The following is a 218,010-nucleotide window of genomic DNA, read 5'->3' as shown; positions in this document are numbered from 1 at the left end:
GTCGGTGGCGGCGGTCCAGGTCAGCCGTACGGAGGTGTCGGTGACGTCGCCGGCGACGGGCTTGCCGGGCGCGGACGGCGGGGTGTCACCGGGCTGCGCACCGTCGCAGGGGCCGCCGTTGAGCTTGCAGCCGCTCACGTCGCCGCCGGAGCCGGTGCCGATGAAGCCGAAGCTGACCGAGGCGCCGGGGGTGATGGTGCCGTTCCAGTTGACGTTCTTGGCCGTGTAGTGCCCGTTCGAGCCGCTGACCTGGGCGTCCCAGGCGGAGCCGACGGTGGTGCCGGAGGGGAAGTCCCACTCGACGGTCCAGCCGTTGAGGGTGGTGGTGCCGGTGTTCTTCACCGTCCACTGCCCCTGGAAGCCGGTGCCCCAGTCGGAGACCTTGGTGTACGTGGCGGTCGCCGACTCGGCGGCGTGCGCGGGGGTGGCGCCGGCCAGGCCGATGAGCGCCGCCACGGGCAGGAGGAGTGCGGTGAGGGCCGCGAGGGCTCTTCGTCGGGCGTGGGTGGTGCGTGTCAGGGTTCCGGGTGTCACGGATGCTCCCAGGTAAGGGGGTGGAGGTGGGGGAACCTGCGCCGCCCGGTGAGCGCTGTGGGGCGCGCTCACCGCAAAGATGTGAAGGGAGCGTAAAAAGGTCCAGACCTACGGTCAAGAGGTCTGGACCAAAGTGGGTGGCATCCTCCGCCGGGTCGGCCCGGCGCGGCAGCGGCCGTTACCCTTCCCGGCTCCCGCTGACACCCAACTCCTGCGCCAACACCGCGGCTTGCACCCGACTGCGCAGCTCCAGCTTCCCCAGCAGGCGGCTGACGTGCGTCTTCACCGTGGCCTCCGCCATCGCCAGGTGCTCCGCGATGTCGGCGTTGGACAGGCCCCGGCCGAGGCAGCCCAGCACCTCGCGTTCGCGGCGGGTCAGCACGTCCAGGACGGCCGGGTCCGGTGCCGAGGCACCGGCGGGCCTCCGTACCGTACGGGGACGGGCGAACTCCGCGATCAGCCGCCGGGTCACGGCCGGAGCGATCATCCCGTCCCCGGCGGCCACCGTGCGCACCGCGTCCAGCAGCGCCGCCGCCTCGCTGTCCTTGAGCAGGAAACCGGCGGCGCCTGCCCGCAGCGCCCCGAAGACGTACTCGTCCAGGTCGAAGGTGGTCAGCACCAGGACGTCGGCCAACTGCTCGTCGACGATGGCCCGGGTGGCCGAGACACCGTCCAGCTTGGGCATCTGCACATCCATCAGGACCAGGTCGGGCCGCAGTTCGCGGGCCAGTCGCACCGCCTCCTCGCCGTCCGCGGCCTCCCCGGCCACGTCGATGTCGGGGGCGGAGCGCAGGATCAGCGCCAGCCCGGCCCGTACGGCGGACTGGTCCTCGGCGATCAGCACCCGGACCGGGCGGCCGGTGACAGCGGTCATCGTTCCTCTTCCTCCTCGCGGACGGGCAGTTCGGCCCGTACTCGCCATTCCTTGCCGTTGCCGTGTCCGCCGCTGTCCTCGGGCCCGGCCTCGAACCGGCCGCCGAGCAGCTCGATCCGCTCCCGCATGCCGACCAGGCCGGCACCGGAGCCGGGCGCGCGCGGGCCGGGCCGGTCGCCGAAGGGGCTGGTGACGCGGACGGTGAGCGGGCCGCCGGGGGCGTGGGCGATACGGACCGCGACATCGCCGGGCGCGGCGTGCTTGAGGGCGTTGGTCAGGGACTCCTGCACGATGCGGTACGCGGCCAGCTCCACCGGGGCGGGTAGCCGCGCGCTGCCGCCGTCCGCCCGGGCGTCCTCCAGGGTGAACGTCAGGCCACTGCTCGCCCCGTTGGAGCGGGCCTGGGCCAGCAGCGCGTCGAGCCCGTCCAGAGTGGGGGTGGCCTGCGCCTCCGCCGTGCCGCCGGGGTCCTTCGCGTCCCGCAGCAGGCCGATCAGCCGCCGCATCTCGGCGAGGCCCTGGACGCTGTTCTCGCGGATGACGCCGAGCGCCTCGCGGCTGGCGCCGGGGTCGTCGATGGACTGTGCGGCCGTGGCGTGGATGGCGATGGCGGACAGGTGGTTGGCGACCATGTCGTGCAGTTCGCGGGCCATCCGGGCGCGCTCGGCGATGATGGCCTGCGTACGGTCCATCTCGGCCAGCAGCGCGGTCTGTTCGGCCTCCAGGCGGGCGGCCCGGGCGGCGTTGCGGTGTTCGCGGATGATGATCCCGGTCCAGGCGGGACTGATGGTGATCACACCGACGCCGAGACCGAGCAGCAGGGCCTGCGGGTCGTGCAGGACCGCCACCGGGACGATGGTGGCGACGACGGTGAGCAGGACGCTGATGACCGGCACGCGCCGGGCGGTGCCCGGGGGCCCGTACAGCACCGCGGCGTAGACGATGTCGGTGAACATCACGATCGTGGCGATCAGCCCGCCGGAGCACACGTCCGCGACGAGCGCGACGGTCGCCAGGCCCAGCGCGGTCCGCGGGGCGGTCCGGCGCAGCAACTCGGTGCCGGAGATGACGGCCAGCGGCACCAGGCCGAGCCAGGGGGGCACGTCCAGCAGCGGCGGGCTGCTGTGCAGCCCCAGCCCCCACAGCAGCAGGCCGCCGAGCAGACCGGCGACGGCGATGCACACGTCGTCACGGTGCGGGCGCGCCAGGGAGGCGAAGGGTCTCGCGGTCACCCCTCCATCAAACACGGCGGCGCGGCCCGACGCCTCCACGCTCCGGCCGAGCCCGTGGCGCCGCGCGCTACATCGAAAGATGCAGCACCGGATCATCGCGGGTGACGAGGTGACGGCCGGATTCCGGGGTGAGCCTGGAAGGGAACGAAAAGAGGTGGGTCCCGTGATCCTTGCGCTGATCGTCATCTGCGAGGTCGGCTTCTGGGTGCTGCTGGCCGGCGGGCTGGCCCTGCGGTACCTGGCGAAGAGGCCACGTGCCGGCATCGCCGTCCTGCTGCTGGAACCGCTGCTGGAACTGGTCCTCCTCGTCGCCACCGCCGTCGACCTGAAGAACGGCGCGGAGGCCGACTGGAAACACGGGCTCGCCGCGGTCTACATCGGCTTCTCGGTCACCCTGGGGCACCGCATGATCAAGTGGGCGGACGCCCGCTTCGCCCACCGGTTCGCGGGCGGCCCGCCGCCGGTACCGGCGCCGAAGTACGGCAGGCAGCGCGCGGTCTTCGAGTGGCGGTCGGCGGGCCGCTGGATCCTCGCCGCGCTCATCGCGATGGGCCTGTTGCAGCTCGCGGCCTGGTACGTGGGCGACCCCGCCCAGACCGCCTCGCTGCGCGACTGGCAGTCCAAGATGCTCCTCGTCATCGGCATCAACCTGGTGATCGCGGTGAGCTACACGCTGTGGCCGAAGAAGGCGCCGGAGGGGGACCCGCCCCCGCGCCCTGCGGACGGCCACGAGCGCGCCCGCGAGGACGGCCGGGACCAGGTCGGGGCGGGCCAGGGGTCCGGCCGGCCGGACCCGCCCACGTCCTGGTAGCCCGCCGGGGGCCTTCCTGGCGGTCCGCCCTGCCGCTCGCCGCTCCGGCGGTCCGCCTACCGCTCACCGCCCGGCACCCACAGCACGTCGCCCTGCTCCTTGTTGGCCGTGCGGGCCAGGATGAAAAGGAGGTCGGAGAGGCGGTTGAGGTAGGTGGCGGTGAGATGGTTCATGGTGTCGCCGTGCGTCTCCAGCGCCGCCCAGGTGGAGCGCTCGGCGCGGCGGACCACCGTGCAGGCCTGGTGCAGCAGCGCGGCCCCCGCCGTACCGCCGGGCAGGATGAAGCTGCGCAGCTTCTCCAGGCTCTCCAGGTAGTGGTCGCAGTCCGCCTCCAGCTTGTCGATGTAGGTCTGCTCCACGCGCAGCGGCGGGAACTCGGGGTTCTCCACCACCGGCGTCGACAGGTCGGCGCCCACGTCGAAGAGGTCGTTCTGCACCCGGACGAGGACCTTGACGACGTCCTCCGGCAGCGAGCCCAGCGCGACGGCCACGCCGATCGCCGCGTTGGCCTCGTTGGCGTCCGCGTAGGCCGCGATCCGCGTGTCGGTCTTGGCGGTACGGCTCATGTCACCGAGGGCGGTGGTGCCCTTGTCGCCGGTACGGGTGTAGATGCGCGTCAGATTGACCATACGGGCGAGCCTACGCCGCGGCCCTGCGGAAGGCGCGGGCGCAGACCGCCGCGGCCACCGCGGCGAGTCCGGCGGCGGTCAGCGCGCCGTACAGCACGGACGTACCGGTGTAGTCGCCCACGTAGGCCGCGCGGACACCGTCCACGAGATGGCGCAGCGGCATGAAGCGGGAGAGGACGTCCAGCCAACCGGGGGCCAGGGCCATCGGCAGCATCAGACCGGAGAGCAGCATCGTGGGCATGGTGGCGGCGTTGACGACGGGCCCGAACTCCTGCGGTGAGGCGACCTTCAGGGCCAGCGCGTACGACAGGGAGGACAGGGCGACGGCCGTCGCGGCGACGAACGCGAAGCCGATGAGGATGCCGCCGAGCGGCGCCCGCAGCCCCATCACCAGTGCCACCAGCACCAGGAGCCCTGCCTGGAACGTGAGCAGCGCGGTGTCCCGCAGTACCCGCCCCAGCAGCAGCGCGAGCCGGCTGACGGGCGTCACCCGCATCCGCTCCACCACGCCGTACTGCTTTTCGAGGATGAGGGCGAAGCCGCAGAACGACGCTCCGAAGAGCGCGAGTTGCAGCAGCAGGCCGGGCACCAGGACCTGCCAGGAGCTGCCCTCGGCGGCCAGTGGCAGCCTCGTCAGCAGCGGCCCGAAGAAGAGCAGGTAGAGCAGCGGCATCAGGACGCCGAAGAGCATCTGCACCTTGGAGCGCAGGGTCTGCCGGGCGTAGCGCCCGAAGATCAGGGCGGTGTCGGACAGGACGGGGGACATGCGGGTCTCCGTGAGGTGTCGGGCGGTCAGACGGCTACGGGGGTGGTGTCCGCCGGCGCGGGGCCGCGCCCGGTGATCGCGAGGAAGGCGTCCTGGAGGGACGCGTCGGCCGAACCGGCGTACGCGGTCTTGAGCGCGCGCGGCGTGCCTTCGGCGGCCACCACGCCGTGGTCCACGACCGCCAGGCGGTCGGCGAGTGCGTCCGCCTCGTCGAGGTGGTGGGTGGTCAGGACGACGGTGGTGCCGAAGTCCGCCCGCAGCCGCCGGACCAGGTCCCACAGGCCGGCCCGGCTGCCGGGGTCGAGCCCGGTCGTCGGCTCGTCCAGGAAGAGCACCGCGGGCCGGTGCGGCAGGCCCATCGCGATGTCCAGCCGCCTGCGCTGCCCGCCGGACAGTGCCGCGCACGTGCGGTCCAGCAGCCCGTCGAGTCCGAGGTCGTGCGCCAGTTCCTCGGCGCGGGCCGCGGCCCGCGCCTTCGACAGGCGGTACAGGCGCCCCTGGGTCACCAGTTCCTCCCGTACGGAGACGTGCGGGTCGACGCCGCCGGACTGGGCGACGTAGCCGGTGGCGCGGCGGACGCCGGCCGGGTCGCGGAGCAGGTCGCAGCCGGCGACGGTGGCGCTGCCGCCGGTGGGGGCGAGGAGCGTGGTGAGCATCCGCAGGGTGGTGGTCTTCCCGGCGCCGTTGGGGCCGAGCAGGCCGAGGATCTCGCCGTGCCCGACGGTGAGGTCGATGCCGCGTACGGCTTCGACGGTGCCGTGCCGGGTGGTGAAGGTCCGGGCCAGGCCGGACGCGGTGATGACTGCCATGCCGGACAGAAAAACAGAGTCACTGGAAAATTGCAATGGCCTCAAAAATATGAGCCACCCAAAAATCCAAGGACCCCAAGAAGGCGTACGATGCGAGGCATGGCAGAGGGGCTCAGGGAGCGCAAGAAGCGGCAGACGCGCCAGCACATCTCGGACATGGCCACCGGCCTGTTCCTGGAGCGCGGCTTCGACGACGTGACCATCGCGGAGATCGCGGAGGTCTGCGAGGTCTCGGTCAACACCGTCTACAACTACTTCCCGGCCAAGGAAGACCTCTTCATGGACCGCGGTGCCGGGCTGGTCGACCGCCTCGCGCGCTACGTACGCGGCCGGGACGCGGGGGAGTCGGCGGCCGCCGCCGTCCTGCGCGAATTGCGCGAACAGGTGGAGGCGGTCTCGCCCGCCGTCGGACTGACCGAGGGCTACGACCGCTTCCTGCGCGTCATCGAAGGCGCCGCCACCCTCAAGGCCCGCCTCTGGCACCTCCAGCAGGAACAGCTCGCCCGCCTGGAGGAGACCCTGCGCCAGGAGGCCGGCGCCGCGGCGGACGACTGGCTGCCGCTCCTGGTGGCCGGTCAGCTCAACTGGGTGCACGCCACGCTCACGGCGCACATCGCCCGCGCCATGATGGCCGGGCGCGCACCCGACGAGGTGTCACGCGAGGCGCTCGTGCTGCTCGACGACCTGGAGGACGCGCTCGGTGAAAAGGTCCTCAACTATGCCGTGCGCGGCGGCCGGTGAGCCCGTGCGGTGTGATGTCCGTCATCTGAGACGTGACGCGCATCTCTAACCCTCCTATCGATCGCCGCCGGGCGCTAACGTCACTGCCGAGAGCCGTCAGGTGTACAGCGTGTTAGGGGACAGCAAGTGGCAAAGAAGCTCGCCGTCATCGGAGCCGGACTCATGGGGTCCGGTATCGCGCAGGTCTCGGCCCAGGCGGGCTGGGAGGTCGTCCTCCGCGATGTGACGGAAGGCGCGCTGGCCCGCGGCAAGGGCGGCATCGAGGCCTCGTACGAGAAGTTCGTGAGCAAGGGCAAGCTGGCCGCGGCCGACGCCGAGCAGGCGCTGGCCCGGATCACCACCACGACCGACCTGGACGCGGCGGCCGACGCGGACATCGTCGTGGAGGCCGTCTTCGAGCGGATCGACGTCAAGCGCGAGATCTTTACGAACCTGGACAAGCTGGTCAAGGACGAGGCGGTGCTCGCCTCCAACACCTCGGCCATCCCGATCACCAAGATCGCCGCGGCCACCGGGCGCCCCGAGCGGGTGGTGGGCACGCACTTCTTCTCGCCGGTGCCGATGATGCAGCTCTGCGAACTGGTGCGCGGCTACAAGACCAGCGACGAAACCCTCGCCACCGCCCGCGCGTTCGCCGAGTCCGTCGGCAAGACCTGCATCGTCGTCAACCGGGACGTGGCCGGCTTCGTGACCACCCGTCTCATCTCGGCGCTGGTCGTGGAGGCGGCGAAGCTGTACGAGTCCGGGGTGGCCAGCGCCGAGGACATCGACACCGCCTGCAAGCTGGGCTTCGGGCACGCCATGGGGCCGCTGGCCACCGCCGACCTGACCGGCGTGGACATCCTGCTGCACGCCACCGACAACATCTACACCGAGTCGCAGGACGAGAAGTTCGCGCCGCCGGAGGTCATGCGGCGGATGGTCGATGCCGGCGATATCGGCCGCAAGAGTGGGCAAGGCTTCTACGAGCACTGATTCCGCGTCGGACGGACCCGGACCCCGCACCGCGCTGTCGCAGCGTCAGGCGCCGCTCCCGGCACGGCCGGGAGCGCGGCGGCCGGGGCTCCGGCCGCCGGCGGCACGCCCCCGAGGCGGCCGACGCGCCAGGCGCACGGGTCCGGTGCCGTCATCCTCCGGGGTGAATTCGGTATCGGTTCGCTTACAGGCGGCAACTTCGCCGCATGAGAGGCAGTCAGTTCTGTAGACGTAACGATCGAGCACTCATCACCCGGGGAGCGCATATGCACATCAGGGGCGACCACGCCGAGCTGGTCGTCGGGGGCCGCCTCGACGTCCGCAGCGCGGCGGACGCCCGAACCGTCCTGCACTCCGCCGTCGACTCGGGCCAGGGCGACCTCGTGCTGGATCTGACCGGACTCGACTCGTGGGACGCCACCGGACTCGGCGTGATCATGGGTGCGCACCGCCGCGCCGGGCGGGCCAACCGCCGGCTCGTGCTGCGCGGCGTACCGCCGCAGATGCAGCGGCTGCTGGTCGCCACCCGTCTGCACCGCATCCTCGCCATCGAGGGCGGCATCGCGGCCGAGACCCTGCCGCGGGTCTGACGGCGCCCCCGGCAAGATCAAAAAGCCGCATACCCGAAGGATTCTCACAACACTGTGACGTTCCGGGCAGGAACGGACCCCGGCGCTTCGTAGATACTGGGCGAAGGTCTAAGGTTCGGTTTTCCGCCGTCCGGTTCGCCGCACGGCGGGCACCGGACCAGAAGCGGCGGCCGGGGAGCACCCCGGCCGGAGGCTGGGGGAGTGCGGACGGCCGGGACGCAAACGGCCGGTCGGCACGCCAAGCGCATCTGGGGGGCATTTCACCATGGACCCGAACACCAACCGGGGACCTGAGGAGTACGGCGAGCAGGACGCCCCTGCCGCGACGCCGACGCCCGCGGCCGGCGGCTCCGCGGCCGCCCCCGGCGGGCTCGCCCGCACCGTACAGCTCGTGTCGGGTCCCTACCTGCTCACCGTCAACCCGGTCGACGGCAGCGAGATCGAACCCTGCCCGCCCGGCGAGCAGCCCGCCGTCCCCGGCAAGCACGGCCCCGAGGAGCGCGCCGAGCTGGCCCGCGCCGCCGCCCCGCCCGCCCTGCCGGTCTCCGCCGGCCGCCAGGGCGCGCTCCTGGAGCGCGCCGAGGAGACCGACCGGCTGGTGCGGCTGCTGTCCCGCGGCAGATCCGTACGGGTCACCGGGCCCTCCGGATCGGGCCGTACCCGCCTGCTGGACGCCGTCGCCGCCGCCTGCGAGGGCCTGGCCCCCGACGGCGTCGTGCGGCTCTCCGGATACCGCCGCACGCCCACCGACGTGCTGTACGAGCTGTTCGCCGCCGTCCACCGGGCCCCGCTGCACCGCCCCGACCGCGGCGAGCTGCTGCGCCTGCTCGGCGAGATCGGCGCCATCGTCGTCCTGGACGACCTGGAGTTCGGCGGCGCCGCGCTGGACGAACTGCTGGGCGCCACCCCCGAGTGCGCCTTCCTGTTCGCCGCCACCCCCGACGTCGCCGCCCCCTCGCCCGGCTCCCACCTCGAAGAGGTCTTCCTCGGCGGCATCGGCCGCGACGCCTGCCGCGAGCTGCTGGCGGGCGTCGTCGGCCGGCCGCTCACCGACGACGAGGCCGCTTGGGCCGCCGACCTGTGGTTCGAGTCCGAGGGGCTGCCCCTGCGCTTCGTCCAGGCCGGTGCCCTGCTGCGGCAGCGGCTCCGTACCGACCAGGACACCTTCGACGCGTACGGAGAGCATTCCGACGACGCCGCCGCGGCCGGTGCCGGCCAGGACGGCACCACCGGACCGCTGCCCACCGTCGCCGAGGCCGCCTCGCCCGCGCCGCTGATCGCCGCCGGCCTGAGCGAGGCGGCGCGCGAGACGCTGCGCTTCGCGGTCGCGCTGGGCGGCGAGCTGCCGCACCAGGCACACCTGCCCGCGCTCGCCCAGGACACCCACGCGGACGCCGCCCTCGGCGCGCTGCTGGACTGCGGGCTGATCACCCCGGCCGGGGGCCACTACCGGCTCGCGGCGACGGTGGAGGACCAGCTGACGGCCGCCGGGTACGACGAAGGCGCGGGTGAGCGGGCCCTGACCGCCGCCCAGCACTACGCCTGGTGGGCCGGCCACCCCTCGGTCACGCCCGAGCGGGCCGCCGCCGAGGCCGACGCGATCCTCGCCGCGATGAACGTCCTGACCGGCAGCCGGGAGAGCGGCCACCCCAGCGCCGCCGTCCTGCTGGCCCGTACGGCCGCCCCGGCCTTCGCCGCCGCCCTGCACTGGAACGCCTGGGAGCGCAGCCTGCGGCACGGCGCCGAGGCCGCCCGCATCGCCGGGGAGGTCGCCGAGGAGGCGTACTTCCACCACGAGCTGGGCGTGCTCGCCCTGTGCACCGGCAACCTGGACCGGGCGCGGGCCGAGCTGGAGGCGTCGATAGGGCTGCGCGGTGTGCTCTCCGACCGGCGCGGCGCGGTCGCGGGGCGGCGCGCGCTGGCCCTGGTCGCCGACCGCTCCGGCACGTTCACCCCGCCCGCGGGTACGGCCACACCGGCCGGGGAGGAGATCCCGGACGCGCGGACGGAGGAGTCGGCCTCGCCGCCCGGCGGGGTGCCCGCCGCCCTCGCGTCGGCCCCGGCCGTCGACGCGACCGCGCCCACCGTGGTCACCCGCGCCGTCCCCGGCGGCGGCAAGAGCGGCTCCAGGACCGGCGGCCGCAAGGCCCTGGTGCTCGGCGCCCGGCGCAACCTGGTCGCCGCGGGCGCGGGCGCCCTGCTCGTCGCCGTCCTGGGCACCGTCGTCACCCTGGGCGCGGTCTCCGGGCCCGACCACGGCACGGGCGAGAAGGTCAAGACCGAGCAGTCCGCCGAGCCGGGCCGGGACGGCGACGGCATGCCCGCCGACCAGCCGGGCACCGGCAGCACCCGCACCGGCCAGGGCAGCCGGCCCGGTACGGGCGGCCCCGGCTCGACGGCGCGCGGCACCGGCGGACAGCCGGGCACCGGCACGCCCGCTCCGAGCACCGGCGCCACGGACCCGACGACCGGCCGGCCCACGGACGGCAGCACGAACCCGACCACCCCGACGACGCGCCCGACCGAGCCGACCACCCGGCCCACCGACACGGGAACGGGCACCGGCAGGCCCACGGACAAGCCGACCGACAAGCCGACGGACAAACCCACCGACAAGCCGACGGACAAGCCGACCGACAAACCCACGGACAAGCCCACCGACAAGCCGACCAGCCAGGAACCGACCGGCACCACCGGCAACCCGGCGCCCAGCAGCGCCAACGGCAGCAGCTCGGCGGCCACCGGCTCCGGCGGCACGGGCGGCACGGACGCCTGAGCACAGCACGACGGCCCGGTACGGAACCGTCCGCCTCAGGGGCGGGCGTTCCGTACCGGGCCGTCGTCGTCCGTACCGGCGGAGGTCCGTGCCGCGGGCCGGGCGGGCTCACCCCCGGCCCGCTCGCCCGGAGCGGGCCGGGCCCGCCGCTCAGAACAGCCGCAGCTTGTCGTCCTCGATGCCGCGCAGCGCGTTGTAGTCCAGCACGACGCAGCCGATACCGCGGTCGGTGGCCAGCACCCGTGCCTGCGGCTTGATCTCCTGGGCCGCGAAGACGCCCTTCACCGGTGCCAAGTGCGGGTCACGGTTGAGGAGTTCGAGATAACGGGTGAGCTGCTCGACCCCGTCGATCTCACCGCGCCGCTTGATCTCCACGGCGACCGTCGCGCCGTCCGCGTCCCGGCACAGGATGTCCACCGGGCCGATGGCGGTGGGGTATTCACGGCGGATGAGCGAATAGCCCTCGCCGAGGGTCTCGATCCGGTCGGCGAGCAGCTCCTGAAGGTGCGCCTCCACCCCGTCCTTGATGAGACCCGGGTCCACGCCCAGCTCGTGCGCCGAGTCGTGCATCACCTCTTCCAGGGTGATGATGAGCTTCTCGCCCCCCTTGTTCTCCACCGTCCACACACTGCCGTCGCCCTCCTTGAGGGTGCACGGCGGGGACATCCAGTTCAGGGGCTTGTAGGCCCGGTCGTCCGCGTGGATGGAGACCGAACCGTCCGCCTTCACGAGGATCAGGCGAGGGGCCGACGGGAGGTGGGCACTGAGCCGGCCCGCGTAGTCCACGGAGCAACGGGCAATGACGAGACGCATGGTGCGCCACGCTACTCGACCGGAGGCCGCCGACGCGATTCGCCCCTGAACCGCCCGGTCCGCCGGCGGCCGGTAGTCGCGGCAATCTTCTGGTGCGCGCCGGGTGCGCGGCATACCGTTGAAGCGGGGGGTCGTGGTACGGACACGCTCCGTCGCGGAACCCCCCGGTCCCATCCCTGAGGCTCCGTCCCGGCGGGGCCGCGAGAGGAGAACCTCATGTCGCTCGACGTCTCACCGGCCCTCCTCGAACAGGCCGAGCGAGGCGAGGTCGACGAAGCGGAATTTGTCGACTGCGTCCGGACCTCCTTGCCCTACGCATGGGGGATGATCAGCTCCCTGGTGGCCCAGCTCAAGGTGGACGGCGGCGAGTTCGCCGACAACCGGACGCCGCCGCCGGACGAGCAGGCACGCGGTCAGCTGCTGCGAGCACTGGCGAGTGACGCGATACGCGGGTCGTTGGAACGTCACTTCGGTGTGCGGCTGGCATTCCAGAACTGCCACCGGGTCGCGGTCTTCCCGCTCGATCCGTCGGTGGACGACAGGCTGGCCACCTTCACCTCCGTCCGGGGCCAGCTTCTGAACCAGTCGCCGGAGCTGCGCGACTGCTGACCGAGGACGCTGCCGCCGCGCATGCGCGACGGAGGCCGTACGGCAAGGGTGCGCCGGCGGCAGCATCGGCCGGCCCGGCGCCGGTGAGGCGACGTCGGCGCGGCGTGCACGGCACCCTCCGGCCGCGGGGCCGGAGACCGGCACCGGCACGCCGGACGGTGGCGGACCGCGGGCGGTCCGCCGCGCAGGCCCGCCCCCGCTCCGGATCAGCCGAGCCGCGGCACCACCTCGGCGCCCAGCCGCCGTACGTTCTCCTCGGTGGCGGCCAGGTCGCCGGAACCCTCCACGAGCAGCGCGAAGCGCCGGATGCCGGTCCGCTCCGCCGAGGCCGCGAGCCGGTCGGCGCACTGTTTCGGCGGCCCGACCGGATGCAGGTCGCAGAGCAGCTCCGTGTACGCCAGCGGGTCGCGCATGGGGCGGTGGCGGCCGTCGACCGTCTCATGGGCCGCCAGCCCGCGCCGCAGCCAGCCCGGCATCGCCTTCGTGAGGACCTCGGCCGCGCCCTGACGGGTGTCGCCGACCTGCACCACTCCGGCGGAGACGTGCTCCGCCGCCGCGACCAGCGCCGGGTCCCGCCCGGCCGCCAGCGCCACCCGGCGCCACAGCGCCACCATCTCCGCCTTGTCCTCGTCCCCGCAGTGCATCCCCAGCAGCATCGGCAGCCCGCGCTCGGCGGCCAGCCGCACCGACCCGGGCGAGGTGCAGGCGAGGATCACGGGCGGCCCGGACGGCATCTCCAGTGACTCGTCGGGGCGCGGTACGACGGCCACCTCCCGGAAGGAGTGACGTTCCCCCCTGGCGCCGACCCGCGGCTCGCGCAGCCAGCGCAGCAGCAGGTCCAGCGACTCGGGGAAGTGCTGTTCGTAGGCGGCCAGTCCCGAGCCGAAGACCTCCAGGTCCACCCAGGGTCCGCCGCGGCCGACACCGAGGGTGAACCGCCCGCCGGAGGTCAGGTGCAGCAGCGCCGCCTGCTCCCCGAGGGCGACCGGATGCTGGGTCGGCAGCACGCTGACGGACGTGCCGACGCCGATCCGGTCGGTACGGCCCAGCAGCAGCGCGGCCAGCGTCGCCGCCGACGGGCAGACCCCGTACGGCACGAAGTGGTGCTCCGCCAGCCAGACGGCGTCGAGCCCGGCCTCCTCCGCGACTTCGGCCGACCGCACCGCCCGATGGAGTGCCTCCCCCTGCCCCTGACCGGGAAACTGGGCGGCCAGAATGAAAGCCCCAACACGCATCGCTCTTCTGCCTCCTCGCAGCCGACGCGACATCCCCCTAACACGCAACAACGGGGGACACGTGCCAAAGGCACGGCCTGCGGCGAAGTTTCCCGATGATCGCAGGATTGCGGCGGCCGACTACGCCCCATGACGGAGCCGCGTAGGGTGGTGACGGCCCGTGACCCCGCAGATTTCCCGAGGTGCCCAGTGTCTCCGCGTCGAAACCGCTCCCGCGGCGGTGAGAAGCCAGCCGACCACGCGGGCGGGGGCCGCTACGGTCTGGAACGTACCGAGGAATGGCGCGGCGAGGAGTGGGTCGTACGGCATCTGGGGGGCGGCGGGACGGCCAAGCACTACCGCTGCCCGGGATGCGACCAGGAGATCCCGCCGGGGGTGCCGCATGTCGTCGCCTGGCCGCGGGAGGGCGACGTGGACGAACGCAGACACTGGCACAAGGCGTGCTGGAACGCACGGGACCGCCGGAGCGCGCGGCTCCAGCGGTCCCGTAACGCGCCGAGGTACTGAGCGGCCCCCGTCAGACGTCGCGCTTGTGCAGCGCCGCGTACGCGCCGCCGAGGACGACGGCGGTGACGGCCAGGAGGACGAGCAGCGGCTGCCAGCCGGTCGGGCCGTCGGGCATGAACGGCTGGCCGTAGAGCGCGCCGAGGTTGTTCGGGATCGAGTACTCGATCAGCTTGGTCGCGAACGGGCGCAGGCTCTCCGAAGTGATCATGAACACGGCCATCAGCATGGGCAGCAGGACCAGGCCCGTCATCGCGCTGATCGCGCCGGCCGAGTGCCGCAGCAGCGTGCCCGCCCCCAGGGACAGCAGGCTCAGCACGGCCACGAACAGACCGGAGCCGACGGTGGCGCGCAGCCACTCGTCACCGGTGGGCGCCGGGCCGGTGAGCATCCCGGCGTGCGCCACCGCGACCAGCGCGTTGGAGGCCGTGGTGACGACGAACGTCAGCGCGAACAGGACGATCGCCTTGGCGGTCAGCACCCGCGCGCGGCTGGGGCAGGCCGTGAACGTCGTACGGATCATGCCGGTGCCGTACTCCGAGGAGATCACCAGCACGCCGAGCGGGATCACGCACAGCGTCCCCAGCAGCAGGCCGAACCAGGCGAAGCCGAGCACCGGCTCGACCACCCGGTCCGGGTCCGCCAGGGCCAGCGCCGTCAGCAGGCCGATGCCGACGTTCAGCAGGACCAGCACGCCCAGCGTCCACATCGTGGAGCGCACCGAGCGGATCTTCGTCCACTCGGAGGCGAGCGCGTGGCCCAGGGTCGTCCGGCGCACCGGGATCGGCGAGACGTAGGCCGGGCCGGTGCCGCCGGGACCGGCGGCCTGCCAGGCGGCCGGGATCTGCTGCTGTTGGGGCGGCTGCTGGGCCTGCTGAGGCGCAGGCTGCCGGTGCGGCTGCTGAGGCTGTGCGGGCTGGTGCGGCTGCTGGTAGGGCGCCTGCTGCGGCGGGGGACCGGCGGGCGGCTGCTGGGCCTGGAGCGTCATGGTGCCCGCGTCCTTGGGCGCGCCCTGGGGGGCGTGCGGTGCGTTCTGCGGGGCCTGGGGCGCGGCCTGCGGAGCCTGCGGTGCGGGCTGGGCCTGGAGCGTCATCGTCCCGGCTTCCTTGCCGGGCGCGGTGGCGGACGGCTGCTGGGCCTGGAGCGTCATCGTGCCGGGCTCACGGGCCGGAGCGCCCGCCTGCGGTGCCTGGGCCTGCTGCGGCGCCGGTCCGGCCTGCGGCGCGTGAGCGAGCGGCTGCGCCTGCCGCTGCGCGGGCTGCTCGGCGGGCTGCGCCTGCTGCTGCGGCGGTGCGTGCGCGGCCAGCGGCCGGGGCTCCGGCTGCTCGGCGGGCGGCTGCGGGGCGGCCTGCTGCGCGGGTGGCCGCGGGGCCCCTGCCGGGGGCGTCGGGCCGGTGCCGGGAGCGTCGGTGTCGTGCGGCTCAGGCTGTGGCTGCGGCTGCTGAGGGCTGGTCATCGGGCGTCCTCGGTGTGCGGCTCGGAGATGTCGGCGGGGGCGGCGGGCGGCATCGGCGCCGGGGCGCCGGCCTGCGGGCCCGGCTGCGGCTGTCCGTACGGGTTCGGCTGTCCGTACGGCGAGCCCTGGCCGGCCATCGGCGGCGGGTAGCCCTGGCCCGGCGCGCCGCCGGGCGCCTGCGCGTACGGGTTCGGCTGCCCCTGGGCCCCGGGGTGCGGCTGCCCAGGGTGGCCGGGCTGCCCGTACGGACCCGGCTGCGGCGCCGCGTACCCCTGCGGCGGCTGCCCTGGCGCGCCCATGCCCTGCTGCGCGTGACCGGGCCCCTGCTGCTGGAGGCCGGCCCGCTGGTCGGTCGTCGAGCGGTAGTCGACGGCCCCCTGCGTTAGCTGCATGTACGCCTCTTCCAGGGACGCCTGATGCGGCGACAGCTCCCACAGGCGGATGTCCGCGTCGTGCGCGAGGTCGCTGATGCGGGGCAGCGGCAGCCCGCTGACGCGCAGCGCGCCGTCCTGCTCCGGTACGACCCGGGCACCTGCCTCGCCGAGCAGCGAGCCCAGCTTCTCGCGCAGCTCCGGCTCGGTGTCCGGCGTACGGACCCGGGCGAAGTCGGCGGAGTTGGCCGAGATGAAGTCCGTGACCGACATGTCGGCCAGCAACTGGCCGCGGCCGATGACGATCAGGTGTTCGGCGGTCAGCGCCATCTCGCTCATCAGGTGCGAGGAGACGAAGACCGTACGGCCCTCGGCGGCCAGCTGCTTCATCAGGTTGCGGACCCACAGGATGCCTTCGGGGTCCAGGCCGTTGACCGGCTCGTCGAAGAGCAGCACCTGCGGGTCGCCGAGCAGCGCCGCCGCGATGCCCAGGCGCTGGCCCATGCCGAGCGAGAAGCCGTTGGAGCGCTTGCGGGCGACGTCCTGGAGGCCGACCACGCCGAGTACTTCGTCGACGCGGCGTGCCGGGATGCCGGAGAGCTGGGCGAGGCAGAGCAGGTGCTGGCGCGCGCTGCGGCCGCCGTGCACCGCCTTGGCGTCGAGCAGGGCGCCGACGTGCCGCGGGGCGTTGGGCACCTGACGGAACGGGATGCCGCCGATGGTGACGCGGCCGCTCGTCGGGGTGTCCAGCCCCAGGATCATGCGCATCGTCGTGGACTTGCCGGAGCCGTTGGGGCCCAGGAAGCCGGTGACGGTGCCCGGCCGCACCTGGAACGACAGGTTGTGCACGGCTGTCTTGGCGCCGTAGCGCTTCGTCAGACCGAATGCCTCGATCATTCTCCGCCCCTCAGAAATGGTTCGGGGCAGAGGTGCTCTCGTACCCCCGTGAGGGTTAGGAGGTTATCCGCAGGCTGACGGTTCCCGTCAAAACGCGGGCCGGCGCGGAGGGACGGGGCTCCGCCGGCCGGCGTCGGACGGCCGCCGCCGGGGCCCCGGCCTCAGGCGTCGCGCCGCTTCAACAGGACGTACCCGCACAGCAGGGCGGCCACCGTCCACGCCAGCATGATGGCGAACCCGCCCCACGGCCCGTACGGCACCGCGTCGCCGGCCGGCGGCACCACCTGCATGACCTTGTGGCCGGCCTGGTCGGGGAGGTACCAGCCGATCTTCTTGGTGGCCGAGACGTTCCCCAGGACGGTGGAGATCAGGAAGAAGAACGGCATCAGGATGCCCAGCGCCAGCATCGGGCTGCGCAGCATCGTGGCCACCCCCATCGAGAACACCGCGATCAGCGTCATGTACAGCCCGCCGCCCACCACGGCCCGCAGGACGCCCCGGTCGCCGAGGGAGGCCGCGTGCGTGTCGAGCAACGCCTGCCCGATGAAGAAGGAGAGGAAGGCCGTCACGAAGGAGACGGCGAGGGCGAGCAGGGCGGCGACGGCGACCTTGCTGAAGAGGAAGGTGCCGCGCTGCGGTACGGCGGCGAGCGAGGTACGGATCATGCCGGTGCTGTACTCGTTGGAGACCACCAGCACCCCGAAGACGATCATCGCGAGCTGGCCCAGGCCCATCCCGGCGAAGCTGATGTTCGTGGGGTCGAAGGTGGTCCGGTCGCGGGGGGACATGGTGCCGAAGTCGTTCGAGGCGAGCAGGCAGATCAGCGCGCCCAGCGCGACCGTGACGACCAGCGCGATGCCCAGCGTCCACACCGTGGACCGCACCGACCGGATCTTCGTCCACTCCGACTTCAGGACCTGGGAGACGGCCGCCATCGTCAGGACCCCCGCTTCTGGTCGCGCCAGCCGGCACCCCAGCCGCCGGGCGGGGAGTCCGGGGGCGGCGCTCCCGGGGCCCCGGGCGGCGGCGGAGCGTCCGGCAGGCCGTCCTCCGGCGCCGCGGGCCGCGGCGCCGCCGAGTGCGCGTGGTACTCCACCGATCCTGCGGTCAGCTGCATGAACGCTTCCTCCAGGGACGCCTGCTGCGGGCTCAGTTCGTGCAGGACGATCCGGTGCCGCGCGGCCAGTTCGCCGAGGTCGGCGGCGCTCACCCCGTCGACCTCCACCGCCTCGCCGGCCGGCGAGGCCGGGTGCCCGGCGTCCCTGAGCACGTCGAGCAGCCGCTCGCGCTCCGGCGACCGCATCCGTACGTACGCGCGCGAGTTCTCCCGGATGAACTGCGCCATCGAGGTGTCCGCCAGCAGCCGCCCCTGGCCGATGACGATGAGGTGTTCGGCGGTCAGCGCCATCTCGCTCATCAGGTGCGAGGAGACGAAGACGGTACGGCCCTGGGCGGCCAGACCCTTCATCAGGTTGCGGATCCAGTGGATGCCCTCGGGGTCGAGTCCGTTGACCGGCTCGTCGAACATCAGGATCTCGGGGTCGCCGAGCAGCGCGGCCGCGATGCCCAGGCGCTGGCCCATGCCCAGGGAGAAGCCGCTGGAGCGTTTCCCGGCCACCGCGGTCAGTCCGACGGTGTCCAGCACCTCGTGGACACGGGCGCGCGGGATGCCGTTGCTCTGGGCCAGGCACAGCAGGTGGTTGAAGGCGCTCCGGCCGCCGTGCACGGCCTTGGCGTCCAGGAGGGCGCCGATGTGTTTCAAGGGGTCGGACAACTGCCGGTAGTGCCGTCCGTCGATACGGACCTGTCCCGACGTCGGGTGGTCCAGATCGAGCATCATCCGCATGGTCGTGGACTTGCCGGCGCCGTTGGGGCCGAGGAAGCCGGTGACGATCCCGGGCCGCACGGTGAAGGTCAGCCCGTCCACGGCGAGCTTGTCGCCGTACCGCTTGGTCAGCCCCTCGCTCTCGATCATGTACAGCACGCTAAGCGGGGGCCGGTGCCCCCGCATCTCGGGCGTACCGGACATCGCGCACCGGGTCCGCCGGTCGCCGGAACGGCTTCGTGCGACGGTCCGTCCATCTGCTGAAAGCATTCCGCCCGCCCGGCCTCCGGGAGAGGCGGGGCGGGCGGAGCGCGTCTGCCGCCGTCGGGCGCGGTACCGGCCGTCACGGGAGCGGGCCGGGGGAACCCACCGGCCGCACCGGCGTCACAACGACGAACGGCGCCTCAGCGCGACTGCTGCGCCGGGACGCCGCGGGAGATGGGCTCCTCGTCCGCCGGGGTGCCGGCCGCGGCGACCGCCGCGCCGGTGAGCGTCGCGAGCATCTCGCGGACGTTCGTCAGCTGGGCGTTGATCGAGTCCCGGCGGTTGGTCAGCGCCGCCAGCTCCCGCTCGGACTCGCTGCGGATCCGGTCCGCCTTGGCGTTCGCGTCGGCCACGATGTCCTCGGCCTGGCGCTGCGCCGTCTCCACCGTCTGGCGGGCCCGGCGCTCCGCGTCCGTCCGCAGCTTCTCGGCCTCCAGCCGAAGCTGCTCGGCCCGGTGCTCGATCTCCGCCAGCCGCTTCTCGGCCTTGGCCTGACGGGAGGCCAGGTCCCGTTCGGACTGCTCGCGACGCTTGGCGAGGTTGGTCTCGAAGTCCGCGGCGGCCTGCGCGGCCTTGGCACGGGTCTCCTCGAAGAGGGAGTCCGCCTCCTCCCGCTTGGACTGCGCGTCCTTCTGCGCCTCGGCGCGCAGCGCGGTCGCCTCGCCCTGCGCCTTCTCGACGATGCGGGCGCCCTCGTCCTCGGCCTTGGCCTTGCGGTCCGTCGCGAACTGCTCGGCGTCGTTACGGACCTGCTGGGCGGCCGACTCGGCCAGCTCACGGTGCTGCTCGGCGGCCCGCCGGGCCTCCTCGCGCAGGTCCTTCGCCTCTTCCTCCGCGAGCCGGAGGATCTTCTCCACGCGCGCCCCGAGGCCCGCGTAGGACGGTTCGGCGTCGTTGACCTGGGCCTGGGCGTTCTGCGTTTCGAGGTGCAGCTCCTCGATCCGCTTCTCCAGCGAGGTGATACGGGCCAGGGCGCTGTCGCGGTCGGCGACCAGCTTCGAGATGCGGTCGTCCACCTGACCGCGGTCGTACCCACGCCGCACGAGCTCGAAGCCGTAGGGGGAGGAAGTGTCGCTCATGGGGTTCCTGTCGAAAGAGACCGGTGAGGTGATAAAGGGAATCCTAGGGGCCGCAACGGCGTGTCATCGAGTCATTGCGCGTTCGAAGTGGAGAATGGCCCCTCATTCGGGTGGCTACCCCTCAGACTGCTTGCCACTCGAACGAGTTGCGCCCGCCCCCGCAGCGGCCTTCGCCCCGTCCTTGCCACCACCGTTGGCCGGGGCCTCGAAAGACTCCAACGCCTCCAGCACGTCCTGGACACGGGAGATCTCCGCGTTGATGTCCTTGCGGCGCCGCACCAGTACCTCCAGCTCGCGCTTGCCCTCCGCCACGATCTGCTCCGCCTCCGCCCGGGCCTCGGCGCGCAGTCGCTCCGACTCCCGTACGGCCTCGGCCTTCTTCTGCTCGGCCTCCTTGAGCAGCCCCTCCGCCTTCTTCACCGCGGCGATCCGGACCTTGCTGGCCTCGCTGCTGGCGTCCGACACCATCCGCTTGGCCTTCTCCTCGGCCTCCGCCTGCTGCTGCGTGGCCTGCGCGATCAGCTTGTCGACCCGCTCCCCGGCGTTCTTCATCGTCTCCGAGGACTCGCGGCGGGCCCGCTCGTGCAGCTCCTCGACCTCGCTCTCGATCCGGGCCCGCAGCTCCTCGGCGCGGTCCCTTATCGCGGTGGCGTCCCCGCGGGCCTCGCTCAGCAGGACGTCCGCGTCCGTACGGGACTTCTCGACCCGCGCGTTGCCCTCGGCGGTGGCCTCGGCGACGATCCGGTCGGCCTCCTTGCGGGCCGCGCCCACCATCCGGTCGGCCTGCTCCTCGGCGGCGGTCGCCGACTTCAGCGCCTCCTCCTGGGCCTTGGCCACCAGTTGGTCGGCCTGCTCGGCGGCGTCCGCGCGGCGCTGCGCGGCGTCCTTGCGGGCCGCGTCGACGGTCTGCTCCGACTCCTCCAGCGCCTCGGTGCGCAGCCGGTCGGCCTCCGCCTCCGCTGCCTCCTTGATCCGCTCGGACTCGGCACGCGTCCGGGTGGCGTGCTCCTGCGCCGAGGTGACGGTGTCCGCCGCCTCCGCGCGCAGCCGGTCCGCCTCCGCGGTGGCCTCGGCGATCATCCGGTCCGCCTGCTCGCGGGCGTCCGCCCGGGTGCGGTCGGCGTCCCGCTCGGCGCCCGCGACGGTCTCCGCCGCGTCCGCGCGCAGCTTCTCGGCCTCGCTGCCGGCCTCGGACATCAGCTGGTCGGCCTGCTCGGCGGCGTCCGAACGGGTCTTGTTCGCCGCCTCGCGCGCCGCGTCGCCGATCCGCTCGGCCTCCTGGCGCGCGGTCTCCAGCGCCTCGGCGGCCTCGGCCCGCAGCCGCTCCGCCTCGGCGGTCGCCTCCGCGACCAGCTCCGCGGCCCGCTGCTCGCCCTCGGCCCGCAGCCGCTCGGCGGCCTCCTGGCCCTCGCGGACCGTGCGGTCCGCGTCGTCCTGCGCCGAAGAGGTCAGCTCGGTCGCCTCGGTGACGATCCGTTCGGCCTCCGCGCGCGCCTCGGTGAGGAGCTGGTCCACCTGTTCGGCGGCGTCCGAACGCATCCGGTTGGCGTCGTTGCGGGCCTCCGCGCGGGCCCGGTTGGCGTCCTGCTCGGCCGAGGCCAGCGCGTCGGACGCGTCCGTACGCATCTGCTGCGCCTTGGCGGAAGCGTCCGACACCAGCTTCTCGGCCTGCGCGGTCGCCTCCGAGATCAGACTGTCGGCCTGCTCGGCGGCGTCCGTACGGACCTGGCCGGCCGCCTCGCGCGCCTCGTCCAGCGTGCTGTCGGCCTCCGCGCGCAGCCGCTCGGCCTCGGCGCCGGCCTCCGTGCGCAGCCGCTCGGCCTCCGCGATGGCCTCCGCGACCGTGCGGTCCGCCAGCGCCTTGGCGGCCTCGGCCTCCTCCTGGGCCTCGCGCCGGGTGCGGCCCGCGTCCTCGGTGGCGCGCTCGCGCTCCGCGTAGGCGTCGGCCCGTACCCGGTCGGCCTCCTCCTGCGCCTCGGTCCGCGTACGGTCCGCGGCGTGCTCGGCCGCCGAGCGCAGCCCGGCGATCTCCTCCTCGGCCTGCTCGTGCAGCCCGGCGACCGCGTCCCGCACCTGCTGGGCGGTCTGCTCCGCGGCGGCGACCAGCTCGGCGGCGCGCCGGTCCGCCTCCTCGACCAGCCGCTCCGCCTCCTCCTGCGCCTCGGCCACCCGCTTACGGGCCGAGGCGAGCAGCTCCTCGCTCTGCTCGCGCGCGGCCGTGCGCTCCTGGTGGGCCTCCTCGCGGGCCTCGCCGAGCAGCTCCTCGGCCTCCCGGCGGCGGCGGGCCGCCTCCTCCTGGGCGGCGGCCAGCGCCTCGGCGGCCTCGGTGCCGGTGCGCTCCGCGGCGGCCGCGGCCTCCGCGCGCACCCGGTCCGCGGTCTCCTGCGCCTCGGTCTTCAGCCGCTCCGCCTCGGCGGCGGCGTCACTGCGCAGCCGTACGGCGACGGACTCGCCCTCGGCGCGCGCGGCGGACGCGTCGGTCGCCGCCTCCGAACGCAGCCGCTCGGCCTCGTCCTCGGCCTGCTGCTGGAGCACCCGCAGCCGCTCCGCCGACTCCGCCTTGAGCTTGGCGGCCTCCTCCTGCGCCTCCCGGCGCAGCTTCTCGGCCTCGCCACGGGCGTCGTGCAGCGCCTCCTCGGCCGCGGTGACCTTCTCGGCCGCCTCCGCCTGGAGCCGGTCCAGCTCCTCCTGCACCTCGGTGCGGCGCTCGGCGGCGGCCTCCTCGGCCTCCGTACGCAGCTGCCGCGCGGCCTCCTCGGCCTCCGCCTTCAGCGCCGCGGCGGCCTCCTCGCCCTCGCCGCGCAGCTCCTCGGCCTCCGCGCGGGCGCGCTCCAGCGCCTCCTCGGCCTGCTTGCGCAGCGCCGTGGCCCGCTCGATGGCCTCGGTACGGACCCGCTCGCTCTCCGCGCTCGCGCCCGAACGGGTCTCCTCGGCGTCCGACTTCGCCTTGGCCAGCAGCTCCTCGGCGGTGGCGGCCGCCTCCTCGATCTGCTGGACCGCCTCGCGGCGCGCCTCGGCCCGGATCCGGTCGCCCTCGTCGACGGCCTCGGACCGAAGCTGCTCGGCCTCGCCGCGCAGCCGCCGTGCCTCCTCCTGGAGCTCGACGGTCTTGGCGCGGTACTCCTTCGTGTCGTCCTTGGCGGCGCCCTTGAGCTGCTCGGCGGTGTCGTGCGCCTCACCGCGCAGCCGGTCCGCCTCGGCCTCGGCCTCCCGGCGGACCCGCTCGGCCTCCTCGGCGGCGGCCTTCGTGGTGGCCTTGGCGTCCTCCGACGCCTTGGTCAGCACCTCCTCGGCGGTGCGCGCGGCCTTCGCGAGCTGGGCCGCGGAGTCCTCCGCCGCCTTGGACCTGGCGGCCTCCTGCGCCTCGGCGACCAGCCGCTCGGTCTCCGCACGGGCGTCCGCGCGGAGCTGCTCGGCCTCCGCCTTGAGGGCGTCGGCCTCCTTCGTGGCCTCGGCGACCAGCCGGGCGATCTCCGCCTTGGCGGTCCGCAGCCGCTGTTCCTGGTCCGACTCGGCGGCCGACAGCCGCTTGGCCGCGCTCTCCTGCGCCTCGGTGACCAGCTTCTCCGCCTCGGCGCGTGCCTCGCGCAGCGCGCGGTCGGCCTCCTGCATCCGGGCCTCGGCGGTCTTCGTCAGCTCGGCGGCCTGCCGCCGCGCCTCCTCGGACTCCGTGCCGACACTCGTACGGAGCTGCTCGGCCTGCTCCGTGGCCTCCTGGGCCTGGCTGGAGGCGGCGTTCAGCAGCCGCTCGGCGTCCGTACGGGCCCGGCGCAGGATCGCGTCGGCCTCGGCACGGGCCTGCTCGGCCTCGCTGCCCAGCCGGGCGCGGGTCTGCTCGGCCAGCCGCTGCGCCTCGGCGCGGGCGGCGCTCAGCGCCTGCTCGGCCTCGGCCCGCGACTCGTCCATGAGACGGCGCGCCTGCGACTCCGTACGGGCGCGGAGCTGCTCCGCCCAGGCGACGTTCTCGTTGACGTGCGACTCGACGGTCTGGCGGCGCTCGTTGAGCTCCTCGTCCAGCCGACGGCGCCGTTCGACCGCCTCGGCGTGCAGGTCGGCCTCCATGCGCGCCTGGCGCTCGGCCTGCTCCTGCAGCAGCCGCTGCGTCTGGGCGCGGGCCTCGCGCACCTCGCGCTCGGCGTCGGTGCGCAACTGGTCGGCCTGGATCTGGGCGTTGCGCAGCAGCTGCTCGGCCTGGTGGCTGACGTTGTCGTAGGCGGGGCGGGCCGCGATGGTGCGCCGCGCCTCGTGGAGCTTGGCTCGCAACACCTCGACCTGGTACCCGAGGTCGTCGGCGTGCTGGACCGCCTTGTCCCGCTCCGTCTTCAGCCGCTCCATCTCGGCCTCGAACTGCGAGAGGTGGTCGTCAGCCTCGTAGCGGTCGTTGCCCCGCACTGCGCGGTCCCATCCGTCCCCTGGTCATGGTGGCGGCCGGCTCCCATCTGCGTTCCGCAGCCCGAAATGCCTCGTGCCGGGCGCGTGCTGGAGCTGACCCTTCCGAAGAAATGGTGTCAGATCATCGGCGGAGTGTGGACCGGGCCCCGACCCGGCCCCCGGCCGAAGGTGCACTCTACCGGCCGGGGAAGGGAAAGGTCAGTGCTCTGTCGTGGAGGGAGACGTGGAAGCGGGGGCGGCGGTTCCCTCGTGGGGCGCCGCGGTGACCAGTTCGGTCAGTACGCCGTGGCAGTCCTTGGGATGCAGAAAGGTGATCCGCGACCCCATGGAGCCCACGCGCGGCTCGTCGTAGAGCACCCGGACCCCCTTCTCCCGAACGGCCCCGGCGTCCCCGTCCACATCCGCCGTACCGAAGGCGATGTGGTGCACCCCTTCACCGTTCTTGGCGAGCCACTTGCCCACCGCGGAGTCCGCCCGGGTGGGTTCCAGGAGCTGGAGGTACGAGGCGCCGCCGTCCGACGTATCGTTGATCTTCAGCATGGCCTCGCGGACGCCCTGCTCCTCGTTGACCTCGGTGTGGAACACCTCGAAGCCGTACGTGGCGCGGTAGAACTCGACGGTCGTGTCGAGGTTCTCGCAGGCGATCCCGATGTGGTCGATTCGCGTCAGCATGGCTCCAGTGCACCGCCCGCACGCGTGGTTACGCAACGTGCGCGCGATCACACCCGCAGCCCGGTGACCCGGCGTCTACCGCTCAGTACATTGACGGGAACCCTCGTTAACCTCCCTGTACAGGAAGGGCCGCGCTGATGTCGACAGCGAACGGTACGTCCAGCACCACCTCCGTGATCGTCGCGGGCGCCCGTACCCCCATGGGCCGCCTGCTGGGATCCCTGCGCAGCTTCTCCGGCGCCGACCTGGGCGGCGCCGCCATCAAGGCCGCGCTGGACCGGGCGGGCATCGGCGGCGACCAGGTCGAGTACGTGATCATGGGTCAGGTGCTGCAGGCCGGCGCGGGCCAGATCCCCGCCCGCCAGGCCGCCGTCAAGGCCGGCATCCCGATGAGCGTGCCGGCGCTGACCGTCAACAAGGTCTGCCTCTCCGGCCTGGACGCCATCGCCCTCGCCGACCAGCTGATCCGCGCCGGCGAGTTCGACGTGGTCGTCGCCGGCGGCCAGGAGTCCATGACCAACGCGCCCCACCTGCTGCCCAAGTCCCGCGAGGGCTTCAAGTACGGCGCCGTCGAGATGCTCGACTCGATGGCCCACGACGGCCTCACCGACGCGTACGAGAACGTCGCCATGGGCGAGTCGACCGAGAAGCACAACACCCGCCTGGGCATCGGCCGCGCCGAGCAGGACGAGATCGCCGCCCGCTCCCACCAGCGGGCCGCCGCCGCCCAGAAGAACGGCCTCTTCGAGGCCGAGATCACCCCCGTGGAGATCCCGCAGCGCAAGGGCGAGCCGGTCGTCTTCAGCAAGGACGAGGGCATCCGCGGGGAGACCACCACCGAAACCCTCGCCAAACTCCGTCCCGCCTTCGCCAAGGACGGCACCATCACCGCCGGCACCTCCTCCCAGATCTCCGACGGCGCCGCCGCGGTGGTCGTCATGAGCAAGGCCAAGGCCGAGGAACTGGGCCTGGAGTGGATCGCCGAGATCGGCGCGCACGGCAACGTGGCGGGCCCGGACAACTCCCTCCAGTCCCAGCCGAGCAACGCGATCCGGCACGCTCTGGGCAAGGCCGGCCTCACCGTCGAGGATCTTGACCTGATCGAGATCAACGAGGCGTTCGCCGCGGTGGCCGTGCAGTCAATGAAGGATCTCGGGGTGTCGCCGGAAAAGGTGAACGTCAACGGCGGAGCCATTGCGCTGGGTCACCCGATCGGCATGTCCGGCGCCCGCATCGTGCTCCACCTCGCCCTGGAACTGCGGCGGCGCGGCGGCGGTGTCGGCGTGGCGGCCCTGTGCGGCGGCGGTGGTCAGGGCGACGCGCTGATCCTCCGCGTACCGGGCAAGTAGCCGGAGCGCGACGGACCGGGCGGGCCGGGACCCGCCCGCCCCGTCACGCAGCGTGTCCAAGCGAACGTGAGAACCGAGCTGGGAGGAGCTGGGCCGTGGTGGACGTCCCCGCACTGGTGGAACAGGCACGGCAGGGCCGGCCGCGGGCCGTGGCCCGGCTGATCTCGCTGGTGGAGGGCGCGTCCCCGCAGCTGCGCGAGGTGATGGCGGCGCTGGCCCCCCTGGCCGGCGGCGCGTACGTCGTCGGCCTCACCGGCTCGCCCGGCGTCGGCAAGTCGACCTCGACCTCCGCCCTGGTCAGCGCCTACCGGCGGGCCGGCAAACGGGTGGGCGTGCTCGCCGTCGACCCGTCCTCCCCGTTCTCCGGCGGCGCCCTCCTCGGCGACCGCGTCCGCATGTCGGACCACGCGTCCGACCCCGGCGTCTACATCCGCTCCATGGCCACCCGCGGCCACCTGGGCGGCCTCGCCTGGGCCGCGCCCCAGGCCATCCGGGTGCTGGACGCGGCCGGCTGCGACGTGATCCTCGTCGAGACGGTGGGCGTCGGCCAGTCCGAGGTCGACATCGCCGGCCAGGCCGACACCACGATGGTCCTGCTGGCCCCCGGCATGGGCGACGGCATCCAGGCGGCCAAGGCCGGAATCCTGGAGATCGGCGACGTCTACGTCGTCAACAAGGCCGACCGCGACGGCGCCGACGCGACGGCCCGCGAGCTCAACCACATGCTCGGCCTCGGCGAGTCCCGCGCCCCCGGCGACTGGCGCCCACCGATCGTCAAGACGGTCGCCGCCCGGGGCCAGGGCACCGACGAGGTCGTCGAAGCCCTGGAAAAGCACCGCGCCTGGTCGGAAGAGCACGGCACCCTGGCGGAACGCCGCCGCACCCGCGCGGCCCGCGAGGTCGAGACGATCGCGGTCACCCGCCTGCGGGAGCGGATCGGCGATCTACGGGGCGACCGGCGGCTGTCCGTGCTCGCCGAGCGGATCGTCGCCGGCGAGCTGGACCCGTACGCGGCGGCGGACGAGCTGGTGGCGGGGGTCACGGGGGAGGAGGCGGAGGACTGACCCGTGGACCGCACATCCCTGGACGCGCTCGCGTCCGGCCTGAAGGAGAGCGGGACTCCTGACCGAGAGCAGGTGTTCCGGGAACTGCGGGAACAGGGGAGGTCTCCGGTCGAGACCATCTACGTCGTGGCCCGCGTGTTCGGCATGTCCCACCCGGAAGCGAAGAGCGCGATCTACGAGAGCCCTGCCTGGCGCGACCGAGGAGCGGACTGGCGGCGGCTGCAGGACGAAGCCGCCGGGAGCGCCGGCGACTGCTCGCGCTGAGTGAAGGCCATGGCTCGGAGGGGCTTCCCGCGCGCGGGAAACCCCTCCGTTCATGCGTGCCGGGCCGTGGAGCCCTCAGTCGTCCTGGCCGCCGTTGTCGTCGTCATCCGCGTCCCGCGGGGCAACCGTCACCTTGCCGCTCTTCGGGTCGACGTTGAGCTTGTGCTCCTTGCCGTCCTTGCTGACGGTTTCGACCTCCCACACGGCACTGGACCGGTGATCGTCGTCCAGGTCGACGGAGGTGACGGTGCCGTACCGGGCAGCGGCCTTCCGGGCCGCCTCCGTGGCGTCGACGGTGGTGCCCTTCAGCTCGGCGCGGGCGTGATCGACGCCGTGGTCGTCGTCACCCTCGTGCTCGACGTGCTGGTTCAGGACCTTCGCGTTGCCGGCGTCGAGGGTGACCTCGTGCCACTTGCCGTCCTTGCCGAGGACGTCGACCTCCCAGACCAGACCGGGCCGGTCCTGGTCGAGGTCGATGCCGGTGACGGTGCCGGGGGCGGCCTTCAGGGCCGCGGCGGCGGCCTCGGGGGCGGAGACGGTCGCCGCCCTGGCCTCCCGTGCGTCCTCGTTCACGTCGTCGTCGGGGACGCTGACGCTGGAACGCGGAGTGGAAGACGCCGACGGCGAAGACGCCTGCCCGGAGTCGCCGCTGAAGGCGACGGCGGTAGCGGTACCGCCGCCGATGAGGGCGGCCGCGGCCACGGTGGCGATGACGATGTTGCGCTTCATCTCGGTTCGTTCTCCCCGGTTGGTGAGGTGCTGCTCGATGACGTGTTCCACAGTGGCCGGGGGAAGCTGAAGCCAGGCTGAAGTCACCTGAAGGGTTCTTCAGGCGGGCGGTGGCATCGTGTGCGTATGCGCCTGTTGATCGTGGAGGACGAGAAGCGGCTGGCCCTGTCGCTGGCCAAGGGTCTGAGGGCCGAGGGGTACGCGGTCGATGTGGTGCACGACGGCCTGGAGGGCCTGCACCGGGCGGGTGAGGGCACCTACGACCTGGTCGTGCTGGACATCATGCTGCCGGGGATGAACGGCTACCGCGTGTGCGGGGCGCTGCGCGCCGCCGGGAACGACGTGCCGATCCTGATGCTGACGGCCAAGGACGGGGAGTACGACGAGGCCGAGGGGCTGGACACCGGCGCGGACGACTATCTGACGAAGCCGTTCTCGTACGTGGTGCTGGTGGCCCGGATCAAGGCGCTGCTGCGCCGCCGCGGGCGCACGGCGTTGCCCGTCTTGCGGGTGGGGGAGCTGAGCATCGACCAGGGGGCCCGGCGGGTGGAGCGTGCCGGGGAAGAAGTCGTCCTGACCGCCAAGGAGTTTGCCGTGCTGGAGCACCTGGCGCTGCGCGCGGGGGACGTGGTGTCGAAGGCGGAGATCCTGGAGCACGTCTGGGACTTCGCGTACGAGGGCGACAACAACATCGTCGAGGTGTACGTGAGCGCGCTGCGCCGGAAGCTGGGCGCCGCGGCGATCGCGACGGTGCGCGGCGCCGGGTACCGGCTGGTGTCCGGTGCGTAGGGTCTTCGGGAAGGTCCGGGTCCGGGCCGCGGCGGGCGCCTCGCTGGTGGTGGCGGTCGCGCTGGTCGCGGCGGGGACGGCGCTGCTGCTGGTGCTGAAGAACAACCTGGTGGGACAGGCGGACCTGCAGGCGGAGAACGCCGCGCGGGAGGTCGCGACGCAGATCGCGACCGGCAAGCCGTACGAGAAGCTGGACCTGCCGGACGGGGACGACCGTCCGGTGGTGGTGCTGGCCGAGGACGGGCGGGTGCTGGCGGCGGGGGACGACGTACGGGCGGTGGACGGGAAGGCCGTGACGGAGCGGCAGCCGCCGGCGACGCGGCAGCCGGACGGGTCCGGCTCCGGCTCCGACGACGATGACGACGACCGGGAGATCAAGCCTGGCGAGGTCGAGGACAAGGCCCGGCACAGCGGTGGTACGGCCACGGTCGGGCACCGGACGGCGGACTACCGGTTCGCCACCGTCGAGGCCAAGGACACGCAGGGCGACAAGGCCGTCGTACGGGCCGGGGCGCCGCTGGCGGCCGAGCGGGAGGCGGTGGGCTCGGTGCGCACCGCGATGCTCATCGGGCTGCCCTGCCTGCTGCTGGTCGTGGCCGGGGTGACCTGGCTGGTCACGCGGCGGGCGCTGCGCCCGGTGGAGGGCATCCGGCGGGAGATGGCGGCGATCACGGCCAGTACGGACCTGTCGCGCCGGGTGCCGGAGCCGGGCTCGCGGGACGAGATCGACCGGCTGGCCCGTACGACCAACGAGACGCTGGGCGCGCTCCAGGAGTCGGTGGAGCGGCAGCGCCGGTTCGTCGCGGACGCCTCGCACGAGCTGCGCAGCCCGATCGCGAGCCTGCGGACGCAACTGGAGGTGGGCATCGCCCACCCGGAGCTGTTGGACGCCGAGGGCGCCGTGGAGGACGCCGTACGGCTGCAGAACCTGGCGGCGGACCTGTTGCTGCTGGCGCGGCTGGACGCGGGGGAGCGGCCCGCGGACACCCGGATCGACCTGGCGGCGCTGGTGCGGGAGGAGGTCTCGCAGCGGGTCGGGGACCGGATCGCGGTACAGGTGGGGGACCTGGCGGGCGTGGAGGTGGCCGGGTCGCGGAGCCAGGTGGGGCGGGTGCTGGGGAACCTGCTGGACAACGCGGAGCGGCACGCGGCGGGCACCGTACGGGCGAGCGTGGTGCGCGACGGGCGGTGGGCCGTGCTGCGGGTCGAGGACGACGGGCCCGGGGTGCCGCCGGAGGAGCGGGAGCGGATCTTCGAACGGTTCGTACGGCTCGACGACGCCCGCAGCCGGGACGACGGCGGGGCCGGTCTCGGCCTCGCCATCGCCCGCGACGTGGCGGAACGGCACGGCGGCACACTGGCCGTGCGCGACGGCTCGGTGTTCGAACTGCGGCTGCCGGCGGCGTAGCGGCCGGGGCCGCGGCCGCCCGTGGTGCGCGACGGCCGGGCCCGTACCCCCGGCGGCGTAGCCGTCAGACCTTGCCGCGGCGGCCCCTCAGGTGCTCGGCCACCGGGGTCAGGGACGCCCGCAGGGATTCGAGGTTCTCGGGGGCGAACAGGTCGATGAAGTGCCGCCGTACGGACGCGACGTGGTGCGGCGCGACCCGGCGCATGGTGTCCCAGCCGTCGTCCGTGAGCACCGCGTAGAGGCCGCGGCGGTCGGACTCGCAGCTCTCCCGGCGCACCAGGCCCGCGTTCTCCATACGGGTGATCTGGTGGGACAGACGGCTCTTGGACTGCAGGGTGGCGGCCGCCAGGTCGCTCATGCGCAGCCGCCGGTCCTCGGCCTCGGAGAGGTTGACCAGGATCTCGTAGTCGTTGTTGGTCAGTCCGAACGGCTGCAGGTCGCGCTCCAGCTGGTGCATCAGCAGCCGGCTGACGTCCAGGTGGGTACGCCAGGCTCGCTGCTCCTGCTCGGTCAGCCAGGGAGTGTCGCTGTCGGTCGTCATGAATGAATTCTACCCGTGAAAGTTGAATATCGAATTAGTCATGGCTGTGACATGGCTCAGGCGCTCGGTCGGGCGCTTGCTCAGACGTTCGAGGTCACCGTCCGCAGACTACCGCTCACAGCCCGAAGCGGCGCTGGAGCCCCCCGAGGGCGCCCGGGAGCTGCGGCGGTTGTGAGCCACTTTGGCGAGTTGCCTCACCCCCGCCCGGCACCCCCGCCTCGGCCGCCACCTCCCCCGTCGCCAGCTCGGGCATCAGCTGTTCGGTGGACTGGAGCAGCACCGTGCCCGCCCCGACGAACTCGAACTGGTGCTCCTCGCCGGAGACCCCGCCCAGGCCCGTGTGCGCCCGTACGCCGCCCAGGAACCCGCGCAGGTACTGGTGGTCGTAGTGGTGGCAGGGCGAGGGGCAGTCGGCCCAGCCCACCAGGGCCTGCGGGTCCACCCGGATCGGCGGCTCCATGAAGACCACCGGCCCGTTGGAGGCGGCCACGAACTTGCCCGTGCCGATCAGCGTGAGGAACCCTGGAATGATCGACTGCTTCAGCGACAGAGATGGCTGAAAGGCGAGCAGGTTGCCCGAGCGAATGGTCAGGTTGCCGTCTTCGAGATCGTAGGAATTGACGTCGAACGCCCGGTCGGCGAGGAGCATCTTGCCCTGGCCCTCGGCGACGACCCAGTCCGCCGCGTGCAAAGGCGAATGGAAGCTGTGGGCCACCAGGCGGTCCAGAGCCCCGTGTCCGATGCCCTGGAAGTCGATCCGCCCGTAATAGGCGATCATCTTCCCCTTCTGCAGGAACCACTGGCCGTTCAGGTCCACGCTGAAGGTGTACTCGTTGACGTTGTCGTCCGAGGGGAGCGTGTGGGGGTCGAGAACGACGGGACCGGTCACAGTTTCTCCTCCGACGCCTGTACGTAGACGGTGCCCTGGCCGGACAGCTCCAACTGGAACGCCTCACCCGAGCCGCGGCCGACCATGTCGCGCCAGCCGAGGGCCGTGGAGAGCTTGTTGCGGACGTCGCCGCGGTGCGCCACGTACGCCTGCGGGTCGACGTGGACGGGCCCCTGCGGGGTGATGGGCAGCTCGATGACCCCGCCGTGCGCCATCACGGCCACCGCGCCCTGCCCCTTGAGGGTCGTGGTGAACAGGCCCTGGCCGGTGACCTGGCCGCGCACCATGCCCATCACGCCGCCCTGCGAGCCCATGAACATCGTGCCCTGCTGGAGCGTCCCGTCGAAGGCGAGCAGCCGGTCCGCCTCGACGTACAGGGTCTCGCCGGTCAGGTCGACGACGTGGATGTGGTGGCCGCCGTGCCCGAAGAGGACGGTGCCACTGCCCTCCACGGTCATCAAGGGCGTCGCCTCGTTGGCGATCCGCCGCCCGATCATCGAGCCGATGCCGCCCTGGCCGCCCTGGATGTTCGGGGTGAAGCTGACGTCGCCCTGGTAGGCGAGCATCGCGCCGCGCTGGCTGTACATCCGCTGCCCGGGGCCGACCTGCGCACGCACCATGCGGGAGTTGACGAGGGTGAACGGCATCAGACCTCCCCGCCGATGGTGTTGCGCTCGCTGGGCTGTACGTACACCAGGCCCTCGCCCTCGAAGCGGATCTGGAAGGACTCGCCGGAGCCCTCGCCCATGAAGGTGCGGAAGTTCACCCCGGACTGGAAGTGCTGCTTGAGGTCGCCGGTGTGCGCGACGTACGCGCCCGGGTCGACCTGGAGCGGGTACTGCTTGGTGACGCGCAGCACCACGGCGGGCCCGTCGGAGACGATCGCGGCCTGGCCGCTGCCCTCGACGGTGGTGGTGAACAGGCCGTTGCCCTGCGAGGCGCCGCGCAGGCCGGTGAAAGTGGTGCCAGTGCGCAGCGACGCGTCCGTGCACAGCAGATTGCTGGCTTCCACGTAGAGCTTCTCGCCGTGCAGCCGCACGAGGTTGATCTCGCTCGCGCGGTCGGCGAAGTAGCAGGTGCCGTGGCCTTTCACCTCCATCACTTCCATCTGTTCACCGGTCAGCCGGCGGGTGACCATGCCGCGCAGCCCGTCACCGCCGCCGGTCATCTTCTTGAACGTCATCCGGCCGTCGTAGGCGACCATCGCGCCGTTCTTCGCCTTGACGGCATCGCCGGTCATGTCGACGGCGAGCACTTTGCTCCCCTGGAGCCGAAACTGAGCCACAGGATCGAAGGTAACCGGCGCACCGACCCCTGAACAGTGATCCTTTGCGGGCCTGCAACAATGGGGACGCCCTTGTGAAATGTCGCACAAGCGCATCGTGCCGCCACCTGCCACCCGAACGAGGTTCCCGTGGACATCAAGACCGCTTCCGCCCTGCGCCGGCTCCGCCTGGCGTCCGTACCCGAAGCCGCCTCTTGGTTGCTGCTGATCGTCTGCACCATCCTGAAGTACACGACCGACTTCAACGCGGTGCCGGTCCTGGGCCCGGTGCACGGCGTGCTGTTCATCCTGTACGTGCTCTTCTGGCTGGACGCCTGGAACCGCACGAAGTGGTCCTTCGGGACCGCCGCCCTCTACTTCGTCCTGTCCATCGTGCCGACCGGCGGGTTCATCGCCGACCGCCGCCTCAAGCGGGAGGCCGAGGCCACCGTGATCGCTGCCCGCGCCCGCCGGGAAGGCGTGGTCAACGCATGATCGTCGCCTTCTCGGTGAGCCCGCTGGGCGTGGGCGAGGACGTCGGGGAGTACGTCGCCGACGCCGTACGGGTGGTCCGCGAGTCCGGGCTGCCCAACCGTACGGACGCCATGTTCACGTCCATCGAGGGCGAGTGGGACGAGGTCATGGACGTCGTCAAGCGCGCCGTGGCCGCCGTCGAGGCGCGCGCCGGGCGGGTCTCGCTCGTCCTGAAGGCCGACATCAGGCCCTCCGTCACCGACGGCCTCACCTCCAAGGTCGAGACCGTCGAGCGCTACCTCGCGGCGGGCCCCGGCGACTGACCGGCACGCTCAGCGCGGTGGTGTGCCGCCCGCACTCCCCGCGCTGAGCGCGATGCCCAGCGGCGTCCGCTCGTACAGCACCTGGTGCCCGTGCCGGCGCGAGGTCAGCAGTCCGGCGTCGCGCAGCACCGAGAGCTGCGCCGACACCGACGACGGCGCCAGCCCCAGCCGCTGCGCCAGCGCCGTGGTCGAGGCCGGCTCGTCCAGCGCGACGAGCACCGCCGCCCGGTTCACGCCGAGGAGCCGGGCCAGCGCCGGGCCGGTCTCCGGCTCCTGCCACAGCCCGCCGATGCCGCGCGCCGGGTAGAGGACGGTGGGCTGCCAGTGCGGCTCGTAGGCGCTCACCACGTCGGGCCACACGAAGACGCTCGGCATCAGCAGGACGCCCCGCCCGTCCAGGTCCTGGATCTGGAGGAACCGCGCGCGGGTACGGACCGTGAGGGTGCCGCCGGACCAGGTGATCCGCGGGCTGAGGTCCGCGAACAGCTTCTCCAGCCCGTCGCTCGCAAGCTGCCGGGACCGGTAGGCGACCTCGGCCTCCAGCAGGGCCCGCAGTCGCGGCCAGTCCGGGGCCAGCAGCGCGTGCCAGGCCCGTTCGGTGGCGTCGGCCAGCTCCTGCACGGCGGCGGCCGGGTCCGTCAGCATCGCCCAGCCGCGCGGGGACTCGGCGGCCCCCGGCGTACAGGCCAGCGACTTGGCCAGCTCCGCGTGGGCGACGGCCGGGTCCGTGGCCCGCACCCGCGCCAGCTCCTCCTCGAAGGGCGCGAGCGACGACTCCGGCGGCGGCCCCAGGAAGTCGGGGGTGTAGCCGGGCCGCGGGGACGGCATCAGGAGCCACAGCGCGGACAGGTCCAGGCCGGCCAGCGCCGTGCGCATCCGCCGCAGCCAGGGCAGGTGGTAGCCGTGCCGGTCGGTGCGCAACAGGGTCCGTACGGCTTCGTGGGTCTCGCAGAGCGGCGAAATGGCGAAGCGGATGCGCAGCAGGTCGTCCGCGCCGAAGCGCATGTCCAGCGGCATGGCCGAGGCCCCCCTCTCCTCATACCCCCACTCTTCCCACCGGGCGGCCGCATCCGTCACGGATTCGCCCCCTGCCGAATGATTGGGGAGCGCAGGCCAGGCCCGGCACGCTGCCCCCATGCCCGCCACCCCCTCCGGGCCCGCCGCCACGGGCCCCGCCGAACCGCGCCCGGAGCCGCCGCCACTCACCCGATCCGGCTACCGCGCCGTCTTCTCCCACCCTGAATTCCGCTCCGTCTTCGCCGCACACCTCCTCTCCTCACTCGGCGTCGTCGTCTGCGAGATCGCGCTCTCCGTACTCGTCTACCGGCTCACCGGCTCGCCCCTGCTGAGCGCGCTGACGTTCGCGCTCGGCCTGCTGCCGTACGTCGTCGGCGGCACCCTGCTCTCCGCCGTCGCCGACCGCTACCCGGCCCGCCGCGTCCTCGTCGTCTGCGACCTGCTGTGCGCGGGCTGCGCCGCCGCGATGCTGGTCCCGGGCACACCGGTCGCCGTACTGCTGGCCCTGCGCTGTGCGACCGCCGCCATCGCCCCCGTATTCGCCGGTACGCGGGCCGGGACGCTGGGCGACGTGCTGGGGGAGGGCGACCTGTTCGTCCTGGGACGGTCGCTGATCCGCATCGTCAACCAAGGCGCGCAACTGGCCGGCTTCGCCGCCGGAGGACTGCTCCTGGCCGCCGTGACCCCCGGCGCGGTACTGGCCGTCACCGTCGGCACCTTCCTCGGTTCGGCCCTCCTCCTACGCCTGGGCACCCGCCCCCGCCCCGCACGCACCGCCTCCACCGGAGCGCTGCTGGGCGCCTCACTCACCGGCACCCGGCAGCTTCTGTCCGACCGCCGCATCCGAGCCCTCCTCCTGCTGACCTGGCTGCCCCCGGCCTTCGTCGTCGTCCCCGAGGCACTGCTCGTCCCGTACGCGGACCTCCTCGGCGCGGGCCCGGCGGCGGCCGGTCTGCTGATGTGCGCCATGCCGGTCGGCGCGATCACCGCCGAAACCCTGGCCGGCACCTTCCTCGGCCCCCGGACCCGCACCCGCCTGACCTTCCCGATGAGCATCGTCTGCGTCCTCCCCTCCCTGGGCTTCGCCACGCAGCCCTCACTCGGCTGGGCAGCGACACTCCTCGTCCTGACCGGCACCGGCATCGCCTACAACTTCGGCGTGGACCGCTGGTTCATGACCGCCGTCCCCGACGCCCTCCTGGGCCAGGCGATGACCGTGATGCAGGCGGGCCGCATGACGATCATGGGCCTGGGGATGGCCGCAGCGGGCCTCGCAGCCGAGTACGCACCCCTGCGGGTGGTGATGCCGGCCGGAGGGGTGGTGGGGGTGGTGGCAGTGGGGTTGGTGGTGCGCGAGGTGCGGCGCAACGCGGTCCGGGCGACGAGAGAGGTTCCCGCCTGAAGGGGCTTTCCCGGAAGCCGCTGAGCGACGGCTCCTGACTGCGCAGCCGGTCATCTCGCTACCATCGGCGCCTATTTCGGGGTAGTAGTGTTCGGCCTTCGCACGAGTGACTCATACCGTCTCGTCGAGGTGGAGGGGGAAACAGGATGGGAGTCGTGCTGCCCGACGAGGCGGCCTGGGTACTGGACCTCATCGGTGTCGAGTGGCCCAACGTCGACGAGGACGATTACCGCGACATGGCCGATGGTCTGCGCTCTTTCGCCGCCCAGATGCGGGACGGCAAGAACGCGACAGAGGGTGTCGTCCGCGAATTCCTGGAGGGCAGCGAGGGTCTGGCGACCGCGGCCTTCGAGAAGCACTGGGGCAAGGTCAGCGGCACCCATCTGGAACGCATCGCCCAGGCGGCCGATCTCGGTGCGACAGCTCTGGACGGCGCGGCCGTCGCGGTGGCCGGCGCCAAGGTGGCAGCCATCGTCCAGCTGGGCATCCTGGCCGCGGAGATCATCGCTGCCCAGGCCGCCGCGCCGTTCACGTTCGGGCTCTCCGAGCTCGGTGCGCTCGGCGCTACCCAGGCCACCCGCGTCATCGTCCGACGGCTGCTGAAGGAGGCGGAACATCTTCTGGTCGAGGAACTCATGACCGTCGCCACCGGCCCGGTTTTTTCCGCACTGGGCGGTATGGCCACCGATCTCGTCATCCAGGTCGGCGCCAACGCCGTCGGCCTTCAGGACGGGTACAGCCCCGGCAAGACACTGCGGGCGGGCGGTGAGGGCTTTTCCGACGGCCTGGACGCCGTCGGTGGGTCATTCACCGGGCGGGGAGGCAGCGCGTGAGCGACACCGTCCGCAACGACAAGGACCTGCACGACCGGCTGGCCGACCGGATCACCTCCCAAGCTGACGAGCACGCGTCCGGCGCCCGTCCCCACCTGCGCCGCAGCCGTGCCGGGCTGGGCCGGACGCGGGGCCGCGGCAGCATGGCGGCGGCCGTCGAAAGCGGAGCGGAGAAGATCCTCCGGGCCATCGAGGAGGCCGAGGAGCAGCTGCACAAGCACCTGCACGACGTCTCCAAGGGCGTGCGGATCATGGGCGAGAACCACGCGCGCAACGACAAGAACATCGAGACGATGCTGAACAGCATCGTCAACACCTCCCGCAAACAGGACAAGGTCCGCGACGGCGGTGGGATCGGCAAGGATCGCTTCGACCCGACGAAGGAGCCGCACACCGTCACCCTGGAGTGGAAACCAGGCATGCCCAAGCAGGCATTCGAGCGGAAGGCGAAGGCCCTGCAACGGCTCGGTGAGGAGGGGCAGCTCTTCAAGTTCAAGGGCAAGACCAAGGACTATCGCGACAGCAGTCTCACCGCGAAGTACAAGGGCGCATTGGAAGCGCTGATCCGCAGGAACCACAAGGACGACCCCGAGTTCGCCAAGGAGGCTGCGGAAGCTGCCCGTAAGATGGAGCCCGATCACATCAACGAGCTCCAGACCGGTGGCCCGGATGCCTGGCGCAATCTGCGGATGCTCGACCATTTCACGAACCGGGACATCGGCTGGCATCAGATACGCCCGCAGATCAGGGATCTCCCGGACGGCAATCCGATCAGAATCAACATCAAGTGGTGGCCAGATGACTGACGCGAGTCGCGGATCGTCCCGTTTGATCGCGACGGTGGATGCCCTGCGGACAGCATTGGCGGAGAGCCCGGACGTGCTCTCCTTCACGCTCGGCGGGACGATCGACGAGGAGACGGCGGCCGCCGCGGAGGCCGACGGGACGCCGCGAGAGTTCCTCGACTTCTGCCGTGTGCTGGACGGTGCGAGCTGCGGGCCGACCGTGCAGCTCTTCGGTCTGGAGGGGGCCGAAGAGAACCAGTTCCACTGCGAGCCGGTGGTCGACTCCCCGTTGCCGTTGTCCCCGGAAAAGCTGTTCTGCGTAGGGATGATCAACCAGGCGCCCGTATTTCTCGACCGCGCGACCAACAGCGTCCTCGGCGCTCTGGAAGAAGGGGCCGACTGGGTCGACGCCGAGCGCTTCGAGCAGCTCGCGCCCGGGCTGGAGGCGTTCTTTCTGGATCGGCTGGCCACTGCGGAGTACGCGCAGCTTGCGTCGGTCGACGATGAATTGGTGGAGTACGACGACTGGCTGAAGCTGTTGCGGCGGGCCGGTCTCACCGGCTGAGTCGCCGGTGCGGTCGGAAGAGCGCTGCACACGGACGCACGACGAAGGGAATACGGAGAAAGCATGGCCACCCATGACGAGATGACGGAGCTGTTCGGCGCGGACCGGGTGGTCACGCTGGACCGTGCCGTCGCCGAGGAGCGCGGACTGCCGGAGGCTGATGCCGAGGTGCTGTGCGACGTCGGTGTGCCGGTCTTCGTCGACGTACTGTTCACTCTCGACACCGCGAACGAAGGACCCGACCCCTTCACCGTGGTCCCGGTGGCCGCGGGCGGCGAGCAGACCCGCATCCTCGTGCTGGGCGGTCCGACCGACGATCCCTCGATGCGGTACTGCCTGGACATGGAGCGCGGCTACGTGATCCTCATGTCGTTCGGCGAGGAGCCGCAGGCAGAGATCGTGAACCGGACCCTCGCCGACTTCGTCGAGTTCCTGTACCGCTTCGCGCTGCGTGCCAGGCATCTGGAGCATGCCGCGCCGCAGGATCGCAGCCCGTACACGAAGCAACTGGTGGAGTATTTGCGGACCCGTGACCGGTACGCGTTCGCGCAGCCGGACAGCTGGTGGTCGATGGTCTTCGAGCAGGTCGGCTGAGTCCGCGCGATCGCTGGTGCCAAGAGCTGATCCACCCGGGTACCGATCCCTGAGACAGGGCTGACCACGATATGGCCGACCGGTAGGGTCGATGGCGTGCCGAAGCCGCTCAGTCTTGCTTTCGATCCGATCGCCCGTGCCGACGAACTGTGGCAGCGACGATGGGGAGCCGTGCCGTCCATGGCCGCGATCACTTCGGTCATGCGGGCCCATCAGATCCTGCTGTCCGAGGTGGACGCGGTGCTCAAGCCGTACGGGCTGACGTTCGCCCGGTACGAGGCGCTGGTGCTGCTCACCTTCTCCAAGGCGGGTGAGCTGCCCATGTCGAAGATCGGGGAGCGGCTGATGGTCCACCCGACGTCGGTGACCAACACCGTCGACCGGCTGGTGAAGTCCGGTCTGGTGGACAAGCGGCCGAATCCGAACGACGGGCGCGGCACGCTGGCGTCCATCACCGAGCAGGGACGGGTGACCTGCGACAAGGCGACGCGTGACCTGATGGCGATGGAGTTCGGGCTGGGGGCCTACAACGCCGAGGAGTGCGGGGAGATCTTCGCGATGCTGCGGCCGCTGCGGGTCGCGGCCGGTGATTTCCAGGACGAGTGAACCGTGGTAGGGGCGGCGAAGATCGCCCCGGAACGGGCGGTTACGCTCGGAGCATGAAACGCAGCGTGCTGACCCGATACCGGGTGATGGCCTACGTCACCGCCGTCATGCTCCTCGTCCTGTGCGCCTGCATGGTGGCCAAGTACGGCTTCGACACGGGCAAGGACCTGACGCTCGTGGTCTCCCAGATCCACGGCGTGCTCTACATCATCTACCTCGTCTTCGCCTTCGACCTGGGGTCCAAGGCGAAGTGGAAGTTCGGCAAGCTGCTGTGGGTGCTGATCTCCGGCACCATCCCGACCGCTGCCTTCTTCGTCGAGCGCAAGGTCGTCCGCGAGGTCGAGCCACTGGTCGCGGAGGGGTCGCCGCAGCCGGCCAAGGTGTGAGGTGACCGGGCGGCCGTAGGGGCGTCGTACGGCCGTAGGGACGTTCTGCGGTTGTGTGGGTGCCGTGCCGTCGTGCCGTCGTGGTGTCGTCCAGGGCCGCCGGGTTCGCCCGGCGGCCTTCGCGTGGGCGCAGACGGGGGGCGTGCGGCGTTTTCCGGCCGTCAGCCATCGACAATTAGTAGGACGTCCTAGTAAATTTGAACGTATGGACGCTGACGCGATCGAAGAGGGCCGCCGCCGCTGGCAGGCCCGGTACGACTCGGCCCGCAAGCGGGACGCGGACTTCACCACGCTCTCCGGCGATCCCGTGGAGCCGGCGTACGGCCCACGCCCGGGCGACACGGTCGACGGCTTCGAGCGCATCGGCTGGCCGGGGGAGTACCCCTTCACCCGCGGCCTGTACCCGACCGGCTACCGCGGCCGTACGTGGACCATCCGCCAGTTTGCGGGCTTCGGCAACGCCGAGCAGACCAACGAGCGGTACAAGATGATCCTGAAGGCGGGGGGCGGCGGTCTCTCCGTGGCCTTCGACATGCCGACGCTGATGGGGCGGGACTCCGACGATCCGCGTTCGCTCGGCGAGGTCGGCCACTGCGGTGTCGCCATCGACTCGGCCGCCGACATGGAGGTCCTGTTCCAGGGCATCCCGCTCGGCGACGTCACGACCTCGATGACGATCTCCGGCCCGGCCGTCCCGGTCTTCTGCATGTACCTGGTCGCCGCCGAGCGCCAGGGCGTCGACCCGGCCGTCCTGAACGGCACGCTCCAGACGGACATCTTCAAGGAGTACATCGCCCAGAAGGAGTGGCTCTTCCCGCCCGAGCCGCACCTGCGCCTGATCGGCGACCTGATGGAGCACTGCGCGCGCGGCATCCCCGCGTACAAGCCGCTCTCGGTCTCCGGCTACCACATCCGCGAGGCGGGCGCGACGGCCGCGCAGGAGCTCGCGTACACCCTCGCCGACGGCTTCGGGTACGTCGAGCTGGGGCTCTCCCGCGGCCTGGACGTGAACACCTTCGCGCCGGGGCTGTCCTTCTTCTTCGACGCCCACCTGGACTTCTTCGAGGAGATCGCGAAGTTCCGGGCCGCCCGCCGGATCTGGGCCCGCTGGATGCGCGACGTGTACGGCGCGACCAGCGAGAAGGCCCAGTGGCTGCGTTTCCACACGCAGACCGCCGGCGTCTCGCTGACCGCCCAGCAGCCGTACAACAACGTCGTCCGTACGGCCGTGGAGGCGCTCGCCGCGGTCCTCGGCGGAACGAACTCCCTGCACACCAACGCGCTGGACGAGACCCTCGCCCTGCCCAGCGAGCAGGCCGCGGAGATCGCGCTGCGCACCCAGCAGGTGCTCATGGAGGAGACCGGCGTCGCCAACGTCGCGGACCCGCTGGGCGGCTCGTGGTTCATCGAGTCGCTGACCGACCGGATCGAGGCCGATGCGGAGAAGATCTTCGAGCAGATCAAGGAGCGTGGCAGGCGCGCGGTGCCGGACGGGCACCACCCGATCGGCCCGATGACCTCCGGCATCCTGCGCGGCATCGAGGACGGCTGGTTCACCGGTGAGATCGCCGAGTCCGCCTTCCGCTACCAGCAGGCGCTGGAGAAGGGCGAGAAGAAGGTCGTCGGCGTCAACTGCCACCACGGCTCGGTCACCGGCGACCTGGAGATCCTCCGGGTCAGCCACGAGGTCGAGCGCGAGCAGGTGCGGGTCCTGGCGGACCGCAAGGCGGCCCGGGACGACGCGCGGGTGCGCTCGTCGCTGGCGGCGATGCTGGACGCGGCGCGCGACGGCGGCAACATGATCGAGCCGATGCTGGCGGCGGTACGGGCCGAGGCGACGCTCGGTGAGATCTGTGACGTGCTGCGCGAGGAGTGGGGCGTGTACACGGAGCCGGCGGGGTTCTGACGGCGGTACGTACCGGGGGCGGGACTGTGCGCGGTCCCGCCCCCGGTGTCGAACAGGACCCCTCAGACCACCGCGCCGTTTCCGGCCTCGGCCTTGTCGCGCGGGCGCGCGGCGGGTGCCTCCGGGCCCGGGTGGCGGCTCTCCAGGACGACGGCGGCCGGGGTCGCCGTGAAGATCGTCGAGGCGATGCCGAACAGGACGCCCGCGAGCAGCGCCACGGAGAAGTCGGCCAGTGAGTCGCCGCCCAGCACCGCGAGGGCGGCCAGGACGAACAGGGCGCCCATGCCGGTGTTCACCGTGCGGGGCACGGTCTGGACGATCGCCCGGTCGGCGAGGAGCGCGAGCCCCTCCGGACCGCGCGCGGCCCGGTCGCCCTTGGCGCCGCGCCGCAGTTCCCGTACGCGGTCGAAGAGGACCACCGTGTCGTTGACGGAGTAGCCGACGACGGTCAGCAGCGCCGCGAGGAAGACGCTGTCCACCGGTTTGCCCAGCCAGGCGAAGAGGCCCACCACCAGCACCACGTCCTGGATCATGGCGAGGACCGCGGCCGTCGCGAACGTCCAGCGGAACCGGACGCTCAGGTAGATCAGCTGGGCGGCGACCGCGATGCCCAGCGCGATCAGCGCCTTGCCGCGCAGCTCACTGCCCATGCTGGGCCCGATCTTCTCGTCCCGCTCGACCTCGACCGTGCCGCCGGGCTTCTGGAGGGACGTACGGATGCGGTCCTGCTCGGCGTCGGTCAACTGCTCGGTCCGTACGGCGATGCCGCCGTCGCCCGACTCCTGGACGACCGCGCGCGGGAAGCCCGCCGCCGAGACCGCCTCGCGCGCCGTCTCGGCGTCCACCGTGCGGCTGGTGCTGTACTCGACGAGCCGGCCGCCGGTGAACTCCACGCCGAACTCCAGACCGCGTACGCCGATCCCGGTGACGGCGAGCAGCAGCAGGCCCGCGCCGACGCCCAGCCAGGTGCGGCGCCGCCGCATCAGCCGCGGCCGGCGGCGTGCCAGCCACCGCCGTACCCGCCCCTCGGACGCCATGCCGGTGATCGCGGGCCGCCGCCGTACGCAGCCCCGGCGCACCGCCCAGCCCGCCAGCACCCGGGTGATGACCAGCGCCGAGACCATCGAGGCCAGCACACCGATGGACAGGGTGACACCGAAGCCCTTGACCGGTCCGGTGGCGAAGAAGAACAGCAGGCCCGCGGCGAGCAGCGTGGTGACGTTCGAGTCCAGGATCGCGCTCCACGCCTTGCCGAAGCCCTCGCGCAGCGGGCGCCGCAGATCGCCGCCGGAGCGGGCCGCGCGGCGTGCGTACTCCTCCCTGGCCCGCTCGAAGACGAGGACGTTGGCGTCCACCGCCATACCGATCGCGAGGACGAAACCGGCGAGACCGGGGAGGGTCAGGGTGGCGCCCAGGGCGACGAGCACGGCGTACGAGATCAGTCCGTACGCGGCGAGCGCGATCGTGGCCAGCGCGCCCAGCAGCCGGTAGACGACGATGACGAACACGCCGGTGCACAGCAGGCCGATGACGGCGGCGGTGGCACTGGCCTTGATCGCGTCGGCACCCAGCGTCGGGCCGACGGTGCGCTGCTCGACGACCTCGACGGGCACCGGCAGGGCGCCGCCCTTGACGAGGGCCGCCAGGTCGCGGGCCTCGGTGTCGCTGAATCCGCCGGTGATCTGGGCGTTGCCGCCGGCGATGCCGGTCGTGCACGGCACGCTCTGCTGCATGCCGGGGGCGGAGATCACCCGGTCGTCCAGCACGATCGCGACCCGCCGGGCCGGATCGCCGGGCGCCGCGCACGCCGCCTGGCCGGTGACCCGCGCCCAGGCGTCCGCGGCGGCGCCGCGGAAGGACAGGTCGACGGTCCAGCCGCGCCCGCCCTGCGCGTCGAAGACGGCCTCCGCGTCCTTGACGCCCTCGCCGGTCAGTGCGGGCGCGCCGAGCCGCAGGGCCTGGCCGGGCGTGTCGGGGTCGGCCAGGGTGCGGGTGCGGTCGCCCTTGGCCTTCAGCTCCGGCGTGCCCTTGGGGTCCTGGAGGGTGCCGAGCACGGGGTGGAAGGTGAGCTGCGCGGTACGGCCGATGACCTCGACGGCCTGCTTCGGGTCCCGCACCCCGGGCAGTTCGGCGACGATGCGTTTCTCGCCGGAGCGGGACAGCGACGGCTCGGAGACGCCGAGCGCGTCGATCCGCTGCCGCAGCACCTCCAGGGCCCGGTCGGTGGCGGCGGAGTCGGCACGGGTGGTGGGCGAGTCCTTCGTCTCCAGGACGATCTGGGTGCCGCCACGGAGGTCGAGGCCGAGGCGGGCGGGGGTGGTCAGGGCGAAGAACAGGGACACGGCGACGACGGCGAGCGCGATCAGCGCACGCCAGGGCCGCCGCGACGGAGCGCGGGACGGCATGGGTCTCCCCCTTCAGGGATACGGAGGCGGGGCGCCGGCCGGCCGCGCGCACGGGGCCGCGGCGACGCGTCGGGGCGTCGCCGGCCATGCCGGTGCTGCGGGGCCGCCGTACGCCTGGGGCGTCAGCTACTCCGTACGAAGGGGGGTCCGCGCGGGCTGCGCGGGGAGTACCGGGCCCGGGGCGGCGCGCGTTCCTGGCGCGGGCCGACGGTCTCGCCGTACTCGAAGGGGGAGTGGCGGGGCGCCGGGGACGCGGCGGGCAGCGCGCCCGGGAGGCCGGGGAAGCGCGGATGCGGGAGGACGGCCTGGACGTGGGCGGTGGCGGTCTGGCGGGCCACCGGCCGGTCCGGGGTGGTCCGGGCGTCGGCCCGGGGCGGGCCGGGCGCGGTGTGTGCCGTGAGCACCTGGGCTGCGGTGGCGGAGGACGGCTGGGAAGCGATGCCGGCGGGACCGGAAACGGTGGCTGCCGTGACGGCGCTCAGGGGGCCGGAGGCGGCACCCGCCGTCCCGGACGTCCCGGCCAGGACCAGCAGGACGGCCCACAGCCCGGCCAGCGCGCGGGGCAGGAAGCCCGGCAGCGCACGGCGTGCTCGTCCGCTCACCGCCCGCCCCTCCCGGTCCGCCCGATCGGCCGTACCCGGCCGTGATTCCGGCCCAGGGTAGTACGCCGTCCCTGTTCAGGAATCCGTACGGTCCTGTCCTACCCCGCCGGGAAGCGGAGGCGGAAGAGCGCTCCGCCGCCCGGTGCCTGCGCGGCCGTCAGTCCGGCCTGGTGGGCGCGGGCGATCTGGCGGGCCATGGCCAGGCCGAGGCCGGAGCCGGGCAGCGCGCGGGCGGTCTCGGCGCGGTAGAAGCGGTCGAAGACGTGCGGCAGGTCCTCGGCCGTGATGCCGGGGCCGTGGTCGCGGACGGTCAGCTCCAGGCCGTCGGCGGTGGCGGCCAGTTCCGTCTCGACCGGGCCGCCGGGCGGCGAGAACTTCGCCGCGTTGTCCAGCAGGTTGGAGAGCAGCCGGGACAGCCGCGCCGGTACACCCGGGACGGTCACGCCGTGCGCCGCCCGGTCGGCCCGTACGGTGAACGTGATCTCCGGCCAGTGACCGCGCGCCGCCTCCACCGCGTGCTCCAGCAGCGCCGCCGGCCGCACCTGTTCCACCAGCGGCTGCGGCTCCTCGTCCCGGGCCAGTTCGATCAGGTCGTTGACGAGGGTGGTGACCTCGCGCAGTTGGCGACCCAGGGCGCCGGACGCGCGGTCGCGCTGGGCGTCGGTCAGCCGGTCGGCACGGGCGAGCAGTTCGGCGTTGGTGCGCAGCGCGGTCAGCGGAGTGCGCAACTCGTGGGAGGCGTCCGCGACCAGCCGGCGCTGCGCGGCGACCGACTGTTCCAGTTCGCCGAGCATGGTGTTGAAGCTGGCGGCGAGGCGGGTGACCTCGTCCTCGCGGCCGGGCGGACCGGCGGGCAGTTCGATGCGGTGCCGGGCGTCGCGGGTGGCGGCGATGCGTTCCGCGGTGGCGGTGAGCCGGGCGACCGGGGCCAGGCCGGTGCGCGACACCCAGTAGCCGAGCCCGGCGGCCAGCAGGACACCGGCGCCGCCGACTCCCGCCAGCGCCACCGCGGCCTTCTGGACGCCGCGCTGCACGGTGTCCGTGCGCAGCGCCACCTGGAGCGCCTCGTCCTTGCCGCGCAGCCGCACGGTGTACCTCCGCACCGGGTATCCGGCCACGGTCAGCTCGTCGTAGTACGGCGCGTGCCGTCCGGCGGCGACCGCGCGGGTGGCGTCGCCGACCGGCAGCGCGTAGGGGGCGCGCGGGTCCCTGGACTCGTCGGCGGGGACCGACTGGACGCAGGGCACGGCCTGGAAACGGCAGCTCGTGTCGCCCGCGGTCGGGCCCCACGAGCGGAACTTCTCGCTGTACTGGGCCGCCGTCTGGGCCAGGTTCAGTTCGAGCTGCCGGGTCATCTGGTAGCGGATGATGAAGAACGCCGCCGTGCAGATGCCGACCGCCACCAGCGCCACGGCGGCGGACGCGGCGATCGCCAGCCGGGTCCGCAGCGGCCGGCGCCGCCGCCAGCGCGCGCCCAGGCCGCGCCGCCCGCTCACGCCCGTCCCGCTCTGCCGCCCCGGCCCGGCTGGTCCGGCTCGTCCATCCGGTAGCCCACGCCGTGCACGGTGTGCACCAGCCGGGACTCGCCGCCCGCCTCCAGCTTGCGGCGCAGGTAACCGACGTACACGGCGAGGGAGTTGGAGTCCGGCCCGAAGTCGCGGCCCCAGACCCGCTCCAGGATCACCTCGCGCGGCATCACCTGCCCGGGGTGCAGCAGGAGCAGTTCCAGCAGGGCCCACTCCGTACGGCTGAACTCCAGCGGCCGGCCGCCCCGGTGGCCGGTGCGGGTCACCGGATCGACGACCAGGTCGGCGAAGGCCAGCGAGGTGTCGTCGGCGGCGCCGGCCGACGCGCGGCGCAACAGCGCCCGCACCCGCGCGACCAGCTCGTCCAGCGCGAACGGTTTGACGAGATAGTCGTCGGCGCCCGCGTCCAGCCCGTCCACCCGCTCGCTGACCGAGTCCAGCGCGGTCAGCACGAGGATCGGCGTACGGTCGTCCAGCGCGCGCAGCCGCCGGCAGACCGCCAGGCCGTCCAGGACCGGCATCATCACGTCCAGCACGATCGCGTCCGGCTGCCAGGAGGCCACCTCGGAGAGCGCGGCCAGCCCGTCGGCGGCGCCGCGCACCGCGTACCCCTCCACGGTGAGGCCGTCCTCGACGGCGGCCCGCACCTCCGGTTCGTCGTCGACGACGAGGATCTTCGGCGGGGACGCGGCGGCGGGCTGCTGGGCGGCGCTCCGGGGCGCGGGGTGCGGTGCAGGCGAGGACGGCATGCACACAGGCTGCCAAACCTCCGTCTTAGAACCTTCTTAGGGCGCTTGACGAGCGTGGCGGCCATGCGCACACCACTCTCAGTCGTCATCGGTGCGGGCGGTACCGGCGGTCACATCTACCCCGGGCTCGCCCTCGCGGACGCCCTGCGCCGGGCCGTGCCCGACGCGGTGGTCTCCTTCGTCGGTACGGAGCGCGGGCTGGAGACGCGGCTCATCCCGCAGGCCGGATACCGCCTGCACACCGTGGACATGATTCCCTTCGACCCGTCGCTCGGCGCCAAGCGCTATCTGCTGCCCGCCGCGCTGCTGAAATCGGGCGCCCAGTGCCGCTCGATCCTGCGCGCCCAGGAAGCCCAGGTCGCGGTCGGCATGGGCGGCTACCCGAGCGCGCCGGTCATCGTCGGGGCGCGGCTGGCCGGGCTGCCCAGCCTGGTCCACGAGTCCAACGCGGTGCCCGGCCGGGCCAACAAGTTCGCCGCCCGGCTCACCCCGCACATCGCGCTCGCCTTCGACCGCAGCCGCGCGCACCTGGCGGGCGGCGAGCGCGCCGAGACGGTCGGGATGCCGCTGGTCGGGCCGCTGGCGAACCTGGACCGTACCGCGCTGCGGGAGCGGGCGCGCCGCGAGCTGGGCGTGCCGGACGGCACCCGGCTGCTGCTCGTCAACGGCGGCAGCCTGGGCGCGGCCCGGCTCACCGAGGCCGCGGTCGGCCTCGCGGCCCGGTACCGGACCCGTACGGACCTGCGGCTGCTGGTCAAGACCGGGCCCGCCGCCCTGGAGGAGACCCGGGAGCGGCTGGTGGCGACGGGCGGCGCGGCGGTCGCCGAGGCCGTCCCGTACCTGGACCGGATGGACCTGGCCTACGCCGCCGCCGACCTCGTGGTGTGCCGGGCCGGTTCGGCGACCGTCGCCGAGCTGGCGACGATCGGGATGCCGGCGGTCCTGGTCCCGTACCCGCACGCGCCCGGCGACCACCAGACGCACAACGCACGGGTGCTGTCCGACGCGGGCGCCGCCGTCCTGCTGCCGGACGCCGAGACCACCGCGGAACGCCTGGACGCGCTCGTCACCCCGCTGCTCGACGATCCCGCCCGGCTGGCGGCCATGGGCCAGGCCGCCGACCCGGGCACCCACGCGCGCGCCGCCGACCTGCTGGCCGCCAAGGTCCTGAAGCTGGCCGGCCACCCCGCAGCCCACCCCACCACCACGTACCTGAGGGAGACCGCATGAGCACCACCGACCGCCCCACCACCGGCGACGCCACCACCGGCCACGCCACCATGGAAGCCCGCTGGAAGGGCCGCACCGTCCTGGTCACCGGCGCCGAGGGCTTCATCGGCTCGACGCTGGTGGACCAGCTCGTCGGGTACGGCGCGAAGGTGCGCGCCTTCGTGCACTACAAGCCGTACGCCGAGAAGGGGCACCTCGCCCGCTACCTGGGCCCGGACAGCCCGGTCGAGATGATCGCGGGCGATGTGCGGGACGCCGGCCGGGTGGCGGACGCCGTCGCCGGCTGCGACACGGTCTTCCACCTCGCCGCCCTCATCGGCATTCCGTACAGCTACGACTCGCCCGGCGCCTACGTGCAGACCAACGTCGTGGGCACCGAGAACATCGCCGAGGCGTGCCGCCGGCACTCCGTACGCCGCCTGGTGCACACCTCCACCAGCGAGGTGTACGGCACCGCGCTGACCGCGCCGATCAGTGAGGACCACCCGCTGCAGCCGCAGTCCCCGTACTCCGCCTCGAAGATCGGCGCGGACATGATGGCGCTCTCCCACTGGCACGCCTTCGAGCTGCCGGTCACGGTCGTCCGCCCGTTCAACACCTACGGCCCGCGCCAGTCCGCGCGCGCCGTCATCCCCACCATCCTGGCGCAGTTGCACTCCGGCTCCCGGGAGATCCGGCTGGGCTCGCTCACCCCGACCCGCGACTTCACCTACGTCACCGACACCGCGGCCGGCTTCCTGGCGATGGCCGACTGCGACCGGGCGCTGGGCGAGGTCGTCAACCTCGGTACGGGACAGGAGATCTCCATCGGCGACCTGGCGCGGTCCCTGATCGCCGCGTCCGGACGGGATGCCGAGGTGGTGGTGGAGGGCACCCGGCTGCGGCCCGCCGGGAGCGAGGTCCAGCGACTGCTTTCGGACAATTCGCGGGCGCGCGAGTGGGCCGGGTGGACGCCGGAGGTGTCCCTGGAGGACGGCCTGAAGCGGACGTCGGAGTGGGTCGCGGAGCATGTGCACCTGTTCGCGGCGGACCGGTACCAGGTCTGAGGGACGGATCGTCCGGTACCAGGTCTGAGGGACGGACCGGCCCAGGACCGAGCCGCCGCAGGAGCGGGCCCGCCGGGAGACTCACGCCCCGGCCGGGCCCGCTTCCGCGAGTCCGGCCAGGCCGGTCAGCAGCAGCGCGCTGAACTGCTGCGCCCACAGTTCGTCCACCGGTTCCGCGCTGACCAGCGCCCGGTGCACGACGGCGCCCGCGATCACGTCGAAGATCAGCCCCACCGCCCGTCCGGCGGCCGCCGCGCCCTCCTCGCCGGCCGGGTCCGGCGGCAGTTCCCCGCGCGCCTGGGCCCGCTCCCGCCCGAGGACCACCAGCCGCTTCTGCCGCTCGACCACGGCGGAGCGGATACGGACCCGCAGCGCCTCGTCGGTGGTGGACTCGGCGACCACGGCCATCAGCGCGGTCTTGGTCTCCGGACGGGCCAGCAGCGAGGCGAACTGCAGGACGACGCCCTCGATGTCGGCCTGGAGACAGCCCCGGTCGGGGAGTTCGAGTTCGTCGAAGAGGACCGCCACGGCGTCCAGGACCAGCTCGTTCTTGTTGGCCCAGCGGCGGTAGAGGGTGGTCTTGGCGACTCCGGCGCGGGCGGCCACGTCGCTCATCGTGAGCTTGCCCCAGCCCAGCTCGACCAGCGCGGCGCGGGTGGCGTCGAGGATCGCGCGGTCCGCCTCGGCGCTGCGCGGCCGGCCCGTACGGCTCCGGGAGCCCGCACGGCCCGCGGCGGAGCTGGTGCCGGTGAGGGGGCAGCGGTGCATGGGGGCGACCATACCGGCCAGTAGCCACGGGTGGGCCCGCCCTCGTGAGGCAGATCACCCGTACGGTTCGCGGGAGGGGTTGCCGGGCCGGGGCGCCGGACAGTTACGCTACGGGTCGTAGCGAAAGGGTGTGGCCGGCACGGCCCGCGCCGGACGCGACAACCACAGGCCGCGGGTGGGGACCCGGGGCCACCGCAGTACCGCACCGGCCCCGGGCCGGTGCGCGCGGCACCTCCGTCCTGCGCCGGCACACCGGCGGGCCGCACGGACGGACCCGGCGCCGCGTGCTTTTTCGCGCACCGTGAATTTTCGGCACCGCTTTTCGCAACGGTCCGCGGAAGGGGGGAGGATAGGCCCATGCAGCCACGCAACATGTCCATGAGTGGAGTCGTCGACCTCGCCGCGGTGAAGGCGGCCGGGGAAGCGAAGCAGAAGGCGGAGCAGGCGCGCGCCGAGGCGGCCCGCACGGGCCGGCCCGCCGGCGGGGGTGCCCGCCTGGTGTTCGATGTCGACGAGGCGGGATTCCAGCAGGACATCCTCCAGCGCTCCACCGAGGTGCCGGTCGTCATCGACTTCTGGGCCGAGTGGTGCGAGCCGTGCAAGCAGCTCGGCCCGCTGCTGGAACGGCTGGCGGGGGAGTACGCCGGCAAGTTCGTCCTGGCCAAGATCGATGTCGACGCCAACCAGGCGCTGTTCCAGCAGTTCGGCGTGCAGGGCATCCCGGCGGTCTTCGCGGTCGTCGCGGGCCAGCCGATCCCGCTGTTCCAGGGCGCGGCCCCGGAGGCGCAGATCCGCCAGGTGCTGGACCAGCTCGTCCAGGCCGCCGAGCAGCAGTTCGGCATCGTCGGCGCGCCCGTCGACCCGGCGGACGCCGCGCCGCAGGAGGACGTCCCCGAGCCGGTCGGCCCGTACGACGCGCTGCTGGAGGCCGCGAACCAGGCGCTGGACGCCGGTGACCTCGACGGCGCCGTCCAGGCGTACAAGAACGTGCTCTCCGACGACCCGGCGAACCCGGAGGCCAAGCTCGGCCTGGCGCAGGCCGAACTGCTGCGCCGGGTGCGGGACCTGGACCCGCAGGAGGTGCGCAAGACGGCGGCGGACCACCCCGCCGACGTGCAGGCGCAGATCAAGGCGGCCGACCTGGACCTGGTCGGCGGTCATGTGGAGGACGCCTTCGGGCGGCTGGTGGACACCGTCCGGCGCACGGCGGGCGACGACCGCGAGAGCGCGCGGGTACGGCTGCTGGAGCTCTTCGAGGTCATCGGCACCGACGACCCGCGGGTGATTTCGGCCCGAACGGCCCTGGCGCGGGTGCTGTTCTGATCTCCCTCTGATCCCCCTCTGTTTCCCTGGCGTCCGGTCACCCGCGCCTCCTGAGGCGCGCGGACCCCATCACTCGGCAGCGGCCACGTTTTGCCAAATCTTGGTAATCGTGGCCGCTGTTACTTGGAGTAAGAGGGGTGAGGGGGTTCGTCAGCGTTCCTCCCTGATTTCCCGTTGTTTCCTCACCGTCAGCGACAACCCTGGGTGCCCGGCCGATTTCGCGCCGTCGCGCCGTGCTCATCTCTCCGTTACTCGCAAGTAATGAACCCCTTGTGCGACGGCCGCCGATGCACCACGATCGGCCGGGCTCGGTCCATTCCCGTCGCCCGGCAACCGGTCGGCGCCGCGGGGTCCATGGGTCCCCACCGAGTGGCCGGCGGCACCGCCACCGGTCCCGGACAGGGGGGTTCCTGCCCACCCGGCAGGGCCTGTCCGACAAGCGCCGCGCGCGAGCGTGGCCAGTGGTTGTCGCTCGGGGGTGATCGCCGGTGCATCGGAACGCCGTACGCCTGTACGCCATTTCGGTACGGGCGCTCTCCTTCCCGAGGACGTAGCACTTCTCCCATCCCAGGTACGGCCGCCGTCTCCCCGAGATCCGGACCGTAACCGGAGATGTACGTCCGAGAAGGAGGAAAGTCATGGAGTCCCTGGCTCGTGGCGGGACCAGATGGAAGCGGTTCGCCGTTGTCATGGTGCCGAGCGTCGCGGCGACGGCTGCCATCGGAGTCGCCATCGCGCAGGGTGCGCTGGCAGCGTCGTTCAGCGTCTCCGGTCAGCAGTTCAAGGTCACCGCGGCGGAACTCGACGGTGACGGGTTCGTCCAGTACGGCGCCCTCGACAAGGGCAAGGACGGCCAGCACCCGGTCGCCGTGGTGGGGCTGAACTCCGCGAAGATCACCAAACTGTGCCAGTCGGTCGTCGTGCCGGTGCCGGTCTTCGGCGATGTGACGATGCGGCTGGAGGCGGGCGCCGGCAAGGACAAGGTCCTGGCGAAGAAGCTCTACATCGACGCCGACGACCTGCGGACCAACGCGACGTTCACCAACGTGGACATCGGCGTCTCGGTGGACGACACCGGCGCCAACGGCAAGACGCCCGGCCCGGCCCGGCCCGGCGAGGGCGGCAGAGGTGCCTACCTCCCCGGCTCCTTCGCCCAGCAGGCCGACCATGTCCTGTTCAAGGACGTCAAGCAGCGCGCCTGGGCCACCACGGCCGGCACGTTCCAGCTCAGTGGCCTGAACATGAGCGTCAAGCGCGGCAAGAACGAGTGCTACTGACGCACTGAGCCCACGGGGGCGGGGGCGTGCGCGGCGGAGCGGTCCGCCGTCCGCGCGCCCCTGCACCCGTACGCCGGTGGCCACCGCGCCACGCACTCCAGCTCACGTACCACCGATTAGCCAGTCCCGAGGAGCTGTACGACATGAGCGCCGACACGCGACCACGGCTGAACGAGAACACCGGCCGCAAGCGCACTTCGTTCCGGGACTGGCGAGGTCAGCGCCCGTTCTGGGGCGGGGTGCTGACGCTGCTGGCCGGATTCCCGATCATGTACATCCCCTACGCGAACCTCACGATCGGCTCCCTGACCGTCCGGATGGCGACGACCGCGGGCGCCGGCTCGCTGATCATCGGCGTACTCCTGGTCGTGCTCGGTCTGACCATGTGGTTCCAGCCCGCCTCCCGCGTCTTCGCGGGCGTCGCGGCGATCCTGCTGTCCCTGGTCTCCCTGGTGGTCTCCAACTTCGGCGCCTTCGTGGTCGGCTTCGCGCTGGGCCTGGTCGGCGGCGCGCTGGCGGTCTCCTGGGCGCCGGGCAAGCCCGTCGCACCCGAGGGGGGCGAACCGGCCCGGCCCGTGGGCGGCGTACCGGACGACCTGTCAGGAGCGAGCCCGGTCACCGGGACGAACGGGAGGCACAGTGCCGGGTGACGAGCACGAGACGCGGGCGGCCGCCCCGGCCGCGAGAACCGGGCCGCGCCACGCGGCCCCGCGCAAACCGCTGCTGACCCGGCTGCACGTACCGGCCGGCAAGGCGATCGCCCTCGCCGCGATGCCCACCGCGGTCCTGATGGGCATGGGCCTGACACCGCAACTGGCGATGGCCAAGCCGCAGCCGCCGGAGAGCCCCTTCAGGAACGGCCCGTGCGTCAGCGCCCCCGACAAGACGGAGCAGGACGCCGAGGCCAAGGCGGCGAAGGACAAGGCAGCCAAGGAGAAGGCAGCCAAGGAGAAGGCGGAGAAGGAGAAGGCCGAGAAGGAGAAAGCGGCCGAGGACAAGGCGGCCGAGGACGGGTCCGGCAAGGACCGGGGCTCCGGCTCCGGGAACTCCGGTACGGACACCGCCCCCGCCCCCGGCGCCTCCTCCCCGTCCCCGGACAAGAAGGGCACGCCCCCGGGGCCCGCCCCGGCTCCGTCCCCGTCCGCGGGCAGGTCCACCCCTCCGTCCCCCTCCGCCTCCCCGTCTCCCTCGGAGCAGAACCCCTGGTACGACCCGCTGGGCGTGGGCAAGAAGCTGCACGACGTCTTCCACCCCGGCGACGGCAAGTCCGGCACCCCGAGCACGTCCCCGTCACCGTCCCCGTCCTCCTCGGCACCCGCGGACAAGGGCTCCGGCTCCGGCGGCACGTCCGGCAAGCCCGGCGGCAAGGCCACCGACCGGCTCAAGGACTCCACCGACAAGCTGGGCAAGGCTGCCGACGACGCGAAGGACAAGGCGGGCAAGGCGCTCGACGACGCGAAGGACAGGGCGGACGACGCTTCACCCTCGGCCTCACCGTCCCCGTCCCCCAGCGGCACCGCCGACCCGAACGCCCCCGACGCGGACGGCAAGAAACCCTTCCCCTGCGTCGAGGAGAAGAAGGCCGCCGGCAAGGCCGAGCGGCCCCCGGCCACCGTCCCGAACCAGCCCTGGTACCTGGAGTCCAGCGGCCTGACCCTGCGCGGTCTGGACTACGAGGGCGTCGTCAACCTCACGATGCCCAACGGCCGTACCAAGCAGGCGCTGAAGTTCACCGCCGACAGCATCGACATCGGCGACCTCCACCAGACCGTGGACGGCCCGGCCGGAAAGAAGTACCACGTCCAGGCGGCCGCGGGCTCCACCTCCACGATCCGCGGTGGCAAGGTCACCATGTACACCGAACGCCTCCAGGGCAACCTCTTCGGCCTGATCCCGATCGTCTTCGACCCGGAGCACCCGCCGCCCCTCAACGTCCCCTTCGCGTACTTCACCAAGGTGAAGATCACCCAGGCGGGCCAGTTCGGCGGCACCCTGACGATTCCGGGGCTGCACCATTCGATCACGGGGTGACGGCCGCCGCCCCGCCCTCGCGTGCCGTTGAGCCGTACGGCTCATGGCCCGCCTTCCGCAAGGCGGGCCATGAGCCTTTTGTGGCGAAGCAGTGGCCGACGCCGAGCACGTCGGCTGAGCCTGGAGACCAGCGGAGACGCCTTCGCCGCGGCGGGAGGGCAGTTCTGATGACCTGTCACTTCACCGGTCCGGCGACCCTCGATCTGGACGGCCGCGTCCGGCGCTGGTTCCCGGACGGCGCAGGGAGACGTCCACGACTGGCCGCCGCTGCCCGGATGTTCGCGACGCGCACCATCGAGGCGGCCCCGGAACTGGACGGGCCGCGGTGGCGGGAACTGCCGCGCGATCAGATCGTCGACCTGCGGTTGATCAAGTTGCTCGCCGCTCCTGCCAGGATGATGCGCCCCTTGCTCGACGGCCTGCCGCGCGTAGGGGAGCTGGACGGCTGGCTGGAGGTGTGTCCGCTGCTGCCCCAGGGGCGAGGCGTCCGCGTACGGCGATGGGCCGCATCCCCAACCGGATGCGGCCCATCGCCGTACTCAGGTCACCCGCGGTCAGCCGCGGTCGCCGCCCAGGTGGTGGACGCGGACCATGTTGGTGGTGCCGGGGACGCCGGGGGGCGAGCCGGCGGTGATGATCATGGTGTCGCCGTCGTTGTAGCGCTGGAGCTTCAGCAGTTCGGCGTCGACCAGGTCGACCATCTCGTCGGTGTGCTCCACGTGCGGCACGACGAAGGTCTCCACGCCCCAGCTCAGCGCGAGCTGGTTGCGGGTGGCGGCGTCCGTGGTGAAGGCCAGGATCGGCTGCGCCGAGCGGTAGCGGGACAGGCGGCGGGCGGTGTCACCGGACTTGGTGAAGGCCACCAGCGCCTTGCCGTTGAGGAAGTCGGCCATCTCGGCGGCCGCGCGGGCCACCGCACCGCCCTGCGTACGGGGCTTCTTGCCCGGGACCAGCGGCTGCAGGCCCTTGGCCAGCAGCTCCTCCTCGGCCGCCTCGACGATCTTCGACATCGTCTTGACGGTCTCGATCGGGTACTGGCCGACCGAGGACTCGGCGGAGAGCATGACCGCGTCGGCGCCGTCCAGGATCGCGTTGGCGACGTCGGACGCCTCGGCGCGGGTCGGCCGCGAGTTGGTGATCATCGACTCCATCATCTGGGTCGCCACGATCACCGGCTTGGCGTTCCGCCGGCACATCTCCACCAGGCGCTTCTGCACCATCGGGACCTTTTCGAGGGGGTACTCGACGGCCAGGTCGCCACGGGCCACCATGACGCCGTCGAAGGCCGCGACGACCTCCTCCATGTTGTTGACCGCCTGCGGCTTCTCCACCTTGGCGATCACCGGGACGCGCCGGCCGACCTCGTCCATGACGCGGTGCACGTCGTTGACGTCCTTGGCGTCCCGCACGAAGGACAGGGCGACCAGGTCGCAGCCCATGTTCAGGGCGAACTTCAGGTCCTCGATGTCCTTCTCGGACAGCGCCGGGACGTTGACCGCCGCGCCGGGCAGGTTGATGCCCTTGTGGTCGGAGATGACGCCGCCCTCGATGACGATGCAGCGCACCCGGGGGCCGTCGATCTCGACGACCTGGAGCGCGACGTTGCCGTCGTTGATCAGGACCGGGTCGCCCTTGGAGACGTCGGCGGGCAGGCCCTTGTAGGTCGTGCCGCAGATGGTCTTGTCGCCGGGCACGTCCTCGGTGGTGATGACGAACTCGTCACCGCGCACCAGCTCCACGGGGCCGTCGGCGAAGGTCTCCAGGCGGATCTTGGGGCCCTGGAGGTCGGCCAGCACGCCGATGGCGCGGCCGGTCTCCTCGGCGGCCTTGCGGACGCGGTGGTAGCGCTCCTCGTGCTCCGCGTGGGTGCCGTGGCTCATGTTGAATCGGGCCACGTTCATGCCGGCCTCGATCAGCGTCTTCAGCTGGTCGTAGGAGTCGACGGCGGGGCCCAGGGTGCAGACGATTTTGGAACGGCGCATGGCTCAATCCTATCGTTTGTTTCGGAGCGGAATTATTTGGGCTCGGGTGCCCGGATGCGTGCTGTCGGCCGGCCGCGGCGCGGGTACCGGCTGCGGCCGGCCGGGTGTGCCGGAGGTCAGTTGCTGACCAGGGCGTATGTCTGGCCGGCGATCTCCAGCTCCTCGTCGGTGGGGACGACGGCGACCGCGACCCGGGCGTACTCCGGCGATATCAGCCGCGCCGCGTCGGACCGTACGGCGTTCAGGTCGGCGTCCACCGCCAGTCCCAGCTCCTCCAGGCCCTTGACCGCGGCCTCGCGCACCGGGGCGGCGTTCTCGCCGACGCCCGCGGTGAACGCCACCGCGTCCACCCGGCCCAGCACCGCGCTGTAGGCGCCGATGTACTTCTTCAGCCGGTGGATGTAGATGTCGAAGGCGAGCGCGGCCCGCTGGTCGCCCTCGTCGATCCGGCGGCGGATCTCCCGCATGTCGTTGTCGCCGCAGAGCCCGACCAGGCCGCTCTTCTTGTTGAGCAGCTCGTCGACCTCGTCCGCGTCCATCCCCGCCACCCGCTTGAGGTGGAAGACCACGGCCGGGTCGATGTCACCGGACCGGGTCCCCATGACCAGGCCCTCCAGCGGCGTCAGCCCCATGGAGGTGTCCACGCAGCGGCCGCCGGCCACCGCCGAGGCGGAGGCGCCGTTGCCCAGGTGCAGCACGATGACGTTGACGTCCTCGGGCGCCTTGCCGAGCAGCTCGGCGGTCTTGCGCGAGACGTACGCGTGCGAGGTGCCGTGGAAGCCGTACCGGCGGATGCGGTGCGCGTCGGCCGTCTCCACGTCGATGGCGTAGCGCGCCGCGTGCTCCGGCATCGTGGTGTGGAAGGCGGTGTCGAAGACCGCGACCTGCGGCAGGTCGGGGCGGAGCGCCTGCGCGGTCCTGATGCCGGTGATGTTCGCCGGGTTGTGCAGCGGCGCGACCGGCACCAGCCGCTCGATCTCCTTGAGCACCGCGTCGTCGATCACGGTCGGCTCGGTGAACTTCAGGCCGCCGTGCACCACCCGGTGCCCGATCGCCGCCAGCTCGGGCGAGTCCAGGCCGAGCCCGTCCGCGGACAGCTCGTCGGCGACCGCCTTCAGCGCCTCCTCGTGGTCGGCTATCCGGGCCTCGCGCTCGCGCTTGTCCCCGCCGGCGGCCAGCGGGGTGTGGGACAGGCGCGAGGTCTCCTCACCGATGCGTTCGACCAGGCCCACGGCGAGCCGGGAGCCGTCCTTCATGTCGAGGAGCTGGTACTTCACCGAGGAGGAGCCGGAGTTGAGGACGAGGACGCGGGTGGCGTTGGCAGTCATGAAGCAGCTTTCGGTCGGTTGTGGGGGGCGGGCGGCGGGGGTGTCAGACGTCGGCGGCGGGCGAGCCGCCCGGTGCCGCACCCTGCGCCTGGATGGCGGTGATGGCCACGGTGTTGACGATGTCCTGGACGAGCGCGCCGCGCGACAGGTCGTTGACCGGCTTGCGCAGGCCCTGGAGCACCGGGCCGACGGCGACCGCGTTGGCCGAGCGCTGCACGGCCTTGTAGGTGTTGTTGCCGGTGTTCAGGTCGGGGAAGACCAGCACGGTGGCCCGCCCGGCGACCTCGGAGTCCGGCAGCTTCGTCTTGGCCACCGCGGCGTCCACGGCCGCGTCGTACTGGATCGGGCCCTCGACCAGCAGGTCGGGGCGGCGCTCGCGGACCAGCTCGGTGGCCTTGCGCACCTTGTCGACGTCCGCGCCGGAGCCGGAGGTGCCGGTGGAGTACGACAGCATCGCGATCCGCGGCTCGACGCCGAACTGGGCGGCGGTGGCCGCCGACTGGATGGCGATGTCCGCGAGCTGCTCGGCGTCCGGGTCCGGGTTGACCGCGCAGTCGCCGTAGACCAGGACGCGGTCGGCCAGGCACATGAAGAAGACGGACGAGACGATCTGCGCGCCCGGCCTGGTCTTGATGATCTCGAAGGCGGGGCGGATGGTGGCCGCGGTGGAGTGCACCGCGCCGGAGACCATGCCGTCGGCCAGGCCCTCCTGCACCATCAGCGTGCCGAAGTAGGACACGTCCGCGACCACGTCGTACGCCAGCTCGTACGTGACGCCCTTGTGGGCGCGGAGCTTGCCGTACAGCTCGGCGAAGCGCTCGCGCAGCGGGGAGACCTGGGGGTCGATGATCTGCGCGCCGTCCAGGTCGATGGCGAGGTCGGCGGCGCGCTTGCGGATCGCCGCCTCCTCGCCGAGCAGCGTCAAATCGCACACGTCGCGGCGCAGCAGGACGTCGGCGGCGCGCAGCACCCGCTCCTCGTTGCCCTCCGGCAGGACGACCCGGCGGCGGCCCGTGCGGGAGCGCTCGATCAGCTCGTGTTCGAACATCATCGGCGTGACGCGGCCGGAGCGGGCGACGGAGATGCGGTTCGTCAGCTCGGCGGTGTCCACATGCCGCTCGAAGAGGCCGAGCGCGGTCTCCGCCTTGCGCGGCGCCGCGGCGTTCAGCTTGCCCTCGACGGCGAACAGCTCCGCCGCGGTCGGGAAGGAGCCGCCGGAGACCGAGACCACCGGCGTGCCGGGCGCGAGCCGGTTGGCCAGCGCCATGATGTCGGGCCCCGGACGCTCGTCCAGGGTCAGCAGTACACCCGCTATGGACGGGGCGCCGGCGCTGTGCGCGGCGAGCGCGCCGATGACCAGGTCGGCGCGGTCGCCGGGGGTCACGACCAGGCAGCCGGGGGTCAGCGCCTTCAGGAAGGTCGGCAGCATGGCGCCGCCGAAGACGAAGTCGCGGGCGTCGCGGGCCAGCCCCGAGTCGTCGCCGAGCAGCACCTCGGCGCCGAGCGCGTGCACGATCTGGCCGACGGTGGGCGCGGAGAGGGCGCCGTCCTCGGGGAGCGCGTAGCAGGGGACGGGCAGGTGGGCGGAGAGCTGCCCGGCGACGGCCGAGTGCTGCCCGGGGGCCACCCGGTTCACGATCAGGGCGACGACGTCGCAGCCCAGCGAGTGGTAGGCGCGGTAGGCGTTGTGGGCCTCGGCGCGCACCGACTCGGCCTCCTGGCCCTGGCCGCCGACGACCGGCAGCACGGCGGCGCCGAACTCGTTGGCCAGCCGCGCGTTCAGGTTCAGCTCGGCCGGCAGGCTGGTGGCCGCGTAGTCGGAGCCGAGCACCAGGACGTACTCGTGGTCCTTGGCCACCCGGTGGAAGCGCTCGACGAGCTGGGAGACCAGTTCGTCGGTGCCCTGCTCGGCCTGGAGGCGGGCGGCCTCCTCGTACCCGAGGCCGAAGACGGTCTCGGCGGGCTGGGAGAGCCGGTAGCGGGCCCGCAGCAGTTCGAACAGGCGGTCGGGCCCGTCGTGCACCAGCGGGCGGAAGACGCCCACCCGGTCCACGTGGCGGGTCAGGAGTTCCATGACTCCCAGCTCGACGACCTGGCGGCCGTCGCCGCGGTCGATACCGGTCACGTACACGCTGCGCGTCACGCGTGCTCTCCGATCCATCCGTCGCTTCGCAAGGTCAAATTTCCCGTTATGGTGAGCTTGCCCCTCTTGACAATACCTGCGGCTGTGGTTAAGCCGCCCCTCCAGTTTTACGCATGTGTCAGCGGGCGGCCGCAGTGGTGCCCGACGCTGTGAGCGCAACGCCGGCCGGCCCGTGAAACAATCGGACCGGCTCACAAGAACCAACAGCGAGCACAGGAGACACAGCACCATGCGTATCGGAGTCCTCACCGCGGGCGGCGACTGCCCCGGCCTCAACGCTGTGATCCGTTCGGTGGTGCACCGCGCCCTCACCGGCCACGACGACGAGGTCATCGGTTTCGAGGACGGATTCAAGGGACTGCTGGACGGCCGGTACCGCAAGCTGGACCTGGACGCCGTCAGCGGCATCCTGGCCCGCGGCGGCACCATCCTCGGCTCCGCCCGCCTGGAGCGCGCCCGGCTGCGCGAGGCGTGCGAGAACGGCAAGGACCTGGCCCGCGAGTACGGCATTGACGTGCTCATTCCCATCGGTGGCGAGGGCACGCTCACCGCGTCGACGATGCTCGCCGACGCCGGCCTGCCGATCGTCGGTGTGCCCAAGACCATCGACAACGACATCTCCGCCACCGACCGCACCTTCGGCTTCGACACCGCCGTCGGCGTCGCCACCGAGGCCATCGACCGCCTGAAGACGACCGCCGAGTCGCACCAGCGGGTCATGGTCGTCGAGGTCATGGGCCGGCACGCGGGCTGGATCGCGCTGGAGTCCGGGATGGCCGGCGGCGCCCACGGCATCTGCCTGCCGGAGCGCCCCTTCGACGTGAACGACCTGGTCGCCATGGTCGAGGAGCGCTTCGACCGGGGCAAGAAGTTCGCCGTGGTCTGCGTCGCCGAGGGCGCCCACCCCGCCGAAGGCACGATGGACTACGGCCACGGTGAGATCGACCAGTACGGCCACGAGCGCTTCCAGGGCATCGGCACCGCCCTCGCCCGCGAGCTGGAGCACCGCCTCGGCAAGGAGGCCCGCCCGGTCATCCTCGGCCACGTCCAGCGCGGCGGCACGCCCACCGCGTACGACCGCGTGCTGGCCACCCGCTTCGGCTGGCACGCCGTCGAGGCCGCGCACCGCGGCGACTTCGGCCAGATGACCGCCCTGCGCGGCACCGACATCGTGATGAGCCCGCTGGCCGACGCGGTCACCGAGCTGAAGACCGTGCCGGTGAGCCGGATGGACGAGACCGAGTCGGTCTTCTGACCCACCGCCTCCGCATCTGACGGCGCGCGTTCCCCGCCGGGGGAGCGCGCGCCGTCGCGTTTGCCCGGGACGAGTTCCCGGCGCCCGGCGTACGTCCTCGGCACCCGTACGGGCCGGCATTCCGGTTAACCGGCCCGTGAGGAGGTACCCGGTGCGCACGAGGAAGGAGGCGTGACCGGAATGAGCGATTTCGTGGATCACCGGACGGCCCGGCCGGACAGCAGGCCGGTCAACGAACTGGTCACCCAGGCGTCGGAACAGCTCTCCGACCTGGTGCGCGACGAGATGCGGCTGGCGCAGACGGAACTGGCCCGCAAGGGCAAGCGCTTCGGCGTGGGCGGCGGACTGCTCGGCGGCGCCGGCACGGTGGCGTTCCTGGCGGCCCAGGCCCTGGTGGCGACCGCGATCATCGCGCTCGGGCTGGTGCTGCCGCTGTGGGCGGCGGGCCTGGTGGTCGTGGGCGTGCTGCTGGTGCTGGCGGCGGTCCTGGGGCTGCTGGGGCGGCAGCGGATCCGCCGGGCCACCCCGCCGGTGCCCGAGGAGGCCGTACGCAGCGTCCGGCAGGACATCGAGACGATCAAGGAGAGGGCCCGGCGATGACCCGTGACCCCGGCAAGGACGGCACCGCGAGCCCGGCGGAACTGCGCGCCCGCATCGAGCAGACCCGGCAGGAACTGGGCGACACCGTCGCCGCGCTCGCCGACAAGGCCGATGTGAAGAGCCGCGCCCAGGAGAAGGCGGCCCGCGTCAAGGACCGGACGCTGCACCGGACCGCGGCGGTCACGGACCGGATGGCCGGTTCCCCCGCCGTCCGCACGGCCGCCGTCGCGGGCGGCGCGCTGCTGGCCGGCGTCCTGGTGCTGCGCCGCCGCGCCCGGTCCCGGGTGCGCCCGTATCCGCTGCGTACGACACTGCGTAAGGAGCTGCGGACGAGGAAGAAGAGCCAGCGCCCGCTCGCCAAGGCGGGCACCAAGGCCCGGCGGGCCTGCCGGAGCAAAGGACACCACTGATGATCAAACTTCTCTACAAGCCCCTGGGGATGGCGTTCGGCGTCCTCGGCGGGGTGCTGGCCGGTGCCCTGTTCAAGCGCCTGTGGAAGCTGGTCGGCGGCGAGGAGGACGCGCCGAACGCCACGGACGAGGAACGCCGCTGGCGTGAGGTGCTGCCCGCCGCCGCGCTCCAGGGCGCGACGCTCGCGGTGGTCAAGGCGGCCGTGGACCGCAGCGGCGCGGTGGCCGTCCGCAAGGCCACCGGCACCTGGCCGGGCTGAGCGCCCGGGGGCCCGGCCCCCGTACGCCGTAGCCGCCCCGGCGCCGCCGCGCGGCAGGTCCACGCGGCGGCGCCGTTCCGTACGCCCGCGTGCAACCCGGCCGTACCTCCGCACGGCGGCGGCGCCGCCCCCGTCACGGCCGGGGATCGGTGCGGTGCCAGCGGGGGCGGGCGTCACCGCCCCGGCGGCCGGCGACGGACGCGCAGCGGGGGCACACCCGCTGGACGCGGTCCGCGGCCCCGCCGGACTCGGGCAGGATGTCGGGCCAGGCGATGTGCGGGAACCGCGCCAGTTGCGAGCGGCTGAGCGAGAGACCGCACACGGTCTGGTTCAGCCCCTGCTCCCAGGCGTGCACCTCGCCCGCCGGCAGCCGGCGCCCGTCCTCGTCGCCCACCCACTGGCCCGATCCCGCGACCGCGTACCGCTTCGCCGCTGCCATGCCCGATCGTTCCTCCTCCCGTGGCGCCCCGCGCGCGGGAGGCGCGGGGGACCACCTCGGTGCACACGCGGCACGGCCCCGCCGGATCGCCGGCAGGGCCGTGCCGCAGGGCGTCGTCCGTGCGTTCACCGTGCCCGTCAGGAGGCGACGGTATGCCGCGCGTCGGGTACGCAGTGGGTCATGGTCAGCCCGGACACGTCCCGCGGCGGATTGTCGCCGAGGCGCGACAGCCGCTCCCGGTCCTCGTCCGTCAGGTCCTGACTCGCCAGCGGCTCCAGATGGGCGACGTCCTTCGGGCCGATGCCCAGCCCCTCGCCGACCCGCAGCCCCAGCTCGTTCTCGACCAGCAGGAAGTGCCACACCATCCGCTCCTGCACCGGCTGGTCGGCCTGGGAGATCAGGTCGGTGAGGTTCTTGACGAGGTCGTCGCGCTCCCAGTCCTCCATGAGCCGGAAGCGCTGGCCCGCCTGGAGGTAGTCGTTGGTGCGCGGGATGCGCTTGCGGGTGAGCCGGCCACGGATCTCCGGCCCCTGCTCGTCGTGGGTCGGGTAGGTGCCCTCCCGCAGGCCGCCGGTGATCGACGGCTCGTAGTTGACCTCCGGGTTCTGCCCGTGCCGGTCCTGCTCGTACGCCATCAGACCGTCGCGCTGGTTGGTGTGGACGGCGGCGTGCTTGGCGCGGTTGACCGGGAGCTGGAGGTAGTTCGGGCCGACGCGGTAGCGCTGGGTGTCGCTGTAGGAGAAGGTCCGGCCGACGAGCATCTTGTCGTCGGAGAAGTCCAGGCCGTCGACGAGGACGCCGGTGCCGAAGGAGATCTGCTCGTTCTCGGCGAAGTAGTTGTCCGGCATCCGGTCGAGCACCATCCGGCCCACCGGGCGGGGCGGGAAGTCCTGCTCCGGCCAGGTCTTGGTGTCGTCCAGCGGGTCGAAGTCCAGCTCCGGGTGGTCGTCGTCGCTCATCATCTGGACGACCAGTTCCCACTCGGGGTGGTCGCCCCGCCGGACCGCCTCGTACAGGTCCTTCGTCGCGTGGCCCAGCTCCCCGGCCTGGACGGCGGCGGCGTCCGCCGCGGTCATGCTGCGTACGCCCTGCTTGGGCAGCCAGTGGTACTTGACCAGGACGGTGTCCCCCGCCTCGTTCACCCATTTGTAGGTGTTGACGCCGAAGCCCTGCATGTGCCGGTAGTCGGCCGGGATGCCGCGCGGGCTGAAGAGGTTGACCAGCATGTGCATCGACTCCGGTGTCTGCGACATGAAGTCGAAGATGCGGGCCGGCTTCTGCTCGTGCGAGACCGGGTCGGGCTTGAGGGCGTGGATGACGTCGGGGAACTTGATGGCGTCCCGGATGAAGAAGACGCCCAGGTTGTTGCCGACCAGGTCCCAGTTGCCGTCCTCGGTGTAGAACTTCACCGCGAAGCCGCGCGGGTCGCGGGCCGCCTCGGAGGAGTCCCGGCCGCCGATCACGGTGGAGAACCGCACGGCGACCTCGGTGCGCCGGCCGGCCTCCTGGAACAGCCTGGCCCGGGTGAAGCGGCCGATCGGCTCGTCACCCCACTTCCCGTAGCTCTCGAAGTACCCGTACGCGGTCACGCCACGCGCGTGCACGACCCGCTCGGGGATGCGCTCCCGGTCGAAGTGGCTGATCTTCTCGATGAACTGGTAGTTCTCCAGCGTGGCCGGCCCGCGCGCGCCGACCGTCCGCTGGTTCTGGTTGTCGTAGACCGGGTGGCCTTGCCGGTTGGTGAGCACCGGGCGGTCGTCGCCGGGTGCCGGTCCCTGGCTTGCTACGTCTGTCACTGCTCTCGGTTTCCTTCAGCACTCGAAAGGCGCTCGGGTCTGCGCCGTGGGTGGGGCCCCGGAAGGACAGAGGTACCCACTGGGGCGTCGGTGGTGCGGACGCTCACCTTTTTGGGGCAGTGCCGCCGGGGCGCGTTCTCAGTGGTCCGGCGACGGCTCCCGCCCCGTACGGTGGCGCCGGTGCGGCCGGCGCAGGCGGTCCGGCCAGGTACGGGTGTCCCGCGGCTCCACGTACGGCTCCTCCCGCGACGGGTGCCCCTCGGTGATCGCCCGCTGCCGGGCCAGCTCGGCGTCGAACTCCAGACCCAGCAGGACCGCCAGGTTCGACAGCCACAGCCAGACCAGGAAGATCACGACGCCCGCCAGGGTGCCGTACGTCTTGTTGTACGAGCCGAAGTTCGCGACGTACAGCGCGAAGCCCGCCGAGGCGGCCAGCCACAGGGCGACGGCCAGGAAACTGCCGGGGGTCAGCCACCGCAGCCCCTGGTTCCGCACGTTCGGCGTGGCGCGGTACAGGATGGTGATCATCAGCACCACGAGCAGGACCAGGACGGGCCACTTGGCGACCGACCAGACCGCCAGACCGGTGTCACCGATGCCCAGGCCGCGGCCCGCCTGCCGGGCCAGCGAGCCGGTGAAGACCACGATCACCGCACTGGCGGCCAGCAGCACCATCAGCACCACTGTCACACCCAGCCGCAGTGGCAGGGTCTTCCACGCCGGCCGCCCCTCCGGCAGGTCGTAGACGGCGTTGGCGGCCCGGATGAAGGCCGCGATGTAGCTGGAGGCCGACCACAGCGCGGCCAGCAGCCCCAGCACGGCCAGCACACTGCCCGTACCGGGCCCGTTCTGGAGCTGGCGCACCGCGCCGCTCAGGATCTGCTGAGCGGCGTCCGGCGTGATCTCCTCAAGGGTGCCGAGCACGGCGTCGGTCGCCGACTTCCCGATCACCCCGAGCATCGAGACCAGCACCAGCAGCGCGGGGAAGAGGGAGAGCACCCCGTAGTACGTGAGGCCCGCGGCGCGGTCGTGGAGCTCGTCGTCCACGAACTCCTTGACCGTACGCCGCAGTACGGACCACCACGAGTGGGCCATCAGCGTGGTGGGTTTCTCGGACGAGGATTCGGCTGCCATGCCGCTGCGAGTTGCCCTTTCGGGGCGGCCGAACCCTTCTTCGGCGCAGTCCCCGGTGCACGAAGACGTCCGCCCCGTCCCTGGGGGAAGAGGGACGGGGCGGACGGGCGGGCCGAGCAGGCGCCTTCGGGGTCACTGGGCGCCGATGGACTCCAGCATGTTCAGACGGGCGGCGCGGCGGGCCGGCCAGGCGGCGGCGAGGACGCCGACGACCAGGGCGATCGCCAGGAAGATGCCGAGGCGCTCCCACGGCAGGATCATCTCGTACGTCGGCATCGCGCCGGCCGCCATCTTGCCGCCGGCCCAGGCGAGGAAGACGCCCACGCCGATGCCGAGCACCGCGCCGAACAGGGAGATGACGACGGACTCCAGGCGGACCATCTGCTTGATGCCGCTGCGGGCGAGGCCGATGGCGCGCAGCATCCCGATCTCACGGGTGCGTTCGAAGACCGACATGGCCAGGGTGTTGACGACACCCACCACCGCGATGATCACAGCCATGCCGAGCAGTCCGTAGACCATGTTCAGGACGGTGTCGATGCTGCCGGCGTTCTCCTTGCGCAGCGCGTCCTTGTCCTGGACCTTGAGCAGCGGGCTGTCGCCGAGGGCCTTGCGGATCTCCTTCTCCAGCCCGGCGTCGGGCCCGTCGGCCGTCTTGACCAGGACCTTCTCGTCCTTGACGGGCTTGTTGTGCGGGTCGACCAGCGCGGTGGAGCCGAACAGGTCGCCGACGGTGGCGTTGTCCTCGTAGACGCCGGCGACCTTCAGCCGGGCCTTCTCCTTCTTCTCCGTGCCGGTGAAGAAGCCCACCTCGTGGGTCTCGCCCGTCTTCCAGTGCAGCTTCTCCGCCCGGCTGCGGGAGACCGCGACCCCGCCGTCGCGCACGGCGTCCATCGATCCGCTGACGAACGTGAGGTCGGTGACCTTGTCGAGGTGCGCGAGGTCGGTGCCGGTGATCGAGCCGTAGCCGCTGCCGCCGTCCGTCTCGAAGGCGGCCGAACGGAAGGGCACCGCCGCCTGCACGCCGGGCAGCCGCGCGGCCTTCTTCGTCAGTTCGGGCTCCAGGCCGCGGAAGTTGGCCGTGGTGACCTGGTAGTCCGCGGTCAGGCCCTGGGCGGCCATCTCGTCCGAGGCCCGCTGGCCCGAGACGCCGGCGACCGTCATGCCGGTGATCAGGGTGAGGCCGATCATCAGCGCGGAGGCGGTGGCGGCGGTGCGGCGCGGGTTGCGCAGCGCGTTCTCCTTGGCCAGCTTGCCGCTGACGCCGAAGACCCGGGTGGTGACCTTGCCGACCAGCGAGACCAGCGGCCGGGACAGCAGCGGCGCGAGGATGATGACGCCGACCAGGGTGAGCGCCGAGCCCGCCATGGCGGGCGTGATGTCCTCGGCGTCCTTCAGGGTGGACACATAGAGCATGATCGCGACGCCGGCGGCGGTGACGACCGCGCCGATGGTGTTGCGGACGACCAGGCCGCGCAGCCTGGGCGCCGCGTCCACGGTGTTCAGCGCCTCGACCGGGGCGATCTTCGCGGCCTTGCGGGAGGGCAGCCAGGCGGCCAGTACGGTCACCAGCACGCCGACGCCGAGCGCGGACAGTACGGAGTTGGGGCTGATGACCAGCGGGCCGTCGGGGAAGCCGGCGCCGTTGGCGTTGAGCACGGCGCGCATGGTGACCGCGATGCCGGTGCCGAGGGCGAAGCCGACGACGGAGGAGACCAGGCCGAGCAGGCCCGCCTCGGCGAGCACCGAGCGCACCACCTGGCGGCGGGAGGCGCCGATCGCCCGCATCAGCGCGATCTCGCGGCTGCGCTGGGAGATGAGCATGGTGAAGGTGTTGGCGATGATGAAGATGCCGACGAACAGCGCGATACCGGCGAAGACCAGCAGTGTCTTGCTCATCGCCTGGTTGCTCTGCTCGACCATCTTGGCCTGCTCGGCGGCGAGCACGGCGCCGCTGGTGGCCGTCGCGCGGTCCTTCGGCAGCAGCTTCTCGACCGCGGTGGTCAGCGCCTTCTCGTCGGTGCCGGGCTTGGCGGCCACCACGAGTTCGTCGTACTGGCCGGGGTGCACGAACAGCTTCTGGGCGGTGGCGGTGTCGAACAGCGCGAGGCTGCCGCCCGCGGTGACCTGCGGGTCCTCGGAGTGGACGATACCGACGAGCTTCTTGTGCAGGGCCGGTCCGTCGGTGGCGAAGCGCACGGTGTCGCCGAGCTTCAGGCCGCCCTTCTCGGCGGTGGCCTCGTCGAGGGCGATCTCGCCGGCCGAGGCCGGGCCGCGGCCCTGGACGACCGGGTAACGGCTGTCCTTGCCGCCCGCGCCCGGCTGGTAGTTGGTGGCCACATTCTGCCAGTCGTTGCCGATCGGCTGGTTGTCCTTGTCGGCGACGGTGGCGCGGCCGCTGACGTTGGCGTGCACGGCGGCCACGCCCGGCAGCGCGCGGACCTGGTCGGCCAGCCGGTCGGTGAGCAGGGTCGTGCGGTTCTGCCCGTCCTCGGGGATGGGCGGCGCGTCGCCCGAGGTGGCCTGTACGGAGACGGCCACGTCCTTGAAGCTCTTGGCCGAAGCCTTCTTGACGGCCTCGCCGACCGTGTCGCTGAAGACCAGGGTGCCGGAGACGAAGGCCACGCCGAGGAGGACCGCGAGGGCGGTCATCATCAGGCGGGCTTTGTGCGCGAGCACGTTGCGCAGGGCGGTTCGGAACATGGTGGTGGTGTCAGTCCTGGGGTGAGGTGTCGGCGGCGGGTCAGCTCGTACGGTTCTTGGCGTCGAACAGCCGCATCCGGTCCAGGACGGCGTCGGCGGTCGGCTCGTACAGCTCCTCGACGATGCGGCCGTCGGCGAGGAAGATCACCCGGTCCGCGTAGGCGGCGGCGACCGGGTCGTGGGTGACCATGACGACGGTCTGCTGCATCGCCCGTACGGATTCGCGCAGGAAGCCGAGCACCTCGGCGCCGGAGCGGGAGTCGAGGTTGCCGGTCGGCTCGTCGGCGAAGATGATCTCGGGCTGGGAGGCGAGCGCGCGGGCCACCGCGACGCGCTGCTGCTGGCCGCCGGAGAGCTGCGCGGGCCGGTGCTTGAGCCGCCCGGACAGGCCGACGGTCTGCACGATGCGGTCCAGCCAGTCCCGGTCGGGCCTGCGGCCCGCGATGTCCATCGGCAGCGTGATGTTCTCCAGCGCGGTCAGCGTCGGCAGCAGGTTGAACGCCTGGAAGATGAAGCCGATCTTGTCGCGGCGGAGCTGGGTGAGCTTCTTGTCGTTCAGACCGGTCAGCTCGGTGTCCCCGATCAGGGCCGAGCCGGACGATATGGAGTCCAGGCCCGCCATGCAGTGCATCAGCGTGGACTTGCCGGAACCGGACGGCCCCATGATCGCGGTGAAGCGGCCCCGGCCGAACTCGACGGACACCTGGTCCAGCGCGACCACCTGGGTCTCCCCCTGCCCGTAGACCTTGCTCAGGTCCGTGGCACGGGCGGCGACGGCCGCGGTGGCTCGGGCGGGGGCGGGGAAAGCGGCCGCGTGGGACACGGGTGAACTCCTGGGAAGGGGACGGGCGGGGCCGCCGGGGCGGTCGGGCCCCGGCGGAACACCGGTCTCGCGGGGCCGGAAGGGGCCCGGGAGCCAGGTGGGTGGTGCAGTCCCATTCTTCGTGGTCCGGGGCCCCGATGCCTCAGTCCGAAGTGGTGAAAGCGGTACCGGCCGGAAGTCCGACCCGGGCGGGAGCCGTCATCCCGTGGGGGGACGGACGTCCGACTTGTGGCCGACACGAGGAGAGGCCCCGGCGGCCGGTCCGGGCCCGAAGTCCGGTGCGGCGGCCGGGCGGCGCAGCTCGTGAAAGCCCGGTACGGAAGCGAGCTTCAGGAGACCGTCCCACAGCCGTCCCGCCGCCTCTCCCCGGGGTGCGGGGGAGACCACCGGTCCGAAGAAGGCCACCCCGCCCACCGCGACGACCGGCGTGCCGACGTCCGTTCCGACCAGGGCGACGGCGCGCGCGTGCGAGGCCCGGACCGCCGCGTCGTACTCCGTGGTCCACGCCGCCGCGGCCACCTCGCGCGGCAGTCCCGCGTCCGACAGCGCGCGCTCGATCCCGTCCCACTCGCCCCGGTGGTGCAGCCGGACGCCGAGCGCCCGGTAGAAGCGGCCCAGCGCCTCGTGCCCGTACCGCTGTTCCACCGCCGCGCAGGCCCGTACCGGCGCCCACAGGTACGCGCCCCACTCGCCGTCCGGGTCCTCGGGGTTGACCTCACGGCCCTCGTTGAGCACTTGGAGGCTCATCAGCCGCAGCCGTACCCCGACCGGGCGGACCCGGGTCACTTCCCGGAGCCACTGCGCGGCGATCCAGGTGTACGGACAGACCGGGTCGAACCAGAAGTCCGCGGTGACCCCGGAGCCGTCGGCCGCCGCCCACGTCACCGCCTCCGCCGCCCGGCCCGGCGTCCCGCCCGCCGTCCCGTCCACCTGTGCCCTCCCCGTCGTCGGGACCGGACGCGGTCAGCCACCGCCGGTGCGCGCCCAGAACGTCTCCAGGATGCCATCGAGGAACGTCTGCCCGGCGTGCCCCGATGCGTCGGCGCTCCCGCCACCGCCCCAGTTCAGCGAAGCGGCCATCAGCCCTTGGTAGTCGCCGTGCAGCCCCCGGAGTGCCGCCTGCACACGCGGCCTCGGCAGCGGGACGAGCTTGGCGACCGGCCGTACGTACGCCTGCCAGCGGGTGGTCGTGGCACTGCGCAGCAGTTCGGTGAGCCGGGCGTCCCGGCCGGTCAGCCGGATCAGCGCGCGGGGCGGCAGCCGCAGCGCCTCGGCCAGCCCGGCCGCCTGCCGGTCGTTGCCGGACCAGGTCCCGGCCGCCTCCGTCCGCGCGTACGTGGCGGGGTCCATCCCGATGCGCAGCGCCAGGTCGTCCGCCGCCAGGCCGCGCGCGAGCCGGTGTTCGCGCAAGGTGCGCGGCGCCGCGAGCAGTTCGCCCGGCGCGCACCACAGGGCCCCGGCCAGCGCGGCCAGCTCGGCTTCCGAAGGGGACGCCTCGCCCCGCTCCCAGGCGGCCACGGCCGCGGGCGGCACCCGTAGCCCGTACGCCGCCCAGAGCCCGTACGCGACATGCGCGTGCGTCATGCCGAGCGCCTCGCGCAGCCGCCGCGCCGCCGCGGCGTCGAACGGCGGCCCGGGCGGTCCGCCGGTGGGGGGCGTGGTCACCGGCACACGGTAGGGGCGGCGGCACCGGCGCACCTATGGTGCGGAGGTACAGGAAGCGAAGTCGTAGGAAGCTACGGCGGCTCGGAGTCCGCCCCGCTCACCCCGGGCGCTGGACACCGGGTTCTGGATGTCCGGCGCGTCGGGGTGCTTGCGGCGCGAGGACGCGCGGTACTCGCACCACCCCCGTTTGCCACCCCGACGGCGCCGGAGACATCGACTGTGCAACGCCGCGGAGTTGTCCGAAAGTGCAGCTCGCCCGGGACAAACAAGTCGGACAATGGGAGATCGGGCCGCGGGGGGCGGCCCCGGCGCAGGAAGAAGGTGGCGGGGATCGCAGGGGGAGGACAGCACAAGCCCCGGCTGGGACGGCCCGAACGGCCGGTGGATCCGCAGGCCGGGCCGGTGGAGCGGCTGGCCTGGGAACTCCGGCAACTGCGGCAGCGGGCCGGGACGCCGAGCTACCGCACGCTCGCCAAAACGGCGCACTATTCGGCCAGCACCCTGGCGGAGGCGGCCAAGGGGGAGCGGCTGGCGACGCTGGACGTCGTGCTGGCCTACGCCCAGGCGTGCGGCGGGGAGCGTGCCGAGTGGGAGGCGCGGTGGCGGGCGGCCGCCGGGGCCGGCGGCGACGAACCGCTCACGGCCCGGTGCCCGTACCCGGGGCTGGCCGCCTTCGAGGCGGCCAACGCCGCCGAGTACTTCGGCCGGGCGACCCTCATCAAGGAACTGTCCGGACGCGTCGAACAGCACGCGCTCACCGTGGTCTTCGGCGCCTCCGGAAGCGGCAAGTCCTCCTTGCTGCGGGCCGGGCTGCTGCCCCACCTCGGCGCGCACTGGCACCCCGTACTGCTGACTCCGGGAGAGCGGCCGCTCACCGCCCTGGCGGCGGCGGTGGCCCGCCTGGTGGCGGAACCCGGCCCGCCGGGCGGCGGAGGCCCGGCCGCCGACACGGTTCCCGCGGTGGGCGAGGCGGCCGCGGCGGTGGGGGCCGCGGGGGCGGAGGCCGGGGCCGGGGCCGAAGGGGGGACGGGGGCGGGCAGGGCCGCGGATACGGACGAGCAGGCGCGTACGGACGAGCAGGCGCGTACGGACGTCGGCCCCACTCCCGCCCCCGAAGCCCTCACCCCCGAAACCCCCACTCCCGAAACCCCCACCCCCGAAACCCCCGCCCCCGAGACCTCCACCCCGGAAGCCCCCGCCCCCGAAACCCCCGCCACCCCCCTCCGCCGCAGCATGGACGACGACCCCGCCGCGCTCGACCTGGCCTTGCGCACCTGGCTCGCCGCGCGGCCCGACTCCGCCCGCGCGCTGCTGGTCGTCGACCAGTTCGAGGAGGTCTTCACGCTCTGCGCCGACGAGGCCGAACGCACCGCCTTCCTCGGCGCGGTGGCCGACCTGGCCCGCTCCGACGACCGGCGGATCCGGCTGGCCGTCGGCATCCGGGCCGACTTCTACGCGCGCTGCTTCGTCCACCCGGGACTGGTCGCCGTGTTGCGTACGGCCGCCCAGCTACCCGTCGGGCCGCCCAGCCGGGCCGAGTTGCGGGACATCATCGCCGAGCCCGCCGTCCGGTCCGGCGTCCAGGTGGACGCCGACCTGGTGGAGGCGGTGCTCGCCGAGGCGGCCGGCCAGCCGGGCGCGCTGCCGCTGGTCGGGCACGCGATGCGGGAGGCGTGGCAGCGGCGGAGCGGCGACACCCTGCGGCTGGCCGACTACCGCGCCACCGGCGGGATGCGGGGCGCCGTCGCGCAGACCGCCGAGCGGATGTACGAGGAGGCCGCGCCCCGGCAGCGGGACGTGCTGCGGGCGGTGTTCCTGCGGCTGACCGCGCTCGGCGAGGGGACGGAGGACACCCGGCGTCGGCTGGCCCGCCGCGAACTGGACGGTCTGGCCGAGCCGCAGGAGATCGACGGGCTGCTGCGCAAGCTGGCCGCCGCCCGGCTGGTGGTGCTGTCCGAGGGGACGGTCGAGGTCGCCCACGAGGCCGTGATCCGGGCGTGGCCCCGGCTGCGGCACTGGCTCGACGAGGACCGGGAGGCGCTGCGGACCCACCGCAGGCTCACCACGGCCGCCGAGGCGTGGCACGAACTGGGCCGCGACGCGGGCGCGTTGTACCGGGGCGCGCAGTTGGCCGGCGCGCAGGCCTGGGCGCGGGCGCACGGCGCCGCGCTCAACGCCCTGGAACGGGACTTCCTGCGCAGCGCCACCGGCGCCGACCGGCGTCGCGGCCGCCGTGCCCGCTGGCTCACCGCGTCGCTCGGCACCCTGCTCGTGCTCGCCCTGATCGCCGCGGGCATCGCCTTCGAACAGCGGGCGGACGCCGAGGCGCAGCGCCGGATCGCGGTGTCCCGGCAGTACGCGGCGGAGGCCGCCGAGCTGCGCCGGGAGCAGCCCCAGGCGGCGGCACTGACCGCGCTGTACGGCTACCGGCAGGCGGCGACGGTCGAGGCGCGGGGCAGTCTGCTGAGCGCCTACGGCGCGTTCCGCGCCAACCAGTTCACCGGCCACACCGGCGTCGTGACGGCCGTGGCCTTCAGCCCGGACGGCCGCACCCTGGCCACCGGCTCGGTGGACCGTACGGTCAAGCTGTGGGACACCGCCACCGACCGGCTGCGCGGCACCTTGATCGGCCACATCGGCCCGGTCTACGCCCTCGCCTTCAGCCCGGACGGCCGGTACCTCGCGAGCGCCGGGGACGACACCACCGTACGGCTGTGGGACGTCGCGAACCGCCGCCTGCTCGGCGTGCTGGACGGCCCTTCGGGACGGGTGATGTCGCTGTCCTTCTCCCAGGACAGCCGCACCCTCGCGTCCGGCAGTACGGGCGAGGCGGTCCGGCTGTGGGACGTCGCCTCGCGGCGCCCGGTCGCCGACCTCACCGGGCACCAGGGCAATGTGACGGCGGTGTCCTTCTCGCCGGACGGGAAGGTCCTGGCGTCGGCCGGTGACGACCGTACGGTCCGGCTGTGGGACGCGCGCACCCACCGGCCGCTGGCCACCCTCACCGGACACGTCCAGCCGGTGTTCGCGCTGGCCTTCAGCCCGGACGGGCGGAGCCTCGCCAGCGGAGGCGGGGACCGTACGGTACGGCTGTGGGACGTCGCGAGCCGGCGCCGGGCGGGCGAACTCACCGGTACGGCCGACCGGGTCACCGCCCTGGCCTGGTCGCCGGACCGCCGTACCCTCGCCGTGGGCAGCTACGACGGCATCGTCCGGCTGTGGGACGTGAACCGCCGGCACGCGCGGGAGAAGTTCACGGCGCGCGTGGAGTCGGCGAGCGCGCTGTCCTACGCGCGCAACGGCACCGCCCTGGCCGCGCCGGCGGACGACGACACCGGCACGGTCCGGCTGTGGCGCGCCGCCGGCCACGGCCGGGAGCGGCTCGGCGGCCGGGAGGGCGGGATCACCTCGGTCGCGGTGTCCCCGGACGGCCGGACCATCGCCGCCGCGGGCAGCGAGCTGACGCTGTGGTCCGCCGACCGGCCGCGGCCGCTGCGGTCGCTCGCCGCACCGCCCGGGGCGATCACCAGTCTGGAGTTCTCACCGAGGGGTGATGTCTTCGCGTCCGTGCACGCCGACCGTACGGTCCGGCTGTGGGACGTGCGCTCCGGCCGGATGCTCGCCGCGCTGCGCGGGCACACCAACACCGTACGGCAGGTGGCCTTCTCGAAGGACGGCAAGCGGCTGGCCAGCGTCGGGGACGACCGCCACCTGTTCCTGTGGGACGTGGCGCGTCACCGGCGTACGGCCGCGCGCCAGCTCTCGGGCAGCGGCTCCACCGTCACCTTCTCGCCGGACGGCAGGAACCTGGCGGTCACCGAGAACGCCCACAACCGGGGCGTCGTACGGCTGTGGGACACGGTCACCCTCGAAGAGGTCGCCCGGTTCACCGGCCGTTCCTACCCGGTCTTCGCCGCCGCCTTCGCCGACGACGGCAAGACCCTGGCCACGTCCGGCACGGACCACGACATCCTGCTGTGGGACGTCCCGGGGCGCCGCCTGGCCGCCACGCTGCGCGGTCACTCCAGCAGCGTCGCCTCGCTGGCCTTCAGTCCGGACAGCCGCTTCCTGGCCTCGGGCGGGGACGACGACACCGTACGCCTGTGGGACGTGGCCGCCCGCAGTACGACGGCCGTGCTGTCCGGGCACACCGGCAGTGTGCTGTCCCTGTCGTACTGGCCCGGCGGCCGGTCGCTGGTCAGCGGCAGCGCGGACGGCACGGTGCGGGAGTGGTCCGTCGATGTCGGTGCGACGGCCGAGAGCATCTGCCGGCTGAGCCGGGAGGGCCACTGGGGGCAGACGGCGCGGGGCGTGCCGTCCGACTGGTACTGCCGGTGAGCCGCCGGGACCGCGCCGGCGCGGCGTTCCCTCAGTGCAGGGTGAGGCCGAACGCCTGGAGGACCGGGACGACCGGCTGGAGGTAGGTGGTGCCGCCGGAGGCGCAGGTGCCGCTGCCGCCCGTGGCGAGGCCGACGGCGGTGCTGCCGGAGACGGCGGGGCGGCCCGCGGCCGTACCCGGCTCGGTGCAGGCCGACGTCCGGACGAGCCCGTACACGGTGCCCTCCGGGTGGTTCACGCTGACGTTCACGGCGTCCACCCGCCCGCAGTGCTGCCCGGTCGCGGAACCGGGCAGGCACACCGACCGGCCGACGACGGGCCGGGCGGCGCCGGTGACGTCGAGGTACCGGCCGCCGCCGAGGTCGACCTCGCCGGGGTAGGAGACGGCCGGGCTGGTGTAGCGGACGAGGGCGTAGTCCTCGCCGGGGAAGCGCACGGCCTCGGTGACGCCGACGTGGACGGTACGGGCCGCGTCGGCGTACCAGTCCTGGGCGCCGCCCGCACACCGGCCCTCCATGATCGCGTAATAGCTGCCGCCCTTGGTGGCGTTGAAGCCGACGGTGCAGCGGCCGGACGCGCTGTACAGGACGTTGCCGCCGCGGACCGCCGTCGGGGCGGCAGCCGCTGTCGGCACGGTGGACAGGGCAGCCACCGCGGCAGCGGTCAGCACGGTCAGGGAACGGAGCACGGCGACGGGTCTCGGTCTCACGATTCCTCCTCGGGAGGGACGGGTCAGCCCTTCACCGCGCCGCCCAGCGCGAACCCGCCGCCCAGCCGGCGCGAGATCAGCACGTACAGCAGGACGACCGGCGTCGAGTACAGGATCGAGAACGCCGCCAGTTGGCCGAAGGCGATGGCGCCGTAGTTGCCGAAGAAGGTGAAGATGCTGACGGAGGCGGGCAGTTGCCCGGGGGACAGGAGCAGCAGGAACGGGACGAAGAAGTTGCCCCACATGATGGCGAAGGTGTAGACGGTCACGACCGTGACACCCGGCCCCATCAGCGGCAGGATCACCCGCCACAGCGTCTGGAACCAGGACGCGCCGTCGGTCCAGGCGGCCTCTTCGAGGACCTTGGGGATGCCGTCCATGAAGTTCTTCATCAGCCAGATGGCGAACGGGAGCTGGGAGGCGGCGAGGAACAGCGCGGTGCCGTACACGGTGTCGATCAGATCGACCTGGACGAACAGCGCGTACACCGGGACCATGACCGCGGTGACGGGCAGGCAGGTGGCGAACAGGACGGTCAGCAGGTACGGGCGGCTGAACCGGGAGCGGTAGCGGGACAGCGGATAGGCCGCCAGCGCCGCGCAGGCGACCGTCAGGGCGGTGGCGCTGCCGCACAGCACCAGGCTGTTGCGCATCGGCGTGAAGGTGATCTCGTCCGTCAGGACCGCCGAGAAGTTGTCCAGCGACGGTGATCCCGGTACGCGGACCCGCAGCGTCGCCTCGGTGTCCAGCGAGGCGAGCACCAGCCAGGCCAGCGGTACGGCGAAGGCGGCGGTCACGGCGAACAGCGCCGCGTCGGCGGCGAGGCGGTGCCGGGTGCGGCGGGTCAGCAGTGGCCGGGCACGGGAGGCGGGCAACCGCGTCACACCTCCTCGCGCAGCAGACGCAGGTAGACGACGGAGAAGAGGGCGCCCACCACGAGCAGCAGCAGGGCGACGGCGGTGCCGTACCCGATCAGCGACTTCAGGAACGCCTGGTCGTACATGAACACCGGCAGGGTCTGGCTGCGGTTGCCGGGCCCACCGCGGGTCATGGCCCAGATCAGCCCGAACACGGAGAGGGTCTGGAGGGTGTTGAGCATCAGGTTGGTGCCGATGGAGCGGCGGATCATCGGCAGCGTCACGTGCCACAGCCGCTGCCGGCCGCTCGCCCCGTCCACCTCGGCGGACTCGGTGACCTCCTGGGGGATTTCGGAGAGCGCGGCCGAGTAGATCAGCATCGAGAAGGCCGTGCCCCGCCAGACGTTGGCGCACGACACGGCCAGGATCGGCAGCGTGAACAGCCAGTTCTGCGACGGCAGGTGCAGCCAGTCCAGGATCGCGTTGAGTGTGCCGCGCCGCTCGAAGAACGTGTACAGCAGGAAGCCCGCGACGATCTCCGGCAGCACCCAGGCGGTGAGGACGACCGCGCCGGTGACCGTGCGGACGGTCTTGGAGGCGCGCCGCATCAGCGCGGCGAGTGCCAGGCCGAGGGTGTTCTGGCCCAGGACCGACGAGATCAGGGTGAAGACCAGGGTCAGGACGACGGCGTTCAGGAACGCGGGGTCGCCGAAGGCGTGCCGGAAGTTGTCCAGACCCACGAAGGAGGCGGACTCCTGGCCGGTCAGCTGCGTGTCGGTGAAGGCGATGTAGACGCAGTAGCCGATGGGCCCGGCGAGGAAGAGCAGCAGCAGGACGGTCGCGGGGGCCAGCGGTGTCCAGCGCAGCAGGGCCGTACGGCGGGGCCGTGCACCGCGGCCCGCCGTGCCGTGCGCGCTGGCCGTGGTGGCGGACCGGCTCATGGCTTGGCGACGACCTGTCCGTCCACGACGGACTTCAACTGCTCGTCGTAGTCCGCTGCTGCCTTCCGCGGCGTCGCGTCACCGGAGGTGACCGCCTCCATCGCCTCGCCGATCGCCGCCGACACCTTGGGGTAGACGGGCAGCGCCGGACGGTAGTGGCTGACCCGCACCAGGTCGGTGAAGAAGTCGATGCCCGGGAGGGACTTCAGGTACGCGGGGTCCGCCGCCACGTCCTTGCGTACGGCGATCTGGGCGCCGCGCACACACCACTCCAGCGCGTTGCGCCGCGTCTGGAACGTCTCGATCAGCTTCCACGCCAGGTCGGGCTGTTGCGCCTGCCGCGGTACCGACCAGGTCCAGCCGCCCGCCAGGCTGACCCGGCCGGGTGCCGCGCCGTTCTGGGTGGGGAACGCCGTCCGGCCCAGCGTCGTCGGCCACTCGGGCCACGGCTTGCCGCCGCCCTTCGGCTGCCACTGCTGGCCCAGCCACGAGCCGTCCAGGTTGATCGCGAGCTTCTCCTCGGGCATCAGCTCGGTGGCGACGTTGGTCTGGATGTTGGGGCTGAGCGCGTCGGACACGTCGGGACCCAGCTTCTCCGCGTACACGGTGCGGATGAACTCCAGACTGTCCCGGAAACCCTTGCTCCCGGTGACCCACTTCTTCGCCGCCGGGTCGTAGAGCTGGTCCTTGCCGGTGCCGTACAGCAGCATCTCGAAGCCCTGCATCACGGCGGCCTCGCCCGCGCCCTTGCCGGTGTAGACGTTCAGCGGGATGACGCCGGGGACCTCGCGCTTTACGGTGCGGGCCGCGTCCAGCACCTCGTCCCAGGTCTTCGGCTGCCAGTTCTGCGGGAGTCCGGCTTTCTTGAAGATCTTCTTGTTGAACCACAGACCGCGGGTGTCCGTGCCGTCCGGTACGCCGTACGTCCTGCCGTCCTGCGCCCGCGCGGCGGCCTTCGCGGCCGGTTCGAACTGTTTCCAGTCCGCCCACGTGGCGAGGTGGTCGTCCAGCGGGCGCAGCAGCCCGGCGGTGATGTCCGAGTTGATCAGAAAGGTGTCCTCGTAGACCAGGTCGGGGGCGGTCTTCGGGGAGCGCATCATCTGCTGGATCTTGGCGTAGTAGTCGTTCTCGGACGCCTGGATCGGAAGCAGCTTGACCTTTTTGCCGGGGTGGGCCTTCTCGAACGCGCGGGCCACCGCCTCGATGTAGTCGTCCCGGACCGTCACCTTGTTGTTGGTGTCCTTGATGAACGCGACCTCGACGGTGTTCTTGTCACCTCCCGAGCCGCCGCAGGCGGTGAGCGCGCCGGCGGCCAGCACGGCGGAGGTGAGCAGAGCCATCGGAGCGGTGCGGCGCACGGCATGACCTCCAACTAGCCACGGCAGTCTGCCCGGTGACCGTAAGTCAGGGATAAAGGGAGGTCAATGCCCCATCCAGCGGTACCGCAATTCGGGACGGCCCACCTGACCGTACTGCGGGGAGCGGGCGGCCCGGCCCGTGTCGACGAGATGTTCGAGGTAACGGCGGGCCGTGATACGGGAGATGCCGATCTGTTCGGCGGCCGCGGTGGCGCCGAGGCCGCCGGGGGCGGCGCGCAGCGCGTCGGTCACCAGGCGCAGGGTCGCCGCGGTCAGCCCCTTGGGCAGCGCGGCGGGCTGCGGCGCGCGCAGGGCCGCGAGGGCCCGGTCCACCTCGTCCTGCCCGCTGGCCTCGCCGGCGGTCGCGCGGAAGGCGGCGTACCGCAGCAGCCGGTCGCGCAGCGTGGCGAACGTGAACGGCTTCAGCACGTACTGCACGACGCCGAGCGAGACACCCTCCCGGACGACGGCCAGATCACGCGCCGAGGTGACGGCGATGACGTCGGCGCCGTACCCGGCCGCCCGCAGCGACCGGACGAACGCCAGGCCGTGCCCGTCCGGCAGGAAGAGGTCCAGCAGGATCAGGTCGACGCGGTGCCGGTCCAGGTGCCGCCGGGCCCCGGCGACGGAACGCACCGTCCCCGACACGGCGAACCCCGGCACCCGGCCCACGTACAGGGCATGGGCGTCCGCCGCCACCGGGTCGTCCTCGACGACGAGCACCCGCAGCGGCGGCGCGGCTTCCGTGTGCGGCCCGGTCATCCGGCGGTGCCCGCCCCGGCCGGGGCGGGCAGCGGCAGACGTACCGTGAACTCGGCGCCGCCCTCGGGCGCCGCACCCACCCGTACGGTCCCGCCGTGCCGCCGCACGGCCTGCCGTACGAGCGCCAGTCCCAGCCCGCGGCCCGCGCCGCCCTTCGTGCTCCACCCCCACCGGAACACGTCCTCCGCGTCCGCCGCTCCCCGTACGCCGCCGCCGTTGTCCGCCACCCGCAGCAGCAGTTCCCCGCCGTCGGCCAGCGCGGTGACCCGCACCCGGGCGCCCTCCGGCGCCGCCTCGATCGCGTTGTCCAGGAGGTTGCCGAGGACCGTGACCAGGTCGCGCGGCGGCAGGGACGCGGGCAGTACGCCGTCGTCGATCCGGCTGTCGGCGGTCAGCTCCAGCTCGACGCCGTGCTCGTGGGCCTGCGCGGCCTTGCCGAGGAGCAGGGCGGCGAGGACGGGTTCGGCGACCGCGCCGACGACCTGGTCGGTCAGGGCCTGGGCCAGCTCCAGTTCGGCGGTGGCGAACTCCACGGCCTCGTCCGTACGGCCCAGCTCGACCAGGGAGACGACGGTGTGCAGCCGGTTGGCGGCCTCGTGCGCCTGCGAGCGCAGCGCCCGGGTGACCCCGCGCACGGAGTCCAGCTCGCCGGAGAGGGCCTGGAGTTCGGTGTGGTCGCGGAGGGTGACGACGGTGCCGCGCCGTTCGCCGCCGGAGACCGGCGAGGTGTTGACGACCAGCACCCGGTCGTCGGTGAGGTGGAGTTCGTCGGTGTGCGGGGCAGGGGAGAGGAGGGTGCCGGTGAGGGGCGCGGGCAGGCCGAGCCCGGTGACGGGCCGCCCGACGGGGTCGCCGCGCAGGCCGAGGAGTTCGCGCGCCCCGTCGTTGAGGAGCGCCACCCGCCGCTGCCCGTCCAGCATCAGCAGCCCCTCGCGCACCGCGTGCAGCGTCGCCTCGTGGTAGTCGTGCAGGCGGCCGATCTCCGCGGCGTTCATGCCGTGGGTGTGCCGGCGCAGCCGCGCGTTGACGAGGTACGTGCCGAGTCCGCCCAGCGCGAGCGCCCCGGCCGCGACGGCGGACAGCGCCAGCACCTCCCGCCGCAGCCCGTCGCTGATCGCCTCGACGGTGATGCCGGAGCTGACCAGGGCGACGATGCGCCCGCCGTCCTCCCGGTCCCGCACCGGCGTGATCACCCGTACGGAAGGGCCGAGCCGGCCCCGGTGCGTCTCGGTGTAGGTCCGGCCCGCCCGCGCCTCCTCGGTGCGTCCCAGGTAGGTGCGGCCGATGGCGGACGGCTCGGGGTGCGTCCACCGCCTGCCCGCCGGGTCCATGACCACGATGAAGTCGACCCCGGCGGCCCGCCGCAGCCGCTCGGTGTACGGCTGGAGTTCCGCGGTGGGATCGGCCGAGCGCACCGCGCGCGCCACCGCGGGCGCGTCGGCGACCGCGGCGGCCACCGCCGTCGTCTGCCGCCGCGCGGTCTTCTCGGCCTGCCGCCCGGCGCTGACGTACGCGAAAGCGGCGTACCCCGCCACCACCACGCCGACCAGCGCCACCTGCACGGCGAACAACTGCCCGGCCAGGCTGCGCGGCCACCGGACGCGAGGGCGGCGCGCGCCCGTCGCACCAGGTGCTGGGCGCGCGCTGCGCGGCGGATCCCCCCGTCGGGAACGTGGCATGGCCGACAGTCTGCCCGTTCCTTGACGCGTGAACGAAATGCACGCAAGGGTGACGGGCGCCACAACGCCGTGCATAGTCACCGGGACTGTTCTGCGTACGGGCCGCGTACCGGCACGACACGGGCCGCGTACGGGTTGCAGAGCCGCAGACCGGCGCAGGACCGAAGACCGAGGAGTCAGCCGTGGCCGCACACACCCCACCGCCCGGGGGGACGACCGAGGAGACCGCACCGCAGCAGAAGCGGGACCGGACGCATTACCTCTACATCGCCGTGATCGTCGCCGTGCTCGCCGGCATCGCCGTGGGCTTCGCCGCCCCCGGCTTCGCCGTCGGGCTGAAGCCGCTGGGCACCGGCTTCGTGAACCTGATCAAGATGATGATCTCGCCGGTGATCTTCTGCACGATCGTGCTGGGTGTCGGCTCGGTCCGCAAGGCCGCCAAGGTCGGCGCGGTCGGCGGTCTGGCACTGGGCTACTTCATGGTGATGTCCACGGTCGCGCTGGGCATCGGCCTGGTGGTCGGCAACATCCTGGAGCCGGGCTCCGGTCTGCACCTGACCGAGTCGCTGCGGCACGCGGGACAGGCCCAGACCAAGGGTGGCGCCGAGTCGACCACGGACTTCCTGCTCGGCATCATCCCGGAGACGCTGGTCTCCGCGCTCACCCACGGCCAGGTGCTCCAGACGCTGCTGGTGGCGCTGCTCGTCGGCTTCGGCCTCCAGGCCATGGGCGCCTCCGGCGAGCCCGTGCTGCGCGGCATCGGGCACCTCCAGCGCCTGGTCTTCCGCGTCCTGTCCATGATCATGTGGGCCGCGCCGGTGGGTGCGTTCGGCGCGATGGCCGCGGTGGTCGGCGCGACCGGCGTGGACGCGCTGAAGTCGCTCGCCGTCATCATGGTCGGCTTCTACGTGACCTGTCTGCTGTTCGTCCTGGTCGTGCTCGGCACGCTGCTGCGCCTGATCGCCGGGGTGAACATCTTCTCCCTCCTGAAGTACCTGGGCCGGGAGTTCCTGCTGATCCTGTCCACCTCCTCCTCCGAGTCCGCGCTGCCGCGGCTGATCGCGAAGATGGAGCACCTGGGCGTCAGCAAGCCGGTCGTCGGCATCACCGTGCCGACCGGCTACAGCTTCAACCTGGACGGCACCGCCATCTACCTGACGATGTCCTCGCTGTTCATCGCGGAGGCGATGGGCAGCCCGCTCTCCATCGGCCAGCAGGTCTCGCTGCTCGTCTTCATGATCATCGCGTCCAAGGGGGCGGCCGGCGTCACGGGCGCCGGACTGGCGACGCTGGCCGGCGGCCTCCAGTCGCACCGCCCGGAACTGGTCGACGGCGTCGGCCTGATCGTCGGCATCGACCGCTTCATGAGCGAGGCCCGCGCCCTGACCAACTTCGCGGGCAACGCGGTGGCCACCGTCCTGGTCGGCACCTGGACCAAGGAGATCGACAAGTCCCGGGTGGGCGAGGTGCTCGGCGGCCGCCTCCCGTTCGACGAGCGGACGCTGAGTGCGGACGGGCACGGTCCGGACGGCACCGCGGCGGCCGGCCCGGCGGCCCGGCCCACGGGCGGCTCCAAGGAACCCGCGAAGGTCTGATCCGGGCCGCGGCCGTTCGGCACGCGATGCGTCACCATGGGCGGTGCGTACGGGTTTTCCGTGCGCACCGCCCGTACGCGTATGGGCGCGACGTGCCGGAGGCAGCCCCTGGGCCGGCGCGCGCGGCACGTAGGCGCTGTGCTTTTCTTTCGGGAGTCGTACGGGGCCTGGCTGTCGGGCGGGCCGGGAACTCTCGCGATGCGGCCGGGTTCTCAGTCAGCCACCGTCGGCGACGCCTCCGCCTCCCGTACCGCTTCCGCCACCCGCCCGGCCGGCACCCCCGCCGCCGCCAGCACGGTCTCCGCCGCCGCGTGGCCCGCCGCCTCGGCGCGCAGGTCGCCGTCGTTGACCGCCTGCATCAACCCGAACAGCATGTGCTCGTGTACGTGCGCGAGCGCGCGTGGCGTGAGCGGTGAGCGGAACAGTCCTGCTTCCAGGCCGCGCGTCAGGATGGTTGTCGCCCGGCGTCGTACGGGCTCCAGGCGGACCCGGATGCCCGCGTCCGTGACGCTGCACTGGGCGAGCGAGACCAGCAGCCGGTAGCGGTCGGCGCACGCCCAGGTGGCGAGGGTGGCCCGGGCCAGCGCCACGTCGGCGGGCTCGGACGGGTCGGCCGCGCCGTCGGCGAAGGCGGTCGTCACGTCCTCGACGGCGGCGTCCGTCAGGGCGGTGATCAGCGCCTCCCGGCTCGGGAAGTGGCCGTAGACGGTGCGCCGCACCACCCCGGCGGCGCGGGCGATCTGGTCCATGGTCGCGTCCGGGTGCCGCAGCAGTTCGGCCAGCGCGATGTCCATGATCCGGCGGCGGTTGGCGTGGGCCCGGCTGGTGAGTGCGGTCATGGCGCGGCGGCTCCTCGGTCGGCGGACGCGTGCGGTCACGGTCCCGCTCTCCTCTCATTTTGCACATCGCTGTGCAGCGACGTAAATTGCACACGGCTGTGTAATTGCACAGCCATGTGCAAGATCGTGCGCGTGGACGCGCGCCACCGGAAGCATGGGGAGAGACAGGGGTGAATCGGGTGGCTCCTACGGAGACCCGGCCGGTCCAGGACACGGACCGGCCCTATACGAAGCGCTGGTGGGCCCTGGGCGTGCTGTGCCTGAGCCTGCTGATCATCGTGATGGCGAACACCTCGCTCACCGTCGCGGCCCCCGACATGACCGCCGACCTGGGCCTGAGCAGCTCCGACCTGCAGTGGGTCATCGACGCCTACACCGTCCCGTACGCCGCGCTGATGCTGATGCTCGGTGCCGTCGGCGACAAGTACAGCCGCCGCGGTGCCCTCGTCCTCGGCCTGCTGGTCTTCGCGGGCGGCTCGGTCGCGGGCGCCCTGGTGGACAGCTCCGGCGGCGTCATCGCGGCGCGTGCCGTGATGGGCGTGGGCGCGGCCATGATCATGCCGGCCACGCTGTCCCTGCTGGCCGCCACCTTCCCGCGCCGCGAACGCGCGCTCGCCATCACCATCTGGACCGCGACCGCCGGACTCGCCATCGCCGTCGGCCCGCTCGTCGCCGGCGCGCTGCTGGAGGACCACGGCTGGTCCTCGTCCTTCCTGATCAACGTGCCGGTCGCCGCGCTCGGCATCGTCGGAGCGCTGCTGGTCGTCCCGGCCTCCAAGGCGGGCCACCGTGACCGCCTCGACTACGTCGGCGGCCTGCTGTCCGTCGTCTGGGTCGGCTCGCTGATCTACATGCTCATCCAGGGCCCGCACTTCGGCTGGGACGCCCGCGCCGTCGGCGCCGCGGTCGCCGCCGGTGTCGGCCTGGTCCTGTTCGTCGTCTGGGAGCTGCGCCACCCGCGCCCGGTCCTGGACGTACGCCGCTTCGCCCACCGCGGCTTCGCCGGCGCCAACCTCGCCGTCGCCCTCTTCTTCCTCGCGGTCTTCGGCGCGTTCTACTACCTCACCCAGCACCTCCAGTTCGTCCTGGGCTACTCCCCGCTGGACACCGGCATACGGATGCTGCCGCTGGCCGGCGCGGTCTTCGTGGGCGCCGCGCTGACCGGCTTCCTGACGCCGCGGCTGGGCATGAAGGTCACGGTGACCACCGGCATGGTGGGCGGCACGGTCGCCCTCGCCCTGCTCACCCGGGTGGACGCCGGTTCCTCGTACGGCGACTTCCTCGCCCCGCTCATCGTGCTGGGCCTGGCCATCGGCCTGTCCCTGTCGCCGTGCACGGACGCCATCATGGGCGCCTTCCCCGAGGACCAGCTCGGCGTCGGCGGCGCGGTCAACGACACCTCCATCGAACTGGGCGGCTCGCTCGGCATCGCCGTCCTGGGCTCCGTCCTGGCGAGCGCCTACTCCTCCAAGCTGTCCGACGCGGCGGCGTCCGCGGCGGCGCACGGCGGCCCGAAGCTGCCCGGCGACGCCCTGTCCACCGCACAGGATTCGGTGGGCGCCGGACTGGCGGTCGCCAAGGAGGTCGGCAAGCAGGTCGCCCAGGGCGCTGCGCCCGAGGCGGGTCCGGAGAAAGCGCAGGCGCTCGGCCTCCAGCAGGCCCAGGCGGTCGCGGACGCGGTGCGCGGGGCGTTCTCCGACGCGGTGGCGCACACCAGCCTGATCGGCGCCGTCGTGCTCGGCGTGGGGACGCTGCTGGTCGCCGTACTGCTGCCGCGCCGCCGCCGTACGCAGCAGCCGGGCGCCGGTTCGGAGGCCGCTCCGGAGGCCGCCCGTGAACAGGTCGCGGCGGGCAGCGGCGGCGCGTCCACGCGTGGCTGAGCCGCCCCCGCGCGGTCCGGCACCGCACCACCGGGTCGATTGTCAGTGGCAGATGCCACGATGCAATCGGCCCGGTGGTGGTTCGGGCGCGTGGGTGGTGACGAGTGAGGGGCGGACGCTGATGGGGACCTGGGGCACGGGGCTGTTCGACAACGACGGGGCGGCGGATCTGCTGGACGACCTGGTCGCCATGCCGGAGGACCGGCGGCTCGGCGCCCTGCGGGGCGTACTGTCCAGCGCCGCCGCCGAACGGGACTATCTCGAAGCCCCGGAAGGCCAGATGGCCGTGGCCGCCGCGGCCCTGATAGCCGCCGCCCGCGCGGGCGGCACACCCCCGGCCGGCCCCGTGCCCGCCCCCGGCCTGACGGTCCCCGAGCCGCCGCGCCGACTCGCCGTGCTCGCGGCGCACGCCCTGGACCGGGTGCTCGCGCCCGACTCCGAGCTGGCCGAGCTGTGGGACGCGTCGGACGGCGGCCGGGAGTGGCCGGCCCACCTGTCCCGGCTGCGCGCCGAGCTGACCGGGGACCCGGACTGAGAGCCCGCGGCACAGCCCCGGCCGGGCGCCCCGCAGGGGCCACGCCACCGCCCTGCCCGGCCTGCCGTGCGTCTCGCCGGTCCCGCGCCTACGGTTGATCGCGGGCGTCACCCGCACCGGCGACCGAGGAGGAACCGTGGAGTACCGCACGCTCGGACGGTCGGGCCTGAAGGTGTCCCGGCTCGTGCTCGGCACCCTCAACGTGGGCGCGCGCGAGCAGTTCGCGCAGATCGGCGGGCTCGGTACGGACGAGGCCCGCCGGCTGTTCGACATCGCGCTGGACGCCGGCGTGAACATGATCGACACCGCGAACATGTACTCCTTCGGCCAGGCCGAGGAGATCACCGGCGAGGCGCTGCGCGGCCGTCGCGACGACGTCCTGCTCGCCTCCAAGGTCCGGATGCAGGTCGGCGACGGGCCCAACGAGGGCGGCTCGTCGGCGTACAGCGTCCTGCGCGAGGTCGAGCGCAGTCTGCGCCGTCTCCAGACCGACCATCTGGACCTGCTCTACCTGCACCAGTGGGACGGCCAGACGCCCGTCGAGGAGACCCTGACCGCGCTGGACCGGCTGGTCGCCGACGGCAAGGTCCGCTATGTCGGCGTCTCGAACTTCAACGGCTGGCAGATCACGAAGACGCTGTACACCGCGCGGCTGCACCGCCTGGTCGCGCCGGTGGCCCAGCAGGTCTACTACACCCCCGAAGCCCGCGAGGCGGAGTACGAGATCCTCCCGGCCGCCCTGGACCAGGGCCTGGGCACCCTGGTCTGGAGCCCGCTGGGGGAGGGGCTGCTCAGCGGCAAGGTCCGGCGCGGGCAGCCGGTACCGCCCACCACCCGCCAGGGTACCGACTGGCCCGAACCGCACGTGGTCGACAAGGAGCGGGCCTACGACATCATCGAGTGCCTCGCCGGGATCGCCGAGGCGCACGGCACCTCGGTCCCGCGGGTCGTGCTCGCCTGGCTGCTCGGCCGCCCCGGCGTCACCGGCCTGGTGATCGGCGCCCGCAACGAGGAGCAGTTGCGCGACGACCTCGCCGCCACCGAGCTGCGGCTGACCGATGCCGAGACCGCCCGCCTCACCGAGCTCTCCCAGTTGCCCGCCTACTACCCGTACTGGCACCGCGTCATGAACGCCACCGACCGCCCGGACCCGGCCGAGGCGCCCTTCCTGGACGGCTGGAAGCGGGCCATGGGCGGCTGACAGGGGCACGGGCCGGGGCACCGGCCCCGGCACCGGCCCGTGAAGTGCCCCGGCCTCCTCACACCGGCCGCAGCCAGAGCGTCGCCAGCGGCGGCAGCACCGGTGTGATCGACGCCGGCCGCCCGTGCCACGGCACCGACGCGTCGGGCTTCAGCGGGTCGGGGTTGCCCACCCCGCTCCCGCCGTACCGCACCTCGTCCGTGTTCAGCACCTCCCGCCACGCCGCCACGTCCGCCGGCACCCCGATCGGGTACGCGTGCCGCACCACCGGCGAGAAGTTCGAGACCGCCAGCAGCGGGGTGCCGTCCGTGCCGTACCGCAGGAAGGCGAAGACGTTGTCCTCACTGGCGTCGCCGACGATCCAGGAGAAACCCTCCGGGACGGTGTCCTGCTCCCACAGCGCGGGGGTGTCCGTGTAGCGGCGGTTCAGGTCGCGGACCAGGTCCCGTACGCCCCGGTGGTCGGGCTCGGCGGAGTACGACGGGTCCAGCAGCCACCAGTCGGGGCCGTGACCCTCCGCCCACTCGGCCCCCTGAGCGAACTCCTGCCCCATGAACAGCAGCTGCTTGCCCGGATGGCCCCACATGTACCCGAGGTACGCCCGCTGGGTGGCCCGCTGCTGCCACCAGTCGCCGGGCATCTTGGAGACCAGCGAGCGCTTGCCGTGCACCACCTCGTCGTGCGAGATCGGCAGGACGTAGTTCTCCGAGTACGCGTACACCATCGAGAACGTCATCTCGTTGTGGTGGTACTTGCGGTGCACCGGCTCCTTGCCGACGTAGCCCAGCGAGTCGTGCATCCAGCCCATGTTCCACTTCAGCCCGAAACCCAGCCCGCCGAAGCCGCCGGGCCCCACGTGATGGGTGGCGCGGGTGACGCCGTCCCAGGCGGTGGACTCCTCGGCGACGGTGACGACGCCGGGGCAGCGCCGGTAGACGGTGGCGTTCATCTCCTGGAGGAAGGCCACCGCGTCCAGGTTCTCCCGCCCGCCGTGCACGTTGGGCGTCCACTCGCCGCTCTCCCGGGAGTAGTCGAGGTAGAGCATCGAGGCGACCGCGTCCACCCGCAGCCCGTCGATGTGGAACTCCTCGCACCAGTACACCGCGTTGGCGACCAGGAAGTTGCGCACCTCGGCGCGGCCGTAGTCGAACTCCAGCGTGCCCCAGTCGGGGTGCGCGGCCCGCGCCGGGTCCTCGTGCTCGTACAGCGGCCGCCCGTCGAACTCCGCCAGCGCCCACGCGTCGCGCGGGAAGTGCGCCGGCACCCAGTCCATCAGCACGCCGATCCCGGCCCGGTGCAGCGCGTCGACCAGGTACTTGAAGTCGTCGGGGGTGCCCATCCGGGCGGTCGGCGCGTAGAAGCCGGTGACCTGGTAGCCCCAGGAGCCGCCGAAGGGGTGCTCGGCGACCGGCATCAGCTCGACGTGCGTGAAGCCCAGGTCCTTGACGTAGGCGGGAAGCTGCTGGGCGAGCTGCCGGTACGTGAGCCCGGGGCGCCAGGACGCCAGGTGCACCTCGTAGACGGAGAACGGCGCCGCGTGCACCGGGCGCTCGGCCCGCCGCTCCATCCACGCCGCGTCCTGCCACCGGTGGTGCGAGGCGTGCACGACGGAGGCGTTGGCGGGCGGGCACTCCGTACGGCGGGCCATCGGGTCGGCGCGCAGCGTCTTCGAGCCGTCCGGCCGGGTGATCTCGAACTTGTACAGCTCACCCTCGCCCAGCCCGGGCAGGAACAGCTCCCACACGCCGGACGAGCCGAGCGAGCGCATCGGGAAGCCGGTGCCGTCCCAGTAGTTGAAGTTGCCGACGACGCGCACGCCCCGGGCGTTCGGCGCCCAGACGGTGAAGCGGGTGCCGGTCACCTCCTGGTGCACCATGGGCCAGGCGCCCATCGCCTGCCACAGCTCCTCGTGGCGGCCCTCGCCGAACAGGTACAGGTCCAGTTCGCCGACGGCGGGCAGGAAGCGGTACGGGTCGTGCACGGTCACGTCGTTGTCCTCGTACGAGACCAGCAGCTCGTACTCGGGCACCGCGGACAGCGGCAGCACCCCGCCGAACAGGCCGTCGCCCTCGTCGTGCAGGTCCGCCCGCAGGCCCTTGGCGAGGACGGTGACGGCCTGCGCGTACGGGCGCAGCACGCGGAAGAGCACACCGCCGCGCACCGGGTGCGCGCCGAGCAGCCCGTGCGGGTCGTGATGCGCGCCGGCCAGCAGCCGGTCGCGGTCCTCGGCGCCGAGCGGCGGCGCGGTCCGTACGCCGTGGCTGCCGCCACTGGGCTCCGGGGCGGGGTCGGGCGGCGCGCCGTCGGTCGGCGTACCGGACTGCCTGCCGCCGGGCCGGGCGCGCCGGGCCCGCTCCGGCAGGGGTTCGCCGTGGTCCCGCTGGTGCGGCGGCCGCTCGGCGGACGACGGGGTTTCGGTGCCGGTGGACGTGGCGGTTTCGGCTCCGGTTTCGGCTCCGGTGTCGGTTTCGGCGGCGGAGGGAGCGGAGGGCGAGGCGGCCCCGCCGGGCCCGGCAGGCTCATCACGCCCCGGCAGGAAGGTCGCCGGGACACCGGACCGGCCGGCGGATGCCTCCGGGGGCGCGCCCCGGACGGCCGTGCCACGGGCGGGCGCGGGTTCTTGCGATGGGTGGCGGGACGACGAACGGGCGGTCACGAGAGGAGCCTCCTCGGCCAGATGTCAGCGATCAGGGTTGTCTGTGATGCGGGGGTCTGGTGCGCACCGGGCGCGCGCCCGCGGGACGGACCGGGGCCGCGCACACCGGTGCCGGTGCTCCGTACCGCTCCGGGTGGCCCGCTCCCGCGGTTTCATGCGCGCCCATCGGACCCGTCCAGGTCCGGGCCGGCCCCGGGGTCCGCGCCGGCCGCGTCCCGGGACGCGTGCGTCCTGGCCAGCCGCCGCACCGCGGCCATCGGTACGGGCAGCCAGTTCGGCCGGTGGCGGGCCTCGTACAGCACTTCGTAGACGGCCTTGTCCGTCTCGTACGCCCGCATCAGCTCGGGCGCCGAGCGCGGATCGAGCCCGCCGGCCTCCGCGTACCCGAGGCAGTAGGCGGCCCGGGTACGCCGGGCCCACTCCAGCGACCACGGGTCGCCGCCCGAAGGTCCGCTGCGTGCCGCGTAGTCGAACGAGCGCAGCATGGCCGCCACGTCGCGCACCGCGGGCTGCGGGCGGCGCCGCTCGGCCAGCGGCCGGGACGGCTCGCCCTCGAAGTCGATCAGCGACCAGCGGCCCTCGTCGGCGGTCCGCAGCGTCTGGCCCAGGTGCAGGTCGCCGTGGATGCGCTGGGCGGACCAGGCGCGGCCGTCGTGGCCGAGCGCCGCGAGGTCGTCGAAGGCGGTGCGCAGCCGCGCGCAGTACGGCCGCAGGGCGGGCACCACGCGCGCGGTGGCCACCAGCCGCTCGTTCATCTGGGCGGCGACCGCGTCGAGTTGCGGGCGGCGCAGCTCGGTGGTGGGCAGCGTCTCGGCCAGCGCGGTGTGCACCTCGGCGGTGGCGTGCCCGAGGGCCCGCGCGGAGCTGGTGAAGTCGGCCTGCACGGCGAGCGCGTTCAGGGCGAGCTGCCAGCCGTCGGCGGAGCCGCTCAGGTAGGGCTGGAGCACGCCGAGCGTCACCGGCTCGCCCTCGCCCGCCTCCGGGTCGGTCTCGAACCATGCGGCGGGCGCCGGGACCCGTCCGCACTTGGCGCGGGCCAGCGCCAGCGGCAGTTCCAGGTCGGGGTTGAGGCCGGGCGCGGTGCGCCGGAACACCTTGAGGATGTACGAATCGCCGTAGACCACCGAGGAGTTGGTCTGTTCGGCGGTGACCGGGCGGGCGGGCAGCCCGGAGGAGATGGTGCTGTCGGCCACCCGGCAGAACCGCAGCCCGCCGAGCCGCCCCGGCACCCGCAGCCGCTCCAGCAGGAGGGCGCACAGCCGGTTGTCCAGCAGGGCGTCGTAGACCGTGCGCCCGTGCAGCGGGCCGCCGGCCGGGCGGCCGATCACGGCGGGGGCGAGCTGCGGCGGCAGGGCGCTGTGCACGCCGAGCAGGAGCTGGTAGCAGTCCCCGTTCGCCACCGGGCCCGCGGTCGGCGCGGTGGCCGGCTCGGCCGGGCCCTCCGGTGGCACCGGATGCGGGGCCCCGGGGGGTGCCGCCGACTGCTGAGCCCGTACGAGCAGGTGCAGCAGCCCCGGTGTGGCGCCACCCGCCGCGCACGGCAGCAACTCGGTCGCCGACACCAGCTCGAAGCCCGTGATCGGCCGCCCTTTGCCGGCGAACCACCGCTGCCGCGGCAGCCATTCGCTGAGCAGGGGGACGAGCGAGGACAACAGCGCGGGCGCGGTGGTCGAGAGGCGGTCATGCGAACTGCGGATGGCACGGGTCGAGGCGGTCTCCGACATGGCGTCGCGTCCTTTCCCCGGGCACACGACAGATAGGGCAGAGTGTCCCGGAATGCGGCCTTGACTGTGCGGCGGTGCGGGACGTGTCGGGTGAGGATCGTCCGTACGGCAGCGGCGTCCGTGGGGATTACCCCTGACACCGGGGTTTCGGCGCTGGCTCACCCGGCCCGTGCGGTAGTAGGGAGACTGCCCGTGGGGGCGGTCGGAAAACGCCCGTACCCGTATCGCGGGCGGATACGGGCGGCGGTTTTCCGCCGCCCTGCACGTGCGCCGGTACGGTCCCTAGACCGCCCCCCTCCGCAGCCGGAACCAATAGAAGCCGTGACCCGCCAGGGTCAGCAGATAGGGCCATTCGCCGATGGGCGGGAAACGGACGCCGCCGATCAGCTCGACCGGATGCCGCCCGTTGAATGTACGCAGATCCAGTTCGGTGGGCTGCGCGAAACGCGAGAAATTGTGCACGCAGAGCACCAGGTCGTCCTGGTATTCGCGCAGGAAGGCCAGCACCGCGGGGTTGGACGAGGGGAGTTCGGTGTAGGTGCCGAGGCCGAAGGCCGGGTTCTGCTTCCGGATCTCGATCATGCGTCGGGTCCAGTGGAGCAGCGACGACGGCGAGGACATCGACGCCTCGACGTTGGTGACCTGATAGCCGTAGACCGGGTCCATGATGGTCGGCAGGAAGAGCCGGCCGGGGTCGCAGGAGGAGAAACCGGCGTTCCGGTCGGGCGTCCACTGCATCGGTGTGCGGACCGCGTCCCGGTCGCCCAGCCAGATGTTGTCGCCCATGCCGACCTCGTCGCCGTAATACAGGATCGGCGAGCCCGGCAGGGACAGCAGCAGGGCGGTGAACAGCTCGATCTGGTTGCGGTCGTTGTCGAGCAGCGGGGCCAGTCGGCGGCGGATGCCGATATTGGCCCGCATGCGCGGGTCCTTGGCATATTCCGCGTACATATAGTCACGCTCTTCGTCCGTGACCATTTCGAGCGTCAGCTCGTCGTGGTTGCGCAGGAAGATGCCCCACTGGCAGTTGGCCGGAATCTCCGGGGTCTTGGCCAGGATTTCCGAGACCGGGTAGCGCGATTCCCGGCGGACCGCCATGAAGATGCGTGGCATGACCGGGAAATGGAACGCCATGTGGCATTCGTCCCCGCCCTTGGAGTAGTCGCCGAAATAGTCGACGACGTCCTCCGGCCACTGGTTGGCCTCGGCCAGCAGCACGGTGTCGGGGTAATGCGCGTCGATCTCCGCCCGTACGTGCTTGAGGAAGGCGTGCGAGGCGGGCAGGTTCTCGCAGTTGGTGCCCTCCTCGGCGTACAGGTACGGGACGGCGTCCAGCCGGAACCCGTCGATGCCCAGGTCGAGCCAGAAGCGCAGGGCGGACAGCATCTCCTCCTGCACGGCCGGGTTCTCGTAGTTCAGGTCCGGCTGGTGGGAGAAGAAGCGGTGCCAGAAGTACTGCTTGCGCACCGGGTCGAAGGTCCAGTTGGACGCCTCGGTGTCGACGAAGATGATGCGCGCGTCCTGGTACTGCTTGTCGTCGTCGGCCCAGACGTAGTAATCGCCGTACGGGCCCTCCGGGTCGGTGCGCGACTCCTGGAACCACGGGTGCTGGTCGCTGGTGTGGTTCATGACGAAGTCGATGATCACCCGCATCCCGCGCTGGTGCGCGGCGTCCACGAACTCCACGAAGTCGGCCAGGTCGCCGAATTCCGGGAGCACGGCCGTGTAGTCCGAGACGTCGTAACCACCGTCCCGCAGCGGCGACTTGAAGAACGGCGGCAGCCACAGACAGTCCACGCCCAGCCACTGGAGATAGTCCAGTTTGGCCGTGATGCCCTTGAGGTCGCCGACCCCGTCACCGTTGCTGTCCTGGAAGGAACGCACCAGGACCTCGTAGAAGACGGCCCGTTTGAACCAGTCGGGATCGCGGTCCTTGGCCGGCGTGTCCTCGAACTTGTCGGGGACGGGCTCGTTGACGATCAATTGGGTGACCCTCCGATCGGTGAGGACGGTCGCAGGGAGAACAGGTGCGCGGGCGCCGGAGAGCGGCCCGGGTCGAGGCGCACATAGTTGTCCCTGCCCCAGTGGTAGGTCTCGCCGGTGAGCTCGTCGCGCACCGGGACGGAATCGTGCCAATCGAGGCCGAGTTCCGGCATGTCCAACGACACCGTCGCCTCGTGGGTGTGGTGCGGGTCGAGGTTGACGACGGTGAGCACCGTGTCGGCCCCGGCGCCGTTCCCGGCCCGTTTGGAATAGGCGAGGACGGCGTCGTTGTCGGCGTGGTGGAAATGGAGGTCGCGCAGCTGCTGGAGTGCCGGGTGGCGGCGTCGCAAGCGGTTCAGCGTGGTGATGAGAGGTGCGATCGTACGTCCCTCGCGCGCCGCTGTCTCCCAGTCCCGGGGCCTGAGTTGGTACTTCTCGGAATCCAGGTACTCCTCGCTGCCACTTCGTACCGGTGTCGACTCGCACAGCTCGAATCCGGCGTAGACGCCCCACGACGGGGAGAGGGTGGCGGCCAGTACGGCACGCACCTCGAACGCGGGCCGCCCGCCGTCCTGCAGATAGGCGTGGAGGATGTCCGGCGTATTGACGAAAAAATTCGGCCGCATGTACGAGGATGATTCCCGCGACAGTTCGGTGAGGTACTCGATGAGCTCGTGCTTGCCGTTGCGCCAGGTGAAATAGGTGTACGACTGCTGGAACCCGATCTGCGCCAGGGTGCGCATCATCGCAGGCCGGGTGAACGCCTCGGCCAGGAAGACGACGTCCGGATCCGTGCGGTTGACGTCGGCGATGACCTTCTCCCAGAAGAGCACCGGCTTGGTGTGCGGATTGTCGACCCGGAAGATGCGCACCCCGCGCTCCATCCAGAAGCGCAGCAGCCGTTCCGTCTCCCGCACCAGGCCGTTCAGGTCCGCGTCGAACGCCAGCGGGTAGATGTCCTGGTACTTCTTCGGCGGGTTCTCGGCGTAGGCGATGGAGCCGTCCGCCCGGTGGTGGAACCACTCGGGGTGCTCGGTGACCCAGGGGTGGTCCGGCGAGCACTGGAGGGCGAAGTCCAGCGCCACCTCCATGCGCAGGTCGTGTGCCGTACGGACGAAGTGCGCGAAGTCCTCGAAGGTGCCGAGGTCCGGGTGCAGCGCGTCGTGACCGCCCTCGGGTGAGCCGATGGCCCACGGCGACCCCACGTCGTGCGGGCCCGCGGAGAGCGCGTTGTTGGGGCCCTTGCGGTAGGAGGCGCCGATGGGGTGCACGGGCGGCAGATAGACCACGTCGAACCCCATGGCCGCGACCGCCGGCAGCCGTTCGGCGGCCGTCCGGAACGTGCCGCTGACCGGTGCCGCGCCCTTGCGCACCACCGCGCCCTCCGAACGCGGGAACAGCTCGTACCACGACCCGAACAGGGCCCGGCGGCGCTCGACCAGCAGCGGCACCGTCCGCGAGGCGGTGACCAGTTCGCGCAGCGGGTGGCGGGCGAGCGCGGCGGTGACCTCGGGGGCGAGCGCGGCGGCGAGCCGGGTGGCGGCGGGCAACTGCGGGTCGCGCAGGGCGTCCGCGGCGGCCAGCACCGCTTCCCGGCCGTCTCTCTTGGGCACCCCCTCGGCGGCGCGTTCGTGCAGCGCGGCGCCCTCGGCGAGGACCAGTTCGGTGTCGATGCCGGCCGGGATCTTGATGCCGGCGTGGTGGCGCCAGGTGCCGACCGGGTCCGACCAGCCCTCGACGCCGTACGTCCACCGGCCCTCCACGTCCGGGGTGACCTCGGCGCCCCAGCGGTCCGTACCGGGCGCCAGTTCACGCATCGGCGTCCAGGGGCCGGGACGGCCCAGCGGATCGCGCAGGACGACGTTGGCGGCGACCGCGTCATGGCCCTCACGGAAGACGGTGGCCGAGATCTCGAAGGTCTCGCCGACCACCGCTTTCGCCGGGCGACGGCCGCAGTCGATCAGCGGATGGAGGTCCAGCACGGGGATGCGGCCGATCATGGGGTCACCTGAAGGTTGGGAGGTGTTACCGGATTCTGTCCTTTCTATCGTTTTTGTGACGGATGGACGGGCTGCGGGCATGGGCTCTCCTGTCCGCTTTCACTCGGTTGGCGGATGGGGGGCGGGGCGGGAAGCCGTGCGGCGCGCCGGGGCGCAAGAGCGGTACCGCACAAGCCTTCCCGTGCCGCGCGGGCGGGCAATCCGGCCGTCCGCGCACTACCGGCACGTAACCGCGGAACGGAATATGACCGGGGCTCCGGACGGGTACGCGCGGCGGCGCGCACGCTCCCGGGCGCCCGGCTCCCGCCCCGCCCGCACGCGCTACGGGGTCTTACGGTGCGGTGCCGTTCCGCACTCATCGGCCGTCGCTGACCTGCAACGACGCGGTCGGCGAGCCGGTGCTCGCCGCAGTGGTCCGTTGCCCGGCCGCCGCGGCGGCCGGCACGTTCCGCACCTCCTTCGGTCCGGCCCGCCGGTGGGGCGGCAGATGGAGCGCAGCCGTGCCGGCTGCGTGCGGTGCGGCCGTGGACGTGCCGCGGCGGGGCCGTACCGCAGTGTCTCCCGAGTTCCACGCCGACGTGATGTCCACACCCCGGCGCGAACAGGGAGACGCCGAACGCCAGTTGGGGCATGCCGCCCGCCGGAGTCCCGGCGCATATGCCTGGCATCGGTCCCGCCCCCCTCCTCAACTCGGGCCGAGGCCGTCGGAGTCGCGGGTGGTGGGGGCGGGTGCCGCACCCGGGCCGGCGGCGCCACCCGGCAGCCTTTCGCCCGGCGCGGACTCGAACAAGAGTGCGCGGGGGTGGGGAACCGGCCATATCGGCCGCGCGGTGCGGTGGGAGAGCGGGGGAGGGGCGGGCCGGATTCCGCCGTCCTGGTGCGCCGCGCCGCGCTCCCGAGTGGCCGGAAGGCGCCCTGCGGGTGACCGGCTCGGCCGAACGGGTGACGGGCCAAGAAGCGTACCGATCATGGCAGTTGGCGTCCGGATCCGACCGGATTCCGGGCTACCGGGCGAATCGGGCGGCGGTGCGCCGCTACCGTCGTAGCGTGAAGGCCATTCGTCGGTTCACCGTGCGCCCCGTCCTCCCGGAGCCCCTGCGACCCCTCAGCGACCTGGCGCGCAATCTGCGCTGGTCCTGGCACCCCGAGACCCGCGAACTGTTCCACGCCATAGCCCCCGCCGGCCGGCGCCGGGCGGGACTGGACCCCGTACGGCTGCTGGGCACCGTCTCCGCCGAGCGGCTCGCGGAGCTGGCCGGGGACCGCAGGTTCCTGCGCCGGCTCGGCGCGGCCGCCGACGACCTGCAGGACTACCTCTCCGGTCAGCGCTGGTACCAGAGCGTCCAGCAGGGTGGCCGGGACGGCCGGCTGCCCGAGGCCGTCGCCTACTTCTCGCCGGAGTTCGGCATCACCGCCGCGCTGCCGCAGTACTCGGGCGGCCTGGGCATCCTCGCCGGCGACCACCTCAAGGCGGCCAGCGACCTCGGCGTACCGCTCATCGGGGTGGGGCTGCTCTACCGGCACGGCTACTTCCGCCAGTCGCTCTCCCGTGAGGGCTGGCAGCAGGAGCACTACCCGGTGCTGGACCCCAACGAGCTGCCGCTGGACCTGCTGCGGGAGGCCGACGGGACACCCGCCCAGGTCGCCCTCGCGCTGCCCGGCGGGCGGCAGCTCCGGTCGGTCGTCTGGGTGGCGCGGGTCGGCCGCGTGCCGCTGCTGCTCCTGGACTCCGACGTGGAGGAGAACGGGCCGGGCGAGCGGGACGTGACCGACCGGCTGTACGGCGGGGGCAGCGAGCACCGCCTGTTGCAGGAGATGCTGCTGGGGATCGGCGGGGTACGGGCCGTACGGACGTACTGCCGGCTCACCGGTCACGCCGCGCCCGAGGTGTTCCACACGAACGAGGGACACGCGGGCTTCCTCGGTCTGGAGCGCATCCGCGAGCTGGCGGAGGCCGGCCGCGAGGGCGGCCCCGGCGAGGCGGGCGGACCGGTCGGGCTGGACTTCGACGGCGCCCTGGAGACCGTACGCGCCGGTACGGTCTTCACCACCCACACCCCCGTCCCCGCGGGCATCGACCGCTTCGACCGCGAACTGGTCGCCCGGCACTTCGGCGAGGCGGCGGAACTGCCCGGCATCGACGTCGAGCGCATCCTCGCGCTCGGCCTGGAGACCTACCCCGGCGGCGAGCCCAACTGCTTCAACATGGCGGTGATGGGACTGCGGCTGGCCCAGCGCGCCAACGGCGTCTCCACCCTGCACGGCCGTGTCAGCCGGGAGATGTTCGCCGGGCTGTGGCCGGGCTTCGACCCGGAGGACGTACCGATCACATCGGTCACCAACGGGGTGCACGCGCCCACCTGGGTGGCGCCCGAGGTCTTCCGGCTGGGCGCCCGCCAGATCGGGGCCGGCCGGACCGAGGACGCGCTGTCCGTCGGCGACTCCCGGCGCTGGTCGGCGGTGGCCGACATCCCGGACGCGGACGTCTGGGACCTGCGGCGGGTGCTGCGCGAACAACTCGTCGAGGAAGTACGGCGGCGGCTGCGCGTCTCCTGGCGGCAGCGCGGCGCCGGGGCCGCCGAACTGGGCTGGATCGACGGCGTACTGGACCCGGAGGTGCTCACCATCGGGTTCGCCCGCAGGGTGCCCTCCTACAAGCGGCTCACCCTGATGCTGCGCGACCGCGACCGCCTGATGGACCTGCTGCTGCACCCCGAGCGGCCGGTCCAGATCGTGGTGGCGGGCAAGGCCCACCCGGCCGACGACGGCGGCAAGCGCCTCGTACAGGAACTGGTCCGCTTCGCCGACGACCCGCGCGTACGGCAGCGGCTGGTCTTCCTGCCCGACTACGGCATGGCCATGGCGCAGAAGCTCTACCCCGGCTGCGACGTCTGGCTCAACAACCCGCTCCGCCCGCTGGAGGCGTGCGGCACCTCCGGCATGAAGGCGGCGCTCAACGGCTGCCTGAACCTCTCCGTCCTGGACGGCTGGTGGGACGAGTGGTACGAGCCGGACTTCGGCTGGTCCATCCCGACGGCCGACGGCCACGCCACCGACGAGAACCGGCGCGACGAACTGGAGGCCAACGCCCTGTACGAGCTGCTGGAGCAGCGGGTCGCGCCGCGTTTCTACGACCGCGACGAGGCCGGGGTCCCGCAGCGCTGGGTCGAGATGGTCCGGCAGACCCTGGTCAACCTGGGGCCGAAGGTGCTGGCGGGCCGCATGGTGCGCGAGTACGTGGAGCGGCTGTACGCGCCCGCCGCCCGCTCCCAGCGCGCGCTGACCCCGCAGGCCGCGACCGAACTGGCCGCCTGGAAGACCCGGGTACGGGCCGCGTGGCCGCGGGTCGCGGTGGACCACGTGGAGACCGGGGCCCTGGTGGTGGACCGCGCGGAGCCCGCCGGAGTGCCGGGCGCCCCGCCCAACGGCAGCGCCGAACTGGGCGCCACCCTGGCACTGCGGGTCCGCGTCGCCCTCGGCGACCTCGCCCCGGACGACGTGGAGGTCCAGGTCGTCTCGGGCCGGGTGGACGAGTCCGACCGGATCACGGACGCCACGACCGTGCCGCTCAAACCGACCGGCGGCCCCGACCTGGAGGGCCGCTGGCTCTACGAGGGTCCGCTCGCCCTCGACCGCACCGGCTCCTTCGGCTACACGGTCCGCGTCCTCCCGGCCCACCGGCTGCTGGTCACCGCCGCCGAGATGGGGCTGTTGGCGGTGCCGTCGGAAGCGACGGGGGAGGAGGCCGGGGTACTGATGCGCTGAAGGGCGGGCGTCCCCCTGTAGGCGGCCGGGGCTTCGCACGTACGGCGTGCGGTGCCCCGGCCGCTCCGGTCAGCGGGACAGCAGGAAGTGGACCTGGCGGGGCCGGACCTCCAGGTCGCTCAGGCCCTCGGGCGTCGCGCCCAGCTCGCGGGCGACCTCGGCCGCCGCGCGGAAGGTCTCCTCGGACGCGAAGGCGCCGGTGGTGACGACGGCTTCGCCGTCCGGCGTGACCCAGACCCCGACGGACAGGAAGCCCGGCTGCGACCGCGCCGCCTCGGCGACCTGGTGGCACTGGCCGACGAACTCCTCGACGTGCTCGGGGGCCGGGTAGTGGAAGGCGACGAAACCGAATGCCATGACGGTGTCCCTTTCCTGGGGTACGTCTCCGTACAGGCCGAAGCTAGACCGGCCGCGCGGCTCCGTACAGCCGTCCGTCGTGCGTGACGTGCGGAATCAGCCCGCGCGGACCGCCGGCCGGTCCTCCGCCGCGCGCGGAGCCCGGAACGTACGCCGGTACGCCTGCGGCGAGACGCCGATCGCGGCGTGCAGGTGCTGGCGCAGGGACGCGCCGCCGGCGAAGCCGACCCGGCCGGCGACCAGGTCCACCGGCAGGTCGCTGGTCTCCAGCAGTTGGCGGGCGCGCAGCAGGCGCTGCTGGATGAGCCACCGGCCGGGGCTCAGACCGGTCTCGTCGCGGAAGCGGCGGTTGAAGGTGCGCAGGCTCATCCCGGCGTGCTGGGCCAGCCGGGTCAGCGTCAGCGGTTCGTCCAGGTGCTCCAGGGCCCACTGCTGGGTGGCCGCGGTGCCGGTCGCGGTCGGCGCGGGCACCGGCTGCTCGACGTACTGGGCCTGGCCGCCGTCACGGAACGGCGGCATGACACAGGCGCGGGCCGCGTGGTTGGCGACCGCGCCGCCGTGGTCGGCGCGCACGATGTGCAGGCAGACGTCGATGCCGGACGCGGCGCCGGACGAGGTGAGGACGTCCCCGTCGTCGACGAAGAGCACGTCGGGGGTGAGCCTGACCTGCGGATACAGGCGGCGGAAGTGGTCGCTGAGCTGCCAGTGGGTGGTGGCCGGGCGGCCGTCCAGCAGCCCGGCGGCGGCCAGCACGTACGCGCCGGTGCAGATGGAGACGAGGCGCGTACCGGGCCGGATCGTCGCCAGTGCGGCCCGCACCGGTTCGGACAGCCCGGTGGGGACGCGGTCCGGGGCGATGGACGGGATCACCACGGTGCCGGCGGTGCGCAGGATCTCGGGGCCGTGCTCCACCACGACCGAGAAGTCGGCGCCGCTGCGCACCGGGCGCCCGTCGGCCGAGCAGGTCAGGACCTCGTACCGGCCGTCGGCGGCATGGAAGACCCGGGCGGGGATGCCCAGTTCGAAGGGGTAGACGCCGTCCAGGGCCAGGACCACCACACGATGAGGCTGCATGGCACGATCCTATCGAATGATGGCCATCGTGCCATTGTCGCACCCGTCGGGCCCGGTGATGCTGGACGGCATGAGCGAACACACCATGCGTGCCATCAGCCAGGACGTCACCGGCGGACCCGAGGTCCTGAAGGAGACCGAACTGCCGCGGCCCGAACCGGGCGTCGGCCAGATACTGATCGCGGTCCGTGCCGCCGGGGTCAACCCCACCGACTGGAAGCACCGCGCGGACGGCCTCTTCGTCCGGACGCTGCCGCGCGTCCTGGGCTGGGACGTGTCCGGCGTCGTCGTGGCGGTCGGTATGGGGGTCACCCTGCACCAGCCGGGCGACGAGGTCTTCGGCATGGTCCCGTACCCGTACGGCGTCGGTACCCACGCCGAGTACGTCACCGGCCCCGCGCGGGCCTTCGTGCCCAAGCCCGCCGCCCTCGACCACGTCCAGGCGGGCGCCCTGCCGCTGGCCGCGCTCACCGCGTACCAGGCGCTGGTGGACACCGCGGACGTACAGCCCGGACAGCGCGTCCTGATCCACGCGGCGGCGGGCGGGGTCGGCCACCTCGCCGTACAGATCGCCAAGGCCAGGGGCGCCCACGTGATCGGCACGGCCAGCGCCGCCAAGCACGACTTCCTGCGCTCCCTCGGCGCCGACGAGGTGATCGACTACCGGGAGACCGACTTCGCCGAGGCCGCCGGTCCGGTCGACGTCGTCCTGGACACCATCGGCGGCGACACCCTCACCCGCTCCCTGGGCGTGGTGCGCGAGGGCGGCACCGTCGTCTCGATCCTCGCCCGCAGCGCTCCGGAGGACACCGCGAAGGCCGCGGAGCGCGGGGTCCGCCTCGCGCTGCTGATCGTCGAGGCCGACCAGGCGGGCATGCGCGAGATCGCCGCCCTGGCCGGGTCCGGCGCGCTGCGGGCGCACATCGCCGCGACGTTCCCGCTGGAGCAGGCCGCGAAGGCGCACGAGATGGGCGAGAGCGGCCGCACCCAGGGAAAGATCGTGCTTGAGGTGAAGTGACGACGCAGCGGCCCGCTCAGCCGGGCGGCGGCCGGTCCCGGCGGTGGACGACGCCCTTGGACGCCAGCCGGCCGTCCGCGAAGCAGAGCTGGTAGGCCACGGCTTCCGCGTACGGGCGGGTGTAGTAGTACCGGCACGTGTGCCCCGGCGGCGGTTCGGGGGTGCCGTCCGGCGGTACGTCCAGGGAGAAGAACGGCAGCCGCGACTCCACCGCCTCCCGGGCGTCACCGGTCCGTATCCGGTCGTACGTCCCGCGGTCCAGGACCGACCAGGACGGGCTGACCAGCGCGAAGATCCCCATGAGCAGCAGCAGCCCGGTGAACAGTGCCGCGGGCACGGTCACCGTCTGCACCAGCCGCCGCCGCACCTGCTGCCGGGCGGACGCCAGTTCCCTCTTTGACCGGCTCCACCGGGCGTGGTCGCCGGGGCCGCGTACCGGTGCCCGGCCGGTCGTCGGCAGCCGGGCCGCGACCTCGAACCCGCCCTCGGGGGTGGGCCCGGCACGCAGTTCACCGCCCGCGAGCCGGACCCGTTCGTCCAGCCCCACCAGACCGCTGCCGCCCGGGCCGGAGTCCGGCACCGGCGCGGTGCCGGGCGGCGGCGAGGCGTTGGTCACCGTCACGTCCAGCCGCCGCCCGTCGCCGGTCAGCCGTACGTCCACCGGCGCGCCCGGCGCGTGCTTGGCGGCGTTGGTCAGCCCCTCCTGCACCACGCGGTACACCGCCCGCCCGGCCATCACCGGCACGGTCCCCTGGCCCGCCTCCACCGCGCCGTCCCGCCGCAGCGAGACGGTGAGGCCGGCGGACCGGGCGCGTTCGACGAGCGCCTCGACGCTGTCGTCCGCGGGCACCCGGGAGGGCGCGGGCCGGTCGTCGGTGCGCAGGACGCCGATGATGTCCCGCAGGTGTTCGGCGGCCGTGCCCGCTGCCGCCCGCAGCTCGCCGACGGCCGCCCGCTGGTCGGGCGCCAGCCGCGGATCGACCTCCAGGGCCCCGGCCCGCAGGGTGAGCAGCGCCAGTTCGTGGCCGAGCGAGTCGTGCATGTCCCCGGCGATGCGGGCCCGTTCGCGCAGCCGGGTACGGTCGGCGACCGCCTGCTGTTCGTGCTCCAGCCGCGCGGCGAGCTGCCAGCCCGAGCGGACCAGTGCCGCGTACTGGCGGCGGTAGCGGCCGAGCAGCCACGGCAGGACGATGTTGAAGAGCAGGGTGAGAACGGCGGTGAACCAGGGCCACATGTTGCGGACGACGACGACGCTCAGCGGCAGGCTGACGGCTGCGACACCCGCGAAGAACCAGAGCGGGGCGCGGGCCCGTTCGAGCCGTACCCCGGCGAGGTACGCCAGGACGGCCAGCGCGGCGGTGTACTCGAACGTGAACAGGTCCCGGGTCGTCGCCAGCCCCAGCGCCACGGGCACGGCGAGTGCCACGAGCGGCCACTTCCGGCTCACCGCCACCGCCCCCGCGAGCAGCGGGACGCCGAGCGCCGCCGTCCACGTCCGTGCCTGCGGCACTCCGTCGAAGGCGGCGGTGAGCGGCACGGCCAGTGCCAGCCAGAGACAGGCGTCCGGCAGCCGGGCCGCCCACCGGGGGCGTTCGGCGGCGGGCGGCGCGCACCGCGTCAGACGAGTGAGCATGTCGTCAGCTTCGCCGATCGGGCCGGTCCGGCGCCCCTGCCGAAAGCAAGGCCCGGTGCGGGAAGCGGCGCCGGCGGGCTCACGCGTCCCGCACCAGCCCCGCCTCGTACGCGAGGATCGCCGCCTGCACCCGGTTCTTCAGGCCCAGCCGGGCCAGGATCGCGCTGACGTACGCCTTGACCGTGCCCTCGACGACGAACAGCCGCCCGGCGATCTCCGCGTTCGACAGTCCCGCGCCCACCAGGGCGAGCACCTCGCGCTCGCGCTCGGTCAGCTCCTCGGTACGGGACCGCGCCGCGGCCGCCTTGCCCAGCGCCACGCCGCCGAACTGGCTGATCACGCGCCGCGCCACGGACGGCGAGAGGTACGCGCCGCCCTCGGCGGCCGCCCGTACGCCGGTGATCAGCTCGCGCGGGTCGCCGGTCTTCAGCAGGAAGCCGCTGGCGCCGGAGCCCAGGGCCCCGGCCACGTACGCGTCCTCGGAGAAGGTCGTCAGCATCATCACCGCCGTCTCCGGCAGCACCCGGTTCAGTTCGGCGGCGGCGCCGAGGCCGTCCAGCCGCGGCATCCGGATGTCCAGCAGGCACACATGGGGGCGGTGCCGCAGCGCCAGTTCCACCGCTTCGCGTCCGTCGGCCGCCTCCGCGACCACCTCGACGCCGGGCGAGGCGGTGAGGATGGCGCGCACCCCGGCCCGGACCATCGCCTCGTCGTCCGCCAGCAGTACCCGAACGGTCGCCCCCACATCGTTCATACGGATCACCCTAGCCATCCGTACGGTGCCGACCGCCGCCGGGCACATGGAAGGGCGGTGTCCGAAGGGAGGTTGGGAGCCTCCGGACACCGCCCGGTCGTGGGGTCACCGCCCCGGGAGGGGCCGGCCGTCGGGGGCCGGCCGGCCGTTCCTCCTTACTTCACCGCGACGCCCGACCACGCGGCCTCGACGCCCTTGACCTCGGCGCCGTCCGCGCCGTACAGGTCGGTGGCCGCCTTGACGGTCGCCTCGCGGGCGCCCTTGTAGTCGGTGTTCGAGGTCATGTACGTGGTCAGGGCCTTGAACCAGATCTTCTCGGCCTTGTCCCGGCCGATGCCCTCGACCTTCTTGCCGTCCGCGGTCGGGCTGTCGTACTTGACACCGCCGATCTCCTTGGCGCCGCTGCCCTCGGACAGCAGGTAGAAGAAGTGGTTGGCGATGCCGGAGGAGTAGTGCACGTCGACGTTGCCGGCGTCCGGGCTCCAACTGTCCAGGGACTGGCCGTCCTTGGAGGGCTTGTCCATGTAGCGCAGCGGCTTGCCGTCACCGGCGATGTCGAGCTTCTCGCCGATGAGGTAGTCGCCGGCGTCCTCCTTGTTCTTGGCGAAGAACTCCACGGAGGTGCCGAAGATGTCCGAGGTGGCCTCGTTCAGGCCGCCGGACTCGCCGCTGTAGGTGAGGTTGGCGGTGGCCGAGGTGACACCGTGGCTCATCTCGTGCGCCGCGACGTCGATCGAGGTGAGCGGCTTCTTGTTGCCCTCGCCGTCTCCGTACGTCATGCAGAAGCAGCTGTCGTCCCAGAACGCGTTGGAGTAGTTCTGGCCGTAGTGGACGCGGGAGGTCGCGCCCTTGCCGTCGCCCTTGATGCCCGAGCGGCCGTGCACGGTCTTGTAGTAGTCCCAGGTGAGCTGGGCACCGTAGGCGGCGTCGACGGCGGCGGTCGCCGGGTCGTCGGCCTTGCCGTTGCCCCACTTGTCGTCCTTGTTGGTGAAGAGCTTGCCCTCGCCGCTCTCACTGCCGCCCAGGTTGAACGTCGAGTGGCCGCCGCGCCCGTCGTCGGTCAGCTCGTAGCCGTCGGCGCCCTTCTTCGTGCCGATCTCGACGGAGCCGCTGTAGGTGCTGGTGCCGGCGCCGTTCTCGATCCCCTGGTACTGGAAGATCTTCTTGCCGGTGTTCGCGTCGGTGATGACGTGCAGTTGGTTGGGCGTGCCGTCCTTCTGGAAGCCGCCGACCACGGTGTCGTACGCGAGGACCGGCTTGCCGGAGGCGGCCCAGACGACCTTCTTGGGCGGCACGGCGGCGGCCTGCTTCGCGCCGAAGGACTTCGCGGTGCCCTGCGCGGCCTGCGCCGCGGCCTTCGGGGCGATCTTCGGGGTGGTGGAGGCGACGGCGATCTTCGCGTTGTTGGCCTTGGTGGTGCTCTTGACCGTACCGCCCTTGGCCCGGTGCACGATCAGGTCGCCGCCGAGGACGGGCAGCCCGGCGAAGGTGCGGTCGTAGCGGGTGTGGGTGGTGCCGTCGGCGTCCTTGACGACGTCCTTGACGACGAGCTTCTCCTGGGCGCTCAGGCCCAGTTCCTCGGCGGCCCGGGCCTTGGTGGCGCTCGCGTCGCGCAGCAGTTCGGCGCGGTGCGAGGCGGTCATCTGGATCGGTGAGGCCGCCGCGGCCCGGGCGGTGGTGTCGGGGCCTGTGGGGGAGGCGCCCGCGGTACCGGCCGTGACGGCCGCGGCTATCAGAGCGCCGGCCGCTGCCAGCGAGATTCCGGTGGTACGCGCCTTACGGGACATGTGGGGGGACACGCGTGTGCTCCTTCGACTTTGCCAGGGGTGGGGGTGCAAAGCGATGCGGGTGGTGCTTGCGGGGGAGACTGCCATTCGAACGCGTGCATGTCAGGAGGGGGCCTGGAAGTTGGCGTGAAATCGTCCGTAGAGCGAACATCACTGTCCGTATGCCGGAGTTGCACGTAAAGAAACGGGCGTCGCCCCTGGTGGGAGCGACGCCCGGTGGAACGGATGCCGGAACTGTCAGGCGGGCAGCGGCGGGTGGCCCGTGCGCGGCCCGCCGTCACCTCAGAAGGTCAGCTTCCAGCTGTTGATGTAGCCGGTGTCCTGCTGGTAGACGTCCCGGACCCGCAGGTTCCAGGTGCCCTCGGCGGCCTCCGAGGAGGCGTTGACGGTGTACGACGCCTTGACGTTCGCCGCCGAGTCGGCCGCGTTGGAGTTCTTCAGCCGGTACGCCGTGCCGTCCGGGGCCACCAGGTCGATCACCAGGTCACCGCGGTAGGTGTGCACGATGTCCACGTCCACCTTCAGGGCGCTCGGCGCGTTGCCCGTCCGGGCCACCTTGACCGGCGAGTCGACCGCGCTGCCCGCGTCCGGGATCTGCACGTCGTCGAGGTTCTCGAAGACGTCACCGCCGGTGGCCGGTTTCACGGTCCAGGTGAAGCTGGTGGTGCCGGTCTTGTTGGCGGAGTCGGTGACGGTGACCGTCACGTTGCCGGTGCCCGCGGTGGTCGGGGTGCCCGAGATCAGCCCGGAGTCCTGGTTGATGCTCAGCCCGGCGGGAAGCCCGGTGGCCGCGTACTTCAGCGCGCCCGCGTTGCCGCTGGTGGCCTTGATCTGCAGGCTGGCGGGCTGGCCGACGGTGCTGGTCTGGCTGCCCGGGTTGGTCACGCTGACGCCGGTGTCCGGCACGCGCTGGCCGACGTTGACCGCCGCCCAGGTGTTGGCGACCGTGTTGTACGTGGCGCTGCCCTGGCCGAACAGCTCGGCGGCGGCGGACAGCGTCGCGGTGCGGGCGGCCGCGTAGTTGGTGTTCGCGCTCATGTACTTGGTCAGCGCGGAGAACCAGATCTTCTCGGCGTTGGACCGGCCGATGCCGGGCACCGGCAGGTTGTCGTAGGTCGGGCTGTCGTAGTGGACGCCGTTGATGTCCTTGGGGCCGCTGCCCTCGGCCAGCAGGTAGAAGAAGTGGTTGGCGACGCCGGAGGAGTAGTGGACGTCGATGCCGCCGATGCCGGAGTACCAGTAGTCCTTGGACCGGCCGTCCTTGCTGGGCTTGTCCATGTAGCGCAGCGGCGTGCCGTTGCCGTTGATGTCGATTTCCTCGCCGATGAGGTAGTCACCGACGTCACTGGGGTTGTTGGCGTTGAACTCGACGGCGGTGGCGAAGATGTCCGAGGTGCCCTCGTTCAGGCCGCCCGGCTCGCCGCTGTAGGTGAGGTTGGCGGTGGCCGCGGTGACGCCGTGGGTCATCTCGTGGGCCGCGACGTCGATGGAGGTCAGCGGCTTGACGTTGCCGGTGCCGTCGCCGTACGTCATGCAGAAGCAGCTGTCCTGCCAGAACGCGTTGACGTAGTTGTTGCCGTAGTGCACCCGGCTGTACGCGCCGACACCGTCGCCCCTGATGCCGCTGCGGCCGTGCACGTTCTTGTAGTAGTCCCAGGTCAGCGCCGCGCCGTAGTGCGCGTCCACGCCCGCGGTCTGGGCGTTCTGCGGGGTGCCGTCACCCCACACGTCGTCCGGGTCGGAGAACAGCGTCCCGGTGCCGGAGGTGCCGCGGTTGAGGTTGTAGGTCTTGTGGTTGCCGCGGGTGGTGTCGGTCAGCGTGTACGAGGGCGCGGTGCCCAGGGTGACCTGGCCGCTGTACATGCTGTTGCCGGTGCCTTCCTGGACACCCTGCCACTCGGACAGCTTCTCGCCGGTGGTCGCGTTCGTGACCACGTGCAGCTCGTTGGGCGTGGTGCCGTCGTCCTGGACGCCGCCGACGACCGTCTCGTACGCGAGGATCGGCTTGCCGTCGGCGACCCAGACCACCTTGCGCGGCTCCCGGGCGTCCGACTTCTTCGCGCCCTGCGCCTTCGACGCCTTGAGCGCCTTCTCCTCCGCGGCGGCCGGCGCGAGCTTCGCGGTGGTGGTCGGCACGTCGAGCTGCGAGCGCACCGCCTTGGTGACGGCGCGCACCTTCCCGCTGGGCGTCTCGTGGACGACCAGGCCGCCGCCGAGCACCGGCAGCCCGGCGTAGGTGCGCTCATAACGGGTGTGCACACTGCCGTTGACGTCCTTGAGGACGTCCTTGACGACCAGCTTCTCCTTGGGGCCGAGCTTGAGCTGCTCCGCGGTCTCGGCGGTGGTGGCCCGGGCCTCCCGCAGCAGTTCCGCACGCTGGGCCGGGGTCAACTTGGCGGGCAGCGCGCCCGGATCGGGCTGCGCGGTGACCTGACCGGGCCGTGGGGCGGCGGCCGTCCCGGCGCCTGCCTGCACGGTCACGGTCAGCATCGCGGCCATGGCGACCACGGCGCCGGTCGCGACGGCGCGCCTATGGGGGGTGCGTCTCACACTGACTCCTTCTGCGGTGGCCGCGACCGGGTGGGTGGGCGGCCGAGGGGGACCGGGCGGCGGAGTGACCGTCCGGGCAGAGCGAGGCAGAACACGTGGAACGTGTGGGGGGAGGCACCAGGTGCGGGTGGTCCGGGCCTTCGAACGTCGGGCGTCGGGCGTCGAACGGGCCGTGGGCGCGGAGTGGTGCGCTGTGGGGCTCCGCGTAACGGATGCGGGGAAGAGTGCCACCCGAGGACCGTTGTTGTCAGTGGCCGGTCAATAGTTGGCCGGAAAACGTCCGTAGAGCGGGGGATCGGGTCCGTATACAGGACGTGACGGTACGTCGATCCCCACCGGCCCCTCCCCGCACGGCCGCCCCGTCGCACCGCGGCCCAACAGGCAGTCCGGACCGCGCGCCCCGGGCGCATACACGTTCGACGTGCCGTCCGTCCGCCGCCGCGGCGGCGAAGCGTCGTCTTCGGCCACCTGAACGGAGCGGAACGGACCGGAACGGACCGGAACGGACCGGAATGCAGGTGCGGCGGCACGGCGCGCCCGGCATGATCGGGCGGTCGAAAGGACAGCAGATGACCACCGGACGAACCGGCCCGCCGATGCGCGGGGACGAACGCGAAACCCTCCGCGCCTACCTCGACTTCCACCGCGCGACGCTCGCCATGAAGTGCGACGGCCTGTCCGACGAGGACCTGCGCCGTCGGTCCATGCCGCCGTCCGCACTGAGCCTGCTCGGCCTCGTACGGCACCTGGCGGAGGTGGAACGCACCTGGTTCCGGCGGGTGATCGGCCAGGAGGACGTCCCCCTGGTCTGGTCGCCGGACGGCGATTTCCAGGCGGCGTACGACCCCGGGACGGCCACCCGCGAGGACGCGTTCACCGCCTGGCAGGCCGAGGTCGACCACGCCCGCCGCATCGAGCGCGCGGCCCCCTCCCTGGACGTCACCGCCCACGCGCCCCGCTGGGGCACCGACGTGTCCCTGCGCGTCGTGATGCTCCACGTCATCCTCGAATACGCCCGCCACAACGGCCACGCCGACTTCCTGCGCGAGGGTATCGACGGGGTGGTGGGCCCCTGAGGGCGCGCGAGGCCCACACTCCCGAAAGCCCTCCCGGCACCCTGCCGGGCGCCTTCCCGGCCCGTCCTGCCATGCTGCGGGCATGACCACGGAAGCCGCCACGGAGTTCGAGACGCACCGGTCCCGGCTCTTCTCGCTCGCGTACCGGATGCTCGGTTCGGCGAGCGAGGCCGAGGACGTCGTGCAGGACACGTACCTGCGCTGGAGCGCGGCCGACCGGTCCGCCGTCCGTACCCCGGCCGCCTGGCTCACCAAGGTCATGACGAACCTCTGCGTCAACCGGCTCACCTCCGCCCGCGCCCGGCGCGAGCTGTACGTCGGGCCCTGGCTCCCCGAGCCGGTCCTGACCCGCACCACCGACGGTCCGCTCGGCCCGCTGGAGACCGCCGAGCAGCGCGAGACCGTCTCGCTCGCCCTGCTCACCCTGATGGAACGGCTCACCCCGGCCGAACGCGCCGTCTTCGTGCTGCGGGAGGCGTTCGGCCACAGCCACCGGGAGGCCGCCGAGGTCATCGGCGTCGAGGAGGCGCACGCCCGGCAGTTGCACCGCCGGGCCCGCGAACGGCTCGACCGGCCGCGCCGGCACTTCGCCGTGGACGACACCCGGCGCAAGGAGATCGTCGAGCGCTTCTTCGCCGCCACCCTCGACGGCGACCTGGCCGGACTGGAGCGGCTGCTGGCCGACGAGGTGACCGCCTGGGCCGACGGCGGCGGCCGGGTCACCGCCGCGCGCCGGCCGGTCACCGGGCGCGCGAAGGTGCTCCGTTATCTGCTCGGCCTGGGGTCCCGGCCGGAGGCGGCGGCGGCCGGGTTCGTACCGGCCGAGGTCAACGGCGAACCGGCGCTGCTCGTCCGGCTGGGCGGGACGCTGCTGGCCGTCGTCGTACCGGAGGTCCACGAGGGGCGGATCAGCGAGGTACGGACGATCGTCAACCCGGACAAACTCGCCTTCGCCGCAGCCCAGCTCGCGTGAGCCGCCTCACAGCGCGGGCTGTCACGGATCCGCCCGCTCGCCGGTTCAGGAGGCATGACTCATCACATCGTGGTTCTGGGAGCCGGGTACGCCGGACTGGTCGCGGCGAAGGGCGCCGCCCGTAGGCTGCGGCGCCACGGCGGCGTGCACATCACCCTGGTCAACGCGTCGGACCGGTTCGTCGAGCGGGTCAGGCTGCACCAGCTCGCCGCGGGGCAGCCGCTGCGGGACCTCCCCCTGGGCACCCTCCTCGCCGGTACGGGCATCCGGCTGGCCGTCGCCCGGGTGACCGCCGTCGACGCCGCCGCCCGTACCGTCCGGATCGACGCCGCACCGCACGTCCTCACCTACGACACCCTCGTGTACGCACTGGGCAGCACGGCCGACACCACCACCGTCCCCGGAGCCGCCCTGCACGCCTCGGCGGTGGCCACCCACCAGGACGCGGTCCTCCTGCGCGCCCGCACCCGGGACACCCGCGGCCCGCTGGCCGTCGTCGGAGGCGGCCTGACCGGCATCGAGGCCGCCACCGAGCTGGCCGAGGCCCGTCCGGGGCGCACCGTGCACCTGGTCACCCAGGGCGAGGCCGGCCCCGGACTCTCGGAACCCGGCCGGCGCTACCTCCGCAACGCCCTGCGGCGGCACGGCGTCACGCTCCATGAACACACCCGCGTCGCCGAGGTCACCGCGGACGGCCTGGTCCTCGCCGACGGCGGCGGGCTGCCGGCCGACGCGGTCGTCTGGGCGGCCGGCTTCCGCGTACCCGACCTGGCGCGCGAGTCCGGGCTCGCCGTCGACGGCCGCGGCCTGATCACCGTCGGCCCGGACCTGCGCTCGCTCTCCCACCCGGAGGTCTTCGCGGCGGGCGACGCGGTGGCGGCGTACGGGCCCGACGGCTCGGCGTCCCGTATGTCCTGCCAGACGGGCCTGCCGATGGGCGCCCGGGCCGCCCGCAACGTCGCCGCCGCCCTCACCGGCCGCACCCCCGGCCCGCTCCGGCTCCACTACGTCTGGCAGAACATCAGCCTCGGCCGCCACGACGGCCTCACCCAGTTCACCCGCGCCGACGACAGCCCGGTGCCCGCCCTGCTCACCGGCCGCGCCTCGGCCCGCTTCAAGGAGGCCGTCACGCGGGGGACGGTACTGGCCCTGCGCCGGTGAGGGGCACCGGCAACGGTGTTCTGCGGCCGATGCGGAACCTGGGTGCGGGGGGGCGGTCAGCGCGAGCGACCTGACGGCCAGGCGCGAACCGACGACCGACGACGCGAAGTTACCCTGGTCGTCCACGGCGAGTCGCAGTTCACGGGGGAGGCGAACGCCGACGGGCACCTGGCGGCCCGTGACGTGGAGCGTCACGAGTCGCCCCGTCCACGCACCCGAGCGACGCCGTTCACGCCGATCTGCTCAGGAAACCGCGGAACCCAGGGCCCCGCGGCTCACACCACGCTCTCCCGCCACGCCCGGTGCAGCTCCGCGAAGCGGCCGCGGCGGGCGATCAGTTCGGCGGGGGAGCCGTCCTCGACGATGCGGCCGGCGTCCATCACCAGGACCCGGTCGGCCGTCTCGACCGTGGACAGGCGGTGGGCGATGACCACCGCCGTCCGGCCGCGCAGGACCGTTTCCATGGCGCGCTGGACCGCGCGTTCGCCGGGGATGTCGAGGGAGCTGGTCGCCTCGTCGAGGATCAGTACGGCCGGGTCGGCGAGCAGGGCGCGGGCGAAGGCGACGAGCTGGCGCTGCCCGGCGGAGATCCGGCCGCCGCGCTTGCGTACGTCGGTGTCGTACCCGTCGGGCAGGGCCGCGACGAAGTCGTGGGCGCCGATGGCCCGCGCGGCCCGTTCGACCTCCTCGCGGGTGGCGTCGGGGCGGCCGACGGCGATGTTCTCGGCGACCGTGCCGGAGAACAGGAACGCTTCCTGGGTGACCATGACCACCGCGCGGCGCAGGTCGGCGGTGGACAGGTCGCGCAGATCGACGCCGTCGACACGGACGCTGCCGGTACGGGGGTCTCCCGTGCCCGTACGTGACGGCGAGCCGGGGGAGGGGTCGTAGAACCGGGCCAGCAGCTTGGCCAGGGTGGACTTGCCGGCGCCCGTGGAGCCGACGACGGCCACTGTCTGCCCCGCGGCCAGGGTCAGGTCGAAGCGCGGCAGCACCTCGCCGCCGGTGCGGTAGGCGAACCGTACGCCGTCGAAGGTGACCTCGCGCCCCGGCAGCGCGCCGGGCCGGTCCGGCAGCGGCAGCGGGGCGGCGGGCTCCGGGACGCTCGGGCGCTGGGCGAGCAGCCCGGCGATCTTCTCCAGCGAAGCGGCGGCGGACTGGTAGGAGTTGAGGAACATGCCGAGACGGTCGATCGGGTCGTACAGCCGCCGCAGGTAGAGCACCGCGGCCGCCAGGACACCCAGCGCCAGACTGTCCGAGGCCACCCGGTACGCGCCCCACAGGACCAGCGCGGCCACCGCGACGTTGGCCACCAGACGCGAGGAGACGACGTACCGGGCCATCTCCAGTATGGCGTCGCCGTTGGCGCGCTCGTGCCGGCCGTTCAGGCGGGCGAACGCCGCGTCGTTGGGACGCTCGCGCCGGAACGCCTGCACCGGGCGGATGCCGTTGAGCGTCTCCGCGAACTTCACGATGACGGCGGCCATCGCCGACGACTTCACGCTGTAGACGCGCTGCGAACGCCGCTGGAAGGAGCGGACGAGCAGGTAGAGCGGCCCGGCGGTGGCGACGGCGGCGGCCCCCAGACCCCAGTCGAGGCAGAGCAGCGTCGCCGTGATGTAGACCGTGGCCAGGACGATGGACATCAGCTCCTGGAGCCCCTCGTTCAGCAGCTCGCGCAGCGCCTCCACGTCGGTGGTCGCGCGGGATATCAGCCGGCCCGAGGTGTAGCGCTCGTGGAAGTCCAGGCTCAGCGCCTGGCCGTGCCGGAAGATCCGGCCCCGCAGGTCGAGCAGGACGTCCTGGCTGATCCGCGCGGCGACCCGGATGAAGACGTACTGGAGCCCGCCGGCCGCCGAGGCACAGAGCAGGTAGCCCGCCGCCACGGCGATCAGCGGGCCGTGGTCGCCCGCCCGCAGGGCCGGGACGGCGTGGTCGATGGCGAAGGCGACCAGCAGCGGACCGGCCTGTACGGCGGCCTGCTGGAGCAGGAGGAGGACGGCCGCCGCCCAGGCGACGCGCGTGTGCGGGCGCAGCAGCGAGCCCAGCAGGCCGCGCGAGGCGCCCTTGGCGGTGGGCAGGAGGTCTTGGGCGAAGGCGTCGGCGTCGGCATCGGGGGAAGGGACGGGCGAGGTATCCGGTGACCCGTCCGGGAGCGGGTCCAGGGTGGCGGGGGTGACCGGGGAAGGGGACCCCCGGCGGGGCGCGCCGTCGCCGCCGTCCGGCGCGTCGTCCGTGGCCTTGCCCGTACCGGTGCTCGTGGTCATCGCACGCTCTCCCCTTCGTGCCGGGCGGCGTCCCCGCCGTCCGCCGTGCCGGACATCAGCGCCGCGTACTCGGCGTTCTCGCGCAGCAGCCGGTGGTGGCTGCCGACGGCCGCGATCCGGCCGCCGGACAGCAGCGCCACCCGGTCGGCGAGCAGGACCGTGGACGGGCGGTGGGCGACGACCAGGGCGGTGGTGGTCGCCAGGACCTGCCGCAGCGCCGCTTCGACCAGCGCCTCCGTATGGACGTCCAGCGCGGACAGCGGATCGTCCAGGACCAGGAAGCGGGGCCGGCCGACCACCGCGCGGGCCAGCGCGAGCCGCTGCCGCTGACCACCGGACAGGCTCAGCCCCTGTTCGCCGACCTCGGTGTCCGGGCCGTCGGGGAGCGCGTCCACGAACCCGTCCGCCTGGGCGACGCGCAGCGCCCGCCGGAGATCGTCGGGGCCGGCGCCCTCCCCGCCCATCAGGACGTTCTCCGCGGCGGTCGCGGAGAACAGGGTCGGCTCCTCGAAGGCCACCGCGACCCGGGCGCGCAGTTCGTCGCGGGACAGCGCCGTGATGTCCGTGCCGTCGAGGGTGATGCGGCCGCCGGTCGCGTCGTGCAGCCGGGGCACGAGCGCGGTGAGCGTGGTCTTGCCGCTGCCGGTCGCGCCGACCAGGGCCATCGTCTCGCCGGGGCGGATGTGCAGGTCGATGCCCCGCAGGACGGGCGGGGCGTCGGCGGGGGCGTCCGGATAGCGGAAGGTGACGCCGTGGAAGGCGAGGCCGGCGGCTCCGGGTCCGGTGACGGGCGGCTGCTCCGCCGCCTTCCGGGCGTCGTCCCGGTCCGCCACCGGCTCGTCCAGGACGTCGAAGTACCGGTCGGTGGCCGCCGCCGCGTCGTTGCTCATGGCGAGCAGGAAGCCGATCGACTCCACCGGCCACATCAGGGCCAGGGCCGTGGACAGGAACGCGACGAGGGTGCCGGCCGACAGGTCCCCGTCGGCCACCTGGACCGTGCCGAGCACCAGCGCCGCCCCGAGGGCCAGCTCCGGCAGCGCCATGATGCAGGCCCACAGGGCGGCCAGCAGCCGGGCCTTGCGCAGCTCGGTGGTGCGCAGCCGGGCCGTCAGCTCCCGGAACGCGCGGGCCTGGCTGCGGTGCCGGCCGAACCCCTTGACGATGCGGATGCCGAGGACCGACTCCTCCACGACCGTGGTCACGTCGCCGACCTGGTCCTGGGCCCGCCGCGCGGCCACCGCGTACTTCGCCTCGAAGACCGAGCACAGCACGATCAGCGGCACGATGGGCGCCAGCAGCACCAGCCCAAGCGACCACCGCTGCACCAGCAGGATCACACAGCCCACCAGGATCGTGGTGGCATTGACGATCAGGAACGTCAGCGGGAAGGCCAGGAAGAGGCGCAGCAGTTGCAGGTCCGTGGTGCCCCGGGACAGCAACTGGCCGGAGGCCCAGCGGTCGTGGAAGGCGACCGGCAGCCGCTGCACGTGCCGGTACAGGCGGTCGCGCATCGTGGCCTCGACACGCGCCAGCGGCCGCGCGACCAGCCAGCGCCGCAGCCCGAACAGGCCCGCCTCCGCGAGGCCGAGCAGGAGCAGATACCCGCCGCCCAGCCAGGCCCCGCCCGGGTCCCGGTCGGCGATCGGCCCGTCCACGAGCCATTTGAGGACCAGGGGGATGACCAGCCCGATGCAGGACGCGAGCACCGCCACGAACGCCGCCGTGAACAGCCGCGCCCGCACTGGCCGTACGAACGGCCACAGCCGCAGCAGGGAGCGCACGGCGGAGCGTCGGGCAGGCGGGCGTGACCCGTCGGCGGAGCCGGAGTCGGGGCGGGCGTCGAGGTCGGGGTCGGGAGCGGGTCTGTCGGACTGCTGCTGTCGTGTCACCTTCGCTGTATCGGCCATCGGTACCGAGAGTACGTCCCGCCACTGACATCACTCACCGGGTTTTCGCCGTGGCCCGCGCGGCAGTTGGGAGAGCTGAGACGTCCGGCCGCCGGCGCGGTCGTCAGTCCGCCACCACGCGCAACAGCAGCACCGACCGCTCAGGAACGGTGAGCCGGACGCCCGCGCGCAGCACGGTCCCCGGCGGCCCGTCCTGGTCCTCCAGAGAGGTGTCGACGACCAGCTCGTACGCGTCGGCCCAGGGCGGCCCCGGCAGGGTGCAGGCGACCGGGCGGTGGCCGGTGTGCAGGACGGCGAGGAAGCTGTCGTCGGTGACCGGGCGGCCCTCGGGGTCGCGTTGCGGAATGTCGGTTCCGGACAGGTACATGCCGAGGGTGGGGGTGGGCTCGTACCAGTCCCGCTCGGTCATCTCCGTGCCGCGCGGGGTGAACCAGGCCAGGTCCCGCAGCCCGTCCGGGCGCTGCGGCCGGCCGGAGAAGAACGCCCGGCGGCGCAGTACCGGATGGTCGCGGCGGAGGGCCATCAGCCGGGACGCGAGGGTGGCCAGCGCCCGCCAGCCCGGGTCGTCGAGGAGCGACCAGTCGACCCAACTCGTCGCGTTGTCCTGGCAGTACGCGTTGTTGTTGCCGCCCTGCGTACGGCCCATCTCGTCGCCGGCCACCAGCATCGGCACCCCGGTGGACAGCAGCAGGGTGGTGATCATGTTGCGTAGCTGGCGGCGGCGCAGCGCCTGCACGGCGGTGTCGTCGGTCTCGCCCTCCGCGCCGCAGTTCCAGGAGCGGTTGCCGTCGGTGCCGTCCCGGTTGCCCTCGCCGTTGGCGGCGTTGTGCTTGTGCTCGTACGAGACCAGGTCGCGCAGGGTGAAGCCGTCGTGCGAGGTGATGAAGTTGACCGAGGCGTACGGGCGGCGGCCGCCCCACGCGTACAGGTCGCTCGACCCGGAGAGCCGGTAGCCGAGGTCGCGTACGTCGGGGTGCGCGCCGCGCCAGAAGTCGCGCACGGTGTCGCGGTAGCGGTCGTTCCACTCCGTCCACAGCGGGGGGAACGCGCCGACCTGGTAGCCGCCGGAGCCCACGTCCCAGGGCTCGGCGATCAGTTTGACGCGGCGCAGCACCGGGTCCTGGGCGATCACCGCCAGGAACGGCGAGAGCATGTCCACGTCGTGCATGGAACGGGCCAGCGCCGCCGCCAGGTCGAAGCGGAAGCCGTCCACGCCCATCTCGGTGACCCAGTAGCGCAGCGAATCGGTGATCAGGCGCAGTACGTTGGGCTGGACGACGTGCAGGGTGTTGCCGCAGCCCGAGTAGTCGGCGTAGCGGCGGCTGCCGTCCGCCAGCCGGTAGTAGCCGCGGTTGTCGATGCCCCGGAAGGACAGCGTCGGGCCCAGTTCGCTCGCCTCGGCGGTGTGGTTGTAGACGACGTCGAGGACGACCTCGATACCGGCGTCGTGCAGGGCCCGCACCATCCGCTTGAACTCGCCGACCTGCTGGCCGCGGGTCCCGGAGGCGGCGTACGCGGCGTGCGGCGCGAAGTAGCCGATGGAGTTGTAGCCCCAGTAGTCGCGCAGGCCGCGGCGGAGCAGGTGGTCCTCGTGGGCGAACTGGTGCACCGGCATCAGCTCGACGGCGGTCACGCCGAGGCGGGTGAGGTGGGATATCGCGGCCGGGTGGGCGAGGCCCGCGTACGTGCCGCGCAGCTCCTCGGGGATGCCCGGGTGGAGCATGGTGAAGCCGCGGACGTGCGTCTCGTACAGCACCGTGTCGGACCAGGGCGTCTTGGGCCGCCGGTCGTCCATCCACTCGTCGCCGCCGTCCTCCGGGTCCTCGTCGGCGACGACGACGCCCTTGGGGACGTACGGGGCCGAGTCGCGGTCGTCGCGCACGGTGTCGGCGACGTGCTGCTGCGGCCAGTCGCGTACGTGCCCGTACACCTGGGCGGGCAGCGTGAACTCGCCGTCCACGGCCCGTGCGTACGGGTCCAGGAGCAGCTTCGCCGGGTTCCAGCGGGCGCCGGTCCACGGGTCCCAGCGGCCGTGCACCCGGTAGCCGTAGCGCTGGCCGGGCCGGACGCCGGGCAGGAAGCCGTGCCAGATCTCGTGCGTCAGCTCGCTGAGCGGGTGGCGGGTCTCGCGGTCCTCGTCGTCGAAGAGGCACACCTCGACGGACTCCGCGCCGCCCGCCCAGAGGGCGAAGTTGGTGCCCGCCACGCCGTCGGGGCCCGTACGGTAGCGGGCCCCGAGCGGCTGCGGGCTGCCGGGCCGTACCGGCACCGGGAGCGGGTCGGCCCGGTCCGTCGCGTCCGCCGCGTCCGGTGCGGGGGCCTGGCGGGGCGGCTGGGCGGGGGGCGGGTGGACGCGGTGGCCGTTGACGGGCGCGGCGCCGGCCCCGCATGCCGTGCCGCTGCCGGGCTCCGTGCCGTTCGCGGTGTCCGGGAACGGCGCGTGCGCAACACCCTGCTCCGTACCCGCGGCCGGCGCCGTACGTCCGGGGCCGGCGCCGTCCCGCTGCCCGTCCCGCAGGCCGTCCTCGCCCCGCACGTCCCGTACCGACTCCTGCTCGGGTGCGCTCGACACAGGCCAGCCTCCCGCGGCTCATGGCTCGGTCGGACGGGGACCGCGCGGCGTCCCGGCCGCGCGCCCGGACCGTCCTCCCCTGTGTTCTTCCCGCAACGGGCCGTCGCCTCACGTTTCCTCGGCGCCGGGGGTCTCGTTGGTCTGTCCGTGACCTATCGCGGCGTGACATATCGGGACATGGAGTGGCGGATCCTCGTAGGGCGGACTCCCGGACGGATCGCCTCCGTACCGGCACCTTCCGTGCGGCGGCCCCCGGAGGGGGACCGTCCGGTACGGCCGCTCCACCGGGGCAGGGGGCCGTCCTCCGTGACGGCCGCCACCGTCGCCGTCCTCACGGCCGCCGTGGCGCTGGCCGGCTGCGGGCTCCCCGGGACGGTGGCCGGGAGCAAGCCGCGGTCCCCGAAGGAGGCGATCAGGGTGACTCCGGGGGACGGTGCGAAGGGTGTACGGGACACCGACCGCATCACCGTACGGGTGCCCGACGGGCGGCTGGAGCGGGTCGCCGTCAGCCGCATCGAGGACGACGGCAGCACGCCGGTGCCGGGCCGGATCACCCCGGACGGGCTGAGCTGGCGCCCGTCCGGGACGGCCCGCCTCGCGCCGGCCGCCCGCTACACGGTCGACGCGGTGGCCACGGACGGGCACGGACGCCGCACGGCCCGCCACACCACCTTCACCACCTTCGTGCCGCCGCACCGCCTCGTCGGCTTCTTCACGCCCGAGCACGGCGCCACCGTCGGCACCGGCATGATCGTCTCGCTGGAGTTCAACCGTCCGGTCGCCGACCGGGCGGCCGTCGAGCGTGCCGTCTCGGTCACCGCCCGGCCCGCCACCGAGATCGCCGCCCACTGGTTCGGCGCCCGCCGCCTGGACTTCCGGCCGCGCACCCGCTGGCGGCCCGGTACGCGGGTCTCGATGGACCTGCGGCTGCGCGGCGTACGGGCCGCACCCGGTGTGCTCGGCACCCAGCGCAAGCAGGTCCGGTTCAGGATCGGCCGGGATCAGACCAGCCGGGTTGACGCGGCGGCGCACACGATGACGGTGTGGCGCGGCGGCCGGCGGCTGGCCACGCTCCCGGTGACCGCCGGGAGCCTCACCAGCCCCACGTACAACGGCAGGATGGTGATCCTGGAGCGGCACCCGGTGACCCGCATGGACGGGGACACGGTGGGCTTCGGCGGCGAGTACGACATCCCGGACGTGCCGCACGCCCTGCGTCTGACCACGTCGGGAACGTTCCTGCACGGCAACTACTGGGCGCCGCCGCGTACCTTCGGCGGCACCAACACGAGCCACGGCTGCATCGGGCTGCGGGACACCCAGGGTGGCGGCCCGGACACCCCGGCCGGCTGGTTCTACGACCGGTCGCTGGTCGGTGACGTCGTGGAGGTCGTGAACTCCCGGGACCGGGTGGTGGCGCCGGACAACGGCCTCGGTGGCTGGAACATGCCGTGGCGGATGTGGCGGGCGGGCTCCGCGCTGCGCTGAGAGGCACCGCGGGGCGACGACGTTTCCGGCCGACTTCGGGGCGAACCGGACCCCCTTTCGTGCGATCCCGCCCCACGCATATCACTTGAGGCCGAACGGTGACATCGCCGGGTGAAGCCACTGTCAGTGGGGTGTGGTTATCTATCGGCTGAGCGTACGTGGGTAGATATGCGCGTACGGGGGAGTGCCGGCCGGGCGAGGGAACAAAGGGGCCAGTCGTGAACGTGCAGCAGGGGCAGCCGGTGCCGGGGGCGCGGCGAGCGGGGCCGTCGAGGAGCGGCGGAGTGCTCGCACTGCTGCTGTCGGCACTGCTGATACTCGTCACCGCCTGCGGCGGCGGGGGCGAGGACAAGAAGGGCGGGGGGACCGACGCGGACAAGCAGCCCTCGCAGGCCAGTGTGACGATCACGCCGAAGGACGGCGCCAAGGACGTGGCCACCGACGGCGCCCTGAAGGTCAGCTCCTCGCGGGGCCGGCTGACCTCGGTCAAGGTCCAGGACGACAAGGGCAATCCGGTCGAGGGGAAGGTGACCGGCGGCTCGGTCTGGCAGCCCACCGGCAAGCTGCGCGCCGCGACGACGTACAAGGTCGACGCGGTAGCCGTCGACGATCAGCTCCGCGAGTCCGCCCGGCACGCCACGTTCACCACCCTGGTCCCGGAGAACACCTTCGTCGGCCGGTACACCCCGGAGGACGGCCAGACCGTCGGCGTCGGCATGCCGGTCTCCATCAACTTCACCCGCGGGATAACCGACCCCGAGCGCGTCCAGAAGGGCATCAAGGTCACGGCCGAGCCCTCGGTGCCGATCGCGGGCCACTGGTTCGGCAACGACCGCCTCGACTTCCGCCCCGAGACGTACTGGAAGCCCGGCACGAAGGTCACGCTCGACATCGACCTCAAGGGCGTCGAGGGACGGCCGGGCGTCTACGGCACGCAGTCCAAGCACATATCCTTCACGATCGGCCGCAGCCAGGTGAGCACGGTCGACGTGAAGGCGAAGGAGATGTCCGTCGTCCGCGACGGCAAGAAGATCAAGACGATTCCGATCACCGCGGGCGGGCCGGGCACCGAGACGTACAACGGCCAGATGGTGATCAGCGAGAAGCACGAGGTCACCCGGATGAACGGGGAGACCGTCGGCTTCGGCGGCGAGTACGACATCGCGGACGTGCCGCACGCGATGCGGCTGAGCACGTCCGGCACGTTCATCCACGGCAACTACTGGTCCGGCCGGTCGACGTTCGGCTCCCGCAACGCCAGCCACGGCTGCATCGGCCTCTTCGACCAGCGCGGTGGCGGGGACAGGTCCACCCCGGCCGCCTGGTTCTACGCCAACTCGCTGATCGGCGACGTGGTCACGGTCAAGAACTCCCACGACGAGACGATCGCGCCCGAGAACGGCCTCAACGTGTGGAACATGTCCTGGGAGAAGTGGCGGTCCGGCCAGTAGGCACGGTCCGGCCGGTGAGCGCGGGCCGGCCGGCAGGGGCGGTCCGGCCGTAGTCGGCGGTCCGGGCGCCCGGCGTGGCCCGGCGGTGGACGCGATCCCGCCGCCGGTGTCCGCACCGTTGACCGAAGGGCGCCGGTCCCCACCGCGTTAACGCGGACTAACCTGCCCTCATGACTGTGAACTTCGAGGTCGCCGAGGGCGTCGGCACCATCCGCCTGGACCGCCCGCCGATGAACGCACTGGACGTCGCCACCCAGGACCGGCTGCGCGAGCTGGCCGAGGAGGCCACCCGCCGCGACGACGTGCGCGCCGTCGTCATCTGGGGCGGCGAGAAGGTGTTCGCGGCCGGCGCGGACATCAAGGAGATGCAGAACATGGACCACGCGGCCATGATCGAGCGCTCCAAGGCCCTGCAGGACTCCTTCACCGCCGTGGCCCGCATCCCCAAGCCCGTGGTCGCCGCCGTCACCGGGTACGCGCTCGGCGGCGGCTGCGAGCTGGCGCTGTGCGCCGACTTCCGGATCGCCGCCGACAACGCCAAGCTGGGCCAGCCGGAGATCCTGCTCGGCCTGATTCCGGGGGCCGGCGGCACCCAGCGGCTGGCCCGGCTCGTCGGCCCGTCCAAGGCCAAGGACCTGATCTTCACGGGCCGCCAGGTGCGGGCCGACGAAGCGCTCTCGCTCGGGCTGGTCGACCGGGTCGTGCCCGCCGCCGAGGTGTACGAGCAGGCGCACGCCTGGGCGGCCCGGCTCGCGGCCGGTCCCGCCATCGCGCTGCGGGCCGCCAAGGAGGCCGTCGACGCGGGCCTGGAGACCGACATCGACACCGGCCTGACGATCGAACGCACCTGGTTCGCGGGGCTTTTCGCCACCGAGGACCGGGAGACCGGTATGCGCAGCTTTGTCGAGGAGGGTCCGGGAAAGGCCAAGTTCCGCTGAATCGCGCCCGGTTGGCGGGGCCGCTGAGGTGTGGCTGACGATCGATGCCTCGTGTGGGGGAATTGCAGTAAACGCCGGAACGCCCCGGAGGGGGCGCGTCCGCCGTGCACGTTCATCGGGTAGGCACATGAAGTCTCCGCAGGTCAGCATGGATTCGGCCGGGTTCCCCCTGCCTTCGGCATATGCCAAGGCAGGGGTCCGGAACCGGGCGTTCCGGGCAGGGCATTCCCCCGGTTCCGCCCCCGTGACCCCGCGGTAACAGCCATGATGGGGGGCATGGCGGGCCTCGAAGGAATGGAGCAGCCGCGGCCGCGGAGCGGCTCGGCCGCCGCACGCTGGGGACTTCCCGGAGGTCTTCCCGGTGCGGGCGCCCGGAGCGGCCCGTCCGGCGGCGACCCCGCCGCCCGGGCCCTGGAACTGGTGGGTGATCCCACGCTGGACGAGGTGCGCCTGCCCTCCCGCCCCGAATCGGCCTTCACCGCCCGCCGGCTGGCCCAGTCCGTACTCGTGAAGCGGTGGAACGTCTCCCAGCAACTGACGGAGCACGCCGTACTGTTGGTGTCGGAACTGGTCGGCAACGCCGTCCGGCACACCGGCGCCCGCACTTTCGGGCTGCGGATGCTCCGCCGCCGCGGCTGGATCCGGATAGAGGTCCGCGACCCGTCCCGCGGCCTGCCCTGTCTGATGCCGGTCCACGAGATGGACATCAGCGGTCGCGGCCTCTTCCTCGTGGACAAGCTCTCCGACCGCTGGGGCGTGGATCTGCTGCCGCGCGGCAAGACGACCTGGTTCGAGATGCGGGTCATCGACCGCTGAGCGGCCGCGCCGCGTGCGGGGCCGGTGCGTCCGTACGGCCGTGAAACGCGACTGGGGCCCTCCCGCGCGGTACGCGGGTGAGGCCCCAGTGTCGACCGCCGGCGGGCGAAAGGGGTGTACCCGCGGGGTCAGGGCGACCGTGGCCCGGGTCAATGGGGGGTCGCTGGAACCGACTATCGCAGGCCGGTCGCGACCTTGCCAAAGCGGCAATTGCGGACAAAAAGCGTCGAAGGTTGATCAAACGATGCGCGATCAAAGGTGAGCTACGACACCAGCCTTGCATTTAGTGGTTAGGTAATCGATTCCCTCTATGGTTATGCGAAAAAGAGTATGGGCTATGCACCTAACTCGACGGCGGGGAACGGCGGTCGGTAGCGGGACTTCGGGGCCACGGTCCGTAGGATGGGCGGCCGCACACCGGTGCGCGCCGGTGGGCGCCCGGCAGAGGGAGACGGAAGGAGGCCAGGGGCATGGAACGCGTACGCCGCTCGGCCGCCACGACCCTGCTGCTCCTGCTCGCCGTCACCTTCGCGCCCCTGCTGTGCCGGGTGGGCGGCGTCCCGCCGGAGCCGGTCCGGCCGGCCGCCGTGGCCCAGACCACCGTGCGGGCGGGCGACGGCACCGCGGCCGGACCGGTCGCGCACCACGCCGTCGCCCAGGCGCCGAAGAAGTGCTCCGGCCAGCACGCCCCCAGCCAGAACGAATCGGTCCCGGTCCCCACCCCGAACCGCGGTGAGCCGCTGGCGCCCGCCGCCACCGCACCCGCCCCGTTCGCCGCCGCGGCACCCGCCTGCTTCGCGCTGGCCCGCCCGCCCACCGGGACCGCCCCCGCCACCGACCCCATCGCGCTCCTGCCCGTACTGCGGATTTAGGCCGCTGCCCGTCAGCCCGGCCCGACCTCCTTCTCACCCGGTACGTCTGGAGCATTCCCATGCCCACTTCCTCGTCATCCGCTTCACCCACCCGCAAGATCGCCGCGATCGGCGCCGTCGTCGCCCTGGTGGTGGCACTCGTCGCCATCGGCATCGCCGTCGGCAAGGCCGTCGAAGGCGACTCCGACAGCGGCACGAACACCCCCCGCGCCGCCGCCTCCGTCTCTCCCCAGGAGGACGACGGCCAGCAGCGGCTGTACGACCAGCTCGCACAGCAGACCAGCCGGCGCACGGACGGCGACCCGCTCGCCGTCGGCAAGAAGGACGCCCCGGTCGTCCTCGTCGAGTACGCGGACTACCAGTGCTCGTTCTGCGGGCGCTTCACCCGGGAGACCCAGCCCGAACTGATCAAGAAGTTCGTGGACGACGGCACCCTGCGCATCGAGTTCCGCAACTTCACCATCTACGGCGCCGACTCCGAGCGGGCCGCCCGCGCCTCGTGGGCCGCCGGACAGCAGGGCAAGTTCTGGCAGATGCACGACGAGCTGTACGCCAAGACCAACAAGGGCAGCGCCCTGGCCGAGGACAAGCTCGTCGAGATGGCCCGCAAGAGCGGCGTGGCCGACCTCGACCGGTTCCGCAGCGACCTGAACGGCGCCGCCGCCGCGGCCGCCCTGAAGAAGGACCAGAACGAGGGCTACGGGATCGGCGTCCAGTCCACGCCGTCCTTCCTCGTCAACGGCCGGCCCATCGCGGGGGCCCAGCCCACCGACGTCTTCGAGCAGACGGTCCGCCAGGCCGCCGAGCAGGCGAAGAAGGCCGGAAAGGCCGGGAAGGCCGACGGCGCGGCGAAGGGTGAGGGTTCCGGCAAGGCGGAGGAGCCGGCGAAGTGACGGACATCGGCTACCTCGCCGCCTTCCTCGGCGGCGCCCTCGCCCTGCTCAGCCCGTGCAGCGCCCTGCTGCTGCCCGCCTTCTTCGCCTACTCGCTGTCCCACCCCGGCCGACTGCTGGCCCGTACCGGTGTCTTCTACCTGGGCCTCGCCACCACCCTGGTCCCGCTCGGCGCGGCCAGCACGGCCACCAGCCAGCTTTTCAACGGCCACCGGGACCTGCTCGTCGCCATCGGCGGCTGGGTGGTGATCGCGATGGGCGCCGCCCAGATCCTCGGCCTCGGCTTCGCCTTCAAGCGGGCCCAGCAGGCGGCGGCCCGGATCACGCCGCGCTCGGCGGTGTCCACGTTCCTGCTGGGCTGCGTCTACGGCCTCGCGGGCTTCTGCGCCGGGCCGATCCTGGGCGCGGTGCTGATGGTCACGGCGGTCAGCGGGTCGCCGGTCTACGGCGCGTCCATGCTCGCCGTGTACGCGCTCGGCATGGCCCTGCCGCTGTTCGTGCTCGCCCTGCTCTGGGACCGGTTCTCGCTGGGCAGCCGGGGCTGGCTGCGCGGCCGGGAGTTCGGCGTCGGAAAGCTGCGGCTGCACACCACCTCCCTGGTGTCCGGGCTGTTCTTCATCGGCATCGGTGTCCTGTTCCTCACCTTCAACGGCACCAGCGCCCTGCCCGGCATCCTGGACGCGGACACGGAGGTGCACGTCGAGGAGTGGGCCACCCGGATCGGCAACGCCGTACCGGACTACGTCCTCGTCGCCCTGGTGGCACTCGTCGTCGCGGCCGTACTGGGACGTATCGCACTGCGCCCTGAGAAGAAGCGGCAGGACTGAACGGCCCGGCCGCACGCCCGCCACGTCCGTTCCCCCTCCGCACGCCTGCCGGCCGCCCGGCAGGCGTGCGGACGCGTCTAGGCGCTGCGGCGCAAAGAGTGGTCCTGCCGGTCCCAGTGGTACGGCTGGTGGGGGCCGGCGTCCGCACGGCGACGGCGGTCGTTGCACAGCAGGCACTTGCCGTAACCCGGGGGCAGCGGGTCGTCGGGGTCGCCGTACAGCGGATCGACCGCGCCGTGCGGATGTATGGCGCAGCCGGTCGGGCCGGTCAGTGTGCTCAGCGAGCTGGCGGCGGTCAGCGCCTGCCGCAGGACGTCGACGAGCTGGTCGGCGTCCCGCCGGGTGGGCGCCGCCTGGAGGGAGGAGGCGATGTCGGATGCGGTCGTCAGCGCGGTCTGGAGTTCGCGCAGGTCTGCGTAACCCATGCTCCGGAGCGTAGAGGCCCCCACTGACAGTCGATCTTCCGAGCGCGTTTCACGGCTTCGCATGCACCGTCCATGCCCGCCGTCGGCGACGATCGAGCACCTCGCGGGTGTTCTTCCCCTGTCCGCAGCATGACAGGCGGACGACGTGCGGCGGGGCCGGGCGGGACGGTGCGGGCGCGGAAGCCGGTCCCGGCCTCCGCGCCCCCGCCCGCCGCGACCGCTCAGGGAGCCGTCGGCAGCTCCCGCTTGTGGGCCGTGGCGTGGTAGCGGCGCACGATCGCCTCGTACGCCTGCTCGCCGACCGGCTTGCCCTCCAGGAAGTCGTCGATGTCGTTGTACGTGACACCGAGGGCGTCCTCGTCCGGCTTGCCCGGGTCCAGCGTCTCCAGGTCGGCGGTCGGCACCTTGCGGACCAGCTCGGCCGGGGCGCCCAGCGCGTCGGCGACCGCCCGGACCCGGCGCTTGGTGAGGCCGGTGAGCGGCACCACGTCCGCCGCGCCGTCGCCGTACTTGGTGAAGAAGCCGGAGACCGCCTCGGCCGCGTGGTCGGTGCCCACGACCAGGCCGTCCTGGGCGCCCGCGACCGCGTACTGCGCGATCATCCGCTGCCGGGCCTTGACGTTGCCCTGGACGAAGTCCTGGTGCCGCTCGTCCCGGAAGGTGACCTCACCGGCGAGCGTCGCCTCCAGCATGGCGTCGCTCGCCGGGCGGATGTCCACGGTCAGCACCCGGTCGGGCTTGATGAAGTCCAGCGCGAGCTGCGCATCGTGCTCGTCGGCCTGGACCCCGTACGGCAGCCGCATCGCGTAGAACGTCGCGTCGTGCCCCGCGTCACGGGCCCGCTCCACCGCCAACTGGCACAGCCGGCCGGCCGCGGTGGAGTCCACGCCGCCGCTGATGCCCAGGACGAGCGCGCGCAGGCCCGTGGTCGTCAGCCGTTCCGTGAGGAAGGCCACGCGGCGTTCGATCTCCGCCTGGACGTCGAACGACGCGGACACCTGGAGATCCCGGGCGATCTCCTGCTGCTGGGACGTGGACGCCGGGTCGGTCACGGCTGCTCCTTCGGACGAGGGGCCAGCGCGGTACGCAGGGTGCGTGGTGCTGGTACGGACAGGACTCCTCAGACTCTATGACGGAGAGGCCCATTCCTTCAGGGCGGCCCTGTCCGGGAAGTCGGCCACGTCCTTGTCCAGCGGCCGGTCCGTGTACTGGTGGAAGCGCCACGGCGCCTTGATGCGGGGGTGCCCGGCCGAGACGTAGTCGGCGATCCACAGGCCGTCGCCGGCGTACGAGGTCGTGTCGTGGTTCAGCCAGAAGTCGCGGTTGCAGTACAGGATCACCCGGTGCGTGGGCCGCAGCCGCTTGACCTCCTTCAGGAACTGGTCCTTCTGGGCGTTGCTCGCGTACGTGCCGCCGCCGGTGCGCTCCCAGTCCGCCGCCAGCAGGTCGCCCTCCACGGACGCGCACTTCTCGACGAAGTACTTCGCCTGCGCCGCGATGTTGCCCGGCCACAGGAAGTGGTAGAAGCCCACCACGCAGCCCGCCTTGCGGGCCTTGGCGGCCTGTGCGCCCTGGTGCGGATTGATGTACGAGCGGCCCTCTGTCGCCTTGACGACGACGAAGTCCAGTCCGGTCGCCGAGTACGAGGGGTTGTGGGAGCTGACGTCGACGCCATGCAGCATGTGCGGCCTCCTGCCGACCGAAAACGATCGATTACGATGCGTCACGTGGTGTTATCAGCAGTTCAACATGTCCACGGCATCTCGCGCCAGAGTCTGGCGGCGAACTTCCGCTGATCAACGCGTTGTTGGCGGGCGTACGGCCGCAGTTGACGTTCTTCGACCGGCGATGATCGACTACCGTTCCGGTAGCGATACGTAGGGGTACGGACCCCGGTTCCCGGAAGGGAGCGCGCGGTCCGGCCACCGAGGGGGCGCGTGTCGGCCAGAGAACCGCCGGAGTTCGGCCAGACCGGGCGCCCGCGTGTTTCGGCCGCCCGCCGGCGTGCGCGGCGCAACGAGCCGGAACGCCCCGCGCGAGGCCCGTACCCTCGCTCCAGCAGTTGCCCCTGGCACATCCGTCCGGCACGAACCATCTCTGACCTTGGCAGACTTACCGGATGACGCACGCCGCACGACGCCCCGACGGCGCCCGCCTCGTCCACCCTCTCCCGTTCCGGCCCACCACCGCGCTCCTCCTGCCCCGGGTGGAGGCCCGGTGACGCCGTCCGAAACCCGCCCGCGACGGCCGCGCGTCCCCGGCACGCTCCGTGCCGCCGCCCTGTGCGCCCTGCTCCTCACCGTCACCGCCGCGCTGCTCGCCGCGCACGGCTGGGCCCCGCTCGGTCCGGAACGGGCGGCGCACGCCTGGGCCGTGGCCCACCGGACGGACGCGGCGGCCGCGGCCGCCCTCGTGATCACGGCCACCGGCTCCGGCCCCGTCCCGTACGCGCTGGCCCTCCTGTCGGGCGCGCTCGCCGGCCGGACCCCGCGCGAGCGCCTGCACACGGCCGCCACCGCCCTCGCCGTCCTCCTCCTCGGCCAAGCGGTCCGGTACGGCCTGATGGAACTGATCACCCGCCCACGCCCCTCCGAGGCCGACTGGACCGCCCGCGCCACCGGCCACTCCTTCCCCTCCGGGCACTCCACGACCTCCCTCCTGGTGGCCGGCATCCTCGCGTGGGCGGTGCTGACCCGCCTCCACCGGACACCCGCCCGCCGCCTGACCCTCACACTCCTCGGCATCTGGGCGGCGTCGGTCGGCGCCACACGCGTCTACCTGGGCGTCCACTGGCCCGGTGACGTGCTCGCGGGCTGGCTGTTCGCCGCCGCCTGGCTCTCCCTCACCCTCCACCTCGTACGAACAGGCCGCCTGCCGGTCCCACGCGCCCCTGCCTCCCCGCGCACCCCCACCACCGCCCCACAGCCCCCGAACTGTTCATGACCAGCCCAGATGTTCACCAAGGACGGCATGGAACGGCACGGAGCCGAGCAACACCCCGTGGCCCCGAACGCACCGCCGACCCAGGGCGAGCCCCTCCATGGACAACCGACCCGACCGCACACCACCACGCTGCCCCGCCGCCCCGCCGCCGGACCCGACCCCGTGCGAAGAACCGCACGACGCGGCCACGATCATCCACCCCACCGACCGGGAGATCGCGGGCTGCGTCCACCACTGCGCCCGGGCCCTGGCCGGCCTGGAGGGCGCCCGCGTCCGCCCGTTCATCCCGGCGGGCAGCGCCATGGAGATCTGCCTCAGGTCCCGCGAACTGCCATCGTTCGCCTGGGAGATAGGCGGGTAAGGCATCGAACGTGCAGGTCGGCAGGCATTGTCAGTGCCGGGCCGTAGTCTGCGGGCATGACGACGAACGGGGAAGCGGACGCCGGGACCGGCACCGCACGGCAGCCGGCGCCGGGCGTCCAGCCGTACTACGCGCAGGCGGCCGAAGCACTGGCCGAGCGGTACGAGAGCGTCCGCTTCGAGACGGTGCACCGGGACTTCCTGCCCCTGCTGCCCACGGCCCCCGCCCGCGTGGCCGACATCGGCGCGGGCACCGGCCGGGACGCCGCCGCCCTGGCCACCCTCGGCCACGAAGTTCTCGCTGTCGAGCCCGTACCGGAACTGCGCCGCGTCGCCCGCCGTCTGCATCCTTCGCCATCGATCCACTGGCTCGCGGACTCCCTGCCGGACCTGGCCCGGCTGGAGGGAGAGGCCGGGAGTTTCGACCTCGTCCTCCTCTCCGCCGTATGGATGCACCTGGAAGAGCCGGACCGCCCGGCCGCGATGCGCCGCCTGCACACCCTCCTCGCCCCGGGCGGCCGCCTGCTCATCTCCCTACGCCACGGCCCCCCGCCCGCCGGCCGCAGGATGTACAACATCCCCGCCCCCGAAACCGTCACCCTGGCCACCCACCACGGCCTGCGCCCCCTCCGGAAGACCACCGGCACGGACCACCTCGGCCGCGACGCCGTCCACTGGTCGTCCCTGGCCTTCGAGAAGGAGCGGGCATGACCCAGGACGACTTCTACGCCGCCGAACCGTCCGCCCGCGCATCGTGGCGGATGTCCATCCTGATGGGCCGCAACGCCCGTACCTACAAGTTCGCCCTCGGCGACGCCCTGCTCCATCACGCGGCCCAGGGCCACACGGACATCCCGCTGCGCGACCTGGCCGCCTCGTACGCGATGGCGTTCCTCGAACGCCAAGCTCCCCAGGCTCCGGGGAGCGCGGAGGCGCTCGGCGCGACGGACTTCCTGACCGTGACGGCGCAGGAAAGCGCGGAGTCCCGTCGGCTCGGCCGCCCCACCGACCGACTGCTGGACGCCGCGGAGCGGTCGATACCGGGGATGGTCATGCTGAAGTTCCACAACCACGGTGGCGGCGAGGTGCCGCACCGCTTCTACGACCTCGCCGGCCGCGGGCGTCACCGCACGGTGCGGCTCAGCCCGGCCCTCGGCCAGGTGGCGCGCTCGTACGAGCGGGACGGGCTCCGCGCGGAGCTGGACGCTCGCTGGAGCATCGTGGAGAACTGCTTCGCGACCGGCGTAGGCCGCAGCCTGATCGAGGAGGGCATCCACGTCGACCTGGACACCCTGCACGTCACGGACCGGTACCGGCGCCGCTCGGTCACCGGCGTGGCCGAGGCCGTGGCCGGGTTCCAGCACGGGCGCTGCCACATCTGCGACGAGCCGCTGGACCCCGGCACGCGGACCGCCGTGGACCACGTCTTCCCGCACGCCCTGATGCGCCGCTTCGCCAGCGTCGGCGGCTGGCGCGGCCCCGACCTGGACAGCCTGTGGAACCTCGCGGTGGCCCACGCGAAGTGCAACGGGGAGAAGAGCGACCGCCTGCCGAAGCCCGCCGAACTGACCCGCCTGGCCCGCCGCAACGAAGCGATCATGCGCTCCCCGTGGCCCCTCCACACCACCCTCCGCCGCACCCTGCAGCACGCGATCCCCGGCCGCCGAATACCGAACTGGACCGCGTTCCTGCAAGAGGTCGGCAAGGTGTGTGCCTAGGCCGTCGGACCGAGGAAGGGAAAGCCGCCCACCGGCCGGGGTGCGGGGACGCGCGGAGGGTTCCCTGCGGCGCACCCCCGAGCCCTCACCCACCGGCCCTGGGCGCGGAGACACGCCCCGTCAGCCGGCGATCCGGCCCCGAAGAGCCCTCAGCACTCGATGATGTTGACCGCCAGCCCGCCCCGGGCCGTCTCCTTGTACTTGACGCTCATGTCGGCGCCGGTGTCCTTCATGGTCTTGATGACCTTGTCGAGGGAGACGTGGTGGCGGCCGTCGCCGCGCAGGGCCATGCGGGCGGCGGTGACGGCCTTGACGGCGGCCATGCCGTTGCGTTCGATGCACGGGATCTGGACGAGGCCGCCGACCGGGTCGCAGGTCAGGCCGAGGTTGTGTTCCATGCCGATCTCGGCCGCGTTCTCGACCTGCTCGGGGGTGCCGCCGAGGACCTCGGCGAGGCCGCCGGCCGCCATCGAGCAGGCCGAGCCGACCTCGCCCTGGCAGCCGACCTCGGCGCCGGAGATGGAGGCGTTCTCCTTGAAGAGCATGCCGATGGCGGAGGCGGCGAGCAGGAAGCGGACGACGCCCTCCTCGTCGGCGCCGGGCACGAAGTTGACGTAGTAGTGCAGGACGGCGGGGATGATGCCGGCCGCGCCGTTGGTGGGGGCGGTGACGACCCGGCCGCCGGCCGCGTTCTCCTCGTTGACGGCCATCGCGTAGAGGGTGGTCCACTCCATCGCGTGAGCCTCGGCGTTGCCCTCGGCGCGCAGCGCGCGGGCGCCGTTGGCGGCGCGGCGGCGTACCTTCAGGCCGCCGGGCAGGATGCCCTCGCGGGACGTGCCGCGGGACACGCACGACTGCATGACCTGCCAGATCTCCAGCAGCCCGGCGCGGATCTCGTCCTCCGTACGCCAGGCCTTCTCGTTCTCCAGCATGAGGGCGGAGATGGACAGGCCGGTCTCGCGGGAGAGGCGCAGCAGCTCGTCGCCGGTGCGGAAGGGGTACTTCAGGACCGTGTCGTCGAGCTTGATGCGGTCCTCGCCGACCGCGTCCTCGTCGACGACGAAGCCGCCGCCGACGGAGTAGTAGGTCTTCTCCAGCAGGGGCGCGCCGCCCGCGTCGTAGGCGAAGAGGGTCATGCCGTTGGCGTGGTACGGCAGGGAGCGGCGGCGGTGCAGGATCAGCTCGGTCGACTCGTCGAAGGCGATCTCGTGGTCGCTGCCTATCTCCGCGCCGAGCAGCCGCAGCCGCCCGCTCTTGCGGATCCGCTCGACCTCGTCGTCGGCGGTCTCGACGTCCACGGTGCGGGGGGAGTGGCCCTCCAGGCCGAGCAGGACGGCCTTGGGGGTGCCGTGGCCGTGGCCGGTGGCGCCGAGGGAGCCGAAGAGTTCGGCCCGTACCGCCGTCGTCTGGGCGAGCAGCCCGTCCTTCTTGAGCCGCCCGACGAACATCCGGGCGGCGCGCATCGGGCCGACGGTGTGGGAGCTGGACGGGCCGATGCCGATGGAGAAGAGGTCGAAGACGGAGATGGCCACGGTGGCGGACTCCCTTGTCTGCTCGTGGTGGACGGTGGAGCAAATCGGGCTGAAGGGGCGGACGAAACGGGAGGTACGTTTCTGCGCCGACTGTCGAGCCTAACCCGGACGGCGCACAGACTCTCAGACGGAGGCCATCGGACGGTTGTCCTCCGGCGCAACGGCAGAAGACGCAGGGGAGTCGCTGCCGGTGTCGAGGGCGGGGTCGGTGCCGGTCAGACCGGTCTCGTGGGCACGGACCCCGGCGCGTACGGCCCAGAAGTAGAAGGCGACGGCGGAGAGCGCGACCAGGGCGATGTCCAGGCCGCCGGGGATGACGCCGTGGCCGCCGAAGTCCGGGCTGCCGAGCGCGGACACCGCGGACATCCAGGCGAGGAAGCCGACCAGCCACCAGGCGGGCGCGAACTGCCTGCGCAGCTTCGTCCCGCCGCGCCGCCGCAGCACCACCGCGGCGACCGGCGCGGCGACGAGCGTCAGCAGCGCGACCTTGCCGGTGTCCGGCCACTTCGACCAGTACAGCGCGCACGCCGCGAAGGCGAAGGTGACGGGGCACAGCACCTTCGCGGCGGGCAGCCGGAACGGGCGCGGCAGGTCCGGCCTGGTCTGCCGGAAGACGCCGACCGCGATCGGCCCGATGAGGTACGAGATGACCATGGCGGCCGAGACCACACTGGCCAGCGCGTTCCAGCTCCGGCCGACGGTGATCAGCAGCAGGACCGAGAAGCCGAGGTTGAGCCACATCGCGGGCCGGGCGGTTCCGTACCGGGGGTGGACGGCGGCCAGTTTCCGGGGGAAGAAGCCGGTCTCGGCGAGGTTCTGGACCATGTACGCGGCGGACGCGACGTTGGCGATGTTGGAGCCGGCCGGCGAGATGAAGGCACCGAACTGGAGCATCGTGACGACCCAGTGCAGCATCAGGATCTTGGCCAGGTCGGCGAAGGGCGAGTTGAAGTTCACCCCGTGCCAGCCGCCGGCCTGTGCCAGCTGCTCCGGCGGTACGGCGCCGAGGAAAGCGGCCTGCAGGGCCAGGTAGATCACCAGACCCAGCGAGAGCGCGCCGACCAGCGCGACCGGGATGGCCCGGCCGGGGTTCTCGGCGGCGCCGCCGAGGTTGACCACGGCCTGGAAGCCGTTGAAGGCGAAGACCACGCCGCAGGTGGTCACGGCGGTGAGCACGGCCGGCCAGCCGTACGGGGCGAAGCCGCCGTGCGCGGTGAAGTTCGAGGTGTGGAAGCCGGAGGCGATCAGCGCGGCCACGGCCAGCACCGGGATCGCGAACTTGACCAGCGTCAGGACCGTGTTGGCGCGGGCCAGCAGTTGGACCGACCAGTAGCAGGTCAGCCACAGCGCGAAGGTCAGCAGCAGCGCGACGCCGCTCCCGGCGAGGGTGAGGTGGTTGGTGGCCGGGTCGACGAGGCCCCGGGCCCAGCCGAAGCCCCAGGAGGACATGTACTGGGTGGCCGCGATGGACTCGATCGGGATCAGCGAGGCGACCGCGATCCACACCGCCCAGCCGGTCAGGAAGCCGAGCACGGGGCCGTGCGAGAGGTGGCCGTAGCGGGCCATGCCGCCGGGGATCGGGTACGCGGCCCCGACCTCGGCGTAGGACATCGCGATCATGCCGATGAAGACGGCGCCGATGACCCAGGCGACCAGCGCCGCGGGCCCCGCGACCTGCGCGGCGGAACCGGCGCCGAAGAGCCAGCCGGAGCCGAAGATCGAACCGATGCCGATCATGGTCAGGGCGAAGAGGCCGATCCCCTTGCGGTTGCCCGCGCTCATGTCCATTGCCGTACGTGTTCCGTCCTGCTGTGGTGCGAAGGACCCCGCGTCGTTGAGGGGTCGGTTCTCAGCCTATGGGGCGGAAAATCACCGTAAGGCGGACGGAAAAGCCGCGCGCCCGAGGTCAACGACCCCGGGCGCACGGCCTGTTCACCCCGGGGGCACCGCCGCGGCGGCACCTTCCGGGGCGCACTTCATGAAACGCGTCACACGGCACACCGCGCGGCCGCGGGCCGCGTGGCGCGGATCACAGCGACGGGTACAGCGGGTGCTTCCCGGCCAGGGTGGTCACCCGGGCCTTCAGCGCCTCGGCGTCGTACGACGGCTTGAGCGCCTCGGCGATGATGTCGGCGACCTCGCGGAAGTCCTCCGCCTGGAAGCCGCGGGTGGCCAGCGCCGGGGTGCCGATCCGCAGGCCCGAGGTGACCATCGGGGGGCGCGGGTCGTTCGGCACGGCGTTGCGGTTGACCGTGATGCCGACCTCGTGGAGGCGGTCCTCGGCCTGCTGGCCGTCCAGCTCACTGTTGCGCAGGTCCACCAGGACCAGGTGCACGTCGGTGCCGCCGGACAGGACGGAGACGCCGTGCTCGGTGATGTCGGACTGCGTCAGACGCTCGGCGAGGATGCGCGCGCCGTCCAGGGTGCGCTGCTGGCGCTCCTTGAACTCCTCGCTCGCCGCGACCTTGAAGGACACCGCCTTCGCCGCGATGACGTGCTCCAGCGGGCCGCCCTGCTGGCCCGGGAAGACCGCCGAGTTGATCTTCTTGGCGAGTTCCTGGGTGGACAGGATCACACCGCCGCGCGGACCGCCGAGGGTCTTGTGCGTGGTGGTGGTCACGACGTGGGCGTGCGGCACCGGGTTGGGGTGCAGCCCGGCCGCCACCAGCCCGGCGAAGTGCGCCATGTCGACCATCAGGTACGCGCCGACCTCGTCGGCGATCCGGCGGAAGGCCGCGAAGTCCAGCTGGCGCGGGTACGCGGACCAGCCGGCCACGATGAGCTGCGGACGGGTCTCCTTGGCCAGGCGCTCGACCTCGCCCATGTCGACCTGACCGGACTCCTCGTCGACGTGGTAGGGCACCACGTTGTAGAGCTTGCCGGAGAAGTTGATCTTCATGCCGTGGGTCAGGTGCCCGCCGTGCGCGAGGTTCAGGCCCATGATCGTGTCGCCCGGCTTGAGCAGCGCGAACATCGCGGCCGCGTTGGCCTGCGCGCCGGAGTGCGGCTGCACGTTCGCGGCCTCGGCCCCGAACAGCGCCTTGATGCGGTCGATGGCGATCCGCTCGACCACGTCGACGTGCTCGCAGCCGCCGTAGTAGCGGCGGCCCGGGTAGCCCTCGGCGTACTTGTTGGTGAGGACCGAGCCCTGGGCCTCCATGACGGCGGCCGGGGCGAAGTTCTCCGACGCGATCATTTCGAGGGTGGACTGCTGACGGTGGAGCTCGGCGTCGACGGCGGCGGCGACGTCGGGGTCGAGCTCGTGGAGTGAGCTGTTCAGAAGCGACATGACTCTTCCTGGGGGTACGCGGGGCACGGGGCCCCGCCAGGCGGCGGGTGGGCGGGCTCAGCCGGTGAAGGCGGTGTACTCGTCGGCCGAGAGCAGGTCGTCCGGCTCGCCGCTGACCTTCACCTTGAACAGCCAGCCGCCCTCGAACGGGGCGGTGTTCACCAGCGAGGGGTCGCTCACCACGTCCTCGTTGATCTCCGTGACCTCGCCGTCGACGGGGGAGTAGAGATCGCTGACGGACTTGGTCGACTCCAGCTCACCGCAGGTCTCGCCCGCGGTGACCGTGTCACCGACCGCGGGGAGCTGCACGAAGACGACGTCGCCGAGCGCGTTGGCGGCGTGCTCGGTGATGCCGATCGTCGAGACGCCCTCCTCGGCGGCCGACAGCCACTCGTGCTCCTTGCTGTAGCGCAGCTGCTGGGGGTTGTTCATGTCTTGATTCTCCTGGATACGGTGGCGTGCTCGGTGCAGGGGTCTTGACAGGTGAGACGGGAGTGCGTCCGGGGCGGGGCCGCGGGCGTCACTTCCGGCGCTTGTAGAACGGCAGAACCACGACCTCGTACGGCTCATGGGTGCCACGGATGTCCACCGCCACACCGGCGGTGCCGGGCGCGGCGTGCGCGGCGTCCACGTACGCCATGGCGACGGGCTTGCCGAGGGTGGGCGAGGGGGCGCCGGAGGTGACCTCGCCGATGACGGCGCCGTCGGCGTCCACGACCGGGTATCCGGCGCGCGGGACACGGCGGCCCTCGGCGATCAGGCCGACCAGCTTGCGCGGCGGGTTGGCCTCGGCGCGGTCCCGGGCCGCCTCCAGGGCGGCGCGGCCCACGAAGTCGCCGCCGTTCGTCGTCTTCTCGAACTTCACGACCCGGCCCAGACCCGCGTCGAACGGGGTGGTGCCGGTGGTCAGCTCGTGCCCGTACAGCGGCATGCCCGCCTCCAGGCGCAGCGTGTCCCGGCAGGACAGGCCGCAGGGGACCAGGCCCGCGTCCTGGCCGGCCTCGGTCAGCGCCTCCCAGAGGGCCACCGCGTCCGAGGGGCGGACGAACAGCTCGAAACCGTCCTCACCGGTGTATCCCGTACGGGCGATCAGCGCCGGGACTCCGGCGACGGTACCGGGCAGCCCGGCGTAGTACTTCAGCCCGTCCAGGTCGGCGTCGGTGAGACCCTTGAGGATGCCGGGGGACTCCGGTCCCTGCACGGCGAGCAGCGCGTATGCGTCCCGGTCGTCGCGCACCTCGGCCGCGAAGCCGCTCGACCGCTCGGTGAGCGCGTCCAGCACGACCTGCGCGTTGGAGGCGTTGGCGACGACCATGTACTCCGTCCCGCCGAGGCGGTAGACGATCAGGTCGTCCAGGATGCCGCCCTCGGCGTCACAGATCATGGTGTAGCGGGCGCGGCCGACGGCGACGCCGCCGATGTTGCCGACCAGCGCGTAGTCCAGCAGGTCGGCGGCGCCGGAGCCGGTGACGGTGATCTCGCCCATGTGCGAGAGGTCGAACAGGCCGGCGCGGGTACGGACGGCGACGTGCTCGTCACGCTCGCTGCCGTAACGCAGCGGCATGTCCCATCCGGCGAAGTCGGTCATGGTCGCGCCGAGGGCGCGATGCGTCGCGTCCAGCGCGGTGCGGCGGGGGGCTTCGGTCATGGTGGTGGCTCCCGGGCATGGGTGACAAGACGGTCTCCCCATCTGTCATCGGAACCTGAGAGGTTCACCGGAAGGCCGTGACCGGTCCCGGCTTGCACCTTGGGTGGAGCCACACCACGGCGGCCCGCTTTTCAGATCTGCCTCGCCCGCGCGGTATCGGGGCCTGAGAGATTCAAGGGAGGACTTGCTCCTTCGGCGCCCCGCCGTGACGGCCGGGGACTCTCCCGCGCGGATTCAAGCGGCCGGTATGGAGTTGGCTGAGCGTGGCACCCGTACCAGGACGCGCACGGTGGTGCGCCGTCCGGCACTTGGCGCGCACATCATCGCACGGGATCGCCGGATACAGGAGCCCTGGTCGTACCGGTGTTCGCAGGGGTGTCACGACAGTGTCCTGGGACTGTACGGATCGTGGGATTCCCTTGAAGCGCATTACCTTTTCTTGACACTCTGCGGGTAAGGGGACGGAATCACCGGACCGGGAGGGGCGATCACGGTGCACAGGCAGGCCGCACTCGCGACAAGTCCGGGAGGCGCGCCCCCGGGCTGTGTCCCGGAGCCGGTTCCGGCCGCCGTGCCGGGGCCCCGGCGGCTGCCGCTCGGGGTGGTGCGCCCCGGCCGGGCGCGTGCCGCGGCGCCGGACGCGCCGGCGGTGGACGTCGTCGACCTCAGGGACCGCGGCACCCCGCGCGAGGCGGCCGAGCTGCACTTCGCGGCGGGCGACGTGGTGGTGGTCTCCGGCCTGCCGGGCAGCGGCAAGAGCACGCTCATGATCCGGGTGGTGCCCGCCCTCGACGCGCGCGGCGCCACCGTGCACCGCATCGACTCGCAGGACGTACGGGAACGCTGGGAGCGCGGCAGGCTGCGCCGGATTCCGTACGCGCTCTACCGGCCGCTGGTCAGGGCCTCCCACTACCTGGGGCTGCGGCGGGCGCTGCGATCCGGCGGCAGTGTGGTGGTGCACGACTGCGGCACGCTGACGTGGGTACGCCGCTGGCTCGCGCGCGAGGCCCGGCGCGGCGGGCGTGGCCTGCACCTGGTGCTGCTGGACGTACCGCCGGAGGTCGCGCTGTCCGGACAGCGCTCGCGCGGACGCGGAGTTTCCGGGTACGCCTTCGCCCGGCACCGGCGCGCGGTACGGCGGCTGGCCGCCCGCGCCCGGGCGGCCCGGCTCCCCGCGGGCTTCACCTCGGCCGTCCTGCTGGACCGGCCGGCGGCGGGCGCACTGCGGCAGATCGCCTTCGAGTGAGGGTCGCCGACGGGTACCCGCGAGGGGCGCCGTCGGGCACGAGCGGGGCCGCCATCGGGAACGAGTGAGGCCCGCCTCCCAAGGGGCGGGCGTCCGTACCCGTCGTTCCGGCCCGGAGTGCCGGACACCTGACGGGCCGTACGGAACCTTCCGTACGGCCCGTCACGACCGGTCCTAGTCCAGGCATATCTCCCGCATCTGCGCCTCCTCCGGACGCTCGGCGCCGGGCCGATCTAGAGGCCCAGGGCCTTGAGCAGCACGGTCGGCAGCGAGAGCACCGAGTTGACCAGCGAGGGGACGCCCTGCTGCTGCGCCTCGGCGGGCTGCTGACGCTGCGCGTCGGCGGGCGGCTGCGCGTCGGCGGCCGGCTGCGGGTCGGCGGCCGGCTGGGCGCCGTCACCCGGCCGCGGGTCGCTGATCGGCGCCTTCGGCTGGGCGGCCGACTGGTCGTCCGCCGCGTCCGCGCCGTCCGCCGGCTCCGCGGCGGGCCGGGCCGGACGGTCGGCCGCCGGAGCGGCGGCGGGCTGGGCGGCCGGCTGCTGCAGGCCGCCGAGGAGCTTGTCCAGACCCAGGATCTTGAAGATGTCGGTGACGGACCGGGAGACCGAGCCGGTCAGGGTCGCGGAGTCGGTGTCTTCCTCGGGGACCGGCGCCCGGCGCTCGATCAGCTCGTCCAACTGCGTGCGCAGGTCCTGCGAGACCCTGCGCAGCCGGAGGGAGTCGGCCGTCACCGTGCGGTCGGAGTCCTCGTTCAGCTGGTCCGCCAGCCGCTGCGCGTCCTGGAGGACCGTGTCCAGACGGGTGCGGGCGGACCGCACCTCCACGGAGTGGCCGCGGCTGTCGGCCGACTTCTCGGCCAGTTCGGCCGAGGCGTCCGCCAGCCGGCCGATGTCGTCGACGACGATGCTGTGGTTGCGAACCGGGGGCTCGGGACCTTCCGCCGCGGTCGCGGAGCCCATGGCCCCGAGGGCGAGGGCGCCGGCGGTGGTGGCGCAGACGAGGGCGGAGGCGGTCCGGTGCGTTGCCATCAGGAGACGTGCCTTTCTGTAGGAACGGCAGGGCAAGATCACCCTGGAGCCACCTTGAGAGGGGTGTGTACGGTCCGCAACCGCTCGCGCGCGTTCGGTGGTCCCCCGGACGCACCAGGGCCCCGGCCGCCTGCTGGCGTTAGGGTCGTCGACCAGGTAAAGCGCGGTACGAGCGGTACGGAGCGGGTGGGTGGAGATGGACTTTCCGGAGCAGGGCATTCCGCGGCTGGAGTGGCCCGCCAACGAACTGGAGGAGGTGCTCGCCGCCTCGGTGGGGCACCCCGGGGCCGGCGCCCGCATCGTCGAGGTGCTCGGCCGCAGCCGGATATGGGTGCCGCTGCCCAAGGGCGGCGGCCCGGAGAGCGCCGGGATGGGCCGGGCGGGCCTGGACCTGCCCACCGTCGAGATCGGCTCGGCCGCGTACGTCCCGGTCTTCAGCTCCGAGCAGGAATTCCAGCGGGTGGCCGGGCCGCACCTGTCCTTCGCCGTCGCGCCGGCCGCCGAGTTCGCGCGCGGCCTGCCCCCGCTGCTCGGTATCGCCGTCAACCCGGAGGGCACGGTCGGTGTACCGCTGCCGCCGGACGCGGTGGCCGAGCTGTGCCGGACCGGCCGTCCGGACCAGCCGGGTGCGCCGAGCGGCGCCCGGGTCAGGCTGTTCGAGCCGGACTGGCAGGAGGAGCCGGTGGACTTCCTGGCCGCGGCCGGGCTGGAGTTCTCGTCGGCGGGATTCGTGGTCACCGCGCGGCGCGCGCTGGCCAGCATCGAGGGGGACGCGCCCGCGCTGTTCGTCGGCGTCCAGGTGGACGCCGCGGCCGTCGCGCCGCACGACCCGGCCGTACGGGACGCGGTGACCGCCGCCCTCGGGCGGGCGCTCGGCGGGGCACCGCTGGCCTGGCCCGTCCAACTGGTCATGCTGGACCTCGCGCAGGGCGATCCGGTCGCCGACTGGATGCTGGAGCGGGTCCGGCCCTTCTACTCCCGCGACGCCGTCTAGCCGTTCAGGCCCCACGTCGCCACGCCCCCGGCGCCCCGGCACGCCCAGGGCGCCCCTTCCCGTGACCGCAAGCCATGTGTGCTGATCCGTCCGGGGCCCGGACGCAGGCTCTAAGCTGTTGTTGCAACCGGCAGGCGTACCCCACGTGCCTGCCGACAGGAAGGGACGGACCACGTGAGCGCGGGTGCGCATCAGGGAGCGGCTGCCGGGCAGGTCGAGCAGATGCTGCAGCAGGTCTCGCCCGGCCGGTACGACGCCTACGAGGCGTTGCTGCAAGCGCTCGCCGCCGGTCAGGTCTGGATGCTGCTCTGGCACGGCCAGGCCGGTTCGCCCGATGCGCAGTACGGCAACATGGAGGTCGACGGGCTCGGCTACGCGCCGTGCGTGACCTCCGCCCCCGAACTCGCCGCCAGCGGCTGGAACCGTGCCCACGAGGTCGTCTACGGACGGGACATCGCGGCCACCCTCTTCCCCGACCGCTGGGGCCTGTGGCTCAACCCGCACGCCCCCGGCGGCGGCGTCGGCATTCCGTGGCTGGACCTGCGGCGCATCGCGGGCGGCCTGGACCGGCTGCCGGCCGGTCCGCTGCGGATCACCGAACCGGCCATCGAGATTCCCCAGTTCTACGCCCTCCTGGGGCAGAACGCGCACCGCACGCCCGCGGTGCGCTCCCTGCGCCGGGCCTGGGTGCAGCCCGCCCTCGGCGCTCCGTACCTGGCCATCGGCTTGGACCTGTACGACACGGGGCAACCGGCCGTGGACTCGGTACGGTTGATGATCCAGCAGTCCATCGGCGCGGTGCCGGAGGGGCTGCCCGTCTCGACGGTCGCGATGAACGACGAGTACGACCCGGTCGGTATGTGGATGCGGGCCAACGCGCGGCCGTTCTTCGACCGGGACGCCTACGCGGCGGGCCCGGTGCCCGCGCCCGCCCCTGCCCCCGCCCCGTCGTACGGGTACGGCTACCCGCGCGCGTACTGAGCCTGCCGCCCTGCTCCCGCCTGCCGCCCGGCTCCCGTCTGAGCCCTGTCTGCCATCCGGCTCCCGCCTGCCGCCCGGACTCTGCCTGCTGTCCGGCCCCCGCCTGCTGCCCGGGCCCTGCCTGTCTTCTGCGGGCCTCGGCCTTTCCGTGGCTCCAGGCCCCGAGGCGGTGGGCTCGCGGCGCACGGATCGCGCGCCTATGAGGGCGAATCGAACGGCCACGTCCCCCCAGCAGGGGGTTACCCAAGGGGCGTGAGCGGGAACCGCCCCGCGCCCGACCGGCCCGCGCCGCCCCGCTCCGGACCGGCCCGCGCCGGACCGCCCCGCGCCGCCCCGCCCCAAGCCGACCCGCCCCGCGCCCAACATCGCCCCCGCCCAACGTCGCCCCCCGCCGCTCCCCGGGCCGAATTGGGCGATCCTTCCCGGAAGTTGAGCCCTGACCGGCTCCGCGCGAACCGCTCAGTCGGGGCGTGTGTCCGCATAACGGCGAGCCGTGGGCTACATCACAGTTACGCATCCATTCCCGGCCAGGGCTGGTGAGTGATCGCAACTCGGATGAAGACTCCCGCAGCAGAGGGTTTCGGCCCTGTGTACGAGATGCACCGCTCGTCGTCGCGTGACGTTCCGCGACTTCTGCTCCGCCTGCAACATCCGCAAGACCTGCAACACCTGTACTCGCAACACCTGTACCCGCATTGCCCGCAGTACAAGCATCAGTTGCTCCAGCTGTTCCAGAGCTCTCCCCGTTGCACCAGCAGCACCATTCGCACCAGGGCATTTCCCGCACCAGAGCACCACTCGCACCAGAAGAACCACCTCGCACCAGTGATGTGAACCAGGCCGCTGACCGCGGCGCGCATGGGCCGGCGGCGCCGGCCGAGAGGGGTCAAAGGCACCGTGACCGCACCGATCGAGACCACCGGGGCGGCTGCCGAAGCGCAGCCGGAAGCGGTGCTGGAAGGCGTCGAGAGCAAGAAGATCGAGGGACGCTCGCTCGGCCAGATCGCCCTGCTGCGCTTCCGGCGCGACAAGGTCGCGGTAGCGGGTGCCATCGTTGTCATCCTGCTCATCGTGATCGCGGCGCTCTCCCGGCCGATCCAGTCCTGGCTGGGTCTGGACCCCAACAGTCCGAACCAGGACCTCATCGACCCCAACACCACGCTGCCCAAGGGCGAATTCGGCGGCATGAGTCTGGACCACCCGCTCGGCGTGGACCCGAAGTTCGGCCGTGACCTGCTCGCGCGGGTGCTGGAGGGCTCCTGGGTCTCGCTGATCGTGGCGTTCGGCGCGACGCTGCTGTCGGTGGCCATCGGCACCGTACTCGGCGTGGTGGCCGGCTTCTACCGGGGCCGGGTGGACGCGCTGATCAGCCGGCTGATGGACGTCTTCCTGGCGTTCCCGCTGCTGCTGTTCGCCATCGCCATCTCGGCCTCGCTCCAGGGCGGCGCCTTCGGGCTCGAAGGGCTGCCGCTGCACATCTCGGTCCTGATCTTCGTGATCGGATTCTTCAACTGGCCGTACATGGGCCGGATCGTGCGGGCCCAGACGCTCTCGCTGCGCGAGCGGGAGTTCGTGGACGCCGCGCGCGGCATGGGTGCCCGCGGCCCGTTCATCCTCTTCCGGGAGCTGCTGCCCAACCTGGTCGGCCCGATCATCGTCTACTCGACGCTGCTGATCCCCTCCAACATCCTCTTCGAGGCCGCGCTGAGCTTCCTGGGCGTCGGCATCCAGCCGCCCCAGGCGTCCTGGGGCGGGATGCTCAACCAGGCGGTCAAGTTCTACGAGGTCGACCCGCAGTACATGCTCGTCCCGGGCATCGCGATCTTCGTCACCGTGCTGGCGTTCAACCTCCTCGGCGACGGCCTGCGGGACGCGCTGGACCCGCGCAGCCGCTGACCCCGCCCGGGCGCCGTACGCCCGGCAGCACCCACCCAAGTTTCCGACCAACGAAGGGGAAACCGACCATTATGCGAAGGTCAGTCCCGGTCGCAACGATCGCGGCCCTCACCAGTGCGGGCCTGTTGCTGGCCGGCTGCAGCGGCAAGAGTTCGAGCAGCGGCTCGGCCGAGGCGAACGCCGCCACCAAGGGCATCGTCAACGCCTCGGACGAGAAGGGCGGCACGCTCACGTACGCGATGAGCGACGCCCCCGAGTCCTACGACCCGGGCAACACGTACTACGCCTACGTCTGGAACTTCAGCCGTCTGTACGCGCGTCCGCTCACCACCTTCAAGCCGGGGCCGGGCCTCAAGGGCAACGAGCTGGTGCCGGACCTCGCCGAGTCGATGGGCAAGTCCAGCGACGGCAACAAGACCTGGACGTACAAGCTCCGCAAGGGCCTCAAGTACGACGACGGCAAGCCGATCACCTCGAAGGACGTCAAGTACGCGGTGGAGCGCAGCAACTTCGCGCGTGATGTGCTCTCGCTCGGCCCGAACTACTTCCAGACGTACCTCAAGGACAACGAGGGCGGCTACAAGGGACCGTACAAGGACCCGAGCCCGGAGGGGCTGAAGTCCATCGAGACGCCGGACGACCAGACCATCGTCTTCCGCCTCAAGCAGCCGTTCGCGGAGTTCGACTACCTGGTCAGCGCCCCGCAGACGGCGCCGGTGCCGAAGGCCAGGGACAAGGGCGCGGACTACACCAAGAACATCGCCTCCTCGGGCAGCTACAAGTTCGACACCTACGAGGAGGGCAAGAAGGTCGTCCTCGTCCGCAACCCGAACTGGGACGCCAAGACCGACCCGCTGCGCAAGCAGCTTCCGGACAAGATCGTGCTGAACATGAAGGTCGCCCAGTCGACGATCGACAAGGACCTGAAGGCCGGCAACACGCACATCGACATGGCCGGCCGCGGGGTGGACGCCCAGACCCAGGCCCAGCTCCTGACGAGCGCCAAGGAGAAGGCCAACACCGACAACGCGCTCGGCCAGCGCCTGTCGTACGTGGCGATCAACCCCAAGGTCGCGCCGTTCGACAAGGTCGAGTGCCGCCGGGCCGTGCAGTACGCGGTCGACAAGAAGGCCGTGCAGACCGCGCAGGGCGGGCCGATCCGCGGTGACATCGCCACCACCGTGCTGCCCACCGACCTCGCCGGGTACCAGAAGTTCGACCAGTACCCGCAGAAGTACAACGGTGAGAACCTCGACCTGACCGAGGCCAAGAAGCAGTGGCAGGCGTGCGGCGCCGGCAACGTGAGCACCACGATCAGCGCCCGCAGCGACCGGCAGGACGAGGTGGACGCGGCGACCTCGGTGGTCGGCTCGCTGAAGAAGATCGGCATCGACGCCAAGATCCAGACGTACCCGAGCGGCAAGTACTTCTCGGACTACGCGGGCGTGCCGGAGTTCACCAAGAAGAACAACATCGGTCTGATGATGATGCAGTGGGGCTCGGACTACCCGACCGGCTTCGGCTACCTGAACCAGATCGTCAACGGCAAGGCGATCCAGAAGTCCGGCAACTCCAACCTCTCCGAGCTGGACGACCCGGCCATCAACAAGCTGCTCGACGAAGCCATCGCCACCAGCGACCAGGCACAGCGCGAGAAGGACTACGCGGAGATCGACAAGAAGACGATGGAGCAAGCGGTCATCGTCCCGCTGACCTACTTCAAGATCCTGCTGTACCGCTCGCCGAAGGCCACCAACCTGGTGTCCACCTCCGCCTACAGCGGTGAGTACGACTACCTCAACATCGGCGTCAAGAAGTAGCAGCCCCGGAAGGCAGGTGAAGGCATTGGTGTCCGCGGGCCGGCCGGTCCGGCCCGCGGCGCCGACGCCGCAGTCCCGTGTTCGCGTACCTCATCCGCAGGTTGATCAGCGCGGTGATTCTGCTGCTGATCGTCAGCGCGGTCACCTTCGGCATCTTCTTCGTGCTGCCGAAACTGGCCGGACAGACCGCTGACCAGTTGGCCGCGCAGTACATCGGAAAGGCCCCATCGGCCGCGGACCTCGCCGCGGTGAAGAAGAACCTCGGCTTCGACAAGCCGGTCTTCGTACAGTACTGGGACTTTTTGAAGGGCATCTTCGTCGGAGTCGACTACAAGTTCGGCCCGGACGCCGCCACGTGCAACGTGCCGTGCTTCGGCTACTCCTTCAAGACCCACCTGGAGGTCTGGCCGGAGATCCAGACCCGGCTCCCGGTGACCGTCTCGCTGGCCGCCGGTGCGGCCGTCGTGTGGCTGGTCTCCGGTGTAGCCACCGGCGTGCTCTCCGCGCTGCGCCCCGGCTCGGTCTTCGACCGGGTGGCGATGAGCATCGCGCTGGCCGGTGTGTCGCTGCCCATGTTCTTCACCGGCGCGCTGGCGCTGGCCCTGTTCACCTACCAGTGGCCGATCATCGAGCGCAGCGACTACGTGCCGCTGTTCGAGGACCCCTTCATGTGGGCCCAGACGCTGGTGCTTCCCTGGATCACCCTGGCCTTCCTCTACTCCGCCCTCTATGCACGCCTGACCAGAGCGGGCATGTTGGAGACGCTGAGCGAGGACTACATCCGTACCGCGCGCGCCAAGGGGCTGGGCGAGCGCAAGGTCGTGGTGCGCCACGGCCTGCGTGCCGCGCTCACCCCGATCATCACGGTGTTCGGCATGGACGTGGGCCTGCTGCTCGGCGGTGCGCTCATCACCGAACAGGTCTTCTCCCTCAAGGGGGTCGGCGCGTTCGCCGTCGAGGCGATCAACGCCAACGACCTGCCGAACATCCTCGGCGTCACCTTGCTCGCCGCGTTCTTCATCGTCATATGCAACCTGGTGGTGGACGTTCTGTACGCCGCCGTCGACCCGCGGGTGAGGCTCTCGTGACCGACTCCCCAGACTCCACCACCGGCCCCACCGCCGGCCCCGGCGCCGGAGGCACCACCCCGGATGCCGCCGGTCCGGGCACCACCCCGGCCGCGCGGCCTGCCGCCGCGGCCGACCTGACGAAGACGGGCGCCGCGGTCGGCGAACCGGCCGCGGCCGGCTCGGGGGCGCCCACCGCCTTCCTGGAAGTGCGCGACCTGAAGGTGCACTTCCCCACCGACGACGGCATCGTGAAGTCCGTGGACGGCCTCTCCTTCACTCTGGAGAAGGGCCGCACCCTCGGCATCGTCGGCGAGTCCGGCTCCGGCAAGTCCGTCACCTCGCTCGCCGTCATGGGCCTGCACCGGGCCTCCCGGCAGCAGCGCGCCAAGGTGGACATGTCGGGGGAGATCTGGCTGGACGGCAAGGAGCTGGTCGGCGCCGACCCGGACGAGGTGCGCAGGCTGCGCGGCCGCGAGATGGCGATGATCTTCCAGGACCCGTTGTCCGCACTGCACCCGTACTACACGGTCGGCAACCAGATCGTGGAGGCGTACCGGGTCCATCACGACGTCGACAAGAAGACCGCGCGCAAGCGGGCCGTCGAGATGCTGGACCGGGTGGGCATCCCGCAGCCCGACAAGCGGGTGGACGACCACCCGCACCAGTTCTCCGGCGGTATGCGCCAGCGCGCGATGATCGCCATGGCGCTGGTCAACAACCCCGAACTGCTGATCGCCGACGAGCCGACCACCGCCCTGGACGTGACGGTCCAGGCGCAGATCCTCGACCTGATCCGCGACCTCCAGAAGGAGTTCGGCTCGGCGGTCATCATCATCACCCACGACCTGGGGGTGGTCGCCGAGCTGGCGGACCAGTTGCTGGTGATGTACGGGGGCCGCTGCATCGAGCGCGGCCCGGCGGAGAAGGTCTTCTACGAGCCGCAGCACCCGTACACCTGGGGCCTGCTGGGGTCGATGCCGCGCATCGACCGCGAGCAGACCGAGCGCCTGATCCCGGTCAAGGGATCGCCGCCCAGCCTGATCAACGTCCCCGGCGGCTGTGCCTTCAACCCCCGCTGCCCGTACGCGGACGTCCCCAAGGACAACGTCACCCGCACGGTCCGCCCCGAACTGCGCGAGGCCGGCGGCGGCGGACACGTCGCCGCGTGCCACCTGGCGCAGGAGGAGCGGGAGCGTATCTGGACCGAAGAGATTGCGCCGAAGCTGTGACCGAGACTGATGAGACCGGCGTCGCCGCCGGTACGACGGACGGGACCGACGAGAGCGCCGACGCCGCGCCGCTGCTGAAGGTACGCGGCCTGGTACGGCACTTCCCGATCACCAAGGGCCTGCTCAAGCGGCAGGTGGGCGCGGTGCAGGCGGTCGACGGCATCGACTTCGACGTACGGCCGGGGGAGACCCTGGGCGTGGTCGGTGAGTCCGGCTGCGGCAAGTCGACGATGGGCCGGCTGATCACCCGGCTGGACGAGCCGACCGGCGGCTCCATCGAGTTCGAGGGCCGGGACATCACCCACCTGTCGCCGGGGCGGCTGCGCCCGATGCGCCGCGACGTACAGATGATCTTCCAGGACCCGTACGGCTCGCTGAACCCGCGGCACACCATCGGCGGCATCGTCGGCACCCCCTTCCGCCTCCAGGGCGTCGAGCCCGAGGGCGGCGTCAAGAAGGAGGTGCAGCGGCTGCTGGAGCTGGTGGGCCTGAGCCCGGAGCACTACAACCGCTATCCGCACGAGTTCTCCGGCGGTCAGCGGCAGCGCATCGGCATCGCGCGGGCGCTGGCCCTCAAGCCCAAGCTGGTCGTGGCCGACGAGCCGGTCTCCGCACTGGACGTCTCCATCCAGGCGCAGGTCGTCAACCTCATGGACGACCTCCAGGACGAGCTGGGCCTGACCTACGTCATCATCGCGCACGACCTGTCCGTCATCCGGCACGTCTCGGACCGGATCGCCGTGATGTACCTCGGCAAGATCGTGGAGCTGGCCGACCGCAAGGCGCTGTACGAGGCGCCGATGCACCCGTACACCAAGGCGCTGCTGTCGGCCGTGCCGGTGCCCGACCCCAAGCGGCGCACCCAGCGCGACCGCATCCTGCTCACCGGCGACGTGCCCTCGCCGATCGACCCGCCCTCGGGCTGCCGGTTCCGTACCCGCTGCTGGAAGGCGACCGAGGTGTGCTCGACCACCGAGCCGCCGCTGGTGGCGCTGCGCGGCGGCCACAAGGTGGCCTGCCACCATCCGGAGAACGCGCCGGAGGGCGTCGGCGCGGGAACGCCGGGCGCCGCGGGGAGCGGCGGCTGAGCCGGCGGACACGAGGCGTGCGGGGCCGGTGCGGGGCGAGCGGGAACGCCGCCTCCGCACCGGCCTCCGGGCGTCCGCGGCCGCCCTTGACCGGCCGGTTTTGCCGACCATAGATTCAGCGGCGCCCCGGCGGCGCCCGTCGGCCGGTCCCATGGAGGTAGTGCCTTGTCCGCGCAGCAGGAAGCCCACGACGCCGACGCCACGGCCCCCGACCCCGCGCTGACCGCCTACGCGGCGGTCGCGGCGGACTACGACACCATCGTCGAGGACCCGTACCTGCTGCGCTGGGTCACCTTCTACGGCAAGCTCGTCGAACGGTACGGGCCGGACGGCAAGCGGCTGCTGGACGCGGGGTGCGGCACCGGGCGGGGCACCCTCGCCCTGCGGGACCGCCTCGGGTACACGGTGACCGGCTGCGACCTGTCGCCGGAGATGATCGAGGCCGCCCGCGCCAAGCCGGCGGCGGCCGGCACCCCGTTCGTCGTCGCCGACCTGCGGGACATGCCGGACCTCGGCTCCTTCGACGTGGTCACCTGCATGGGCGAGCCGCTGGCCTACCTGGCCGGCGAACAGCTCGCCACCGCCTTCGCGGGCCTGGGGCGGCAGCTCGCGGACGGGGGCGTCGTCGTCTTCGACATGACCACGCTGGGCAGTTTCCGGCGCGACTACGCGGTGACCAAGGTGGTGGACCGGGACGGCCGGTTCGACGTGTGGCGGGGCGGGCCCGTACCGGTCGAGCCGGACGGGGTCGTGGACGTCACCCACGACTACTTCGCGCGCCCGGGCACGGATGACGACACCTGGCGCCGGGTGTCCTCCCGGCACCTCTACCACCACCACTCGGACGTCACGGTGCGCCGGCAGTTGGCCGCCGGAGGGCTGCGGCTGATCGCGGCGCACGGTGTCGAGGGCCGCAAGCTGACCGACGTCCCGGACGAGGACGGCTGCCGCAAGATTCTCTATGTGGCCGGAAAGCAGGGACAGCAGTCCGATTGAGGCGTCAACTGGTCCGAGTGGTATGACGAGTTGGCAAAGTTCCGTGTGAAAAGCGACAGAAGAGTGCAGAGTCGGCGCGGTTGTTCACCAGACGGCATCCGTGTGTTCGAAGGGACGGCTCATGGCACTCTCCCGTTCAGCACGTCGCCCCGCTCGTCTGCTCCCCCTGGCCACCGCGGTGGCCGCCGCCTTCTCCATCGCCGCGGCCCCCGCCGCCGCACCCGGCGCCCCGGGCGTCGGCGACCCGTACTTCCCGAACCTGGGCAACGGCGGCTTCGACGCCCTGCACTACGACCTCGGCGTCAGCTACGACCCCGCCACCGGCCGCCTCGACGGCCGTACGGAACTGACCGCGCGCGCCACCCAGGACCTCGGCTCCTTCCACCTCGACCTCCAGAAGCTGGCGGTCACCTCGATCGAGGTGGACGGCAGACGCGCGAAGTTCAGCCGCTCCGGCGACGAGATCACCGTCACGCCCCGGCGGCCCCTGGAAGAGGACGAACGATTCACCGTCGAGGTCGTCTACGGAGGCGTACCGCTGCCGCTCGGCGGGCCCATCGTCTTCGGCTCCGACTACGGGTGGATGAAGACCGACGACGGGGTCTTCGTGGCCTGCGAGCCGAACGCCGCGTCCACCTGGTTCCCCTCCAGCGACCACCCGGGCGACAAGGCCACCTACGACATCCGCATCGACGCGCCCGAGGGCCTGACCGGCGTCTCCAACGGGCGGCTGGTGGACCGGTACGACGAGGACGGGCGCGCGTACTTCCACTGGCGTGAGCGCAAGCCGATGGCGACCTACCTGGCCACCGCCACGATCGGGAAGTTCACCGTCCGGACGGGCACCACCCCCGGCGGCGTACCGATCTACGTCGCCACCGACCCGAAGCTGCCGACCGGGACCGTCGACGTCTACGGCGTCACCGCCGCCGCCACCGACTACTTCGCGCGGGTCTTCGGCCCGTACCCCTTCGAGGAGACCGGCGCGATCGTCGACGACGTGCCGCAGGCCGACTTCTCCCTGGAGACCCAGACCAAGCCGGTCTACTCGGCCGTCCGCAGCGAGTCGACCATCGCCCACGAGGTCGCCCACCAGTGGTTCGGCGACTCCGTCACGCCCCGCACCTGGCAGTACATCTGGCTCAACGAGGGCTTCGCCTCGTACGCGCAGTGGCTGTGGGACGAGCACAAGGGCACCCGCAGCGCGTACGACGCCTTCCGCGCGGCGTACGCGGCCCGCCCGGCCGGCTCCGACTTCTGGCAACTGAAGATCGGCGACCCGCAGCGGGACACCATGCTCTCCCGCTCGGTCTACACGCGCGGCGCGATGACGCTCCAGGTGCTGCGCGAGCGGATCGGCGACCGGGCGTTCTTCGAGCTGCTGCCCGCGTGGACGAAGCAGCACCGCTACGGCAACGCGGACACCCGGCAGTTCATCGCCCTCGCGGAGAAGATGTCCGGCCAGCGGCTCGGCGACCTCTTCCACACCTGGCTGTACACCACCGGCAAGCCGGCCCTGCCCTGAGCGCCGCGGCACGGCCCCGGCCAGGCCGCCGCCGCTGACGCACCGGCGGGCCCGCGCGGCGGAAACCTTCCGGCGCGCGGGCCCGGCCCCGGGGCGTGGCAGGCCGTGTCACGTACCGTCGATGGTGGTACGAGCGGTGAAAGGGGACGCGGATGAGTCTGACCGGAACCCCGTTCTTCGTGGTGCTGGTGATCGCGACGGTCCTCGCCGTCCTCGCCACGCTGCTGCTGTGGGGGAGAGCCCGGGGGCCGCGGCCCCTGCGCTGGCTGGCCAGAATCCTCCTGATCGGCCTGTGCCAGCTCACCGCCATCTGCGTCGTCGCGGTCGCCATCAACAACAGCTACGGTCTCTACGCCTCCTGGGACGACCTGCTCGGCACCGAGCAGGACGCGGTCGCCATGCCGGGGCCGCCGGTCGCGCGCGCCAAGTTCAACGACGGCCCGAACGGCATCAAGGACACGTACTTCCGCGGGGCGAAGTCCCGACTGTCCGGCCAGGTGATGGTCTGGACACCGCCGCAGTACGACGACCCGGCGTACCGGAAGACCAGGTTCCCGGTCGTGATGCTGCTGCACGGCGTACCCGGCTCACCGCAGTCCTGGCTCGAACAGGGCGGGATGCCCGGCGACCTCCAGCAGCTCGTCGACGGGAACGCGGCGCACCCCTTCATCCTCGCCCTGCCCGTCGTCAACCCGGGCAGCGTGGACACCGACTGCTCCGACACCCCGCACCGCAGGACCGCGACCTGGCTGGCGACCGACGTCACGGACCTGATCAGCCACCACTTCCGCACCGCGCCGGGCCCGAAGAACTGGGGGCTGCTGGGCTTCTCCACGGGCGGGTACTGCGCGGCCAAGCTGCCGCTCCAGTACCCGAAGACGTTCGGCGCGGGCGTCGCCTTCGACCCCGACCCGCTGACCGGCGACCCGGACGTGCTCACCGACCCGGCGCTGCGGCAGCGCAACAGCCCGCAGTGGCTGGTCCGGCACGCCAAGGCCGACGTGGGGCTGTTCCTGGCGACCTCGGCGCAGGACCCGATCAGCCCGCCCGCCAACATCGAGCGCTTCGAGAAGGCCGCCGAAGGCACCAGGACCCGGGTACGGACGATGGTGCTGCCGACCGGCGGCCACAACTACGGCACCTGGACGCGGATGTACCCGGCGGCCTTCGGGTGGCTGAGCCAGGAGCTGGAGGCGCCGCGGCCGGCGGGGTAGTACGGGAACAGGGGGGGCCGGGAGGCCGTCAAGGCGGAGGTGCCTGCTCCGGTCCGCCGTGGCCCGTGCGGCGAATGCGCACCGTGCCCATGGGCAGGAGCCCGGCTTCGCCGATCCCCGTGCGGTGCCTCCGCCGCATGGGGGAGGCGGGTCGTCCTCCGGTCTGATCCCTGCGCGCCGCGGACGCGGAACAGTGGTGCCCATGGCGATCAACGGGACGGGTGCGACCGCGGTGCGGACAGCGGGGGGCCGTCCGTGACGGTCTGGCTCATGTCGTTCCCGGCCTTCGCGTGTCTGCTGGCCCTGTCCGCCCTGGTGGAGAGCGTATGGCGGTGGTTCACGGGACTGGGCCTGATCCCGTGGCTGCGCAGGCGCTCGGGACCTTCGTTGTCGAGCATCGCCTTCGACGAATTCACGGCGGTGGTGAACGGGAACAAGGCGGCGGAGCTGGAGCAGCGGCGGGTGGAACTGCTGCGCCGGGACGACGAGAGCGACGGTGCGCCGCCCTGCTCCCGTATCGACCTGGCCGGTGGCACGGCGTTCATCGTGGTGCCGGAGGAAGCGGCCCGGCGCGTGCGCTGATCGGGACGGTGCCCGCGGGGGCCGGCCGGCCGGACCCGTCCTAACCCCGCGGCTTGAGCTGCTGCGGACGCGGCAGGTGGAAGCCGAAGTAGACCGCCGCCATCCGGAGGGCGAAGACCAGTCCGGCGCAGACCACGGCGGCGATGTCGGCGCGCACCTGGAGGTGGTGCAGGCCCAGGTAGGAGGCGGCGCCGGCGAGCGCCGCGATGGCGTAGACGTCCTCGCGCAGCAGCAGCGGCGGGAACTCGCCGCACAGCACGTCGCGGATCACCTCGCCCGCCACTCCGCTCATCACCGCGAGAATGATCACGGCGAGCGGCGTCGCGCCCGCCGCGATGGCGGCGCGGGCGGCGATGACGGTGACGACGGAGAGCCCGACCGCGTCGACGACCAGCAGCGACTTGCGGGGGAGCTGCCAGTACCGCAGGTAGATGATGGTGCCGACGCTGACGCAGACGATCAGCGTGAGCAGGACCCAGTCGTGGGTCCAGTACAGCGGATGGTCGTCGAGGATCAGGCTGCGCAGGGTGCCGCCGGAGGTGGCGGCGGCGAAGGCGAGCACCAGACCGCCGAACGGGTCCATGTTGGCGCGGTACGCGGCCAGCACCCCGCTCGCGGCGAAGGCCGAGATGCCGACCAGGTAGAGCACGTGAAGCATGGGCCCATGATCTCAGGCCGCCGGGGTGCGGCGCGCAGGCCGAGGCGCGCAGCGGCCGCCACCTGGCGGGGCGGCCTCCGGGCGGTTGAAGGAAAAGGGTCTACCGGTCAGTAACAAATCCGTGTAGCGTGCCGCGCATGGCACAGGTGACCATAGGTAACAGCGAATTCGACCGCGACACGGCGGTCGTCCGCCGCGCCCCCGGCCGCTACGAGGCCGACCTCTCCGCGGGCTGGACGATCATCCACGCGGTCAACGGCGGCTACCTGCTCGCCCTGGTGGGCCGCGCCCTCGGCGACGCCCTGCCGCACCCCGACCCCTTCTCGGTCACCGCGCACTACCTGACCGCCTCGGTCCCCGGCCCCGCCGTCATCCGTACCGAGGTCGTCCGCACCGGCCGCGCCCTGTCCACCGGCACCGCCAGCCTCGTCCAGTTCGAGGAGGACGGCAGCGAGGTCGAGCGGCTGCGGGTGCTCGCCACGTACGGCGACCTCGACACCCTCACCGACGACGTACGGACCACCGCCAAGCCGCCCGCCGTCCCCCCGTACGAACACTGCCTGGGCACCGAGAGCGCGCCCGGAGGGCAGCCCACCATCCCGGGCAGCACCGCCATCGCCGACCGCCTCGCCATCCGGCTGGATCCGGCCACCTGCGGCTGGGCCGTCGGCGCGCCCTCCGGCAACGGCGAGATGCGCGGCTGGTTCGGCCTCGCCGACGGCCGCGACCCCGACCCGCTGTCGCTGCTGCTGACGGTCGACGCGCTGCCGCCCACCGCCTTCGAGATCGGCCTGTCCGGCTGGGTCCCCACCGTCGAGCTGACCACCCACATCCGCCGCCGCCCGGCCCCCGGCCCGTTGCGCGTCGCCATCACCACCCGCAACCTGGCGGGCGGCTTCCTGGAGGAGGACGCGGAGGTCTGGGACAGCGCGGACCATCTCGTCGCCCAGTCCCGCCAACTGGCCCGCGCGCCGCGGTCCGTCCCCACCATGGCCTGAAACGCTCTTTCAAAGGGGGCGCGGCGGCCCCCGGTGACGTGCCAGACTGATCACATGGGGGACATGGCACTGAGTATTGACGAAGGCACCGGTGCAAACGGCGAAAAAACCGTCGTCTGGCTGCACTTGGCCCCGGCCGGCGCCCACGGCGCGCCCGGTCCGAACGGCGCGGCCCGGCCCGAGAAGCCCGAGGAGGGTGACGACACCGGACTGGAGCTGCCGGACGGCTTCGGCCACTCCCGCCCGGTCAGCGTGGACGGACGGGTCGCACGGGCGCTGACCCGGGGCGGCGAGACGCTGGAGGGCGCCCTGCGGCCGCTGGGCGCCGTCCTGGGCAGCATCCACCGTTCGCTCGCCGCCGGGGACCACCGGCCGGACGAGGTCACGGTGGAGTTCGGAGTCACCCTCGGCTCGGACCTGAGCCTGGGGGTCTTCTCCGGCCAGGGCGAGGCCAGCTTCAAGGTCTCCGCCACCTGGAACCTCGGCAGCGGCAGCACGACCTGAGGACGGCATGGTGGTGTCCGGCGTGGATCAGCCGCTGTTCCGCTCCTTCGTCTCGGTTCGCGACACCGGAAGGGCCGTGGGCGCCGGCGTCCTGCTCGCCGACGACCTCGTGCTCACCTGCGCGCACGTCGTCAACAGCGCGCTGGGCCGGGACCGTTACGACCAGACGCTGCCGGGCCCGGACCAAGGGGTCCGCGTCCGGCTGCCGCACGTCGCGCCCGACCGGGACCTGACCGCCCGGGTGGAGCCCGCCCTGTGGAGCCCGCCGCGCGCGACGGCGGGCGGCAGCAGACCCGTACCGCCCGGCGCGCACCTCCACCACGGCGACCTGGCCGTGCTCCGCCTGCCGGGCCCCGCGCCCGCCGGGGCCGAGCCCGCCCCCTTCCTCCCGCACGCCTACGGCAACGAGGTCATCGCCCTGTGGGCCAGCGGCCACCCGCTGCCCACCGTGCGCGCGGTGCCCCGGGTCTCCGCACCGCCCTGGGTGGCGCTGGACGTGGTCGGCGGCACCGAGGTCAGGGAAGGCTTCAGCGGCGGGCCGCTGTGGGACCGCGACCGGCAGGCCGTCGTCGGACTCGTGGTGGCCGACCTCCGGGCCCCGGCCGGCACCCGGCAGCCCCAGGCCGCGGCCACCCTCTACGCGATCAGCGTCCCGGCGATCGAGGCCGAGCTGCCCGAGCTGCCGCCTCCCTCGGTGCCCACCGCCCGGCGCGGCGTCCAGCAGCTGCTGGCCGTCCTGGAGACGATCCTGACCACCCCGGACGCGGTCCGCGGCTGCGAGGAACTGCTCGCCTCCCGGCTGCTGCGGCCGTCCCTGGGCCCCGGCGCCGACCTCGACCGGCTGGTCGGCCTCGCCGTGGGCGTCCGGCGCGGCGTGCCCGAACTCCTCCAGGTCGTACGGGAGGTGATGCCGGCCGGCAGCGGGCCGCAGTGGGAGCGGCTGCGCAGGGTGGCCCGCGCCGTCAGCCCCGGCGAGTGCCTGACCCGCAAACAGCAGCGCGACCTGAACGGCCTGCTGGCGCACTGCGGCCGTACGGACCCGCGCGCGCTGCTCGCCGACGTACTGCCGCACGCCATCGAACTGCCCGCGGTCACCGGGCTGGCCGACACCGTCGACGTCCTGGAGGGCTTCGAGGCCCAGGGCGCCCAGCCCATGCCACCGCTGCTTCAGGGAGTGGTGCGGATCGGCGTCGACGAGAGCGAGGCGGGCGCGTACCCCGCCGAGGACCTGGAGGCATGGACGGAGCGGACCGCCGCCCGGCTGGGCGTCGACGTGGCCGCCGTACGCCAGTACGCGGCCGATGTACGGGGCTACCGCGCGGAACGGGTACGGGCCGCGGCGGACCACCCGGCCGTCCGTCAGGCGGTCCATCCCACCGACCGCCCCCCGGATCATCACGCGGCCCACCACGCGGCTCACCACGACACGCGGCCGCCCGCCGGCTGGGCGGGTGTCGGGAGCGCGTCGGTGGGCATGGCGCCGCGGGGCACGACCCCGGTGGAGACGGCCCCGACGGACCCGGCACCGGTGTGCCCCGCGCCGGTGGGCTCCGTCCCCTCGGCGAACGGCAGCCGCCCGTCCGGGCACCGGACCGAGGACGGCGCGCGGCTGTCGAGAGTGCCGCGCGTCCAGGTGGAGCTGCTGCCCACCGCCACCGGACGGCACTACACGTACCAGGTCTGGGCGTGGAGCGGCGGCGACGCCCCGCACCACCTCGTCCTCGCCCGGGACACCGAGGTGACCAGCGAACAGGTCGTGGACGACATCCACCGGGTGCTGGTCGAGGAGATCCGCGAGGATCCCGAGCCCGCCCTCGTCGAGTTCTTCCTGCCCGCCGCCTGGCTCGGGCTGCCGGTGGACCGCTGGGAGTCCTTCGACAGCGACGAGGACGGCCCCTTCGGACTGGGCTTCACCCGCCGGGTGGTGATCCGCACCGCCCAGCGTTCGCGTACGAGCTACGCCGGGTGGAAGCGGCGCACCGCGGCCCTGGACACCGCCCGCAGCCTCGTCCTGGACCACGGCAGCACCGACCGCAAAGTGGCCCGCGCCCGCCTGGAGATGCAGCCCGAGGTGGGCACGGTGATCGTCTGCTGCGAGCCCCGGCACCACGGGGCGCTGCTGCGCCAGTGCGTCCAGGCGGGCGTCCACACGGTCCTGTGGCACCGCGAGGAGCACGGCGAGAGCGTCGCGGCGGGCCTGCTCGAACTGGTCGAGGGCGGGCACCACACCCAGCTCCCCGAGACGGTACGGCTGGAGCGGGCTAAGGCGGTCGCCGAGGCCACGTCCACCGGCCACCGGGGGCGCCAGCTCTCCTTGATGTACGACGCGCCCGACCACCGGCCACCGCAACTGGCCCCGGACGCCTGGGTGCTGACCCAGCCGTGACCCGGGTATGACGCAGCATGTGAGCAAGGACGAAGGAGAACGACCCGTGGCCCGACAGAGCACACCCGACCACGGCCCGGAAGCCGGGCCGGAGCCCGAGGGCTGGTGGGTGTTCCGCGGTCCCGCGCCGCTGCCGGCGGCGCCCCCGTGGCGCTACTTCGCCGCCGCCCGCAGGAGGACCGAGGCGCCCGCGCCGTACCTGATGGACCGCAACGAGGTGTCCGTCGTCAACGCCGCCCTGCACCTGCACCGCCCGCTGCTGGTCACCGGCCGCCCGGGCACCGGCAAGAGTTCGCTGGCCCGCGCCGTCGCCGCCGAGCTGGGGCTCGGCGACGTCCTGCGCTGGTCCGTCAACTCCCGCTCCACCCTCGCCGACGCGCTCTACCGCTACGACGCGGTGGGCCGGCTGCGCGAGGCGTCGCTGCGCCGCGAGCGGGAGGCGGTCCGTACGGCGCCGCGGCGGCTCAAGGAGCACCGCGGCTCCTACACCACCGACATCGGCCACTACCTGCGGCTGGGCCCGCTCGGTACGGCGCTGGCCGCCACCGACCGGCCCCGGGTGCTGCTCGTCGACGAGCTGGACAAGTCCGACATCGACCTGCCCAACGATCTGCTGGTGGTGCTGGAGGAGGGCGAGTTCGAGATTCCGGAGCTGGCGCGGCTGTCCGAGCAGCACCAGGACGTGCATGTGCTGACCGACGGCAGCCGGGAGCGGGTACGGGTGCACCGCGGCGTCGTGTCCTGCGCGCACTTCCCCGTCGTGGTGATGACGAGCAACGGCGAACGGGAGTTCCCGCCCGCCTTCCTGCGCCGCTGCGTCCGCCTGGACCTGCCCGACCCGACCCCCGAGCGGCTGCGCGAGATCGTCGCCCACAACCTGGGGCCGCAGGCGCTCGCCGAGGCCGAGGACCTCATCGACGGCTTCCTCCAGCGCTCCAAGACCGAGACGCTCGCCACCGACCAGCTGCTGGCCGCCGTCCACCTGCGGATCACCGGTGCCGACCTGACCAAGGACGAGCTGCTCTCCGCGGTCATGCACCGCCTGGACGAACCCATGTCGCCATGATCGACCGGCTGCGGCAGATCCTCGCGGGCCAGGGCTACGACCTCGGTGCGGGGGAACTGCTGGACGTCCTGTGGCTGGCCCGCGCGGTGCGCGAGGGCGAGCTCGGCCCCACGCTGCCCGGACCGGAGCCCGCGCGGGACACCGGGCCGGGCGCGTCCGAGGACACGCCCGCCGACTCCGCCGCCCCGGGCGCGCCCGAGGACGGGCCCGGCGGCGGGCCGGGGGCGGCGGACGGCCCGGACAGTACGGACGGGCGGCGCGAGGACGGTACGGCCGGCGACCTGCCCGGGGGCGTCTCCGCGACCGTATTTCCGTCGCAGCGTTCCCTGTACGCGATGGGCAGCGAGGGCGGCAGCGCGCTCAGCCGCCGGGCCCGTCCCGCCCGCGCGCCCGGGCGCCGCGCGCTCGCCAAGCCGCAACACCTGTCCCGGGCCCTGCGCCCGCTGCGCCGGTTCGAGCCGCACCCCCACCGGCGCGTGACCGACGTGGAAGCCACTGTCCGGCTCGCCGCCGAGACCGCGCTGTTCGACGTCGTCTCGCGGCCCGACCAGGAGCGCCGCTGGTCCGCCGTGCTGCTGGTGGACGACGCGCCCTCGATGCAGGTCTGGAGCCAGCTTGCCGGTGAGCTGCGGTCGGTGCTGGACCGGGGCGGCGTCTTCCGCGGTGTGCGGGTGTGCGCCTTCGACCCGCAGGACATGGCCGTCCTGGGCCGGCTGCCGTGGGCAGCGGGCCCCACCTTGACCTTCGTCCTCACCGACGGCACGAGCCCGGGGTGGCGGACCCCGGACGCGGCGCGCGCCGTGCGCCGCTGGGGCTGTCACGGGCCGGTGGCGGTGCTGCACCCGCTGCCACGGCGGCTGTGGCGGGGCACCGCGCTGGACGCCCAGCCCCGGCTGCTGACCTCCCCGGTGGAGTTCGCCGGGCCCGACCGCACCGGCGTGCTCGATCCGCTGACGGGCGAGCCGGACCCCGAGGCCGAGGAGCCGGGCACGGTGGCGCTGCCCGTCGTCCCGCTGACCCCCGGCGGGCTCGGGCAGTGGGCCGCGCTGCTGACCCGGCCCGGCGTCCCGCACCTGATCGACACGGTGCTGCTGGGCGAGGAACCGGAGCAGGACCCGCCGCGGCCCGCCGGCTCCGCGGCGGAACTGGTCGCGCACTTCCGCGGCGCGTTCTCGCCCGAGTCGTACCGCCTGGCCGTCCGGCTCTCCGCCATCAACCCGCTCACCGTTCCCCTGATGCAGTTGGTGCGCGCCGCCACGATGAGCGACGCCGGACCGACCCAGGTCGCCGAGATCCTCCTCGGGGGCCTGCTGGAACGCGTCGCCGCCCCGCGCGGGGCGCGGTCCCTCGGCGGGTTCGACGGGCCGCTGGGCACCGGCTCCGGGCAGCCCGTCTACGACTTCCGGCCCGGCGTCCGCGAACTCCTCTTCAGCGGTCTCGGTACCCAGCAGTCCCTGGCCGTCGTGGAGGCGGTCGGGCGCGCCCTGGAGCCGTACATGGGCCGGCTGCCCGACTTCCCGGCCCTGGTCGCCGACGACACCGGGGAGATGCGGCTCCAGGAGTCGGCACAGGCGTTCGCGGTGCTGGCCAGTCCGGTGCTGGAGCGGCTGGGCGGCAGGGTGCCCGGGGGGACGGATGTTGCCGGTGGGGGGACGGGGGCGGACAGGGCCGGTGGGGCGTCCGGGTCCGGTGGCGTCGGCGGGCCTGCCGGGCCTGCCGCGGCTGTCGGGGCCGAGGAGTTCACGGGTGCGGACGACAGGGTTCCGGACGCCTCCGCCGCACCGTCCTTCGTGGACGCGGCGGTCGCGGCGGCCGGGACGGCGGCCCCTGCGGAAGCTCCGGCCGGGAGCACCGGCGCCGGGACCGTCGGAAAGCCCGTCCGGGAGCCCGTCGAAGAGCCCGTCCGAGAGCCCGTCCGAGAGCCCGTCGGTACGGAGCCGTACCCGTCGGAGGGCCCCGCCGCCGAGCCCGTTCCGTACCCGTCGGACGCCCGGCCCGTCCCCGTCCTGCCCGTCGAGGAACTGCGCGAGCCGCTGCGCTTCACCGTGCTCGGGCCGGTCGGGCTGTGGCGGGGCGACCAGCGGATCGAGATCCCCTCCCGCCTGGACCGGGCCCTGCTCGCGGCCCTCCTGCTGCGCCACGAAGGCGTCGCCTCCGAGGCCGAACTGCTCAACGCGCTCTGGGGCGGCAATCCGCCGCGCAGCGCCCGTTCGATGCTGGACCACAGCATCGCGCGGCTGCGCAAGGCCCTCGGCGAGGACGAGCACGTCCTGGTCCGCGAGCGTGTCGGCTACGCCCTGCGCGCCGACGCCGGAACCGACATGGACATGGACCTGGAACGTGCCGAGAGCTACGAACGCGCCGCCCGCGCCGCCCGGGACGCGGGGGAGTGGGAGCGCGCCCGCATGCTGCTCGACGCGGCCCTCGACCTGTGGCGCGGCGAGCCGCTGGCCGGGCTCCCCGGCCCGTACGCGCAGTCCGAGCGGCTCCGGCTGACCGACTGGCGGCACACCCTGGCCGAGGACCGCATCGAGTGCGACCTGTGGCTCGGCCGGTACGAGGAGGCCCAGGCCGAGCTGTCCGAACTGCTCGCCCGTACCCCGTCCCGTCCCCGCCTGCGCGAACTGCTGGCGCTCGCCCGCGACCAGGACCGGACGGGACCGGGTGAAACCGCACCGCTGCCCCCGCGCGAACCGCTGCGCATCACCGTGCTCGGGCCGGTGCGGATGCTGCGCGGCGCCGTGGACCTGGCCACCGGCTCACCGCAGCAGCGCGCGCTGCTCGCCGTACTCGTGCTGCGCGCTGGCCGCGTCATCTCCGAGGACGACCTGATCGACGCCCTGTGGGGGGACGACCCGCCGAACGCCGCGCACGCCGCGCTGCACACGTACGCCTCCCGGCTGCGCAAGGCTCTCGGGCCGGACGCGGACGTCCTCGTCACCGAGGGCGGCGGCTACGCGCTGCGCCGGACCGCCAGGACCGACCTCGACGTGGACCTGCGCCGGGCCGACGACCTGGTCGCCGTGGCCCGCGACGCCCGCGCGGCCCAGGACTGGGACAGCGCCAGGGACCTGCTGGACGCGGCCGTCGCCCTGTGGCGGGGCGGTCAGCCCCTGGCGGGCCTGCCGGGGCCGTACCTGCGCGCGGAGTCCCGGCGGCTGGCCGACCGCCGGCGCACCCTGGTCGAGGACCGCACCGAACTGGAACTGCGCCTGGGCCGGCACGCCGCGGCGGAAGAAGCGCTGACCTGGCTGCTGTACCTGGATCCGGCCCGCGAACGCACCCGCGAACTCCTCGCGCGCGCCCTGGCCCACGACGAGCCGGTCTCCCCGGGGCTGCGCAGCCTGCTGCGGGCCGGCCGGTACGGGCCCCGGCAGGACCGCGCGGGCGGCAGCCGGACCGCCGAGCTGGGCCGGCTCGCGGACCACCTGACGCGGCAGCGGCCCACGGTACGCAGCGTCGGAGTCATCTCCGGGGGCGCGGGCGTCGGCAAGACGAGCCTGGCGGCGCGGGTGGCCGACGCCGTGCAGGACCGGTTCCCGGACGGGCGGCTGTACGCGATCATGCCGGCGGACGGCGATCCGGAAGCCGCGGTACCGCATCTGGCCGCCGTACTGCTGCGCCAACTCGGCTACCGGGACGAGGAGATCCCCGCCGACGGCGAGGAGCGGGTGGCGTTCTACCGGTCGGCGATCGGCACGCTGCGCCTGGTCGTCGTCCTGGACGAGGTACGCGCGATCGGCCCTCTGCTGCCCCTGCTCCCGGACGCCACGGGCGCCGCACTGGTCGTCGGCCGCGACCGGCCGCCGGCCGGCCTGACCGGTGTCCTCTCCCTCCACCTGGAGTCCCTGAGCACCACCGACGCGCTGGAACTCCTCGCGCTGCGGGTGGGCGAGGAACGCGTCGCGGCCCGCCGCGCGGTGGCCCGCGCGGCGCTCGAAGCGTGCGGCTGTTCGGAGGCCGCGGTCGAGGCGGTGGCGGCGGAACTGATGCTGGACGGCCCGGCGGACCGCGCGGCGGCCGAAGCCATGATCAACAGCACCGCGCTGCGTCTCACCCACGACCTCGACCCGCCGGCGCTCGCCGCCTTCCGGCTGCTGGCGCTGCCGCACGGCCCCGACCTGCCGACCGCCGCCGTGGCCGCCCTGACCGGCACCGAACCCACCGCCGCCCAGGCACACCTGGAGACCTTGGTGCGCACCGGCCTGCTCAAGGCCCCGGTCCCCGGCCGCTACCGGCACCGGGAGGCGCTCGCCTCGTTCGCGTACGAGGAGCTGACCCGCCACACCACGCCGGAGGAGCGCGACGCCGCGCTGTCCCGGCTGCTCGACTGGTACCTCGTCACCGCCCACCGGGCGTACGGCCTCGACGCGCCCGGCGCTCTGCTGCTCGACCGGAGCGCCGCTCCCGCGGCCCCCGTGCCGGCCCTCCCGCTCGCGGACCGCAGGGCGGCGTCGGAATGGTGGGCGGCGAACGGGACCGGAGCGCTGGCCGTCGTCCGGCAGACGGCGGAAGTACGGTCCGGGGCGTACGTCGCCCGGTGCGCCGACACCCTGCTGCTCCTCGAACCGCTGCTGGGCACGGGGCTCTTCACGGGCCGGTACGAGCAGGCCGCGGTGGCCGTGATCGCCCGGGCCGGCACCGGACGCGACAAGAAGCGCGCGGAGGCGCGCGCCCGGCTGGCCCGCGCCCGCGCCTGCCTGGCGTCCGACCGGTTCGCCGACGCGGAGGACGAGGCCCGCCGCGCGTACCGGCTGGGCCTCGACGCCGGGGACCCGGTGACCAGCGGCTGGGCACCGCTGGTGCGCGGCGTCACCGCGGTCGCGCTCCAGCGGCCCGACGCCGAGCAGCACTTCACGCTGGCCAGGAGCCACTGCCAGGTGCAGGGTGACCGGCTGGGCGAGGCCGCCGTACTGGTGGAGCGCTCCCGGCTGTGCGTCCGTGACCGGGAGGCGGAGCGGGGCATCGGGCTCGCCCGGCAGGGCGTGGACCTCTACCGGGCCGCGGGGCAGGGACAGCGGCTCGGTACGGGGCTGTACTTCCTCGCCGTGGCCCAGGCCGAAGCGGGCCGCCACGAGGAGGCGCTGGCCGCCCTCCAGGAGGCGCTGCCCCTCTTGAACGAGGCCGGACAGCGGCTCTGGACGGGCCTGGCCCAGTTGCGGACCGCCGAGTCCTGTCTGGCCACCAACTGGGCGGACGGCGCCGTACAGGCGGCGGAGGAGGCGGTACGCCTGTTCGCGCTGGCGGACGGCGGCCGGCGGGCGGCTGACGGGCTGTCCCTGCTGGCGCACGCGTTGGAGGCACAGGGCCAGGCGACCAGGGCCCAGGAGCGCTGGAGCGAAGCGCTCGCCCTGTACGAGACGCTGAACGTGACCGGTTCGGAGGGACCGCGGTTGCGGCCGCCGCTGGAGCCGGGCGGGGCGTAGGGCCGGGAGCGTGGGTCGAAGGCGTGGGACCGGGGGTGGGGTCGGGGGCGCGGGGGAGTGCGGTGCTACGCCGTGAACGCCGCCAGCAGCGCCGTCAGTTCGGCGGGCGCGTCCTCCTGCACGAGGTGCCCGGCCCCTTCGACCAGTTGCAGACGGGCGCCGGGGATCATCGCCGCGAGGTCGGGTGCCAGCGTCACGGGGTTCCACGCGTCCTGCGCGCCCCAGGTCACCAGCGTCGGCACCGAGACCCCGCGGTACTCCTTCGTGAGGTCCGCGGTGGCGTCCAGCCCGTTCTGCTCGATCTGCCGGTAGAAGGCGGGCTGTCCCTGCTCCGTGCACCACGGTTCGACGAGCTGTTCCAGGACGGCCGGGTGCATGCCGGGGCTGCTCGCGGACGCGATGTACTCCCTCACCAGCGCGCGGTGCAGGGCGGGAGGCAGTTGCGAGAAGACGTCGGGGTGCTCGCCGAGCAGGCGGTACGTGGCGGAGCCCCAGCCGGGCAGGGTGGTCGGGCCGACGAGCGCGAGACGCCGGTAGCGCGCACCGTGCACGAGGTGGGCCCGCAGGGCCACGTAGCCGCCGAAGTCGTGGGCGACGACGGTGGGTTCCCGGTCGGCGAGCCCCCAGTGCGCGAGCAGTTCGGTGAACACCTCCGCCTGCCGGGGCAGGGACACGTCCTGGCCTGCGGCTTTCTCGGATGCGCCGTAGCCCGGCAGGTCCCAGGCGTACACCTGGAACCGTTCGGACAGTGCCCGTGCGACGCCCCGCCAGACGTAGGAGGAGAACGGCGTCCCGTGCAGCAGGACCAGCGGCGGCGCCCCGTCCTCGCCGAGCGCGGTCCAGCGCACTTCGCCGGAGGTGCTGCGGTACGTACGGTCCAGATGCCACTGTTCCCGATGCCCCTGTGTCATGACCGTAATCGTAGACACTCCTTACAGGGGTGTCGAGGGGTTTGCGGGGCGGGGGTGGCGGGGCGGCGGGGTCGGAAGCCGGGGCGTACGGCCGAGCCCCCACGCGCCCGGCATGCGCCCCCGCGCCTGCTCGTAGAATCGTTCGCACCATGGTTTACCTCGACCACGCCGCCACCACCCCGATGCTCCCGGAGGCGGTGCAGGCGATGACCGCCCAGCTGACCGTCACCGGCAACGCGTCCTCGTTGCACGCCGCCGGCCGGCGCGCCCGGCGCACCGTCGAGGAGGCGCGGGAATCCCTCGCCTCCGCGCTCGGCGCGCGCCCCAGTGAGGTGGTCCTCACCGCGGGCGGAACCGAAGCCGACAACCTCGCGGTCAAGGGCCTGTACTGGGCCCGCCGGGACGCCGACCCGGCCCGTACCCGCGTCCTCGCCAGCCCCGTCGAGCACCACGCCGTCCTGGACGCCGTGGAGTGGCTCGCCGAGCACGAGGGCGCGCGGGTCGAATGGCTGCCCGTCGACGGATACGGCAGGGTGCACGCCGACGCGTTCCGCGCGGCGGTCGCCCGCGATCCCGACGACGTCGCCCTGGCCACCGTCATGTGGGCCAACAACGAGATCGGCACGATCATGCCGGTCCGGGAACTGGCCGACGTGGCGGCGGAATTCGGTATTCCGCTGCACGCCGACGCGGTGCAGGCGTTCGGGCAGGTGGAGGTCGACTTCGCGGCCTCCGGCCTGGCCGCGATGACCGTCTCCGCACACAAGATCGGCGGTCCCTACGGCGTCGGCGCGCTGCTGCTGCGACGCGAGTACGCGCCCGTCCCCGTCCTGCACGGCGGCGGCCAGGAACGGCAGGTGCGCTCCGGCACGCTGGACACCCCCGGCATCGCCGCGTTCGCCGCCGCCGCGCGGTACGCCGTCGAACACCGCGAGGAGTTCGCCCGCGACATCGGCGCCCTGCGCGACGACCTCGTCAAGGCCGTACGGGCCGCCGCCCCGGACGCCGTCCTCGGCGGCGACCCCGACCCGGCGGGCCGCCTCCCCGCCAACGCGCACTTCTCCTTCCCCGGCTGCGAGGGCGACTCCCTGCTCCTCCTCCTGGACGCCCAGGGCATCGCCTGCTCCACCGGCTCCGCCTGCACCGCGGGCGTCGCCCAGCCCAGCCACGTCCTGCTCGCCGCGGGCATGGACGCCGACCTCGCGCGCGGCACGCTGCGCTTCTCCCTCGGCCACACCACCACCGAGGCGGACGTGGCGGCGGTCGCGGAGGCGATCGGTCCGGTGGTGGAACGGGCGCGGAGCGCGGGGCTGAGCTGAGGGCCGGGGCGGTGCCGAGCCGCGGTACGGGGGCCGGGCCGGCTGGTCCCCGGGCCCGTCAGACCAGGTCGAGCACGGCCTGGAGCAGCAGCCGCCAGGTCGGTTCGGCGCCGGTGCCGAAGGCCGCGGCGAGGGTGTAGCCGATCGCGGCGTCCTCCCGCAGCGGCGGCGCCACGTCCGGATGCCAGTCGGCCCAGACGTGCCCGGTGCCGTCCGAGGAGAAGTCCGCGATCCGGCGGCCCTCCTTGACCAGCCTGCTGCCGTTGGGCGAGTCCGGGAGGAGCCGGTACACGGCACCGCCGTAGATCACCTCCACCCGGTGGGAGCGCCGGGTCAGCCGCCCCTTGCCGGGGGTGAGGTGCGCGGGCCGGCCGTCCACGGTCAGCCGCAGGTACCCGCCGTCGCGGGTGCCGACCGGGACGTGCCCGGCCGCCGGCGCGCCCGGTGAGCGGCGCAGCTCGGCCGTCGCCACCCGGTCGCCCCGTACCGTGAGCAGGCCGGCGTCGGCGGCCGGATTCAGGTCCAGGTCCAGCACGACCCGCCCGAAGACGCGGTCCTCGGCGAGGCCGGGCCCGCTGCTGGTGCCCGTGCCGGCCCCGGTGCTGCGGTGCGCCGGCCCGGTGGCCGGGGCTCTGTCGTACGCCATGAGTGGTCCGTTCCGCGAGGGGCGCCGCGCGGCGCCCGGACGCCCCGGCGGCCCCGCGTCACGCCCCCGGCGTGGGGGCCGGCCGGCGCAGCTCGGCGCGCACCAGGTCCAGGTACAGCTTCCAGTTCCAGTGTGGTCCGGGATCGGTGTGATCGGCGCCCGGTACCTCCACATGGCCCACGATGTGCTGCCGGTCGGCGGGGAAGCCGTGGCGGCGGCAGATCCCGGCGGTCAGCCGTGCGGATGATGCGTACATGGCAGCGGTGAAGGAGGCCGGGCGGTCCACGAAGCCCTCGTGCTCGATGCCGATGCTGCGCTCGTTGTACGCGCGGTTGCCCGCGTGGTACGCCACGTCCAGCTCGCGGACCGTCTGCGCCACCTGGCCGTCCTTGCGCACCACGTAGTGCGCCGCCGCGCCGTGCAGCGGGCTCTGGAAGACCCGCAGTGCGTCCGTGTAGCCGCCCTGGACGACGTGGACGACGACCCGGTCGATCACGTAGTCGTCCGGGCGGTCGGCCTGCCGCCAGTTCGCGGGGGACGCCGGGACCCAGCGCGCGCCGACGTGATCCACCGTGCCGTCCGTCCGTGGCTTCTTGCGGCCGGGCAGCCGCCACCACCAGCGCAGCAGGTCGTCGTGGAGTGCGTACGCGCCGCCGCCCGCCAGCGCCGTGCCCACGCCGCCGAGCAGCAGGGCCCGTCTGCTGAAGCCCTGGCCCGCCGTCCGCCCGGATTCCCCCGCGTCTCCCATGCGCTGCACAACGCTTGGGAGGCTGTCGGTGGTTCCGTCTACCCTGGAAGGGTTATGACGACTGACGCTCCCCGCCGCCTCCGCGTGCTCGCCGCCATGTCCGGCGGTGTCGACTCCGCCGTCGCCGCCGCCCGCGCCGCCGAGGCGGGCCACGACGTGACCGGCGTGCACCTCGCGCTCTCCGAGAACCCGAAATCCTTCCGCACCGGAGCCCGGGGCTGCTGCACGATCGAGGACTCGCACGACGCACGCCGCGCCGCCGACGTCATCGGCATCCCGTTCTACGTCTGGGACCTCGCCGAACGCTTCCGCGAGGACGTCGTCGAGGACTTCTTCGCCGAGTACGAGGCCGGCCGCACGCCCAACCCCTGCCTGCGCTGCAACGAGAAGATCAAGTTCGCCGCACTGCTGGACAAGGCGCTCGCCCTCGGCTTCGACGCGGTCTGCACCGGCCACTACGCCACGGTCGTGGAGCACCCGGACGGCAGCCGTGAGCTGCACCGCGCCTCCGACATGGCCAAGGACCAGTCGTACGTGCTCGGCGTGCTCGACGACCAGCAGCTCGCGCACGCCATGTTCCCGCTCGGCGACACCCTCACCACCAAGGCGGAGATCCGCGAGGAGGCCGCCCGGCGCGGCCTGTTCGTCGCCAAGAAGCCGGACAGCCACGACATCTGCTTCATCGCCGACGGCGACACCCAGGCGTTCCTGGCCAAGCGGCTCGGCACGGCCGAAGGCGACATCGTCGACGAGTCCGGCGCGAAGCTCGGCACCCACGAGGGCGCGTACGGCTTCACCATCGGCCAGCGCAAGGGCCTGCGCATCGGCACCCCCGCACCGGACGGCAAGCCGCGCTACGTCCTGGACATCTCCCCGGTCGACAACACGGTCACCGTCGGCCCGGCCGAGGCCCTGGACGTGACCGCGCTCACCGCCGTCCGCCCGCGCTGGTGCGGCGCCGCGCCGTCCGGCCCCGGCACGTACACCGCGCAGTTGCGTGCCCACGGCGGCGAGACCGAGGTCACCGCCGGCCTGGTCGACGGCGAACTGCACGTCACCTTCACGGAGCCGGTCCGCGGCGTGGCCCCCGGCCAGGCCATCGTGCTGTACGACGGCACCCGGGTGGTCGGCTCGGCGACGATCGCGACGACGGACCGGGCGCGCGCGGTCGCCTAGCGGGCAGGACGCTCACCGCGCGGCGTGCGGTGAGCGTCCCGGGCCGCCGGGTCAGAGCACCCCGCGCACCGACCGCCGGTAGCCGGACCGCCGCTCCTCGATGGCGGTCCAGCGGTCGCCGTAGACGTTCTGGGTGATCCCGGGCTCCGCCAGGAAGTCGTGCGGGAAGCCCAGCGGTACGGCGCTCACCTCGTCCAGCCGCCGCAGGGCGTCCGCGTCCAGCTCGACGTCCACGCTCGCGAGGTTGTCGGCGAGCTGGCTCTCCTTGGTGGCGGCGATGACCGGGACGATGTTCCCGGGCTGCTGCCGCAGCCAGGCCAGCGCCACCTGCGCCGGGCTCCAGCCGCCCTGTTCGGCGACCTCCAGCACCGCCGAGATCGTCGCCTCCTCGTTGTCCGCCGCCCGGCCGTCGTCGCCGACCACGTCCAGCCGCCCGCGCTCGCCGCGCCGGTACTTGCCGGTGAGCTTGCCCGCCGCCAGCGGGGCCCACGCCAGTACGGCCAGGTCGAAGGCGCGCGCCTGGGGGAGCAGCTCGCGCTCCGGCGTGCGCTCCAGCAGGCTGTAGCGGAGCTGCGAGCCCGCGAACGCGGTCCAGCCGCGCAGTTCGGCCAAGGTGTTCGCCTGCGCGATCTCCCAGGCGGGCCAGTCGGACACCCCGACGTACAGCACCTTGCCCGACCGTACGACGTCGTCCAGCGCCCGCATGGTCTCCTCGACGGGCGTGAAGTGGTCCCGCGCGTGCACCCAGAGGACGTCGAGGTGGTCGGTGCGCAGCCGGGCGAGGCTCTGCTCCACCGACCGCACCAGGCTCTTGCGGTGGCTGCCCGCCGCGTTGGGGTCGCCCGCGCGGAACGCGCAGGTGTACTTGCTGGCGAGCACGAAGCGCTCCCGGCGGCCTTCGAGGAGCTTGCCGAGGATCTTCTCGGAGCTGCCGTCGGTGTAGTTGTTGGCGGTGTCGATGAAGTTGCCGCCCGCGTCGTCGTACGCGTCGACGATCCGCGCGCTGGTGTCCTCGGGGGCGCCCCAGCCCCAGTCCGCGCCGATGGTCATGGTGCCGAGGCTCAGTTCGCTCACCCGCAGACCGGTCCTGCCGAACAGTGTGTAACGCACGAAAAGTTCCCCTTCGGTGGTCGGGTCGTGCGTCAGACGCTAAGAGCTGGAGGGCGCTTCAACGCAAGCACCGGGCCGGGCGGGCGGGCGCGGCCTGACAAATGTCACGGCGATGTGGTTACACCCGGGCCTGCCGGGGCGTGGGGCCGCGCGACGAAGCTGGAAACGCAAGGACGGACGGGCGCACAGCGATACGGAGGACCCATGAACAGCCAGGCCCCGCACGGTACGACGGCCGCGACCGGTTCCGGTGAGGCGGCCGGACCCGGCAAGGCCGCCGGCTCCGGCAAGAAGCTGGAGGGCCCGCGGGCGCTGCTCCTGGACGCCGGTGTCCCGATCGCCTCGTACTACGTCCTGACCGGTGTCTTCGGCCTGAGCACCCTCGCCGCGCTGGCCTGGAGCGGCGTCCTGCCCGCCGCGCGCTCCGTGTGGAGCCTGGTCAAGGAGCGCCGCCTCAACGCCATGGCCACGGTGATGACGGCGACCAACGTCGTCGGGCTGCTGCTGAGCCTGCTGGCGGGTGACGAGCGGCTGATGATGGCCAAGGACAGTGCCGTGAGCAGCACCTTCGGCCTGGCGGTGCTGGTGTCCGCGCTCGTCGGGCGGCCGATGCTGGCGCCGACGCTCAAGCCGTGGCTGACCCGGGGTGACGCCGCCATGGGCGCCGCGTGGGACCGGCTGACGGCCGAGTCGGCGCGGTTCCGGCGGGTGCAGAGCCGGCACTCCGCCGTGTGGGGCGCCGCCCTGCTGGGCGAGTGCGTGGCCCGGGTGATCGGCGCGTTCACCCTGCCGGTGGACACCATGGTGTGGCTGGGAACGGTGATGCTGATCGTGGCCATCGTCGTCGCGACCGTGGTCAGCGGGATGGTCGGCATCCAGACGATGGTGCGGATGCTGGTGGCCGAGGTGGCGGCGGACGCGGCGGCCGGAGCGGCGGACACCGCCCCGGCCCGGGACGTCAGCGCAACCCCGGCAGGGACCGCAGCTCGGTGATCCGCAGGGCGCGCGCCAGCAGCAGGAAGAGCAGCGCCATGGTCGCCGCCCCGGCGGCCAGGGCCAGCGCCGTGGACCAGAAGGCGTCCCCGGTGGCGCCGGCACAGGCGTGGGCCGCCGCCCACCCCACCGCTCCGGCGGCCAGCGCGGCACCGGTGAGCTTGCCGTACGTACGGCTCAGCCGGTGCCCGTCCAGCCGTCCTTCCAGGCGGCGGCGCAGCAAGTACGCACTGGCCAGCAGACCGACGCCGTACGACACGGCGTACGCGGCGGCCATGCCGACGACTGCCCACCGGGCCGGCAGCAGCAGGTGGCAGGCGGTGGCGAGCGCGATGTTCACACCGGAGATCCAGGCGGCCATCAGGAACGGTGTACGGGTGTCCTCGAAGGCGTAGAAGCCGCGCAGCAGCAGGGACTGGGCGGAGAACGGGATCAGGCCCAGCCCGAGGGCCTGGAGCATCTGACCCAGCGGCACGGCGGATTCGGCACTGGCGGCGCCGTGCGCGTACAGCAGCCGTGCCATCTCCGGGCCGAAGGCCACGAAGAAGACGGCGGCCGGGACGATGAGGGTGCCACTGATCCGCAGCGCGCGGGAGAGGTCGTCCCGCAGGTCGTCCAGGCGCCGTTCGGCGACCGCCCGGGTCATCCGCGGCAGTAGCGCGGTGATCAGCGAGACGGTGACGATGGACTGCGGCAGGCCCCAGATGTTCTGCGCATAGGTGTACGCGGAGAAGCCGACGCCCGCCTTGGGCAGTTCCTGGTCGGCGGCCGTCGCGTAGTGCGTGACGACGGTCATCGAGACGAGGTTGGCCAGCACGAACAGCAGCGTCCAGCGCGCCGCTTCGGCGCTCTTGCGCAGTCCGGTGCCGCGCCAGTCGAAGCGCGGCCGGAAGCGGAAGCCCGCCTCGCGCGCGTAGGGGATCAGCGCCAGGGCCTGGAGGGCGATGCCGATCGTGGTGCCCACTCCGAGCATCCGCACCTGCGCGTCGGTGATGTCCGCCACCGTCTCCGGGACGGTCAGCAGCCCGATGTACGCACCGAACATGGCGATCAGCACGACGTTGTTGAGCACCGGCGTCCACATCATCGCGCCGAACTTCCCGCGCGCGTTGAGCACCTGCCCCAGGATGCCGAACACTCCGTAGAAGAAGATCTGCGGCAGCAGGAACCGGGCGAAGACGACGGTCAGTTCATAGGCGGCGTGGTTCTCCGGTGTGTCCGTCGTGTAGAGGCTGACGATCTCGGGCGCGGCCCACACCGCGAGCAGCGTGCCGACACCGAGGACGGACAGGACGAGCGTGACCAGCCGCTGCTCGTGGGCCCGCCCGCCGTCCGGGTGCTCCGCCCGGGCGCGTACGAGCTGCGGCACGAGCACGGCGTTGAGCGCGCCGCCGATCAGCAGCGTGTACAGGCTCATCGGGACGAGGTTGGCGGTGTTGTACGTGGTGGCCAGCAACCCCGTACCGAGGGCGCCGGCCTGGAGGACGCCCCGGAACAGGCCGGTCGCGCGGGAGACGACCGTGCCCACGGCCATCAGGAGGGAGGAGCGGCGCAGACCGCCGGGGGCGGGCCCGCCCCCGTCCTTCTCCATCTGCTCTCGCTGTGCCCTTTGGCCGCGACCGTCCCCCATGACCGTGGAATCACCCCTGGTCCTTGAATGCGCGTCGGAACGCGTTTCCTCCACCATGGCCGCAACCTAAACCCAAAGGATCACGCATCGCGACTTCCGCCCCGGTGGCCCCGGGCGGATCCCCGGCGCCTAGGCTCGGCGGCAGCGACGGGACGCCCTGGGCCGCCCGGCCGGCATCCGGTGCCACGCGCCGGACCCCGGTTCGCCGGCGGCCCTTCGTCGGCCACGAAGGGAAGTACAGACATGTCGACAGTTCACGCGGGGGCCGGTACGGCCGGACGGAACTCAGCGGTCTCACTGGAGGCGCTGCACCAGGAGCTGATCCGGCGCAACCCCGGGGAACCGGAATTCCACCAGGCCGCCCTCGAAGTGCTGCAGACCCTCGCCCCGGCGCTGGCGGCCCGTCCCGAGTACGCCGAGGCCAAGATCCTGGAGCGGATCTGCGAGCCGGAGCGCCAGATCCTCTTCCGCGTGCCGTGGCAGGACGACTCCGGAGCCGTCCACGTCAACCGCGGCTTCCGGGTGGAGTTCAACAGCGCCCTCGGGCCCTACAAGGGCGGGCTGCGCTTCCACCCCTCCGTCAACCTCGGCATCGTCAAGTTCCTCGGCTTCGAGCAGATCTTCAAGAACGCCCTCACCGGACTGAACATCGGCGGCGGCAAGGGCGGCAGCGACTTCGACCCGCGCGGCCGCTCCGATGCCGAGGTGATGCGGTTCTGCCAGTCCTTCATGACCGAACTCCACCGCCACCTGGGCGAGCACACCGACGTGCCGGCGGGCGACATCGGCGTCGGCGGCCGGGAGATCGGCTACCTCTTCGGCCAGTACCGGCGGATCACCAACCGCTGGGAGGCCGGGGTGCTGACCGGCAAGGGCCTGGGCTGGGGCGGCTCCACGGTCCGTACGGAAGCCACCGGCTACGGCAATGTGCTCTTCACCGCGGAGATGCTGCGGCAGCGCGGTGAGGACCTGGACGGCCAGCAGGTCGTCGTCTCCGGCTCGGGCAATGTCGCCGTCTACACGATCGAGAAGGCCCAGGCGCTCGGCGCGAACGTGCTGACCTGCTCGGACTCCGGCGGCTACGTGATCGACGAGAAGGGCATCGACCTCGACCTGCTCAAGCAGGTCAAGGAGGCCGAGCGGGGCCGCGTGGCGGACTACGCGGACCGGCGCGGCGCCTCCGCCCGGTACGTGCCGGGCGGCCGGGTCTGGGACGTGGCCTGCGACGTCGCGCTGCCCTCCGCGACCCAGAACGAACTGGACGCCGACGCCGCGCGCGTCCTCGTGCGCAACGGCGTCAAGGCCGTCTCCGAAGGCGCCAACATGCCGACGACGCCCGGCGCGGTGGCCCTCTTCCAGGAGGCGGGTGTGGCCTTCGGGCCGGGCAAGGCGGCCAACGCGGGCGGCGTGGCCACCAGCGCCCTGGAGATGCGGCAGAACTCCGGCCGCGAATCCTGGGACTTCGCGCGCACCGAGGGCGAGCTGGCGGCGATCATGCGCGGCATCCACGACACCTGCTACGAGACCGCGGAGCGCCACGGCCTGCCGGGCGACTACGTCACGGGCGCGAACGTCGCGGGCTTCGAGCGGGTGGCGGAGGCGATGCTGGCGCAGGGGCTGATCTGAGCGGCTGATCTGAGCGGCTGATCTGAGGGGCTGATCTGAAGGGCCGGTCCGAGGGGTTGGCCTGAGGGGTTGGCTTCAGGAGTTGATCTGAAGGGGGCCGGTCCCCGGTGTCCGCGCTGCCGCGCCCGGCCCCGGGGCGCTGTCGGTAGTGGCTCGTAGAGTGGCCGGTATGAACATCTGTGTCTTCTGCTCCGCCGCCGACCTCGACGCCCGCTACACCGAGCCCGCCCGCGAGTTCGCCGAGCTGATCGGCAAGGGCGGCCACGCCATGGTGTGGGGCGGCTCGGACAGTGGACTGATGAAGGTCATGGCGGACGGCGTGGAGGCGGCGGGCGGCCGGCTCGTCGGCGTCTCCGTGGACTTCCTCGCCCACAAGGTGCGCCCCGGGGTGGACGACATGGTGGTCACCAAGGACCTCGCCGAGCGCAAGGCCGAGCTGCTGGCGCGCGCCGACGCGATCGTCGTCATGGTCGGCGGCACCGGCACGCTCGACGAGGCCACCGAGATCCTGGAGCTGAAGAAGCACGGCCTGCACACCAAGCCCGTGGTGCTGCTGAACGCCGCCGGTTTCTACGACGGCCTCAAGGAGCAGTTCCAGCGCATGGAGAAGGAAGGCTTCCTCCCGCTGCCGCTCACGGAGCTGGTGTTCTTCGCGGAGGACGGCGCCGGGGCGCTGGCGTACCTGGAGGAGCAGGCGGGCGTCCAGGGCTGAGGCGGGGACCGGCGCCGGGTCGGAATGCATCATTCCGCTCCGCGCGGACGCGCCCGCGCCGCCCCGGTCCCCCTCGTTAGGATCGGGTCCATGGGTACGCACTTGATCACGGGCGCAGGATCGGGCATCGGAGCGGCGGTCGCGCGGCGGCTCGCCGACCGCGGCGAGGAGCTCTGGCTGCTGGCGCGCGACGCCGGCCGCGCCAAGGAGCTGGCCGGGCAGTTCCCCGGCGCCCGCACGGTGGTCGGCGACCTCGCCACCCCCGAGAAGCTGGACTGGGCCTTCGGCAAGCAGTCGCTGCCGGACCGCCTCGACTCCCTGCTGCACATCGCGGGCGTCGTCGAACTGGGCGCCGTCGGCGACCTCGGTCCCAAGGCGTGGCAGCGCACGCTCGCCGCCAACCTCGTCTCGCCCGCCGAGCTGACCCGCCAGTTCCTCCCGCAGTTGCGCACCGCCAAGGGCCACGTCGTCTTCGTCAACTCCGGCGCCGGTCTGCACGCCCACGCCCAGTGGGGCGCGTACGCCGCCAGCAAGCACGGCCTGAAGGCGCTCGCCGACTCGCTGCGCGCCGAGGAGCACGGCAACGGCGTACGGGTGACCTCCATCTACCCGGGCCGCACCGCCACCCCCATGCAGGAGAACGTCTTCCGCCAGGAGGGCCGCGAGTACGACGCCTCCCGGTGGATCGACCCGGAGTCGGTGGCCACGACCCTCCTCACGGCGCTCGACCTGCCGCGCGACGCGGAGATCAACGACCTGACGGTGCGGCCGGGCCGCTGAGCGGAGCATCGACGGGGTTCCCGGCCTGCCCGCGGCCGGGGCCCCGATGCGCAAGATCGAGCCCGTCCGGCGTTCGAGGACATCGGTGACGGATGCGCGGCCCGTCCCGCAGCCGGGGCCCCGGCAGCCCCCCGGCCCCCCGTGGCCAGGCGCCACACCACTTACCCTCGACAGGTGACCGAGAACAACGCCCCCACCCGCCTCGCCGGCGACGCCGGCACCGGTACGGCCACCGGCATCGGCTCCATGCCCGGCGGCGACGCCCGCGAGGCCGCCCGGACCGTGACCGGCTCGCTGGAGACCTTGCCGTACCTGCCGGAGCTGCCCGCCCGGGGGCCCGGCGCCGACATGATCGGCCGGACCGCCGGGCTCCTCGTCGACGTGTACGCGCACGTGGAGCCGAGCGGCTGGCGGATCAGCGACCGGCCGGGCCGGGACACCCGGCGCGCCCGTTCCTGGATGGGCGAGGACCTGGACGCGCTGGAGGAGTTCACCCAGGACTACGCGGGTGACCTGAAGGTCTCGGCGGTCGGCCCGTGGACCCTGGCCGCCGCGCTCGAACTGCGCAACGGCGAGGCGGCCCTCAGCGACCCCGGCGCCTGTCGGGACCTGACGGCGTCGCTGGCCGAGGGCCTGCGCGCGCACCTCGCCGACGTACGGCGGCGGGTGCCCGGCGCGCGTCCGGTGCTCCAGTTGGACGAGCCGTCGCTGACCGCCGTCCTCCAGGGCCGGATCAAGTCCGCGAGCGGCTACCGCACGCACCGCGCCGTGGACCGGGCCGTCGTGGAGGGCGCCCTGCGCGACCTGGTCGCCGTCGCCGGGGAGGCGGGCGCGCCGGTGGTCGTCCACTCCTGCGCCCCCGACGTCCCGTTCGCCCTGCTGCGGCGCGCCGGCGTGCGCGGCGTCTCGTTCGACTTCGGACTGCTCACCGAGCGTGAGGAGGAGGCGATCGGCGAGGCGGTCGAGGGCGGTACGACGCTCCTGGCGGGCGTGGTGCCGGGCGTGGACGGCCCATTGTCAGACCCTGCCGGTAGCGTCATGGGTGTCAGGACGCTGTGGCGCAGGCTGGGGCTGGCGCCGGGGACTCTCGCGGAGTCCGTGGTGGTCACCCCGTCGTGCGGGCTGGCGGGCGCTTCGCCCGCATATGCCCGCGCGGTGCTCGCCCACTGCGTCCGGGCCGCGAGATCGCTCGCAGACAACCCTGAGTGACGGCACTCAAGGACCACGGGAGGACGTAACGGTGGCCGGCGAACAGCACACGGCGGGGCACGCGGTGCCCGCGAAGGCGCGGGAAGAGCACGCTCATCTGGCCGAGCAGATCGAGGAGCACCGCTTCCGCTATTACGTGCGGGACGCCCCCGTCGTCAGCGACGCGGAGTTCGACAAGCTGCTGCGGTCCCTGGAGGCTCTGGAGGACGAGCACCCCGAGCTGCGCACCCCGGACTCGCCGACGCAGAAGGTCGCCGGGCAGTACGAGACCGAGTTCACCGAGGTGGCGCACCGCGAGCGGATGCTCTCGCTGGACAACGCCTTCGACGACGAGGAGCTGGCGGCCTGGGCCGAGCGGCTGGCGACGGAGCTGGGCGGCGACCCGAAGAGCGCCGGCTACCACTTCCTGTGCGAGCTGAAGGTCGACGGCCTCGCGGTCAACCTGACGTACGAGAAGGGCCGGCTGACCCGCGCCGCGACCCGTGGCGACGGCCGTACGGGCGAGGACATCACGCCCAACGTCCGCACGATCACGGAGATCCCGGACCGCCTGAAGGGCGACCGCGTCCCGGACCTGGTGGAGGTCCGCGGCGAGGTCTACTTCCCGATGGAGAAGTTCCTGGAGCTGAACGAACGGCTGGTGGCCGACGGCAAGCCGCCGTTCGCCAACCCGCGCAACGCCGCCGCCGGTTCGCTGCGCCAGAAGGACCCGAAGGTCACGGCCACCCGCCCGCTGCACATGGTCGTGCACGGCATCGGCGCCCGCGAGGGCTTCGACATCGACTGCCAGTCGCACGCGTACGACCTGCTGCGCGAGTGGGGCCTGCCGACCGCCGACCACAACGAGGTCGTCGACTCCCTGGAGGCCGTGCGCGGGTTCATCGAGCGCTACGGCGATCCGGAGACCCGGCGTACGGCCGTCGCCCACGAGATCGACGGCGCCGTGGTCAAGCTGGACGAGATCGCCCTCCAGGGCCGCCTCGGCTCGACCTCGCGCGCGCCGCGCTGGGCGATCGCGTGGAAGTACCCGCCGGAGGAGGTCAACACCAAGCTGGTGGACATCCGCGTCGGCGTCGGCCGTACGGGCCGCGTGACGCCGTACGCGGTCGTCGAGCCGGTCACGGTGGCCGGCTCCGAGGTCGAGTTCGCCACGCTGCACAACCAGGACGTGGTCAAGGCCAAGGGCGTCTACATCGGTGACACCGTCGTGCTGCGCAAGGCGGGCGACGTGATCCCGGAGATCCTGGGCCCGGTGGTGGACCTGCGGGACGGCAGCGAGCGGGAGTTCGTGATGCCCGCCGAGTGCCCCGAGTGCGGTACGGCGCTTCAGCCCGCCAAGGAGGGCGACGTCGACCTGCGCTGCCCCAACGCCCGTTCCTGCCCCGCCCAGATCCGTGAGCGGCTGTTCTACCTGGCCGGCCGCAAGTCCCTGGACATCGAGAACTTCGGCTATGTCGCGGCCACGGCGCTCAGCCAGCCCCTGGAGCCGGCCGAGCCGCCGCTGAAGGACGAGGGCGACCTCTTCAGCCTGTCCATCGAGCAGTTGCTGCCCATCAAGTCCTATGTCCTCGACCCGGACAGCGGCCTGCCCAAGCGCGACCCGAAGACCGGCGAGGAGAAGGTCGTCACCTTCTTCGCCAACCAGAAGGGCGAGCCGAAGAAGAACGCCCTGGCGATGCTGGAGAACATCCAGGCGGCCAAGGAGCGCCCGCTGGCCCGGATCCTGACCGGTCTGTCGATCCGTCATGTGGGCCCGGTGGCCGCCCAGGCGCTCGCCATGGAGTTCCGTTCGCTGGACCGGATCAGGGACGCGAGCGAGGAGGAGCTGGCGGCCGTCGAGGGCGTCGGCGCGACCATCGCCGCCTCGCTCAAGCAGTGGTTCGCCGAGGACTGGCACCGCGAGGTCGTGGAGAAGTGGCGGGCCGCCGGGGTCCGGATGGAAGAGGAATCCTCAGGAGACGAAGGCCCGCGTCCACTTGAAGGCGTCACCGTCGTTGTAACGGGCACACTTCAGTCACACACCAGAGATGGCGCGAAAGAAGCCCTGCAGCGTCTCGGAGCGAAGGTGACCGGTTCCGTTTCGAAGAAGACCGGTTTCGTGGTGGTGGGAGACAATCCTGGTTCGAAGTACGACAAGGCCATGCAGTTGAAGGTGCCTGTGCTAGACGATGACGGCTTCGCGGTGCTGCTGGAGCAGGGTCCCGATGAAGCACGAGCGGTAGCTGTCACTCCGCCTGAGGGCGAGTGAGGAGTCACCTCATCGGCGCATAGCAGATGGTTCCGGATGGCCGGGTCGCATTCGGGCAACCGCTGCCGATCGCTGCCCGCGGCGGCCTTCTGCGGCCTACTGTTGAGGTGTGCGCCTGCCGTGGCGCGGGCACAGCCGGCTGTGAGAGGTATCGGAATGAAACCGACCGACAGCGCCGCTCCGGCGTCGCGGCTCCGCCGGCTCGTGGTGCCCGCGCTGCCCGCGACCGTCGTGCTGATGGCGGGCACCGCGCTCGCGGCGGGAGTGATCCGCACGCTCGGCACCGGCCGGGCCCTGTTCCCGGAAGGCGCCGTCGGCTGGGCCCTGGCGATCCTGACCGGTGTCATCGTGGGCCACCTGGTCGCCCTCGGCCGCGACCGCTGGTGGGGCGGCACGGGCTCCGGCGCGGCGCTGGCCCTCGCCGTCCTGCTGCTGTACGGCTGGGTGCCCGCCGTCCTGGTGAGCGTCGCTGTCGTGCTGCTGGTCGGGGCCGCGCGACGGCACCGCTGGCGACAGGCCCTGCTGCACGGCGCGGTGGACATCCTCGGGATCGGCGCCGCGGCGCTGGGCCTCGCCGCCTTCCACGTCGTACCGACCGTCGAACACCCGTGGCAGCCCGCCGCCTGGGACCTGTCCGTCCTGCCCGACATCCTCGTCGCGGCCGCCGCGTACCTGATCGTCACCCGCGCCCTGCTGTGGTTCACCATGGCGTCGCGCAGCGGCAGCCTGCCCACCATCGCCCGGACGGCGCTGGCCCGCCAGGCCCTGGTCGGCGTGGCGCTGCTCGGCATCTCGCCGCTGATCGTGGTGGCCGCCGTGCACGCGCCGTTCCTGCTGCCGATGTTCGCCGTACCGCTGATCGCCCTGGACTCCACCCTGTGGATCGCCCGCGCCCGCGCCGAGGAGCAGTTGCGGGACCCGCTCACCGGCCTGCCCAACCGCCAGTGGCTGCTGGAGCGCACCTGGACCGCGCTGGACGACGCCGAGCGCATCGGCGCCCGATCCGCCCTCGTCCTGATCGACCTGGACCGTTTCCGCTCGGTCAACGACACCCTCGGGCACCTCGCGGGCGACCGGCTGCTGCTCCAGATAGCCGACCGGCTGCGGCACGCGCTGCCGCGCGGCGCCGAGGTCGCCCGGCTCGGCGGTGACGAGTTCGCGGTCCTGCTGCCCACCGCGGACTCCCTGACCAGCGCCCAGCGGGTGGCCCGCAACCTCGTCGCGGCGCTCGGCTCGCCGCTCGACCTGGACGGACTCACCCTCGTACTGGAAGCCAGCGCGGGGGTCGCGGTCTTCCCCGACCACGCCCTGGACGCCGAGGGCCTGCTGCGCCGGGCGGACGTCGCCATGTACCAGGCCAAGCGGGACCGCAGCGGCGTCGAGGTGTACGAGGCCAAGCGGGACGGCAACACTCCCGACCGGCTCGGCCTCCTGGGTGATCTGCGCCGCGCGCTCGACGCCGGCGACGTGGAGCTGCACTACCAGCCCAAGGTCGGCTTCGACGGGCACGTGGCCGGGCTGGAGGCACTGGTCCGGTGGGTCCATCCGGAGCGCGGCCGGGTCCCGCCGGACGAGTTCATCGCCATCGCCGAGTCGTCCGGGCTGATGCCGCGCCTGACGGAGTACGTCCTGGAGACCGCGCTCGCCCAGGTGGCCCGGTGGCGCGCGTCCGGCCTGGAGGTGCCGGTCGCGGTCAACGTCTCGCCGCGCGACGTGCACACCCCCGGCTTCGCCGGCGCGGTGGCCGCGCGACTGGCCCGCCATCAGGTGCCGCCCGGCTCGCTCCAGTTGGAGATAACGGAACACGTCCTGCTGGAGGACCCGCAGCGGGCCGCCGACACGCTGGCCGGGCTGACCGGCCACGGCGTCAAGATGTCCCTGGACGACTTCGGCACCGGCTACTCGTCCCTCGTCCACCTGCGCCGCCTGCCGGTCAGCGAACTGAAGATCGACCGCTCCTTCGTCGCCCGGCTCGCCGTGGACAACGAGGACGCCGAGATCGTCCGCTGCACCCTGGACCTGGCCCACTCGCTCGGTCTGCTGGTGGTCGCCGAGGGCGTCGAGGACGACGAGACCTGGGAGCGGCTGCGCGACCTGGGCTGCGACGCCGTACAGGGCTGGCTGGTCGCCGCCGCGATGCCGCCGGACGAGACCACGGCCTGGCTGCGGGCCCGCGGCGAGCGCGGCTGGCAGCGCGAGGCGGAGCGCTCCGCCGCCGAACCCCAGCACGAGCGCGCCACGGCGGTCGAGGAAGCCGACCAGCGCGTCATCTGACCGGCCCGCCGCGCCCGGCGCCGTCCGGCCCCGGCCCGTACCGCGGACGCCGTCCGGCCCCGGCCCGGCAGCCCACCGCTCCCACTCGCGCCCAGCCCGCCCCCGCCCCGTACGGCGTGCGCCCCGCCCCGTACGGCGCGACCGCCCCACCCAGCGCCCCGGCGTGCGCCCCGCCCCGCAGGCCCCACACCACCCCACACCCCCCTCGCACCCCCTCCCGCCACCCCGGCGACCCGCCCCTCACCCCGGCCACCGCCCGTGCCACGCGGCCCGTGTCCGCCCGCACCGTACGGTCCGTGCCCGCGACTGCGGGAATGCGTTTCGAACCCCCGTTGCGTACGCCATAGGATTGGCCCGGACAACAAGCCAAGACACTCACCCTGAGGATCGCTGCATGCCTGGCATCACGCGCGAGGAGGTTGCCCACCTCGCCCGGCTGGCGCGCTTGGAGCTGAAGGACGAAGAGCTCGATCACTTCGCCGGACAGCTCGACGACATCATCGGCGCGGTCGCCCGCGTCTCCGAGGTCGCCGACCAAGACGTACCGCCGACCTCCCACCCGCTGCCCCTGACCAATGTCATGCGGCCGGACGTGGTCCGTCCGTCGCTGACGCCCGAGCAGGCGCTGTCCGGCGCCCCGGCCCAGGAACAGCAGCGTTTCAAGGTGCCGCAGATCCTGGGGGAGGAGTGACCGACATGGCAGATCTGATCAAGCTCACCGCCGCCGAGACCGCGGCGAAGATCGCCGCCGGCGAGGTCACGGCCGTCGAGGTCACCGAGGCGCACCTGGCCCGCATCGAGGCCGTCGACGAGAAGGTGCACGCCTTCCTGCACGTGGACCGCGAGGGCGCCCTCGCCCAGGCCCGTGCGGTGGACGCCAAGCGCGAGCGCGGCGAGAAGCTGGGCCCGCTGGCCGGCGTCCCGCTCGCCCTGAAGGACATCTTCACCACGGAGGGCATTCCCACCACCGTCGGTTCGAAGATCCTCGAAGGCTGGATCCCGCCGTACGACGCGACGCTGACCAAGAAGCTGAAGGCCGCCGACGTCGTCATCCTCGGCAAGACCAACATGGACGAGTTCGCCATGGGGTCCTCCACCGAGAACAGCGCCTACGGCCCGACCGGCAACCCCTGGGACCTCACCCGCATCCCCGGCGGCTCCGGCGGCGGCTCCTCCGCCGCGCTCGCCGCCTACGAGGCCCCGCTCGCCATCGGCACGGACACCGGCGGCTCGATCCGCCAGCCCGCCGCCGTCACCGGCACGGTCGGCGTCAAGCCCACCTACGGCGCGGTCTCCCGCTACGGCATGGTGGCGTTCTCCTCCTCCCTCGACCAGGGCGGGCCCTGCGCCCGTACGGTCCTGGACGCGGCCCTGCTGCACGAGGTCATCGCCGGCCACGACGAGCTGGACTCCACCTCCATCGACGCGCCGGTCCCGCCGGTCGTCGAGGCGGCCCGCAACGGCGACGTCAAGGGGATGCGCGTCGGCGTCGTCAAGGAGTTCTCCGGCGAGCACTACCAGGCCGGCGTCATGCAGCGGTTCAACGAGTCCGTCGAGCTGCTGCGCGAGCTGGGCGCGGAGATCGTGGAGATCTCCTGCCCGTCCTTCGACCTCGCGCTGTCGGCGTACTACCTGATCGCGCCGTCCGAGTGCTCCTCGAACCTGGCCCGCTTCGACGCCATGCGCTACGGCCTGCGGGTCGGCGACGACGGCACCCGGTCCGCCGAGGACGTCACGGCCCTGACCCGCGAGGCCGGCTTCGGCCCCGAGGTCAAGCGCCGCGTCATGCTCGGCACGTACGCGCTCAGCTCCGGCTACTACGACGCGTACTACGGCTCGGCGCAGAAGGTCCGCACCCTGATCACCCAGGACTTCGAGAAGGCCTTCGAGCAGGTCGACGTGCTGATCTCGCCGACCACGCCCACCACGGCCTTCCCGATCGGCGAGCGCGCCGACGACCCGATGGCGATGTACCTCGCCGACCTGTGCACGATCCCGACGAACCTGGCAGGCAACGCGGCCATGTCGCTGCCCTGCGGCCTGGCCCCCGAGGACGGGCTGCCGGTGGGGCTGCAGATCATCGCCCCTGCCATGGCCGACGACCGGCTCTACAAGGTCGGTGCCGCGGTCGAGGCCGCGTTCACCGCCCGTTGGGGGCACCCGCTGCTTGAGGAGGCACCGTCCCTGTGAGTGGAAAGCTTGCGAAGGCCAAGGGCTTCAAGAAGTCCAAGGCCGGTACGTATCTGTCCATCGGCACCACGCTGTTCGGTGCGGTGAGCGTCGTCAAGCAGGCGAAGGCGGCCAAGGGCGAGCAGGACCGGCTCCAGCTCCTGGACGCCGTCGTCTCCGCCGCCGCCATCGCCACCGGAGTCGCGCTGCTGATCCGCGATCTGCGTCGTCTCGGCGACGACGACGTGCTCGCGGGCTGAGCGGGACTGAGAGGTTAGTTTTCCGTGACCGTCACTGAACTGGTGTCGTACGAGGACGCGCTGACCACCTACGACCCTGTGATGGGTCTTGAGGTGCACGTCGAACTCGGCACCAAGACCAAGATGTTCTGCGGGTGCTCGACGTCCCTGGGCGCCGACGCCAACTCGCAGACCTGCCCCACCTGCCTGGGCATGCCCGGCTCGCTCCCGGTCGTCAACGCGGTCGGCGTCGAGTCCGCCGTCAAGATCGGCCTGGCCCTGAACTGCTCGATCGCCGAGTGGTGCCGTTTCGCCCGGAAGAACTACTTCTATCCGGACATGCCGAAGAACTTCCAGACGTCGCAGTACGACGAGCCCATCGCCTTCGACGGGTACCTGGATGTGCAGCTGGAGGACGGCGAGATCTTCCGCGTGGAGATCGAGCGCGCCCACATGGAGGAGGACACCGGCAAGTCGACGCACGTCGGCGGCGCCACCGGCCGTATCCACGGCGCGTCCCACTCCCTGCTGGACTACAACCGCGCCGGCATCCCGCTCATCGAGATCGTCACCAAGCCCATCCAGGGCGCGGGCGAGCGGGCCCCCGAGGTCGCCAAGGCGTACGTCGCCGAGCTGCGCGAGCTGATCAAGGCGCTGGGCGTGTCCGAGGCCCGCATGGAGATGGGCCAGATGCGCTGCGACGTGAACCTGTCGCTGCGCCCCAAGGGCGTCGAGAAGTTCGGCACCCGCTCCGAGACGAAGAACGTCAACTCGCTGCGCAGCGTCGAGCGGGCCGCCCGCTTCGAGATCCAGCGGCACGCCGCGGTGCTGTCCTCGGGCGGCACGATCATCCAGGAGACCCGCCACTTCCACGAGGAGGACGGCTCCACCACCCCCGGCCGGGTCAAGGAGGAGGCGGAGGACTACCGCTACTTCCCCGAGCCCGACCTGGTGCCGGTGGCCCCTTCCCGCGAGTGGGTCGAGGAGCTGCGCAAGGGCCTGCCCGAGCTGCCGCGCGTACGCCGTAACCGGCTGCGCGAGGAGTGGGGCGTCTCCGAGCACGACATGCAGTCCATCCTCAACGCCGGCGCCGTGGACCTGATCGTCGCCACCACCGAGGCCGGCGCGGACTCCGCCGCCGCCCGCAAGTGGTGGATGGGCGAGCTGGCCCGCCGCGCCAACGAGGACGGCACCGAGCTCGCCGCCCTGCCCATCACCCCGGAGCAGGTCGCGCGGGTCGCGGCGCTGGTCGCCGAGGGCTCCCTCAACGACAAGCTGGCGCGCCAGACCATCGAGGGCGTCCTCGCGGGCGAGGGCGACCCGGACACCGTCGTCGAGAAGCGCGGCCTGAAGGTCGTCTCGGACGAGGGCGCGCTGGGCAAGGCGGTCGACGAGGCCATCGAGTCCAACGCCGCCATCGCCGACAAGATCCGCGGCGGCAAGGTCGCGGCGGCCGGCGCGCTGGTCGGCGCGGTCATGAAGGCCACCCGCGGCCAGGCCGACGCGGCCCGTGTCCGTGAGCTGATCCTGGAGAAGCTGGGCGTCGAGGGCTGACACCCGGTTCCGGTACGCGAGGGGCGGCACACCACCGGTGTGCCGCCCTTCTGCATGTGTGCCGCGTTACGGCAGGTTGTGCACGTGCGGTCCGACCGCGTTCGACCAGGCGTTGCCGGTCGACGCGTCCCAGTTGGTGGACCAGGTCATGGCGCCGCGCAGGGACGGGTAGGTCCTGGCGGGCTTGAAGGAGCCGCAGCCGGTGCCCTTGGTGAGGCAGTCCAGCGCGCTGTTGACGACGCCGGGGGAGACGTAACCGCCGCCGGCGGCCCGGGTCGAGGCCGGAACACCGATCCCCACCTGGGACGGGTCGAGGCCGCCTTCGAGCTGGATGCAGGCCAGGGCGGTGAGGAAGTCCACGGTGCCCTGCGAGTAGACCTTGCCGTCACAGCCGAGCATCGAACCGCTGTTGTAGTACTGCATGTTGACGACGGTGAGGATGTCCTTGATGTTCAGCGCGGTCTTGAAGTAGCCGCCCTGGGTGGACTGCATGTCGATGGTCTGCGGGGCCATGGTGATGACCAGCTTGCTGCCCGCCTTCTGGGACAGCGAGCGCAGGGCCTGCGACATGTAGGTCGGGTTGATGCCGTTTTCGAGGTCGATGTCGACGCCGTTGAAGCCGTACTCCCGCATCAGCGCGTAGGCACTGTTGGCGAAGTTGTTCGCCGAGGCGGAGTCGTTGACGGAGATGGTGCCCTTCTCGCCGCCGACGGACAGGATGACGTTCTTGCCGGCCGCCTGCTTGGCCCTGATGTCGGCCTTGAACTGCGCGACCGTGTAACCGCCCAGGCCCGCCGAGTCGAGGTTGAAGGTGATCGCGCCGGGCGTGGTGGTGGCGTCCGCGAAGGAGACCGCGATGATGTCGTACTGGTCGGAGACGTCGCTGATCTTCTGCACGGTCGCGCCGTTGTTGAAGTTCTGCCAGTAGCCGGTGACCGCGTGCTTCGGTACGGAGGGGCCGGGGCCGCCGCCATCCGGGGACGTGGTGGCGGTGACCTCGGCGGACTTGGCGGACTCGCCTGCCGCGTTGGTCGCGGCGACCTGGAAGCGGTACGCGGTGGACGGGTTCAGGCCGGTCACGGTGGCCGACGTACCGGTGACCGACTGCACCTTGGCACCGTCGCGGTAGACGTGGTACCCGGTGGCGTACGTGGCCGGGTTCCAGGACAGCGCCACCGAGGACGCGGTGACCGCGCCGGCGGTCAGCCCGGTGGGCGCGCCGGGAACCGGATCACCCGGGTCACCGTTGCCGCCGCCGTCCGGTCCGAAGACGCTGATGTCGTCGGCGAAGTAGGCGGACTGCCCGTACCAGCCGTGGGTGTAGACGGTGACCGAGGTGGTGGAGGGGCCGGTGGTGAAGGTGGTCTTCAGTTGCTGCCAGGTGGTGGCGCCGGGGACCCAGGTGGACACGTCGGTGGTGCCGGTGCCGCCGACGCCGAGGTAGACGTACGAGCCCTGGACGTACGCGCTCAGCGTGTACGTGGAGCCGGGCTTGACGGCGACGGTCTGCGAGCACTTGGCCTGGTCGGAGCCGGCCGGCGTGGCCTTCAGGGCCGAGGTGCCGCCGTGCACGGGGGAGGACACGGTGGTGCCCGCGCCGGAGGAGCAGGTCCACCCGGAGAGCCCGGACTCGAATCCGGGGTTCTTGGCGTTGTTGACGTCGGCGGCGACACCGGCGGCGGCGTGGGGGGCCGCCGAGGCGCCGGCCGCGGTGCCGGTGACGGCGAGGGCGGCGGCCGCCAGCCCGGTGAAGGCGGTGGTGAGCCACCGTCTGTGCCGGGAGCGGGGGGTGCGGGACACGAGGGGGTGCGGCATGGCTGTCTCCAAGTCATGGGCCCGGAAGGGCCGTCCGCCCGGTCCGGAGGCGGGGCGGGCGTAGCGCACAAAATGGTCCAGACCAATGCGGTTGTCAAGAGTTCGTGAAAACTTACGCGCGCGTTGGTGCCGTCGCCGGAGGGGGCGAACCGTTCCCGGGGATGATGCGCGCCGCTTGCGTCCCCTTCTGAGGGAGGGGAGGCGGCACGCGGCGTACATCCTTCTCCTTAGGGGGCAGGTGGTCACCGTGGACGATGAACCGGCGCCCGGCGGGCCCGATGGTGGAGAGGTGCGACACACAACAACCACCTCTGAAGACACACGAGTTACGGGGGAGCCTGACCATGGGTGAAGTGAAGCGCCGGAGTCTGCTCGCGGGAGCGGCGGCGCTGGGGGGAACGGCCGCGGCCCTGGCGACGCCGGGCATCGCGGCCGCGGCGACCGCACCGGCCGTGTCCGGCACACCGGACGCGAGCGCCGCCGCGGCCGCCCGCCCGTCCGGCACCGGCCTCGTCACCCTCGGCCCCCACGACCCGCGCTACGCCTCCCTGACCCGGCGCGGCTGCAACGGCCGCTTCGCGGGCAAGCCCGACCACGTACACGTCGTGAGCACCACCGAGCAGGTCGTCACTGCGGTCCAGCAGGCCGTACGGGACGGCAAGCGCATCGCCGTACGCAGCGGCGGCCACTGCTTCGAGAACTTCGTCGACGACCCGTCCGTCACCGCCCTGATCGACACCTCGCCCATGCGCGCGGTCTGCTACGACGCCGCCCGGCGGGCGTTCGCCGTCCAGCCCGGTGCCCTGCTCGGCGAGGTCTACCGCGCGCTGTTCCTCGGCTGGGGCGTGACCATCCCGGCGGGGGCGACCGCCGAGGTCGGCGTCGGCGGACACGTCCTCGGCGGTGGGTACGGCACCCTCTCACGGCGGTACGGACTGTCCGTGGACCACCTGTACGCCGTCGAGGTCGTCGTGGTGGACCGCTCCGGCACGGCCCGCAGCGTGGTGGCCACCCGGGACCCCAAGGACCCGCACCACGACCTGTGGTGGGCGCACACCGGCGGCGGAGGTGGCAACTTCGGCATCGTCACCCGCTACTGGTTCCGCGACCCGCACGCCCGGGGCGACGACCCCGCCCGGCTCCTGCCCAAGGCCCCGGCGACGATGCTCGCCTTCGCCGCCACCTGGAACTGGAAAGACCTCGACGAGCGCGCGTTCACGCGGCTGGTGCGCAACCACGGCGCCTGGTACGAGCACAACAGCGGCCCGGACTCCCCGTACCACGACCTGTTCAGCGTCTTCATGCTCAACGCCCGCAACAGCGGCAGCATCGCCCTGGTGGGACAGCTCGACGCCACCACACCCGACGCCGAACGGCGGATGCACGCCTACGTGGACGCCGTTGGGCGCGGCGTGGGCGCCCGGCCCGCGCTCGACCATTCCGTCCGGCCGTGGCTGGAGGCGGTGGCCCTCGTCCAGGAGAGCGAGCCGGCCGCGTTCAAGGTCAAGGCCGGCTACCTCCGCAAGCGGTACACGGACCGGCAGATCACCGCGCTCCACCGGCACCTGGCGGGCCCGGCGGGCAGCAAGGACGCGGTGCCCGAGGGCGTCAACGGCTCACTGTGGCTGGTCTCGTACGGCGGACAGGTCAACAGCGTCGCACCGGACGCGACGGCGGTCGCCCAGCGGGACTCGATTCTCAAGGCGGTCTACATGACCGGCTGGGAGGGGGAGGAGGCGGCCGGGGCGAAGCCCTTGGCGTGGCTCCGGGACTTCTACCGCGACGTGTACGCGGACACCGGCGGCGTACCCGTCCCGAACGCCGTCAGCGACGGCTCGTTCATCAACTACCCGGACCGGGACCTCGCCGACCCGAAGCTGAACACCTCCGGCGTCCCCTGGCACACCCTGTACTACAAGGACCACTACCCGCGCCTCCAGCGGATCAAGGCGCGCTGGGACCCGCGGGACGAGTTCCGGCACGCGCTGTCGGTCCGTCCGCCGCGGTGACGTGAGCCGCACCCGGGCTGCCCGTGGGGCGGCTCGGGTGCGGGCGGTCAGTTGTCGGCCGACGGGATGAGGAAGCCCCGGGCAGGACCGCTGTCAGTACGCCCGCCACCCCCCTGCCGCCCGGCCCGGTTCCTCCGGCGCGACGACCCCGGGAATACCCAGCCGCCTCAGCGCGACGTCCACGTGCCGGGCCTCTTCCGCGTCCATACGCTCACCTTCTCTGCCGGGGTGCGGCAGCTTAGCCGCCCTGACCGCCGCCATGTGTCGCACACTCTCCGGGGTTGATGGGGCCGCGGCCGCCTGGTTTCGGGGTGTGGGAACAGTTCGCCGCGACCGGTACGAGGGCCTCGGCAGGCCCCGTCCACAGCTCGCTGTCCACGCTGTGCCCAGCCTGTTGGATCAGGGCCATGGTCCGGGCGAGTGCGTGTGGGTCGTACCGCTCGGGGCCCGGCCGTTCCGGGTAATGATGGACGAATCGGCCGAGCCGTTCGCACATCTTGGCGTACGGGTCCGTGTGCAGGATCAGCGCGTGCCATCCTTCGTCCACCACGCGTGATGGGGTGATCTTCACCGTGGGGAAGGCCTGTTGTGGACCTGTTGAGGATCGGCCCGCTCCGGTCGCTCGACCTGTCCCGGGTGAGGGCGACCGGAGCGGGGGCTCAGCGGGGTGTCGGAAGCGGTGGAATGCCCGCTTGCCCCTCGTTCAGTTCCAGGCGGCGTACGAGCGCCACGTCCTCGTACGTCCGGGCGAACGCCGGGTGACCCGTACGGCCCGTGTGCGTCATCATCGCCAGGCCGGCCGCCTTCAGGTCGGCGGTCGCCGCCGGCGTCCACCCGCAACCGGCGCTCAGGCAGTGCGCCGTGAGGGTGATCTCGCTCTGCGGATGGGTGCCGATGGCGTGCTGCACGGCGCGGAACACACGGCGGGTACTCACGGGCGTACCGCCGGGGTGCCGAGCGGCAGTCCTGTCACGCGCGGGTGGTGCGGGTGGTCGCGGATCTCCAGGGAACAGTCCGCGGCCGCCGACCGGTTCGTGCAACCGTCCGCCGTGCCTTTTCCCGTCCGGTACGCCTGCCGCCACGCCGCAGCGTGCGCGCAGGCGTCGCAGCCGTCGACCGGCACCGGTCCGGGTGACGCGGCCGGCACCGGGAGCACGACCGGCGGTTCCGGGCAGCTGCGGTGCGATGGGGGGTGTGGGCCCGGTTCATGACCGGGTCCCGACCGGGCGAGCCCAGGTCGGAGTCCGAGCGCGCTCCCCGTCCTCCCTCCGCGATCCGGCCTTCCGCCGCACCCGCTGCGTATGGCTGGAGCCAGGAGCGTTTGGCGCACGAGATCTGTCGCGGCGCCGGGGTCGGAGGCGAACCGGTCGGCCGCCAGGAGGTCAGCCGTTGAGAGAAGGGGAAGCGCACGCCCTGCCAATGGCTGCCGTTCATCGCCGCCGCCCTCGGGGTGCCCGTGGACGTGCTCAAGGAGCCGCGGGAGGCCGATGAACCGCCCCTGCCGGCCCTGGAGGACTTCCTGCCCGCCGGTGATCCGCTGGCCCCGCTCAGCGCCCGCGAGGGCCGACGTGTCGGTCTGGGGCAGGTGGGCGACCTGCAAGAACGCGTACACGGGCTCAGGCTCGCGGATGACGTGCTGGCCGGGGGAGACCTGATCCGTCCAGCGCTGCGGGAACTCCGCGCTGCCGTACGGGTCTACAAGGAAGGCGCCCACTCCGGAGAGGTGGGGCGCGCTCTTCTCCGGCAGATCGGCGAACTGGCGCAGATCGCGGGCTGGATCGCCAGCGATGCCGGGCAGCACGCGGACGCGGAACGGGTCCACCGACTGGGTCTCAGCGCGGCGATGCAGGCGGACGACCGGACGCTGGCCGGAAACCTCGCTGGTTCGCTGGCCTATCAACTCAGCAACACCGGCAGGGAGGCCGAAGGGGTCCAGCTTGCGCGGGCAGCCCTCGACGGAACAGGACCGGAGGCACCTGCGAAAGCCCGCGCGCTCTACCTCGATCGGGTGGCATGGGCTCACACCAGGGCCGGAGAAGCTCAGCCCGCCATGCGTGCACTCGCAGAGGCCGGCGAGGCGCTGGCAGCACACGGCGCTGGAGCCGAGTCGCCCGCTTACCTGTACTGGGTGGACGCCGGGGAGCTACAGGTCATGGAGAGCCGGGTCTACACGGAGCTACGCCGACCCTTGCGGGCCGTGCCCCTGTTACGGGACGTGCTCAGCCGGTACGACGCGACGCACACCCGGGAACTCGCCCTGTACCTGTCGTGGCTGGCCGTCGCTCTGGCCGACGCGAACGAACCGGAAGAGGCGGCCGCGACAGCGGAACGGGTCATCGCGCTGAGCGAGGCCGTCACCAGCGACCGCACGGCCCAACGGGTGCGCGTCGTGCTGGGGCGGCTGGAGGGCTACCGGGACGTTCCGGAAGTCCGGGCGGTACTTGACGGCGCTGCGTGAAGGCGGAAGGGGCAGGGCGCCGCCCGTCCCACCGGATGAGCCCACAACCGGAACCGGAACCATCTGTTCTCGAAACCGTCACCCCGACACCTGTCGCCCGCCACCGCGCTCCACTACCGTCCCGCTCGCAGCAGCCAATGGGCTGTGGGGGAACCATTGCCCGACCGTGGGCAGACGACTGGGAGGTCGAGCGTGGCATCCGAGGTATCTCGCAGACGGGTCATGGGACTTGGCGCGGCCGCGGCGGGTGCGGCCGCCGCCGCGTCCCTGCTGCCGCCGTCCCTTCAGCAGGCGCTGGCCGCCGGGCCGGCCGCCGCCGAGCGTGGGCACGGGCACGGCCGGGGTGGCCTCGGAGACATCAGGCATGTCGTCGTGCTGATGCAGGAGAATCGTTCCTTGGATGGTCGAAGACTCCTGTAGCAGTGTAAGCACCCCATTGACCAGCAGAAAGCCCCGCCCGGCACATTGGCCGAACGGGGCGTTTCGTTGTCTCAGGAGTCACACAGTAGGTGCGTCCAGCTCATCAGGAGTCGGGCGTGGAACCAGTTGGGTGGCGTGATCGGGGCACGCGTAGACCACCACTGGAGGGCCGCTCACGCGCTCCACGGACGACACGGGCACGGCGCCCGCAGTGGGCCGTTTACAGACGCAGCAGAACTCAGAGGCAGTGTTCATGCTGACACCGCCGGAGTGGTGAACGCCGACGCGGGGAACGGCGCACCAGGGTAGGTGTAGGGGTACTCACGTTCAGGCGCTTCCGTGGCCAGCCGTAGAGCGATACGGCGGTGCAGGCGGAGCGTCGCTTCGTCGGGCAGGGCGTACGGACGGACGGACAACCGACTGTCTTCGTAGACCAGCGGTTCCCGCCGCGCGGTGACGTGCTCGGGTTCGGGGGTCGGCCAGGGGGTGAGGTGGATGTGGGCGCCCAAATCGACGGGCAGCCGATCGGCGAGGTAGGCCGCGCTGTGGCGCCCGGGGGTGCGCCGGCGGGCGGCTGGAAGGAAGACGGCAAGCACCCGCAGCAGAGCGCGGGCGATAGAGTCGCGCATGGTCGTTTCAGCTCCCTTGTAGCTGTCTCGGCAAGCCCCGGCGGACCGGTACCAGCGGTGCGCCGGGGCGTCTCGTTAGCGACGGTAACCAACTCCTATACCCACGTCTATATACGTATAGCTTCGGCCACCTAAGTGGCTGGTTGTCTACGCTTCCCGCATGGCCGCAGAGATTGACTACGACTCCCCGACCCCGCCCTACCGGCAGATCGCAGCCGAGATCATCCGAGACATTGAGGCCGGGGTCCTCCGCGTGGACCGCCCTATCCCCTCAGAGTCCGCGCTGATTCAGCGGTGGGGAGTGGCGCGCGACACCGCCCGGCGCGCGGTGCGGTACCTGCGGGAGGAGGGGTACGCGTACACCGTGCCCCAGCGCGGGACGTACGTCCGCGATCGAAGCGACCAGACTCAAGAGGTCGAGTGATCCAGGCTGCGCGCCACGGGGTGTAACGGACGTGGTGGAGATAGACCACGTGCGGCCCCTAGTGAGCGGAGGAGCTGGCGCGGAGGGGAACGTATGAGCGCTATGCCGTGGGCGCGATCGTCAAGACGACGGACGAACTTCGGAGCCGTCCAGCGCCGCCGGTCGAAGCGCATCGAAAGTCGCCTGGTTGGTCTTCGCTACTTCGTCACACGGCCCGCATACGTCAGCTCCTGCGACCCTAGGGCAGGGGGCGCCGTCCGCCCGCCAGCCTGGTGCCAGACAGGGGGCAAGCAACCGACCGTGCTCCTGTAGGAACTCCTGCCACTCTTCATCGCTGGAGATACCGACGGCGCGTTTCACCTTGCGCACTTGTTGCCAGATCCTTTGCCGCATGACGCCGTGCATCTCGGCTACCTCTCGGAGCGAGTGCCCATCTAGGTAGACGAGCGCCGCCACGCTGCGGTCGCTGTCCGACAGGGTGTCAAGACGCTCTGCAACCTCTTCGCTGGTCATCGGTGCCCCCGCTCGATGGGTGACGGCCACGCAGTGAGAGCCGCGCCGGCATACGGCCACGTCTGCGCCGTCAGGGCCGTCCCGGTCCCGCTAAAAGTTACCGCAGGCGTGCCACCCTTTGGGGCCCGTTCGATACTTGGCCGTGAGCCGCCGAGGACGAGTCGGCGAGCCCATCGCGACAGCTCGCCCCACGCTGCATCCGCCGCCGCGTCAGCCTCCTCTCCCTATGTAGTTACGCCGGTCACACACGGTGATGGATGGCTGTGCCTGGAAGCAGAAAACCTGCTTCTGCGTACTTCTCTCCTAGCGTGCGGGTGAGAAAGAAGTATCCAGAAGCAGGTTTTCTGCTTCCGCCTCCGCCGGGAGGGGAGCGCCTTCCCCGGCTTGTAACGGCTCTCAGTTCATGTAAATGAAGGCGGCTCCGCTCCACGCTCCAGCGTGTGACGTGGAAGTGAGAGCGGCCCGCCCCGCGGCTCCCCTCCCGCTCCCCGTTTTTTCTTCGGGTTGAGCGGGAGGGTTGAGCCCTTCTGATCTTCCGCGTGTGGTGTAAGTGCACAGGGGACTAGTACCCGGTCCGGGCGCGGGCCGTCGGGAACACTCCCCGTGAGACGGACCAAGCGACCGTCCACGCGGACCCCCTGACCGGCTTACGCGGCGGCGATGGGGGATTGACTTCCCCGCCCTTGGTGACGACGCCCGGGGGGCGGGGAACGCGACCGGCCGGCACCGCCAGGCCAGGGTGGGAATCCTGCGGGAGGCTAAGCCCTGGCCATGGTCTAGCGCTTGGAGAGGTACCAGCCCAGCAGCGACATACCGGCCCCACCAAGCAGCGTCCAGAGCGTCCGCGTCGGCGGGGAGTCGGCGCAGACGTACCACGAACCTATGCGTAGCTCGAACCACTTCCGTGGTGTTTTCGGGGCAGGTGGGACCGGCTTGGGCATAGCAAAGCACCTTTCTTGCGCTTCGGGATTGCGAAGCGGCCGAATGCGCTGAACGGTACTGCTGCCGTGAGTCAGGCACAACTCTGCTGGTAATGGCTCTGGTTGTCGCGCCATCGCTACCTAACCATCAAACCGTTTAACCATCGACCCGTTGAACCATCGATCTATCTTGCCAGCTCGCTGGCAAGCAATCGCATCAGGTCCCAAGGGGTAAAGGTGCCAAGTCCCCAACCCGGCGAAGCTGCAATTCCCAGAGCTGCAAATTGAGAACCTGCAATTTGCGGGTTACCAACCCGGGCTGATTACAGGTGATGGAGGGCTCCGTGGCGTGGGACACCAGCGACCGGCGGGCCCGCCTGCCCAGCGACTGGCCACAGCGTCGCGCGATCGTGTTGAAGCGGGACGGCTACCAGTGCGTGGCCACCCTGGTGGACGGGCCCCGATGCCCGGAGCCGGGGACGGACGTGGACCACATCGTTCCCGGAGACAACCACGACGTGGCCAACCTTCAGACGCTGTGCGCCTGGCACCACCGACGGAAGACGGCGCGAGAGGCGGCGGCGGCCAGGGCCTCCAGGCCCCGTCCGTCGGTGCGGCGGGCGGAGCGTCCGCATCCTGGCGACCTGTGATCGCGCGGCGTCCGCGCTGACTTCGGTCCGAACCGACTTCGGCCCGGTCGGGCCTGGGGGGTGACCCCCTTCAGGATGGCCAGAAGATCGAAGCGTGATAGCAGTCCAGATCCTGTACGGGTTCCAAGGTCCGCCACCTCCGTCTCCGTGAACCGATGCCACGCCTGTGACCTGCTCATACGCCTCTGATAGGGCCTGATTCCACCAGTCGATAACCGCCCGTTCGGGCCTGAACCGCCCGGGGGGTGTCTGCCATGCCTGGACCTGTGCCGAAGCGGTCCGATCAGCGTCGGAGACGCAACACGGACAACGGCCCTGCCCTGGTGAAGGCGGAGGCGGGGAAGGCCCCGACCATCCCCCGGGCCTCCGGCGACTGGCACCCCGTCGCGAAGCGGTGGTTCCAGTCGCTGAAGGACTCCGGCCAGGCCCAGTTCTACGAACAGTCGGACTGGCTCACCGCCGTGTACGTCGCGGAGGCCATGTCCCGGAACCTGGCCTCCACCAAGTTCTCCGCCCAGCTTTTCCAGGCGGTCATGTCCGCGATGACAGACCTGCTGACCACGGAGGGCGCCCGTCGGCGGGCCCGTGTGGAACTGGAGCGGGAGGCCGGCGGGGAAGACCCGGCGGAGGCGGCCCGCGTGACGCTCATGGACGCCTACCGGAAGGCGGCGGCCGGCGGTGGTTGAGCTGGAGCCTGTCCGTACCTGGCCTGACACCGTGCCGGACCCGACGCGGACCCTGGGCTGGGACGTGCTCTTGTGGACGGCCCGCTATCTCCGGCAGCCGGACGGTCCCGACGCGGGCAAGCCCTGGCAGTACACGCCGGAACAGGTCCGCATCGTCCTCCGCTGGTTTGAGATCAACAACCAGGGAGAGTTCGTCCGGCGGCAGGGCACCGTCAGGCGCCTGAAGGGCTGGGGGAAGGACCCGTTCCTGGCCTCCCTGGCGGCCGTGGAGTTCGTCGGTCCCTGCCGTTTCGGCGGATGGCGTGAGGACGGAACCCCTATCGCGGTTCCCCACCCGGCCCCCTGGGTTCAGGTGTGCGCGGTCAGTAAGGACCAGACGCGCAACACGATGCGGTTGTTCCCCGGGATGTTCTCTCCGGAGGCCATCGAGACGTACGGCATCGACCTGGGCAAAGAGATCATCTACTCCGCCGGAGGCGGGGTGATTGAGGCCGTCACCAGTTCGCCCCGTGCGCTGGAGGGCGGCCGATTACCCGCAGCACGTTCGTGATCATGAACGAGACCCATCACTGGGTCCAGGCCAACGGGGGCCACGAGATGGCCGCCACGATCGCGGGCAACGTCGGCAAGAGCCGTGGCGGCGGCGCCCGAACCATGGAGATCACCAACGCCCCCTTGCCGGGGGAGGACTCCGTGGCGGAACAGACCTGGCACGCCTGGAGTAAGTGGACGGAGGGCAAGAGCCGGGATTCGGGCCTGTACTACGACTCCGTGGAGTCCCCGCCCGTGGACCTCTCGGACCCGGACCAGCTCCGGGCCGGGATCATCGCGGCCCGGGGTGACGCGGACTGGCTGGACGTGGAGTGGATCGTCTCCACCATCTACTCCGGCCACATGCCCCGGAGCCGGTCCCAGCGCATGTTCCTCAACCAGTTGGTGACGGCTGAAGACCAGCTCATTGCCCCTGACGAATGGGACGCGTGCGCCGTGGACGACGCGCTCCAGGCCGGCGACCAGATCACGTTGGGGTTCGACGGGGGCCGGAGCGACGACGCCACTTGCCTGGTGGCCGTCCGCGTGCGGGACCGCCTGATCGTCCCCCTGGCCGTCTGGGAGAAACCGGACGGCCCGGCGGGGGACAACTGGAAGGTGGACCGCCTGGCGGTGGACGGCACGGTCCGCAACGCCATGGAGCGATACGACGTGGCCGCGATGTTCGCTGACACCGCACTCTGGGAGTCCTATGTGGATGCCTGGTCAGAGGACTACCGGGACCGCCTGGTCATCAAGGCGTCTCCGCACTCGGCGGTGGGCCGGGACATGCGCTCCGGGCTCCAGGAGCTGACAGCGGCCAATGAGCGGCTGGTGTCAGCCGTGGAGAACCAGCAGGTTCGCCACGTCGGTCAGGACACGCCGCTGGGCAAGACCTTGCGCCGGCACGTGCTGAACGCCCGCCGACGGATCAACCGGTACGGCTTGAGTTTCGGCAAGCCCAGCCGCGAGTCCGCGCACAAGGTCGATGCGTACGCGGCCACGCTGCTGGCCGACCTGGCGCGGCACCGGCTCATTGAGTCCGGCAAGACGCGGCCCCAGGAGCGTTCGGGGGCCGTCTACTTCTTCTAACCCGGAGGGCACACGTTGGCAGAAACGATTCTCCGTCCGGAGGATCTGGCGGAGATCGGATTCTCCCGTCTGAAGGCGGACCGGGTGCGGCTGGACAAGATTGACCGGTACCTGCGGGGCGACCATGACGGGCCGTACGTGCCGCGGACGGCCACCGAGGAATACAAGCTGTTGGCCAAGCGAGCCATAACCAACTGGCTCCCGCTCCTGGTGAAAACCCCCTCCCAGGCCATGGCGGTGGAAGGCTACCGGCGCACGTCGGACGGCCAGGCGGAGCATGCGGCCCCGCCGGAGTGGGAGGTGTGGCAGGCGAACCGGATGGACGCCCGCCAGACCCCGGTCATGCGGGCGGCCCTGGCCTACGGCCAGGCGTTCGTCACCGTGCTTCCGGACGTGGCAGACCCGGCCCGACCCGTGATCAAGGGCGTGTCTCCGCGGCTGATGTACGCGGCGTACGACGATCCGGCAGCCGACGACGTTCCGCTGTGGGCCCTTCAGGTCGAAAGCGTCCCCGCCCAGGAAGGCACGGAGGTACGGGCGTGGCTGTACGACGCTACGACCGTCCATGAGCTGATGGTGGGCGGCAAGGAAGGCCCCCGCGTCACCGGCTCCCGGCCGCACGGGTTCGAGCGGCCCCCGGTCGTGCGGTTCGCACCCGACATCGACCTGGAGGGCCGGGTCACGGGCGTGGTGGAGCCGATGATCTCCATTCAGGATCGGGTCAACCAGTCCGTGTTTGACCTTCTGGTGGTGCAGTCGTTCGGCTCGTTCAAGGTCCGCACGATCAGCGGCATGACACCGGAGTTCGTCCGCGACGCGGACGGAGAGCTGGTCTACGACTCCGCAACGGGCAAGCCCAAGGTGGTCCCGGTCCAGGCGGACGCCTCCCGGTTCCTGGTGGCACCGGACCCGGACACCAAGTTCAACCAACTGGACGAAACTCCGCTGGGCGGGTACCTGGAGGCGATCGAGGCCGCGACCAAGGCCATGGCCGCCCTGTCCCAGACCCCACCCCACTACCTGCTGGGTTCCGTGATCAACCTTTCCGCGGAGGCCCTGGCCGCCGCGGAAGCGGCCCTGTCCCGGGCGGTGGACGAGTACCAGCACGCGTTCGGGGAGTCGTGGGAACTGGTCCTGGGCCTGTGCGCCGTTCTCGGCGGCGGCGAACTGGACCACCACGCCCGCGTGCACTGGAAGGACACGGAGTCCCGCTCCCTGTCCCAGACAGTGGACGCCCTGGGCAAGGCCGTACAGATGCTGAACGTTCCCCCGCGGGCCCTGTGGCCCCGCATTCCCGGGGTCACCGCCACGGACGTGGAGGAATGGACCCTCATGTCCGAACAGGACGACCCCACCGCCCAGTTGGCCGCCTCCATGGCCAAGGCCGTGGCTCCGCCGGCGGTGGCCCGTGCGGCGTAGGGCGTCTTCCACGGTGCTCCTGGACGAGCACTGGCGCACACAGGCCCGCATGGGCGCGGAGGTCTCCGCGGCGTCCCTGGGCGCTTGGTCCCGCGTGTCCCCGGTCTCCCTTCGGGAGTCGGGCAACGCGTGGCTGGCCTTCATGCTCTCCCTGATCAGGCGGGAGCGGTCCCGGTCACGGCGGGCGGCGGCATCGTTCTACCGCCTGAACCGGGCGCTGGAGACCGGCCACACCTTCCCGCCCCTGGACGGAGACCACGTTCCCGACGTGGTGGCGCTGGGAGAACTGCGGGAGGAGTGGGCCCAGCACACCAACCGCGTACGGACGCCGGAGCCGGACGACCACGTGAGCGTCACGGTGGAGGACTTCGACTGGCCGGACGATCCGGAGGACGACCACGACCGTGCGGCCGTGGCCTCCCTGATCTCCACGGGCCCCGCCCGGGTCCACCAGGAGCTGGAGCGGCTGGAGTCCCGGGCGGACGACGGCGGCCGGCTCGATGATGCCGGGTTCCTCGCGGACCTGGACGACCTGATGGCCCGCGCCGGGACCACGGCGGCCGGGGCCGCAGACCGGGAAGTTCTCCGGGGCGGCCGGGACCTGATCAACCGCGCGTCCCAGGCGGACCGGCGGGCGGTCGGGTGGGCCCGCGTGACCGACGGCGACCCGTGCGCGTGGTGCGCCATGCTGGCCTCCCGCGGAGCCGTGTACCGCTCACGGGCGGTGGCCGGCATCCGGGGCCTGGAGGACGGGGACCTCCCCGCCGTACACCGGGACGACCTGGAGAAATACCACTCCAACTGTCACTGCCAGACGGTCCCGGTCTACTCCCGCAACGACCACATGACGCCCCAGGCCCGGGACTACCACCGCCAGTGGCGGCAGGTCACGCGCGGTACCACCGGCGCGGAGACCCTGCGGGTCTGGCGGCGGCACATCGACGCGCAACGGCGCGGCTGACTCTTCTTTTTCACGGACCGCCCAGGCGGCGGTCCCCGGTGTGCCCTGGAGGCATTGCAGATGAGCGACACCCCCACCCCTGACGCCCTGGAGCCGGAGGCCCCGGCCCCGGACGCATCGGAGGACGGTGTGGAGGGCCAGGACCCGCCTGCCGCGGAGGCTGCCGGTGACGCGGCGGAGGGCCAGGGCGACGGCCAGGAGCTGGACGCCGACGCGCTCCGGGCGGAGCTGAAGGCGGCCCGCGACGAAGCGGCCCGGTACCGGGTCAAGGCCCGTGAGACGCGAGAGGCCCTGAAGGCGGCCAAGACGCCGGAGGAAGTCGCGCAGATCCAGGCCAGGGCGGAGGAGCTGGAAGGCGAACTCCAGCGGGAGCGGCTGGGCCGAAAGTACAACCTTCCCGACGTGTTCGCGACCCTCATCCAGGGCCAGGACGACGACGCCCGCGAAGCGCACGCCAAGGCCCTGGCGGAGGCGTTCCACAAGCGGCCGGCCGGAGCCGGTCGCGGGGGCCTGGACCCGACGGACCAGCCGGTGGCCAACGACCCGGCGGCCCTGGCCGCATCCATTCCGCGCGGGCGGCACTGACCCGCAGCACTCTCCCTTGGGCCCCTGACCGGGGCCTTTTCCCTGCCCATGTGAAGGATGTATGGCAAACGCATTTCTGAAGGCCGAGACCATCGCGGCCACGTCGCTGGGGCTCCTGGAACGCGAACTGGTCCTGGCCAATCTGGTCTGGAACAACGCCGGTTTCGACTTCACCGGGGCCAAGGCGGACACGGTGACCGTCCGCATCCCGGCCCAGCTCAACGCCCGCGAGTACGAGTGGCGCAACGACCGCTCCGCGGACATCGTGCTGGACGAACTGGCAGAGGATTCCCTCACCGTCCAGCTCAACAAGGACATCTACTCCGCCGTGGCCGTCACCGACGAAGAACTGTCCCTGGACATCAAGGAATTCGGCGGCCAGGTGCTCCAGCCGCAGGTCAAGGCCGTGGCCAAGGCCATTGACGCGGGCGTGGCGAACATGATCGAAACGGCGACATACAGCGTCCCGGCCGTGGTCGTGGACGAGAAGGACCCGTTCCCCTCGTTCATCGACGCCCGCGCGGCGCTGAACAAGAACGAGGTACCGGTCAACGGCCGTACCCTCCTGATCGGTGCCGATGTGGAAACGGCGCTCCTGAAGTCCGGCCGCCTGGCCGACGTGTCGAAGTCCGGTTCGGACTCCGCGCTCCGCCAGGCGGAGGTGGGCAAGCTGGCCGGGTTCAACCTGGTCACGTCCAACGCGATCAACCCGCGCTCCGCATACGCGTTCGTCCCGTCCGCGTTCGTCCTGGCCACACGCGCCCCGGCCATCCCCTCCGGCGTCACCTTCGGCTCCAGCCAGTCCTACAACGGCCTGTCCATGCGCTGGGTGCGGGACTACGACGCGGCCAAGCTGCGGGACCGTTCGATCGTGAACCTGTACGCCGGGTTCAACGTCATGACGGACCCGGTGGACGCCAAGGGCACGAAGAAGCTGGTCCGCGCGGTCAAACTGACCATGCCCTCCACGCCTCCGGCCAAGAGCGACGCCTGAGAGGGGGACCGGTGACTCCGCTCGCGGAGATCACGGCCCTGGAGGCACGGATGGGCCGCACCTTGGCGGGGGAGGAACGGGTCCTGGCCCAAGCCGCCCTGGCGGACGCCTCCGCCATGGTCCGGGCCTTTGGCCTGCCGTGGCCCGACCCGGCCAAGGCGCCGGACGTGGCCGTGGCCATCACGCTGGCGGCAGCAGAGCGCCGCACGCGTAACCCCGACGGCTACCGCTCCGAAATGCAAGGGTCGTATCAGTACCAGCTCCCAGCATCGACGCCGGCGGGTGTGGCCCTGACGGACGGCGAAGTCCGGCTCCTGCGGTCCGCCGTCGGGGTCTCCGGCCTGTTCTCCGTACCCATGGAGAGGCTGGGGGGTTCCCTGTGAGCCTTCTGGACTCCGGGCCGGAGGAGATCACGGTCTATCCGACCGTGGACGTGGACGACGGCTACGGCGGCACCGCCCCCGGCCCCGGCGCCCCGGTGACCCTGCGGGCCCGGGTGATGCCCGCGGAGACGGACGAACAGGGAGAGCCGGGCTACCTGGCCGGAACCCTCTACCGCGTCTATGCGCGGAGCCTGCCCGCGGGCCCCTGGTCCCGCGTGGAGTGGGCCGGAACCACCTGGGCCGTGGTCGGCGAACCCCAGCGGTACGGCGGATCACGCCGTGTCGCCTACCAGGTAGCAACCATTCGCAAACGGGGGTGACCGTGGCAACCGTACGAGCCGACCTGAACGCCCTGGTGGCCCACCTGCCCGGCGTGAAGCGGGAGGTCCGCGCGGTCCTGGACGACCGCGCGGCCCGCATCGCGGCCGTGGTGGAGGCCCACCGCCACAGCGGGGCCCTGGCACGCAACGTGAAGGTGCGCACGAACCGGGTGGACTCCACGGTGACCCTGGAGGACCCGGCCGTGGAAGCGATCAACTACGGCCACGTGGCGGCCAACGGCCGCTGGGTGGAGGGCATCCACGCCATTGAGGCGGGCCTGTGACCTACCCCGTGCTCCCCGATATGGACGCGCTGGTCATCGGCGCCCTTCAGGCGGGTATGAAAGGCGTCTCCGTGCGGGTCCTGTGGCCGGAGCACTGGACGGAGGCCCTGCCCCTGGTCGTGGCCCGCCGGGTGGGCGGGACAGCCGCGGACGCCCGCGGCATCGACTCCGCCCTGGTCGATGTGCAGTGCGCGGCGTCTACCCGCCGGGAGGCATCGCGCCTGGCCCGCGTCGCGCGGGCCGTCCTGGCAAACGCGTGCGCCGACCAGTACGCGGGAGCCGACGGCTACCTGTCGCACTTCGAAGACGTGTCCGGCCCCGCCGAACTGCGCACCGGCGCCCCGTCCACGGGCCCCGACTTCTTCCGCTTCCAGGCCACACACCGGGTGACGGCCCGGCCCCTGAACCACCTTTGACCTACCGGGAAGGAACGCTCCTTCCCGTGCTGGAGACGCATGGCACTCATTGACGACGCCGCATTCGTTGCGGCGGGCGGTTACATCTACATCGCGGACCCGGACACGGCCAAGCCCGCGTCCCTGACCGACCCTCTGGCGCCGGGCGCTGGGTGGGAGTCGATCGGCCACACCAGCCGCGACGACCTTCCCGAGTTCGGCCGTGACGGCGACGACCCCGAAACCAAGGGCAGTTGGCAGAATGCCAAGCTGCGCCAGACCGCCCCGGACGTCACCTACTCCGTGACGTTCAAGTCCATCCAGACAAGCGCAGAGACGTACGGGCTGTACTTCGGCGCGGGCCCCGGCGCGGTCCAGGCGGACAAGAGTTTCCGCATTCCGGCCACGCCCATTCCCCAGGTCAAGGCCCTGTTGGTGATCCTGGTGGACGGGACGCACTTCCTGCCCCTGTGGCATCCCCGGGTCTCCCTCCTGGGCTCGGACGCCGTGTCCATGGCCGTGGACGACTTCGTGGCCTTTCCCATCAAGGGCACGTTCCTGGGCTCCTCCAAGATCGGCAATGCCATCGGCGAGTGGGCGACCATCGCCCCCGCGGCTCCGCCGGCACACGGTGAGCCGTCCGCGTCGAACGCTGCCTGAGCGTTTCGCACTCTCCCCGCCGCCCGGCCGGTCCCCCGGGCGGCAGACGCCTTCCCGGGACCGACTTTCGCACTTCGAAGAGGACCACTGAATGACGGACGTTCTGTCCTGCGCCGACCTGATGGCTGAAACGGCGACGGAGTATGCCTCCCTTCCCCTGGCCACCCGGGCCGGCGCGGACGTGCACCTTCGCAACCTGCTCATGCTGCCGCCGGAACGCATGAAGACCGCCCGCGTGCTCCTGAACGCGTTCGCCGACTCCGGCGTCTCCGACCTGGACGCGCTTATGCCCCAGCTCCGTGACCTTCTGCTCCTGGTCGCCGACCAGCCGGAGGCCATGAAGGCGGAGATGGCCGACTGGCCGATCGGCATGTACGTGCGGGTCATCGGGCGGTGGCAGGACGTGACCCAGGCCCCGGAAGCTCCGGGCTCGGACGGCTGATCGCAGACGGCCACGGCGGGCCCCTGAGAGCTGACCTTCAGCGGTTCTACGGCCTGGACCTGGCCGACATCTGGCGGGGGACACTGACGCCCCGCCGGGTGTGGACGCTGACCGAGCATCTACCCGACGACTCCGCCCTGACCGCCTCCCTGGCGGGCGGCCCGCAGCACCGCGGATGGTCCCTCCAGACCCACCTACTGGCCCACCTGGTCAACGCGGTGCGGGTCGCGGACGTGAACAACGTACGGGTGTCCGGCGGACGCATCCGCGACCCCGAGCCGGTGAAGCCCCCGGCCGCCCAGGTGGGGACGACACCCCGCCCGGTGCTGGACCTGTCCCGGCACCCCAACGCAATTCCCTTGCCCGACAAGTACATACGGGGGTGACATGGCCGGACCCGGCGGACGCGAAGCGGGGCGGCTGAGTATCCGTGTGGCCCCCAATACCGGGGACTTCGCACCGGATCTCCAGCGTTACTTGGACCGCATCGAGGCACGGGCACGGGCCCACGTCCAAGCCGTCCCGACCCTGGAGGGTTTCCGGGAGCGCCTGGCGGCGGACCTGGCCCGCATCCGCGCCAAGGCCAAGGTGACGGTGGACCCGGACCTGGCCACCTTTGAAGACCGCCTCCGCCAGGTCCGCGCCCGGGTGACCCCGGACCTGGAAGGGTTCCGGGAGCGCCTGGCCGTGAACCTGGACCGGCTCCGCGCCCGGGTCAAGGTGCAGGTGGACCCGGACCTGACGACGTTCGGCGCCCAGCTCCGCAGCGTGCGCGCGGAGGTGACCCCGGACCTGGAGACGTTCCGGTCCCGGCTGGACCGGGACCTGGCCCGTGTCCGGGCCCAGGTCAACGTCAGGGTGAACCCCGACCTGGCCACCCTGGAAGAAAGGATTCGCCAGGTCCGGGCCCAGGTGACGCCGGACCTGGAGGCATTCCGGGGCCGGCTGGAGCGGGACCTGGCGCGGATGCGGGCTCGGGTCAAGGTCCGGGCGGTCCTGGACCGGTCGGACCTGGCGGACAGGCTCCGCCGCCTCCCCCTTCAGGTCGTGCCGAGTCTGGACGGGTTCCGGGCCCGGCTGACCCGCGACCTGGCCCGGGTCCGGGCCCGGGTCCGGGTGCGCCTGGACCCGGACCTAGCGGCGTTCCGCTCCACCCTGCGCTCCCGCCTTCAGGCCGGTACCGCCAACGTTGCGGCCGGACTGGTCATCAAGCGCGGGGAGATCGCGCGCCTGCGCCGGGAGCTGGCCAACCTCACCCCGCCGCTGAGCATCCCGGCCAGCATCGACGCCAACCGGCCGGAGGTGGACCGCCTCCGCGACACCGTGTCGTCCCTGGCCGGCGCCGGTGGCGGAGCGGCCGGGCGTCTGGCGGGCCTGGTCGGCACGATCGCGAAACTGGGTGCGGCGGCCGGCACGGTGCCCAGCGTTGCGGGCCTGGTCTCGGGCCTGGTCCAGATGGGGCCCGCCGCTGCCGTCGCGGCGCCCGCACTGCTGTCCGTGGCTGCCGCTAAGGCGGCGCTGACGATCGGCACCAAGAACGTTGGTGACGCCCTCAAGGGCGACGCGGAGGCCCTGGCCAAGCTGACCCCGACCGCCCGCGGGTTCGTCAAGCAGGTGCGGAGCCTGGCTCCGGAGTGGAAGAAGGTCCAAAGCAGCGTCCAGACGGCGTTGTTCAAGGATCTCAGTTCCACCCTGAAGTCCACGGCAACCTCTGTCCTGCCGGTCCTCAAGACCGGGTTGACGGGCACCGCCACCGCCCTGAACGGCATGGCCCGGGGTGTGGCGGCCACGGCCAAGAACCTGGCCACCTCCGGCACGCTGGGCCAGGCACTCAAGGGCGCGAACGCGGGCCTGAAGAACCTTTCCGCCCTGCCGTCGGTCCTGGTCCAGGGCCTGGTCCAGGTGGGCGCAGCGGCGTCCCCGGCGTTCGACCGTTTGACCAAGGCGGGCGGCGGCGCGCTTCAGCGGCTGTCGCAGCAGATGACCGCCGCGTTCAAGTCCGGCGCGATGCAAGCAAGCATCGAACGGGCCCTGGCCCTGGCCGGTCAGTTCTTCACCACCCTGGGCAACCTGGGCCGGACCCTGGCGAACGTCTTCGGGCCCGCGGCCCAGGCGGGAGCCGGATTCCTGGGGGTCCTGTCGGACCTGGCCGCCACGGCAGCCAAGGTCACGGCGACGCCGCAGGCCCAGGCCACGTTCCAGGCCCTGTTCCAGACTCTGGCGGCCGTCGGGCACGTGGTTTCCACGGTGCTGGGGGCCGCCCTGTCGGCAGTCCTGCCGCTGCTGTCCACCCTGGTCGGCACCCTGGCCGGTCCGCTCCAGGCCCTGGCCGCCCAACTGGGACCGGTCCTGGCGAAGCTGGCCACCGCGCTGGGCCAAGCTCTGGGGCCGGTCGTCTCCGCCCTCTCCGGGGCGCTCGCGGCAATTCTGCCGATCGTCGGGCAACTGGTCAGCCAGCTGGCCGTCGCCCTGGCGCCAATCCTGAAAACGATCGGGGAAACGTTTGGCCAACTCGTCACCATTTTGGCCACGGCGCTCCAGCCGATCCTGGTGCAACTTCCCGGAATCCTCGGGCCGATTCTCCAGGCTTTCAGCTCGCTTTTCGGGATCGTCGCCCCGATTGTCGGGCAGCTCCTCCAGGCCCTGGCGCCCGCCCTGAAGACTATCGGGGAATCTCTGGGGCAATTGCTGGTCGCCCTTTCCCCGCTGATCGAAGCGCTGGGTAAGTTCCTGTCGGAAGCCCTTCAGGCTCTGATGCCGGTCATTCAGCCGATCATCAAATTGATCGGCGAATTGGCCGCCATGTTTGCTGACAACCTGGCGTCGCTGATCAAGAACGTCGTTGTTCCGGCGATCAACATGATTGTTGCTCTTCTGAACGGTGATTTCTCCGGGGCCTGGGAGGCTGCCAAACAGCTCCTGTCCGGATTCCTGACGTTTCTGGGTGACGTGCTCGGAAATATGAAGGATCTGGCGGCCCGGGTGCTTGCGAAACTCGTGGAGAAATTCCGTGAGATGGGTTCCGAAGCGTGGGCGGCTGTCCGGGAATGGGGCGCGAACATCGGCCGGTCGGCGGCCAGTGCCATGCAGGATTTCGGCCGCTGGATCGTCAACAAGCTGCGTGATGTGAAGCAGTGGTTCAAGGATCTTCCTGGGAACATCCTCGGAGCCCTCGGAGATATGGGGCATCTGCTGGCACGGGCGGGCGCGGATTTGATCCGCGGCTTCATGGACGGTATCCGCTCCATGTGGCGCAGCCTGAAAAACCAGCTGTCCCGCCTGACCGACATGCTTCCCTCGTGGAAGGGTCCGGCACAGCGGGACCGCACCCTGTTGACCCCGGCCGGCCGGATGGTCCTGGACGGCTTCATGGACGGCATCGAGGACCGCATCCCGGGCCTTCGGCGTCAACTGACCGGCATCACGGGCTCTTTGCCGGACCTGGTGGGTGCCCAGGCCCAGGTCAGTGTCCGCACCGTCCCGGCGCAACCGGCCTGGGCCGCGGACCTGGTGGGCGCGCTTCACCAGTACGCGGGGCGGGACGTGGTGATCAAGGTCGGTGAAACGGAACTGGCCCGCGCCACGGCCGCCGGAAACCGTCAGCTCGCACGGAGGTAGGCATAGGAATGTGGATCGGCCCCTACGGGGGTCTTCAAGAAATCCGGGATGGGGCCGATTCCTATGACCGGTCGCCGGAGCTGGGGGTGACGGAATTCCGTGCCCTGTCGGGGGCCGTCACCACCTGGGCGGCCCCCGTCCAGCCGCGGAGGATGAAACTCTCCTGGACCAGCATGGAAAAGGACGACGCGCTATTCCTGGACCGGCTGGCCCGTCGCAACATTCGAGGCCCGCTGATCGTCATGGACCCGACCAGCGCCAACCTGCTGGACGACGCGGCGGCCACGGCGGATGCCTCCGGCCCCGCCAATACCTGGGCGGTTAGCGCAGGGGGCCTGGCGGTCAACTCTGCGACGCGGCAATGGGAGTTCACCAGCCCTTCCGGCGACGCCGTGGTGGGCTGGCGGCGCACTTCATGGGGGCCGGGCCAGAACTATTTCACCGCCCCCGGAATGCGTCTGTCCCTGGCCGCTCCCGTGGCCTTCCCGGAGACCACGATCACAATGTTCACATGGCGGGCGCTGGACGGCCGGGTCCTGAGCCAGTCCCGGGCCGTCGGCAAACTCTTGTCCGCCGTCGCGCCCGACGGCGCGCACAGCGTGACCCTGGCCTGTGCACCGGGACCGGGGACGTTCTCCCTGGCCGGTGCGTGCCTGGCCGTGGACGAAGACGCCGTTGCCGGAGACCCGGGCGACGGGTGCCCGGCCATGTCGATAACCGACTACTCGATAAGCCCCGTACGGGGCCCGGGACGTGCCCGGGACATTTCCCTGAGTCTGGTGGAGGTAGCCAATTCAGCCGTCCAATGATGCCCTGATAGTCGCATTGCGGTCCGGAGAACGCACAGAGGCGCACACCGTCCGCCTGGGCGGGAAGGACATGGGGGCCCAGGTGCAGTCCTGGGACCTGGACGCCGGGTACGCAACGGACTTGCCGGCGGCCATGCGCGCGTTCAGCGGTTCCAGCTCCACCCAGCTGTCCATGGCCCTGTCCGGCACCGACGGCCGCCCGGCTCCTGCCCTGTACGGACCGTGGGCTCCACGCGCCACGGGAGACGTGGTGCGACCCGGCCAGTCGGTGGTCCACGAATGGGGCCTGGCTGGTCAGACGCTCCCGGCGTTCCGCGGCTCCGTACGCGCCCGGACGGCCCAGTCCGGCACCGACACAGTGACCGTCACCGCCCTGGACGGGGCGGAGCGGCTGAGGATGCCCGCGGCCCTGCCCCGCCCGGCGGGCGGCATTGACCCGTCCAGCGTGGCCCCTACCGCCTGGGCGGCATCGGCCACCTGGTGCGTGGATCACCTCCTTCGCAACGCGGGCATCCACTCGGCACCCCCGCCGCGCCAGGAGTGCGTTCTGTATGCGTCGCTTCACGGCGGGGCGACGGCGAACGTCGGATCGCTGAAAAGCCTGGCCGGGGACTGGTCGCGGTGGACCAAACAGAATGCACCCCACGAAATGGCCGTTCAGGGCAGCCCGTACGGCACGGCCGCCGACTTCGTTCCGGCGGTCCGCCCCGTCAACCGGGGCAACGCCCCCGGGCTCCTGTACGAGGCATGGGTGAACAACGCAGGCGTGAGCGGTACCTGTGACCTGGAGTTCACCATCGCGTGGGACGACGGAGCCGGACGGCTGACCTACACGTCCATGGTGCTCGACCTGAAGACCGGCTCCCTGGGCGCCTACACCGGCCCCAACGCGAACCCGGAGCAGAACCCCGGCCAGTCCTGGGGAAACTCCGGCATCACCAAGTGGCCCGGCACCTTCCACGTCGCCCTGTTCATGAAGTTCGACGCCGGGGGACGCCCCACGTACGTCCCCCGGGTCACGGACGCCTACGGAGGCGTGTACTTCGAAAACGTCACGTCCGGCCAGGGCGGGGTCGTCCCCGCCGGGACCGTCTCCTTCGTGCGGCTGGGCTTCACCGGGCTCCGGGCCGAAGCTGTCCAGGTCTCCCAGCATGGAACGATGCCGACCGGGGCCGCGCTCACACAGCGGGGCCTGTGGCAGAAGACCGCCACCCTGGACGCCCCGGACATCCCTCTCCGGGTGATTCCCCAGGTCACCGGGACCGCATGGGACGTGATCACGAAGATTGCCCATGCTTCGCTGGCCACGGCAGAGTTCGACCAGTCCGGACACTTCCATTGGCGCGGCCGGGGCCGGTGGGCCCAGGAGCCAGCCGTGGCGGACACGGCGGTGACTTCGGACCGGGAGCTGGCCTCCCTGACGGTCACGGAAGAGATCGACGCGGTACGCAATTACATCCGTGTTACGTGGGACAACTGGTCCGGCGTCCACGCCACCGACACCGTGTCGAACCCCATGGGCAACGTGGAACGGCTGCTGCCGGGCCAGTACCTGGAAATCGGCTGGGCAGTCCGGGACAACGACTACGACACCATCCCGCCCCTGACCCGGAGCAACGTCACAGCGGGCGCCATCCGGTTCGTCAACGCCGACCGGGACAACGCGGCGGTGGTCAACGGAGCGGTGGAGGTCGGTGTCTACCGGGAGGACGGCCGCCTCACCCTGACGTTGCGCAACCGAAGTGCGGCCACGGTGTGGATGCGCGGACCCACGGGACTGGGGAGCGTATCGGTGGACGTACGCTCCCCGGCCGTGCCCCAGGGCGTCGAACCGGCCCAGTTCACGACCACGGCCCGCGGCTATGCCAGCCAGGGCGCTTACGGCGTCCAGGGGTACGACCATGACCCGGCCGGCTGGGTCCAGGACGCGGACTCCGCCGCCGCCATCGCCTCCGCACTGCTGGACGCCGGCCAGTACCCGTGCCCGCTGCTGACGGACGTGGAGATCCTGCCGGACCCCCGGCTCCAGCTCGGGGACGTGGTGCGGGTCGTGGACCGCACCGGAGCCGCCTTGGACACCCTGGCCTGGGTCGTGGGCAACCGCCTGTCCGCCGCGGACGGCGCGGTGAAGCAGACCGTCACGCTTCGCGGCACCGCGTACAACGGCGTCCCCCAGGACCAGGGGTTAGTCCCGGACCCGCCGGTCCGCACCTGACCGGCCGCACACAACGACAGATCACACGAGAGGGCTCCGCACGCCGCGGAGCCCTCTCCCTTGCCTGAACGGAGTAGTGGATGGGTGCTTGTGCCGACGTGATCCGCGTCGCACTGGCGGAGGTGGGCTACCAGGCGCAGCGCGCTCCGGGGGAGCGGCCGTCCGGCCACCAGAAGTACAGCGGCCAGGTCCCTGGCCTGGCCTGGTCGAACTACCAGCCGTGGTGTGCCACTTGGACCAGTTGGGTGGCACTGAAGTCCGGCACGGCGGATCTGTACCCGCGTACCGCTTCGGTGGAGACGGCCATGAACTGGTTCAAGAACAAGGGCCGCTGGAGCGCGTACCCGGCGGTCGGCGCACAGGTGATCTACGGCGTGAACGGCGACGCGCACACCGGCCTGTGTCTGTCGTACGACCGGGATCACATTTACACGGTGGAGGGCAATACCTCCTTGACCAACGATGCCAACGGCAACAAGGTGATGCGCCGGACCCGGCTCCGCCGGGACGCCTACGTCCACGGGTACGGTCTGCCGCGCTTCCCGGAGGGCATCGTCACCGCGGACCCGGAGCTGAAGGGCCGCGCCGGGTTCGTCTACAAGGCCACGGCCTCCGGGCCGGTGACCGGCGGTGGCTCCGGCGGTTCCCACGCCAAGCCGGGTCGAACCCGTACGGTGCTGGTTCGCGCGGGTCAGACGCTGGGCACCATCGCGGCGTCCGCGGGCGTGTCACTGGCCGCACTGCTGGGGCTCAACCCCCAGGTGCGGGACGCGAACGTGATCTACCCCGGCGACCGGATCACGGTTCCGGACCAGCCGGAGCCGCACGTCCCCACTCCGAACCAGCCTCCATCCACCAGGCCCTCCGGCGGGTTTCCCGGCCGCTCGTACTTCGGTCCGGGAAAGTCGAACAGCTACGTGACCGCGCTGGGCCAGGCCCTGGTCCGGCACGGCTACGGGCGGTTCTACTCCGTGGGGCCGGGGCCCCGGTGGACCACCAGTGACTGGCGGGCGGTCCGGGCCTTCCAGCATGACCAAGGCTGGACCGGCAGCAACGCCGACGGTTACCCAGGACCGTCCACCTGGGCGCGGCTGATGAACGGCGCCCCCGCCACTTCGTTGTCCTTCCCAGGCCGCTCGAACTTCGGGCCCGGCCGGGTCAACCAGCACGTGACCGCGCTGGGCCAGGCTCTGGTCCGGCACGGCTACGGACGGTTCTACTCCGTCGGCCCCGGCCCCCGTTGGACGGACAGTGACCGCAACGCCGTACGCGCATTCCAGCGGGCCCAAGGCTGGGGGCACGCAAGCGCCGACGGGTACCCTGGCCCGGAGACGTGGCGGAGGCTAATGCAGTGAGCGGCACGGACAGCGAACCCCAGGGGATCACGATTGGTCTGCGGGAGGTCTACGACCAGGTGGTGGGCGTCCGGGAGGACGTGCGAGACCTCAAGCAGAACCACGAGAGCGTGAACCGCACCCTGGCGGACCAGGAGGAGCGCATCCGCAGCCTGGAGCGGTGGAAGTACGCACTTCCGCCCGCGCTCCTGATCGCCATTGCAACCTCCGCCGTCGCAGTTCTGCGTACCGCGGGGTAGTAACGCCTCTCAGTGCATAGGGGGTGACGTGTTCCCCAGCGGAAGGCCCCGCCATACGCACCCCACACATTGCTCTGACGGGTAAGGCCCGGTCCGGCAAGGACACGGTGGCTCAGCTCCTGGTCCGCCACGGCTCCTACACCCGGCTGGCGTTCGCCGACGAACTGAAGGCGGCGGTCCGCCGCCTCAACCCGCTCATCGCGTCCTGTTGCTGCTACGACGACTACCGCCTGGCGGAGGCGCTGGAAGACGGCGGGTGGGAGGCGGCCAAGGAGGAGCCGGAGGTCCGCCGGCTCCTCCAGGAGTACGGCCAGGCCGTCCGGGAGATGGACCCGGAGTTCTGGGTCCGCCCGGTCCAGGCCCGCGTCCGTCAGGGCACGGAATGGAACCTGCCCTGCGTTGTCGCGGATGTGCGGTACCCCAACGAGGTGGACGCCTTGAAGGCGGAGGGCGCCGTGATCGTGCGCATCGATCGGCCCGGCGCCGGCGCAGGCGCGCACGCTGCGCACCCGTCGGAAACCTCCCTCGACCACCTGACTCCTGAACACGTGATCCGCAATGACGGCTCCCTGGACCAGCTCCGGCGCCAGGTGTGTTCCCTGCTCACTCAGCTTGGAGGCTGATTCTTGAACTTCTTCCAGTCCCTGGCCGCGTTCGTCCGGGACAACCCGGTCCGCGTCCGGTCGGCCGTCGCGGCGCTCCTGGTCCTAGTGGGCCAGAGCATCCCGGCACTGAGCAACTGGGCCGGCAGTGACACCGTGATTGACTTCATCACCTTCGTGGTTGTCGTCGGTCTCGGCGAAAGCGCGTCGCGGAAGGTAGCGGCCAAGTACAACCCGGGGGACTGACCCGGTTCCCCAAGGGGCCCTGTCGGCGGAACATGTTCCGTCTGGCAGGGCCCCTTTTTTTGCATCACGGCGGCTTGAACATGACCCTAGCGTGTTTCAGGTGCGTGATACGTTGTGGCCGCAATTCCACAGGGAGGAACGGGCAGTGACGGCTAGCGGGGGACGCATCGTGGCGGCCATAGAATCAGTATGGGACTCCTTGAAGGCGCAGCATTCAGACCTACCGGACGTGTCGGTGGTCATCGAGGCCAGCGGCGCCCGCCACAATCTCACCTGGCCCGAACAGGACGGGCGCCTGGTCGGCAATCCGGAACTTCCTGTGATCGCCACCACTCTGAAAGACGGCCCGCGCGCCACGTTGGAACACATCCTGCATGTGGCCACGCACGCACTGTGTTACGTGCGCGGCATCTCCGAGACCAGTAACCGCGGACAGCGCCATAACAAGAGGTTCCGGGAGATGGCCGGAGAGCTGGGAATGCAGTGGCCCAAGGGCGACCCGCCGCACGGCGTCAAAGGGTTTTCCCCGGTTCCCCTGGCCCATGGCACCCTGGAGGCCCTGCAACCTCTGCTCGCGTGTCTGGCAGATGCCCTGACAGAGGTGGGCAGCCTGGTCACGGCGGAACCGGTCAAGGGCCGGAGTGGGGCCCGCCTCAACCTGGTGTGTGCGTGCGGACGGAAGATGCAGATGGGCCGCCGCGTCTTCGACCAGGGCCCAGTTCTGTGTGGCGTATGCAAGAAACCGTTCTCAGAGGTGAAGGCGCCCTAACGGCGACGCCGACGACACCCACCCAGCGGCGGACACGACTCACACCGACCCGTGCCAGCGGCCCGGGAAGCAGAAAACCTGCTTCTGCACCCTTCTTCCCCTTAGCTGTGCTCAGGAAAGAAGGGCTGAGAAGCAGGTTTTCTGCTTCCCGGGCCACGTAACGGTGGTCAGTGCATGACCTCGCAAGCACACGTCGCGCCCCTGGCGCGCAAGCGAGGGAGTCACCTTGGCGGCATTGACGACGATTCAGCGGGGCGGAAGCCGGTTCTACGTGGACGCGGAGTCCGGGCAGAAGGCCCCCGGCGTCACCAGCATTCTGGGAATGCTCCCGAAGGGCTTCCTGAACTACTGGTACGCATCCCAGGTTGCCACGTGCGCCGTGGACCACATCGGGGCCGTGGTGGACATGCTGGTCCAGGGGGACCGGAGCGGGGCCGTGGATTACCTCAAGCGTGCTCCCGGCCGCTTCACCAAGCAGGCAGCGGAGACCGGCAGTTCGGCCCATGACCTCTTCGAACGGTTGGCCCGCGGCGAGACCGTGACCCGGGTTCACCCTGACCTCAAGCCGTACGCGGACCATTTCCGGGAATTCCTGGCCCAGGTCCAGCCGGAGTTCCTGTTTCTGGAAGACGCCGTGTGGAGCGACGCCCACAACTACGCGGGGTCGTTCGATGCCATCGCGCGTATCGGCGGGGAGACCGTTGTCCTGGACTGGAAGACCACCCGCTCCGGAGTGCATGAGGAAGTAGCGCTCCAGCTCTCCGCGTACGCGAATGCGGACCGGATAGTCCGCGCGGATACCGGGGAGTCTGTGCCCGTGCCGGCGATCGACGCGGCGGCGGTTCTCCACGTGCGTCCGGAGGGCTGGAAGCTGGTGCCCGTGCGCCACTCCGCGGAGCTGTTCGAAACCTTCCTTCACCTGCGGGCCGTCTTCGACTGGGAGCGGGCAGGGAAGGCGAGTGTCATCGGTCGTCCGGTGGCCTCCGGGGGTACTGCGGAGACCGGTACCCAGCGGCGCCGGTAGCGGCGTAACGGCACTCAGTGGATGAGTTCGAGCGAAAGGCCCGGGGAAAGTGCCGGGTCCTCTGATCTCCAACTCCCGCTAAAGACAACGTACTTCAGGAGAGCCGTATGGCCCGCACGCTGCGCATTCTTGACCAGGACCCGGAGGCACGGCCCAAGGTCTTCACCTCCGACTACGTGGGCCGGTTCCGCGCGGGACAGCAGATTGACGACCTGCCGGTGTCGCTGGACGCCTGGCGCGTGACCACGGGCGACCCGGACGTGGCCGCCGCCGTGGCGGAACGTTTCGGCGGTTCCCCGCAGGAGTGGCAGACCTCCAAGGAAGACAACCTGGAGGTACTGACCACCGCGAACAGTGTCCGCGTCATCATCGACAATGCCGACGCGGTGAGTTTCCGCATGGCGCTTTACGGTGCGACCGGCAAGCCCATCCACCTGTGCGACGGCGTGGAATTCGTCGGAGATGACGACCCGCGCCGGGGCCAGCCGTGCGGCTGCCCGGCCACGCTGGTGGAGCGCAAGGCCGCGGAAAAGGCCGGTTACGGGCCCAAGCCTGATATTCGCGTCGTCTTCCGTCTGGCCGACGACGCGGCCCTGGGGAAGTTCCGGATGATGACCGGCTCCTGGTCCTTCATGAAGGAGCTGGAAACCGTCTGGGCGGACCTGGACTCCGTGGGCGGCCCTGCCCTGTGCGAACTCCGGCTGGAGCTGGTGGAGTTCACGACAAAGAAGGGCGTGGACGTGTCGTTCCGCAAGCCCGCCATCAAGGTCGTGGGGCGCGCCCCGGAGAACACGGACGCCCCCCTTCTGTCCCTGTCCCAGGCCGGGGATGAGCCGCCGTTCTGACCCGGCGCCCGGCCTGTCACATCTGAACAAGTAACCGCGGAGAGGGCCCCTGTGTGGGCCCTCTCCGCTTTCGAGAGGGAAAGCCAGCACGTGGGTAAGCGGGGAGAGATACACGACTTCACGGGGGCCCCGATTCGCGTCGGGGACACCGTGGTCTACGCGACCCGGCAGGGGAACCGGGTCCGCATGACGGAGGCGGAAGTCCTCCGGACCACCTCCGCGATTGTCGCGGGTCGGGTCATGCCGCTGCTGAAGGTCCGCCCGACGGGCCTGGAGTCCGGCTTCATCAAGCGGCGGAGTTTCCGTACGGAGACGATCGCGGCGGAACACGTCGCCGTAACCATCCCCGGCGACGGGCACTAACGTGCCCATTGCCGAACTGTGCGCAGGCTACGGGGGCCTGGGCATGGCGGTGGGCACGATCCTGCAAGACCACGTTGCCTACGTGGCGGAGATCGACCCGCACGCCTCCCAGATCCTGGCCGCACGCTATCCGCACGCGCCGAACATCGGGGATATCACCCTTTACGACTGGTCTCGGCTGTCCGGCGAAGTGGATGTGATCACGGCCGGGTTTCCGTGTCAGGGAATCAGTAATGCGGGCCTGCGAAAGGGGCTGGATGATGAGCGCTCCGGAATCTGGCGAGACGTCGCCCAAGCCATTCGCGTCGTACGACCGCGAATCGCATTCCTGGAGAACGTTGCCTCCATCAAGGGCCGCGGGCTCGATCAAGTCGTCTCGGACCTGGCCGCGATCGGGTATGACGCGGAGTGGACTTGCCTACGAGCGTCCGCAGTGGGAGCCCCCCACCACCGGGACCGGTGGTTCTGTATCGCCATTCCTGAAGACGCCGACGGCGAATCTTTCAGGCAATGGTGGCGCTCAGCACCCCGAGAAACGCAGAAATGGGAACAGATCTGCGGGGGGGGGGGTGCTGATGGACAGCCGGAGCTGGCGG

General features: G+C 72.2%; 189 protein-coding genes and 1 riboswitch. Of the genes, 113 read left to right on the top strand and 76 right to left on the bottom strand.

Annotated elements, in window-relative coordinates; all coding sequences use genetic code 11:
* The 3 genes from AB0A97_RS08660 to AB0A97_RS08650 form a co-directional block, all read right to left on the bottom strand.
* The coding region (locus tag AB0A97_RS08660; RefSeq protein ID WP_361146454.1) for a cellulose-binding domain-containing protein at nucleotides 1-534 on the bottom strand (534 nt) is incomplete at its 3' end.
* A gap of 178 nt (nucleotides 535-712) precedes the next feature.
* A complete protein-coding gene (locus tag AB0A97_RS08655; protein WP_361146451.1) occupies nucleotides 713-1,408 on the bottom strand; it encodes a response regulator transcription factor in 696 nt (231 codons plus the stop codon).
* A complete protein-coding gene (locus tag AB0A97_RS08650; protein WP_361146448.1) occupies nucleotides 1,405-2,640 on the bottom strand; it encodes a histidine kinase in 1,236 nt (411 codons plus the stop codon). The genes AB0A97_RS08655 and AB0A97_RS08650 overlap by 4 nt, the downstream gene beginning before the upstream one ends.
* Before the next feature lie 163 nt (nucleotides 2,641-2,803).
* Between AB0A97_RS08650 and AB0A97_RS08645 the strand changes: the two genes are divergently transcribed.
* Nucleotides 2,804-3,451 (top strand): hypothetical protein, encoded by a 648-nt coding sequence (locus AB0A97_RS08645; protein ID WP_361146445.1) that lies wholly within the window; start codon nucleotides 2,804-2,806, stop codon nucleotides 3,449-3,451.
* Between the two features lie 56 nt (nucleotides 3,452-3,507).
* On the opposite strand, the gene AB0A97_RS08640 is transcribed toward AB0A97_RS08645, so the two are convergent.
* The 3 genes from AB0A97_RS08640 to AB0A97_RS08630 are packed head-to-tail and all read right to left on the bottom strand — an operon-like array spanning nucleotide 3,508 to nucleotide 5,655.
* Complete coding sequence (locus AB0A97_RS08640) at nucleotides 3,508-4,080, bottom strand: cob(I)yrinic acid a,c-diamide adenosyltransferase (RefSeq protein ID WP_361146442.1); 573 nt, start codon at nucleotides 4,078-4,080, stop codon at nucleotides 3,508-3,510.
* Nucleotides 4,081-4,090: 10 nt separating this feature from the next.
* Complete coding sequence (locus AB0A97_RS08635) at nucleotides 4,091-4,846, bottom strand: ABC transporter permease (protein ID WP_361146435.1); 756 nt, start codon at nucleotides 4,844-4,846, stop codon at nucleotides 4,091-4,093.
* A 26-nt stretch (nucleotides 4,847-4,872) separates the two neighbouring features.
* Nucleotides 4,873-5,655 (bottom strand): ATP-binding cassette domain-containing protein, encoded by a 783-nt coding sequence (locus AB0A97_RS08630; RefSeq protein ID WP_361146432.1) that lies wholly within the window; start codon nucleotides 5,653-5,655, stop codon nucleotides 4,873-4,875.
* Nucleotides 5,656-5,754: 99 nt separating this feature from the next.
* On the opposite strand from AB0A97_RS08630, the gene AB0A97_RS08625 reads away from it, so the two are divergent.
* From AB0A97_RS08625 to AB0A97_RS08610, 4 genes are all read left to right on the top strand, one after another.
* Nucleotides 5,755-6,396: a TetR/AcrR family transcriptional regulator gene (locus AB0A97_RS08625; protein ID WP_361146429.1), complete on the top strand. Its 642-nt coding sequence runs from the start codon at nucleotides 5,755-5,757 to the stop codon at nucleotides 6,394-6,396.
* A 126-nt stretch (nucleotides 6,397-6,522) separates the two neighbouring features.
* Complete coding sequence (locus tag AB0A97_RS08620; protein WP_031008088.1) at nucleotides 6,523-7,371, top strand: 3-hydroxyacyl-CoA dehydrogenase family protein; 849 nt, start codon at nucleotides 6,523-6,525, stop codon at nucleotides 7,369-7,371.
* Nucleotides 7,372-7,637: 266 nt separating this feature from the next.
* On the top strand, nucleotides 7,638-7,961 hold the full coding sequence (locus tag AB0A97_RS08615) for an STAS domain-containing protein (RefSeq protein WP_031008086.1): 324 nt from the start codon (nucleotides 7,638-7,640) through the stop codon (nucleotides 7,959-7,961).
* 265 nt (nucleotides 7,962-8,226) lie between these two features.
* Entirely contained in the window at nucleotides 8,227-10,737 is a 2,511-nt protein-coding gene (locus AB0A97_RS08610) for an ATP-binding protein (RefSeq protein ID WP_361146425.1), read from the top strand.
* Nucleotides 10,738-10,887: 150 nt separating this feature from the next.
* Here the strand turns inward: AB0A97_RS08610 and nucS are convergent, their stop codons facing one another.
* Entirely contained in the window at nucleotides 10,888-11,550 is a 663-nt protein-coding gene (gene nucS, locus AB0A97_RS08605; protein WP_031008081.1) for an endonuclease NucS, read from the bottom strand.
* A 216-nt stretch (nucleotides 11,551-11,766) separates the two neighbouring features.
* On the opposite strand from nucS, the gene AB0A97_RS08600 reads away from it, so the two are divergent.
* Nucleotides 11,767-12,159 (top strand): SCO5389 family protein, encoded by a 393-nt coding sequence (locus AB0A97_RS08600; protein ID WP_361146422.1) that lies wholly within the window; start codon nucleotides 11,767-11,769, stop codon nucleotides 12,157-12,159.
* 206 nt (nucleotides 12,160-12,365) lie between these two features.
* Here AB0A97_RS08600 and AB0A97_RS08595 read toward each other — a convergent pair whose 3' ends face one another.
* Nucleotides 12,366-13,394 (bottom strand): LLM class flavin-dependent oxidoreductase, encoded by a 1,029-nt coding sequence (locus tag AB0A97_RS08595; protein WP_361146419.1) that lies wholly within the window; start codon nucleotides 13,392-13,394, stop codon nucleotides 12,366-12,368.
* A gap of 189 nt (nucleotides 13,395-13,583) precedes the next feature.
* Between AB0A97_RS08595 and AB0A97_RS08590 the strand changes: the two genes are divergently transcribed.
* On the top strand, nucleotides 13,584-13,901 hold the full coding sequence (locus AB0A97_RS08590) for an ATP/GTP-binding protein (RefSeq protein ID WP_361146416.1): 318 nt from the start codon (nucleotides 13,584-13,586) through the stop codon (nucleotides 13,899-13,901).
* A gap of 10 nt (nucleotides 13,902-13,911) precedes the next feature.
* Here AB0A97_RS08590 and AB0A97_RS08585 read toward each other — a convergent pair whose 3' ends face one another.
* The 7 genes from AB0A97_RS08585 to mce all read right to left on the bottom strand — a co-directional run bounded on the left by AB0A97_RS08585 (nucleotide 13,912) and on the right by mce (nucleotide 24,854).
* The gene (locus tag AB0A97_RS08585) at nucleotides 13,912-15,354 is read right to left on the bottom strand and encodes an ABC transporter permease subunit (RefSeq protein ID WP_361146414.1); all 1,443 of its coding nucleotides are present in this window, start codon (nucleotides 15,352-15,354) and stop codon (nucleotides 13,912-13,914) included.
* The gene (locus AB0A97_RS08580) at nucleotides 15,351-16,622 is read right to left on the bottom strand and encodes an ATP-binding cassette domain-containing protein (protein ID WP_361146411.1); all 1,272 of its coding nucleotides are present in this window, start codon (nucleotides 16,620-16,622) and stop codon (nucleotides 15,351-15,353) included. The genes AB0A97_RS08585 and AB0A97_RS08580 overlap by 4 nt, the downstream gene beginning before the upstream one ends.
* 161 nt (nucleotides 16,623-16,783) lie before the next feature.
* The gene (locus AB0A97_RS08575) at nucleotides 16,784-17,557 is read right to left on the bottom strand and encodes an ABC transporter permease (protein ID WP_361146408.1); all 774 of its coding nucleotides are present in this window, start codon (nucleotides 17,555-17,557) and stop codon (nucleotides 16,784-16,786) included.
* A 2-nt stretch (nucleotides 17,558-17,559) separates the two neighbouring features.
* Entirely contained in the window at nucleotides 17,560-18,597 is a 1,038-nt protein-coding gene (locus AB0A97_RS08570; RefSeq protein ID WP_361146406.1) for an ABC transporter ATP-binding protein, read from the bottom strand.
* A gap of 254 nt (nucleotides 18,598-18,851) precedes the next feature.
* Nucleotides 18,852-19,790 (bottom strand): cellulose-binding protein, encoded by a 939-nt coding sequence (locus AB0A97_RS08565; protein ID WP_031008063.1) that lies wholly within the window; start codon nucleotides 19,788-19,790, stop codon nucleotides 18,852-18,854.
* 114 nt (nucleotides 19,791-19,904) lie between these two features.
* A complete protein-coding gene (gene scy, locus AB0A97_RS08560; RefSeq protein WP_361146403.1) occupies nucleotides 19,905-24,182 on the bottom strand; it encodes a polarized growth protein Scy in 4,278 nt (1,425 codons plus the stop codon).
* Between the two features lie 198 nt (nucleotides 24,183-24,380).
* Entirely contained in the window at nucleotides 24,381-24,854 is a 474-nt protein-coding gene (gene mce, locus AB0A97_RS08555) for a methylmalonyl-CoA epimerase (RefSeq protein ID WP_361146400.1), read from the bottom strand.
* A 173-nt stretch (nucleotides 24,855-25,027) separates the two neighbouring features.
* Here mce and AB0A97_RS08550 point away from each other — a divergent pair, with 173 nt between their 5' ends.
* The 3 genes from AB0A97_RS08550 to AB0A97_RS08540 all read left to right on the top strand — a co-directional run bounded on the left by AB0A97_RS08550 (nucleotide 25,028) and on the right by AB0A97_RS08540 (nucleotide 27,531).
* On the top strand, nucleotides 25,028-26,203 hold the full coding sequence (locus AB0A97_RS08550; RefSeq protein WP_361147347.1) for an acetyl-CoA C-acetyltransferase: 1,176 nt from the start codon (nucleotides 25,028-25,030) through the stop codon (nucleotides 26,201-26,203).
* Nucleotides 26,204-26,298: 95 nt separating this feature from the next.
* A complete protein-coding gene (gene meaB / locus AB0A97_RS08545) occupies nucleotides 26,299-27,267 on the top strand; it encodes a methylmalonyl Co-A mutase-associated GTPase MeaB (RefSeq protein WP_361146397.1) in 969 nt (322 codons plus the stop codon).
* A gap of 3 nt (nucleotides 27,268-27,270) precedes the next feature.
* Nucleotides 27,271-27,531, top strand: coding sequence for a hypothetical protein (locus AB0A97_RS08540; RefSeq protein ID WP_361146394.1), 261 nt, complete (start codon nucleotides 27,271-27,273; stop codon nucleotides 27,529-27,531).
* Between the two features lie 75 nt (nucleotides 27,532-27,606).
* Here the strand turns inward: AB0A97_RS08540 and AB0A97_RS08535 are convergent, their stop codons facing one another.
* Entirely contained in the window at nucleotides 27,607-28,347 is a 741-nt protein-coding gene (locus AB0A97_RS08535) for a PepSY domain-containing protein (RefSeq protein WP_361146391.1), read from the bottom strand.
* A 39-nt stretch (nucleotides 28,348-28,386) separates the two neighbouring features.
* Between AB0A97_RS08535 and AB0A97_RS08530 the strand changes: the two genes are divergently transcribed.
* On the top strand, nucleotides 28,387-29,049 hold the full coding sequence (locus AB0A97_RS08530; RefSeq protein WP_361146388.1) for a response regulator transcription factor: 663 nt from the start codon (nucleotides 28,387-28,389) through the stop codon (nucleotides 29,047-29,049).
* Nucleotides 29,042-30,457: a HAMP domain-containing sensor histidine kinase gene (locus AB0A97_RS08525; protein ID WP_361146385.1), complete on the top strand. Its 1,416-nt coding sequence runs from the start codon at nucleotides 29,042-29,044 to the stop codon at nucleotides 30,455-30,457. Before AB0A97_RS08530 ends, AB0A97_RS08525 begins: the two co-directional genes overlap by 8 nt.
* Nucleotides 30,458-30,521: 64 nt before the next feature.
* Here the strand turns inward: AB0A97_RS08525 and AB0A97_RS08520 are convergent, their stop codons facing one another.
* From AB0A97_RS08520 to AB0A97_RS08505, 4 genes are all read right to left on the bottom strand, one after another.
* Complete coding sequence (locus tag AB0A97_RS08520; protein ID WP_031008046.1) at nucleotides 30,522-30,998, bottom strand: MarR family transcriptional regulator; 477 nt, start codon at nucleotides 30,996-30,998, stop codon at nucleotides 30,522-30,524.
* Nucleotides 30,999-31,113: 115 nt separating this feature from the next.
* Nucleotides 31,114-31,887 (bottom strand): AIM24 family protein, encoded by a 774-nt coding sequence (locus AB0A97_RS08515; protein WP_361146382.1) that lies wholly within the window; start codon nucleotides 31,885-31,887, stop codon nucleotides 31,114-31,116.
* Complete coding sequence (locus tag AB0A97_RS08510) at nucleotides 31,884-32,534, bottom strand: AIM24 family protein (RefSeq protein WP_361146379.1); 651 nt, start codon at nucleotides 32,532-32,534, stop codon at nucleotides 31,884-31,886. Before AB0A97_RS08510 ends, AB0A97_RS08515 begins: the two co-directional genes overlap by 4 nt.
* Nucleotides 32,534-33,172 (bottom strand): AIM24 family protein, encoded by a 639-nt coding sequence (locus tag AB0A97_RS08505; RefSeq protein WP_361146376.1) that lies wholly within the window; start codon nucleotides 33,170-33,172, stop codon nucleotides 32,534-32,536. The genes AB0A97_RS08510 and AB0A97_RS08505 overlap by 1 nt, the downstream gene beginning before the upstream one ends.
* A gap of 129 nt (nucleotides 33,173-33,301) precedes the next feature.
* Here AB0A97_RS08505 and AB0A97_RS08500 point away from each other — a divergent pair, with 129 nt between their 5' ends.
* Nucleotides 33,302-33,646: a DUF3817 domain-containing protein gene (locus AB0A97_RS08500; RefSeq protein WP_361146373.1), complete on the top strand. Its 345-nt coding sequence runs from the start codon at nucleotides 33,302-33,304 to the stop codon at nucleotides 33,644-33,646.
* Nucleotides 33,643-33,948, top strand: coding sequence for an MTH1187 family thiamine-binding protein (locus tag AB0A97_RS08495; protein WP_361146370.1), 306 nt, complete (start codon nucleotides 33,643-33,645; stop codon nucleotides 33,946-33,948). The genes AB0A97_RS08500 and AB0A97_RS08495 overlap by 4 nt, the downstream gene beginning before the upstream one ends.
* A gap of 9 nt (nucleotides 33,949-33,957) precedes the next feature.
* Here the strand turns inward: AB0A97_RS08495 and AB0A97_RS08490 are convergent, their stop codons facing one another.
* A complete protein-coding gene (locus AB0A97_RS08490) occupies nucleotides 33,958-34,965 on the bottom strand; it encodes a DUF5937 family protein (protein ID WP_361146367.1) in 1,008 nt (335 codons plus the stop codon).
* A 118-nt stretch (nucleotides 34,966-35,083) separates the two neighbouring features.
* On the opposite strand from AB0A97_RS08490, the gene AB0A97_RS08485 reads away from it, so the two are divergent.
* From AB0A97_RS08485 to AB0A97_RS08450, 8 genes are all read left to right on the top strand, one after another.
* Nucleotides 35,084-36,367, top strand: a complete 1,284-nt coding sequence (locus AB0A97_RS08485) for an MFS transporter (RefSeq protein ID WP_361146364.1) — start codon at nucleotides 35,084-35,086, stop codon at nucleotides 36,365-36,367.
* A 146-nt stretch (nucleotides 36,368-36,513) separates the two neighbouring features.
* On the top strand, nucleotides 36,514-37,200 hold the full coding sequence (locus AB0A97_RS08480; RefSeq protein ID WP_361146361.1) for a hypothetical protein: 687 nt from the start codon (nucleotides 36,514-36,516) through the stop codon (nucleotides 37,198-37,200).
* The gene (locus AB0A97_RS08475) at nucleotides 37,197-38,006 is read left to right on the top strand and encodes a hypothetical protein (RefSeq protein ID WP_361146358.1); all 810 of its coding nucleotides are present in this window, start codon (nucleotides 37,197-37,199) and stop codon (nucleotides 38,004-38,006) included. Before AB0A97_RS08480 ends, AB0A97_RS08475 begins: the two co-directional genes overlap by 4 nt.
* Nucleotides 37,999-38,550 carry a hypothetical protein gene (locus tag AB0A97_RS08470; RefSeq protein ID WP_361146355.1) on the top strand — a complete coding sequence of 184 codons (552 nt, stop codon included), beginning with the start codon at nucleotides 37,999-38,001 and terminating at the stop codon, nucleotides 38,548-38,550. The genes AB0A97_RS08475 and AB0A97_RS08470 overlap by 8 nt, the downstream gene beginning before the upstream one ends.
* Nucleotides 38,551-38,613: 63 nt before the next feature.
* Nucleotides 38,614-39,144 carry an SUKH-4 family immunity protein gene (locus tag AB0A97_RS08465; RefSeq protein ID WP_361146352.1) on the top strand — a complete coding sequence of 177 codons (531 nt, stop codon included), beginning with the start codon at nucleotides 38,614-38,616 and terminating at the stop codon, nucleotides 39,142-39,144.
* Nucleotides 39,145-39,240: 96 nt separating this feature from the next.
* Nucleotides 39,241-39,750 carry a MarR family transcriptional regulator gene (locus AB0A97_RS08460; protein ID WP_361146349.1) on the top strand — a complete coding sequence of 170 codons (510 nt, stop codon included), beginning with the start codon at nucleotides 39,241-39,243 and terminating at the stop codon, nucleotides 39,748-39,750.
* Nucleotides 39,751-39,803: 53 nt separating this feature from the next.
* Nucleotides 39,804-40,136 carry a DUF3817 domain-containing protein gene (locus AB0A97_RS08455; RefSeq protein ID WP_361146346.1) on the top strand — a complete coding sequence of 111 codons (333 nt, stop codon included), beginning with the start codon at nucleotides 39,804-39,806 and terminating at the stop codon, nucleotides 40,134-40,136.
* 205 nt (nucleotides 40,137-40,341) lie between these two features.
* Nucleotides 40,342-42,042 carry a methylmalonyl-CoA mutase family protein gene (locus AB0A97_RS08450; RefSeq protein WP_361146343.1) on the top strand — a complete coding sequence of 567 codons (1,701 nt, stop codon included), beginning with the start codon at nucleotides 40,342-40,344 and terminating at the stop codon, nucleotides 42,040-42,042.
* A gap of 62 nt (nucleotides 42,043-42,104) precedes the next feature.
* Here the strand turns inward: AB0A97_RS08450 and secD are convergent, their stop codons facing one another.
* The 4 genes from secD to AB0A97_RS08430 all read right to left on the bottom strand — a co-directional run bounded on the left by secD (nucleotide 42,105) and on the right by AB0A97_RS08430 (nucleotide 47,324).
* Nucleotides 42,105-44,447, bottom strand: a complete 2,343-nt coding sequence (gene secD, locus AB0A97_RS08445; RefSeq protein WP_361146341.1) for a protein translocase subunit SecD — start codon at nucleotides 44,445-44,447, stop codon at nucleotides 42,105-42,107.
* 122 nt (nucleotides 44,448-44,569) lie between these two features.
* A complete protein-coding gene (locus AB0A97_RS08440) occupies nucleotides 44,570-45,049 on the bottom strand; it encodes a hypothetical protein (protein ID WP_361146338.1) in 480 nt (159 codons plus the stop codon).
* 98 nt (nucleotides 45,050-45,147) lie between these two features.
* Nucleotides 45,148-46,545 (bottom strand): HAMP domain-containing sensor histidine kinase, encoded by a 1,398-nt coding sequence (locus AB0A97_RS08435; RefSeq protein ID WP_361146335.1) that lies wholly within the window; start codon nucleotides 46,543-46,545, stop codon nucleotides 45,148-45,150.
* Complete coding sequence (locus tag AB0A97_RS08430) at nucleotides 46,542-47,324, bottom strand: response regulator transcription factor (protein ID WP_361146332.1); 783 nt, start codon at nucleotides 47,322-47,324, stop codon at nucleotides 46,542-46,544. Before AB0A97_RS08430 ends, AB0A97_RS08435 begins: the two co-directional genes overlap by 4 nt.
* Nucleotides 47,325-47,387: 63 nt before the next feature.
* On the opposite strand from AB0A97_RS08430, the gene AB0A97_RS08425 reads away from it, so the two are divergent.
* Together AB0A97_RS08425 and AB0A97_RS08420 are read left to right on the top strand one after the other, a co-directional pair.
* Nucleotides 47,388-48,554 carry a UDP-N-acetylglucosamine--N-acetylmuramyl-(pentapeptide) pyrophosphoryl-undecaprenol N-acetylglucosamine transferase gene (locus AB0A97_RS08425; protein ID WP_361146329.1) on the top strand — a complete coding sequence of 389 codons (1,167 nt, stop codon included), beginning with the start codon at nucleotides 47,388-47,390 and terminating at the stop codon, nucleotides 48,552-48,554.
* Between the two features lie 50 nt (nucleotides 48,555-48,604).
* On the top strand, nucleotides 48,605-49,600 hold the full coding sequence (locus tag AB0A97_RS08420) for a GDP-mannose 4,6-dehydratase (RefSeq protein ID WP_361147345.1): 996 nt from the start codon (nucleotides 48,605-48,607) through the stop codon (nucleotides 49,598-49,600).
* Between the two features lie 81 nt (nucleotides 49,601-49,681).
* Here the strand turns inward: AB0A97_RS08420 and AB0A97_RS08415 are convergent, their stop codons facing one another.
* Nucleotides 49,682-50,368, bottom strand: coding sequence for a TetR/AcrR family transcriptional regulator (locus AB0A97_RS08415; protein WP_361146326.1), 687 nt, complete (start codon nucleotides 50,366-50,368; stop codon nucleotides 49,682-49,684).
* A 357-nt stretch (nucleotides 50,369-50,725) separates the two neighbouring features.
* Between AB0A97_RS08415 and AB0A97_RS08410 the strand changes: the two genes are divergently transcribed.
* From AB0A97_RS08410 to AB0A97_RS08395, 4 genes are all read left to right on the top strand, one after another.
* On the top strand, nucleotides 50,726-51,691 hold the full coding sequence (locus tag AB0A97_RS08410) for a tetratricopeptide repeat protein (protein WP_361146323.1): 966 nt from the start codon (nucleotides 50,726-50,728) through the stop codon (nucleotides 51,689-51,691).
* A gap of 638 nt (nucleotides 51,692-52,329) precedes the next feature.
* Nucleotides 52,330-52,968, top strand: a complete 639-nt coding sequence (locus tag AB0A97_RS08405) for a DUF6230 family protein (protein WP_361146320.1) — start codon at nucleotides 52,330-52,332, stop codon at nucleotides 52,966-52,968.
* Between the two features lie 143 nt (nucleotides 52,969-53,111).
* Complete coding sequence (locus AB0A97_RS08400; protein ID WP_361146317.1) at nucleotides 53,112-53,618, top strand: DUF6114 domain-containing protein; 507 nt, start codon at nucleotides 53,112-53,114, stop codon at nucleotides 53,616-53,618.
* Entirely contained in the window at nucleotides 53,608-54,999 is a 1,392-nt protein-coding gene (locus tag AB0A97_RS08395) for a hypothetical protein (protein ID WP_361146314.1), read from the top strand. The genes AB0A97_RS08400 and AB0A97_RS08395 overlap by 11 nt, the downstream gene beginning before the upstream one ends.
* Nucleotides 55,000-55,553: 554 nt before the next feature.
* Here the strand turns inward: AB0A97_RS08395 and pyk are convergent.
* The 3 genes from pyk to pta form a co-directional block, all read right to left on the bottom strand.
* Nucleotides 55,554-56,981, bottom strand: coding sequence for a pyruvate kinase (pyk, locus tag AB0A97_RS08390; RefSeq protein WP_361146311.1), 1,428 nt, complete (start codon nucleotides 56,979-56,981; stop codon nucleotides 55,554-55,556).
* A 116-nt stretch (nucleotides 56,982-57,097) separates the two neighbouring features.
* A complete protein-coding gene (locus tag AB0A97_RS08385; protein WP_361146308.1) occupies nucleotides 57,098-58,309 on the bottom strand; it encodes an acetate kinase in 1,212 nt (403 codons plus the stop codon).
* Nucleotides 58,310-58,352: 43 nt separating this feature from the next.
* Complete coding sequence (gene pta / locus AB0A97_RS08380) at nucleotides 58,353-60,452, bottom strand: phosphate acetyltransferase (RefSeq protein WP_361146305.1); 2,100 nt, start codon at nucleotides 60,450-60,452, stop codon at nucleotides 58,353-58,355.
* 229 nt (nucleotides 60,453-60,681) lie between these two features.
* Here pta and AB0A97_RS08375 point away from each other — a divergent pair, with 229 nt between their 5' ends.
* From AB0A97_RS08375 to AB0A97_RS08360, 4 genes are all read left to right on the top strand, one after another.
* Nucleotides 60,682-61,707, top strand: a complete 1,026-nt coding sequence (locus tag AB0A97_RS08375) for an ATP-dependent 6-phosphofructokinase (protein WP_030025262.1) — start codon at nucleotides 60,682-60,684, stop codon at nucleotides 61,705-61,707.
* A gap of 180 nt (nucleotides 61,708-61,887) precedes the next feature.
* Nucleotides 61,888-62,307: a phage holin family protein gene (locus AB0A97_RS08370; RefSeq protein ID WP_361146302.1), complete on the top strand. Its 420-nt coding sequence runs from the start codon at nucleotides 61,888-61,890 to the stop codon at nucleotides 62,305-62,307.
* Complete coding sequence (locus tag AB0A97_RS08365) at nucleotides 62,304-62,717, top strand: DUF3618 domain-containing protein (protein WP_361146299.1); 414 nt, start codon at nucleotides 62,304-62,306, stop codon at nucleotides 62,715-62,717. Before AB0A97_RS08370 ends, AB0A97_RS08365 begins: the two co-directional genes overlap by 4 nt.
* Nucleotides 62,717-62,977, top strand: a complete 261-nt coding sequence (locus tag AB0A97_RS08360) for a DUF4235 domain-containing protein (RefSeq protein WP_361146296.1) — start codon at nucleotides 62,717-62,719, stop codon at nucleotides 62,975-62,977. The genes AB0A97_RS08365 and AB0A97_RS08360 overlap by 1 nt, the downstream gene beginning before the upstream one ends.
* A gap of 133 nt (nucleotides 62,978-63,110) precedes the next feature.
* Here the strand turns inward: AB0A97_RS08360 and AB0A97_RS08355 are convergent, their stop codons facing one another.
* From AB0A97_RS08355 to AB0A97_RS08325, 7 genes are all read right to left on the bottom strand, one after another.
* Complete coding sequence (locus tag AB0A97_RS08355; RefSeq protein ID WP_361146293.1) at nucleotides 63,111-63,416, bottom strand: hypothetical protein; 306 nt, start codon at nucleotides 63,414-63,416, stop codon at nucleotides 63,111-63,113.
* Between the two features lie 137 nt (nucleotides 63,417-63,553).
* Nucleotides 63,554-65,212 carry a catalase gene (locus AB0A97_RS08350; protein WP_361146290.1) on the bottom strand — a complete coding sequence of 553 codons (1,659 nt, stop codon included), beginning with the start codon at nucleotides 65,210-65,212 and terminating at the stop codon, nucleotides 63,554-63,556.
* Between the two features lie 138 nt (nucleotides 65,213-65,350).
* Nucleotides 65,351-66,346 carry a YihY/virulence factor BrkB family protein gene (locus tag AB0A97_RS08345; protein WP_361146287.1) on the bottom strand — a complete coding sequence of 332 codons (996 nt, stop codon included), beginning with the start codon at nucleotides 66,344-66,346 and terminating at the stop codon, nucleotides 65,351-65,353.
* Nucleotides 66,347-66,478: 132 nt separating this feature from the next.
* Nucleotides 66,479-69,049 carry an ABC transporter permease gene (locus AB0A97_RS08340; protein WP_361146284.1) on the bottom strand — a complete coding sequence of 857 codons (2,571 nt, stop codon included), beginning with the start codon at nucleotides 69,047-69,049 and terminating at the stop codon, nucleotides 66,479-66,481.
* A 40-nt stretch (nucleotides 69,050-69,089) separates the two neighbouring features.
* Entirely contained in the window at nucleotides 69,090-69,872 is a 783-nt protein-coding gene (locus AB0A97_RS08335; RefSeq protein ID WP_361146282.1) for an ABC transporter ATP-binding protein, read from the bottom strand.
* A gap of 198 nt (nucleotides 69,873-70,070) precedes the next feature.
* Nucleotides 70,071-70,757 carry a disulfide bond formation protein DsbA gene (locus tag AB0A97_RS08330; RefSeq protein WP_361147342.1) on the bottom strand — a complete coding sequence of 229 codons (687 nt, stop codon included), beginning with the start codon at nucleotides 70,755-70,757 and terminating at the stop codon, nucleotides 70,071-70,073.
* Between the two features lie 78 nt (nucleotides 70,758-70,835).
* A complete protein-coding gene (locus tag AB0A97_RS08325) occupies nucleotides 70,836-71,543 on the bottom strand; it encodes a helix-turn-helix transcriptional regulator (protein WP_361146279.1) in 708 nt (235 codons plus the stop codon).
* Nucleotides 71,544-71,858: 315 nt separating this feature from the next.
* Between AB0A97_RS08325 and AB0A97_RS08320 the strand changes: the two genes are divergently transcribed.
* The gene (locus AB0A97_RS08320; RefSeq protein WP_361146276.1) at nucleotides 71,859-75,875 is read left to right on the top strand and encodes a hypothetical protein; all 4,017 of its coding nucleotides are present in this window, start codon (nucleotides 71,859-71,861) and stop codon (nucleotides 75,873-75,875) included.
* A gap of 31 nt (nucleotides 75,876-75,906) precedes the next feature.
* Here the strand turns inward: AB0A97_RS08320 and AB0A97_RS08315 are convergent, their stop codons facing one another.
* The 6 genes from AB0A97_RS08315 to AB0A97_RS08290 all read right to left on the bottom strand — a co-directional run bounded on the left by AB0A97_RS08315 (nucleotide 75,907) and on the right by AB0A97_RS08290 (nucleotide 82,181).
* A complete protein-coding gene (locus tag AB0A97_RS08315) occupies nucleotides 75,907-76,584 on the bottom strand; it encodes a S1 family peptidase (protein WP_361146273.1) in 678 nt (225 codons plus the stop codon).
* A gap of 23 nt (nucleotides 76,585-76,607) precedes the next feature.
* Entirely contained in the window at nucleotides 76,608-77,459 is an 852-nt protein-coding gene (locus tag AB0A97_RS08310; RefSeq protein ID WP_361146271.1) for a carbohydrate ABC transporter permease, read from the bottom strand.
* A 5-nt stretch (nucleotides 77,460-77,464) separates the two neighbouring features.
* Entirely contained in the window at nucleotides 77,465-78,382 is a 918-nt protein-coding gene (locus AB0A97_RS08305; protein ID WP_361146268.1) for a sugar ABC transporter permease, read from the bottom strand.
* Nucleotides 78,379-79,740, bottom strand: a complete 1,362-nt coding sequence (locus AB0A97_RS08300; RefSeq protein ID WP_361146265.1) for an extracellular solute-binding protein — start codon at nucleotides 79,738-79,740, stop codon at nucleotides 78,379-78,381. Before AB0A97_RS08300 ends, AB0A97_RS08305 begins: the two co-directional genes overlap by 4 nt.
* Before the next feature lie 63 nt (nucleotides 79,741-79,803).
* Entirely contained in the window at nucleotides 79,804-80,502 is a 699-nt protein-coding gene (locus tag AB0A97_RS08295) for a response regulator (RefSeq protein ID WP_361146262.1), read from the bottom strand.
* The gene (locus tag AB0A97_RS08290; RefSeq protein WP_361146259.1) at nucleotides 80,499-82,181 is read right to left on the bottom strand and encodes an ATP-binding protein; all 1,683 of its coding nucleotides are present in this window, start codon (nucleotides 82,179-82,181) and stop codon (nucleotides 80,499-80,501) included. Before AB0A97_RS08290 ends, AB0A97_RS08295 begins: the two co-directional genes overlap by 4 nt.
* Nucleotides 82,182-82,363: 182 nt before the next feature.
* Here AB0A97_RS08290 and AB0A97_RS08285 point away from each other — a divergent pair, with 182 nt between their 5' ends.
* Nucleotides 82,364-83,776, top strand: coding sequence for a cation:dicarboxylase symporter family transporter (locus tag AB0A97_RS08285; protein ID WP_361146256.1), 1,413 nt, complete (start codon nucleotides 82,364-82,366; stop codon nucleotides 83,774-83,776).
* A 212-nt stretch (nucleotides 83,777-83,988) separates the two neighbouring features.
* Here the strand turns inward: AB0A97_RS08285 and AB0A97_RS08280 are convergent, their stop codons facing one another.
* On the bottom strand, nucleotides 83,989-84,615 hold the full coding sequence (locus AB0A97_RS08280) for a TetR/AcrR family transcriptional regulator (protein ID WP_361146253.1): 627 nt from the start codon (nucleotides 84,613-84,615) through the stop codon (nucleotides 83,989-83,991).
* 179 nt (nucleotides 84,616-84,794) lie between these two features.
* Here AB0A97_RS08280 and AB0A97_RS08275 point away from each other — a divergent pair, with 179 nt between their 5' ends.
* The 3 genes from AB0A97_RS08275 to AB0A97_RS08265 all read left to right on the top strand — a co-directional run bounded on the left by AB0A97_RS08275 (nucleotide 84,795) and on the right by AB0A97_RS08265 (nucleotide 88,231).
* Entirely contained in the window at nucleotides 84,795-86,495 is a 1,701-nt protein-coding gene (locus AB0A97_RS08275; protein ID WP_361146251.1) for an MFS transporter, read from the top strand.
* A 121-nt stretch (nucleotides 86,496-86,616) separates the two neighbouring features.
* Nucleotides 86,617-87,030 (top strand): DUF4259 domain-containing protein, encoded by a 414-nt coding sequence (locus AB0A97_RS08270; protein WP_361146248.1) that lies wholly within the window; start codon nucleotides 86,617-86,619, stop codon nucleotides 87,028-87,030.
* A gap of 136 nt (nucleotides 87,031-87,166) precedes the next feature.
* Complete coding sequence (locus AB0A97_RS08265) at nucleotides 87,167-88,231, top strand: aldo/keto reductase (RefSeq protein ID WP_361146246.1); 1,065 nt, start codon at nucleotides 87,167-87,169, stop codon at nucleotides 88,229-88,231.
* Nucleotides 88,232-88,289: 58 nt separating this feature from the next.
* Here the strand turns inward: AB0A97_RS08265 and glgB are convergent, their stop codons facing one another.
* The 4 genes from glgB to AB0A97_RS08245 all read right to left on the bottom strand — a co-directional run bounded on the left by glgB (nucleotide 88,290) and on the right by AB0A97_RS08245 (nucleotide 96,594).
* Nucleotides 88,290-90,887, bottom strand: a complete 2,598-nt coding sequence (gene glgB / locus AB0A97_RS08260; protein WP_361146243.1) for a 1,4-alpha-glucan branching enzyme — start codon at nucleotides 90,885-90,887, stop codon at nucleotides 88,290-88,292.
* Nucleotides 90,888-91,039: 152 nt separating this feature from the next.
* The gene (locus AB0A97_RS08255) at nucleotides 91,040-92,611 is read right to left on the bottom strand and encodes a maltokinase (RefSeq protein ID WP_361146240.1); all 1,572 of its coding nucleotides are present in this window, start codon (nucleotides 92,609-92,611) and stop codon (nucleotides 91,040-91,042) included.
* Between the two features lie 282 nt (nucleotides 92,612-92,893).
* Nucleotides 92,894-94,594, bottom strand: a complete 1,701-nt coding sequence (treS, locus tag AB0A97_RS08250; protein ID WP_361146237.1) for a maltose alpha-D-glucosyltransferase — start codon at nucleotides 94,592-94,594, stop codon at nucleotides 92,894-92,896.
* Nucleotides 94,591-96,594 carry an alpha-1,4-glucan--maltose-1-phosphate maltosyltransferase gene (locus tag AB0A97_RS08245; RefSeq protein ID WP_361146234.1) on the bottom strand — a complete coding sequence of 668 codons (2,004 nt, stop codon included), beginning with the start codon at nucleotides 96,592-96,594 and terminating at the stop codon, nucleotides 94,591-94,593. Before AB0A97_RS08245 ends, treS begins: the two co-directional genes overlap by 4 nt.
* Before the next feature lie 1,047 nt (nucleotides 96,595-97,641).
* On the opposite strand from AB0A97_RS08245, the gene glgP reads away from it, so the two are divergent.
* Nucleotides 97,642-100,359, top strand: coding sequence for an alpha-glucan family phosphorylase (gene glgP / locus AB0A97_RS08240; protein WP_361146232.1), 2,718 nt, complete (start codon nucleotides 97,642-97,644; stop codon nucleotides 100,357-100,359).
* Nucleotides 100,360-100,428: 69 nt separating this feature from the next.
* On the opposite strand, the gene AB0A97_RS08235 is transcribed toward glgP, so the two are convergent.
* Together AB0A97_RS08235 and AB0A97_RS08230 are read right to left on the bottom strand one after the other, a co-directional pair.
* Nucleotides 100,429-100,716: an antibiotic biosynthesis monooxygenase gene (locus AB0A97_RS08235; protein WP_361146229.1), complete on the bottom strand. Its 288-nt coding sequence runs from the start codon at nucleotides 100,714-100,716 to the stop codon at nucleotides 100,429-100,431.
* Between the two features lie 96 nt (nucleotides 100,717-100,812).
* Nucleotides 100,813-101,790, bottom strand: a complete 978-nt coding sequence (locus AB0A97_RS08230) for a helix-turn-helix domain-containing protein (protein WP_361146226.1) — start codon at nucleotides 101,788-101,790, stop codon at nucleotides 100,813-100,815.
* Between the two features lie 85 nt (nucleotides 101,791-101,875).
* Here AB0A97_RS08230 and AB0A97_RS08225 point away from each other — a divergent pair, with 85 nt between their 5' ends.
* Complete coding sequence (locus AB0A97_RS08225; protein WP_361147339.1) at nucleotides 101,876-102,808, top strand: NADP-dependent oxidoreductase; 933 nt, start codon at nucleotides 101,876-101,878, stop codon at nucleotides 102,806-102,808.
* A gap of 16 nt (nucleotides 102,809-102,824) precedes the next feature.
* Here the strand turns inward: AB0A97_RS08225 and AB0A97_RS08220 are convergent, their stop codons facing one another.
* The 4 genes from AB0A97_RS08220 to AB0A97_RS08205 all read right to left on the bottom strand — a co-directional run bounded on the left by AB0A97_RS08220 (nucleotide 102,825) and on the right by AB0A97_RS08205 (nucleotide 109,532).
* Nucleotides 102,825-104,441: a histidine kinase gene (locus tag AB0A97_RS08220; protein WP_361146224.1), complete on the bottom strand. Its 1,617-nt coding sequence runs from the start codon at nucleotides 104,439-104,441 to the stop codon at nucleotides 102,825-102,827.
* Between the two features lie 79 nt (nucleotides 104,442-104,520).
* Nucleotides 104,521-105,195: a response regulator transcription factor gene (locus tag AB0A97_RS08215; RefSeq protein ID WP_361146222.1), complete on the bottom strand. Its 675-nt coding sequence runs from the start codon at nucleotides 105,193-105,195 to the stop codon at nucleotides 104,521-104,523.
* Nucleotides 105,196-105,350: 155 nt separating this feature from the next.
* The gene (locus AB0A97_RS08210; protein ID WP_361146219.1) at nucleotides 105,351-106,994 is read right to left on the bottom strand and encodes a M4 family metallopeptidase; all 1,644 of its coding nucleotides are present in this window, start codon (nucleotides 106,992-106,994) and stop codon (nucleotides 105,351-105,353) included.
* A gap of 270 nt (nucleotides 106,995-107,264) precedes the next feature.
* Nucleotides 107,265-109,532, bottom strand: coding sequence for a M4 family metallopeptidase (locus tag AB0A97_RS08205; protein WP_361146216.1), 2,268 nt, complete (start codon nucleotides 109,530-109,532; stop codon nucleotides 107,265-107,267).
* A gap of 569 nt (nucleotides 109,533-110,101) precedes the next feature.
* On the opposite strand from AB0A97_RS08205, the gene AB0A97_RS08200 reads away from it, so the two are divergent.
* The 3 genes from AB0A97_RS08200 (at nucleotide 110,102) to AB0A97_RS08190 (ending at nucleotide 112,742) form a co-directional block, all read left to right on the top strand.
* Entirely contained in the window at nucleotides 110,102-110,608 is a 507-nt protein-coding gene (locus AB0A97_RS08200) for a DinB family protein (protein ID WP_361146214.1), read from the top strand.
* A gap of 82 nt (nucleotides 110,609-110,690) precedes the next feature.
* Nucleotides 110,691-111,581, top strand: coding sequence for an RNA polymerase sigma-70 factor (locus AB0A97_RS08195; protein WP_361146212.1), 891 nt, complete (start codon nucleotides 110,691-110,693; stop codon nucleotides 111,579-111,581).
* 54 nt (nucleotides 111,582-111,635) lie between these two features.
* Nucleotides 111,636-112,742, top strand: a complete 1,107-nt coding sequence (locus AB0A97_RS08190; RefSeq protein WP_361146210.1) for an FAD-dependent oxidoreductase — start codon at nucleotides 111,636-111,638, stop codon at nucleotides 112,740-112,742.
* A 275-nt stretch (nucleotides 112,743-113,017) separates the two neighbouring features.
* On the opposite strand, the gene AB0A97_RS08185 is transcribed toward AB0A97_RS08190, so the two are convergent.
* The 3 genes from AB0A97_RS08185 to glgX form a co-directional block, all read right to left on the bottom strand.
* Nucleotides 113,018-115,009, bottom strand: a complete 1,992-nt coding sequence (locus tag AB0A97_RS08185; protein ID WP_361146207.1) for an ABC transporter ATP-binding protein — start codon at nucleotides 115,007-115,009, stop codon at nucleotides 113,018-113,020.
* Complete coding sequence (locus tag AB0A97_RS08180) at nucleotides 115,006-116,916, bottom strand: ABC transporter ATP-binding protein (RefSeq protein WP_361146204.1); 1,911 nt, start codon at nucleotides 116,914-116,916, stop codon at nucleotides 115,006-115,008. Before AB0A97_RS08180 ends, AB0A97_RS08185 begins: the two co-directional genes overlap by 4 nt.
* A gap of 103 nt (nucleotides 116,917-117,019) precedes the next feature.
* Nucleotides 117,020-119,185 (bottom strand): glycogen debranching protein GlgX, encoded by a 2,166-nt coding sequence (gene glgX / locus AB0A97_RS08175; protein WP_361147336.1) that lies wholly within the window; start codon nucleotides 119,183-119,185, stop codon nucleotides 117,020-117,022.
* A 609-nt stretch (nucleotides 119,186-119,794) separates the two neighbouring features.
* Here glgX and AB0A97_RS08170 point away from each other — a divergent pair.
* From AB0A97_RS08170 to AB0A97_RS08140, 7 genes are all read left to right on the top strand, one after another.
* Nucleotides 119,795-120,976 (top strand): Ig-like domain-containing protein, encoded by a 1,182-nt coding sequence (locus AB0A97_RS08170; RefSeq protein ID WP_361146201.1) that lies wholly within the window; start codon nucleotides 119,795-119,797, stop codon nucleotides 120,974-120,976.
* Between the two features lie 242 nt (nucleotides 120,977-121,218).
* Nucleotides 121,219-122,427 carry an Ig-like domain-containing protein gene (locus AB0A97_RS08165; RefSeq protein ID WP_361147333.1) on the top strand — a complete coding sequence of 403 codons (1,209 nt, stop codon included), beginning with the start codon at nucleotides 121,219-121,221 and terminating at the stop codon, nucleotides 122,425-122,427.
* 170 nt (nucleotides 122,428-122,597) lie between these two features.
* Nucleotides 122,598-123,365, top strand: coding sequence for an enoyl-CoA hydratase-related protein (locus AB0A97_RS08160; protein WP_030018248.1), 768 nt, complete (start codon nucleotides 122,598-122,600; stop codon nucleotides 123,363-123,365).
* 264 nt (nucleotides 123,366-123,629) lie between these two features.
* Nucleotides 123,630-124,181, top strand: a complete 552-nt coding sequence (locus tag AB0A97_RS08155; protein ID WP_361146199.1) for an ATP-binding protein — start codon at nucleotides 123,630-123,632, stop codon at nucleotides 124,179-124,181.
* A gap of 470 nt (nucleotides 124,182-124,651) precedes the next feature.
* Nucleotides 124,652-125,053, top strand: a complete 402-nt coding sequence (locus tag AB0A97_RS08150) for a hypothetical protein (RefSeq protein ID WP_361146196.1) — start codon at nucleotides 124,652-124,654, stop codon at nucleotides 125,051-125,053.
* Between the two features lie 59 nt (nucleotides 125,054-125,112).
* On the top strand, nucleotides 125,113-125,946 hold the full coding sequence (locus AB0A97_RS08145; RefSeq protein WP_361146193.1) for a DsbA family protein: 834 nt from the start codon (nucleotides 125,113-125,115) through the stop codon (nucleotides 125,944-125,946).
* The gene (locus tag AB0A97_RS08140; protein WP_361146191.1) at nucleotides 125,943-126,773 is read left to right on the top strand and encodes a cytochrome c biogenesis CcdA family protein; all 831 of its coding nucleotides are present in this window, start codon (nucleotides 125,943-125,945) and stop codon (nucleotides 126,771-126,773) included. Before AB0A97_RS08145 ends, AB0A97_RS08140 begins: the two co-directional genes overlap by 4 nt.
* A 77-nt stretch (nucleotides 126,774-126,850) precedes the next feature.
* Here AB0A97_RS08140 and AB0A97_RS08135 read toward each other — a convergent pair whose 3' ends face one another.
* The 3 genes from AB0A97_RS08135 to AB0A97_RS08125 form a co-directional block, all read right to left on the bottom strand.
* On the bottom strand, nucleotides 126,851-127,198 hold the full coding sequence (locus tag AB0A97_RS08135; protein ID WP_125044867.1) for a hypothetical protein: 348 nt from the start codon (nucleotides 127,196-127,198) through the stop codon (nucleotides 126,851-126,853).
* 221 nt (nucleotides 127,199-127,419) lie between these two features.
* Complete coding sequence (gene nadE / locus AB0A97_RS08130; RefSeq protein WP_361146188.1) at nucleotides 127,420-128,250, bottom strand: ammonia-dependent NAD(+) synthetase; 831 nt, start codon at nucleotides 128,248-128,250, stop codon at nucleotides 127,420-127,422.
* 75 nt (nucleotides 128,251-128,325) lie between these two features.
* Entirely contained in the window at nucleotides 128,326-128,880 is a 555-nt protein-coding gene (locus AB0A97_RS08125; protein WP_361146186.1) for a GH25 family lysozyme, read from the bottom strand.
* 535 nt (nucleotides 128,881-129,415) lie between these two features.
* Here AB0A97_RS08125 and AB0A97_RS08120 point away from each other — a divergent pair.
* The 4 genes from AB0A97_RS08120 to AB0A97_RS08105 all read left to right on the top strand — a co-directional run bounded on the left by AB0A97_RS08120 (nucleotide 129,416) and on the right by AB0A97_RS08105 (nucleotide 132,219).
* Entirely contained in the window at nucleotides 129,416-130,141 is a 726-nt protein-coding gene (locus AB0A97_RS08120; RefSeq protein ID WP_361146183.1) for a phosphatase PAP2 family protein, read from the top strand.
* 97 nt (nucleotides 130,142-130,238) lie between these two features.
* Nucleotides 130,239-130,502: a hypothetical protein gene (locus AB0A97_RS08115; RefSeq protein WP_361146181.1), complete on the top strand. Its 264-nt coding sequence runs from the start codon at nucleotides 130,239-130,241 to the stop codon at nucleotides 130,500-130,502.
* A 56-nt stretch (nucleotides 130,503-130,558) separates the two neighbouring features.
* Nucleotides 130,559-131,212, top strand: coding sequence for a class I SAM-dependent methyltransferase (locus tag AB0A97_RS08110; protein ID WP_361146178.1), 654 nt, complete (start codon nucleotides 130,559-130,561; stop codon nucleotides 131,210-131,212).
* Nucleotides 131,209-132,219: an HNH endonuclease gene (locus tag AB0A97_RS08105; protein WP_361146175.1), complete on the top strand. Its 1,011-nt coding sequence runs from the start codon at nucleotides 131,209-131,211 to the stop codon at nucleotides 132,217-132,219. Before AB0A97_RS08110 ends, AB0A97_RS08105 begins: the two co-directional genes overlap by 4 nt.
* Nucleotides 132,220-132,368: 149 nt before the next feature.
* Here AB0A97_RS08105 and AB0A97_RS08100 read toward each other — a convergent pair whose 3' ends face one another.
* The 5 genes from AB0A97_RS08100 to gcvT all read right to left on the bottom strand — a co-directional run bounded on the left by AB0A97_RS08100 (nucleotide 132,369) and on the right by gcvT (nucleotide 138,688).
* Complete coding sequence (locus AB0A97_RS08100) at nucleotides 132,369-133,751, bottom strand: L-serine ammonia-lyase (protein ID WP_361146173.1); 1,383 nt, start codon at nucleotides 133,749-133,751, stop codon at nucleotides 132,369-132,371.
* A gap of 123 nt (nucleotides 133,752-133,874) precedes the next feature.
* Nucleotides 133,875-135,539, bottom strand: coding sequence for an APC family permease (locus AB0A97_RS08095; protein ID WP_361146170.1), 1,665 nt, complete (start codon nucleotides 135,537-135,539; stop codon nucleotides 133,875-133,877).
* 241 nt (nucleotides 135,540-135,780) lie between these two features.
* Nucleotides 135,781-137,040: a serine hydroxymethyltransferase gene (gene glyA, locus AB0A97_RS08090; RefSeq protein ID WP_361146167.1), complete on the bottom strand. Its 1,260-nt coding sequence runs from the start codon at nucleotides 137,038-137,040 to the stop codon at nucleotides 135,781-135,783.
* A 57-nt stretch (nucleotides 137,041-137,097) separates the two neighbouring features.
* Entirely contained in the window at nucleotides 137,098-137,472 is a 375-nt protein-coding gene (gene gcvH / locus AB0A97_RS08085) for a glycine cleavage system protein GcvH (protein ID WP_361146164.1), read from the bottom strand.
* An 88-nt stretch (nucleotides 137,473-137,560) separates the two neighbouring features.
* Nucleotides 137,561-138,688 (bottom strand): glycine cleavage system aminomethyltransferase GcvT, encoded by a 1,128-nt coding sequence (gene gcvT, locus AB0A97_RS08080; protein ID WP_361146161.1) that lies wholly within the window; start codon nucleotides 138,686-138,688, stop codon nucleotides 137,561-137,563.
* A 141-nt stretch (nucleotides 138,689-138,829) separates the two neighbouring features.
* Nucleotides 138,830-138,925, bottom strand: a riboswitch (glycine riboswitch).
* A gap of 334 nt (nucleotides 138,926-139,259) precedes the next feature.
* Here gcvT and AB0A97_RS08075 point away from each other — a divergent pair.
* Entirely contained in the window at nucleotides 139,260-139,934 is a 675-nt protein-coding gene (locus AB0A97_RS08075; RefSeq protein WP_361146159.1) for an AAA family ATPase, read from the top strand.
* Between the two features lie 233 nt (nucleotides 139,935-140,167).
* Here the strand turns inward: AB0A97_RS08075 and AB0A97_RS08070 are convergent, their stop codons facing one another.
* Nucleotides 140,168-140,962 (bottom strand): hypothetical protein, encoded by a 795-nt coding sequence (locus AB0A97_RS08070; RefSeq protein ID WP_361146156.1) that lies wholly within the window; start codon nucleotides 140,960-140,962, stop codon nucleotides 140,168-140,170.
* Nucleotides 140,963-141,158: 196 nt separating this feature from the next.
* Between AB0A97_RS08070 and AB0A97_RS08065 the strand changes: the two genes are divergently transcribed.
* The 11 genes from AB0A97_RS08065 (at nucleotide 141,159) to AB0A97_RS08015 (ending at nucleotide 154,357) form a co-directional block, all read left to right on the top strand.
* Nucleotides 141,159-141,956, top strand: coding sequence for an enhanced serine sensitivity protein SseB (locus AB0A97_RS08065; protein WP_361147331.1), 798 nt, complete (start codon nucleotides 141,159-141,161; stop codon nucleotides 141,954-141,956).
* 174 nt (nucleotides 141,957-142,130) lie between these two features.
* Nucleotides 142,131-142,937 (top strand): enhanced serine sensitivity protein SseB C-terminal domain-containing protein, encoded by an 807-nt coding sequence (locus AB0A97_RS08060; protein WP_361146153.1) that lies wholly within the window; start codon nucleotides 142,131-142,133, stop codon nucleotides 142,935-142,937.
* Nucleotides 142,938-143,834: 897 nt separating this feature from the next.
* Nucleotides 143,835-144,833, top strand: a complete 999-nt coding sequence (locus AB0A97_RS08055) for an ABC transporter permease (protein WP_361146151.1) — start codon at nucleotides 143,835-143,837, stop codon at nucleotides 144,831-144,833.
* A gap of 71 nt (nucleotides 144,834-144,904) precedes the next feature.
* Nucleotides 144,905-146,653: an ABC transporter substrate-binding protein gene (locus AB0A97_RS08050; protein WP_361146148.1), complete on the top strand. Its 1,749-nt coding sequence runs from the start codon at nucleotides 144,905-144,907 to the stop codon at nucleotides 146,651-146,653.
* A gap of 77 nt (nucleotides 146,654-146,730) precedes the next feature.
* The gene (locus AB0A97_RS08045; protein ID WP_361146145.1) at nucleotides 146,731-147,741 is read left to right on the top strand and encodes an ABC transporter permease; all 1,011 of its coding nucleotides are present in this window, start codon (nucleotides 146,731-146,733) and stop codon (nucleotides 147,739-147,741) included.
* Between the two features lie 116 nt (nucleotides 147,742-147,857).
* Nucleotides 147,858-148,952, top strand: coding sequence for an ABC transporter ATP-binding protein (locus AB0A97_RS08040; protein WP_361147329.1), 1,095 nt, complete (start codon nucleotides 147,858-147,860; stop codon nucleotides 148,950-148,952).
* Nucleotides 148,949-150,040: a dipeptide ABC transporter ATP-binding protein gene (locus AB0A97_RS08035; RefSeq protein WP_361146142.1), complete on the top strand. Its 1,092-nt coding sequence runs from the start codon at nucleotides 148,949-148,951 to the stop codon at nucleotides 150,038-150,040. The genes AB0A97_RS08040 and AB0A97_RS08035 overlap by 4 nt, the downstream gene beginning before the upstream one ends.
* 165 nt (nucleotides 150,041-150,205) lie before the next feature.
* Nucleotides 150,206-151,036 carry a class I SAM-dependent methyltransferase gene (locus AB0A97_RS08030; protein ID WP_361146139.1) on the top strand — a complete coding sequence of 277 codons (831 nt, stop codon included), beginning with the start codon at nucleotides 150,206-150,208 and terminating at the stop codon, nucleotides 151,034-151,036.
* Between the two features lie 121 nt (nucleotides 151,037-151,157).
* Nucleotides 151,158-152,561: a M1 family metallopeptidase gene (locus AB0A97_RS08025; RefSeq protein WP_361146136.1), complete on the top strand. Its 1,404-nt coding sequence runs from the start codon at nucleotides 151,158-151,160 to the stop codon at nucleotides 152,559-152,561.
* A 152-nt stretch (nucleotides 152,562-152,713) separates the two neighbouring features.
* A complete protein-coding gene (locus AB0A97_RS08020) occupies nucleotides 152,714-153,775 on the top strand; it encodes an alpha/beta hydrolase-fold protein (protein ID WP_361146134.1) in 1,062 nt (353 codons plus the stop codon).
* A 255-nt stretch (nucleotides 153,776-154,030) separates the two neighbouring features.
* On the top strand, nucleotides 154,031-154,357 hold the full coding sequence (locus AB0A97_RS08015; protein WP_361146132.1) for a DUF6191 domain-containing protein: 327 nt from the start codon (nucleotides 154,031-154,033) through the stop codon (nucleotides 154,355-154,357).
* 40 nt (nucleotides 154,358-154,397) lie between these two features.
* Here AB0A97_RS08015 and AB0A97_RS08010 read toward each other — a convergent pair whose 3' ends face one another.
* Nucleotides 154,398-155,015: a TRIC cation channel family protein gene (locus AB0A97_RS08010; protein ID WP_361146130.1), complete on the bottom strand. Its 618-nt coding sequence runs from the start codon at nucleotides 155,013-155,015 to the stop codon at nucleotides 154,398-154,400.
* Between the two features lie 137 nt (nucleotides 155,016-155,152).
* On the opposite strand from AB0A97_RS08010, the gene AB0A97_RS08005 reads away from it, so the two are divergent.
* From AB0A97_RS08005 to AB0A97_RS07985, 5 genes are all read left to right on the top strand, one after another.
* Nucleotides 155,153-156,013 carry a thioesterase family protein gene (locus AB0A97_RS08005; protein WP_361146127.1) on the top strand — a complete coding sequence of 287 codons (861 nt, stop codon included), beginning with the start codon at nucleotides 155,153-155,155 and terminating at the stop codon, nucleotides 156,011-156,013.
* Nucleotides 156,014-156,076: 63 nt separating this feature from the next.
* A complete protein-coding gene (locus tag AB0A97_RS08000) occupies nucleotides 156,077-156,517 on the top strand; it encodes a CU044_2847 family protein (RefSeq protein WP_361146124.1) in 441 nt (146 codons plus the stop codon).
* Nucleotides 156,518-156,539: 22 nt separating this feature from the next.
* Nucleotides 156,540-158,903 (top strand): trypsin-like peptidase domain-containing protein, encoded by a 2,364-nt coding sequence (locus AB0A97_RS07995; RefSeq protein ID WP_361146121.1) that lies wholly within the window; start codon nucleotides 156,540-156,542, stop codon nucleotides 158,901-158,903.
* 46 nt (nucleotides 158,904-158,949) lie between these two features.
* Complete coding sequence (locus tag AB0A97_RS07990) at nucleotides 158,950-159,969, top strand: MoxR family ATPase (RefSeq protein WP_361146119.1); 1,020 nt, start codon at nucleotides 158,950-158,952, stop codon at nucleotides 159,967-159,969.
* Nucleotides 159,966-165,395, top strand: a complete 5,430-nt coding sequence (locus tag AB0A97_RS07985) for an SAV_2336 N-terminal domain-related protein (RefSeq protein WP_361146117.1) — start codon at nucleotides 159,966-159,968, stop codon at nucleotides 165,393-165,395. Before AB0A97_RS07990 ends, AB0A97_RS07985 begins: the two co-directional genes overlap by 4 nt.
* Before the next feature lie 65 nt (nucleotides 165,396-165,460).
* On the opposite strand, the gene AB0A97_RS07980 is transcribed toward AB0A97_RS07985, so the two are convergent.
* Complete coding sequence (locus tag AB0A97_RS07980) at nucleotides 165,461-166,306, bottom strand: alpha/beta hydrolase (RefSeq protein WP_361146114.1); 846 nt, start codon at nucleotides 166,304-166,306, stop codon at nucleotides 165,461-165,463.
* Between the two features lie 149 nt (nucleotides 166,307-166,455).
* Here AB0A97_RS07980 and AB0A97_RS07975 point away from each other — a divergent pair, with 149 nt between their 5' ends.
* A complete protein-coding gene (locus tag AB0A97_RS07975; protein ID WP_361146111.1) occupies nucleotides 166,456-167,625 on the top strand; it encodes a cysteine desulfurase family protein in 1,170 nt (389 codons plus the stop codon).
* Nucleotides 167,626-167,683: 58 nt separating this feature from the next.
* Here AB0A97_RS07975 and AB0A97_RS07970 read toward each other — a convergent pair whose 3' ends face one another.
* Together AB0A97_RS07970 and AB0A97_RS07965 are read right to left on the bottom strand one after the other, a co-directional pair.
* A complete protein-coding gene (locus tag AB0A97_RS07970) occupies nucleotides 167,684-168,271 on the bottom strand; it encodes a hypothetical protein (protein WP_361146108.1) in 588 nt (195 codons plus the stop codon).
* 58 nt (nucleotides 168,272-168,329) lie between these two features.
* Entirely contained in the window at nucleotides 168,330-169,019 is a 690-nt protein-coding gene (locus AB0A97_RS07965; protein ID WP_361146105.1) for an N-acetylmuramoyl-L-alanine amidase, read from the bottom strand.
* Nucleotides 169,020-169,073: 54 nt separating this feature from the next.
* Here AB0A97_RS07965 and mnmA point away from each other — a divergent pair, with 54 nt between their 5' ends.
* Nucleotides 169,074-170,195 carry a tRNA 2-thiouridine(34) synthase MnmA gene (gene mnmA, locus AB0A97_RS07960; RefSeq protein ID WP_361146102.1) on the top strand — a complete coding sequence of 374 codons (1,122 nt, stop codon included), beginning with the start codon at nucleotides 169,074-169,076 and terminating at the stop codon, nucleotides 170,193-170,195.
* A gap of 51 nt (nucleotides 170,196-170,246) precedes the next feature.
* Here mnmA and AB0A97_RS07955 read toward each other — a convergent pair whose 3' ends face one another.
* Entirely contained in the window at nucleotides 170,247-171,305 is a 1,059-nt protein-coding gene (locus AB0A97_RS07955) for an aldo/keto reductase (protein WP_361146099.1), read from the bottom strand.
* Nucleotides 171,306-171,509: 204 nt separating this feature from the next.
* Here AB0A97_RS07955 and AB0A97_RS07950 point away from each other — a divergent pair, with 204 nt between their 5' ends.
* Complete coding sequence (locus tag AB0A97_RS07950; RefSeq protein WP_361146097.1) at nucleotides 171,510-172,298, top strand: VC0807 family protein; 789 nt, start codon at nucleotides 171,510-171,512, stop codon at nucleotides 172,296-172,298.
* On the opposite strand, the gene murJ is transcribed toward AB0A97_RS07950, so the two are convergent.
* The gene (gene murJ, locus AB0A97_RS07945) at nucleotides 172,264-173,889 is read right to left on the bottom strand and encodes a murein biosynthesis integral membrane protein MurJ (protein WP_361146093.1); all 1,626 of its coding nucleotides are present in this window, start codon (nucleotides 173,887-173,889) and stop codon (nucleotides 172,264-172,266) included. The genes AB0A97_RS07950 and murJ overlap by 35 nt on opposite strands.
* 282 nt (nucleotides 173,890-174,171) lie before the next feature.
* Here murJ and gdhA point away from each other — a divergent pair, with 282 nt between their 5' ends.
* The 10 genes from gdhA (at nucleotide 174,172) to gatB (ending at nucleotide 186,739) form a co-directional block, all read left to right on the top strand.
* Entirely contained in the window at nucleotides 174,172-175,554 is a 1,383-nt protein-coding gene (gdhA, locus tag AB0A97_RS07940; protein ID WP_361146090.1) for an NADP-specific glutamate dehydrogenase, read from the top strand.
* Nucleotides 175,555-175,723: 169 nt separating this feature from the next.
* Entirely contained in the window at nucleotides 175,724-176,266 is a 543-nt protein-coding gene (locus AB0A97_RS07935) for a TIGR00730 family Rossman fold protein (protein WP_361146087.1), read from the top strand.
* 90 nt (nucleotides 176,267-176,356) lie between these two features.
* The gene (locus AB0A97_RS07930; RefSeq protein ID WP_361146084.1) at nucleotides 176,357-177,046 is read left to right on the top strand and encodes an SDR family oxidoreductase; all 690 of its coding nucleotides are present in this window, start codon (nucleotides 176,357-176,359) and stop codon (nucleotides 177,044-177,046) included.
* A gap of 246 nt (nucleotides 177,047-177,292) precedes the next feature.
* Nucleotides 177,293-178,255 carry a methionine synthase gene (locus tag AB0A97_RS07925; protein WP_361147326.1) on the top strand — a complete coding sequence of 321 codons (963 nt, stop codon included), beginning with the start codon at nucleotides 177,293-177,295 and terminating at the stop codon, nucleotides 178,253-178,255.
* 31 nt (nucleotides 178,256-178,286) lie between these two features.
* Nucleotides 178,287-180,503, top strand: a complete 2,217-nt coding sequence (gene ligA / locus AB0A97_RS07920; protein WP_361146081.1) for an NAD-dependent DNA ligase LigA — start codon at nucleotides 178,287-178,289, stop codon at nucleotides 180,501-180,503.
* A gap of 156 nt (nucleotides 180,504-180,659) precedes the next feature.
* Nucleotides 180,660-182,777 (top strand): bifunctional diguanylate cyclase/phosphodiesterase, encoded by a 2,118-nt coding sequence (locus tag AB0A97_RS07915; protein ID WP_361146078.1) that lies wholly within the window; start codon nucleotides 180,660-180,662, stop codon nucleotides 182,775-182,777.
* Between the two features lie 394 nt (nucleotides 182,778-183,171).
* A complete protein-coding gene (gene gatC / locus AB0A97_RS07910; protein ID WP_003984986.1) occupies nucleotides 183,172-183,468 on the top strand; it encodes an Asp-tRNA(Asn)/Glu-tRNA(Gln) amidotransferase subunit GatC in 297 nt (98 codons plus the stop codon).
* On the top strand, nucleotides 183,465-184,967 hold the full coding sequence (gene gatA, locus AB0A97_RS07905) for an Asp-tRNA(Asn)/Glu-tRNA(Gln) amidotransferase subunit GatA (protein WP_361146075.1): 1,503 nt from the start codon (nucleotides 183,465-183,467) through the stop codon (nucleotides 184,965-184,967). The genes gatC and gatA overlap by 4 nt, the downstream gene beginning before the upstream one ends.
* On the top strand, nucleotides 184,964-185,206 hold the full coding sequence (locus AB0A97_RS07900; RefSeq protein WP_030018300.1) for a hypothetical protein: 243 nt from the start codon (nucleotides 184,964-184,966) through the stop codon (nucleotides 185,204-185,206). The genes gatA and AB0A97_RS07900 overlap by 4 nt, the downstream gene beginning before the upstream one ends.
* Nucleotides 185,207-185,230: 24 nt before the next feature.
* Nucleotides 185,231-186,739 (top strand): Asp-tRNA(Asn)/Glu-tRNA(Gln) amidotransferase subunit GatB, encoded by a 1,509-nt coding sequence (gatB, locus tag AB0A97_RS07895; protein WP_361146072.1) that lies wholly within the window; start codon nucleotides 185,231-185,233, stop codon nucleotides 186,737-186,739.
* Nucleotides 186,740-186,805: 66 nt separating this feature from the next.
* On the opposite strand, the gene AB0A97_RS07890 is transcribed toward gatB, so the two are convergent.
* Nucleotides 186,806-188,554 (bottom strand): glycoside hydrolase family 18 protein, encoded by a 1,749-nt coding sequence (locus AB0A97_RS07890; RefSeq protein ID WP_361146069.1) that lies wholly within the window; start codon nucleotides 188,552-188,554, stop codon nucleotides 186,806-186,808.
* A 344-nt stretch (nucleotides 188,555-188,898) separates the two neighbouring features.
* On the opposite strand from AB0A97_RS07890, the gene AB0A97_RS07885 reads away from it, so the two are divergent.
* A complete protein-coding gene (locus tag AB0A97_RS07885) occupies nucleotides 188,899-190,563 on the top strand; it encodes an FAD-binding protein (RefSeq protein ID WP_361146066.1) in 1,665 nt (554 codons plus the stop codon).
* 238 nt (nucleotides 190,564-190,801) lie between these two features.
* Here the strand turns inward: AB0A97_RS07885 and AB0A97_RS07880 are convergent, their stop codons facing one another.
* Nucleotides 190,802-191,113, bottom strand: a complete 312-nt coding sequence (locus AB0A97_RS07880; RefSeq protein ID WP_361146065.1) for a hypothetical protein — start codon at nucleotides 191,111-191,113, stop codon at nucleotides 190,802-190,804.
* A gap of 109 nt (nucleotides 191,114-191,222) precedes the next feature.
* A complete protein-coding gene (locus tag AB0A97_RS07875; protein ID WP_361146062.1) occupies nucleotides 191,223-191,498 on the bottom strand; it encodes a hypothetical protein in 276 nt (91 codons plus the stop codon).
* A 521-nt stretch (nucleotides 191,499-192,019) separates the two neighbouring features.
* Between AB0A97_RS07875 and AB0A97_RS07870 the strand changes: the two genes are divergently transcribed.
* Nucleotides 192,020-193,021, top strand: a complete 1,002-nt coding sequence (locus AB0A97_RS07870; protein WP_361146059.1) for a hypothetical protein — start codon at nucleotides 192,020-192,022, stop codon at nucleotides 193,019-193,021.
* A 671-nt stretch (nucleotides 193,022-193,692) separates the two neighbouring features.
* On the opposite strand, the gene AB0A97_RS07865 is transcribed toward AB0A97_RS07870, so the two are convergent.
* Nucleotides 193,693-194,070, bottom strand: coding sequence for a hypothetical protein (locus AB0A97_RS07865; RefSeq protein WP_361146056.1), 378 nt, complete (start codon nucleotides 194,068-194,070; stop codon nucleotides 193,693-193,695).
* 160 nt (nucleotides 194,071-194,230) lie between these two features.
* On the opposite strand from AB0A97_RS07865, the gene AB0A97_RS07860 reads away from it, so the two are divergent.
* Nucleotides 194,231-194,494, top strand: a complete 264-nt coding sequence (locus AB0A97_RS07860) for a winged helix-turn-helix domain-containing protein (RefSeq protein ID WP_361146053.1) — start codon at nucleotides 194,231-194,233, stop codon at nucleotides 194,492-194,494.
* 120 nt (nucleotides 194,495-194,614) lie between these two features.
* On the opposite strand, the gene AB0A97_RS07855 is transcribed toward AB0A97_RS07860, so the two are convergent.
* Nucleotides 194,615-195,007 carry a sigma factor-like helix-turn-helix DNA-binding protein gene (locus AB0A97_RS07855; protein WP_361146051.1) on the bottom strand — a complete coding sequence of 131 codons (393 nt, stop codon included), beginning with the start codon at nucleotides 195,005-195,007 and terminating at the stop codon, nucleotides 194,615-194,617.
* Between the two features lie 1,264 nt (nucleotides 195,008-196,271).
* On the opposite strand from AB0A97_RS07855, the gene AB0A97_RS07850 reads away from it, so the two are divergent.
* The 27 genes from AB0A97_RS07850 to dcm form a co-directional block, all read left to right on the top strand.
* On the top strand, nucleotides 196,272-196,577 hold the full coding sequence (locus AB0A97_RS07850; RefSeq protein WP_361146048.1) for an HNH endonuclease signature motif containing protein: 306 nt from the start codon (nucleotides 196,272-196,274) through the stop codon (nucleotides 196,575-196,577).
* 254 nt (nucleotides 196,578-196,831) lie between these two features.
* Nucleotides 196,832-197,263 carry a hypothetical protein gene (locus AB0A97_RS07845; protein WP_361146045.1) on the top strand — a complete coding sequence of 144 codons (432 nt, stop codon included), beginning with the start codon at nucleotides 196,832-196,834 and terminating at the stop codon, nucleotides 197,261-197,263.
* Between the two features lie 31 nt (nucleotides 197,264-197,294).
* Nucleotides 197,295-197,813, top strand: coding sequence for a hypothetical protein (locus tag AB0A97_RS07840; protein ID WP_361146043.1), 519 nt, complete (start codon nucleotides 197,295-197,297; stop codon nucleotides 197,811-197,813).
* A 2-nt stretch (nucleotides 197,814-197,815) separates the two neighbouring features.
* Nucleotides 197,816-198,886 carry a terminase gene (locus AB0A97_RS07835; RefSeq protein WP_361146040.1) on the top strand — a complete coding sequence of 357 codons (1,071 nt, stop codon included), beginning with the start codon at nucleotides 197,816-197,818 and terminating at the stop codon, nucleotides 198,884-198,886.
* 15 nt (nucleotides 198,887-198,901) lie between these two features.
* Complete coding sequence (locus AB0A97_RS07830) at nucleotides 198,902-200,305, top strand: phage portal protein (RefSeq protein WP_361146038.1); 1,404 nt, start codon at nucleotides 198,902-198,904, stop codon at nucleotides 200,303-200,305.
* Between the two features lie 13 nt (nucleotides 200,306-200,318).
* The gene (locus tag AB0A97_RS07825; RefSeq protein ID WP_361146036.1) at nucleotides 200,319-201,266 is read left to right on the top strand and encodes a hypothetical protein; all 948 of its coding nucleotides are present in this window, start codon (nucleotides 200,319-200,321) and stop codon (nucleotides 201,264-201,266) included.
* Between the two features lie 60 nt (nucleotides 201,267-201,326).
* Nucleotides 201,327-201,851 (top strand): hypothetical protein, encoded by a 525-nt coding sequence (locus AB0A97_RS07820; protein WP_361146034.1) that lies wholly within the window; start codon nucleotides 201,327-201,329, stop codon nucleotides 201,849-201,851.
* Nucleotides 201,852-201,912: 61 nt separating this feature from the next.
* Nucleotides 201,913-202,845, top strand: a complete 933-nt coding sequence (locus tag AB0A97_RS07815; RefSeq protein WP_361146031.1) for a P22 phage major capsid protein family protein — start codon at nucleotides 201,913-201,915, stop codon at nucleotides 202,843-202,845.
* Nucleotides 202,846-202,856: 11 nt separating this feature from the next.
* Nucleotides 202,857-203,228 (top strand): hypothetical protein, encoded by a 372-nt coding sequence (locus AB0A97_RS07810; protein ID WP_361146028.1) that lies wholly within the window; start codon nucleotides 202,857-202,859, stop codon nucleotides 203,226-203,228.
* Nucleotides 203,225-203,548 carry a hypothetical protein gene (locus AB0A97_RS07805; protein WP_361146025.1) on the top strand — a complete coding sequence of 108 codons (324 nt, stop codon included), beginning with the start codon at nucleotides 203,225-203,227 and terminating at the stop codon, nucleotides 203,546-203,548. Before AB0A97_RS07810 ends, AB0A97_RS07805 begins: the two co-directional genes overlap by 4 nt.
* Before the next feature lie 2 nt (nucleotides 203,549-203,550).
* Complete coding sequence (locus AB0A97_RS07800) at nucleotides 203,551-203,832, top strand: DUF5403 family protein (protein WP_361146022.1); 282 nt, start codon at nucleotides 203,551-203,553, stop codon at nucleotides 203,830-203,832.
* On the top strand, nucleotides 203,829-204,248 hold the full coding sequence (locus AB0A97_RS07795; protein WP_361146019.1) for a hypothetical protein: 420 nt from the start codon (nucleotides 203,829-203,831) through the stop codon (nucleotides 204,246-204,248). Before AB0A97_RS07800 ends, AB0A97_RS07795 begins: the two co-directional genes overlap by 4 nt.
* A gap of 39 nt (nucleotides 204,249-204,287) precedes the next feature.
* Nucleotides 204,288-204,887 (top strand): hypothetical protein, encoded by a 600-nt coding sequence (locus AB0A97_RS07790; protein WP_361146016.1) that lies wholly within the window; start codon nucleotides 204,288-204,290, stop codon nucleotides 204,885-204,887.
* A gap of 91 nt (nucleotides 204,888-204,978) precedes the next feature.
* Entirely contained in the window at nucleotides 204,979-205,329 is a 351-nt protein-coding gene (locus AB0A97_RS07785; RefSeq protein WP_361146013.1) for a phage tail assembly protein, read from the top strand.
* A complete protein-coding gene (locus AB0A97_RS07780; RefSeq protein WP_361146010.1) occupies nucleotides 205,281-205,715 on the top strand; it encodes a hypothetical protein in 435 nt (144 codons plus the stop codon). Before AB0A97_RS07785 ends, AB0A97_RS07780 begins: the two co-directional genes overlap by 49 nt.
* A 340-nt stretch (nucleotides 205,716-206,055) precedes the next feature.
* The gene (locus tag AB0A97_RS07775) at nucleotides 206,056-208,947 is read left to right on the top strand and encodes a hypothetical protein (protein ID WP_361146007.1); all 2,892 of its coding nucleotides are present in this window, start codon (nucleotides 206,056-206,058) and stop codon (nucleotides 208,945-208,947) included.
* 86 nt (nucleotides 208,948-209,033) lie between these two features.
* The gene (locus tag AB0A97_RS07770) at nucleotides 209,034-209,756 is read left to right on the top strand and encodes a hypothetical protein (protein ID WP_361146004.1); all 723 of its coding nucleotides are present in this window, start codon (nucleotides 209,034-209,036) and stop codon (nucleotides 209,754-209,756) included.
* A 70-nt stretch (nucleotides 209,757-209,826) separates the two neighbouring features.
* Complete coding sequence (locus AB0A97_RS07765) at nucleotides 209,827-211,971, top strand: hypothetical protein (RefSeq protein ID WP_361146001.1); 2,145 nt, start codon at nucleotides 209,827-209,829, stop codon at nucleotides 211,969-211,971.
* An 80-nt stretch (nucleotides 211,972-212,051) separates the two neighbouring features.
* Nucleotides 212,052-213,326, top strand: coding sequence for a peptidoglycan-binding protein (locus tag AB0A97_RS07760; protein WP_361145998.1), 1,275 nt, complete (start codon nucleotides 212,052-212,054; stop codon nucleotides 213,324-213,326).
* The gene (locus tag AB0A97_RS07755) at nucleotides 213,323-213,565 is read left to right on the top strand and encodes a hypothetical protein (protein ID WP_361145995.1); all 243 of its coding nucleotides are present in this window, start codon (nucleotides 213,323-213,325) and stop codon (nucleotides 213,563-213,565) included. Before AB0A97_RS07760 ends, AB0A97_RS07755 begins: the two co-directional genes overlap by 4 nt.
* A 107-nt stretch (nucleotides 213,566-213,672) precedes the next feature.
* Nucleotides 213,673-214,188, top strand: a complete 516-nt coding sequence (locus AB0A97_RS07750) for a hypothetical protein (protein WP_361145992.1) — start codon at nucleotides 213,673-213,675, stop codon at nucleotides 214,186-214,188.
* 3 nt (nucleotides 214,189-214,191) lie between these two features.
* Entirely contained in the window at nucleotides 214,192-214,413 is a 222-nt protein-coding gene (locus AB0A97_RS07745; RefSeq protein ID WP_361145989.1) for a hypothetical protein, read from the top strand.
* 229 nt (nucleotides 214,414-214,642) lie between these two features.
* A complete protein-coding gene (locus AB0A97_RS07740) occupies nucleotides 214,643-215,182 on the top strand; it encodes a hypothetical protein (protein WP_361145986.1) in 540 nt (179 codons plus the stop codon).
* A 235-nt stretch (nucleotides 215,183-215,417) separates the two neighbouring features.
* Complete coding sequence (locus tag AB0A97_RS07735; protein ID WP_361145983.1) at nucleotides 215,418-216,206, top strand: hypothetical protein; 789 nt, start codon at nucleotides 215,418-215,420, stop codon at nucleotides 216,204-216,206.
* A gap of 107 nt (nucleotides 216,207-216,313) precedes the next feature.
* Nucleotides 216,314-217,051 carry a hypothetical protein gene (locus AB0A97_RS07730; RefSeq protein ID WP_361145980.1) on the top strand — a complete coding sequence of 246 codons (738 nt, stop codon included), beginning with the start codon at nucleotides 216,314-216,316 and terminating at the stop codon, nucleotides 217,049-217,051.
* Nucleotides 217,052-217,237: 186 nt separating this feature from the next.
* Entirely contained in the window at nucleotides 217,238-217,414 is a 177-nt protein-coding gene (locus tag AB0A97_RS07725; protein ID WP_361145978.1) for a hypothetical protein, read from the top strand.
* Between the two features lies 1 nt (nucleotide 217,415).
* Nucleotides 217,416-218,010 (top strand): DNA (cytosine-5-)-methyltransferase (gene dcm, locus AB0A97_RS07720; protein WP_361145975.1); only part of this gene is annotated, 595 nt, incomplete at its 3' end.

The sequence above is a fragment of the Streptomyces sp. NPDC045470 genome, assembly GCF_040646595.1.
Taxonomy (GTDB): Bacteria; Actinomycetota; Actinomycetes; order Streptomycetales; family Streptomycetaceae; genus Streptomyces.
This window is presented reverse-complemented; position numbering and strand designations above follow the sequence as displayed.

Bases quoted from the DNA above. Each gene is read 5' to 3' on its own strand.
- pyk (WP_361146311.1), bottom strand. From the start codon at position 56,981: ATGCGCCGTTCCAAAATCGTCTGCACCCTGGGCCCCGCCGTCGACTCC.
- AB0A97_RS08385 (WP_361146308.1), bottom strand. From the start codon at position 58,309: ATGACTGCCAACGCCACCCGCGTCCTCGTCCTCAACTCCGGCTCCTCC.
- AB0A97_RS08465 (WP_361146352.1), top strand. From the start codon at position 38,614: ATGGCCACCCATGACGAGATGACGGAGCTGTTCGGCGCGGACCGGGTG.
- AB0A97_RS08095 (WP_361146170.1), bottom strand. From the start codon at position 135,539: ATGGACATGAGCGCGGGCAACCGCAAGGGGATCGGCCTCTTCGCCCTG.
- AB0A97_RS08510 (WP_361146379.1), bottom strand. From the start codon at position 32,534: ATGCCGTTCACCCTCGTCAACTCCCGCATGGTGCGTGCGCAGGTCGGC.
- AB0A97_RS08185 (WP_361146207.1), bottom strand. From the start codon at position 115,009: ATGACCACGAGCACCGGTACGGGCAAGGCCACGGACGACGCGCCGGAC.
- AB0A97_RS08470 (WP_361146355.1), top strand. From the start codon at position 37,999: ATGACTGACGCGAGTCGCGGATCGTCCCGTTTGATCGCGACGGTGGAT.
- AB0A97_RS08010 (WP_361146130.1), bottom strand. From the start codon at position 155,015: ATGCTTCACGTGCTCTACCTGGTCGGCATCTCGGCCTTCGCCGCGAGC.
- AB0A97_RS07930 (WP_361146084.1), top strand. From the start codon at position 176,357: ATGGGTACGCACTTGATCACGGGCGCAGGATCGGGCATCGGAGCGGCG.
- AB0A97_RS08000 (WP_361146124.1), top strand. From the start codon at position 156,077: ATGGCACTGAGTATTGACGAAGGCACCGGTGCAAACGGCGAAAAAACC.
- AB0A97_RS08190 (WP_361146210.1), top strand. From the start codon at position 111,636: ATGACTCATCACATCGTGGTTCTGGGAGCCGGGTACGCCGGACTGGTC.
- mce (WP_361146400.1), bottom strand. From the start codon at position 24,854: ATGCTGACGCGAATCGACCACATCGGGATCGCCTGCGAGAACCTCGAC.
- AB0A97_RS07915 (WP_361146078.1), top strand. From the start codon at position 180,660: ATGAAACCGACCGACAGCGCCGCTCCGGCGTCGCGGCTCCGCCGGCTC.
- AB0A97_RS08125 (WP_361146186.1), bottom strand. From the start codon at position 128,880: ATGCTGCATGGCGTCGACGTCAGCTCCCACAACCCCTCGTACTCGGCG.
- AB0A97_RS08375 (WP_030025262.1), top strand. From the start codon at position 60,682: ATGCGTATCGGAGTCCTCACCGCGGGCGGCGACTGCCCCGGCCTCAAC.
- AB0A97_RS08110 (WP_361146178.1), top strand. From the start codon at position 130,559: ATGACGACGAACGGGGAAGCGGACGCCGGGACCGGCACCGCACGGCAG.
- AB0A97_RS08105 (WP_361146175.1), top strand. From the start codon at position 131,209: ATGACCCAGGACGACTTCTACGCCGCCGAACCGTCCGCCCGCGCATCG.
- AB0A97_RS07845 (WP_361146045.1), top strand. From the start codon at position 196,832: ATGCCTGGACCTGTGCCGAAGCGGTCCGATCAGCGTCGGAGACGCAAC.
- AB0A97_RS07820 (WP_361146034.1), top strand. From the start codon at position 201,327: ATGAGCGACACCCCCACCCCTGACGCCCTGGAGCCGGAGGCCCCGGCC.
- gatC (WP_003984986.1), top strand. From the start codon at position 183,172: ATGCCTGGCATCACGCGCGAGGAGGTTGCCCACCTCGCCCGGCTGGCG.
- murJ (WP_361146093.1), bottom strand. From the start codon at position 173,889: ATGGAGAAGGACGGGGGCGGGCCCGCCCCCGGCGGTCTGCGCCGCTCC.
- AB0A97_RS07950 (WP_361146097.1), top strand. From the start codon at position 171,510: ATGAACAGCCAGGCCCCGCACGGTACGACGGCCGCGACCGGTTCCGGT.
- AB0A97_RS08245 (WP_361146234.1), bottom strand. From the start codon at position 96,594: ATGATCGGCCGCATCCCCGTGCTGGACCTCCATCCGCTGATCGACTGC.
- AB0A97_RS08485 (WP_361146364.1), top strand. From the start codon at position 35,084: ATGCCCGCCACCCCCTCCGGGCCCGCCGCCACGGGCCCCGCCGAACCG.
- AB0A97_RS08340 (WP_361146284.1), bottom strand. From the start codon at position 69,049: ATGTTCCGAACCGCCCTGCGCAACGTGCTCGCGCACAAAGCCCGCCTG.
- AB0A97_RS08600 (WP_361146422.1), top strand. From the start codon at position 11,767: ATGTCGCTCGACGTCTCACCGGCCCTCCTCGAACAGGCCGAGCGAGGC.
- AB0A97_RS07760 (WP_361145998.1), top strand. From the start codon at position 212,052: ATGGGTGCTTGTGCCGACGTGATCCGCGTCGCACTGGCGGAGGTGGGC.
- AB0A97_RS08615 (WP_031008086.1), top strand. From the start codon at position 7,638: ATGCACATCAGGGGCGACCACGCCGAGCTGGTCGTCGGGGGCCGCCTC.
- AB0A97_RS08135 (WP_125044867.1), bottom strand. From the start codon at position 127,198: ATGGGTTACGCAGACCTGCGCGAACTCCAGACCGCGCTGACGACCGCA.
- AB0A97_RS08050 (WP_361146148.1), top strand. From the start codon at position 144,905: ATGCGAAGGTCAGTCCCGGTCGCAACGATCGCGGCCCTCACCAGTGCG.
- AB0A97_RS07970 (WP_361146108.1), bottom strand. From the start codon at position 168,271: ATGGCGTACGACAGAGCCCCGGCCACCGGGCCGGCGCACCGCAGCACC.
- AB0A97_RS08150 (WP_361146196.1), top strand. From the start codon at position 124,652: ATGGAACGCGTACGCCGCTCGGCCGCCACGACCCTGCTGCTCCTGCTC.
- AB0A97_RS08220 (WP_361146224.1), bottom strand. From the start codon at position 104,441: ATGCTCACTCGTCTGACGCGGTGCGCGCCGCCCGCCGCCGAACGCCCC.
- AB0A97_RS08225 (WP_361147339.1), top strand. From the start codon at position 101,876: ATGCGTGCCATCAGCCAGGACGTCACCGGCGGACCCGAGGTCCTGAAG.
- AB0A97_RS08295 (WP_361146262.1), bottom strand. From the start codon at position 80,502: ATGACCGGGCCGCACACGGAAGCCGCGCCGCCGCTGCGGGTGCTCGTC.
- AB0A97_RS08025 (WP_361146136.1), top strand. From the start codon at position 151,158: ATGGCACTCTCCCGTTCAGCACGTCGCCCCGCTCGTCTGCTCCCCCTG.
- glyA (WP_361146167.1), bottom strand. From the start codon at position 137,040: ATGTCGCTTCTGAACAGCTCACTCCACGAGCTCGACCCCGACGTCGCC.
- gcvT (WP_361146161.1), bottom strand. From the start codon at position 138,688: ATGACCGAAGCCCCCCGCCGCACCGCGCTGGACGCGACGCATCGCGCC.
- AB0A97_RS08420 (WP_361147345.1), top strand. From the start codon at position 48,605: ATGGAAGCCCGCTGGAAGGGCCGCACCGTCCTGGTCACCGGCGCCGAG.
- AB0A97_RS07965 (WP_361146105.1), bottom strand. From the start codon at position 169,019: ATGGGAGACGCGGGGGAATCCGGGCGGACGGCGGGCCAGGGCTTCAGC.
- AB0A97_RS07790 (WP_361146016.1), top strand. From the start codon at position 204,288: ATGGCACTCATTGACGACGCCGCATTCGTTGCGGCGGGCGGTTACATC.
- AB0A97_RS08215 (WP_361146222.1), bottom strand. From the start codon at position 105,195: ATGAACGATGTGGGGGCGACCGTTCGGGTACTGCTGGCGGACGACGAG.
- AB0A97_RS08020 (WP_361146134.1), top strand. From the start codon at position 152,714: ATGAGTCTGACCGGAACCCCGTTCTTCGTGGTGCTGGTGATCGCGACG.
- AB0A97_RS08655 (WP_361146451.1), bottom strand. From the start codon at position 1,408: ATGACCGCTGTCACCGGCCGCCCGGTCCGGGTGCTGATCGCCGAGGAC.
- AB0A97_RS07835 (WP_361146040.1), top strand. From the start codon at position 197,816: ATGAACGAGACCCATCACTGGGTCCAGGCCAACGGGGGCCACGAGATG.
- AB0A97_RS08280 (WP_361146253.1), bottom strand. From the start codon at position 84,615: ATGACCGCACTCACCAGCCGGGCCCACGCCAACCGCCGCCGGATCATG.
- AB0A97_RS08400 (WP_361146317.1), top strand. From the start codon at position 53,112: ATGAGCGCCGACACGCGACCACGGCTGAACGAGAACACCGGCCGCAAG.
- AB0A97_RS07985 (WP_361146117.1), top strand. From the start codon at position 159,966: ATGATCGACCGGCTGCGGCAGATCCTCGCGGGCCAGGGCTACGACCTC.
- AB0A97_RS08070 (WP_361146156.1), bottom strand. From the start codon at position 140,962: ATGGCAACGCACCGGACCGCCTCCGCCCTCGTCTGCGCCACCACCGCC.
- AB0A97_RS08630 (WP_361146432.1), bottom strand. From the start codon at position 5,655: ATGGCAGTCATCACCGCGTCCGGCCTGGCCCGGACCTTCACCACCCGG.
- AB0A97_RS08345 (WP_361146287.1), bottom strand. From the start codon at position 66,346: ATGGCAGCCGAATCCTCGTCCGAGAAACCCACCACGCTGATGGCCCAC.
- AB0A97_RS07885 (WP_361146066.1), top strand. From the start codon at position 188,899: ATGGGTGAAGTGAAGCGCCGGAGTCTGCTCGCGGGAGCGGCGGCGCTG.
- AB0A97_RS08235 (WP_361146229.1), bottom strand. From the start codon at position 100,716: ATGGCATTCGGTTTCGTCGCCTTCCACTACCCGGCCCCCGAGCACGTC.
- AB0A97_RS08580 (WP_361146411.1), bottom strand. From the start codon at position 16,622: ATGATCGAGGCATTCGGTCTGACGAAGCGCTACGGCGCCAAGACAGCC.
- AB0A97_RS08490 (WP_361146367.1), bottom strand. From the start codon at position 34,965: ATGCCGCTGGACATGCGCTTCGGCGCGGACGACCTGCTGCGCATCCGC.
- AB0A97_RS08405 (WP_361146320.1), top strand. From the start codon at position 52,330: ATGGAGTCCCTGGCTCGTGGCGGGACCAGATGGAAGCGGTTCGCCGTT.
- AB0A97_RS07785 (WP_361146013.1), top strand. From the start codon at position 204,979: ATGACGGACGTTCTGTCCTGCGCCGACCTGATGGCTGAAACGGCGACG.
- AB0A97_RS08370 (WP_361146302.1), top strand. From the start codon at position 61,888: ATGAGCGATTTCGTGGATCACCGGACGGCCCGGCCGGACAGCAGGCCG.
- gdhA (WP_361146090.1), top strand. From the start codon at position 174,172: ATGTCGACAGTTCACGCGGGGGCCGGTACGGCCGGACGGAACTCAGCG.
- AB0A97_RS08360 (WP_361146296.1), top strand. From the start codon at position 62,717: ATGATCAAACTTCTCTACAAGCCCCTGGGGATGGCGTTCGGCGTCCTC.
- AB0A97_RS08180 (WP_361146204.1), bottom strand. From the start codon at position 116,916: ATGGCCGATACAGCGAAGGTGACACGACAGCAGCAGTCCGACAGACCC.
- AB0A97_RS07765 (WP_361146001.1), top strand. From the start codon at position 209,827: ATGGGGGCCCAGGTGCAGTCCTGGGACCTGGACGCCGGGTACGCAACG.
- AB0A97_RS08290 (WP_361146259.1), bottom strand. From the start codon at position 82,181: ATGCCACGTTCCCGACGGGGGGATCCGCCGCGCAGCGCGCGCCCAGCA.
- AB0A97_RS07975 (WP_361146111.1), top strand. From the start codon at position 166,456: ATGGTTTACCTCGACCACGCCGCCACCACCCCGATGCTCCCGGAGGCG.
- AB0A97_RS08530 (WP_361146388.1), top strand. From the start codon at position 28,387: ATGCGCCTGTTGATCGTGGAGGACGAGAAGCGGCTGGCCCTGTCGCTG.
- AB0A97_RS08575 (WP_361146408.1), bottom strand. From the start codon at position 17,557: ATGGCGGCCGTCTCCCAGGTCCTGAAGTCGGAGTGGACGAAGATCCGG.
- AB0A97_RS08270 (WP_361146248.1), top strand. From the start codon at position 86,617: ATGGGGACCTGGGGCACGGGGCTGTTCGACAACGACGGGGCGGCGGAT.
- AB0A97_RS08145 (WP_361146193.1), top strand. From the start codon at position 125,113: ATGCCCACTTCCTCGTCATCCGCTTCACCCACCCGCAAGATCGCCGCG.
- AB0A97_RS08160 (WP_030018248.1), top strand. From the start codon at position 122,598: ATGACTGTGAACTTCGAGGTCGCCGAGGGCGTCGGCACCATCCGCCTG.
- AB0A97_RS07855 (WP_361146051.1), bottom strand. From the start codon at position 195,007: ATGACCAGCGAAGAGGTTGCAGAGCGTCTTGACACCCTGTCGGACAGC.
- AB0A97_RS07815 (WP_361146031.1), top strand. From the start codon at position 201,913: ATGGCAAACGCATTTCTGAAGGCCGAGACCATCGCGGCCACGTCGCTG.
- AB0A97_RS07935 (WP_361146087.1), top strand. From the start codon at position 175,724: ATGAACATCTGTGTCTTCTGCTCCGCCGCCGACCTCGACGCCCGCTAC.
- AB0A97_RS08640 (WP_361146442.1), bottom strand. From the start codon at position 4,080: ATGGTCAATCTGACGCGCATCTACACCCGTACCGGCGACAAGGGCACC.
- AB0A97_RS08585 (WP_361146414.1), bottom strand. From the start codon at position 15,354: ATGACCAGCCCTCAGCAGCCGCAGCCACAGCCTGAGCCGCACGACACC.
- AB0A97_RS07925 (WP_361147326.1), top strand. From the start codon at position 177,293: ATGCCCGGCGGCGACGCCCGCGAGGCCGCCCGGACCGTGACCGGCTCG.
- AB0A97_RS08155 (WP_361146199.1), top strand. From the start codon at position 123,630: ATGATGGGGGGCATGGCGGGCCTCGAAGGAATGGAGCAGCCGCGGCCG.
- AB0A97_RS08410 (WP_361146323.1), top strand. From the start codon at position 50,726: ATGCAGCCACGCAACATGTCCATGAGTGGAGTCGTCGACCTCGCCGCG.
- AB0A97_RS08635 (WP_361146435.1), bottom strand. From the start codon at position 4,846: ATGTCCCCCGTCCTGTCCGACACCGCCCTGATCTTCGGGCGCTACGCC.
- AB0A97_RS08230 (WP_361146226.1), bottom strand. From the start codon at position 101,790: ATGCAGCCTCATCGTGTGGTGGTCCTGGCCCTGGACGGCGTCTACCCC.
- AB0A97_RS08610 (WP_361146425.1), top strand. From the start codon at position 8,227: ATGGACCCGAACACCAACCGGGGACCTGAGGAGTACGGCGAGCAGGAC.
- AB0A97_RS07860 (WP_361146053.1), top strand. From the start codon at position 194,231: ATGGCCGCAGAGATTGACTACGACTCCCCGACCCCGCCCTACCGGCAG.
- AB0A97_RS07865 (WP_361146056.1), bottom strand. From the start codon at position 194,070: ATGCGCGACTCTATCGCCCGCGCTCTGCTGCGGGTGCTTGCCGTCTTC.
- AB0A97_RS08305 (WP_361146268.1), bottom strand. From the start codon at position 78,382: ATGAGCCGGTCCGCCACCACGGCCAGCGCGCACGGCACGGCGGGCCGC.
- AB0A97_RS08005 (WP_361146127.1), top strand. From the start codon at position 155,153: ATGGCACAGGTGACCATAGGTAACAGCGAATTCGACCGCGACACGGCG.
- AB0A97_RS08565 (WP_031008063.1), bottom strand. From the start codon at position 19,790: ATGAGCGACACTTCCTCCCCCTACGGCTTCGAGCTCGTGCGGCGTGGG.
- mnmA (WP_361146102.1), top strand. From the start codon at position 169,074: ATGACGACTGACGCTCCCCGCCGCCTCCGCGTGCTCGCCGCCATGTCC.
- AB0A97_RS07890 (WP_361146069.1), bottom strand. From the start codon at position 188,554: ATGCCGCACCCCCTCGTGTCCCGCACCCCCCGCTCCCGGCACAGACGG.
- AB0A97_RS08425 (WP_361146329.1), top strand. From the start codon at position 47,388: ATGCGCACACCACTCTCAGTCGTCATCGGTGCGGGCGGTACCGGCGGT.
- AB0A97_RS08595 (WP_361146419.1), bottom strand. From the start codon at position 13,394: ATGCGTGTTGGGGCTTTCATTCTGGCCGCCCAGTTTCCCGGTCAGGGG.
- AB0A97_RS08450 (WP_361146343.1), top strand. From the start codon at position 40,342: ATGGACGCTGACGCGATCGAAGAGGGCCGCCGCCGCTGGCAGGCCCGG.
- AB0A97_RS08495 (WP_361146370.1), top strand. From the start codon at position 33,643: ATGATCGTCGCCTTCTCGGTGAGCCCGCTGGGCGTGGGCGAGGACGTC.
- AB0A97_RS08570 (WP_361146406.1), bottom strand. From the start codon at position 18,597: ATGATCGAGAGCGAGGGGCTGACCAAGCGGTACGGCGACAAGCTCGCC.
- AB0A97_RS07980 (WP_361146114.1), bottom strand. From the start codon at position 166,306: ATGACACAGGGGCATCGGGAACAGTGGCATCTGGACCGTACGTACCGC.
- AB0A97_RS08195 (WP_361146212.1), top strand. From the start codon at position 110,691: ATGACCACGGAAGCCGCCACGGAGTTCGAGACGCACCGGTCCCGGCTC.
- AB0A97_RS07730 (WP_361145980.1), top strand. From the start codon at position 216,314: ATGGCCCGCACGCTGCGCATTCTTGACCAGGACCCGGAGGCACGGCCC.
- AB0A97_RS08255 (WP_361146240.1), bottom strand. From the start codon at position 92,611: ATGTCGGAGACCGCCTCGACCCGTGCCATCCGCAGTTCGCATGACCGC.
- nucS (WP_031008081.1), bottom strand. From the start codon at position 11,550: ATGCGTCTCGTCATTGCCCGTTGCTCCGTGGACTACGCGGGCCGGCTC.
- AB0A97_RS08065 (WP_361147331.1), top strand. From the start codon at position 141,159: ATGGACTTTCCGGAGCAGGGCATTCCGCGGCTGGAGTGGCCCGCCAAC.
- AB0A97_RS08430 (WP_361146332.1), bottom strand. From the start codon at position 47,324: ATGCCGTCCTCGCCTGCACCGCACCCCGCGCCCCGGAGCGCCGCCCAG.
- AB0A97_RS08625 (WP_361146429.1), top strand. From the start codon at position 5,755: ATGGCAGAGGGGCTCAGGGAGCGCAAGAAGCGGCAGACGCGCCAGCAC.
- AB0A97_RS08355 (WP_361146293.1), bottom strand. From the start codon at position 63,416: ATGGCAGCGGCGAAGCGGTACGCGGTCGCGGGATCGGGCCAGTGGGTG.
- AB0A97_RS08480 (WP_361146361.1), top strand. From the start codon at position 36,514: ATGGGAGTCGTGCTGCCCGACGAGGCGGCCTGGGTACTGGACCTCATC.
- AB0A97_RS08415 (WP_361146326.1), bottom strand. From the start codon at position 50,368: ATGCACCGCTGCCCCCTCACCGGCACCAGCTCCGCCGCGGGCCGTGCG.
- AB0A97_RS07725 (WP_361145978.1), top strand. From the start codon at position 217,238: ATGACGGAGGCGGAAGTCCTCCGGACCACCTCCGCGATTGTCGCGGGT.
- AB0A97_RS08455 (WP_361146346.1), top strand. From the start codon at position 39,804: ATGAAACGCAGCGTGCTGACCCGATACCGGGTGATGGCCTACGTCACC.
- AB0A97_RS08365 (WP_361146299.1), top strand. From the start codon at position 62,304: ATGACCCGTGACCCCGGCAAGGACGGCACCGCGAGCCCGGCGGAACTG.
- AB0A97_RS08520 (WP_031008046.1), bottom strand. From the start codon at position 30,998: ATGACGACCGACAGCGACACTCCCTGGCTGACCGAGCAGGAGCAGCGA.
- secD (WP_361146341.1), bottom strand. From the start codon at position 44,447: ATGCCGTCCCGCGCTCCGTCGCGGCGGCCCTGGCGTGCGCTGATCGCG.
- AB0A97_RS08115 (WP_361146181.1), top strand. From the start codon at position 130,239: ATGGACAACCGACCCGACCGCACACCACCACGCTGCCCCGCCGCCCCG.
- gcvH (WP_361146164.1), bottom strand. From the start codon at position 137,472: ATGAACAACCCCCAGCAGCTGCGCTACAGCAAGGAGCACGAGTGGCTG.
- AB0A97_RS08200 (WP_361146214.1), top strand. From the start codon at position 110,102: ATGACCACCGGACGAACCGGCCCGCCGATGCGCGGGGACGAACGCGAA.